This window comes from Bacillus songklensis (assembly GCF_042649685.1).
GTDB lineage: Bacteria > Bacillota > Bacilli > Bacillales > Bacillaceae_H > Bacillus_BA > Bacillus_BA songklensis.
Genome location: NZ_JBHRZT010000072.1, coordinates 120370 through 311420, shown reverse-complemented (window position 1 = coordinate 311420; position 191051 = coordinate 120370). Strand labels below are relative to the sequence as shown.

General features: G+C 40.1%; 169 protein-coding genes, 11 pseudogenes and 3 riboswitches. Of the genes and pseudogenes, 39 read left to right on the top strand and 141 right to left on the bottom strand.

The genetic code is table 11. From position 1 onward, the window contains the following. The coding region (locus tag ACFOU2_RS20340) for a hypothetical protein (protein WP_377918125.1) at window positions 1-237 on the top strand (237 nt) is incomplete at its 5' end. Between the two features lie 174 nt (window positions 238-411). Here the strand turns inward: ACFOU2_RS20340 and ACFOU2_RS20335 are convergent. The 8 genes and pseudogenes from ACFOU2_RS20335 to ACFOU2_RS20300 all read right to left on the bottom strand — a co-directional run bounded on the left by ACFOU2_RS20335 (window position 412) and on the right by ACFOU2_RS20300 (window position 8186). After that, window positions 412-1119 (bottom strand): TerC family protein, encoded by a 708-nt coding sequence (locus ACFOU2_RS20335; protein WP_377918124.1) that lies wholly within the window; start codon window positions 1117-1119, stop codon window positions 412-414. A 187-nt stretch (window positions 1120-1306) separates the two neighbouring features. Next, a riboswitch (yybP-ykoY riboswitch) is annotated at window positions 1307-1410 on the bottom strand. A 193-nt stretch (window positions 1411-1603) separates the two neighbouring features. Beyond that, window positions 1604-2284: an AbrB family transcriptional regulator gene (locus ACFOU2_RS20330; RefSeq protein WP_377918123.1), complete on the bottom strand. Its 681-nt coding sequence runs from the start codon at window positions 2282-2284 to the stop codon at window positions 1604-1606. A 289-nt stretch (window positions 2285-2573) separates the two neighbouring features. After that, window positions 2574-3017: a hypothetical protein gene (locus ACFOU2_RS20325; protein ID WP_377918122.1), complete on the bottom strand. Its 444-nt coding sequence runs from the start codon at window positions 3015-3017 to the stop codon at window positions 2574-2576. 285 nt (window positions 3018-3302) lie between these two features. Next, window positions 3303-3395: pseudogene (locus ACFOU2_RS20320) on the bottom strand (DNA-binding response regulator); the annotation flags it as partial. Window positions 3396-3801: 406 nt separating this feature from the next. Next, complete coding sequence (locus ACFOU2_RS20315; RefSeq protein ID WP_377918121.1) at window positions 3802-3927, bottom strand: hypothetical protein; 126 nt, start codon at window positions 3925-3927, stop codon at window positions 3802-3804. A 225-nt stretch (window positions 3928-4152) separates the two neighbouring features. Further along, window positions 4153-4638 carry a nitroreductase family protein gene (locus tag ACFOU2_RS20310; protein ID WP_377918120.1) on the bottom strand — a complete coding sequence of 162 codons (486 nt, stop codon included), beginning with the start codon at window positions 4636-4638 and terminating at the stop codon, window positions 4153-4155. A gap of 617 nt (window positions 4639-5255) precedes the next feature. After that, window positions 5256-6851, bottom strand: coding sequence for an acyl-CoA synthetase MbcS (mbcS, locus tag ACFOU2_RS20305; protein ID WP_377918119.1), 1596 nt, complete (start codon window positions 6849-6851; stop codon window positions 5256-5258). 894 nt (window positions 6852-7745) lie between these two features. After that, window positions 7746-8186 carry an Hsp20/alpha crystallin family protein gene (locus tag ACFOU2_RS20300; protein WP_377918118.1) on the bottom strand — a complete coding sequence of 147 codons (441 nt, stop codon included), beginning with the start codon at window positions 8184-8186 and terminating at the stop codon, window positions 7746-7748. 117 nt (window positions 8187-8303) lie between these two features. Here ACFOU2_RS20300 and ACFOU2_RS20295 point away from each other — a divergent pair. The 3 genes and pseudogenes from ACFOU2_RS20295 to ACFOU2_RS20285 form a co-directional block, all read left to right on the top strand. Further along, window positions 8304-8612: pseudogene (locus ACFOU2_RS20295) on the top strand (VOC family protein); the annotation flags it as partial. A 354-nt stretch (window positions 8613-8966) separates the two neighbouring features. Further along, window positions 8967-9341 carry a VOC family protein gene (locus tag ACFOU2_RS20290; RefSeq protein WP_377918683.1) on the top strand — a complete coding sequence of 125 codons (375 nt, stop codon included), beginning with the start codon at window positions 8967-8969 and terminating at the stop codon, window positions 9339-9341. A gap of 158 nt (window positions 9342-9499) precedes the next feature. After that, window positions 9500-10354, top strand: coding sequence for a YihY/virulence factor BrkB family protein (locus tag ACFOU2_RS20285; RefSeq protein ID WP_377918117.1), 855 nt, complete (start codon window positions 9500-9502; stop codon window positions 10352-10354). 80 nt (window positions 10355-10434) lie between these two features. Here ACFOU2_RS20285 and ACFOU2_RS20280 read toward each other — a convergent pair whose 3' ends face one another. Continuing rightward, window positions 10435-10845: a DUF948 domain-containing protein gene (locus tag ACFOU2_RS20280; RefSeq protein WP_377918116.1), complete on the bottom strand. Its 411-nt coding sequence runs from the start codon at window positions 10843-10845 to the stop codon at window positions 10435-10437. A 247-nt stretch (window positions 10846-11092) separates the two neighbouring features. On the opposite strand from ACFOU2_RS20280, the gene ACFOU2_RS20275 reads away from it, so the two are divergent. After that, a complete protein-coding gene (locus ACFOU2_RS20275; RefSeq protein WP_377918115.1) occupies window positions 11093-11548 on the top strand; it encodes a DUF948 domain-containing protein in 456 nt (151 codons plus the stop codon). Between the two features lie 161 nt (window positions 11549-11709). Here ACFOU2_RS20275 and ACFOU2_RS20270 read toward each other — a convergent pair whose 3' ends face one another. Beyond that, window positions 11710-12171 carry a hypothetical protein gene (locus ACFOU2_RS20270; protein ID WP_377918114.1) on the bottom strand — a complete coding sequence of 154 codons (462 nt, stop codon included), beginning with the start codon at window positions 12169-12171 and terminating at the stop codon, window positions 11710-11712. A gap of 535 nt (window positions 12172-12706) precedes the next feature. On the opposite strand from ACFOU2_RS20270, the gene ACFOU2_RS20265 reads away from it, so the two are divergent. From ACFOU2_RS20265 to ACFOU2_RS20250, 4 genes are all read left to right on the top strand, one after another. Continuing rightward, on the top strand, window positions 12707-13543 hold the full coding sequence (locus ACFOU2_RS20265; RefSeq protein ID WP_377918113.1) for an MBL fold metallo-hydrolase: 837 nt from the start codon (window positions 12707-12709) through the stop codon (window positions 13541-13543). A 212-nt stretch (window positions 13544-13755) separates the two neighbouring features. Further along, window positions 13756-14622: a GNAT family N-acetyltransferase gene (locus ACFOU2_RS20260; protein WP_377918112.1), complete on the top strand. Its 867-nt coding sequence runs from the start codon at window positions 13756-13758 to the stop codon at window positions 14620-14622. Window positions 14623-14953: 331 nt separating this feature from the next. Next, window positions 14954-15382: a MerR family transcriptional regulator gene (locus tag ACFOU2_RS20255; protein WP_377918111.1), complete on the top strand. Its 429-nt coding sequence runs from the start codon at window positions 14954-14956 to the stop codon at window positions 15380-15382. A 24-nt stretch (window positions 15383-15406) separates the two neighbouring features. Continuing rightward, window positions 15407-16558, top strand: coding sequence for an MFS transporter (locus tag ACFOU2_RS20250; protein ID WP_377918110.1), 1152 nt, complete (start codon window positions 15407-15409; stop codon window positions 16556-16558). Window positions 16559-16605: 47 nt separating this feature from the next. Here ACFOU2_RS20250 and ACFOU2_RS20245 read toward each other — a convergent pair whose 3' ends face one another. The 5 genes from ACFOU2_RS20245 to ACFOU2_RS20225 form a co-directional block, all read right to left on the bottom strand. Then, on the bottom strand, window positions 16606-19053 hold the full coding sequence (locus ACFOU2_RS20245) for an S-layer homology domain-containing protein (protein WP_377918109.1): 2448 nt from the start codon (window positions 19051-19053) through the stop codon (window positions 16606-16608). 212 nt (window positions 19054-19265) lie between these two features. After that, on the bottom strand, window positions 19266-20045 hold the full coding sequence (locus ACFOU2_RS20240; RefSeq protein WP_377918108.1) for an ABC transporter ATP-binding protein: 780 nt from the start codon (window positions 20043-20045) through the stop codon (window positions 19266-19268). 429 nt (window positions 20046-20474) lie between these two features. Beyond that, window positions 20475-20957 (bottom strand): C40 family peptidase, encoded by a 483-nt coding sequence (locus ACFOU2_RS20235; protein WP_377918107.1) that lies wholly within the window; start codon window positions 20955-20957, stop codon window positions 20475-20477. Window positions 20958-21142: 185 nt separating this feature from the next. Continuing rightward, window positions 21143-21802: a DUF2306 domain-containing protein gene (locus tag ACFOU2_RS20230; RefSeq protein WP_377918106.1), complete on the bottom strand. Its 660-nt coding sequence runs from the start codon at window positions 21800-21802 to the stop codon at window positions 21143-21145. A 74-nt stretch (window positions 21803-21876) separates the two neighbouring features. After that, on the bottom strand, window positions 21877-22482 hold the full coding sequence (locus ACFOU2_RS20225; RefSeq protein WP_377918105.1) for a TetR/AcrR family transcriptional regulator: 606 nt from the start codon (window positions 22480-22482) through the stop codon (window positions 21877-21879). Between the two features lie 368 nt (window positions 22483-22850). On the opposite strand from ACFOU2_RS20225, the gene ACFOU2_RS20220 reads away from it, so the two are divergent. Then, complete coding sequence (locus ACFOU2_RS20220) at window positions 22851-23147, top strand: hypothetical protein (protein ID WP_377918104.1); 297 nt, start codon at window positions 22851-22853, stop codon at window positions 23145-23147. Window positions 23148-23256: 109 nt separating this feature from the next. Here ACFOU2_RS20220 and ACFOU2_RS20215 read toward each other — a convergent pair whose 3' ends face one another. The 3 genes from ACFOU2_RS20215 to ACFOU2_RS20205 are packed head-to-tail and all read right to left on the bottom strand — an operon-like array spanning window position 23257 to window position 25004. Then, the gene (locus ACFOU2_RS20215; protein ID WP_377918103.1) at window positions 23257-24393 is read right to left on the bottom strand and encodes a zinc-dependent alcohol dehydrogenase; all 1137 of its coding nucleotides are present in this window, start codon (window positions 24391-24393) and stop codon (window positions 23257-23259) included. Between the two features lie 17 nt (window positions 24394-24410). Then, window positions 24411-24773 carry a spore coat protein gene (locus ACFOU2_RS20210; RefSeq protein ID WP_377918102.1) on the bottom strand — a complete coding sequence of 121 codons (363 nt, stop codon included), beginning with the start codon at window positions 24771-24773 and terminating at the stop codon, window positions 24411-24413. 15 nt (window positions 24774-24788) lie between these two features. Continuing rightward, complete coding sequence (locus ACFOU2_RS20205; protein ID WP_377918101.1) at window positions 24789-25004, bottom strand: spore coat protein; 216 nt, start codon at window positions 25002-25004, stop codon at window positions 24789-24791. A gap of 234 nt (window positions 25005-25238) precedes the next feature. Here ACFOU2_RS20205 and ACFOU2_RS20200 point away from each other — a divergent pair, with 234 nt between their 5' ends. Beyond that, complete coding sequence (locus tag ACFOU2_RS20200; RefSeq protein ID WP_377918100.1) at window positions 25239-25445, top strand: hypothetical protein; 207 nt, start codon at window positions 25239-25241, stop codon at window positions 25443-25445. Next, window positions 25442-25741, top strand: coding sequence for a spore coat protein (locus tag ACFOU2_RS20195; protein ID WP_377918099.1), 300 nt, complete (start codon window positions 25442-25444; stop codon window positions 25739-25741). Before ACFOU2_RS20200 ends, ACFOU2_RS20195 begins: the two co-directional genes overlap by 4 nt. 75 nt (window positions 25742-25816) lie before the next feature. On the opposite strand, the gene ACFOU2_RS20190 is transcribed toward ACFOU2_RS20195, so the two are convergent. From ACFOU2_RS20190 to ACFOU2_RS20160, 7 genes are all read right to left on the bottom strand, one after another. Next, window positions 25817-26587, bottom strand: a complete 771-nt coding sequence (locus ACFOU2_RS20190) for an alpha/beta fold hydrolase (protein WP_377918098.1) — start codon at window positions 26585-26587, stop codon at window positions 25817-25819. A gap of 285 nt (window positions 26588-26872) precedes the next feature. Then, window positions 26873-27145 (bottom strand): hypothetical protein, encoded by a 273-nt coding sequence (locus tag ACFOU2_RS20185; RefSeq protein ID WP_377918097.1) that lies wholly within the window; start codon window positions 27143-27145, stop codon window positions 26873-26875. A gap of 251 nt (window positions 27146-27396) precedes the next feature. Beyond that, on the bottom strand, window positions 27397-29274 hold the full coding sequence (locus ACFOU2_RS20180) for a sigma-54-dependent Fis family transcriptional regulator (protein WP_377918096.1): 1878 nt from the start codon (window positions 29272-29274) through the stop codon (window positions 27397-27399). A gap of 499 nt (window positions 29275-29773) precedes the next feature. Beyond that, window positions 29774-31153, bottom strand: coding sequence for a dihydrolipoyl dehydrogenase (lpdA, locus tag ACFOU2_RS20175; protein ID WP_377918095.1), 1380 nt, complete (start codon window positions 31151-31153; stop codon window positions 29774-29776). Window positions 31154-31169: 16 nt separating this feature from the next. Then, the gene (locus tag ACFOU2_RS20170) at window positions 31170-32405 is read right to left on the bottom strand and encodes a dihydrolipoamide acetyltransferase family protein (RefSeq protein WP_377918094.1); all 1236 of its coding nucleotides are present in this window, start codon (window positions 32403-32405) and stop codon (window positions 31170-31172) included. A 29-nt stretch (window positions 32406-32434) separates the two neighbouring features. After that, on the bottom strand, window positions 32435-33469 hold the full coding sequence (locus tag ACFOU2_RS20165; RefSeq protein ID WP_377918093.1) for an alpha-ketoacid dehydrogenase subunit beta: 1035 nt from the start codon (window positions 33467-33469) through the stop codon (window positions 32435-32437). A gap of 23 nt (window positions 33470-33492) precedes the next feature. Then, window positions 33493-34485, bottom strand: coding sequence for a thiamine pyrophosphate-dependent dehydrogenase E1 component subunit alpha (locus tag ACFOU2_RS20160; RefSeq protein ID WP_377918092.1), 993 nt, complete (start codon window positions 34483-34485; stop codon window positions 33493-33495). A 307-nt stretch (window positions 34486-34792) separates the two neighbouring features. On the opposite strand from ACFOU2_RS20160, the gene ACFOU2_RS20155 reads away from it, so the two are divergent. After that, entirely contained in the window at window positions 34793-35245 is a 453-nt protein-coding gene (locus tag ACFOU2_RS20155) for a GDSL-type esterase/lipase family protein (RefSeq protein WP_377918091.1), read from the top strand. Between the two features lie 133 nt (window positions 35246-35378). Here the strand turns inward: ACFOU2_RS20155 and ACFOU2_RS20150 are convergent, their stop codons facing one another. From ACFOU2_RS20150 to ACFOU2_RS20100, 11 genes and pseudogenes are all read right to left on the bottom strand, one after another. Next, on the bottom strand, window positions 35379-35831 hold the full coding sequence (locus tag ACFOU2_RS20150) for a hypothetical protein (RefSeq protein WP_377918090.1): 453 nt from the start codon (window positions 35829-35831) through the stop codon (window positions 35379-35381). Window positions 35832-36136: 305 nt separating this feature from the next. After that, a complete protein-coding gene (locus ACFOU2_RS20145; protein ID WP_377918089.1) occupies window positions 36137-36583 on the bottom strand; it encodes a DUF6376 family protein in 447 nt (148 codons plus the stop codon). 36 nt (window positions 36584-36619) lie between these two features. Next, complete coding sequence (locus tag ACFOU2_RS20140; protein ID WP_377918088.1) at window positions 36620-36754, bottom strand: FbpB family small basic protein; 135 nt, start codon at window positions 36752-36754, stop codon at window positions 36620-36622. A gap of 1044 nt (window positions 36755-37798) precedes the next feature. Then, complete coding sequence (locus tag ACFOU2_RS20135; RefSeq protein WP_377918087.1) at window positions 37799-38731, bottom strand: manganese-dependent inorganic pyrophosphatase; 933 nt, start codon at window positions 38729-38731, stop codon at window positions 37799-37801. 508 nt (window positions 38732-39239) lie between these two features. Then, a pseudogene (locus ACFOU2_RS20130) lies at window positions 39240-39563 on the bottom strand (D-glutamate cyclase family protein); the annotation flags it as partial. 126 nt (window positions 39564-39689) lie between these two features. Further along, complete coding sequence (locus tag ACFOU2_RS20125; RefSeq protein ID WP_377918086.1) at window positions 39690-40898, bottom strand: MFS transporter; 1209 nt, start codon at window positions 40896-40898, stop codon at window positions 39690-39692. Between the two features lie 255 nt (window positions 40899-41153). Beyond that, window positions 41154-41582 (bottom strand): annotated as a pseudogene (locus ACFOU2_RS20120) (DMT family transporter); the annotation flags it as partial. A 47-nt stretch (window positions 41583-41629) separates the two neighbouring features. Next, complete coding sequence (locus tag ACFOU2_RS20115) at window positions 41630-42052, bottom strand: hypothetical protein (protein WP_377918085.1); 423 nt, start codon at window positions 42050-42052, stop codon at window positions 41630-41632. A gap of 398 nt (window positions 42053-42450) precedes the next feature. Continuing rightward, a complete protein-coding gene (locus tag ACFOU2_RS20110) occupies window positions 42451-42888 on the bottom strand; it encodes a hypothetical protein (protein ID WP_377918084.1) in 438 nt (145 codons plus the stop codon). Between the two features lie 180 nt (window positions 42889-43068). Continuing rightward, window positions 43069-44625 (bottom strand): extracellular solute-binding protein, encoded by a 1557-nt coding sequence (locus ACFOU2_RS20105; protein ID WP_377918083.1) that lies wholly within the window; start codon window positions 44623-44625, stop codon window positions 43069-43071. After that, entirely contained in the window at window positions 44622-45764 is a 1143-nt protein-coding gene (locus ACFOU2_RS20100; RefSeq protein ID WP_377918082.1) for an ABC transporter ATP-binding protein, read from the bottom strand. The genes ACFOU2_RS20105 and ACFOU2_RS20100 overlap by 4 nt, the downstream gene beginning before the upstream one ends. Window positions 45765-46897: 1133 nt before the next feature. Between ACFOU2_RS20100 and ACFOU2_RS20095 the strand changes: the two genes are divergently transcribed. The 3 genes from ACFOU2_RS20095 to ACFOU2_RS20085 all read left to right on the top strand — a co-directional run bounded on the left by ACFOU2_RS20095 (window position 46898) and on the right by ACFOU2_RS20085 (window position 49125). Next, window positions 46898-48061, top strand: coding sequence for a CynX/NimT family MFS transporter (locus ACFOU2_RS20095; RefSeq protein ID WP_377918682.1), 1164 nt, complete (start codon window positions 46898-46900; stop codon window positions 48059-48061). A 182-nt stretch (window positions 48062-48243) separates the two neighbouring features. Continuing rightward, a complete protein-coding gene (locus ACFOU2_RS20090) occupies window positions 48244-48591 on the top strand; it encodes a hypothetical protein (protein WP_377918081.1) in 348 nt (115 codons plus the stop codon). 252 nt (window positions 48592-48843) lie between these two features. After that, entirely contained in the window at window positions 48844-49125 is a 282-nt protein-coding gene (locus ACFOU2_RS20085; protein WP_377918080.1) for a hypothetical protein, read from the top strand. A gap of 319 nt (window positions 49126-49444) precedes the next feature. Here ACFOU2_RS20085 and ACFOU2_RS20080 read toward each other — a convergent pair whose 3' ends face one another. Beyond that, window positions 49445-50713, bottom strand: coding sequence for a DUF6020 family protein (locus tag ACFOU2_RS20080; RefSeq protein ID WP_377918079.1), 1269 nt, complete (start codon window positions 50711-50713; stop codon window positions 49445-49447). Window positions 50714-51017: 304 nt separating this feature from the next. Continuing rightward, a pseudogene (locus ACFOU2_RS20075) lies at window positions 51018-51485 on the bottom strand (gamma-glutamyltransferase); the annotation flags it as partial. 122 nt (window positions 51486-51607) lie between these two features. Here ACFOU2_RS20075 and ACFOU2_RS20070 point away from each other — a divergent pair. The 4 genes from ACFOU2_RS20070 (at window position 51608) to ACFOU2_RS20055 (ending at window position 54816) form a co-directional block, all read left to right on the top strand. Next, window positions 51608-52084: an Lrp/AsnC family transcriptional regulator gene (locus tag ACFOU2_RS20070; RefSeq protein WP_377918078.1), complete on the top strand. Its 477-nt coding sequence runs from the start codon at window positions 51608-51610 to the stop codon at window positions 52082-52084. 33 nt (window positions 52085-52117) lie between these two features. Continuing rightward, entirely contained in the window at window positions 52118-52702 is a 585-nt protein-coding gene (locus ACFOU2_RS20065; RefSeq protein ID WP_377918077.1) for a chromate transporter, read from the top strand. Next, window positions 52699-53238: a chromate transporter gene (locus ACFOU2_RS20060; RefSeq protein WP_377918076.1), complete on the top strand. Its 540-nt coding sequence runs from the start codon at window positions 52699-52701 to the stop codon at window positions 53236-53238. The genes ACFOU2_RS20065 and ACFOU2_RS20060 overlap by 4 nt, the downstream gene beginning before the upstream one ends. A gap of 228 nt (window positions 53239-53466) precedes the next feature. Next, window positions 53467-54816: a YheC/YheD family endospore coat-associated protein gene (locus tag ACFOU2_RS20055; RefSeq protein ID WP_377918075.1), complete on the top strand. Its 1350-nt coding sequence runs from the start codon at window positions 53467-53469 to the stop codon at window positions 54814-54816. Window positions 54817-54956: 140 nt separating this feature from the next. On the opposite strand, the gene ACFOU2_RS20050 is transcribed toward ACFOU2_RS20055, so the two are convergent. From ACFOU2_RS20050 to ACFOU2_RS19995, 12 genes and pseudogenes are all read right to left on the bottom strand, one after another. Then, window positions 54957-56033 carry a tartrate dehydrogenase gene (locus ACFOU2_RS20050; protein WP_377918074.1) on the bottom strand — a complete coding sequence of 359 codons (1077 nt, stop codon included), beginning with the start codon at window positions 56031-56033 and terminating at the stop codon, window positions 54957-54959. 4 nt (window positions 56034-56037) lie between these two features. Beyond that, window positions 56038-56175 (bottom strand): hypothetical protein, encoded by a 138-nt coding sequence (locus tag ACFOU2_RS20045; protein ID WP_377918073.1) that lies wholly within the window; start codon window positions 56173-56175, stop codon window positions 56038-56040. A 432-nt stretch (window positions 56176-56607) separates the two neighbouring features. Continuing rightward, complete coding sequence (gene manA / locus ACFOU2_RS20040; RefSeq protein WP_377918072.1) at window positions 56608-57570, bottom strand: mannose-6-phosphate isomerase, class I; 963 nt, start codon at window positions 57568-57570, stop codon at window positions 56608-56610. A 291-nt stretch (window positions 57571-57861) separates the two neighbouring features. Continuing rightward, complete coding sequence (locus tag ACFOU2_RS20035; RefSeq protein ID WP_377918071.1) at window positions 57862-59826, bottom strand: fructose-specific PTS transporter subunit EIIC; 1965 nt, start codon at window positions 59824-59826, stop codon at window positions 57862-57864. Window positions 59827-59980: 154 nt separating this feature from the next. Then, window positions 59981-61933, bottom strand: a complete 1953-nt coding sequence (locus tag ACFOU2_RS20030) for a BglG family transcription antiterminator (protein ID WP_377918070.1) — start codon at window positions 61931-61933, stop codon at window positions 59981-59983. A 200-nt stretch (window positions 61934-62133) separates the two neighbouring features. After that, window positions 62134-63819 (bottom strand): methyl-accepting chemotaxis protein, encoded by a 1686-nt coding sequence (locus ACFOU2_RS20025; protein ID WP_377918069.1) that lies wholly within the window; start codon window positions 63817-63819, stop codon window positions 62134-62136. 123 nt (window positions 63820-63942) lie between these two features. Beyond that, complete coding sequence (locus ACFOU2_RS20020) at window positions 63943-64083, bottom strand: hypothetical protein (protein WP_377918068.1); 141 nt, start codon at window positions 64081-64083, stop codon at window positions 63943-63945. Window positions 64084-64087: 4 nt separating this feature from the next. Beyond that, a pseudogene (locus ACFOU2_RS20015) lies at window positions 64088-64354 on the bottom strand (glyoxalase); the annotation flags it as partial. An 877-nt stretch (window positions 64355-65231) separates the two neighbouring features. After that, entirely contained in the window at window positions 65232-65402 is a 171-nt protein-coding gene (locus ACFOU2_RS20010) for a serine protease (RefSeq protein WP_377918067.1), read from the bottom strand. 20 nt (window positions 65403-65422) lie between these two features. Further along, window positions 65423-67204 (bottom strand): phosphomethylpyrimidine synthase ThiC, encoded by a 1782-nt coding sequence (thiC, locus tag ACFOU2_RS20005; protein WP_377918066.1) that lies wholly within the window; start codon window positions 67202-67204, stop codon window positions 65423-65425. A gap of 136 nt (window positions 67205-67340) precedes the next feature. Further along, window positions 67341-67455, bottom strand: a riboswitch (TPP riboswitch). A 250-nt stretch (window positions 67456-67705) separates the two neighbouring features. Continuing rightward, the gene (gene bluB, locus ACFOU2_RS20000) at window positions 67706-68350 is read right to left on the bottom strand and encodes a 5,6-dimethylbenzimidazole synthase (protein ID WP_377918065.1); all 645 of its coding nucleotides are present in this window, start codon (window positions 68348-68350) and stop codon (window positions 67706-67708) included. A gap of 863 nt (window positions 68351-69213) precedes the next feature. Continuing rightward, window positions 69214-69804, bottom strand: a complete 591-nt coding sequence (locus ACFOU2_RS19995) for a molybdopterin-dependent oxidoreductase (RefSeq protein WP_377918064.1) — start codon at window positions 69802-69804, stop codon at window positions 69214-69216. A gap of 354 nt (window positions 69805-70158) precedes the next feature. Here ACFOU2_RS19995 and ACFOU2_RS19990 point away from each other — a divergent pair, with 354 nt between their 5' ends. Together ACFOU2_RS19990 and ACFOU2_RS19985 are read left to right on the top strand one after the other, a co-directional pair. Then, complete coding sequence (locus tag ACFOU2_RS19990; RefSeq protein WP_377918680.1) at window positions 70159-71181, top strand: LLM class flavin-dependent oxidoreductase; 1023 nt, start codon at window positions 70159-70161, stop codon at window positions 71179-71181. Window positions 71182-71561: 380 nt separating this feature from the next. Further along, window positions 71562-71852: a hypothetical protein gene (locus ACFOU2_RS19985; protein ID WP_377918063.1), complete on the top strand. Its 291-nt coding sequence runs from the start codon at window positions 71562-71564 to the stop codon at window positions 71850-71852. A gap of 81 nt (window positions 71853-71933) precedes the next feature. On the opposite strand, the gene ACFOU2_RS19980 is transcribed toward ACFOU2_RS19985, so the two are convergent. From ACFOU2_RS19980 to ACFOU2_RS19970, 3 genes are read right to left on the bottom strand one after another with little or no spacing between them, the layout of a single operon-like run. Continuing rightward, window positions 71934-72746: an alpha/beta fold hydrolase gene (locus ACFOU2_RS19980; protein WP_377918062.1), complete on the bottom strand. Its 813-nt coding sequence runs from the start codon at window positions 72744-72746 to the stop codon at window positions 71934-71936. Then, window positions 72727-73407, bottom strand: coding sequence for a hypothetical protein (locus ACFOU2_RS19975; RefSeq protein WP_377918061.1), 681 nt, complete (start codon window positions 73405-73407; stop codon window positions 72727-72729). Before ACFOU2_RS19975 ends, ACFOU2_RS19980 begins: the two co-directional genes overlap by 20 nt. A gap of 57 nt (window positions 73408-73464) precedes the next feature. Beyond that, window positions 73465-73872, bottom strand: coding sequence for a VOC family protein (locus tag ACFOU2_RS19970; RefSeq protein WP_377918060.1), 408 nt, complete (start codon window positions 73870-73872; stop codon window positions 73465-73467). A gap of 507 nt (window positions 73873-74379) precedes the next feature. Between ACFOU2_RS19970 and ACFOU2_RS19965 the strand changes: the two are divergent. The 3 genes and pseudogenes from ACFOU2_RS19965 to ACFOU2_RS19955 all read left to right on the top strand — a co-directional run. After that, window positions 74380-75207, top strand: a pseudogene (locus tag ACFOU2_RS19965) (metallophosphoesterase); the annotation flags it as partial. Between the two features lie 300 nt (window positions 75208-75507). Beyond that, a complete protein-coding gene (locus tag ACFOU2_RS19960; RefSeq protein WP_377918679.1) occupies window positions 75508-76332 on the top strand; it encodes a glycerophosphodiester phosphodiesterase in 825 nt (274 codons plus the stop codon). A gap of 270 nt (window positions 76333-76602) precedes the next feature. Then, a complete protein-coding gene (locus ACFOU2_RS19955; RefSeq protein WP_377918059.1) occupies window positions 76603-77427 on the top strand; it encodes an STAS domain-containing protein in 825 nt (274 codons plus the stop codon). Between the two features lie 437 nt (window positions 77428-77864). On the opposite strand, the gene ACFOU2_RS19950 is transcribed toward ACFOU2_RS19955, so the two are convergent. From ACFOU2_RS19950 to trxA, 3 genes are all read right to left on the bottom strand, one after another. Continuing rightward, window positions 77865-78392: an HPP family protein gene (locus ACFOU2_RS19950; protein ID WP_377918058.1), complete on the bottom strand. Its 528-nt coding sequence runs from the start codon at window positions 78390-78392 to the stop codon at window positions 77865-77867. A gap of 111 nt (window positions 78393-78503) precedes the next feature. Continuing rightward, window positions 78504-78866 carry a DsrE family protein gene (locus tag ACFOU2_RS19945; protein ID WP_377918057.1) on the bottom strand — a complete coding sequence of 121 codons (363 nt, stop codon included), beginning with the start codon at window positions 78864-78866 and terminating at the stop codon, window positions 78504-78506. 46 nt (window positions 78867-78912) lie between these two features. After that, window positions 78913-79293 carry a thioredoxin gene (gene trxA / locus ACFOU2_RS19940; protein ID WP_377918678.1) on the bottom strand — a complete coding sequence of 127 codons (381 nt, stop codon included), beginning with the start codon at window positions 79291-79293 and terminating at the stop codon, window positions 78913-78915. Between the two features lie 331 nt (window positions 79294-79624). Here trxA and ACFOU2_RS19935 point away from each other — a divergent pair, with 331 nt between their 5' ends. From ACFOU2_RS19935 to ACFOU2_RS19915, 5 genes are all read left to right on the top strand, one after another. Beyond that, window positions 79625-80677: a GntR family transcriptional regulator gene (locus tag ACFOU2_RS19935; protein WP_377918056.1), complete on the top strand. Its 1053-nt coding sequence runs from the start codon at window positions 79625-79627 to the stop codon at window positions 80675-80677. A 180-nt stretch (window positions 80678-80857) separates the two neighbouring features. Beyond that, window positions 80858-81766 (top strand): pyridoxamine 5'-phosphate oxidase family protein, encoded by a 909-nt coding sequence (locus tag ACFOU2_RS19930; protein WP_377918055.1) that lies wholly within the window; start codon window positions 80858-80860, stop codon window positions 81764-81766. A gap of 292 nt (window positions 81767-82058) precedes the next feature. Next, a complete protein-coding gene (locus ACFOU2_RS19925; RefSeq protein ID WP_377918054.1) occupies window positions 82059-82550 on the top strand; it encodes a hypothetical protein in 492 nt (163 codons plus the stop codon). A gap of 123 nt (window positions 82551-82673) precedes the next feature. After that, window positions 82674-83393, top strand: coding sequence for an alpha/beta hydrolase (locus ACFOU2_RS19920; protein ID WP_377918053.1), 720 nt, complete (start codon window positions 82674-82676; stop codon window positions 83391-83393). 409 nt (window positions 83394-83802) lie between these two features. Continuing rightward, window positions 83803-84417, top strand: a complete 615-nt coding sequence (locus tag ACFOU2_RS19915) for a LysE family translocator (RefSeq protein ID WP_377918052.1) — start codon at window positions 83803-83805, stop codon at window positions 84415-84417. A 354-nt stretch (window positions 84418-84771) separates the two neighbouring features. On the opposite strand, the gene ACFOU2_RS19910 is transcribed toward ACFOU2_RS19915, so the two are convergent. Beyond that, window positions 84772-85299 carry a hypothetical protein gene (locus ACFOU2_RS19910; RefSeq protein WP_377918051.1) on the bottom strand — a complete coding sequence of 176 codons (528 nt, stop codon included), beginning with the start codon at window positions 85297-85299 and terminating at the stop codon, window positions 84772-84774. A 354-nt stretch (window positions 85300-85653) separates the two neighbouring features. Between ACFOU2_RS19910 and ACFOU2_RS19905 the strand changes: the two genes are divergently transcribed. Beyond that, window positions 85654-85857 (top strand): hypothetical protein, encoded by a 204-nt coding sequence (locus ACFOU2_RS19905; protein ID WP_377918050.1) that lies wholly within the window; start codon window positions 85654-85656, stop codon window positions 85855-85857. 432 nt (window positions 85858-86289) lie between these two features. On the opposite strand, the gene ACFOU2_RS19900 is transcribed toward ACFOU2_RS19905, so the two are convergent. From ACFOU2_RS19900 to ACFOU2_RS19825, 16 genes are all read right to left on the bottom strand, one after another. After that, entirely contained in the window at window positions 86290-86625 is a 336-nt protein-coding gene (locus ACFOU2_RS19900) for an STAS domain-containing protein (RefSeq protein WP_377918049.1), read from the bottom strand. A gap of 74 nt (window positions 86626-86699) precedes the next feature. Continuing rightward, window positions 86700-87185 (bottom strand): STAS domain-containing protein, encoded by a 486-nt coding sequence (locus tag ACFOU2_RS19895; RefSeq protein ID WP_377918048.1) that lies wholly within the window; start codon window positions 87183-87185, stop codon window positions 86700-86702. A 762-nt stretch (window positions 87186-87947) separates the two neighbouring features. After that, complete coding sequence (locus ACFOU2_RS19890) at window positions 87948-88928, bottom strand: SH3 domain-containing protein (protein ID WP_377918047.1); 981 nt, start codon at window positions 88926-88928, stop codon at window positions 87948-87950. A gap of 281 nt (window positions 88929-89209) precedes the next feature. Continuing rightward, window positions 89210-90334, bottom strand: coding sequence for a histidine kinase N-terminal domain-containing protein (locus tag ACFOU2_RS19885; protein ID WP_377918046.1), 1125 nt, complete (start codon window positions 90332-90334; stop codon window positions 89210-89212). Window positions 90335-90756: 422 nt separating this feature from the next. Then, window positions 90757-91899, bottom strand: a complete 1143-nt coding sequence (locus ACFOU2_RS19880) for a CapA family protein (RefSeq protein ID WP_377918045.1) — start codon at window positions 91897-91899, stop codon at window positions 90757-90759. A gap of 255 nt (window positions 91900-92154) precedes the next feature. Beyond that, window positions 92155-93483 (bottom strand): amidohydrolase family protein, encoded by a 1329-nt coding sequence (locus ACFOU2_RS19875; RefSeq protein WP_377918044.1) that lies wholly within the window; start codon window positions 93481-93483, stop codon window positions 92155-92157. Between the two features lie 386 nt (window positions 93484-93869). Beyond that, on the bottom strand, window positions 93870-95132 hold the full coding sequence (locus ACFOU2_RS19870; protein ID WP_377918043.1) for a Zn-dependent hydrolase: 1263 nt from the start codon (window positions 95130-95132) through the stop codon (window positions 93870-93872). After that, window positions 95086-96405, bottom strand: a complete 1320-nt coding sequence (gene hutI, locus ACFOU2_RS19865) for an imidazolonepropionase (protein WP_377918677.1) — start codon at window positions 96403-96405, stop codon at window positions 95086-95088. Before hutI ends, ACFOU2_RS19870 begins: the two co-directional genes overlap by 47 nt. 214 nt (window positions 96406-96619) lie before the next feature. Beyond that, window positions 96620-98287: a urocanate hydratase gene (gene hutU / locus ACFOU2_RS19860; RefSeq protein ID WP_377918042.1), complete on the bottom strand. Its 1668-nt coding sequence runs from the start codon at window positions 98285-98287 to the stop codon at window positions 96620-96622. Between the two features lie 347 nt (window positions 98288-98634). Next, the gene (locus ACFOU2_RS19855; protein ID WP_377918041.1) at window positions 98635-100197 is read right to left on the bottom strand and encodes a helix-turn-helix domain-containing protein; all 1563 of its coding nucleotides are present in this window, start codon (window positions 100195-100197) and stop codon (window positions 98635-98637) included. A gap of 26 nt (window positions 100198-100223) precedes the next feature. After that, window positions 100224-101852, bottom strand: a complete 1629-nt coding sequence (gene hutU, locus ACFOU2_RS19850) for a urocanate hydratase (RefSeq protein ID WP_377918040.1) — start codon at window positions 101850-101852, stop codon at window positions 100224-100226. 31 nt (window positions 101853-101883) lie between these two features. Continuing rightward, a complete protein-coding gene (gene hutH, locus ACFOU2_RS19845) occupies window positions 101884-103428 on the bottom strand; it encodes a histidine ammonia-lyase (RefSeq protein ID WP_377918039.1) in 1545 nt (514 codons plus the stop codon). Window position 103429: 1 nt separating this feature from the next. Then, window positions 103430-104416, bottom strand: a complete 987-nt coding sequence (locus ACFOU2_RS19840) for an ABC transporter ATP-binding protein (RefSeq protein ID WP_377918038.1) — start codon at window positions 104414-104416, stop codon at window positions 103430-103432. Window positions 104417-104481: 65 nt separating this feature from the next. After that, the gene (locus ACFOU2_RS19835; RefSeq protein WP_377918037.1) at window positions 104482-105390 is read right to left on the bottom strand and encodes an ABC transporter substrate-binding protein; all 909 of its coding nucleotides are present in this window, start codon (window positions 105388-105390) and stop codon (window positions 104482-104484) included. 33 nt (window positions 105391-105423) lie between these two features. After that, the gene (locus ACFOU2_RS19830; protein WP_377918036.1) at window positions 105424-106071 is read right to left on the bottom strand and encodes an ABC transporter permease; all 648 of its coding nucleotides are present in this window, start codon (window positions 106069-106071) and stop codon (window positions 105424-105426) included. 19 nt (window positions 106072-106090) lie between these two features. Then, complete coding sequence (locus tag ACFOU2_RS19825; protein WP_377918035.1) at window positions 106091-106708, bottom strand: ABC transporter permease; 618 nt, start codon at window positions 106706-106708, stop codon at window positions 106091-106093. Window positions 106709-107280: 572 nt separating this feature from the next. Between ACFOU2_RS19825 and ACFOU2_RS19820 the strand changes: the two genes are divergently transcribed. Beyond that, window positions 107281-107796 carry a Dps family protein gene (locus tag ACFOU2_RS19820; RefSeq protein ID WP_377918034.1) on the top strand — a complete coding sequence of 172 codons (516 nt, stop codon included), beginning with the start codon at window positions 107281-107283 and terminating at the stop codon, window positions 107794-107796. A gap of 1116 nt (window positions 107797-108912) precedes the next feature. Here ACFOU2_RS19820 and ACFOU2_RS19815 read toward each other — a convergent pair. The 40 genes and pseudogenes from ACFOU2_RS19815 to ACFOU2_RS19620 form a co-directional block, all read right to left on the bottom strand. Then, the gene (locus ACFOU2_RS19815) at window positions 108913-110031 is read right to left on the bottom strand and encodes a mandelate racemase/muconate lactonizing enzyme family protein (RefSeq protein WP_377918033.1); all 1119 of its coding nucleotides are present in this window, start codon (window positions 110029-110031) and stop codon (window positions 108913-108915) included. A gap of 247 nt (window positions 110032-110278) precedes the next feature. Beyond that, window positions 110279-111247: a sugar ABC transporter substrate-binding protein gene (locus ACFOU2_RS19810; protein WP_377918032.1), complete on the bottom strand. Its 969-nt coding sequence runs from the start codon at window positions 111245-111247 to the stop codon at window positions 110279-110281. Window positions 111248-111282: 35 nt separating this feature from the next. Further along, a complete protein-coding gene (locus tag ACFOU2_RS19805; RefSeq protein ID WP_377918031.1) occupies window positions 111283-113325 on the bottom strand; it encodes a PAS domain S-box protein in 2043 nt (680 codons plus the stop codon). Further along, window positions 113279-114115, bottom strand: a complete 837-nt coding sequence (locus tag ACFOU2_RS19800) for a CheR family methyltransferase (RefSeq protein WP_377918675.1) — start codon at window positions 114113-114115, stop codon at window positions 113279-113281. The genes ACFOU2_RS19805 and ACFOU2_RS19800 overlap by 47 nt, the downstream gene beginning before the upstream one ends. Window positions 114116-114145: 30 nt before the next feature. Further along, window positions 114146-116905 (bottom strand): response regulator, encoded by a 2760-nt coding sequence (locus tag ACFOU2_RS19795; protein ID WP_377918030.1) that lies wholly within the window; start codon window positions 116903-116905, stop codon window positions 114146-114148. Between the two features lie 1080 nt (window positions 116906-117985). Beyond that, complete coding sequence (gene rbsK, locus ACFOU2_RS19790) at window positions 117986-118912, bottom strand: ribokinase (protein ID WP_377918029.1); 927 nt, start codon at window positions 118910-118912, stop codon at window positions 117986-117988. A 54-nt stretch (window positions 118913-118966) separates the two neighbouring features. Further along, window positions 118967-120565, bottom strand: coding sequence for an ABC1 kinase family protein (locus ACFOU2_RS19785; protein ID WP_377918028.1), 1599 nt, complete (start codon window positions 120563-120565; stop codon window positions 118967-118969). 150 nt (window positions 120566-120715) lie between these two features. Continuing rightward, entirely contained in the window at window positions 120716-121549 is an 834-nt protein-coding gene (locus ACFOU2_RS19780; protein WP_377918674.1) for an SPL family radical SAM protein, read from the bottom strand. 65 nt (window positions 121550-121614) lie between these two features. After that, entirely contained in the window at window positions 121615-121947 is a 333-nt protein-coding gene (locus tag ACFOU2_RS19775) for a hypothetical protein (protein ID WP_377918027.1), read from the bottom strand. Continuing rightward, on the bottom strand, window positions 121925-122278 hold the full coding sequence (locus ACFOU2_RS19770) for a DL-endopeptidase inhibitor IseA family protein (protein ID WP_377918673.1): 354 nt from the start codon (window positions 122276-122278) through the stop codon (window positions 121925-121927). Before ACFOU2_RS19770 ends, ACFOU2_RS19775 begins: the two co-directional genes overlap by 23 nt. Before the next feature lie 308 nt (window positions 122279-122586). Then, entirely contained in the window at window positions 122587-122805 is a 219-nt protein-coding gene (locus tag ACFOU2_RS19765) for a hypothetical protein (protein WP_377918026.1), read from the bottom strand. Window positions 122806-122818: 13 nt separating this feature from the next. Then, a complete protein-coding gene (locus ACFOU2_RS19760; RefSeq protein ID WP_377918025.1) occupies window positions 122819-122986 on the bottom strand; it encodes a hypothetical protein in 168 nt (55 codons plus the stop codon). 15 nt (window positions 122987-123001) lie between these two features. Then, on the bottom strand, window positions 123002-123574 hold the full coding sequence (locus ACFOU2_RS19755) for a hypothetical protein (RefSeq protein WP_377918024.1): 573 nt from the start codon (window positions 123572-123574) through the stop codon (window positions 123002-123004). Beyond that, a complete protein-coding gene (locus ACFOU2_RS19750; RefSeq protein ID WP_377918023.1) occupies window positions 123484-123933 on the bottom strand; it encodes a Gfo/Idh/MocA family protein in 450 nt (149 codons plus the stop codon). The genes ACFOU2_RS19755 and ACFOU2_RS19750 overlap by 91 nt, the downstream gene beginning before the upstream one ends. Window positions 123934-124288: 355 nt before the next feature. Beyond that, window positions 124289-125563 (bottom strand): ATP-binding protein, encoded by a 1275-nt coding sequence (locus ACFOU2_RS19745; protein WP_377918022.1) that lies wholly within the window; start codon window positions 125561-125563, stop codon window positions 124289-124291. Window positions 125564-125811: 248 nt separating this feature from the next. After that, on the bottom strand, window positions 125812-126660 hold the full coding sequence (locus ACFOU2_RS19740) for a CAP domain-containing protein (protein ID WP_377918021.1): 849 nt from the start codon (window positions 126658-126660) through the stop codon (window positions 125812-125814). 590 nt (window positions 126661-127250) lie between these two features. Further along, window positions 127251-127400, bottom strand: coding sequence for a hypothetical protein (locus ACFOU2_RS19735; protein WP_377918020.1), 150 nt, complete (start codon window positions 127398-127400; stop codon window positions 127251-127253). Window positions 127401-127842: 442 nt separating this feature from the next. Next, entirely contained in the window at window positions 127843-128601 is a 759-nt protein-coding gene (locus ACFOU2_RS19730) for a response regulator transcription factor (protein WP_377918672.1), read from the bottom strand. Between the two features lie 5 nt (window positions 128602-128606). Further along, on the bottom strand, window positions 128607-129848 hold the full coding sequence (locus tag ACFOU2_RS19725) for a sensor histidine kinase (protein ID WP_377918019.1): 1242 nt from the start codon (window positions 129846-129848) through the stop codon (window positions 128607-128609). A gap of 184 nt (window positions 129849-130032) precedes the next feature. Continuing rightward, window positions 130033-130170, bottom strand: a pseudogene (locus ACFOU2_RS19720) (cob(I)yrinic acid a,c-diamide adenosyltransferase); the annotation flags it as partial. 184 nt (window positions 130171-130354) lie between these two features. Next, on the bottom strand, window positions 130355-130780 hold the full coding sequence (locus tag ACFOU2_RS19715) for a GlcG/HbpS family heme-binding protein (protein WP_377918018.1): 426 nt from the start codon (window positions 130778-130780) through the stop codon (window positions 130355-130357). 19 nt (window positions 130781-130799) lie between these two features. Beyond that, window positions 130800-131132, bottom strand: a complete 333-nt coding sequence (locus ACFOU2_RS19710) for a glycerol dehydratase reactivase beta/small subunit family protein (RefSeq protein ID WP_377918017.1) — start codon at window positions 131130-131132, stop codon at window positions 130800-130802. Next, entirely contained in the window at window positions 131129-132967 is a 1839-nt protein-coding gene (locus tag ACFOU2_RS19705; RefSeq protein ID WP_377918016.1) for a diol dehydratase reactivase subunit alpha, read from the bottom strand. The genes ACFOU2_RS19710 and ACFOU2_RS19705 overlap by 4 nt, the downstream gene beginning before the upstream one ends. A gap of 4 nt (window positions 132968-132971) precedes the next feature. After that, complete coding sequence (locus tag ACFOU2_RS19700; RefSeq protein WP_377918015.1) at window positions 132972-133418, bottom strand: diol dehydratase small subunit; 447 nt, start codon at window positions 133416-133418, stop codon at window positions 132972-132974. An 11-nt stretch (window positions 133419-133429) separates the two neighbouring features. Next, window positions 133430-134008, bottom strand: a complete 579-nt coding sequence (locus ACFOU2_RS19695; protein WP_377918014.1) for a propanediol/glycerol family dehydratase medium subunit — start codon at window positions 134006-134008, stop codon at window positions 133430-133432. Between the two features lie 14 nt (window positions 134009-134022). Next, window positions 134023-135687, bottom strand: coding sequence for a propanediol/glycerol family dehydratase large subunit (locus tag ACFOU2_RS19690; RefSeq protein ID WP_377918671.1), 1665 nt, complete (start codon window positions 135685-135687; stop codon window positions 134023-134025). A gap of 48 nt (window positions 135688-135735) precedes the next feature. After that, window positions 135736-136584, bottom strand: coding sequence for an MIP/aquaporin family protein (locus ACFOU2_RS19685; RefSeq protein ID WP_377918013.1), 849 nt, complete (start codon window positions 136582-136584; stop codon window positions 135736-135738). A 405-nt stretch (window positions 136585-136989) separates the two neighbouring features. Then, the gene (locus ACFOU2_RS19680) at window positions 136990-138483 is read right to left on the bottom strand and encodes an aldehyde dehydrogenase family protein (RefSeq protein ID WP_377918012.1); all 1494 of its coding nucleotides are present in this window, start codon (window positions 138481-138483) and stop codon (window positions 136990-136992) included. Between the two features lie 705 nt (window positions 138484-139188). Continuing rightward, window positions 139189-139845, bottom strand: coding sequence for a dihydroxyacetone kinase subunit DhaL (gene dhaL, locus ACFOU2_RS19675; protein ID WP_377918011.1), 657 nt, complete (start codon window positions 139843-139845; stop codon window positions 139189-139191). A 35-nt stretch (window positions 139846-139880) separates the two neighbouring features. Further along, window positions 139881-140903: a dihydroxyacetone kinase subunit DhaK gene (locus ACFOU2_RS19670; protein ID WP_377918010.1), complete on the bottom strand. Its 1023-nt coding sequence runs from the start codon at window positions 140901-140903 to the stop codon at window positions 139881-139883. A 27-nt stretch (window positions 140904-140930) separates the two neighbouring features. Next, window positions 140931-141959: an ABC transporter permease gene (locus ACFOU2_RS19665; protein ID WP_377918009.1), complete on the bottom strand. Its 1029-nt coding sequence runs from the start codon at window positions 141957-141959 to the stop codon at window positions 140931-140933. 2 nt (window positions 141960-141961) lie between these two features. Beyond that, window positions 141962-143434: a sugar ABC transporter ATP-binding protein gene (locus tag ACFOU2_RS19660; RefSeq protein ID WP_377918670.1), complete on the bottom strand. Its 1473-nt coding sequence runs from the start codon at window positions 143432-143434 to the stop codon at window positions 141962-141964. A gap of 98 nt (window positions 143435-143532) precedes the next feature. After that, a complete protein-coding gene (locus ACFOU2_RS19655; protein WP_377918008.1) occupies window positions 143533-144552 on the bottom strand; it encodes a sugar ABC transporter substrate-binding protein in 1020 nt (339 codons plus the stop codon). A gap of 125 nt (window positions 144553-144677) precedes the next feature. Continuing rightward, complete coding sequence (locus tag ACFOU2_RS19650) at window positions 144678-145679, bottom strand: LacI family DNA-binding transcriptional regulator (RefSeq protein WP_377918007.1); 1002 nt, start codon at window positions 145677-145679, stop codon at window positions 144678-144680. 312 nt (window positions 145680-145991) lie between these two features. After that, complete coding sequence (locus tag ACFOU2_RS19645; RefSeq protein WP_377918006.1) at window positions 145992-146111, bottom strand: SEC-C metal-binding domain-containing protein; 120 nt, start codon at window positions 146109-146111, stop codon at window positions 145992-145994. A gap of 422 nt (window positions 146112-146533) precedes the next feature. Further along, a complete protein-coding gene (locus ACFOU2_RS19640) occupies window positions 146534-147376 on the bottom strand; it encodes an alpha/beta hydrolase (protein WP_377918005.1) in 843 nt (280 codons plus the stop codon). 352 nt (window positions 147377-147728) lie between these two features. Next, window positions 147729-148160, bottom strand: coding sequence for a DUF4003 family protein (locus ACFOU2_RS19635; protein WP_377918004.1), 432 nt, complete (start codon window positions 148158-148160; stop codon window positions 147729-147731). Window positions 148161-148169: 9 nt separating this feature from the next. After that, on the bottom strand, window positions 148170-149177 hold the full coding sequence (locus tag ACFOU2_RS19630; RefSeq protein WP_377918003.1) for a hypothetical protein: 1008 nt from the start codon (window positions 149175-149177) through the stop codon (window positions 148170-148172). An 86-nt stretch (window positions 149178-149263) separates the two neighbouring features. After that, a complete protein-coding gene (locus tag ACFOU2_RS19625; protein WP_377918002.1) occupies window positions 149264-149545 on the bottom strand; it encodes a hypothetical protein in 282 nt (93 codons plus the stop codon). After that, window positions 149505-150125, bottom strand: a complete 621-nt coding sequence (locus ACFOU2_RS19620; protein ID WP_377918001.1) for a DUF3298 and DUF4163 domain-containing protein — start codon at window positions 150123-150125, stop codon at window positions 149505-149507. The genes ACFOU2_RS19625 and ACFOU2_RS19620 overlap by 41 nt, the downstream gene beginning before the upstream one ends. A 56-nt stretch (window positions 150126-150181) precedes the next feature. On the opposite strand from ACFOU2_RS19620, the gene ACFOU2_RS19615 reads away from it, so the two are divergent. Then, window positions 150182-150307, top strand: coding sequence for a hypothetical protein (locus ACFOU2_RS19615; protein WP_377918000.1), 126 nt, complete (start codon window positions 150182-150184; stop codon window positions 150305-150307). 140 nt (window positions 150308-150447) lie between these two features. Here ACFOU2_RS19615 and ACFOU2_RS19610 read toward each other — a convergent pair whose 3' ends face one another. Next, window positions 150448-151647 (bottom strand): phosphoglycerate dehydrogenase, encoded by a 1200-nt coding sequence (locus ACFOU2_RS19610; protein WP_377917999.1) that lies wholly within the window; start codon window positions 151645-151647, stop codon window positions 150448-150450. Between the two features lie 176 nt (window positions 151648-151823). Beyond that, window positions 151824-151902, bottom strand: a riboswitch (ZMP/ZTP riboswitch). Window positions 151903-152067: 165 nt separating this feature from the next. Further along, a complete protein-coding gene (locus tag ACFOU2_RS19605) occupies window positions 152068-152808 on the bottom strand; it encodes an SDR family NAD(P)-dependent oxidoreductase (protein ID WP_377917998.1) in 741 nt (246 codons plus the stop codon). A gap of 124 nt (window positions 152809-152932) precedes the next feature. Between ACFOU2_RS19605 and ACFOU2_RS19600 the strand changes: the two genes are divergently transcribed. Next, on the top strand, window positions 152933-153781 hold the full coding sequence (locus ACFOU2_RS19600) for a LysR family transcriptional regulator (protein ID WP_377917997.1): 849 nt from the start codon (window positions 152933-152935) through the stop codon (window positions 153779-153781). Between the two features lie 226 nt (window positions 153782-154007). On the opposite strand, the gene ACFOU2_RS19595 is transcribed toward ACFOU2_RS19600, so the two are convergent. The 5 genes from ACFOU2_RS19595 to ggt all read right to left on the bottom strand — a co-directional run bounded on the left by ACFOU2_RS19595 (window position 154008) and on the right by ggt (window position 160402). Further along, window positions 154008-154133, bottom strand: coding sequence for a hypothetical protein (locus ACFOU2_RS19595; protein ID WP_377917996.1), 126 nt, complete (start codon window positions 154131-154133; stop codon window positions 154008-154010). A gap of 247 nt (window positions 154134-154380) precedes the next feature. Further along, window positions 154381-155850 carry a protein adenylyltransferase SelO gene (locus ACFOU2_RS19590; protein ID WP_377917995.1) on the bottom strand — a complete coding sequence of 490 codons (1470 nt, stop codon included), beginning with the start codon at window positions 155848-155850 and terminating at the stop codon, window positions 154381-154383. Between the two features lie 577 nt (window positions 155851-156427). Then, window positions 156428-156706: a hypothetical protein gene (locus tag ACFOU2_RS19585; protein WP_377917994.1), complete on the bottom strand. Its 279-nt coding sequence runs from the start codon at window positions 156704-156706 to the stop codon at window positions 156428-156430. 353 nt (window positions 156707-157059) lie between these two features. Further along, window positions 157060-157695: a hypothetical protein gene (locus tag ACFOU2_RS19580; RefSeq protein ID WP_377917993.1), complete on the bottom strand. Its 636-nt coding sequence runs from the start codon at window positions 157693-157695 to the stop codon at window positions 157060-157062. 1018 nt (window positions 157696-158713) lie between these two features. Continuing rightward, window positions 158714-160402 carry a gamma-glutamyltransferase gene (gene ggt, locus ACFOU2_RS19575; protein WP_377917992.1) on the bottom strand — a complete coding sequence of 563 codons (1689 nt, stop codon included), beginning with the start codon at window positions 160400-160402 and terminating at the stop codon, window positions 158714-158716. A 253-nt stretch (window positions 160403-160655) separates the two neighbouring features. Here ggt and ACFOU2_RS19570 point away from each other — a divergent pair, with 253 nt between their 5' ends. Continuing rightward, the gene (locus ACFOU2_RS19570; protein ID WP_377917991.1) at window positions 160656-161567 is read left to right on the top strand and encodes an SDR family NAD(P)-dependent oxidoreductase; all 912 of its coding nucleotides are present in this window, start codon (window positions 160656-160658) and stop codon (window positions 161565-161567) included. Window positions 161568-161618: 51 nt separating this feature from the next. Next, a complete protein-coding gene (locus tag ACFOU2_RS19565; RefSeq protein ID WP_377917990.1) occupies window positions 161619-162212 on the top strand; it encodes a TetR/AcrR family transcriptional regulator in 594 nt (197 codons plus the stop codon). 55 nt (window positions 162213-162267) lie between these two features. On the opposite strand, the gene ACFOU2_RS19560 is transcribed toward ACFOU2_RS19565, so the two are convergent. The 4 genes from ACFOU2_RS19560 to ACFOU2_RS19545 all read right to left on the bottom strand — a co-directional run bounded on the left by ACFOU2_RS19560 (window position 162268) and on the right by ACFOU2_RS19545 (window position 167769). Next, the gene (locus tag ACFOU2_RS19560; protein ID WP_377917989.1) at window positions 162268-163353 is read right to left on the bottom strand and encodes a hypothetical protein; all 1086 of its coding nucleotides are present in this window, start codon (window positions 163351-163353) and stop codon (window positions 162268-162270) included. 288 nt (window positions 163354-163641) lie between these two features. After that, window positions 163642-165375 carry a hypothetical protein gene (locus ACFOU2_RS19555; RefSeq protein WP_377917988.1) on the bottom strand — a complete coding sequence of 578 codons (1734 nt, stop codon included), beginning with the start codon at window positions 165373-165375 and terminating at the stop codon, window positions 163642-163644. 26 nt (window positions 165376-165401) lie between these two features. Further along, on the bottom strand, window positions 165402-165884 hold the full coding sequence (locus ACFOU2_RS19550; RefSeq protein ID WP_377917987.1) for a hypothetical protein: 483 nt from the start codon (window positions 165882-165884) through the stop codon (window positions 165402-165404). Window positions 165885-166275: 391 nt separating this feature from the next. Continuing rightward, the gene (locus ACFOU2_RS19545; protein WP_377917986.1) at window positions 166276-167769 is read right to left on the bottom strand and encodes a radical SAM protein; all 1494 of its coding nucleotides are present in this window, start codon (window positions 167767-167769) and stop codon (window positions 166276-166278) included. 625 nt (window positions 167770-168394) lie between these two features. On the opposite strand from ACFOU2_RS19545, the gene ACFOU2_RS19540 reads away from it, so the two are divergent. Continuing rightward, entirely contained in the window at window positions 168395-169387 is a 993-nt protein-coding gene (locus ACFOU2_RS19540) for a caspase family protein (RefSeq protein WP_377917985.1), read from the top strand. Window positions 169388-169500: 113 nt separating this feature from the next. On the opposite strand, the gene ACFOU2_RS19535 is transcribed toward ACFOU2_RS19540, so the two are convergent. From ACFOU2_RS19535 to ACFOU2_RS19465, 15 genes and pseudogenes are all read right to left on the bottom strand, one after another. Continuing rightward, a complete protein-coding gene (locus ACFOU2_RS19535; RefSeq protein WP_377918669.1) occupies window positions 169501-169935 on the bottom strand; it encodes a Tc toxin subunit A-related protein in 435 nt (144 codons plus the stop codon). 372 nt (window positions 169936-170307) lie between these two features. Continuing rightward, window positions 170308-170657: pseudogene (locus tag ACFOU2_RS19530) on the bottom strand (DEAD/DEAH box helicase family protein); the annotation flags it as partial. A 52-nt stretch (window positions 170658-170709) separates the two neighbouring features. After that, window positions 170710-171015, bottom strand: a pseudogene (locus ACFOU2_RS19525) (restriction endonuclease-like protein); the annotation flags it as partial. Between the two features lie 244 nt (window positions 171016-171259). Next, window positions 171260-172183, bottom strand: coding sequence for a phospholipase D-like domain-containing protein (locus ACFOU2_RS19520; RefSeq protein WP_377917984.1), 924 nt, complete (start codon window positions 172181-172183; stop codon window positions 171260-171262). Between the two features lie 288 nt (window positions 172184-172471). Continuing rightward, window positions 172472-172579: pseudogene (locus tag ACFOU2_RS19515) on the bottom strand (DUF1292 domain-containing protein); the annotation flags it as partial. Between the two features lie 90 nt (window positions 172580-172669). Next, complete coding sequence (locus ACFOU2_RS19510) at window positions 172670-173170, bottom strand: carbonic anhydrase (protein ID WP_377917983.1); 501 nt, start codon at window positions 173168-173170, stop codon at window positions 172670-172672. 153 nt (window positions 173171-173323) lie between these two features. Further along, complete coding sequence (locus tag ACFOU2_RS19505; RefSeq protein ID WP_377917982.1) at window positions 173324-173689, bottom strand: DUF2294 domain-containing protein; 366 nt, start codon at window positions 173687-173689, stop codon at window positions 173324-173326. Between the two features lie 215 nt (window positions 173690-173904). After that, window positions 173905-176520, bottom strand: a complete 2616-nt coding sequence (locus ACFOU2_RS19500) for a DUF2309 domain-containing protein (protein WP_377917981.1) — start codon at window positions 176518-176520, stop codon at window positions 173905-173907. Next, a complete protein-coding gene (locus ACFOU2_RS19495) occupies window positions 176517-178052 on the bottom strand; it encodes an NADH dehydrogenase subunit 5 (protein ID WP_377917980.1) in 1536 nt (511 codons plus the stop codon). The genes ACFOU2_RS19500 and ACFOU2_RS19495 overlap by 4 nt, the downstream gene beginning before the upstream one ends. A gap of 891 nt (window positions 178053-178943) precedes the next feature. Further along, window positions 178944-179453, bottom strand: coding sequence for an HNH endonuclease family protein (locus ACFOU2_RS19490; RefSeq protein ID WP_377918668.1), 510 nt, complete (start codon window positions 179451-179453; stop codon window positions 178944-178946). Between the two features lie 14 nt (window positions 179454-179467). Beyond that, window positions 179468-180196 carry a GmrSD restriction endonuclease domain-containing protein gene (locus ACFOU2_RS19485; RefSeq protein WP_377918667.1) on the bottom strand — a complete coding sequence of 243 codons (729 nt, stop codon included), beginning with the start codon at window positions 180194-180196 and terminating at the stop codon, window positions 179468-179470. 14 nt (window positions 180197-180210) lie between these two features. Beyond that, window positions 180211-180648 carry a DUF262 domain-containing protein gene (locus ACFOU2_RS19480; protein ID WP_377917979.1) on the bottom strand — a complete coding sequence of 146 codons (438 nt, stop codon included), beginning with the start codon at window positions 180646-180648 and terminating at the stop codon, window positions 180211-180213. A gap of 133 nt (window positions 180649-180781) precedes the next feature. Beyond that, window positions 180782-183205, bottom strand: coding sequence for a DEAD/DEAH box helicase family protein (locus ACFOU2_RS19475; protein WP_377918666.1), 2424 nt, complete (start codon window positions 183203-183205; stop codon window positions 180782-180784). After that, window positions 183198-183524 (bottom strand): phosphoribosyl-ATP pyrophosphohydrolase, encoded by a 327-nt coding sequence (locus tag ACFOU2_RS19470; protein WP_377917978.1) that lies wholly within the window; start codon window positions 183522-183524, stop codon window positions 183198-183200. The genes ACFOU2_RS19475 and ACFOU2_RS19470 overlap by 8 nt, the downstream gene beginning before the upstream one ends. A gap of 18 nt (window positions 183525-183542) precedes the next feature. Continuing rightward, window positions 183543-183914 (bottom strand): HIT family protein, encoded by a 372-nt coding sequence (locus ACFOU2_RS19465; protein WP_377917977.1) that lies wholly within the window; start codon window positions 183912-183914, stop codon window positions 183543-183545. Window positions 183915-184187: 273 nt separating this feature from the next. Here ACFOU2_RS19465 and ACFOU2_RS19460 point away from each other — a divergent pair, with 273 nt between their 5' ends. Further along, the gene (locus tag ACFOU2_RS19460) at window positions 184188-187349 is read left to right on the top strand and encodes a DUF3427 domain-containing protein (protein ID WP_377917976.1); all 3162 of its coding nucleotides are present in this window, start codon (window positions 184188-184190) and stop codon (window positions 187347-187349) included. Here ACFOU2_RS19460 and mutT read toward each other — a convergent pair. Both mutT and ACFOU2_RS19450 read right to left on the bottom strand, forming a co-directional pair. Further along, window positions 187326-187730, bottom strand: a complete 405-nt coding sequence (gene mutT, locus ACFOU2_RS19455) for an 8-oxo-dGTP diphosphatase MutT (RefSeq protein WP_377917975.1) — start codon at window positions 187728-187730, stop codon at window positions 187326-187328. The genes ACFOU2_RS19460 and mutT overlap by 24 nt on opposite strands. A 542-nt stretch (window positions 187731-188272) precedes the next feature. Next, window positions 188273-188812, bottom strand: coding sequence for a helix-turn-helix domain-containing protein (locus ACFOU2_RS19450; protein ID WP_377917974.1), 540 nt, complete (start codon window positions 188810-188812; stop codon window positions 188273-188275). Between the two features lie 658 nt (window positions 188813-189470). Between ACFOU2_RS19450 and ACFOU2_RS19445 the strand changes: the two genes are divergently transcribed. Beyond that, window positions 189471-191051: sodium:solute symporter family protein (locus ACFOU2_RS19445; RefSeq protein WP_377917973.1), on the top strand; the 1581-nt coding region annotated here is incomplete at its 3' end.

Genomic DNA, 191051 nt, shown 5'->3' with positions numbered 1-191051 from the left:
TTCATTCAATCAAGAGGCATCACAATCGGTGATCCAGACAACTTGAATTCGCCCTCAAGGGTTCACCTAAGCGGTTGGCGCCAACCCCGCAAGGGGGGGGCCAGCCGCTTAGGTCTAGAAAATTTGGCATGGCCGTTCTTTGGTCAGGTCGAATTTTCTAAATCGATCTATATAATATATAAAAGCGGTAAAAAAATCTTTCGTATTTCTTACTATTTTTTAAAAAAATATCGGTGAATTTATTCTTTTTTCAAAATGTTGAATAAACAAACGAAAAGGAAAGGCTGGAAAGCAAAAACTTATTGCGTGGGTTGACTAAAATTTCAGTAAAGTTCTAGAAATGTTCATCAAAAGGAGGAAAATAAAAAGTCCCCTGAACATATGAACATGTATATCCAAGGGACTTTTCTATTATTGAGATTGTACCTTTTTCAATACTTCTTCCTGCTGTTGATTGTGTGCCGCTATTTTCGCTTGCTTTCGTTTTCCCGCGATCACAACACCCGCCACCACTAATAATTCAAATCCATATTTGATAAAATCGTTGGCAAAGAAGTCCTTCAAAAACGGTTCGCCAACAATCATCTTTGAAGCTGTCCATGCTAATACAGCGGAACCAATTGTAATGATGACAGGGAAACGTTCAACCCATTTCAAAATTAAGGTGCTTCCCCACATCACAACCGGAACGGAAATTAACAATCCGAGAACAACAAGCAAAAAGCTTCCGTGTGCTGCACCCGCGACAGCCAACACATTGTCCAGACCCATTAAGGCGTCAGCTACGATAATGGTTCGAATAGCTGCCCAGAAACTATCACCTGCTTTTACATCATGTCCTTTTTCCTCTACTAGCAGCTTGTAAGCAATGCCGACTAAAAGGACTCCTCCAAGTAGAAGTAACCCTGGTATTTTGAGTAACCAAACGACAGCCATGGTAGCCACAACCCTGATCAAAATGGCTCCAACCGATCCCCAGATGATAACTTTCTTTTGCTGATGCCTTGGTAAATTCCTTGCTGCAAGCCCGATGACAATCGCATTATCACCGGCCAATACTAAATCGATGACCACAATCGCCAGCAATGCGGATAAAAACTCTGTAGTTAAAATTTCCATTTTTATTCCTCCTTCAAAAAAGTTTTGTATTTATGTGTATAGGGGCTAGTTATTTAAAATAATGGACTTTTTTGAAGAGACTACTATAGTAAAAGAAACTCTCATTGTCGGACCCCCTTACGGTTACCGGCAGTTTCTTTTTGACAACACAAAAAGACCCCTGCCGTTAATAGGCAAAGGTCTTGCTAAGCATAAGTATGTATTATGCCAACAAAGCCGATGGACGTCGAATCCATGTAATGACGACTTTGTTTCAGGATTAACCTGACGCTACTCCCCTTTACGTGAGAAACATATGATTTAATTTTATTCTAAACCATAAGGAACAATTTGTCAATTCCCTACTATGCTTCTTAAGAAAAACCGGTAATCTTACCTTTATAACCACTTTGTTTATGAGTTTATCTTAATTTATAAAGGTGATTTTGTAAAGATTATATCCTTTACTATCTTAAAAGCTATTATATTCATTTTGTCCATCCTATTATCTCACATTATCGCCAACCCTCTTTGATGATTGCGAGAATGATTGGTCCTCCCCCCCAAACACTCGCCTCAATGCCAATGGAACGATAAAGAGGATAAAAAAGACACGGAATAGCTGGTATGCTGTGACAATCGAGACGTCCGCATTAACTGTATGGGCAGTTACCCCCATTTCAGGAAGGCCCCCCGGGGCAACGCTTAGAAAAGCAGTAACAAGACTGATAGGGTAAATCAGGCTCATACCATACGAAATGGCAAAGGCAAAGGCAACAATTGCAAGACCTGCAGCAAATGAATATGGTAAAAGCCGGCGCCAATTACTCAGCGTGTTAAGCTTAATCCCAAGACCCAGGTAAATGCCCAGGCTGCATTGCGCCGCAATGACGAACGGCTGCGGTAAATGCGGCACAGTGTATCCCGTTACTGTTAGCACGGCAGAGGTAATGAGCGGGCCAATGATCCAGGGGGTTGGGAATTTGAATTTGACTGCCAGAACAGCAACGAATAAAACAAGAGTCGCAACAAAAAGAACGCTTGGAATGGAAAGTCCAGGCAAGAACGTTTCGGCAGATTGCTGCACGGAATTGGTTCGTGGGGAGCTCGCGTTGGGCAAGCCATGTATTTGCGTTTTGATGAAGCCTGCCACAGCAGAACCCCCGTTAAAGGTCCAAGCATCCATGAAAGCGGCAAATGCAGCATGGTAAAGATTTTTCCTCCCACGATTGCAATGAAGAGGGTTTCAATAAACCTACACAAATAGGCCTTGTTTATCCGAAGGTTCTGATCGGACAATTTGAACATGATGCAAGCCTTCTTTCATTATATTTAATTATTGATTTTCTTTGATTAATAAATAATGTTCCCCCTTGATTGATAGGGAGTTTAGAAAACAACAGCATATTGTATGATGTTGTTTTCAATCTGACTCAGCAATTAAAGCAAGCAAGAACCCCATTTTTCGCGAACTGTCATAATACAATTAATTGCTGTGTCCCGGAAAAGCTATCAGCCTTCACAACATCACCACTATTTTTGTACACAAAAAACTCAAGTTCTGCGGGATTAATCCCAAATGCTTTACTTGCCTGAACGAAAGATAAGTGATCATCATTACCCAGCCACGGAGAAATGCCGATCCTAATTGTTTTCGCATCTTTTTTCAGCCTATCCATTAACTCTTTTGCACCGTGTATTGAAGAATCCCTTGACACGACCACCACTTCCCACTCCTTTGCTATCGTGGCGATCGGGGTAAATTCTTTATATGTCAGCTGGCTTCGTCCCAGCAGATGATTGGTGATGAGCAAGCTTGAATTCATGGCCAGCACATGTCCATCTTGTTGTTTTACATACTTCCATCCTGCTTCACCGCCGCCCCCTGCTTTGTTTCTTACCACGATCGGTTCTTTCACAATGCTCTTCCCATTTAAAATGGTTTGCATGAATCGGGCAGTTAAATCCCACTCCCTCCTGCAAAATTAGGAGCAATGAGCTCTATCTGATCTATCTTTTCATTATATTGATTATTACGGGAATTTAATGATAAGCAGCCTGCAATTATTCCTGCAAGCAAACAAACCAGGCATATTAACCATAACCCCCGCTTTTTTCTATCTTACTGCTCTTATCTGCTTGTACCTTCCGAAACGGAGGCAGATAAAAATCATTCGATGCAAATTCTGAAAAACGTTGGACACCTAAGAAAGATAATATTTGCGTTCTGGACGTCCCACAATTCCGTATTCAAGCTCTGCCATACATTCATTGGTAGAAACTAATTTGTGTAAATAATTCGTAATATAAAATCTTAAAAAACGATTAGTTTGATTAATTCCTTTTGTTCTATTTATCTATTTTGTTCATTTCGTTTATACGAGAACCTTTGTAAGCTTATTCAAGATAAACAATAGAAAGGTCATAAATAGCATAAGCACCTGTCACCCAGCCTTATTCATCGGCACTTTTCCGTTGTCTCTTCTTGAATAAAGCCTATAGAGGAATACAAATAAAAGAGACTGGTTTGCAAACATTTCATACTCCTTAACACTCTGTTTCTAATGTGACACCATTTTTTATTCTGCCTACATGGTGACTTAATTCATGGAGGAGGATAAAAGCAAAAGGGACCGTTCCACAAATCGGTGTATAACTAACGAAATGTACAAAACGGTCCCTTGCAACTATCCTTCTTTTAAATCATGATGAAATTTTTCTCTCTTCTTTTCTGCTTCTCTCTACTAGTTTTTGCGCCCGTACAGCAATCTCTCTCGCCTTTTCACGACGTTTTATACGCAGCTTTTTTAATAACTTAAGTTTGATCATAATGACTCCCCTAACCACTTATCCAATATACTAGCACACAGAAAGTAATTGATAATATGTACAATTTTTCTTTTTTTAAGCTCTTCTCTAAGCATATGAGCTTTCATAAAAATGACTTATCCATTTCATAATAACAGAACAAATGTTCCTTTACCAATAAAAAAACACCCTGGACCGGGTGATGCAAAGAATGTGTTTTTTGTTAGGGTGTGAGTTGACAATTATTTATGAAAGATGTTTGATTTTCATTTCAATAGGTGTTCGTGGCTTTGCTTCCGGTATCTCCTCAGGGAACCCTACTCCAAAAACGCCTACAATATCGTAATCATCAGGAACGCCAAGAACGGTCCGGTTTTTAGGGGTGATACCGATGGAAGACCAAAGTGTCCCGACACCTGCATCCCAGGCTGCCAACATGAAGTTTTGAATGAAACAAGCAGTTGCTGCCATGTTCTCCTCCCTTTCAACTACAGAATTGCCTTTCTTAGATAAAATCGCCAAAACGACAGGAGCACTACCAAAATTACTCTTATGGTTCAATCCGGCTCTCGTTTTGGGACCGACAAATAAAATTTCCCACGGTTCAGTCATCCGATGGTTTGGAGCCAAGCTTGCAGCCTGTAACCATGATGTTAACAAATCATGATCAATCGAATCGGCCTTAAACTTTTTGATATTTCGGCGACTCTTAATTACTGTCAGTACATCCATATCAATTTCCTCCTTTAAATATAACTCCAAGACTTGGTTTAATACTTGCCATATTTCACAACGTTTAAACGCCCCGTTTAAACTGGTTGATACATCATTCATTCTACCGCTTATCGATGATACGAAACTGCAGTATACCCTTTTTCCTTTATACGAACCTATTTCAGACTATGCAATTTGATTCGGTGGCGTTCAACTAATATATCACCTTTATAGTTTTTTGGAAGATAGGCTTTCACATCTTGGTTTACCACTTTCAGCGATGTTTATCTATCTATTTGATTGCCGTTTTTTATTTCACCCATACGATTTCATCTCCATAAAGGAATCTATTGCTGCGATTCCGATACCTTTAACGAACGTTTTTTTCGGCTTTTGCTCCGTGCTCCCAACAATTTTACGGATAAATAGATGCCCGAACCTGTTAAGAAGATCATAAGGTAATGAAAGAATATACCATAGTAAATTTCTTTATTGTCCGTTAGAGAGGGATCATACCTCCTCTAACTATAGGGCTAAAAATAAAAAGAGGCACACTCGTTGAAGTGCGCCTCTTTCTTGTATTGCGGAAAACCACCAAGCGGTGACCAAGTGTTTCCTTGCTGGATGTTATCCTCTTATTTTTTCATGTTCATTTGCTCTGCCCTTTGAAGCTCCCGCTTTCGCAGTTCAACACGGCGGATTTTTCCGGAATCCGTTTTCGGAAGCTCCTCTACAAATTCAATTAATCTAGGATATTTGTAAGGAGCGGTGATTCTTTTTACATGATCCTGCAATTCCTTTGTTAAGGCGTCCTCTCCGCTGTATCCCTCTTTTAAAATGATAAATGCTTTTACTACATTTCCTCTGATTGGATCAGGACTTGCCACAACGGCACATTCTTTGACGCCCGGATGTTTCATAAGGGCATCTTCTACTTCAAAAGGGCCGATCGTATAGCCGGAACTAATGATTATGTCATCTGAACGTCCCTCAAACCAATAATAGTTCTCGCTATCCTTGCATGCCCTGTCACCCGTCACAAAATAGTTTCCGCGAAATGCCCGGGCTGTTCGCTCAGGATCTTTATAATAGGATTGGAAGAGCGCTCCAAATTCTTTGCGAACCGCGATATCACCTACTTCTCCGGCTGCTATTGGTTCACCGTTTTCGTCAATGATGTCGATAAAATCTTTTAAAATCGGTTTTCCCATAGATCCAGGACGAATTTCCATTCCTTTTAATGTGCCAATTAATAATGTGCTTTCGGTCTGGCCATATCCATCACGTACCTGAACATTGAAATGTCTTTTAAACACATCCATCACTTCACGGTTTAGTGCTTCCCCTGCGGAAACGGCACTATGAAGGTTGGAAAGATCAAAATTATACAGATGGTCCACCTTGGCCATCAACCGATATTCCGTCGGTGTGCAACATAACACATTGATCTTTTGATCCTGCAGCAATTGCAAATATTTACGAGGTTCGAATCGCCCATAATACACAAATCCTGTTGCTCCTTTACCCAGAACGGAAAGAAATGGGCTCCACACCCATTTTTGCCAGCCAGGGCCAGCTGTTGCCCATACTTTATCGTTTTCGCCGATAGCGAGCCATTTGTCCGCTGCGATGCGCAAGTGGGCATACGCCCATCCGTGACGATGCACAACCCCTTTCGGCTGCCCCGTCGTCCCGGAAGTGTAAGGCAAGAACGCAATATCCTCTCTTGTCGTCTCTGCTCGCTCAAACTGATCGGATTCATTGCCCATTAATTGTTCCATCGGCATCCAGCCGTCCACTTCTCCTCCAAACGTCAGCTTAACTTGCAGTGATGGTATTTCTTCCTGAATATGATCCACTTCCTGGCAAAAATCCGCAAACGAAATGACAGCTTTCGCTTCCGCATGGTTAATTCGATAGCTGATATCCTTGGCCCGCAGCAATTCCGATGATGGAATAATCACAAGCCCCGCTTTCAAGCATGCGAAATAAACCACGTAAGACTCAATGAGACGCGGAACAACAACAAGTACACGATCTCCTTTTGTTAAACCCAATTTTATCAAAGCATTGGCCAATTGATTACCTTGTCCTATTAGTTGATTGTATGTAATTTCTTTCTGTTCGCCTTGATCGTTCTCCCATTTTAATGCCACTTTGTCAGAAGCATGTTTTTCAATCTCTTCTGTCAGATTGTATCGCTCGGGTGCGATCAGTTCGTTTACATTCATCACTAATTCTCCTCTCTTTTTCTCAAAACCCTCAACTTCACAAGCTGCCGGTAAAATTCCCCTTATCCCTTCTTGAATAACATTTAGAAAAGTCTGAAAATTGCATTTTATGTAAAAGACCCATGAAAAATTCCCCTGTATTTTATTATTATATAACCAATTGTTATTATCTGCTACTAATATGTATTACTATTTTTAAAATCACCCATTTTCCCTCCTTTTGTCTATCAAAACCAAATTGGGTCATTTTTTTCTTATTTTTATAAAAATAAGAAAAAATACATTGTAAACATTTATAAAAATTCTGTCAACGTCTTCTTTATTTCAATATTTAAGCTAAAGGATAAACGGTAGCCTTTTATTCAATTCTCTCTCGTGAATGATTCCTTCTATTCATTGCCGACTTCGATTCGAATAATACGGTATAAAAGGTCTCTTCTCTCCTTCCTAACATCCGAAAAATTTTTCACATCACTCTGTCACCAACCTTTGCTGCCGTGTATATCCTTTATTACTAGTGTAGGAAAGGATGAGATCATTGGCTAAAAATAACCGGGGGCATTCGCTTTGGAAATTACCTTCCAGGGGAAGGGGAACTTGTCCAGTATGCAAAAGAACAAGGACCAAGCTGCTTTATCCCGCCACAAAATCTGATGGACAGAAGCTGACAGTCTGTAAGATATGTCAGAATGCAAAACAAGAAAGAGTAGACGCAGCAAACAGTTAAAAATAAGAAGGTCATTTCACGGACAAACCGGGATGATCTTCTTTTTCAGACATGATTGAATCGGGCCCTTCTTTCCTGCTTTGGATGAACACTGCGACTTCTTAAACTCCAAGTCATTTCGACAAAAGAAAAACTGAACGATGCTCCCCGTTCAGCTTTCCTTTTGATCAATGAAATTCCACATCGATTCTCTTCTTATTATCATTTCTTAATTTTGGAATGCGTACTTCAAGAACACCATTCTTGTAGGATGCTTTGACATCTTCTTCCGATACCTGGCTTGGAAGTGAAATAGTTCGATTGAAATGCCCGACAAAACGCTCTTGTCGATGCATGCGTCCTTCCTTTGTTTCATTCGACCGATTGATTGTTCCGCTAATCCGGAGTGTATGGTTCTCGATATCGATGTGAACATCCTCTTTCTTTTCCAGTCCTGGAATATCACAGGTGGCGATCACTTCATTTTCGGTTTCATGAACATCCACCCTCAGTCCCCAAAAATGATCTTCAAGTCCTCGATTCGTCACCGGAAAGTCCGTAAAAAAACGATCGAATTCACGTTTTACATTCTCAAGATTACGAAATGATTCAAAAGGTATTAATGCCATTGGACAAACCTCCATTTTGTCATACATACATCACAATATTATGTTCTTCCATTTTCATCAATCTTATTCAGCATTAAATGAGTTTTTCATAATAAGAAAATAATTGAGGTGAAAACAATGCAAATCTTAAAATTAACGTTAGACACCACACATCTAAAAGAAATGCAGCAATTCTATACCGATATACTCGAATTGCCCTTACTAAAAGAAACGGAGTCATTTTTCACGGTTCAAGCAGGAACAACCATCATCACCTTCCAGCACTCAGATCAACACCCCCATTACCATTTTGCCCTACGAACAAATGTTGAATTCTTTGATTATATGTTCCGTAAGGTAGAACCATATGCTTTACCGAACGAAGAAGGAGAAATCAGTCTTTTTTGGAAGGGAAAACAAGTTTACTTTCATGATCCGAATGGAAATGTGCTTGAAATATTGGAACGACCTACTCCACCTTCACTTACTAAAAAAGGTTTTTATGATGTGTGCGAAATTGGCATGCCCTCCCAAGATGTTGAAGCATTAAGTCAGTTTTTTTCACCACTATCAGATCAAATCAAAAGCGATTCTGAGACATTCCGCTTTTTTGGTGATGAGATGGGCGTATTCGTTTTAGTGAAAAATGAAAGACCGTGGTATCCAACAAACAGAGGGGCAGCCCCCCATCCATTGATTGTCGAGGTGGCAGGTGAAAGCTATCAAGTTTTAAAGCATCCTGATTTACCGTACACAGTGAAAATCAAGGAAAAATGGAATGAAGATTTCCCGGCCGTCCAAATGCGAATCGCCAGACCTACCGATCAATTCAAAGAAGTCATCCAATTTTATGAAGATGGTCTTGGATTAAAACGAATCGGTGAATTTTACAATCATGATGGGTTTGACGGTGTCATGTTCGGTCTTCCTTCCCTTCCTTATCATTTAGAATTTACCCATCATGTGGACGGATCCCCCTGCCCTGCCCCCACAAAGGACAATCTTCTTGTATTTTATATTCCAGATGGCGAGGTAATTAAGGTGATCGTGGATCGATTAAACAACCTTGGCTATATGGAAGTGGAACCGGAAAACCCTTATTGGACCCGGAAAGGGCACACAATTGAAGATCCAGATGGATGGAGAATCGTTTTGTTTCATTCGACGGGATTATAGGAACTCTCCGTTAAGAGATTGGAATCAAAGGAGTCGGGCATGGCTCCTTTTTTATTTTCAGAGAGAACAGACGATTAGATTGGCCGCTAAGCGGGAAAAGAAGTACAAACATTCTTACACCAAAAATAAAAGATTGCACTCGGGAGTTGATATTTTAAATGGAGAAATGGAAATCATTTGGCAAGAAACTATTAAAGGAAGTGAAGGATGACAGGGCAACAGGTCTTGCTGCGGAACAAGCCTACTACTATATGCTTTCTGTCTTCCCGATTGTGATCCTTTTACTTTCGATTGTTCCCTACTTATCGATCGACCCGCAAAAAGCAATCAGCTTTATCCAAGTTGTGATGCCCCCGGAGACAGCGAAAGTATTTGAAGAAAATGTCGTCAACATTGTCACCAAACCGAACGGCGGTCTATTGACGTTTGGTATCATTGGTACCCTTTGGTCGGCGTCAAATGGGATGAATGCATTTATCCACGCCATGAATATCGCTTTTGATGTGGAAGAAACAAGATCCTTCATTAAAACGAGGCTATTGTCGATCGCCTTAACCATCGGCCTGATTTTCGCCTTTATCGTGGCATTAGTCCTGCCGGTTTTCGGGAACGTCATTTTAAATACAGTAGAATCCTTTCTCTCTATACCAGACGGCATGGAGATTTTATTTAGGGTTCTTCGCTGGCTCGTAGCAATCATTGTCATGGTTGCCGTACTCGCGGTCCTTTACAAACTGGCCCCCAACAAACACTACCCTTTTAGACAAGTCATTCCAGGGGCGGTGATTGCGACAATCATTTGGCAGATCATCTCGTTAGGTTTCGCCTTCTATGTCAGCCACATTGGAAACTATTCGGCAACATATGGAAGCCTTGGAGGAGTTATCGTCCTGATGCTTTGGTTCTTCCTTACGGGACTGGCCCTTGTATTAGGCGGCGAAATGAACGCCCTTTCCCATAAAGAATATTCCTCCCCTGCCAAGGCTAAAAAAGATCGAACATTTTCAGCTTAAGATACCAAAAAGAAACCTGATATCAGGTTTCTTTTTGATTGGTATGAGAAAAAGCGAGGCAATCATCCCTCGCTTTTTTGTTATTTAGAAGTCTTAACATTGTATTTCTTCAATACACTTAAAAGCCGTCCACTAAACTTTGCAAGTTCAGACGCTTCAGAAGAGCAGCGTCTTGTTGTGCCTTGAAAAGATAGAACGTGTTTACCTTCATCCCAAACTTCTTTCAACAGTTTAGGTGTTTGTTTGGCTGACTGTACGATCTTATTGACGGTTTGTTTCTTCTCCTCAATGTCTGCCATAATCTCCTGTTGGGTTTGAGCCAGCTTGTTCATCTCCATTTTAATCGTATCTGCTTTTTGCTGAATACGGACGGTCGTTTCTTGGACTCTTTTTAAATCCGGTTTCATGTCTTCAACAGTCTTAAAAGCCGCAACTCCCAGATAAATAAGGGAAATGACAAAGAGCCCGATGCTTAAATAAACGATAATCATGCGGTTATCCTCCTTTAGTTCAAAAAATATCGTATAGGTTATCTACCCGTTCTCTATAAAAAATAACAGTTATTTATTAGTTAGGTTGTAAACTGCATTAGAGGAGGATTCCCCTATACCTTACCAAAAAGGGGATGATGGAGGACGGTTCGTTTATGTTTTCTCCTTATAATATCGTGTTTAACTTTGTCCCTGGCGGGGAAACGAGAAATAAACCTACTATAACTTAAGACAGGAGGCACAAGAAATGGAATGGATTTTATACGTAAGTGTTGCATTGATCGCACTTGCCTTTGCGGTCGTATCTATTTTCCTTGTAAAAGCACTAAAATCACTGGATGAAACATTGAAAAACACAGCGGAAACGGTGGAACGTCTTCCGGGACAGATTGATGGTCTAACAAGAGAGGCCACTACCCTTCTCCATCAAACAAATCAGCTGGCTGAAGACATCCAGGAAAAAACGGGTGCATTAGATTCAACGTTCACTGCAGTAAAAGAAGCAGGAGATTCATTAAAGACTGTGCACGAAGCAGTAAAGGACACAACTGAAACTGTATCACATCAAGTAAAAACTCAGTCAGACAAAATTTCAGAGGTCGTTAGATGGGGAAATACCCTATTTGCCTTATGGGATAAATGGAAAACTCACAAAACAGGAAAACATACTTACAACCAGGTAACAACTGAACAACGCTATTAACAACAAGAAATGATTAATATATGATTTATGCAAAATGGGCCGTCAAGCAAACCCTTGATATTACCGGGTTTACATAACGGCCCGTTTTTGTGGGGGTGACTCAAAAACGATGATTTCCCCCTTTTGAGCCACCCCAGTTTTTTTCCTCGCCTATTCAAAGTTTAAACCCAATTATCATCCCCGCCTCCGAAGTCCTGATTATCAAAATCGCCCTGGTCATCCCCATTCCAGTCATCATTATTCGCGAAATCATCACCGCCAAGCCGCTCCTGCAGCTCGTTGATTTCGTCTTCTTGAATAATGTTTTGATCCATAAGCTCCTGAATGGCTTCATGATCCTCCAACTGCTGGAGATGCTGATATTGGTCGAAACCGATCCGCCCCTGTTCGAAAAGATGCGTCAGTAAAGCCCCGGCTGCCAGCCCGCCGGCAAATGTTCCAAACGTCCCCATTCCTCCGAAGCCTCTACCGCCTGCTATCGGACCATCATACCGGCCCGGTTCATATCTTCGATCATATCGGTCATATCTTGGTGGGCCATACGTCCGGTTCCGTTGTGTCAATGGCTTGATGATGAAAAAGTAAACCAGAAAAATGAGAATAACAAGACCGAAAAATCCCATATCATTTCCCTTCTTTCTTCGAAAAAATCTTCTCTTGCTATTTATTACGTTCCCGTTTATAAAATGATTCATTCCAGAAAATCATCATTGCGCTTAAAAAGCCTGATTTTTCTTTAGATCATGAATTCATTGTGTACACTTATGAATTCATTGTTCGAAAAAAATGATCGTGTACTCAGAAACGAGAAAACCTTAGCCCAATTGAGGACAGGCCAAGGTTTTAATATCGCTTTTAAGGTTTATCAATATAACGGTTAATAAAGCTCGTTTGATATTCTTGGATGAGGGAATTCAGTTCATCGGGATCAGAGGCATTTGAAACATCATCTAGATAAGAAAGTTTCCCTCCTTCAAATGTACGATAAAAGGAATTTTTAATAGTTCCTTATAGATAAAAGTGCCTCACCATTGATTGATCCTGTTTAATTTTGCCCGCTTGTCATCTTGGAAGACAGATCATTTACATAAGTTATTTATTTGAAAAAGCTGGGAACTATATAGACTGATTGAAGATTAACCGTTGGAGGTAGTCACCATGGACAATCATTTCGATAAAACATTTCTTCCCGTTACATCCGTCACGAGCGGGATAGGACAAGCCGTGATGCCGGATATCTTTTGCCTTCCTATTCAAATTGTGAATGTGTTTTTTTGGGGAAACCCAACTGAATCCCGGGAATTTGTGTTAATTGATGCAGGCATGCCCCATTCTGCCGATGACATCATTGCCGCAGCAAAGGACCGATTTGGCATGGATTTTAATCCAAAAGCAATCGTGCTGACGCACGGGCATTTCGATCATGTTGGGGCTCTTGCTGATTTGACAGAGCAATGGAACGTTCCTGTCTATGCACATGAGCTCGAACTCCCTTATCTAACAGGGCAACAAAATTATCCTAAGCCGGACCCGACAGTTGATGAGGGCTTGGTGGCGAAAATGTCACCGATGTTCCCAAACCACGGTATTAACCTAAGCAACCGTGTGGAGAAATTGCCCTCTGACGGCAGTGTCCCATTCATGCCAGGATGGCGCTGGATTCACTCCCCGGGACATACACCCGGTCACGTATCATTTTTTCGAGAAGAAGATCGTACTCTCATTGCCGGCGATGCTTTCGTTACCGTAAAACAAGAATCGCTTTATAAAGTTATCACACAAGCTCAAGAAATAAGCGGACCTCCGAAATACTTCACCACAGACTGGAAAGCAGCCAAACAGTCTGTTGAAACACTAGCAGCATTACAGCCGTTAGTAGCGGTAACGGGTCATGGATTACCGATGACCGGTGAAGAATTAGCGCACTCATTAGCCAAACTGGTACAGCATTTTGATGAAATTGCGATTCCAGAAGATGGCCGTTATGTCGACTAAATCAAAAAGGGTATGGGACCGCCCATATCCTTTTTGATTTGCTGTGTGAATTGTGATCTTAATGATCATTCTAAAAACATCCCTATACATACACTCGGTCTTCCGAAGATTTAACTGGAATACCCCAAAATGATAAAAAAGTAAGGAAACGGATATGTTTTCCATTAAAATGAACATATGATGATCATCATTTGAAAGGAGGGCGTGAAAGAATGTTAGAAGGCGTACAAACAAGGAATCATTTAAATGGGAAAGACATTCAAGCGATTGTAAATTTAGCAGATATATGTAATCGTTATGAACAAATTAACATTACCATCCCCCTAAACCTTTCCATCTTGCGAAACCGGGATAAAAAAAACATAAACGACTTTCTTTACTTTTCCAATGGCCGATTAACAGGTTTTCTCGGCATGTATTCGTTCGCTGACAATGCCGAAGTTGAAATGACCGTCATGGTCCATCCCGATTTTCGTAAAAGAAACATTGCCTCGACCCTTTTAAATGAAGCAAGTAAGCAATGGGAAATAAGGGGTATAAACCGCAGACTACTCGTGGTCGATCGCTCCTCCCTTTCCGGTCAGGCTTTTGTGAGGACCATCGGTGCCGGCTATGAATTTTCGGAGTACAGCATGGTCCTTGACCTTAATCAAAAAGACACCCTGAACGAAAAGACATTGGATGTTATCCCTGCTGCCCGGGGCGACATCGTACAAATCAAAGCCATTTTAATGGAGGGCTTTTCCTTTTCAGATGAACAAGCGACAGAAATGATTCAGCGGACAACGTCCGATCCTAAACATCGATTATATATCGCTAAAACCAATTCAACTCCAATCGGTACCGTAACCGTAAGTGAAAACGAGCAGGAACTTTATATTCGAGCATTCACCGTTCTTCCATCCTATCAAGGCAAAGGATATGGGCGGCAAATCTTATCTCAATTGATTAAAGAGCTTCACAACCAAACAGATAAAGAAATCATGATAGAAGTTGAAACAGAAAACGCGAATGCTTTGCATTTATACGAATCATGCGGTTTTCATGTAAATGCAGGGTATGATTACTACTCGATTTAACCGCCTATCCCGCTTGAAATACAGTGGGTTTTACATAGTTACCAAAAGTGGTTTCCCATTCCCCCTGGCTGTCATTATGTACTTTCTATTAACCGATTTCTTTATTTAGTTGATTCTTTTTTATTTATGGTCATGTTAACGTTCCTTGGCGATATTCACTATGTAAAAAGACTAGCCGTACATTACATTTTTTTACATTTCTCAAGAAAAACTATTCAAAAATGATGGTTTCAGATCATCTTCAAAGGCAAAAAATATAAAAATAAAAGTTAACGTTAACGTAAAGGTTAATTTATTGTATAATATGGAAGGTAAACGTGGAGGTGAACATATGAAGTGGTTGAAAATCGATGATATTGCCAAAGAAACGGGGTTAACGAAACGAACGATCCGTTATTATGAGCAAATCGGACTTCTTTCTCCTCCCCAACGGAGCGAAGGCGGCGCAAGGCTCTACACAGAGCAAGACATTGAACGGCTGAAAAAAATCATTCAGGCAAGAGACGTGTTGGGCTTCTCCCTCCAAGATTTGAAAGATTATATAGAAATACGGGAAACAGTACAGATGCATCATAGAGTATACAAAACCTCCACCAATCCATCAAAACAGGCCGCCGAGCTTAGCGAGATTGCGGCAGGATTGAAAGAACAATTGGACTTTATCAATGACAAGCTTGAAAAAATAACAAATTTTAAGCAAGAAACTGAAGAGTTATACCAAAAAGTCCAAACGATCCTGAAAACAAAATATAACAACTAAATACAAAATGGAGTGTGAGAAACAATGGATCAATCAACAAAACAGCAAACACGGGCACGAAACATCACCGTGTTTGCGACTTTTTTAGCCTTTATGGGAATCGGGGTTGTAGATCCCATTTTACCTGTGATCGCCCACCAAATCGGGGCTACTCATTGGCAGGTCGAAATGCTGTTTACAGCCTATATTTTCACAATGGCATTCATGATGATACCAGCAGGCTTGTTAGCGAGCCGCTTTGGAGATAAAAGAATGATGACAATCGGATTGGGAATCGTAACCATTTTTGCGCTTTTATGCGGCCTTTCAAATACGATTCCACAGCTTTCCATCTTCCGCGCCGGCTGGGGATTGGGAAACTCGATGTTCTTTGCGACTGCCATGACGTTACTGATCGCCCTTACCCCTGACGTTCATCAAGCTGTAGGTCTGTATGAAGCGGCCATCGGTCTCGGTATGGCTGGAGGACCATTGGTTGGCGGACTTCTTGGCGGACATTCCTGGCGTTTTCCCTTTTTTGGAACAAGCATTTTGATTTTCGTTGCCTTTCTCTTAGTTGTTATGTTTGTTTATGAACCTGCCAAAATGACCAGACGAAAAGCAGCCGGCTTCCAGGAAGTAGGAAAGTTATTCTCTTATCCTCCATTCTTGAAATCAGCCCTTTCAGGCATGTTCTATTATTACGGATTCTTTGTCGTGCTGGCTTATGCCCCTCTTATCATTAAGCTGTCCCCTATCCAACTAGGGCTCGTCTTTTTCGGATGGGGTCTATGCCTGGCATTCGGCTCTGCGATCTTGTCTCATAAACTTGAGGAGCGGTACACTCCAAAGCAGCTTCTTCCGATTAGTTTACTGATCTTTGCCGTATTCCTTGTATTGTTATTCATCGTTGATAGTCTTTCATTGCAAATCGCACTTGTTATTCTTTCCGGGTTGGTCTCTGGTTTAAACAATGCGTTATATACGAGTCATATTATGGATGTATCACCGTACGAAAGAAGTGTGACGTCAGGGGCATATAATTTCCTTCGTTGGCTGGGAGCGGCGGTAGCACCCGTTTTATCAGGTGTCATCGGCCAAACGATTTCTGCCGAGACACCGTTTCTTATTGCCGGCATCATTGTCTTAGTATCGCTGGCCTTAATGCTTATCCCTGTCAAACAAAACAGAGCATAAGCACTAAAAAACCTAGGCTGTGAGAGCCTAGGTTTTTTCCATATTGATTAGTTATTTAACAACATATAAACCACTTTGGCAGCTTGTGCACGCGTTAAAGAATTAGTTGGAGCAAATGTCCCATCTTCGTAACCTTTAATGAAACCTTTCTCGTAAGCAGCATTTACATATGGTACAAAATCTTTGTAAATGTCAGCCACATCTTTAAAGACCGTTTTTTGTGACGGGGCCACAGTTTCCCCTGTCTTCACTTCGTAAGCTTTCATTAAAATTTTGGCCATTTGTTGACGAGTGACAGGCTTATTTGGCGCAAATTTATTTGCGGATTCCCCTTTAATGATTCCCGCTTCATAAGCAGCTGTAATTTCTGCGGCTGTTTCTGGTGCGCTCACATCTTTAAATGGAGATTGTCCTTTTGCCTCTAAACCTAATGCTCGGACAACCATTGATGTGAATTGTGCACGGGTCACTTTTTGGTTCGGATTAAAGGTTTCCGGTGTCGTGCCCTTCACCATTCCGCTCAATTGTAAATCTGATACATATTGATACGCCCAATGATTTTTATCCACATCTTTGAACTGATATGGTTTCGGTGCATTTGTAAGAGAAGGGATTCCAGAGATATAACCAACTCCGCCGGTACGAACAATACCGATTTCTTCTTCCATCGCTTTCGCTAATTCTTCTTTGTTAACTGCCGTAATATTGGATTTGTCCAGCTCATCCCCGGGATGCTGGAAGTTACTCATAATATATGGGAAGCCGTTTCGGTCATCTACAGCAAGCAAGCCTGTTGACTCTGCACCTGCCGGAACAGACAAGATACGGGTTAATTCTTTTGTATCTACATTATAGGCCCAAACGAAGTTATTCGTATGCTTACCGCTGTCTTCACCGATGAATAATGTTCTCATCTCTTCAGAATAGCTTAAATTATCAGTGTTAGCTACTTTATCAACATTTGCCGTATTACCATATGCATCCGGTGCCGCTAAATCTTCGCCGGCAATCAGACCAGATATACCAGCAGCTACATATTCGCTGTCAATGGCGTTTCCGTCTTTATCTTTTTGTCCTGCTTTTAAATCCATCTCAAATGTTACACCTGATTTAATTTTTGGCAGTTGAATATCATCGACTGGATCTTTACCTGCCGTATCTTTTTCCATACCACCGCTTAAATCTGAAATCGCCACATACACTTTTTTATCTTTCTCGTTAACGGTGATGCCCTCCATTTTATTGAACTCAGATGTTGCCCCTAACATGGCACCATAACGGCGTGATTCTAGAAAGGCAGCGGCTTTTTCCATGCCAGGCTTTAATTTCAAATACTCAGTCTTGCCATAGGAGTATTGCTTTACAGCCGTAAATCCTTCTTTTGGTTCTTCTGACGTTTCGAAGATATCACTAAATTTAATGCCGCTATCAATAATATCTCTAATTTCTTGATCTGAAGCATGTCCAAGTTTAATCCACTCAAAATTTCCTGAACCGCCGTTTTCCGTTCCTGTTTGGTGGAACTTCGCAGCGTAAAGCGTACCTGCCGACAAATCTCCAGCCTTATCAGCTACATACATGAACATCATCGTGTAGCTACCATCATCTCCAAAGAAAGCGGTACGTTTATCAGGCATGATCTTCATGACCTCATGTGAGAAACGTCCGGCGCTGTAATGCTTAGCAACTTTTGTTGAACCATCACTATTCACCGTGATTTCTGGAATATATCCATAGTTATAAGGATTGGCTTTTGATTTATCACCAAAATAGAGCTGTGCGAAGCTTTCCGTCCATGTTCTTGCAGATGATTCAGGGTTAAATTCAAAGCTGCGTGCATCCGGTTCATATTCTTCAGAACCCAGGTGAGTATTCCAAGGCGATACAGAGCCGTTACATGGAATCCAAAGACCATTCACCTCTGAGAAATCAATTTTCTTCACTTCTTCTGTTTTCAATTGTCCATTTTTCTTATTCTGTGACAATTTTGTCAATGACATGGAAGCGGGAACTAATCCATAAGCAGATTTTCCGGCAGCATCAATTGTGTCATACTCATAATGAGTCACCATATACAGCTGACCGTTAATCGGATTTAACAAACTGTTTGAATCCGGTGCATCCGAGACAAAGTATGTTGGTTTTCCTTCCACACTATTGTCCATAATCGGATTTCCATTCACATCAATCGGTGTTCCTGCAGGAATTTTTTCGCCTTTATTTGTCGCTACTTTGTCTTCTGACTTAAACAACGTCTTATAAGAAAGCGGGAATTTTTTCACTCTTCCGTCACTGTATTTCACTTCAACAGTCGCTCCCGTATATGTTTTAACCATTTGATCAATAGTTGATGGGACCTTCATACCATTGAATTTTACTGATTCAACCGTTATATCATTAGTACCGGCAGCCGCAGCTGGCGTTACGGCAGGAATCATGAGGCCAAGTGCCAAAGCAATTGTTGCCCCTTTTTTATTCATTTTTTTCTTTTTCATTATGGCTTTCCTCCAAGTTTAATGAATTTTCTTAACTTATTAAACTACTAAAGTATTAATAAAGTATTAACATTATGTAAACTTTTGTTAAGTTTATGTTTTTTATCTAAACTCTTCCATTTATTCCTTCGATCAAACGGCAATGTAAATAAAAAAGACAGCAATCTCGTATTTTGCTGTCTTTTCAAATAACCAAAAGTATTTTGCTTCCTTTATATAAGTTGAACAGAAGCACGGTCATCATCCCACTTGACCGATACGGGATGCTCGAAAAAGGCTGAAAGGTTCTCCTTGCCCAACACTTCTTTTGTGTTCCCTTTCATGAATACCTCACCACTCCGGAGTAACAACGCATGTTGAAATACCGGCAAAATTTCTTCGATATGGTGCGTAACATAAATAAGGGTCGGTCCATTCTCCATCACTGCCAATTCATTCACACTTTGCAGCAACCTTTCACGTGCAAATAAATCAAGTCCGTTGCATGGTTCATCTAAAATCAAAATATCAGGATCAGCCATTAACGCTCTTGCAATAAGAAGCTTTTGCTTTTCTCCCTGCGAACATGTTTCATACGTGCGATTGACTAAATGGCTGCAGCCCAGGATATTCAGTAAAGAGAGAGCCCGATTCAAATCTTCTTCCGTCACGTGTTCATACAAACCGATAGATGCATGTTTTCCGCTGATGATCACTTCCTGGGCAAGATCATTTCCATAAAGCTTTTCCTGCAAAGACGAACTAACCCATCCGATCGATTTCCGCAATTCTGGTAGGTTTGTGCTGCCGAAACGCTTGCCAAGCACTTGAACAGTTCCGGTTGTCGGCCATATGTATCCGTTGATCAAATTGAGCAATGTTGTCTTGCCTGAACCATTCAGTCCTAACAAGACCCAATGCTCTCCTTTTTTCACTTGCCAGTTCACGTTATCAAGTAAGGCGGCCTCTCCTCTCTTCCATGATACTTGCTGCAAATCAATCACATATTCCATGTTCCTCTCTCCCCTTTATGGTCTCGATAGTTTCATATTTAAAAACATATAAATGAACTGATAGATTTCTTAACTTATTATACCAAATACTGGTACATTGAGAGATATAGTGCTTACGAGAAGATAAATATTCGTTCTGAATGAACATTATTTCTTATCATGTTTTTTCCAAACACAAAGAAGGTCTGCCCACGAAGAGATGGACAGACTTTCTATTATATATAGATTCCATTTAATGGTTCAACATTGGTTGTCGTTATTTGTGTTATTCACAGCTTTTCTGTACTGACAGCTTTGAATAAGCGAAAAAGGTTCTCGTATAAGCATTCGACAAGGGCCCAAAAGGGAAATTGGCGAATGCTTATGCGTTGAAAATCTGACATGGCTGCTTTTGGCCATGTCGGATTTTCAACGTGGATTCATATAGAATTATTGTTTTAAGACTCTTTTGGCACCTACATAGCGATCTTTCCAATACTTTAAATTTAAATCCTGGATTCGAACCCCTTTTGAAGTCGCAGCAATGAATTTATTTTTTCCAAGATAAATTCCGACGAAAGAGACGTTTTGGTTGTTTGTGTTAAAGAATACCAGATCGCCCTCTTTTACCTCTTTTCGCTGAACAGATTTCCCTGTTTTATATTGATCTTTCGCGGTACGAGGCAAGCTGATTTTAGCGGCAGATATCTTAAATACATATTGAGTGTAACCGGAAGCGTCAAAGCCTTTTGGTGTCGTTCCTCCCCATTGATAAGGAGTACCTGTATAACGCTTAGCAACCTCTGTCACTTCCTGCCCCCACGAAACGGATGCCTCTGCTTGTGAAATTGGAGCCAGCATAAAAGAAAAAACGAACGATAAAGCTGAAATAAAAACGATTAATAATTTAGGTAACCGTAAAGACATTTCCATAACGAACACACCCTTTTTGGTAATTTTTAACGCTCACATTAATTTAAACGAAGGAAAGTAAAAAATGTTTCATTCTTAGAAATCCTTCCTCTGTCTTCTCCTGTAGGTAAAATATGCGTGTTACCACTAGATTTTTATTGAACCTTTGAACGTTTACGGGTAGAAACAGGCACCATTTATTTTGTTTAAGAATGTAAGCTCTGAGGATTAATACCGGCAATAGTTTTCCGTTTCTTGCGCAAATACCATTCAGCTATGGATAGATTGACAGCAATTGATGTCAATATCGCAAATGGAAAGCCAACCTTGAAACCCAATCCTATAGCAAAAACAAAAATCGGCATGAATAGCCGGAACGTAACGAAGACGAAAGTTGCAGCATAACTTCGCAGCATCCATTCCTGATGACCAATAATGTCGCGCTCCTTAATTCGTTTGAGTGCTGTAAACGTCGTATAAAACCAGATGATATCAAGGAGTAGAAATCCAAATGTAGAACCAATTCCACCTGTTGCATAAAAAGCAAGATAAACACCTTCGGGAACACTAATGAAAATGGAAATAACATAGATTTTTCCGAGTGTCCGATGAAACTGGATGTTTTTACGGCTTTGGTTTAGAAATTGAAGTGGACCAATGATTAATGCGATAGCCCCTGTTAATATGTGAACATAGAGAAAGGTTTCCCAAATGGCCCACGGAAAGTGGGCGATCAGTCTTTTCTCCGTAGCGGCCCCCGCGTTTCGCGGACTATTGAAAATATATGTCGAAAAGATATACACTAAAAAAACAATGACGATAAAATAACAAAGCAAAACGAAAAAGTTCATTTTCCGCTTGGTCATTAGCCAATTCCCCCTACATTCGTATATGGTAATTCACTATCGATTCATAGCCCTGCCTTACGCTTCCAAGATGATTACTTCATCCCGCTGATCATTGCTTCAACATGAAAGGAAACCAGCTCTTCTTCCTTACACCAATCAAATCCGGGAAATTTGATTAATAGTGACGTGATTCCGTGCAGCGATGCCCATAAGGATTGAGATACTAAAGCGGGGTTATCCTTCTTCAACACTCCCTCTTCCATCGCTTCTGTTACAGCATCTGTTAATAAAAGAAACCCTTTAAACCGATCATTATCTTTAGAACCTGCTACTTGTAAGTGATGCAGATTTTCAATAAAAATCAATTGATAATAGTCGGGATTTTGCAGACCGAACGTAATATAGGCGTGCAATGCCGCTTTCAGTCTTTCTAATGCTCCGACGGTTTCATCAGCTTTGGATGCATCCACCAAACTGTTCAGAAACTTCGCATAGGCATATTTTAATAAATGGATGAGAATTTCTTCTTTGTTGGCAAAATAGTTATAGATAGTAGTAGCAGAGTAATCGATCTCCCTGGCGATTTTCCGCATTGAAACGTTGGGATACCCTTCCGCTAAAAACAGTCGTACAGCCGCTTTAATAATCTCTTGCTTCATTTCCTCAATTTCTTTTATTCGTCTTTTCTTTATCTCCATGAGACTGCCTTTCCCCCCTTATGATAAAAATTTATTTTAACTCAAAGCTTTTGGGTTCTATGCCGCTTCTTTTACTCCAATGACTGTTTTCATCTTAGTTAACACCGTTAATTTTCTTTACATTGTTAATTATACATTTAAGGAAAATAATGTAAATACTAATTTTGGAAAAATTTCCTTCAAAAATCAAAATGGCTTCATCTTTATCCCTTCATCACCATTTCAAGAAGCGGCTGTGAAACATTATTTGCCTTGCCTCTTCTGCCAATCCGCTTTCCGGTAGTCTATATCCCTCATAAAATAATGAGAGCAAGTGTTGCTATGTTTGATTAACTTTTTGGTAATATAGTGTGTAAAGAGGTGAGAACATGGCTTTTGGAATTAAACGAGGAGAATTACAATCGTGGAAAGAAAAGGTGAAACGCGGAGAGATTGCTTTTATTACGCATTATTGGATCGATGAGCGTTTTCCCGGGATGAAAACAGTGACGAAAGTGGGATGTGCAGATATCGAACGGCTGATTCAATGGGGAAAGAAATACGGAATCCCTTCCCGTTTTATTGATAACCGATCTGGTTATCCTCATTTCGACTTGTTAGGAGAACGGCAAATTGAAATATTGACGGAAGAGAATTTGCTGGACCAGCTGAAAAGGCTTCTGTAGATCTTATATATAAAAATAAAAGGTAATGTAGTGTTATCCTAAAGTGATTTTAAGAAAGTCACCTTAAGATAACACCCCGTTTTGAGACGAAATGGGCCAATTTTCTCGATTATGGCTTGAGAACGACTTTAATGCATCCATCCGTTCTTGTGTCAAACACTTCATATCCATGTTTAGCTTGGTCCAATGGCAATACATGTGTAACGACGTCACCTGGATCAACCTTTCCTTCTGCAACCAAATTATAAAGGTGCGGCATAATCGGGATGACCGGCGCCTGTCCCATCTTGAGATCCACGTTCCGCTGGAATAAGTCTCCAAGCGGGAAACCGTTATAACGACCGCCGTAAACGCCTGTTATTTGAATAGTTCCGGCTTTACGCACTGCCTGGGAAGCAATAACGATACCGCCCATAGCTCCGCCATGGAGTTTCAAGCCACTTGCAAGAAACTCCATTGGTGTCATCTTACCGCTCATTCCTGAACAGTCAATCACGACATCTGCTCCACCTTGTGTAATCTCTTTCAAATAATTTCCAATGTTTTCTTGTTGTTCAAAATTGACGATCTCCACATTATTGGTTCGTTTTGCATGCTGTAAACGGTAATCAAGATAATCGACAGCAATAACTCTTTTTGCACCTTTTAGCCAGGCGAATTTTTGTGCAAGCAATCCAACAGGACCACAGCCTAAAATGATGACAGTATCATCAGCTTTAACACCCGCGTGGTCGACACTCCAATATGCTGTCGATGCGGCATCGGCAAGTAATACTAATTTTTCATCGTCCACTTCACAATCATCCGGAATTTTGAAAGGTGTAAAATTCCCGTAAGGAACTCGCATGTATTGGGCTTGTCCTCCGGCAAATCCACCGGTCGTTTCGGAATAGCCGAAAAATCCTCCCATATCTCCATGGGGATTCGATTCATCGCATTGACTTGTAATGCCGTGTTTACAATACCAGCATTCACCGCAGCTGACGTTAAACGGGATGATTACCCTGTCTCCCTTCTTCAGCTTGGTTACCCCCGGGCCCACTTCTTCGACAATTCCCATCGGCTCATGGCCGATAACATAGTCTGTAGGCATATTGGGAATCATCGCATGAATTAAATGCAAATCAGAGCCGCATATCGCTGATGTTGTGACCTTGATGATAATATCATCCGCGTTTTTAATTTTAGGGTCCTTGACCTCTTTGACCTCCACATTTTTAATGCCTTGATACGTAACGGCTTTCATGTTTGATTTCTCCTCTTTTATTTATTTGGCGTTGCAAACATCCCAAGTCGATCTGTGTCGTTAGGGAAGAGCGGCATACCCGCAATTTTAACCGCGGTCTCAGCTGCTTTCACATCCAATGGAAATTGTTCGTTAACGTCATAAGGATGAAGCCATCCTTTGTTAATCATGAGCTGGGATATTTCCCCGTGCAAGTCAATTGCGGCTTCCATTTGATTGCGTAAAGCGCTTCTAAGTTCAGGGCTTGAAGTTTCTGTTATGGCGATCGCATAGTTTCTCACCCCATTTTTTACAGCCAACAAAAAATCTAATGCGAATGCTGAATCAGCAAGGTTTGGCATACCTTCAGCATTTCTTGGATCCAAAAAATCATTGTTCACCTTTTTCACCTCCAATTATTGTAGTTTGGCTATTTTAGCTTTTGAGTATAAAGTAAGAAGTTCATTCACATCTTTAATGGATTGTTGTACGTCTTTTTCCATTAACGCTTTCAAATCGTTATCAAAGCATAATCCTTGCATCAATTTTGATCTGAGCAGACACACGGTTTTAAAGTTGAGGATTTCATGTGTTTCCATCGATTCATGAAATGCTAATTCATTTTGTTCCATATGTTCACCTCCCAATTCTTTAACAAAAGTATTTTCTCCTTATGACGCTGTCTTTTATACAAGGAAACACAACCTGAACAATGTTTCTGCAGAGTCAGTTTCTTTTTAACACCCTTAACTTTACCGGCATTAAGCGAGACTTTTTAACTATTGAGAAGAAAAATCCTAATGAATAAGAAAACTTCTAATACGTAATATAAGGAAGTAAATGATCATTATAAGGGAGGGAAAATCATGACAAAATCCTTGGGGCTTCATGAAACACTTGAAGTTCATGAATTATTGACTTTTAAGAATGTTTGTTTAACAAAATCTACTACTATGAGCGGATTAGCACAAGATGAGGAACTAAAAGCTCTTCTTTCAACTGACGTTAGTACAGGGAAACAACATATTCAGCAATTACAGGGGTTTTTAACAAATCGGAGGGAGCTTTCATGACTAATTTTTTGCAAAACCTAGCAGGAATGGGTGCACTGACAGACCAGGTTATAGCAACAGATTTTTTAATTTCTGCAAAATCAGGGGTTATTAATACTGCTTTAGCCGTAACAGAAACAGCCACTCCAGAATTAAAAGCTGCATTGCGGAAACAGTTAGGGGATGCTATAGAAACACACGAAAAAATAACCAACTATATGATTTCTAAGGGGTACTATCATCCACATGACTTGAAAGAACAATTACAGGTGGATTTAAACACTACACAAACAGTATTAAATCTTCCTCAGCATTAATTTGTATGAAGAGGATGACTCAACTTTTGCTATTGATTAGAGACTTATGGGACAGCCTCTTTTCTTTATAGTTATTTATTTTACCTTTGACGCGGATTCACCTATTATTTTTTTTATGGCATTCACTACATATTCCGGCTCATCATGTTGGATATAGTGACCGCTTTTTTGAGCAATAATCAGTTCACTCTTTGTCGATAAATCAAGCAGCTCTTTTTGCATATCATGCCATATCTCCTGCGATTCTTTAGAATAAAAAGCTTTTTTCCCTGCCGATAAAACAAGCAAGGGAACATCTCCAAAATGCTTTCTATTTGTCTTTACTTGGTTCAAACTTTCCATAAATTCATCGTATGTACCTTCATAGATAAATTGTTTGTGATAAGCTTCTTGAAATTTATCAGGCATTGTTGGAAGCAATCGATCTTTATAGTCTTCTGGCGTAGAGTCAACCAACACCACTCCGGCTGCTTCACCAGGAAACATAGAGGCATAAAGCCTTACGTTTACTCCCCCAAACGAATGGCCTACCAGGATATACGGAGGTTCCACTCCTAATTTGTTCAATAGCCCTTTAAGTTCCTTTACCATTTCTAAACTCGTACGGACATTTGGACTTTTTTCACTCTTGCCTAATCCGGCTCTATCATAAACCATCACTTTTGTTAATTTGGCTATCTCCGGATAAATGGAAGTCCAGGCCTTTGAGTAATCACCATACCCTGCGTCCATTATGACGGTTGGTGTTTCCCTATTTTCCCCCATTATTTTAACAAACAATTTAAAGCCGTCGAGTTCAATAACATCCTCTAATTGATGGGTTTGGACAGTTTCATTATGTTTCATTCTTACCTCCCTGTATAACTTCTTTAATAAGCTAATATGTAATGGATGTCCATCTATTACCATAGAGCTAATTCCCCATTTTAGATAATTTTACCAAAAAGGAAGAGGAAACTCTAAACAAATCTGCTTCTATAATGATTCTTTTAGAAGGACATTAGGATTCGACCGTTTAAGTGATTTCCCCTCGATTAAATCTATTATAAAGGTAAAAGGCAGGTGAATCCGAGCGGGACTCACCTGCCTTTTTTAATATTGCTGTTCCATGGTTAAAGGAAATCGCTCAAGTTATTGAATTTCCTTGTTGTAATATTTAACTGAATATAAAGCCCCTTCACTCACCATATTATTATCACCTATATCATGAGGGTCCGGGTGTCCTGCCTTTTCTATAGGGAATGCCTCCTCGAGCGTGATTTCACGTTTAGCTTTCCCTATCCCTGTCCATCTTCTTAGCATAGTCATGGCTTTCTCCCTATTTGGCTTTGAAGAAATCCAGATAAGGGCTGAAGTTCCCACTCCTGCCAGAATCCATGAATTTAATCGAACGGCTTGTTTCATCTTGATCACTCCTTTAAATTTTAATCAGAAATTGAAGTTATATCAAAACTGGTTTTTGCAGAAATCAGGGTTGCTAAAAACCGATTCTAACCAAAAACTGCAGTTTACCGGACAGTTTACTACTTCCTAGCCTGTCTCTTTCACCTCTTTCTTCACTTTTTTCTACTATACCCTTCTCTTAAAAAACGAAACGTCCTAAAAGAAAGTCAAGTGTTGTTTCTGTTTTGATAAGACTTGGCCATAAAATTCGTTCATAAATTAAATTTCTGAATTCGTTTGTAAAATGTGCTTCTCGGAATATCCAGCAATTTTGCGGCCAACGAAACATTTCCTTTTGTTTTTTGTAATGCCTCAATCATTAAATCTTTTTGGATTTTTTCGCGGAATGTGAGTTCAGTGGAAGTTTCTGCTCTTTCGTTTTTAGTACTAGATGGAGTGGTAAATCTGAAATGGGTATCCAATGAATGCAACAAATCAGCCAACTGGAACTTATCTATCGATGCACTTGGTGATACGATTTGTAAACGTTCCAATACATTGAATAATTCCCTTATGTTTCCCGGCCAATCATATTCCATCAATCTATCAAAAAATTCATCCGGCCATTTCATGTTCCAATTATTCTTTTGGCAAAAGTATTTCACTAAGTGAGGGATATCTTCCTTTCTTTCCCGTAAAGGCGGTACATACATAGGATACACATGGAGACGGTAATATAAATCTTTACGGAAGGTGCCTTCATTAACAAGCTGGGAAAGATCACGATGAGTGGCGGTAACAATCCGAATATTCAAAGGAATCTCTTTTGTTCCCCCAATCGGAGTAAGCTTGCGTTCTTGCAAAACACGCAAAAGCGCAACTTGCATGGATGGAGGAATCTCCCCAATCTCATCAAGAAAAATAGTCCCGTTGTTTGCCTGTTCAAATTTCCCTTTATACCCCTGGCGTTTTGCTCCGGTAAATGCCCCTTCCACGTAACCGAATAATTCACTTTCCATTAACTCTTTTGGAATGGCACCGCAATTTAATGCAATAAAAGGACCGTCTTTGCGTGAACTGTTGTCATGAATGGCTTTTGCAACCAACTCTTTCCCTGTCCCGGTTTCCCCTAATATGTAAACACTCGCATCCGTGGGTGCAACACGCTTCATGTCATCTAACGTATGCTGAAAGGTTTTACTTGTACCGGCTTCTCCTTCAAAATAAAACGGTTTAGAAGAAAAAGACGGGATGAACCTCTGATTCGGTTTATTAGCCGCTTCTTCTAATAAGTAGATACACGTTCCTATTACACCCTTATGAGTGTCTGAGAGTATGGGTGTTTCCATTGCAATCTGAAATTCGTATTGTAATAGTTCATTTACTTTCATACCAACACAGTTAGATACTTTTTGCCGAACAGATTTACTGGTGGCGACCACTACGTTTTTATTATTACAAACGATTACTGGCTGATTCGTTTCAATTAGCTCTATACATCTATGAATAAGTTCCACCTCGTTTTGGCGTGCTCTTATACATAATTCATGTTCTATCGCATGTGCAATGGAGGCGACCATTCCAAGCATAAAAGGATGGGTACGATTTACGGGACAAGAAACATCAATAACTCCCAGCAACTTTCCGTCATCATTGCGAATCGGGGCTGCCGAACAACTCCAGCCATGAGAAGCAACAGAATAATGTTCCGTTCCGCTTATCATAACGGCTTCTCCAATTTGTAAAGCTGTTCCTATGGCATTCGTTCCAACTTCTCCTTCCGTCCAGCGGACCCCTTCAGTGAAATTGATTTTTCTTGCATCGTGTAAAACATCTTGATTTCCTGTAAAGGATAATACATACCCATCTGGATCAACCAATAAGGCCATCATTTCCGACTCTTCAGTCACGTCCCTCATTTTATCCAAGTGAGGTAAAGCGATGTTGAGAAATAAGGAACTCTTTTCTTTTTGAACCGCAAGCAAGTCATCAGACAAAATATGCTGTCCCATATGTAAGTATGGATTCACTTCCTTCTTCCTGCACCGATACCAAGACTCCATAATTCTTTTGTTTAAACGGGATGCATCAAGTATCCCCTCATTCACAAAACGCTTCCATGTATTCAAATAACAGGTTGTCTCAGTCATGTTATCACCCTCTAACCATTTTATCGTTTGGCATAAACATTTATCCAGATTGCTAGTGAAGTTAATGACATGTTGTTTGAGCAAGAAAAGAAAGAGAAAAGAATGGAGATTGGAGAGAAAAATCGAATTTTTATTCGGAGTATATAAGTCCACATACGAGAACCTTTGTAAGCTCGTTCAAGATGAGAGAACAGAAAGGTGCGGATAGAAAGAGAACCGAGACAGAGGTTGAAAAATTAAATTGGACTTATATATTTTATCATTATAGATGATAATAAAAGCGTTTTCAACATACTCGTCTTTATATTAAATAAAAAATCCATATAAACACCAAAAAAAAGCTTCACGCACTATTTTTACGTGAAGCTAAAGTAAGAGTCAGCGAGATTCATGGACGGCCGCATGACTTTCTGTTCTTACATCTTGAATAGGCTAAAAAGATAATCATGGGACATAAGTGTTTTTTTCTCATGTCCCATGATTAATGTGGATTTATCTATTAAGCATGCACCGCATGGCCGACTGCATCGTGCAGCGCTTCATGGATCGCTTCAGACAATGTCGGGTGTGCCGCTATGAAATCTTCCATGATATCCACCGTCATCTCCGCATGCAGCATGACGGTCCCTTGCCCGATCAATTCCGTGGCATGCGGCCCTACAATCGAAAGTCCGATAATTTCATTATATTGCGGCTCCACGATCACTTTTACTTTTCCAATCGACTTATTGAGTATTAGAGATTTGCCGTTTGCAGCGAAAGGAAACTCCCCAATCCTAATATCACCGTATTGATTTCTTGCCTGTTTTTCAGTCATTCCGACACTTGCAATCTCAGGTGATGTATAAATGCAGCGAGGAACAGCGCGATAGTTTACTTTCATATCTTTGCCGCAGACATTTAAGGCAGCAACAGTCCCTTCGTGAAAAGCAACATGAGCGAGTTGGATTCCTCCGGTCACATCACCGCAGGCATAAATATGAGGGATGTTCGTTTGCATGTACTCATTGACTTCAATCCCTCGCCTGGAATAATCAATGCCTACGTTCTCTAGTCCTAAATCCGCTGTTCTTGGCTTCCTTCCGATTGATACTAAAATATAATCTGTGCTTAACTCATGAATCTCATCTTGATTTTCAAGGATCGCTTTCTTTCTATCACGATTCAAATCTTTTAAAGAAGTGGAAGTATAAACCGTCACCCCGGCACTCTCAAGTTCATTATGTAAGACAGAAGCGATATCTTTGTCTTCTCCCGGAAGAAGCTGATCAGCCATCTCGACGATCGTTACTTTCGTTCCCATCCGGCTGTAAATGCTGGCAAATTCGCACCCAATCACTCCTCCCCCTACGATGAGCAGCGAAGGAGGAATAGATGGGAGGGACATGGCTTGGCCGCTGTGGATGATCCACTCCCCATCAAAAGGAGCAAACGGTAAGCTGATCGGTTCAGACCCTGATGCAATAATGAATTGATCCGCTTCAATTGCTTCTTGTCTTCCCCCATGCTCCACACACAGACGATGATCGGTTAAAAATGAGGCTTTTCCCTTCAGTACTTTGACCTTATTTTTCTTCATTAAATATCCTATCCCATGAACCAGCGTTTGGATAATCTTATTTTTACGCTGCTGAACCTGGTTCCAATTGATCCCTATCTCGTTGGATGCAAGGCTTATGCCAAACTCCCCGGCCCGTTTGACCGTATCGTAGATTTCAGCACTCTCTAATAATGATTTTGTCGGCATGCATCCTTCGTTTAAACAAGTTCCTCCTAATGGTGCCTGGTCAATGAGAATAACTTGTTGTCCCTGCTGGGCGGCAGTGATTGCCGCCACATACCCTGCAGGTCCCCCTCCAATAATGGCTATTGTCGTCATGATTTCCACCTACTTTCTATAAAAGCATGGTAAACGGCTCTTCTAAATACTGTTTGATGGTACGGAGAAATGCAGCAGCAGGCGCTCCATCCAACACACGGTGGTCAAACGTCAGGCTAAGCGGCAATAACGTTCTCCGCTGCAATTCTTCTCCCTTATATACAGGTGTGTCATAAGTGGCACCAACCCCAAGAATTCCCGCTTCCGGCGTATTCAATATAGGGGTGAAATGTTCAATCCCATAAGCACCAAGATTGCTGATTGTAAACGTTGAACCTTTCATCTCTTCACTGCCAAGCTGTCCTTGTCGGGCTCGCCGGGCAAGCGATTTGATGTTTTTGGCCAAGTGGATCAGTGAGTCGTTTTGTGCATTCCGAATAACAGGTACAACCAATCCTTTATCGAGGGCAACAGCCATTCCAAGATGAACATGATCAAAGACATGAATTTGATCATCTATATAGGCACTGTTCATCTGCTTGTGCTGCTGGAGCGAAAGAACGACTGCACGAGCGACGAAATCCGTAACGGTAAGTTTTGTTTCATAATGAGTTTGAATTGCTTCCGCTGCTTGTTTTTGTAAAGCGATAAGGTCTGTGACGTCCACCTTCATCGTTAACGTTAGTTGGGCACTATTTTGTAAGCTATCCTGCATTCGCCCAGCAATCACTTTCCGCATTCCGGTCACCGGAATCTGCTGTACATGCTCTATGTTGTTGGAATGAGGTTCAATCGTTTCTTTTTCCTTTTTGGATGGAGATTCACTGGAAGAAGCGCCAGCCATCGCCTTTTGGACATCTTCTTTTGTAATCCTTCCTCCTGGCCCCGTCCCTTGAATCGCCGTAAGATCCAGATTGGCGGCTTCTGCCATTTTCCGGGCGACAGGAGAGATTTTCATCCGTTCAGTTGGCGCTTTGTTAACGGAAGGTTGGGGCTGCTTTACCGCCGTTGCCGTAGCTGCCGCTTCCATTTGCGCTATTTCTAAGTTCTGCTCGGATTTGATGATCTTTTCGCCCGCATCCCCGATATAGCAGATGACGGTTCCGGGAGGGACGCCTTGTCCCTCTGGTACGACAATGTCTAAAACAGTGCCCTCTGCTGGCGATTCGATTTCCATTTCAATTTTCTCTGAATTGATGCTGGCAATAAGTTCCCCTTTCACAACGGGTTCCCCAACTTGCTTATTCCAGATCGAAACCGTTCCTTCTTTCATTGCCATTCCTAATTTCGGCATGACTACCTCTACAGCCATTCTCTTTCTCTCCCTTCTCTTTTGCAAAATTACACGCTTAGAAGCGATGTATCCCCCAATAATTCTGATACGACCTCAACCACTTTTTCTGGTGTAGGAAGATAAATATCTTCTAGTGGAGGAGAGAATGGCACAGGTGTGTGCGGTGCCGTAATCCGTTTAATAGGTGCATCAAGTGTATCAAATCCTTTATCCGCGATTAAAGCTGCGATATCGGTTGCGATGCTGCATCTTGGATTGGCTTCATCAATGACAATCAGGCGATTGGTTTTAACAACGGAAGAAAGAATCGTGTCCTCATCCAGTGGAGATAAGCTTCGCGGGTCAATGACTTCAATTTCGACTCCTTTTGCAGCGAGTTGTTCTGCAGCTGTTAAAGCGGTATGGACTTGCTTACCAATTCCCACGATGGTTAAGTCTGATCCTGTCCGCTTAATATCCGCCTTGCCTAAAGGAATGGTATAATATCCTTCAGGAACATCTCCGGTCATGTTATAAAGGGTCTTATCCTCAAAGAAAATAACAGGGTCATGGTCTTCAATGGAAGCAAGCAATAATCCTTTCGCATCATATGGCGTGGATGGAACCACCACTTTAATGCCGGGAATACTCGTGAACAGGGCATATAAGCTTTGGGAATGTTGAGCCGCTGCCCGGAATCCAGCCCCATGCATCGTTCGAATCGTAACGGGTACTTGTGCTTTCCCTCCAAACATATACCGGAATTTAGCACCTTGATTGAGCACTTGATCCAAACAACTTCCAATAAAATCATTAAACATTAATTCCGCGATCGGTCTTAATCCTGTAGCAGCCGCCGCCATTGCTGCCCCTACATATCCAGCTTCCGAAATCGGTGTATCCAAAACCCGTTCACGTCCAAATTCTTGAACCAGTCCTTTCGTTACCCCTAATACACCACCCCAAGCTTCATCATTTTGCAAGTGATCAACCTCGGCTCCGCCAGCCACATCTTCACCTAAAAGAATGACATTTTCATCTTTTCGCATTGCTAGCTTCATTGCTTCATTAATTGCACCAGACATACTCAAATTTCTCACCATGATATTTACCTCCTTAGATTAAATTAATAAGATACATAAACATCCGTTAACAGCTCTGACGCATCAGGGTACGGGCTATTTTCTCCAAATTCAATGGCCTTTTGCACGGTCTGTTCTACGGATTCTTCCATTTCAAGCAATTCTTTTTCTGACAATAGTTGCTGACTAAGTAAATATTTTCTAAAATTAACGATTGCATCTCGATCCTGAAGGTGTTCTTTCTTTTCTTTCTCTTTCTTATATGTTTGAGCATCGCCTTCAAAATGTCCGTAATTTCGATATGTCACACACTCTATTAACGTTGGACCTTCTCCCCTGCGAGCTCTTTGAATGGCTTCCTCCGCCGCTTGATAGACGGCCAGCACATCTTTTCCATCTACTCGAATGGCAGGCATATTGTAACCGATCGCACGATCAACGATTTGTTTACAACTCGACGCATATTCAAATGGTGACGCTTCCCCAAACCCGTTATTTTCTGCAACAAAAATCACAGGCAACTTCCAAATAGACGCTAAATTCAGCCCTTCATGAAAGGTTCCTTCATTGCCCGCTCCATCACCAAAAAAACAAACGCTTACATTTTCGGTCTTTTTATACTTTGCTGTTAAAGCCGAACCGCAAGCAAGCGGAAAGCCGCCTCCTACAATTCCATTTGCCCCCAGCATCCCTTTATCTAAGTCAGCGATGTGCATGGAACCGCCTTTCCCTTTGCACAGCCCTGTGCTCTTTCCAAAAAGCTCAGCCATCATCCCATCCAAATCACATCCTTTGGCAATGCAATGGCCATGGCCACGATGTGTACTGGTAATGCTGTCCTTGCCATCAAGGTGCGCACACACCCCAACAGCTACCGCTTCTTCCCCCGCATACAGATGAACAAAGCCGGGTAATTTTCCATGCGCAAAGATCTCATGTACCTTATCTTCAAATATTCGAATTTCCAACATTTTTTGATACATCCAACTGGCTTTTTCCCGGGTTAATGTAACTCCTTTGCTTTGCATTACTTCCATATTTTATAGCCTCCCGTCTTTTTTTGTTTCCACACCCTTTTTTATTGCAAGTATCATGCCAAAATGAACGAGGCGAAAAAACAGGATTCCAACCATTGTTGCTTTTTAGGAATGAAACAAAACGAGACACTAGTCTCATTTTGTCTCGTTTTGAACATTGTCCACGGCTTTCAAATAATGACTTTTCATTTTTTAGAACGTACATACAATAGATGATTGAATCCATATCAATTCATAAAAGCCCCGTGATTAGTTTCTGTTTAGAATGGATAGATAATAGGAGAGTTTTTTAGGAGGGCGAATGTAAATGAAAAAGGCTGTTTACATTGCAGCTGTAATATGTGTTCCCGGAGGAGGTCTTTATTTATTTTATAAACCCAATTGTTATTCTGCTTTTGTCTCAGTTAAAGAATATGTCTTAGATGAATCCATCGAGATAGGCAAAGAAGTGCGGATGGTGGCAGTTGGGGATTCTCTTTCTTTCGGAATCGGAGATACGAATGACAATGGCTACCTTGGTGATGTGAAACACCTTTACGAAAAGCATTGCGAATGTGATGTTGTTCTCGAAGACTATGGAGTACCAAACGATACGAGCAAACAGTTATTAGAGAAACTAGATACCAAAGCAGTCAAATCAGCCTTAGCAAAAGCGGATTATCTGTTTGTTAACATCGGTACGAATGATTTCATTCAGAGCGCTGATCGCCAACCAAATACTTTCCATTATGAAAAAACACCATTCATAGACAAGAACTGATGTTAAATGATTTAATAGCATATACATGCCTGATTCTATTAACCAGAGTATAGAAAATAAATTTCTGTTTAGCCTCCAATGTTTAATCGACGATTTCAAAATAAAAAAGAAATAACCCTTGGTTATTTCTTTTTTATTTTGAAATCACTTGAACATTTCTCAGTCCATTTTCTGCAAATTCCTGTTCATACTCCATCTCTTTTTCCACCAATCGTTCCAATGGATTTTTTGAAAGACCGTTGACAGACTTCATTTCCTGCTGAACGTCACGCTGAGCGAGGAGACTGGCAAATTTCATCCAAAATGCATCAGTATCATAGCTGTCCACCACGGTCATCAAGCGATCTTCTACTTTCTGATTAAAAAACGAATTGGCTTCATACCGATCGAAAATTTCATCTAGATTGAAATGCTGTGACATATTTAAGATCGCCTGCTCCATTTCATTATATGGATTTTGCTCGGGTGCATGTTCATAGAAAGTATTGGTCACCCATTTTCCCAAGAACACCAATTCTGCCAGGTGTAAATATTCTTCTTTCGATAAAGTCATTTCGAGCTGTTCATTTTTCTTCTGGGCTTTCATCTTTTTATCCTCCAATCTTTATTTACCTTTCTGACCACTGCCAAAACTGAATATGTAATCGTATGGTATTCTATTCTTGCCTGTTAGAAACGAACAAAACCTTAAAAAAAATAACATTTGTTTCACTATATAATGAATGCCCGTCCAATTCAACGGGCAACACTACTATTATATAAAGAAGCACCTGACATTCCCTTATGTAGAGGATATCAGGTGTTGTTATCAGGACAATCCATCCCTCCCGCACATCCAGCTGTACCACACTCTCTTTAGAGAGTTAAAACATATTTCTTGCTGATTTAATGTTATTGCCCCAATTTTTTAATTTGATCAATAATGCTTGTTATTTCTTGGATAGACTGAAAGATTTCTGTATTTTCAAGAATGCGGGGATCAAGCTTACCATCTTTTATATTGTCTAAATACAAATCAATCCCTTCAATAACTTTGTTATTTTGATCGATTATTTGTTGATGCAGCTCAGCAGCCATATCCGGTGGTTGAAGTTCATTGAAGCTTTCAATATCTTTTTTCATCTCTTTCAGCTTTTTTTCCAGTTCTTCTGCTGCCTGCTGATCGCTGACAGCCTGTTCTGCCAGAGAAGGGACTTCTTTTGCAAAATCACTAGCTTCGTTTACATAGTCTGTTGCTTCATTCGCATACGTTAATGTACTATTCACATCATCCAATGAAGAACAACCCCCAAGAAGTAAGAACGCGCCGGCAGAAAGAATAACGAGCCATTTTTTCATTAAGTTAACCTCCATTTTAACATCCGGGAACCCGAATTATTTCGAAATTTTCATATACTTATCATCGATTCGCTTCTCGATTCTTTTCATCTCTTTTTCGTCATTCATTAGTTCTTTTTTGTTTTCTAGCACTAACTGTTTAAAAGGAGTTTTAATCACTTTTCTCACCATCAATCACCCTCGTTTTTATTTTTGCTTCTTTGAAACTCTTTCACTACGAGCCTTTTTACTGACAAGAAAAAACTGCACTTAAACTTTCTTATCGCTTTTTCTTCTTCTAATTTCATTCATGATGATTGGGAACAACCGTTTCCTTGCTAATTTTATTCCTCTTTTTAGTGCGGCACTCCGAAGTACTTTTGAAAGTTTAGACATAATCTTACTCCTTTCTCTTCCAATCTTCAGAAGCTTCTTGGAAGGTACTGGCCGGGTTAACCCGCTTTTGAAGTAAAAAACAGTGATTTCTCACAAATAAAAACACCTTTACCATGTATTCGGTAAAGGTGTCCAATAATAAAAGACCTTACCAAATACATTGGCAAAGGTCTCGCTAGCAATTAGGAATTGCCAACAAAGCCGAGGATGTACATCCCGTAATGACGACTTTATTGTAAAAGCTACTCCCCTTTGGAGAAAACACGTTTCATTTACTTTGGATTTATCATAACGTAAAACGGCGGGTCCGTCAAATAAAAACCTTTGTACATCATATAAATACAGATTGCGACCCCCATATTCAAGAAAAGACAAATCTCCTTGGCCCTGAAATGGATAACAACAATGGGAGTTTTTATACGACGAATCAGATTGAGGTTAAAACTCCCTTTTTTCCACAAACTAAAGGAAACAGAATTTGAGGTGAGTAAAATGGGATTCTTCAATTCTATATCCGAGTGGAAGACAGCGCGGTATGAGAAGAAAGCAGCAGAATTGCGGTCGCAAGGAATATGTCCCGACTGCAACGGAAGAGGCTTTAATCCGATGGTTTTAAATGAATTTTTCTACATGAGCGTTCCTGATTGCCCTAGCTGCGGTGGTACCGGTTTGGTTTCAGAGTCAGAGGGAGTTCAATAACCACTTGCCTGATTTAAACAGACAGGGGCTCTTCCTGCTCACTGTGAGAAAAATGCAATGGGGGATTCTAGACTCCCCTAAAAGACAGAAAGACTCCCTGTATACAGGGAGTCTTTCAAAACATTATGATTCATCTTTTAATTACATTTTGTTGAAAGTATCAGTTAACACCGGAACAATTTGCTTTTTACGTGATACGACACCTTTTAGAAGAGCTGTATTATTTTCCAATGTAACGTTATAAGCTTTCTCTACAACATCTGCTTTGCTGCCAAGTGCCAACGCTACAGAGTCGCTGTTTAAAATGTCTGTTACAACCAATAAGAATAAATCTAAATTTTTCTCAGCAATGACATCAGAAAGAGCCGCTTCTAATTCGTCCTTACGAACAAGAACGTCATTTGTATCTACTGCATTTACTTGAGCGATTTCAACCTTAGAGCCGCCCATCTCAAATTCTTTTGCATCAAGGGAAATCAGCTCATTGACTGTTTTGTCGCCTAAATCTGCCCCGGCTTTCAGCATTGCCAATCCGTAGCTCTCAGCATCTACTCCGGCGATTTCAGCTAATTCGCGGGCTGCAGCCACATCTTCCTCCGTGCATGTTGGAGATTTGAATAATAGAGAATCAGAAATGATCGCTGACAGCATCAATCCAGCAATCTCTTTGCGGATTTCTACTCCGTTTTCTTTATATAATTTTTTTAAAATTGTCGCTGTACATCCGACTGGCTCGGCACGGTAATACAAAGGATCGCTCGTTTCAAAGTTGGCGATACGATGGTGATCAATTACTTCCAAAACGCGAACTTGATCAATATCATCTGCACTTTGCTGGCGTTCATTATGGTCAACCAAAATGACACTGTTCACTTCATTTGCGACCTTTTCAACTAAACGCGGCGCCTTTATTTGAAAATGATCCAACGCATATTGAGTTTCTCCGTTAACCTCACCTAAACGGATAGGCTCAACATCCATTCCTAATTTCGTTTTTAATTCTGCGTACGCAATTGCAGAACAAATTGAATCTGTGTCCGGGTTTTTGTGGCCTAAAATAAATACTTTTTCCATTTCTCTACTCCTTAATCAATTTATAAAAATATGTATGATGGAAATCCCTCCACCTTGAGTGCGGTAAAAGATATCCATATCTCAACTCTATTTTATCAGAAACTAGGTGTCTTTCGCTCCCTAAATTTTATTTCATCATCAGTTTATCGTAAATAATGGGTTAGCTTCGGTGGCTTTCCTCTGTTGTTGATAAATGATGATTCACTTTATATTACCTCCTCTTTAGCATGATTTCAACTCTCTCGTTATACATTACACTTAATCGTTTTAGGAGGAAATGCAGCATTTCTTTCTTATGAAAAGTTCTTTCCCAAGTAACTACGTCTGCTGCCTTGATATCCACGAAACCCCCTCCAATTTCCCTGAAAATAATTTCTGAATATTCTAATCAATTTTCGGTATCATAACTGCTTTGCCCACTTACGGATAATGACCTGTACACGGACACATTCCTTGCCCCCTTACAAGATGGAATAACGACTATCCTTCACATCCGTAATGAACATATGACCGGGCGCATGCTGACAACTAAATTCCCGTGAAACACGCCTGCCGGTTCACAAGGAATGTTCGTGATATACATCGGTACATTCCGTTTTTCTTCAATATGGCGAATGATAAGTCCATTTTCAATGAGAGCATGTTCAAACGTAAAGCTGCACCCGATTAAAAAGGAGACAAAGTCATCTCTCCAGTAGTCTGCGATTTCGCTTACTTCCTCTGCAAATTTCCCTTTTTTGTAGATTCGATACTTTGGTACGTCAAAACGCAAATCTGCGTTAGGCGCTGTGAGCTTAGGAACAGGTGAACCACTATCGGTTACTTCAATAAGAGAACCGCATCACATTCTTCCTCCCTATTATACATCTTCCTTCCAATCTATTCTTCTATCATATTGCAATTTTGGACCTCTTAAATAAAAAACACCTGTCTGCAATTGACAGACAGGTGTTTTTACTTATACCGCAACCGTTTGTTGTTTTCCTTTCCCCCGCTTTTTTTCCTTAAGGAAATCGATCCATGTCATCACGATGACAATGACGAAACAAATGCTGGACATTTGGAAAACAGTACCTAGTTCAACGTATGCTGAAATAAACCCTAATACAACGGCACTTAAACCGATCCCTAAATCGATGGCCGAGTAAAACATGCCGTTAGCAATACCGCGTCGCTCGGGTCTCGTTTTCGACAACGTCCAAGCTTGTAGTGCCGGCACCATGGATCCATATCCCGCTCCGAATAAAATTCCGGCAAGAATGAGCATTCCAACAGAATAGGTATAAGATAAGACCCACAATCCTGCAATCGTAAGGACTGCACACACCATGACCAATGTCCAGGGCCCTTTTGCATCAAACCATCTGCCTGTAATGGGACGGATGAGTGTGGCCGTAATCGCATTGCACAAATAATATAAAAAGATTTGATCAATTCCGCGCTCTTCACCGAAGATTACGATAAACGTTACGATCGCTCCATACCCAAACGTGGTTAAAATAGTTAAAACGGTTGGATACCAGCCATCCTTGTCGATCAAAGAACCGAAAAAAGAAAATTCTTTAGGCTTAAATGTATTTTCTTGAACGGCTTTTGGAGTATGATATTTAACACAAGCCAATGCTATAATGGCAATCAAGCCTAAAATGGATGATCCAATAATAAGCGGCTCAAAGCCAAAGTTTTGATACAACAAAATCCCAAGGCTTGGAGCAATAATCATCCCAATGGTGCCGGACAATCCGAAATACCCCATCCCCTCGCCAAGCCGCTTGGCAGGAACCAGTTCAACTGCTGCTGTTCCATTTACTGTCGTGGACCATCCCCATGCAAATCCGTGGAGGAAGCGAACAGCTAAAAATAAAAGAATAATAGAAGTAAAAGAATAGCAGATCGTTAACACAAATAAAGCAACAGTCCCGACAATAACAAGCCATTTACGGCTGCTCGATTCTAAAGCAAAGCCGATAAACGGACGGACCAAAATAGCGGCAACCGCAAAAAGTGTAGTGACGAGTCCGATTTCAATATCGGAAGCACCGATCGCTTTCGCCTGAGGCGGCATGGTAGGCAATAACATCTGAAAGCTCATAAAGATAAACAGGTTACCAATGATAAGCAATAGAAATGATTTCGTCCAAAGAGCAGGAACCTCTTCTTTTATCATTTACTTCCCCCTTTCTCTCGATGATATTTCATCACTCGAAATAAAATTCTCCATACTATATCATGCAGGAAAAATAGCTTGATTTCAACCCTTTAGAAATACGAAATATACAAATCATTTTTTAGGCGATTATGCGTATTCATCGTTGATGGGCATAATCTTGTCCATGAACTAATAAACCCAGTTGAGGTTCACATAGGCTAAATGTTTTATTAACTGACCTGTTTATGTTCCTCTGTTCTAGCAGCCCATTTTTCATTTTTGAACACGGGATAAAATCACAATCGTACTAATAATACAGGCTGTTCCTAACCATTCGGTTATACCGAAGGGAACATGTAACCAAACAACAGATAAAAGAGCTGCAGATAATGGTTCAGCACAAGCTAGTAAACTTGTTTCTGAAGCCTGAATATATTTTAAACTCTCTAAATAACAATAAAAGGCAATAAGGGTTCCAAATAATACAACAAATAGAATGCCTAACATTGAAAAAAAGGACCAGTCTCCTTCAACATTCCAAGGCTGATGGACAAAGCTAAAACCAATTCCGCCAATCAGCATCCCCCATCCGACTACAAGAGAGGATCCCCATTTCTCAAGGAGACGATGCGGCTGCAATGTATAAAATGCCAGTGCGAAAGCCGAGCTAATCCCCCAGAATAATGCCCATTTGGAAATATTATGTTTAAAATGATTAAATGTTATTATAGGTACAATTTATTCTCCTTTCATCTTTTCCTGCCTTTTCTAAAACCTAAGTAAAAAATAAGAGCACTATATGCAACAAACACTAGAATGGAAAGCAAAGCTTGCTTATATTCTCGCCATATATTTTGGATTCCTGATACTAACACACCTTCTGTTTGCAGGTAATATACATACACAATCAGCAAACCGACTGAAAGCAAAAAAACCGATCTCAATGTTCTCGCAAAGTCTATGCCTGGTGAAGAGCTTCCTTTCTTCTTTGTCTTTTTGGTTTTCCCTTTTCTTACAGGCTTGTTTTCCGGTTGAGGTTGTTCTTTTTCCCGGTTTTTTATTTTCCCTATCCTCTTTTTCCTTGTTCCTTCTTCCGATTTTTGCTTATTATGTTCCATTTCTTGAGATTGAGAAACTCTCCCTGTTCGTTTTTTCACTTTTGTTTCTGCCATCGTTTGTTCATTCCTTTTATCGGTTTCGTTCCTATTAACTATAACGAATATCGCGGCTGTTCGTTAAGTTCTTTTTCATTAAGATTCCGTTAAATGAATCGTTGTCGAAGTAATGCCGGCCATAAGTCAAAAAGGCAACCTATCGAAAAGGTTGCCTTTTAAATGTTTAAACTTATTCAATTAATCCTTTTTTTCACATCGTGAAAATATTTTCTGTAAACATATCAAGCGGCTCGGAAAAGAGGAAAGATGAGAATTTCTCGCATATTAAAGTTAACAGCCTATTTGTTAGGTTGCTTTTTTCTTCAAAAAAAACGTCTTTTCTTCAACTCATGTTGTTTTTAGTGGAGTAAGCTTTTATTCAAAAATAAATATGAACGTTATTCCACCATATAATCTCAAGAGCTTTTATTTTTTCTTTCTTTTAAAATGTCTTGAATGATTTCTATATGAACAGCAGCCCATGATTTTTCATGAAAGTGAAGAATCACACCTATGGTAAGAATAGAAATATACACGAAAACAAAAACAACCCAAAGCAAACTTCCTTCTTTGAAAAGAAACTGTTGTAATTGTCTTGAGAACAGAAAAAAAAGCCATGGTACAGAGGATACAAAAATAGGGATGGTTCCTGACCCATTTTTTTCTTTTATCATACGATAATAAATTTTCTCTAATGTACGGCTATCAATCGATTTATAAAAATTTTGAATTTCATCAATTTCTGTAAGCTTCTTGATACTGTTGAAAGACCGGCCTTTGTTTGATGTTTTTTTGAGTTGAAGATAAATTTTATGAGCATCCCCACGTAATGAAAACATATTCTTATCCTCCATCCAAAAAAACTCTTACTAAAAGACTTTACAAGAGTGTTTTCATTTATGCACGATTCAACAAAGATTTGTTTTATCTCTAATTCTTTTAACGGTATAAATATCGGTTTGAAAAGAGAACATTCTTCTCCTGCACATTGGGGCGGGTGTATGTCTCATCTGACTCCACTGCCATTCATACTATTATTCAATTAATCCTTTTTCCTTTAGGAACTCCCTGGCTACTTCTCTAGGATCCTTTTTATCTAAATCTACTTTCGCGTTCATTTCCGCCATTTCCTGTTCAGATATTTTCCCGCCAAGGTCGTTTACCACGTCTTTGAGCTCCGGAAACTTCTTCAATGTTTCCTCACGAACGATTGGAGCCGCATAATACGGCGGGAAGAACTTCTTATCGTCTTTGAGCATTCCAAGATTGAAACGGACAATTCTTCCGTCTGTTGTGTAGGCAGGAATGGCATCTACTTTTCCTTCTTTTACAGCCGAGTACATCAAGTTAGGATCAAGGCTGCGCTGGTCTTTAAAATGAAGACCATATGTTTGAACAAACGGTGTATAGCCATCTTCACGCTCGAAAAACTCTGTAGGGCCCCCAAAAGTGAACTCGGATGATCTAGGTGCGAACTCGGAGATTGTCTTTACTCCTAATTGGTTGTAAGTCTCCGGATTAAAAGCAAGAGCATACGTGTTTTCAAAGCCCAGCGGTTTTAGCCATTCCAACTGGTATTTCTCCCTGTACCCTTCTTTTACTTTGTTGTAAATGACATCTGCGCTATCTTCAGGGTTGTACTCTTCTTTCAAAATGGTTATTAACCCTGTCCCTGTATACTCAACAAACATATCAATATCGCCTTTTCGAATCGCCTGTGTTAAGATAGGTGTCTCTCCAAGCCCTTCTTCCACCTTGACATTATAATCTGTTTTTTCTTTTACATACTCAGAAATAATGTAAGGCAGAATGTATTGTTCCGTCCACTTTTTACCTGCAATCACCACTGTATCTTCAGAATGGCCGCCCCTTGCCCCAAAGAACAAGACCAGGGCCGCAATCGGAATCAAAATGAGGGACCCTTTTTTCCAGGAGAATTTTTTTCTGGATTTTGGATTTGTCGCAATTTCAATGCGTTTTAAGATGAGATCAATCACAATTGCCAGAACGGCTGCCGGTATCGCACCTGCCAAAACCAATTCATTTCGTGTTGTGGATAATCCTCTGTAAATTAAGTCACCGAGACCGCCGGCGCCTATAAATGCCGCAAGGGTCGCCACACCGATCGTCAGCACGGTTGCTGTACGCAAACCAGCCATGATAATCGGCAGAGCGAGCGGGAGTTCAATCATACGTAAAATTTGGTTCTTGGTCATTCCCATACCCCGTCCGGCTTCCACTGCTGATTGATCAACACCGGTAATACCAGTGAAAGTGTTCCTCAGAATCGGAAGCAGTGCATATATGGTAAGGGCAATAATCGCTGTGATATTGCCGATTCCAAAAAGCGGGAGCAAAAAACCAAACAATGCAAGGCTTGGAATGGTTTGAAACACGGAAGCAACTCCTATTACCGGTTCCGCCAATCTCTTTCTTCTTGAAATATAAATTCCTACCGGGATAGCAATGAGCGTCGCGATAAAAATGGATATAAGAGATAAGAATAGATGCTGCTGCAGTGCTTCAAGAATCTCGGACCATCTTGTTCGAAAAGTATCGACTAATAACATAAAAAAGTTTTCCTTATTCATTTAATAGTGCCTCCTTCCCCTGGTGCTGCGATCTTCATACCCGCCAGTCCTCTCATCATGGTTGAACGGGTAATGAGTCCGACTAATTTGCCGTTCTGGAGAACTGGGATTAAGACGGCACCTTTGGCAAAAATTTCTGCCACATCGGTATATGGCGTGTCTGCTTCCACTGTCTGATAATCCTGATTCATAATATCCCTTAAGGTTTTGTCTTCATTCGCATAATAACGTTCCACATCATCAATCGTAGCAATGCCAAGAAGTTGATTTTGATGGTCTGTTACAAGTAAGCTGTCCACTTTATACGTCTTCATCGTTTTTAAGGCTTGCGCAAGGCCTCTGGTAGGCTTGGCTGTAATCACCTTCTTAATCATTAAGTCTTCCGCGACCGGCTGGAAGTTATCTCCTTTTTCAAGACGCTCTTCTCCAATGAATCCTTTCACAAAATCATTTTTTGGATGGCGGAGAATTTTCTCGGGCGTATCAAATTGTATGATTTCCCCACCCTTCATAATAGCAATTCGATCAGCAATCTTAATCGCTTCGTCCATATCATGTGTAACAAATACGATGGTTTTCTTAATGTTTTCTTGGAGTTGAACGAGCTCATCCTGCAGCTGCTCCCGGCTGATCGGGTCTAGTGCACTGAACGGTTCATCCATAAGGATAATCGGCGGTTCAGCTGCCAATGCGCGTATAACACCGACGCGCTGCTGCTGTCCTCCGCTCAATTCTGCGGGAAAACGTGATTTGTACTCTTCAGGATCAAGTCCTACCAAATTAAGCAGTTCATCCACCTTTTTTTCATAGCGCTCTTTCTCCCATCCTTTTAATCTCGGAACAAGGGTAATATTGTCTTCGATTGTCATATGTGGAAGAAGGCCTATTTGCTGGATGACGTAACCGATGTTTCTCCGGAGCTCGACAGGGTCTTTCTTGGAAATGTCTTCACCGTTAATAAGAATCTGGCCGCTGGTAGGCTCAATCAAACGGTTAATCATTCTCATTGTAGTTGTTTTCCCGCAGCCGCTCGGACCGATTAACGCGACCAGCTCCCCCTCTTCAATATGAAAGTCAATATCCTTTAAGGCCACAAACCCATCCGGATATTTTTTACCTACATGTTTAAAGGTAATCAATAAAAATCGCCTCTTTTCTCTGTACATATTTGCAGCATCTAAAGCTGTCCCAATCCACCCTTTACAATGATCGCTTTATCATTTGTTAAAAAATAATTCACGATACAGCCTCAATAAAGGGGTTCTTACGTGAACCTTTGAATTTCTTGTCGATAAGACAATATAAAACGGCACTCATTAAAGTTTTTATGAAAATTATGAATAAGCTAAGGCGAGTAGTAGTCACTGAATAAATAGACTAAAAGTGAAAACCCTGGTTCAGGTACATATATAGCAAGCATATTTCTGGAGATTTGATTGTTTGAAATTTCACAAATGGAGGATTTACAAAATGAAAAATAGGTCAGAAACTTCATGAGCTAGAAGTTCGATCACTAAATAATAGCATTGTAAATCATGCAGGAGTACCAAACCCAAATTTTTATCAAAACTCCTGGATTTAACTGTTCCAAAGCGGATAAAAGCAAAGGATAAAAATAAAATGGTAAAAAACTGAAAAGACCCAATACAAAATTCTTTAAAGCTGTCATCACATGTATTAAGTTGACAGGAACAAAATTCTAATGACTAATGAAATTCAAACAATAAGTGTAGTTTTTTCGTTATGTCCCCCCCTTTCATTTTGAAACGATATGAAATTAGAAAACTTATGAAACAAATAATATTTTTATTACCCGCCTATATATATTGTAAACATACTTTCAAAATTTTTTCAAACGCATGTGGAGAACACAAAGAAGAAGAAGCATTGCGGATATTTTCATATTTTACAAATTTAAAAAGTTGCTTTTGTGGTTCTTTTCTTCATTTCAAGATTGATTCAATCATTTTAAAGTGATAAATCCATCACTTTAAAGTAATGAAAACAATGTTATAATAATTAAGGCAAAAGCCTTTCGTATCCTTCACCATTATTTTGCGTAACTTTCATCGCGGTGTCCAAAAAGGGGGGATGGCTCAAAAGTCTCCAGAGGATGGTGCTCATTCATTTTTTCTGGGATGAACCGGAAGTACATTCTTTGTACTTTTGGGGCATCCTCTTTATCTTTTAGTAGACCTTTATTTGATATAGGAGGAATTCCACGCTTTCAAAAGACCATACAACTCATACACAGGCTTCTTCTCGTCTAGGAATTTGGGTACTCATCTTAGGCATTATATTTGCAGGCGCTAACCTTAGAGCTCCTCTTACATGTGTAGGACCTATCATTGAAACGATTCGTCAGGATACAGGGATGTCCAATACATTAGCAGGCATGCTGACTACTTTGCCATTGCTGGCGTTTGCCTTTTTTTCACCCCTTGCTCCCAAAATCGCTCGTCGTTTTGGATTAGAGTACACACTGTTTGGAGCCTTGCTTTTGCTGGCAGCCGGGATTATACTGCGTTCCGTACCCTTTTTAAATATGCTGTTTATCGGTACAGCTCTGCTTGGCATAGCGATCGCCATATGCAATGTCCTTTTACCGAGCTTGATTAAACGGGAATTTTCCAATAAAGTCGGGATCATGACAGGTACATACTCTGTTTCTATGAATATGTGGGCAGCGATTGCCTCAGGTGTCAGCATTCCTATCACACAAGGGTTAGGCTTCGGATGGCGTGTTGCCCTTGTTTGCTGGGTCCTTCTTTCTGTCATTTCCATTGTATTCTGGATTCCTCAACTGCGTTTTCACCATCAAGGAACAAGTTCTCCGAATACAGGAGGATCTTTATGGCATTCTGGTCTTGCTTGGAAAGTAACGTTGTTCATGGGATTGCAATCTACAGTTTTTTATGCTGTTATAACGTGGCTTCCTGCCATTCTTCACCAGCAAGGCATAAGCCAATCAGCAGCAGGCTGGCTCCTGTCATTGGCACAATTTGCAAGCCTTCCGCCTACATTCATTGTGCCGATTTTGGCTGGCCGCAGCTCGAATCAACGTGGACTAGTGGGATTCATTGTGATCTTTCTGCTCCTTGGTTATATCGGACTTCTTAGTGGAATTACTTCATTAGCACCGTTGTACGTCATACTGATTGGGATTGCAATAGGATCGGCATTTGGTCTGGCTACCATGTTTTTTGTGCTGCGTACACATAACGCACATCAGGCAGCTGAGTTATCGGGTATGGCCCAATCGGCTGGTTATTTGCTGGCAGCAGTAGGACCGACTCTTTTTGGATTAATACACGATATGACCCACAGTTGGACGATTCCTATACTTGTGCTGATTGCGGGTGCCATTCTTCTTTTTATTGTGGGGATGGGAGCTGGCAGCAATAACTATGTAACTTCTACAGACAGCAATAAATGATTCGTTTCTTTAAAGCGGAATGCTCAAAATAAATGTTACAACGGATAATATGGGCGCTTTTAAACCGAATGACAAAATTAAGCGTGACCAAATGACCGGAAATCCTAGATTCAGTATTTAATTAAGAAACCTTGCATAAAATAATTAAAAAACTAATTTAGGACAAGGGAGAAAAAATATTGATGGATAGTAAATTAAATATTTATCTCTTATCTTCTTTTCTCATAATCTTAGTTGTTATATCATATTTTGATCATTCTTCCTGGAAGCTTTTGGATGGCATAAACCCTGTATTACTGACTGAACAAGATAGTGTGCCCACAGCGGCTGAATCAAAGGAAGAAAAGGAACAACCTATACAGACTCAGAATTTTGAATTAGAAGAAAAATTAGTGGATAAAGAGGAAGTAGATGGTTATGTTGTAGAAACATATCGTGAATATGAAATATACAAAGACCAAAAAGGAAACATTAAGAAAGTCATTCCCACATCCAACTATAACTACCTACGTTACAAAAAAGACGAATAGTTGTATTAGCCTATATGATAGTCCGATTGGATTAAACAGGTTACGCTATAGGAAAGTTCTATTGCTCCATATGGAATTTCATGCAATTTGAAGAAGGCGCTCTAACCCACTGGGCGTCTTTTCTTTTTGTTATACCTTTCTAATGTCTGCTATTTGCAATTTAGAAGGATTAGCTTCATTATTGTCTGAATATTAAAACAAAAGAGGATTTTCCCTTTTGATATCGAAATATGGAGAAAGGAGATGATTAACATGACATTTAATGGAGCTCTAGTCAACGAACAAGATGTAACATTTGCAATTGTTGTTGTAGAAGAATCCGTATTCAATCATACAAACCATCATATTGAGAAAGTACGAAGCAGTTTTACACCTTATTTTCCAAATGTCCCCATCATCCTAATGGCTCATAATTCTCATGGTAGACCTATGTATCATGGCAGAACAGATATGGTGGTATTTCTTGTAGGTATGGATTTCAGAAGAATTTCTTGGAAACGTTATGGTGCAGTTGAGCCGGCTCATTCATTGTGACAAGGATTTCTACATAGTTTACATACTTATGATATAAATCCACATAAATAACGGGACATGGATTGTCCCATTATTTATGCATAAGGCTTCGCCCATTTCCCTTTCGGGCCCTTGTCGAAGCCTTATACGAGAACCTTTTTCACTTTCAGACCTTATTTTAGTTCCTGTCCATCGACAGACCTTTCTACTGAAAAACGTCCTGCAAAGCTTTCCAACCAAATTTCATTCAGGTAATGACAGACACTTTCCTTTTTAGATTAGTAGTATCAGTATGTCCAAGTTTGACAGATTTCTTGCACCAGAATCGCCTTTTTTATCCTTACGCGGCATCCTCTTCTTTTTTATCTTTTACAAAAGCCACTAACAAAGCAAAATAGGCAATCAACGTATTCGCAAACAAATAACGGAAATCTTGAGCAGGGATCGCTGCCATGATGACCCCTGTATTCAATACGATTGGCAAAATAACAAGCCACATTTTCCAGCCATTGCGTAAAAACCCAATAAACATAAAGAAAAGAGTGAGAATATTATAAGTGGCTGGACGCCATATCATTTCCTTCATATGGTCTCTTGTATAAACAAGAACAGAATTCAGCATCTCTGTTAAGTTTTTATTCAAGCTTTTATTTTCCACACCAAATTGATTGGGAACCGTGTTTGTAACAAAATAAAAGGTGTAACCTTCTTGGGGGATTTGCCAAACGATTGACGTTTGTTTTAAAAAGGCTTTTATGTAAAGATCAGGGTTTTGTAATCCGATCCCCCCCCACATTTTCAGGAATTTCTCCGGATTCTCTAACATAGCATCGGGATTATATTCTTTTGCGAATTTTAACTTATCTACCCAATATGGGTTATAATTTTCTTTCCATAACGACAGAGGCATGATCGTTTGTAAATAATTGGTCTGGGATTCTTTCAGCTTGCCGTTTTCATTGATAACCATAGCAAACTGCTGCATCGGAATGGCCAATGCCTCGCTTGCACTTGAAGGCTTTACTTGTAAATAATGATAAACGGGCCTGGTGAACACTAAATAAAAACAGGCAACTGTTAACGCAAGCAATAAAAGACTTTTTGTTTTTTTTAAATAAACCCATATTAAAAAGAACATCGTGACGATAAAAACGGGAAAACCGTTATGTCTAAAAAAGATTGTTCCTAATATTGCCACTGTAAACAATACTGTATGCGGCATAGATTTTAACCATTTTCCTTCTGTTGTAACGAGATTAAAAATACAAATACAAAACAAGAGTAGAAAAGAACTGTATAACGTATCTTTCCATAAGGATATAGATAAAATGCCGTTTACCGGACTCAAAGCAAAAAGTAGCGTGACAACCCAAATAATATGTCGGGATACTCCCTTAGCCTCAAGACAATACATGCCATAACCCCAGATGAGCGCAAGAGCAAGTATTTGAACTATTGCGACCGCTGCGGGTGAGTCCCAAATCATTCGAATTAGCATAATAAGCCATGTATGGAAAACAGGATGCCAATCACTAAATTTACCTGATTCAATTTGCATCAATTGAGCGAACGAGTCATTTGTCATAAGTGCCGGGTAAAAACTTGCCAAGTACATCACCCATATGAGCAGACAAGGAAGCATATAGTAAGCGATTCTTTTTCTGTTAATCTCCATAGTAAATAATCATTCACTCCTTTGCTCCCTTATTATACATCATATTAAAAAGAACGAGCCTATTAGTCTACTCTTTAAGCATTATGATGACGGCCCATCACAAAAAATGGGATGATTACCGTCATCTGGAGGCTTTTGAGTCAGCCGCTTATGCGTAAAGAATTTGCGTGGATGTTTTTTATCCACGTCAAATTATTTATGTGGATTCATAAATATAAATCCAATTTCATTTTTTAACCTCTGTCACCGGGCTTTCTTCTTTAAGCTCTTGTGTATTTTCCCCCCATGTTCTTCCCCATACGAATCTCGGCTCACTAATTGCCTGTTGGGGGCTCATGCCATAATCAATCATTCTTGTGATGATGGCTGTTTGTGTTTGCGGCTGCCCTTCCCCACCTTGGGTACCATATAGGATATATGGTTTTCCGTCCTTGCATGCCATCGCAGGCATGAGCGTATGGCATGTCCGTTTATTTGGTTCCAGGCAATTGACATGTGTCGGATCAAGGGAAAAGAACGATCCCCTGTTTTGCATCAAAATACCCGTATCCCCTGCCACGATACCTGAACCGAATTCAAAATAGAGACTTTGAATGAATGATACGGCATTTCCCTTTTCATCTACAACGGCGGCATGGGCCGTATCACTGCCAATCGGCTGTGTCATGACTTCCTTCGCCTGGTGGAGATCGATGGAACGAGCCATTTCCATGGCTTTACATTTCGTAACCTTTTTATCTTTTTTTCATTCGTTTTGAATGGTAAAATAATAAAAAACTTACGAAAACATATACATGTGAAGAGCCAAATGAATGGAGTGAATTCATCATGCTGTCCAATTATCGCATTCCTGACCTGGCAATCGACGAGATTGATAAGAAAATTCTCTCAATCTTACACGAAAACAGCCGCCTTTCCTACACAGACATCGGAAAGCAAGTCGATTTATCACGGGTAGCGGTGCAAACGCGCATCAATAATTTAATCGAACAAGGAGTGATCGAAAAATTCACGACGGTCATCAATCCCGCTAAAATCGGCATTCATGTCTCTGCTTTCTTTAATGTGGATGTGGAACCTAAATTTTTGGAGAAAGTAGCCGAACAATTAGAAAAAGAACCGGCCGTTACGAGCTTGTATCATATGACCGGTCCAAGCAAACTGCATATGCATGGCATTTTTACCGACAATCAAGAAATGGAACGATTTTTAACAGAAAAGCTATACGCTTTAGAAGGCGTCGTCAGTGTCGACTGCCAAATACTAATCCGACGTTATAAAAGCCGTATGGGCATGAAACTGTAGAGACGAAAATGTTGTGTGGAGGAGGAAGAACAAGTGGGAAGTTATAAAGAACTGGTAATCGCCATGGTTCGTACGGGGATTTTTGGATTTGGCGGAGGCCCTTCAGTCATTCCATTAATACGGTATGAAGCGGTATCACGATATCATTGGATTGAAGATGATGAATTTGGGGAAATTTTAGCGATTGCTAATGCCCTGCCCGGGCCAATCGCCACAAAAATGGCGGCATACTTGGGCTATCGCCAAAAAGGAGTGATCGGGGCCTTTGTTGGGGTATTGGCCCATATTGTGCCAACGTGCCTTGCAATGGTCGCTTTGCTGACACTCGTCAATGTTCTAAGCTATTCCACAGCTGTAGCAGGCATGATCTCGGCCGTTATGCCGGTCATTGCCGTCATGCTCGGTTTGATGGCTTATGAATTTGCCGCTAAAGCAGTGAAAGGATTAGGCAAACTGCTGGGCTGTCTCCTTTTCGTCATATCGTTTGTCTTGCTTCAAACGATATCCATTCACCCTGCTATTGTCATTGTTCTGTTCCTGGCTTACGGCACGATGCATTTTAAATTGAAAAACAAATGGCCTCATAAAAGCTCGAAACAAGGAGGAATGTCTGCATGAATATCTGGATTGCTTTGTTTTTGGGGTTCTTTCTTGCAAACGTTCTCGGTTACGGCGGAGGACCCGCGTCCATTCCGCTCATGTACGAAGAAATCGTCGATCGTTATCATTGGCTGACCAATACCGAATTCTCCAATATGCTCGCTCTTGGCAACGCGCTTCCGGGCCCGATTGCCACGAAAATTGCCGCCTATGTGGGTTATGATGTATACGAATGGTGGGGGTTAACCATCGCGTTGTTCGCGACCGTCTTCCCATCAGCTTTCGCTCTTATCTTCTTATTGAAGCTTATACAGCGTCACCGCCAATCGTTGATCGTAAAAGGCATGACATTACTGGTACAGCCCGTTATTGCCATCATGATGCTCCTTCTCACATGGGAAATGGCCGAAGATTCTTTTACTTCCATGGGTATCGTTCAATCGCTCATCACTGCACTCATTTCCTTTTTCGCGTTGACTAAATGGAAGATCCATCCCGCTGTCATCATCGTTGCCGCTTTCGCTTACGGGGGGCTCATCCTTCCACATATTTGATTCGTTTAAAGAGTAAAGGGATGGCTCAAAAGGTCTCTTTTTATACTTTTTGAGCCATCCTCTTGCACTACTTAAACTTTATCTTTTCTAAAAAGGCAAAATCAATATTTTCTCTAAAACATTTCCATCTTGAAAACGACTGTTCCTAATTAATCATTCTCTAAAAACACTCTTTACAGATTATTCATACAATAACTCATCTATAAAATATGGTTGGGGGAGTGAAAAATGGAAAATAGCATACAGTTAATTTGCGACTCCATTCGCAAAGGGAGTTTAACCCTTCATCCCGATAAGGCCAAAACTTTAGGGATCATCAATCATCAAAAGGGACTTATAAAATTTGGTATCCAATCCTTCCCAATTGAGGTTTATATATCTTATGATCTACAAGTGAATCAGGCAAGGCTATCTTCCGATATGATTAAAAAGTTAGAAATTCCTGTGAACTGCCACTTTGATATTCAACAAAAGGACAACGAAATACAAATCGGTCCCTACATTGGTATACTTGCGGGATTTTATCAAAAATCAGTAAAAAAACATCTTGATGATCTACTGGATTATTTATATCATTACAGAGATATCAGGGGGGCAATCCTAGTTTTTTCTCTCGACAATGTAGATAAAGTTAATCATACAATGAAAGGCTATCTTTTTAATGCTGTAACCAACCAGTGGGACGAGGGTACATTTCCCTATCCTTCCTCTATTTTTATTAAGACAGGCACGGTTAGCTCCAAATGGCTCAAACATTTTCAATCCGTCATGGGCGACTCCCTTTTTAATGACTTTTATTTCAATAAATGGAGCATTCACAAAAGGCTTGCTGCTTCACCCCATGTAAAGGCTTATCTCCCTCCATCGATTCTTTATGAAAAACCTTCAGACATCTATTCCTTTTTAAAACAATACCCTAATGCCATTATCAAATCCATTAACGCATCAAAAGGGTCATCCATTTACAAAATCTCAACAGATGGGCACAATCTCGTGATTGCCTGCCCCAAAACAGGAGACATCAACAAAATCAAATTTAAAAATAGAGACGAAGCTTATTCATTGTTTAAAAAGTATTTTGAAGAAAGAGAGTTTATGATTCAAGAAGCATTAGATCTGATCACTTACCAGAATCGTACAATCGATTTTCGTGTGATTACTTTAAAGAATCAACAAGGCCAATGGCAAGTAATGGGGGTGTTTGCCAGACATGGCCAACCGGGAAACATTTTAAGTAATATATCCCCTCTGGTCAAATCCGGAGAGAAAACATTGAAAGAAGTTTTGCAACTTAGTAATTCCAAAGTCAAAGCATTTATGCAAGAAATATCCCTTGTGGCTATAGAGGCTGCTAAGGCCATTGAGAACAGTGATGTACACTTTGCAAATACTGGTGTAGATATAGCAATTGACGACAAAGAGAAACTATGGATCATCGAAATTCAACATTGCAACCCTTCACATGATATCGCTTTAGAGGCGGGGTTTGCCGAACTGTATTATGAAATCCTGAAAACTAATATGCTATACGCAAAAAAACTTGCTGGATTTCCAAATAACTTCTCAAATTCCCTATAAAAAAGGGCTGCATCTTTCCGGGCATACCCCATAGATAATCACAGGACTTATATCATGTTGTTGAATGGGAAACCAGGGCCGTCCATCGCAGGAGGGTGTCCCAAGTATGTTCAGTACTTGGGACACCCTCCTTTAATCTTTTATCTTTGAACAAGTTTATCTGCTTTACGGAGGCGCTGGCAAATTTCATTTGCTACTTCCCGGGTAGAAGCTTTTCCTCCAATATCAGGTGTTTTGATTCCATCGTTCGTCACATCCTCTATGACATCCAGAAGCTTCTGTCCAAGTTCAAGTTCTCCAAAGTGGTCAAGCAGCATTTTCGCTGTCCAAATCTGGCCGATCGGATTAGCAATCCCTTTTCCATAAATGTCTGGAGCAGATCCGTGCACCGGTTCGAACATTGATGGATACTTGCCGTCTAAGTTAATATTAGCAGCCGGCGCAATACCGATACTTCCCATAATCGCACCGCCTATATCCGTTAAAATATCCCCAAATAAATTGCTGGCAACGATGACATCAAAAATCTGCGGCCTTGTCACAAAGAAAGCAGCAAGTGCATCAATATGGCAGGAGTCCGTTACAATTTGGGGGTAGTCCTGTTTGACTTCTTTGAATATCTCATCCCAAAACGGCATGGAATGAACAATACCGTTTGATTTTGTTGCAGAAGTAACATGCCCTCTCCGCTGTTTGGCAAGCTCGAAGGCATATCTCATGGCTCTTTCTGTACCTCTTCTCGTAAATACGGCATTCTGGATAGCCATTTCATCTTCTCCGCGATGAATCCTTCCTCCGACTTCACTATATTCTCCTTCACTGTTTTCCCGTACAACAATCAAGTCAAAGTCATTTGGATTTACAAGGGGTGAACGGAGACCCTTAAAATATTTAGCAGGGCGGATATTGACCGATTGTTCAAATTCTCTTCTGATTTTAATCAATAGTCCCCATAATGACACATGATCCGGAACAATCTTTGGGTTTCCGACCGCCCCCAGAAAAATGGCTTCAAAGTTTTTAAGTATATCCAGTCCGTCATCCGGCATCATTTGCCCGTGCTCTAAATAGTATTCACAGCTCCAAGGAAACTCTCGGTACTGGAACTTCAAGCCGCCATGAATTTCCGCAACGGTATCCAATACTTTTAAGGATACAGGAACAACTTCCTTTCCAATCCCATCTCCAGGTATGACTGCAATCTCAAAGTTTTTCATAATTTTATGAAACCGTCCCTTCCTCTTGTTTTTTAATGATTAGTTCATGAAACTTCCCATTACAAGCAATCATTTCTTCTTTGCTTCCACTAACGATAGCTTTCTTGGTTTGATCGTTTGATCTAGAACCCTTTGCAGACATTCTAATTGTTCATCTGAAGCACGCTCAGTTGTCAAGGAGACGGATGCCGATACTATTTATTCCCATATTATCTGAACTTATCTTATTTTTCAATAAGTTCAAAAAATAAGTGGTGATGATGAATTTGGTCCTTACAGCAACCCGTTTTTGGGACTCTTACACGCCCCTGTTTGTCTTTGTATTTTGTCAGAAGACCAAGTTGACTCTAAAAGTCTCAAATACCTTTGCTCGAAAAGAGAACCCCAATAAAAAAGAGGGTGTTCCGAACATTTTTTCTACGTTCGGAACCCCCCTCTGCAATAAACCGCATCAATGATCGAAGAAAATCAAACATTTCGGTAATGGTTCATCGCGAAACAATACTTGATGATCATGCTCTGGAGACTTTTGGGTCAACTCCTTTTTCTCCGTATTTACATGAACGATGATTTCTTAAATGCTTGAAACAATGAGTTCAGCCTTCCCAACAAGCTGATATTCACCAAATCCATTCGGTACCAAAAAATGGTCTCCTTTTTTAAAGGAATATTGTTTGCCTTTATGGATCAGTTCGCCTTCACCATGAATCACGCTAACAAGAATAAAAGGCTTTTGTTGCTTTAAGCTGGAAGAACCGTTTAATTCCCATTTTTGCACCGTGAAGTAGGGACCTTCAATAAATGAGGTAATATTTAAATCGTCAACCTTTTGATGCTGAGGTGTTATTTGAGTAGATGCGAAAGGAACTTCGGTCACTTCGATACTCTTTTGAAGATGAAGCTCGCGTAAATTCCCTTCTGAATCCCTCCGATTATAATCATATACCCGGTAAGTAGTATCGGAATTTTGCTGTGTCTCTAAAATAACGATCCCTTCACCGATTGCATGAATGGTTCCGCTTGGTACATAGAAAAAATCTCCAGGGTTCACTTTCACTCGACGAAGCAGTTTATCCCATTCTTCATGTTCAATCATATGTTTTAATTCTTCTTTTGTTTTAGCGTGATGTCCATAAATAATTTCCGCATTTTCTTTACAGCCAATAATGTACCAGCATTCGGTTTTTCCTAACTCTCCATTCTCATGAATCCGGGCATACTCATCATTCGGATGAACCTGAACAGATAAGTCCTGATTGGCATCTAAAATTTTTGTAAGAAGAGGAAAGCGGTCTCCTGGTATATTTCCGAATAAAATACGGTGCTTTTCCCATAAGTCGCCCAAGGATAAACCTTTATATTCCCCATTTCTCACAATACTTTGTCCATTTGGATGTGCTGCGAATGCCCAGCACTCTCCTGTTTGATTAAATGGAATATCATAACCAAAAGAAGTTAATGTTGTCCCACCCCAAATTCTTTCTTTAAAAACAGGTTCAAAAAACAATGGTTCCGTTGTCAACAAAAATCTCTCCATTCTAAACTCATTTTTTGTCATACATTGCTTACTTTCAACATTATTCATTTTTCGATTAGTCTGTGTTCTTAAAAATATCTATTATAAAATGAATTTAACTAACCAAATTAGTGTGAATGCCCCCTCCCTGTCGTTGGACTGTCCCTTGCCGCGCTTGAGGAAGGGAAATTGTTTCGGGAGGGGCGTTAAAAATTTGAGGCCCTTCCCCATGAAATATGAAGAAGAGGCCTCGATTTCATGCTTTATTTTTGAAGGCTGCTCTATATGGGTAAGAGTAACCTAACTCTCCATTTATTCGATAGCCTCTAACAGATGATACGCTTCCTCTTTTGTTTTGACAGATAATAATTGTTCTCTGTAGCTTTCATCCATTAGTTTTCGAGAGAGCATTTGAAGGATTTTTAAGTGTTGGTTTCCTTCGCTTTCTTTAGGGACAGCAATCATAAAGATTAACTTTGCATCTGTGCCGTCAAGGCTTGTCCAGTCTACGCCGTCTTTTTTGATCCCGAATACGACACTTGGCTTTTTGACGGCATTGGATTTTCCGTGAGGGATGGCAATGTTCATGCCGATTCCTGTTGTACTTTCTTGTTCACGATTTAGAATCGCTTGTTTGAATTCTGCTGGAGAGTGTAACGCTCCAACACGATCTAATTTTTGAATCATTTCATCAATGACATCATCACGGGTTTCCCCTGTTAAATTGATGTCAATGAGTTCAAAGTTTGTGATATCCGTCAGTTTTTTGATTTCTGCATTTTCCGCTTTGCTTTCTTCTTTTTGCTGAGATTGTTGCGGCACTTCTTGTGTTTCTTGCATTGCTGCTGTTTCTTGCATTGCTAGTGCTTCAGGCATGTCCACTTTTCGCACATCTCTTTTTAAAATGTTGACTAAAATGGCTGTTACAATTGCACCGACAATCACGGCGATAAAGAACATTAACACATTGTCTACGGCTCCGAGTACCGCAACGATTGGTCCTCCGTGTGCTACTTTATCTCCAACATGCCCTAACATCGCAATAACGGAACCTGTCACGGAACCGACCATAATGCTTGGAATGACACGAAGCGGATCCTGTGCGGCAAACGGGATGGCACCTTCTGTGATTCCGAACAATCCCATCGTAAAGGCCGCTTTCCCTGCTTCTCTTTCTGCAGACTGGAATTTTCTCTTACCTAAAAATGTGGCAAGACCCATTCCGATTGGCGGAATACAAATGGCAACTGCAATCGGACCCATGATTTCATAGTTTCCTTCGGCAATCATGGCAGAGCCGAAAAGGAAGGCAACCTTATTAACCGGACCCCCCATATCAAAGGAAATCATCGCACCTAAAATTAACGCTAAAAGAATCGAACTCGTACCTTGCATACTTGCTAACCAGGCTGTTAATGTCTCAAAAACTTGAGCGACAGGTGCTCCGATAATATAAACAAATGCTAACCCCACAATCAGTGACGCAAATACCGGAATGATGATAATCGGCATAATTGGTTGGATCGCTTTTGGAACTTTTAGTTTCTTAATCCCTAATGCTACATAACCAGCTAAGAAACCGGCGATAATACCGCCGATAAACCCTGCGCCGGCTTCACTTCCATAAAAGCTTCCGTTTGCGGCGATATATCCGCCGATCATACCAGGAGCAAGACCCGGTCTATCTGCAATACTAACAGCAATGAACCCGGCCAGGATAGGAACCATGAACGTAAAGGATGCGCCACCAAGTTTTTCGATCGTCTTCCAGAAGGAATCATCCGGAATCACCAAACCGCCGGGTGTTTTTTCTCCTCCGATGGTTAAAGCGATGGCAATCAATAATCCGCCGATCACAATGAATGGAATCATGTACGATACACCGTTCATTAAATGGCGGTAAATCGGGTTTTGTTTTTCTTTTCTCTCATTCTTAATGGCTTCTGCTGACTTTAATTGTGATTGGTAGACAGGTACTTCGCCGCTCATCACTTTTTTAATCAATTCCTCAGGCTTGCGAATCCCGTCTTGCACTCCCACAACCAATACTTTCTTTCCAATAAATCGATCTTTATCTACCGTTTTATCGGCAGCGATAATAATACCGTCTGCTTCACGAATATCTTTTTCGGTAAATTCATTTTCTACCCCAATCGAACCCTGGGTTTCAACCTTCATTTGAACCCCTAACTTGTCGGCTGCTTTTTGGAGATTTTCTGCTGCCATATACGTATGGGCAATTCCATTCGGACATGATGTAATCGCTAACAGTTTCATGTTGATCCTCCTTCATCTATCTCGTAATCGCTTACATATATGATAACGCGGAATAATAGAGATAAAAGTTTCATTTTTTACCGGAACTTCCGGAAAAATGGTTTTTATCCCGGTAAATATAGAAAAAGCAAGGCTCATCGGCCTCGCTCTTTCTCTAGCGATTGAAATGGGATAGAAAATTCATGATATCCGTTTCTTCCATGAGTGTTTGAATGAAAGCAGGCTGCTCGCTTATAGAGGACAATTCACGAAACAACTGCTTTATCTCCTCTTGCTCATCATTCTTAACAGCCAGCATAAATACCAAGGTTACTTTCTCAGGACCCCATTCAATCGGTTCTTTTAATGTAGCGATGGCAATAGCTGACTGTTTGATCAGCTTGGGATTTCCATGCGGAATAGCAATGCCTGCACCAATGGTTGTCGCTGACATTCTTTCCCTGATAATTGCATGATGGGCATACTCTTTTTCCACATAGCCTTTATCATACAGGGCGTTGGCCATCTTTTCGATTAACTCATATCGATGTCCTACATCCTGCTGCAAAAAAACTAAAAAGGGAGTCGTATACTTCAAAATAATAGATTCTCTTGATTCTTGATGAACCGGTTCATCAAGCTGTTTTATAAAATCATCCAATCTCTTTTCTTCCGCAGTTTCTAACAGAGGAGATACAACAATATGGGGAACCTTTAATTCCGGAAGGGAGATAGTAGAGATCACAAGATCGACATCATGTTCAGCTAAATAATCTTCCAAATCAGCCTTGGCTATGCATCCCATGACATTGACGCGATAGAATTTTCTCTCGATCTTCGTCCGCAATAGCTGGGACATTCCAATTCCCATATGGCAAACGATGACGGCATTTTTCATTTCCCCCTTGTTGCTATTAAGTCGTTCAATTGCCGCTTGAAAGTGTAAAGTGAGGTAGGCTGCTTCCTCCTCGGGGATTAAAAGGGAGAGCGACTGATTTGCTTCTTCTAATACGTGAATCACCATATCAAACATGTAAGGGTACATCTTTTTAATATCATTTAGCATCGGATTCGATACAGAAAGATTGTAATTCAGGCGATTTAATGTCGTATATAAATGAACCTTCAACCCATTTACCAAGATTCGATCCTTTGTGAAGTCAACCATATTCAACTCCGACATACGACTGATCAGATGTTGCAAAAGCTTAAAAAGAACAGGATTATTTTCAGCGAGATCCTCTATCCCCCATGTTCCATCATTTTGTTGATAACGAAATTTGCCTCCCAAAATATGTAAAGCGAGATAAGTGACTTCTTCTTCCGGAAAATGGACAACAAAAACAGGTTCCAGCCTTTTAAGAAATTCGGAAGTCCACTCATATTCTTTTTTATCCTGCAGAAGAGATTTCTCTTTTTCTGAAATGGAAATAGGCTGTTTTAATTTCGTTCGCTTAATCATGAAGAGTGTGTGTACAAGCAGCCCTTCAAATGCTTCATCTGTAAAATATAAGGAATGGCGTTTTTGCAGCTCCTTCAATTCACTTTTTACGATTTCAACTTCATGGGGTGAAAATTGTTTTTTAATAAATGGATCCGTGAGCTCCGGATTGTTGATCAACTGGGATAGCCGAGCTAATGCCGTTCTCTTGTTATTCTCATTACCTTCGACGGTTAGGCCGACTCTTTGCTTGGAAACTAACGTTAAGTCCAAATTGTTTAACCACTTTTCAATTTTGTCCAAGTCTTTTTTTATGACCGCTTTATTCACAAAATATTGAGAAGCAAGGTCCTGAGCTGTGACCGGCTTTACAGTCATTAGAAGCTGATAGGCTATTTCAAGGACCCTTTCTTCATTGGATTCATGCTTGGCTGGATTGTTTGCCAAGTGCAGCTTGTTAAACAACCTTGTCTTTTCATGGTCCTCAATATCTAAATAAACGCCTAGCCCCGGTTTTCGGATTAAGGCAGCCTCTGAATTTTCCTCAAGAAAGTCTTCAATCACTTTAAAATCATTGCGGATTGTCTTTTCGGAACAGTCCACTCGCTCTGCAATATCTAGCACTAACAAATGCTGATCGGATTGAGTCAATAAAATACGCAAGATTTCCTTTTGCCTTGCATTCATTAGTTTCACCTGCTTACCTATGTAACGATCTTATAAAAAGTATGTTTCTAATTTAACACCATCTTTTATACCATATATTTGCCGGCAATACTACATTGAACCGTCATTAAAAATCCAAGAAAATCACGGATTTCAGTGACGGTTCATCGCAGAAAAAATAAATGATTGTCCTTTCCCGAAGGCTTTTGAGTCAGCCCCCTTTAAATTTTAAAACGATGAACCACTTCATTAAGAGACTCTGATATAGTGATTAAAGAATGTGCAGCAGATTGGATTTCTTCCATAGAAGCTAATTGTTCTTCTGTAGCAGCTGCAATTTCATTTATATTTCCAGAGTTTTCCTTAGATAATTTTGATACGTCTTCGACTCTTTTAGCAACCATGCCGAAATTAGCAGTAAGTTGTTCGGTTGTTGCGGCTATTTCTTGTATTTTTTCAGATACATTTGAGATTGAGCTTAAGATTTCCTTAAATTGGACAGAAGTAGCCGCTGTTAAACTGTTCCCGTTATTAACGTTCTCTTTTACAACTTTAATTGTAGTAACTGTTTCATTTGTCGCCCCTTGTATGCGATTTATTAATTCTCGAATCTGATTAGCGGATTGACTGGACTGTTCGGCTAGTTTACGGACTTCTTCTGCGACAACTGCGAATCCTTTCCTATGTTCTCCTGCTCTGACTGCCTCAATTGCTGCGTTCAGGGCCAAAAGATTTGTTTGATCTGCAATCTCATTAATTATTGTTGTAATCTCTCCAATCTTTAAAGCATCTTCAGCTAATGAGTTAATATTTTTATCAGCTTCCCCCACTGATTGATGAATAAATTCCATAGAAGCAACGATTTTTTCCACGGACTTCTCTCCATTATCTGCTTGTTTACTAACAACACTAGTTGCTTCCGAAACCTTTGCTGTACTGGATGTTACACTAAGCAACCTTTGTAAAGATTCCTCAACGGCAGTGGAACTCTCATCTAGGATTTTAGTTTGATCATTCATACTTGATGAGATATGTTGAAGATTATTCGCTATTTGATTCGAAGATGATTTGGTTTGTTCGGCACTAGCTGAAAACTGTTCCGACGATGCTGCTGCTTGTTGAGAAGAAAAACTTATCTGCGTTATCATTTCTCTTAGTGAAGAAAGGAACTGATTAAATGAATCAGCCACCTCTCCCAATTCATCCTTATTTTTTACATTGATTGTCTTAGTCAAGTCACCGTCACCAATAGATATATCATTCATCTGCTCTTTTAACTGATTTAAAGGAATTAATATGGATTTAAGAAGGATTGCTCCTAAAACTAGGCCAAACAATGTTGCGACAATAGTAATTACCGCCAAAATGGTCTGTCTTATTTTGGATTGGGCTTTAATTCTGTTATCAGCATATGTAGCCTCTTTATCTAATTTATCAACAAAGCTCTCAAAGGAAGGATCCAGCACTTCCTTACGGATTCTACGCTCTTCCCCAAAATGGATTTCTTTCGCTTTTTTAGGATCTATCGCAATTGTCCTCATAACTAATTGGCTTTGAGACCAATACTCCTCATAATTTCGACTAATTTCATCAATTTTCTTTTTATCTGAAGATGTACTTGTTAACTGGCGTAATTTGTTTAATTGGACTTTTATATCACTCGACTTTTCTTTCATTTCCATAGAAAACTCTTGGTCGCCTGTAAGAAGCAAAGCCCTTTCATCGTTCGAAAGTCCTGCCAGACGATATTGAATGTGTTTTGATATTGTTTGCATTTCCATCAACTTGTCAAAATTATTATTTTCTTCTACATTATCATATAAAGACCATGCAGCTAATACTCCAACTATTGAGATAGATAAAACTAAAATTAAAATAACAAGTATAAGTTTGGTCTTAATACGCATGATTTTCCTCCCTAAGATGTCATATAAAATTTCCGATTCTAAATTATACCAGGAAACAGGGAGAAAAAATAGTAAAATATGACCATTAAAATAAGGCACACAGTTTTCTGTATGCCTTATGATTCATTTTTTAAAGAAGTTAACACGTTCTTTCAGCGGTCTGAATTCCTTATCGCCAGCTGGAGCAGCCGGTTTGCCAAATGGCATTTGCGCAATCACTTTCCCGCCGCCCGGAATATTCCATTCATGAGATATCTCCTTCATTTCGTCAGACCCATAATTGAATGTGATTGCCTGAAGGATCTTAGAACCACTCCATTTTCTTCCGTTACCCATGCATCCATTTGAAGAAGCTGCCGTACGACTTTATTTCTCGCTTCTTCGCTTGGAAGGACCAGTGAAAACCACTTTAGTCCGACACTGTTTGGTAAAGGAGAGGGTGCCCCTACACCATTCCACGTATTTAAACCAATATGATGATGGTATCCGCCAGTGAAATAAAGAGCGCCTGATTACCATATCGGCTCACAATTTCATGACTCTCTTTTACTTAACAAATCACTATCCGGTTCTACTATTCCCCCATAAATTCAAGAATCAGTCATTTCAACATAAGAAAATATCTTCTCATGAGAAATGTTTCTTATACCATCCTGCTGCTTCTGACATAGGAATCCCCTATTACTCTTTATTAATTATTCTTCAATTCAAGATATTGTTCAAAAAAATTAAAGCTCTTTTGTCTGATAGCCGATTTTTTTCAAAAATTTCATGATTTCTTTTTTCTCTTCCTGAAGTTTCATACTATCATATTTAATTATTTTATCTCGAATTAATTTATTATTAATTTAAGATATTTATATGGTATTCATCCAAAGTTTGTCAAGATCCATTTTTAAATTTTTTGCACTGTAAAAAACGCGGATACTTATTGTCGTAGTGCCCTGGGCAGGGTTTGTGCCTCACCCGATTGATAAGTTTATGAAACAAAATGAAATGTTTTTGTTCTTATTATTCACTAATGCCCCGTTCGTTCAAGAAGAATATCACCACTCTTCTTTAACCTATCCTTATGAAAAAAAGAATAGCGGTTCAGCTTTTATTTGACCGCTATTCTCCGATGCAGCGATATAGAATCAGGAAAATGTTCAACTAGTTTGGTTACCCTCTACTTCAATCAATTACTTTTTTATCGAACATTAAAATCAACTAAGTCTTACTATTCTTAAAGATAAAGTAACATAATCATGAAAACACCTTTGCTCATTTTTGGGTGTTACAATATGATTCCAATCCAAGTGATAAATGAGGCTAAATACCTGAATCTTAAGAATATTCTTTTGGAACCATTAATCGAATTTGATTTGACAAAAAAAACTCTATGTTATCTCCCATGAATACCGTCTTTATTGCTACCAATTTAGGCTCTCAATTAAATGACATTTTGTACATTCTTGTATATAATTGTTAGTTTTAAATTCGTGGTCACAATTGGTTTGTAGAAGGTTCAGCTCTTTTTTTAACTGTTCAAGCTGAGTTTCCAACTGTTTCATTTCTTCTTTAATCTGGATCACCCGATTCATCGAACTCTCCTTCCCTGCCGTTATTGATAGATTTCGCCGCCGGTCTTTCTAAACTCATTTGCTTTTTCTTTCAATCCCTCATCAATAACAGATTCGAAGCCAAGACCCTTTTCCTTTGCTAAATCACGAATATCTTGCGAAATTCTCATGCTGCAGAATTTCGGGCCGCACATCGAACAGAAATGGGCTGTTTTGGCCCCTTCAGCCGGAAGGGTTTCATCATGGTACTCCATGGCTCTTTCAGGATCAAGAGAAAGATTAAACTGATCTCGCCAGCGAAATTCAAATCTTGCTTTTGAAAGGGCATCATCTCGTTTTTGGGCGCCGGGATGGCCTTTTGCTAAGTCAGCAGCATGGGCGGCGATTTTATAAGTGATAACCCCTACTCTGACATCCTCTTTATTCGGGAGTCCAAGGTGTTCTTTCGGTGTCACATAGCAAAGCATCGCTGTACCAAACCAGCCGATCATAGCAGCGCCAATCGCCGAAGTAATATGATCATAGCCAGGGGCAATATCTGTTGTAAGAGGCCCGAGTGTATAAAATGGAGCTTCTTGACAAATTTCCATTTGCTTATCTACATTTTCTTTGATTAAATGCATAGGCACGTGGCCTGGTCCTTCAATCATGACTTGAACATCATGCTTCCAGGCAATCTTTGTCAGTTCACCTAGTGTTTCCAATTCTGCAAATTGCGCTTCATCATTTGCATCTGCAATGGAGCCGGGACGAAGACCATCTCCTAAAGAGAAAGATACATCATAAGTCTTCATAATTTCACAGATTTCTTCAAAATGAGTGTAAAGGAAGTTTTCCTTATGGTGAGCCAGACACCATTGAGCCATAATGGAACCGCCCCGGGATACAATTCCTGTCACGCGCTTGGCAGTTAACGGGATATAGCGCAGAAGCACGCCCGCATGGATGGTAAAATAATCAACGCCTTGCTCCGCCTGCTCAATTAATGTATCGCGAAAAACTTCCCAGTTTAAATCTTCAGCGATTCCGTTTACTTTTTCAAGGGCTTGATAAATCGGAACTGTTCCAACCGGTACTGGAGAATTTCGAATAATCCATTCACGGGTTGTATGTATATTTTTACCGGTAGAGAGATCCATCATGGTATCTGCTCCCCAGCGGGTAGCCCATGTCATTTTTTCGACTTCTTCTTCAATGGAAGAAGTGACAGCTGAATTCCCAATATTCGCATTAATTTTCACATGGAAATTGCGCCCGATGATCATTGGTTCACTTTCCGGATGATTAATATTAGCAGGAATAATCGCACGCCCCCGTGCTACTTCATCTCGAACAAATTCGGGAGAAACATTTTCTCTTATGGCGATAAACTCCATTTCAGGAGTAATAATCCCTTGACGTGCATAGTGTAATTGGGTGACATTTTTCCCTTTTTTTGCACGCAATGGTTTTCGTTTTAGTCCCGGAAAGATTTCTAAATTAGCCCGGGGATCATCTTTTTTATAGCCGTTGTCTTCAGGTTTTACTTCACGGCCTTCATATTCTTCTACATCCCCGCGTTCAAGAACCCAGTTACGGCGTAAAGGGCTAAGACCTTTACGAATATCAACGGAATAATCAGAGTCCGTGTAGGGGCCGCTAGTGTCATAGACACGTACAGGCGGATTTTCCTCTTCACCAAATGATCCGGTTGTTGGCTCTAGTCGAATCTCGCGCATCGGAACTTTGATATCAGGTCTAGACCCCTCGACATAAACTTTTTTACTTCCTGAAAAACTAGACATGATTGAAAGGTTCATGTCATTTACTGAATTGTTCACCATGATTTCATTCTCTCCTTTTTAAGATGATGAAAAAGAACAAAATCCAATCCATTTACAGCATGAAAAAGCCGGATCTTATATTTAAGACCCGGCTGATGTTAGTATGCACGCAACAATGACCACACGTCATTATTGATTCAGTAGATTCTAACTTCCCCACGCTGGTATGAACCAGATCAGGTCCTGAGGGTTAAGAAACTTCATCGTGTTTCTCTCTCAGCCCAACTTATTGGACACCCCTAGTCTAAACATTTTAAATTGTACAAATTAAATATAGACTCTCGCATTCAAACTTGTAAATAGTTCTAATTACCTATATTTTTTCAGGCCGTGTTGTCAATCACATTGATTCCGCCTTGGAAAACTTTTAAACAGGCTCTGTCTTTCTCCTGTTCTGCTTATGGCTCCAAATGTATAAAGATACGATCAGCCTTCAACTTTAGCTTATTGAGCGAACCCGGTCAGTTCAAGAATGAAGGAAGGGAAAGAGCACGAGTCTTTTCATTTTCGGTATCCCCATTTATTTTCAAAAATAAGATCATTTAAGGATCGTCTTTTTTCCCAATTCGCTAATTCTAAAAGCGGTTTTTCCGGGTATTGATCTGTATAGCCAATAGACATAAGAGCAATTGGATCAATATGGGGGGGAATTCCCAAAATATCGCGAATATCATTTTTCTTGTAAAAACTAACCCATCCCATTGCTAATCCTTCCGCACAAGCCGCTAACCACATATTCTGAATAGCACAGGCAGTTGAAAGAATATCGGTTTCGGGAATGGAATTGCGTCCTAATACGTGTGAACCTCCTCTAGTTGGGTCACATGTTACACAAATGGTGTAAGGAGCTTCTTTTAGACCTTCAATTTTGAGACTAAGAAACTTATTTTCTTTTTCCCCTTCATAATGAATAGCTAGTGCCCTTCTCTCTTTATCAGCGGCCCAAGCCAGACGTTCCTTGATTTCTTGAGAAGAAATTAAAATAAAGTTCCAAGGCTGCATAAATCCTACCGAAGGGGCATGATGAGCAGCATCTAATATTTTATGTATGGTCTCTACGGGAACGGGGTTAGGCAAAAAACTTCGAATATCTCTTCTGCTATATATAGCTTTATATACTGCTTCCCTTTCTTCTTTAGTAAACATAGTTCTCCTCCATTATTCTATTCTTAAATACTGCTATATAAAAATATATAAATTCACACAAATAATATAACATGAACAACAGCGGTCCATGCTACATTATTTAGAACCTTTTAAGATGCTCAAGGAGATCGAACAAAAAATGCGAATATAGGAAACTTCCATCAGTGGGGGGTTTTCGTTCATCCCCCACTGATCGTTAGTTGAACTTATCGGGTTCTTATGGGCAGTTATCCCCACCTAAGCCTCTTTGTTCCCCTGAACTTTGAGGTGGGGGTCTTACTGCCCGTTAGAGCGGGATAAAAAGAAGGCTCTATAACAGGAGTTAAAAAATGATCAAAAGTTCCTATCCCGACCGATAAATGTTACACTGAAAAAAGCAAATCATTTTCCAAGAGAAGAAAGCGAGCGGCTATGAAAGAAATCGAAATGAACATGTTTTTTGACGATACATTTATAAGAAGGCTAAAGCGTTTCTGCCAGTATTATTAATGTTGGTTATAAGATAGAAAGGAGAAGAAAAATGAAATATGTATGGATTGGTGACCAGGACCACATAAACAACATCAAACATGAAGGAAATCTATTCATTTTATTCCACATCCAAAGATGACAAGCTTTCTTGTTCGGTCAACCATTTCACTACTACTCTTCTTTTTTGTCACTCTTGGAAAGAAATTATGTAATACCTCTTGATGAGAAGGAGCCATCCCTGTAAATCGAGATAGCCTGTTTTTTGGATGTTTCTTCAATATCCCTAACAAAAGTGCCTGCCACCTCCAGCATCCTGTCGATTTATTCGACAACGTCCGGGTAGTGACACAGGCACAAATGCTAAGTGAGAATCGCTTCGTCATCCTGTTTATTCAGCGGTAACGTTCCTCTTTGAATGGATTGGCTGTCATGGAATAGCCCAATTCTTCCCAAAATCCTGCTTCATCTTCTTTCATAAATCGAATTCCGGAAGCCCATTTCGTGCCTTTCCATAAATAGAAGGAGGCCGGCGGAATCAAACGTAATGGGTAACCATGCTTCGGGGTAATCTCCTCCCACTCATGGTTCTGATCTTTCCACCGATAAACAAACAAAGCGTCGTCCCCTAACAATGGTTCGAGCGGCATATTTGCTGAATATCCGAACGGATCGCCGTTATAGTAGCCGTATATTTTGACATATTTTGCACCCTCATTGAGCTCAGCTAGATTCACCAACTCACGCAGTGCGATTCCTTCAAACGTCGTCCCGAATTTTGACCATGTCGTGACACAATGCATATCAATGGTGGATACAGTCTTTGGCAGCTTCATCACGTCTGAATATGATAAGGAGACTTCTTCCTTCACTTCACCAAATAATCTGAAATTCCATGTATCTTCACTGAATTCGTACACATCCCCCTGATGCAGAATGGGCCAATTTTCTGTTTCAAATTGACCGGGAGGCAGCTTGTTTCCCATCTTGCTTCATCCTTTCTTGTACCACTTTCTATAGATGGTGCTTTTTAACATAAATGATACCCATTAGCCGTTTGGGATGCAACATATTGAAGCCAGGCTCTTTCTAATCTGAATCCTTATAACCGGAGTATGTTGATTAACGCTTTAAACATAATAAATTACACGATACCCGCATGAATGTATATCTTTCACTTCGTCCAGCTGTTTCTGTCATCGAGTCGTTATATTTTAAAACATCAAAAAAAATTGATAAAATATAGTTGCTTTTTTAAGGGGGAACGGGTAAAGAATAAAAAACGTGAAAAGCTTGTCCCCATAGGCATCTATCATTATATAAAGAAAGAAGATGAAAATATGTCTGTAAATGTAAACGGAAAACGACTAAGTGATATTCCATTTTCCGTGCTTGATCTTTCTCCGATTGTGGTCGGTGGCAGTCCTTCCGATTCGTTGCGAAATACACTTGATCTTGCACGCCATGCTGAAAAATGGGGGTATAACCGCTACTGGCTGGCAGAGCACCATAATATGCCCGGTATCGCCAGTTCGGCGACATCTGTCGTCATTGGCCATGTGGCAGCCGGCACATCAAAAATCCGAGTGGGCTCTGGCGGAATCATGCTGCCCAATCACGCTCCCCTGGTGATTGCGGAACAGTTCGGGACGCTCGAGTCTCTGTTTCCGGGACGCATCGATCTGGGTCTCGGCCGTGCACCGGGCACTGACCAGCTTACTGCACATGCTTTAAGACGTGACCGCAGAAGCGATGGCCAGGATTTCCCCGAGCAATTGGCTGAACTGCGCGCCTATTTTGATCCGTCTTTAGCTTCAGGAAAAATGCATGTAAGGGCGATTCCTGGTGAGGGGCTGAACATTCCAATTTGGTTATTGGGTTCAAGCGGCTTCAGCGCACAGCTGGCCGGCCAGCTCGGTCTGCCATTTGCCTTTGCCAGCCACTTCTCGCCTAACAACACACTGCCGGCTCTGGAGTTATACCGCCGTCACTTCCGTCCTTCGGAAGTGCTGGATGCGTCTTATGCAATGGTCGGGGTTAATGTGATTGCTGCCGATACCGATGAGGAAGCGCGCCGCCTGGCCACTTCCATGCAGCAACAATTCCTGAACTTGATCCGGAATCATCCAGCACCGCTGCAACCGCCGGTGGACAACATGGACGATCTCTGGAGCGAGTACGAAAAGGAAGTCCTGGAACAACAACTCGGCTCCTCCATCATTGGAGGCCCTGAGACCGTCAAGGAAAAGCTGCAGGAATTTTTAGATGATACCCAGGCCGACGAAATCATGGTAAATGCCCAGATTTTTGATCACGAGAAGCGTCTTCGTTCCTTCGAAATTGTGGCTGAGATTACGAAATAGGAAAAAACAATTGATTTGATATACGCACTATCATGATACTTTGTACAGTTTTTCATGTGCTGAATGAAAGCGTAAGAAAGGAGCCAGGCAGTAAATATACCAGCCGGCTCCTTTTTCATTTTATCCTTCTTCACCATCTTGTAATGAACGAAACGTACCTGCACCACCCGAATTCATTGATTCATTCAACCATTTTCGGATAGTGACAGGCGCGGATAAAAAGAACGGTGCAATTACCGGATAATGTTATGCGACATAAAGCAGACAAAATGGAGAAAGCAACATCCCTCTTTAAAAGAATCTTACATAAAGGGCAACAAGTTGGTCACACTACCTTATGGAAATGACTTTTAATAAAACGAGGGAAACGAGGGAAACGAATGAAACAAGTATTGCAACATGTGAAAGACGCATTGGAACAATCTTTCGACGATCCAAAAGCGCATGACTTGGACCACTGCATTAAAGAACTGGAACAGGCAAAGGCTGCAGCCGGCGACAAGGCTGCCATGTTGGAAGATGTCATCCGTGCGGTTACACATGCCAAACATGCACAAGTACAATTGGAGAATGCTGAGGACCTTTCTGCAACAAACGCCTTTGGAGGCGCCTATCGTGCGATTGATCAAGCAATCGAGGCATTCAGCGATCATAATAACGATCCATTCTAGGACAGGTGAGCAACCCTTACCTGTTTTTTATTGCTTTTAAGTATCTAAATATGCCAAATGTGACAGACACTGATACGTAAATTAATCTTTATACTCATAGGTAATCCCGTCATACTGTTTTAATCGTTTTCCGTCTAAAAAATCCAAAACCATTTCATTAAAAATATCGCGGCGCATGGTACTTAAAGGGTCAAATGCATCTTTGAATATAGCTAATGCCGCATCGGGAATATGTTTAAAAATAATTTCTCCCGCTTGCACTTCGGGACCAATGTTCTTTTTGTCTCCCACCATCACTAAAGTGGGAGCTGTTATTTTGTGGAGCTCGTTTGTATGCTCTGGAAATTCAGATGTTTTCATCGCCAATAGCATTTCTTTATCGACACTAATCGAATCTCGAATGATTTTCTTTGTGTATTCGTCTCTCCCATAAGGCATGAGGATTAGCTTTAAAATCAGTTCATAAGGCAGCCATTTGAAAATGGCATTTGATGCATGTAATACCCAGCCAGCAACTTTCGGCACTTCACTATAACTATTGGAAAGAACTAATTTCTCAACATATTCAGGGTATTGCACAGCAAATAAACTGGACACAACACCCCCTTGGGATAAACCGACAATGGAAATCCTGGAGATTCCCATAGCATCCAGGAAGTGCTTCACATCCTCAGCTAAAACCCGCATCGAATATTGATTGTTTGGAAAGATTTTTGATGATTCACCATGTCCTCTCATATCAATCATCATCATTTCGTATCGTTCTGAAAGCGATTCAATTTGCGGCTCCCACATTTTCCAGGACACGCCGCTTCCGTGGATAAAGAGAACTGGTTTACCCGTACCTCTTACTTCGTAATTCATGGTCATCCCGTTAACAAGAACCTTTGGCAATGATCACACCCCCAGCTATCCGCCGTATTCTTAAATCAAAAGTCAATGATATGTATAGCTTGCAAATCATTTTATTCTTAGAGTGCAGTAACAGCTCGATTTGCACATTCTCGATAAAAAAATCAACATGATCGGCCATTCGCTGCACAACTTCTTTTGTATCCTTCTGTTCATAATGCAGCAAATTATACTCTGCAACCATCGCGAAAAGGGGGTACTGGTACTCCGCGTCAAGCAGCCGGGGACTGAGCCGCCGTATACGTTTCAGCTCCATCATTTTTTCAAAAACGATTTCCAAAAAGTCTAAAGTCCTATAGGTAATGTCCTGAAGCAAGATATCTCTTGCTTCAGAGTCACGGTACTGTTCGTTATAGACGATGCGCCAGATTTTCTCCATGATAGGATCATCGATATGATCCATGAAATTCTGTACACCGCGATGCAGAAACTGTTCTGGCGTCATGCGCACAATAATGTCGTGGAGCTGCTCGATCGGAGGCAGAATGTTCACGATATCCCGGCGAAAATTGTGAAAGATCGTTGCCAGCAGCTCATCCTTGTACGGAAACGCCGGTGTACCCTTTCCTGGAAAATAAGTCGATGGCCGTGTCCAGTATTTTTTCTTTATTCGCGCTCTTAATGGGCTGTGATTGAAGGTCAACATAGACCCTTCGTTTGTTAGTCGGCCGCAATGTGATTCTCCCCTTTATCCTTACACTTACACGATATTAGCTATTTCAATCAAATTCCGATCCGGATCACGGATATAGACAGACTCGATTCTCCCGGTCGCCCCTGTTCGCGGGACAGGCCCTTCTTCAATCGGAACGTCGCATCGGTTCAGATGGCTTATCACCTGTCCTATAGGAACATTTGTAATCATGCATAAATCCGCGGACCCTGGAACCGGACAGTGGGCTTTTGGTTCGAACTCGTTCCCATGCTCATGGAGGTTTATTTTCTGACAGCCAAATTGAAGTGCTTTTCGTCCTTCCCCAAACGTTACGACCTTCATTCCAAGAACTCGTGAATAGAACGCACATGTTACCTCCACATCCTTGACCGTCAACACCAGATGATCAAGTCTTTCTATGCTGGGTTGCATGTTTTGATTTTCCTTCTCCATTTTCTCCCATCTCCTTCACTATCTTTTTCTTACTTGTCAGCCGCTTATGCGTAAAGAATTTGACATAGGCGTTTTTTGCTCATGTCAAATTCTTTATGTGGATTTATATCCATTAAGCAAATCTAACCTTGAAGATCATCCTCCCCGAAAGTAAAAGGCAATGCAGTACACACCTCTCAGAAAAACAACACAGAATGATAACAAGGCATTTTCCCTATTCGTTAAAACTAAACTTGTGTACATGGATGCATAGAAGAAACGAACGTTTGTTAATTTTTTATTATCGAGTAAATTATAAACTAATGTTCATTCTTCCGTTAACAATATTTATCATATTTTCAAAAAAACGGGATTATCCATAAAAGATGTATCTTATATTCCTGTCATGAGGGAGAATCTTTCTAAACCCCTCCCCCAATTCATTTCATTCCCTCACTCCGTTTCTTATTTAAACTTTAATAAAAACTTTACTCTCGCTTTAAATTGTTTTAAACCTTCAATGTTACGATGAAGATGACACCTATGAGGAGGGATCAGAAGTTGTCAATACTTCAAAGAGTATCATCTGTGTTCTTACTGTTACTATTCATTCTGGGAACATATGAACACGCAGCAACTTCACTCAATCATTCCAAAGCCAATGACTATATTCAAGTTCAATTGTTAGGCGTAAATGATTTTCACGGTCAACTTGACAGATATCAAAATGTATTAGAAATCCAGACAGGCGGTGCTGAATACTTGGCTGCCAATTTAAAGCAAGATAAACAAGAAAACGAACATACAATACTTATTCATGCTGGTGATATGGTCGGAGGAAGCCCGCCTATCTCTTCTCTATTCGAAGACGAACCGACGATTGAATTTCTAAACCTTCCAAACTTTGATGTTGGGACACTTGGAAATCATGAATTTGATGAAGGTGTTCATGAAATGAAACGCCTTATTCATGGAGGACTCCATGAAAAAACAGGTTCTATTTCAGGTGCCAATGCCTCTTATTGTTCCGCAAATGTAATCGATAAAAAAACCGGTACCCCATTGTTACCTCTTTGCGTAATTAAACAAATAAACGGAATCGATATTGATTTTATCGGTGTAGTCACTACCTGGACCAATCAGCTACTCCCCGAAAATCGAAAAAAAGTCGAAATTATGGATGAAGTCAAGGCGATTAACCAAACAGTCAAGCTGTTAAAAGAAAAAGAAATAAAATCCATTGTTGTATTCGCCCATGTCGCGGCTAAATCCGATTGGCCGGGGACAAATCCTCGTGAAGATTTAGTGAAGATGGCTTCAAAGATTGATGACGAGGTGGATATCATTTTTGACGGCCATAACCATTCATTTGCAAATACCGTCGTAGACGGTAAACTCATCGTTCCATCTTATTCGTATGGAAAAACTTTTTCTCAAGTAAGGCTTAGCATTGACCCTCATACAAAAGATATTGTTAAAAAGGAAGCAAATATTATCACCACATTGTCTAATAAAATAGAACCCGATCAAGAAACGATCACATTTTTAAAGAAATACAAAGAAAAAATGGAGGGGTATTCAAATAAAGTCGCAGGAGTCGCACCGAAGGAAATTACCCGAAAGCAAGATGCAAACGGTGAATTCCCTTTGACACAAATGGCGGCAGAATCCAAGCGAACTGAAGACAAGAAGAACATTTTACAAAATCCGTTTCACCGGGCTTTTGCTGCAGAATTAACCGGGGAATTAAGACAAATAGATACCGTGGCCCATCGCGGAGCGTCAGGGTATGCACCCGAAAACACCATTGCCGCTTTTGACAAAGCTGTGGAAATGAAAGCAGACTACATTGAAATTGATGTACAAAGGAGCAAGGACGGCCAATTAGTCATTATCCATGATAATACGGTTAACCGAACAACAGACGGTACAGGGTATGTCAAGGACTTAACGTTTGAACAGTTGAGAAGCCTGGATGCCGGCAGCTGGAAGGGAGAAGAATTTTCCGGAGAAAAAATCCCTACTTTTGAGGAAATTCTCGACAGATATCACGGGAAAATCGGTATTTTAATTGAATTAAAATCTCCAGAACTCTATCCCGGGATTGAAGAAAGCGTTGCTCAGGAATTAAAAGAACGCCATCTTGATAACCCGCAAAATGAAAAAATGATGATCCAATCATTTAACTTTGATTCATTGAAAAAAATGAATGCCCTCCTTCCAAAAGTTCCGATTGAAGTCCTCACATCTTCTAAAGCACACACGACAGAGCAAGCCCTAAAAGACTTTGCCGCTTACGCTGATTACTTTAACCCGATCTATGGAATTGTCACAGAAGATTTAGTCAATCGAGTACACGCACTCGGCATGAAAATCTCATCATGGACAGTCCGAAGCCATGAGTCTGCTGAATTTCTCTTAAATATGAACATGGACGCCATTATTACGGATTATCCGGATTATGTAGATCCAAGAAATTAACATTTCATTACTTTTTAACATTCGTACGATATTTTATTGCTACTGAAAAAGCAGCCGATCAGTAAGTTAGAAATTTATGAATGATACTGCATCTTTGAAATCAGAATTACTTAACTCATTCATCTTTTTCGTTTACAGTACGATAGGTTAGTAAAAAAATTAGATAAAGACCAAAGGTCATGAAGATTTTAAACTATGCGGTTTAGTAAATACAAATAAAGGGTATTAAAGGTTTTGGAGAATTATATCTACATGAAAGGGGGATATATAATGGAATTCATTTTTCAAGATTCATTTAAAATAAAAGAATTCATCGAAAATAATAAACAGAATTTTGAAGATGCATTATTATTAGAGGCAGTTAATGTAAAAGAAAAAATCTCCGAAATTTTAAGAATCGGCAATATTGATCTGGTAAACAATGCCCATAGGCTAGTTGTTTATGTTATTGATGGTAAAGAACAAGAACTTCAATCTTTTGCGAAACAAGAAGGTATAGCGTGGGCGACACAGTCAATAACATTATCATTCAAATTAGAGTGGGTTCAAGCCATTCGCAAAACCTTGTGGAATTTCATACAGAAGTATAACGAGTTAATGCATAAAGTTACAATTGAGGACTTTTTTCGAATGGAACAACAAGTAAATAATCGAATAGACCAATTTTTAAATGTTTTTTTTATTAATTATTCTACATACAAGGATTCATTGATAATGGCTCAAAGAAAATTGGTTGAAAATCTATCGGTTCCTATCATTCCAATAACTCCCTCTATGTGTATTTTGCCTTTGATTGGTTCGGTTGATTCGTTTCGAACCAATATCCTTGAGAAAAAAGTTTTGATGGAGATTGGGAGATTGCGTATTCGAACATTGATTATGGATTTATCCGGAATTGCGGATATGGAGAATGAAGCAATTGACCATTTAATGAAAATTATTGATGGATGTTCAATGATGGGATGTAATACTGTGATTACAGGGTTAAGAGCCGAAGTTGTTAGAAAAATAATACACTCGGGAATCACATTTAATAAAAAGATAAAAACATTGGGAACTTTACAACAAGCATTAAAAGAATACTTAGTAGGCTAAACGGATTTTATCTACCTTAACAGGCGGGAAATTTTAGTGGAGAGTTGCTTCGGCGGCTCTTTTTTATACTTAGCAGAAAGCATTCAACAAGAAATGGGTTTCAGGGCATGTGAAGAACTAAAGGTGCGGAAAAATGACCTTATTTCCAAGGTTGTTGACGATTTACATGTTGAAATAATCATATCTAGCCCATCAAATTTTAACAGAGTCTTTATTAACATGGCAATGTTTGTAGTACGTGTAGAAGTAAATACAGGAATGCTGTAGTAAAAAAGGTCTTTATAAGAGGTCAAATAGAAAGGAAGGTATATAAATACCTCCCACATGTTAAACATTACATATCATTTATCTATTTGTCATTCAAACCATCATCCAATCAATATTCCATATAGCCGACTCTTTCAATAAGGAAATAAAGACGGTTTTTCCTCCACTATCTACACCCAAAAGGTTGGATAACGTCTTGAATGATCAAGGTTATTGACGATTAAGGCTACTAAAACAATAATGATTGAACCTAGCAGGACAGGAGTAATTAAAAATGACCATCCGCTTCCGGCAGTTATCACCACCAACGGATCTGCGCCTGCTGGAGGATGCGTTGTTTTTGTTATCACCATTAATCCGATCGCTATTCCTACTGCCAAGGCCAATACGAGCGGGTGATTTCCGAAAAGGTGATATAAAGCCAAACCTACAGAGGTTGAAACTAAATGCCCTCCTACAATGTTACGAGGCTGTGAAAGAGGCGAATCCCATACACCAAACGCTAATACACAACTTGCTCCAAACGGGGCCATAATTAACAAAGAAGAAGTCATATTCGTTAAATAAGCGAGTATTCCAATCGTTAGAAATCCCCCGCAAAATCCAAGAAAGGATGTTTTAGGAATTGCCTTTAATGGATTTTCACTCGAGCCTTCCATTTTGCCCACATAGTTTTTTAAATATTCTTTAGCAGGCATTGCAACCTACACCTCCTTTACAACTATGTCTGCTGATAGAAACCCCTTGTAAAGATGAGGAAACTGCCTCAAAACCAGCATAAAGTCCATCCTCTTGAGGCAGCCAAGCCATTACAAAATAACAGGAGAGTAACCCTCTTTCATATAATTAGCAAAAGCCAAATGACCTCCGTTACCTTCTTCACCTATCAATGAAACCCCAGCTTCCTCCACTTCTGAAGCTACTTCGAAGAATCCAGCACAAGCCTGGCAGCCTCCTTGAACAATCCCCAGCTTCATCACTTGTTTAAATAACGGATTAAACGGATGGTCTGTTTTTTCAAATTCCCTAACCCACGTTGTCCCTGCCCCATCAAACACAATATCCACCTGGTAACCTGCCTCATGAAGTTCTTGACCATAAAGTAAGCCATGAACAGCCTTTGCCACATCATGAGAACCCGCTTGAATAACAATTAAAAATTTATTTGCCATTTTTGTTTCCCCCATTTAATTTTTTAAGCTACGAAAAACCAGCTAGTTAAAGTTCACACCCACAGCCATCGACTTGACCTAAGATTTTCTCGTGCAGACTGCTTTTTGTTTGTAAACCGGATACCCGATCCACTACTTTCCCATTCTTGAACAGAATTAACGTAGGGACGCTTGCAATCGTGAATTCCGTTGTTAGTTCTTTCTCTTCATCTACATTTACTTTCGCCATCTTGGCTTTTCCTTTCAATTCTTCTGCTAATTCCTCTACAATTGGTAATTGCATTTTACAAGGTCCGCACCAAGGTGCCCAAAAATCCACTAAAACAACACCCTCCTGGATTTGTTGATAAAAATTGTTCTTGCTTAGCACAGTCGCTGCCATTCTGTTCTCCTCCCTTTTATTATTTACAGATAACCGATTATACAGAATATAACTAAATGCATATTTAACTATTTAAATGGTTATCTATTTATTTATTATGTTATTCCATTATTTTCCTTTCGTCAATCATTTTCTGTTTTTTTGTAAAAAGGCTAAGTTAAATTTAAGTATGGATGCTTGACTCACTTCAAGCTGCCTGTAGATTTTTTGTCGAGTATATGAATCCACATAAATCATTTAACATGAGCAAAAAACATTCTCATGTTAAATGATTTACGCATAAGCGGCCGTCAATCTCCCTTTCGGGTTCTTGTCAGCCGCTTATACGAAGACTTTTGTAAGCTCGTTCAAGATGAAAAAAGAGGACGCAATTTAATTGACACACCTTATAGCCATTTACTTTTCCTATGTATATAATGAAAATAATAACCATTTAAATATGCAAAAGGTGATGATGATGGCAGATAAAGGACTATTTTTAAAAATTGACCCTAATTTCCCTCTTCCTATTAATGTACAAATTAAAGAGCAAATTAAATGGCTGATCGGTATTGGCATCGTTAAACCCGGGGAATATTTACCTCCTACAAACCAACTGGCCGAACACCTTCAATTAAACCGGAATACCATTAATTGGGTGTATACCCAACTTCGGGATGAGGGAATTGTCCTCATGCAAAAAGGAAGAGGTACGCAAGTAGCTGAAGACGCAAAAGTAGAAGAGCTAAAAGCAAAAAGGATGCCGATGCTCACTTTTATCGAAAAGACCATTCAGGAAGCATCGGAACAAGGATTCGATTTAGAGGAAGTCATTCTTTCCAGCTTTGCTTTTATCCAACTTTCCAATAATCATCTAGAAAAAAACAACGTTCAAATTTTATTCATTGAATGCCGGGAACACGACTATGCGTTTTATAGACAAGAAATCGAGCAGTTAACCGGAGCGAACGTTCGAACGGTTTTTGTAGAAGATTTACACGCAGCACATGATGTAAAAGAAGCGATTGAACAGACCGATTTTATTGTCACTACCTTAAATCACGATGAGGAAGTTAGGGAACTGTTGGCTCACTGTGATAAGAAAATCCTCACGATTGGCGCTACAGCAGAGATGCCGTTGATGATTGACATTGCGAAAATGGAACCGGGGAGCAAAGTCGGCTTTGTTTGCTTAGGGAATAAAGGAGGACAATGGATGTCTCAGAGGGTGCAGGATGCGGGAATATCTCAAATTGTGAGCATGCCCCGGGGGACATCTAATCACGAAAAGTTGCTTGAGACTTTAAAAGAGGCTGATCGCATCTACGCTTCCCCCGTTGTCTATGATAAAGTCAAGGAACTCGCTCCAGATAAAACCATGCTTTATCCTTTAAAACTGGAAAAAAGTAGTGAAGCTCTCTTGAAAGATTTAACCAACCCGAAGCGTTAATACATTAAAAGCGAACCAAACACCCTGTTATCGTATCCATAATAGGGTGTTTTTATTTTTATATTTAGTTTATCCAACCATTGACACCTAAAACATATTTACCTATTATTATAGTTAAATATTTAAATGAAAAATAAGTTCTGATGACAACGAGAATGAGAACTAAAGGAGATGGACAAAATGAGTTCCATTTATCATTCCGGAGAAATGGAAGTACAAAGACTTGCCGGAGTACAGCATATGGCCGCTCAAACCGGAAAATCAATTCGGGATTTCATTCCCCCCGTTGCCGGCGAATTTTTACAGCAGCAAACCATGTTAATTGCAGGCTCAACCGATCCATACAATCAAGTTTGGACTTCTATTCTAACAGGAGCACCCGGGTTTATCATCGTTAAAGACCAACAAACAGTGGAAATTCACTCCTCACTAGACAAGGCTGATCCTTTATTCAAAAATCTCAAAACACACGAACAAATCGGGATACTGGCCATTGATTTTCAAACACGAAAAAGAATGAGGATAAATGGAAAGGCTCGCATCGCGGATGATGTAATACAAGTAAAAACAGAGCAAGTTTATTCTAACTGCCCCAAATATATTCAGGCTCGCACTCCAGTCCCGCTTTTAAGAAATAAAAATCCAGACCTTACTCAAGAAGCAACACACACGAATATTCTTTCAAATACTCAAAAAAGTTGGATTCGACTTGCAGACACCTTTTTTATCGCAACTTCAGGGCCGGACTATCGTACAGATGCGTCCCACCGGGGAGGTTATCCGGGATTTATAAAAGTGATCTCCAATACGTCTCTCATATTCCCTGACTATTTTGGAAACGCAATGTTTAACACACTCGGCAACATCTATTCTAACCCTCAAACCAGTTTGCTCTTTATTGATTTCAACAATGGAAGCACTCTTCAGCTGATTGGCAAATCGACCATTCTATGGGATGAGCATAACCTGGCAAAAAGTCCGGGGGCAGAACGGCTTATTCAATTTGAGATTGAACAAATAATCGAAAAAATGAATCATTTGCCATTTCACCAGAATTTTTCAGAATATTCACCCTTTAATCCTGAATAGCTTCTCGTATACCCGCATCCATGCCTCACTCAAATTTAAACTAGATAACTAGAACGGGATAAAGTGTTATGATCCCCTTGCTTATGGTTCGGTTGAAAATCGAGAATATTTCCATCCTTTTTGGCACATGAGTAAGATTGGCACGTATCACTTCAGAATGAAGATAGAGCGTTAAACTGTAGCTTTCTTCATTTTAATTGTCGCCAATTGAAGGAATACAATCAGGGTTTATGGAATTATTCTATGGAAGATCATGTGATCATTAAAACCGTACTGGATGAGGTGATAGGAAATGGATCAAGCTTTATTCATTTTAATAATCTTACTAATTGCGCCTCTTTTCTATGTTTTATATGCAAGCAGAAAAGCGCAGAAAAATTCCTATATTGAAAATAGTGCCAAACTCACAATTTATGGAAATGTTCAATTTGCCGATGGTATAGATCGTCATGTCGTCTCTAAAATCGAGTTATACAGCGATAAAATCATGATTAATAAAGTAGCGATGATTCCTATAAAGAGAATCGAAAAGGTTGAATACTCTAAAGTAATAAGAAAAGAAACAAAAGAAGACGGAAACGCGGTTAATCGATACTTTGGTGATTTAAAAATACTGTTTATAGATAAAAATGGACAGGACTCATTCATCCAATGTGAGACACCAAAACACAATCAATTCCATTTCATGTCTCAATACGAAGATATGAAAAAAGCCATCAATAATTTGATTGGCGTCGGAAATCAAACAACCACAGCACCTCTTCAAGAGCCGTATGAACTATAAATAATTCAGTTGATATAAAAAGCATCCTACCGGTTTACTTCAGGCTTTTTTGCATTTATTCTAGAAGTGGATTTACATAGACACTAGAGTAATGTAAAGGAGGAAATCACCATTTCTATTTTAATGAATGAAAGCACCATCAACAGTAAACATCTATGCCGCCCAATGGATATAGCCTGGGTATTTTCAGATCAACTGCAAGAGGGAGAAGTTCAGCTTCTTTTTGTACAGGATGGCAAGAATTACGTCAAGTCTGTCGGGCTGAAGGAAAGCTTTGAACAACTTATAAACGAACAGCCGAATCTGGCATCAAACGTGGTAATGGTGCTGATCCATCCCGGCTCATCGTCCGAGCGCAGGACCATTTACCATCCCCATGGTGAAAACCATCAGGCCTTTGTGAACTTCTTTTATGAAGAGCTGTTGCCTGACGTAAAGGGAAAAATGGAAGCCATTGACCTGACGATTGCGAAAATGGGTTCCATTAGTGATTCATTGGGGGCAGTTGCGAATTTATATTTGGCTATGAAAAAACCGGACTTATGGTCTCATATTCTCCTACAGTCTGCTGCCTTTGAGCCGTTTATGCTTGAAGATGCACATGAGCACATTCAAAACGTGAACTGGAACATCTATCAAGTGGTTGGAGAGCAGGAAAAGGAATTTACATCACCAATAAGCGGAAAGACCTTATTTATTTATGAGAATAACCAAAAATTCAGAGATTTGTTTAAAGAAAAAGGAATCTCTCTTGCTTATTACGAGGAAGATGAAAGCCATCGATGGGTGTTCTGGAAAAAGGATTTGCCGCGGGCTCTTCGATTTTTTATTGAGAATCAATAAAGGAGCCTGCCACCGTACTACGTCAATCGTTGTGCATTTGCAGGCAGGTTCTGGTACGAACATACCTCACTGGAAACATCGAATGGCAATATCCTGTTAACTTGGAGATTAAGCGGCTAATCCAAACAGCTTATGAATGAATAACTGTTTTTTCATACTGATACACATCCTTAAAGCCCTTGGATCCTATTAAATCTAAGGGCTTTTCAATGCAGCGTAATAGACATTTTGCTGCATTAGAAGTTTATGAACACAGTATTTTTCTTCTTTTAAAATATCTAATCTGACAAAATCTTATTATTTATTCAATACAGCTTTAAAATTTATTTTATGTGCTTGATAATAGAAATAGGAAGATGAAAAAAATTCCACATAGAAAGAACGTCTACCTAAAACAAGGAGGAACAAAATGATTGCATTTGTGTTAGTTGTATTGACCTTATTCCTCATACCTGGACCAGCCGTGATGCTGACCCTGGCTCAAAGTATAAGCGGAGGAAGAAGGAATGGCATTTTTACGGGCCTCGGAATCGCTGTTGGTGATCTGATTCACACGATGGCTTCAGCACTCGGTCTCTCTGCTATTTTAATGACGTCGGCACTCGCTTTCGAGATGATAAAATATTTGGGTGCAGCATATCTATTTTACCTGGGGGTGCGTGCTTTTTTAGAAAAATCAACGAGACTCACTATGCCGTCAGTTGAGCCTGCCAATTCCAGTCGTTCCTTTACTCAGGCGGTTTTGACTGAAGTACTCAATCCAAAAACGGCATTGTTCTTCCTTTCCTTCCTACCCCAATTTGTACATCCGGAAAACGGTTCAGTGGTCATCCAACTATTAATTCTCGGTCTAACATTTGTCGCATTGAGCATAACATACACCACACTTATAGCAATTATTGCTGGTTCATTGAGCCAATGGCTCTCTAGAAACCAAACCATTGCACGTTGGCAGGGTAAAGTTGTCGGATTTGTCTACTTCGGCTTATGTGTACACATGGCTTTACAACACCAAAATAAATAGAAACTTAAATACAATAATGAACCTCCCCCACTTACTCGCTATCGCTCCTTGAAGCGGGGGTTTTTTAGCACCAACGAGAGAGAGTTCCCGTAAGAAGCGGATGTGCAGGGGCAGGGGAATCTTTCCTTTGTCTGACTAAGCCACATCTATCTCTCATGGACAGAATGGAGGTGGTAGTTCTCTTTTGTCAGCGCCTGGAGAGTAGATTGGTTGATCCATTTCTGATAAAATGCGTGTGCCTACTCTATTCATTTCTAGTTAACATAAAGCTCTTTATCGGCAATTAAAAAGGGGCTGCCCCAAAAGAACACGTAAAGTGTCCTTTTGGGAGTCATCCCCCTCTTTTAAAAACTATTATTTCACTTCATTAATGAAAGACTGTAAATCTTCTTTCGTTGCTTTAGAGAGCTGTTTGATTTTTTCTATGTCTTTATCCGGCTTTCCTGATTCCCCAATTAAAGGATAAAGGTTTTTCTCAATCCGCTCATACCAATCGGGATACTGTTCTTCTACTTGCTCTTCAAACGAATCCCAGTTCGAAGCGATTTCTTTGCCGAATTTTTGAATGTTAGCTGCATCCGCGCCCGCGTTTATTTCTTGTTCCAAAGTGCTTATCGATTGAAGCACTGTATGGACTCCATCTTTAATAGCCGTTGTTCCTTTAGAGTCTTCCGTACTTCCCTCAGCGTTTTCGCCGGTTGTTTCAGTAGTAGTGTCCGTGTTTGTCCCATTATTCTCTTCCATATTCGTTACTGTATTGGCTTCTTCTTGTTGTTCTCCTGACGTACTCCCGACCTCATCCGGATTGGTCGTATTGTTGCATCCGGCCAGAAAAAGTGTTCCCAAAACGAATCCCGCTCCTAATAAACGAAAATTTTTCAATGTTTTTCCTCCCTTATGAAAGTGTAGAGACAGGTACCTCATCAAAGGATTTCCATAAAGACAAACGATCCCTTTTTTCAATTCAGTTATACGTTTGTTAAGCGGAAACTAACCAAAAGAAGGGATCTATGAAAAGCTGTCTAATAGTTGATATTTCCATCTTCTCTTTCTTTTAAACCTATAAACCATTTCATGGTGAAAAATCAAACTATATGATTTGACTTTATGATACTAAATACACAATATTTATATATTGTAATTTCGCGATATATCAATATTGTTTTAATGATTGACCAGTAACATTTTGAACAATACATCCGTTCAACACTATAAATCATGATTTAAGAGGAGTTGGTGAGATTGTTAGAACATCATCGCGCATACCAAAAAATGTACCAAAAAGACAAAATGACACTTGGTTTTTCATTACCAACTGCCAAAATGCCCAAGACACCAACAATGGAAAATCAGTTGCAGCTTGCTCGTAATTTGGTCATTTTGCATGATCATTATATATCCTCATTTTTAATTGTCAAATTTCTTCTAAAAGTTTCATAGGGACACATGGCGATTTTTTTCTTTTTTTAATCACTAGAACCAATTAACTAACTTTTAAAAACTAAAAATTAATCCTAGAAACTTGATCATGAACTTTCGTTTTTCAAATGTCTCAGGGGCACATGACAATTTCTTCTTCCTTAACCACTAGAGTCAATTAACTAACTCTATAAAATAAAAAAAGATTGAGTATCTACTCAACCCATTGGTACCAGTTCTTCTTGAAATATCTTTTCAGCTTTTTATCCCCTCTCTTCACAAACACACTGTTATTCCTTTTATATTCTCTTGGTCTGTGTCCAACCTCTTTTTGATTAAATGAATTTTTGATTAAATGAACTTTTCATTAGACTGACATCTCCTTTTTTGAGATAAGATGCCAGATTATAGCAACGTTTTGATTTTTACAGAAATCTCCTTAAATATAGGAACTTAAAGTATTAATTCCCCACTAGCTATAGTAATAGGAGCATCCGCACTGCAAACAATTTCTGACAGTCCTAATGTCTGCAATTTATTCCAACACTTCATAGAAACACCTTTAAAAAATATAGATAAATTTCTATGATTAGCTTCAATTGACCAATTTAATAAATCGACCAAACCAGTCGAATCAATATAGGAAACTCCCGAAAGATTAATGACAATGCCGCTAGAATTTTGGCTCAAGTTAATTAAATCAATCTCTCGACCAAGATAATCAGACAAACAACCTTCCAGCTTAATCGTTAGAAGCCGTTTCTTTCGACTTATAAAAATAGATAACATGGATTACACCTCACGTAATTAGGTATTTTTTCCTAGTTAAAAAGCATAGTGAACCTTCTTACGAACTCTGAAGTCTATATTTTTATTATTTCACAATTCATTTTATCTAGATATTTCGAGACACCCATAATGTTAAAAATTTCATAAGCAGCTTTACTTATATTGTTTATTTTTATTAAAAGGTTATTATTTTTAGCTTCCAATATTAATAAAAGCAGTGACCTGATCCCTAATGTATCAAAAAATTTTAGCTCTAGAAGGTTAACGTATAACTCTTTATGCTGTTCCCATTTTTGTTTATTCATCTCAATATATGAAGTTAAGTATTCAGAAGTAACGATATCTAATTGCCCTTTAATGTTTATTGTAAGCGTAGATTCTTCTAAATTTTCACTAATATCCAACTCAGAACGTTTTTGATTCTGGTAAAGGGTAACAAAATGATCAAGTTGCTGACTATGATATAGAGCTTCTTCGGAGGTCAAGGGAGTGTTTAAATTGACAATTTGATTTAATTCTATTCTCTTTTTTTCAAATGCGTTCGATACTGAAAAAAACATATGAATGCCTATCTCCATTTCTATTAAAAAGATTAGGGAGAAGTTACACAGAAATGTTTTAAGCTATTCCCAAAATAGAATATTAGCTAATTTGATAATTTTTGGCAATACGCGTGATTAATGTTCGAAAATTAAATATTTTCAGTACTTTTCCACTAAAATATTTTTTTAGTACAACCATAGCTAAATTGGTTAGACATCGAACAGTAAGTAATAAATTTCTTTCCTCCTCTCCCACCTTCGTGAAGGCGTTTCATAATCTAACGGTTTATGTCAAATCATCGACTATGGAACAGCGTAAAAACATTTATGGTATATATGCTTGTCCAATTCATACTTGCTCAAAAAACGAATCAACATGGACAAGTATAAGGAGATTTTAGTTTTATTTTTCACATAATATAACAAACCTAAAAAGGAGAGTCATCAAGACTCTCCTTTTTATTATTGAACGCTAGTAAATTCATAGCGTTGTTTTAAATACTGCTCCAATCGTAATACAACAGAAACGCCCTGAGCTCTTGTTAGAATGGTCATTTTTTCATAATTAAATTAATTTATTCATACCATAGGACACGGCAATTACTTTAATTTCATTACTGGCTTTTTCAAGATAACAGTTTAGACCTTGTATCTTTTTTATAATACCTCGTCTAATTTCTGAAGAACCTCAACCAGTTCTTCCTTCCGATGCACCGTATAATCTTGTTTATCTCACACCTATTACAACAAAAACTGGTCGATAACAAATCTTCTTTTCTATTATTTTACTAATGTCCATTTGATGCCCGATGTTTTAAAGGCAAAATCCCCTTCTTCAATCTCCACATAGAAGGTACCGGATGGAATTTCGTTGACGATGATATCATCCATATCCCCTGACACGCTGCTTGAACGTTCCCAATAGCCATCGCCCGTTCCTTTATAAGTTCCCGGGACAATGTCAACTCCTACGAGATAAGTCCCATCACCAAACGCGGATTTGATTGTGTGATTATGGTTACGGGGGTCAAACTTTGTAAATGAGCCTCCCTCAAACTTAAACCCTCTGTCGCTTGATTTAATTTCGACATACTCTTGTCCGCTTGGAATGGAATTCGCTATGATGTCATCCAACGATCCGCTCAACCCGCTTTGACGTTCCCAATAAGTGACCCCGCCACTTGAGAAGTAAATGCCTGGTTGTATTTGTTTCCCTACCAGATATTGTCCACTTTTAAACGTCGGAGCAGCGGCGGTGGACTTAGGTACCACCTTTAAAGAACCAGCTGGCACGTATGCTTTTTTATTGTTATAACGAATTTCTGCCCATCCCCCTGGTTTCGTTGCGTGGATGTACGTAACATTGCCCTTCTTTAATGACCCGACGACTCTTGCTTTAGGGCTTGCGTATTCACGAACCAAGAGGGTAGACACGTTCACAGTCGCTTTTTGAACGGATGATGAAGCAGCGGCAGCGGGCTGTGCCACACTTTTCAAATATCCGGCCGGTACATAACCTTTTTGGTTGTTATAGCGGATTTCCGCCCATCCCCCCGGTTGCGTGGAATGTATGTATAACACCTGCCCCCGGTTTACTTGACCTATCGACTTGGCTTTAGGACTAGGATACTCACGAACGATAAGTGACGATGCGTTGACGGTCACTTTCGGAAGAGATGCGGCACTCGCAACCCCTACAGAAGACAGCGGCAACCAGATCGCAAGAAAAAGTGAAACAATGAGAACAATTCTTCTGTTCACTGCTAATACCTCCCTTTTTTTACAAAAACACTGTTAAATTGTAAGGGAATAACAATCGATGGTCAATGAGTATTTAGTTGTTTAATAGGGATATGGTTGTGGTAAATAATGGAGGGAATCTGTCTTGAGGTTTGTAAGGTTTGATTACACAAAACCCTTACCTCGTTCATAATGTGGATGGTCCTTTTACATGTAATAAAAAAAGACAGGGACTGACCTAAAAGAGCACGGTAAAGTGTCCTTTTGGGCCAGTCCCTTCTAATGGAACCTTTACATTTAAATTAAGCAGTTTCTTCTGGTATCAATAAAGGCAATTTGATGAAAAAGGTTGTGACATGATGATCTGATATGCAATTAATTTCTCCATCATGTTTTTCAATGATTTTTTTACAAATATACAAACCAATACCAGTCCCTAGTTCTTTTGTAGTGAAAAAAGGTTCAAAAATCAAATCCATTCTTTCTTTTGGAATAACGGGACCATTATTAGAGATCATAATTTCAACTTTTCCATCTACGGCGTGACAGTCAATGTTTATTTTCCTCTTATATCTTACCTGTTGCAAAGCATCGATGGAATTCAAAATAATATTTAGAAAAACTTGTCTTAACTCATCCTTATTTGCATATACCCTTATATCAGATTTCATATTCGATACAATCGTTACATCCCCGTCTACAATACTCGGATATAGAAATTCAAGTAGTTCATTAAACAATTCATATAAAGAATGACTTTCCCTTTCGCCATTCATAAGCTCTTTCTTAGATACATGAAGAAATTGAGTAATCCGAGAATTTAATTGATTTAATTCGTGTTCAATAATATCCATATATTTAATATCGGGGTACTCACTTTTGATTAGCTTTGCAAAGCCGAGAACGGCGGTCAATGGGTTTCTAAATTCATGAACGAAACTAGAAGACATTTGTCCTAAAATGGTTAGTCGTTCTTTGTGTGTTTGATCAATGTATAGGATTTTTTCTTGTAATTGTTCTTCCTTTATTTCTGTATACTTCTTGACCACATAATAAGAGAATTGATCAAAGATGGCACTGATATCATCAATAAGGGGGTGCAGCTTTTCGATCGGTAATCCCGAACTGATCACCCATTTAATGATTTCACTCCGTCCCGAATTGACATTATAGACAAAATCTCCAATATTTATATTGGCTTCAGCCCTTTCAAAAGCAACTTTATAAGCCAGCTCTCGGAAATCATCATCACTCAATGAATTTTCGAGCATTCCTTTCACTAATTCATACATTTTCAGGCCATTTTTATTTACTTCCTCTTTATGTATATCACTTTCAGAAATGAAAGCTTTTTGTCTCCAAGATTTTATAAAAGCAGAAACATTATTCTCTAAAAAGAAAACTAGTTGCCCACGAATTGCTTCCATCTAAAACCCCACTTCCAATCTAGTATTCCAGGGAATGATTAGGTGTCCATCTTTTCCGAATATTGTTTTATATAAATCCACATAAACAATGTGACATGGATAAAGAGAATCCATGTCCCATTATTTACGCATAAGCCTTCGGGGGATCATTCGAGTTGTAAGAACAGAAAGACCAGGAACAGTATAAAAAGCGAAAGTTAGTGCTAAAAAAATAAGTTAGATTTATATAATAATATTCTATCAGAAATTCATTTAAAAGCTTCTTTTTTAAAATAAATACTTTTCTATTTTTCCGGACAACTTTTCCCAATAAAAAAGTGCCTGTCACCACCCACGCATCCTGTCGATTTATTGGGCCATATCCGGATCGTGACAGGTGCAAATGAGGGTGTCCCAAAAGTTGGGACACCCTCATTTATAGATTAATGGTTATTTTTAGCCTCATATGCCACCCAGTCAGAGCCGGAAATCTTATCGGATAAATTTAAGATTTTGTTTTTCACTCGTTCCGCTTCTTCACCTTCTAACGGCGTTGGCTGATAATTATTTCTAGCCGCGACAGAGGAAATACGGAAAGGAATGATTTTAATCTCCTTTTGATCGGTTAACTTACCATTTTTTATATGGAAGGTTTGCTGATAGACAAAGGTATCTTTATCACTCGGATTTTTATTTCCTCCAAACATGAAGTTTCCTAAACTATAGACAATAAATTTTCCTTTATATTCTTCGATACCTTGAACGACATGCGGGTGATGTCCAAGCACAAGGTCCGCTCCGTTGTCTACCGCAAAACGTCCCAGGGCTGTTTGAGTTCCATTTGGCACATACTGTTTTTCATCTCCCCAATGGAAATGAACCAATACAATCTGAGCCCCTTGGTTTCGTAAGGATTGAATTCCATCTTTGATTTGCTGGCGCGATTCTGCTGTATCATCCCAGCCTTTATAGCCTAAAGCCCCTACCTTTACTCCTTTAACCGTTGTTATGTATTGATCTTTATAACCAAAGTAACCGATATGGGCTTTTTTCAGGTTGGCAATCGTATCATCATATCCTTGCTGGAGATAATCCATCGTATGATTGTTTGCCAGGTTTACCGCTTCAACACTTCCGTTTTTTAATATATTAACGTAGGAAGGATCGCCCTTAAAGCGGAATGTCTTGGCTGCTTTTTGTGTAGCATTCGTTAACGTAGTCTCTAAGTTAACGGTCGTTAAATCATCATTTTCAAAAATATTCTTAATATTCCGGGTAAAAAAACCTAGACCATTCTTTTCTGCTTCAGCATTAAAAGTGCCTGCATAAGAAAAACTTTCATCTGTACCGAGCGTAAAATCTCCCGCTGCACTAATTTTGATGGACGTCTCTACCGGTTTGGAGTTATCTAGTTTGGTTGCCTCTTTTACCTTTTGATCCGGCTGCTTCTTTACCTTAACTGTTTCTTCGGCTTCCATTTCCTCTTTTTGGTTTTCCGGTTTGGCAGATGTCGTCTCCGCATTATGGCTGCACGCGCCAAGCAACAGAGCTAACGATGTGTAAAGGACCCCTCTTTTAACATTCATAGCTTTCTTAATTCCCCTCTTTTTCCGTTTTTTCCCCTATTACCTTTTCAACATCTTTAGACAAATCTCCTCTTTCATTATGACTAATCTCTTAAAAATAAAGAAAATAAGTGGTTTTTTTGACATTTGGTGCAGGAGATGTTTAGTTTTAATCCTTCAACAATTTTGAGTAGTGACAGGCACGGATAAAAAGAATGAAAGCCAATTCTATTACTATCATCTTCCAAATAAATGTAAAACGACACCTTTCAGGTGTCATTTTACATTTTGCAGAGCCCATTTTTCGAATAGCTGATCTACTTTCTGAACAATGGTTTGTTCGGAAACCGTCAGCAGTTTGCCATTTTCCACAATCATTTTCCCGCCTGCAACGACATCTGCAATCGCATTCGGCTGAAGGGAATAAACCATATTCGCAAACAGTTCAGTCTTTGGCGAGAGGGAAAGATCATTTACATTTAGTGTGACAAAATCCGCCTGTAATCCTTCTTTAATCAACCCTGTCGGAAGACGCAGCAGCTCTGCGCCGACTTTTGTTCCCATGTCATATACTTGCTTGGCGGTAATGCATGTACCGTCAAGTCTCGTTACTTTCTGCAAAAGAGAACACATCCTCATCTCTTCAAATACACTGATGCGGTTATTACTGCAAGCACCGTCTGAGCCGAGTGAAATACGTACACCTGCCTGAAGCAAATCAGGAATACGTGTGACTCCATCAGATAAAAACATATTACTTGATGGACAATATGCTAACGAAGCATTCCTTTGACCTAACAGTTGAATCTCGGAATCATCGAGCCAAACGAGGTGAATCGCGATCATTCTTTCATCGACTACACCAAGTGAATCCAAATAATGAACAGGGTGTAATCCGTATTTTTCAAGTGTTTCTTCCACTTCAAACATTTCTTCGGCAACATGAATATGTAAAGGGGTATCAAGTTCTTGTGCTAAGCGATGGCCGGCTTTAATCATCTCCGGTGATGCCCCGTGCGGACTGTGTGGTGCCGGTTGAATCGAAATCATCGGATTTCCTTGATATTTCTTTGCTAATGCTCGCGTTCTTTCTACTGCTTCATCCACTGTTTCCCGATAATTAATTGGGGCACCATCCCAATCATACATCGTCCGCGCGAATACTAGACGAATACCTAAATCTTTCGCCGCTTGAATGACCGCTTCATCAGTAGCCGTACCGCCGTTATGCACATAGAAGAAGTCACTTACTGTTGTCGCTCCGTATTTTAACATTTCACCAAAAGCAAATAAGGCACCTGTATAAATGGCCTCTTCATCTAAAAGCGGTGTGTAGCGGTAGAGTGCCTTGTCACGCCATTCTAAAAAGGGACGGTCAACGGCGATTCCCCGTAGTAAACTTTGGAAGGAATGATTATGGGCATTAATGGTGCCGGGAACAATTGCCTTGCCGCCCCAATTGATGGTTGAGATTCCTTTATATTTTTCTGCTAGTGCCTGCTTTGGCCCGATTTCTTTGATAACGCCGTCTGCAACATACATCGCTTGATCTTTCTGAAATTGGTCATTTACATATATATAATCGGCTATATACACATGCTGCACGTTTCTTCCCCCCTTTATCATTTTCCGAAAGAAGACTCCCACCTCAAGGAATGTGAAGGGCAAAGCCCAATGAGTAGGCGGGAGATGAATTTCGGTAGGCGTTAGCCTAAGTTTGCGATATAATATTCCTGTACAAGTTGCACTTTGAAAACTGAAGATATGGGGTTGTGACAGGAAATTCGTCTGTCACGTAAAATCTTCAACGTTCCATCGTCCCACACTCGCCGAAGTTGCGAAAACCAAGCTAAAGTAGGGAGTGTGGCGTGTTCAACGTACAAGATGAAAAACTCTAACCGTAGGGACTACGGGGTTAGCCTGCTAAAAAACTGAACGATAGTTCGGTGTTCGCAGGAATCTTTTGCTTCAACGAAGTAAGTGGGAGTAGTTCAAGAATCTAGCTGTTGATCTAATTCTAAAATGGTATGCAGCAACACATTTGCTGCCTTCTCTATATCTTCTATACGGCTTTCTTCATCAGGACAATGGCTTTTACCGCCTATACTCGGCACAAATAACATCCCGCTCCGTGTAATAGAAGTCATATGGGCAGCGTCATGGCCAGCCATACTTCCAAGTAAATGGGATGGATACCCTAATATACCAGCTTGTTTTTGCATCACTTGAATCACTTGCCCGTCCATTGGAGCGGGAGCTTGATCCAAAAGGACTCGTCGTTCCACTTGTACGCAGCGCAGATTTTTTATTTCTTTTACACGCTCTTGCCAGGCCGAAATCACTTCTTGAATTTCTTCACGCATTTTGCCGCGTATTTCTAATGTAAACGTTACTTCTTCAGGGATAATATTGGCGGCATTGGGTCTCACTGTGATTTTTCCAACGGTACCCACTACTTCGTTAGCCCGATGCTGACGACATACCGTTTCTAATGCCAAAATGATTTCGGATGCAGCCGTTAACGCATCTTTCCGGTCTTCCATTAATGTTGTCCCCGCATGATTGGCTTCACCAACAACCATAACCTCTTCACGATAAATACCGGTAATGGCTGTCACAATGCCAACGGGGATATGGCGATTTAATAACCGTTTCCCTTGTTCAATATGAACTTCAAGAAAAGCACTGAATTCTTCAGGGGTACGTACTGCCTTCTCGAAATGTTCAGCGTCTCCCCCTGCACTTTTTAATGCCTCGGTCAGGAGCCTTCCTTCCGGGTCCTTTACCCCCTCTAAATCTTTTCGTGTAAGCTTTTTCGTAAGGGCCCGGCTGCCAAACGTGGATAGACCAAACGGATTAGGTTCTTCCGCAGTAAATGAAACAAGCTCCAGCGGGTGGCGTGTCTGAATGTTTTCTTCCTCCAGTACCCTCATTATTTCTAATGCCGTTAACACCCCAAGTGCTCCGTCATACTTCCCCCCGTTTGGCACTGTATCAATATGGGAACCAAATGCAATAACAGGTAAAGTTTTCTCTGTACCCGAGCGCTTCGCCCAAATATTTGCCGCTTGATCTATTTTTACATCTAGCGGTAACTCTTGAAGCTGCTGCTTCAACCATTCTCTTGCTGCTAATTCAGCTGGAGTAAACGTGGTCCGGTCAAGACCGCCCTTTTCATTTCGACCAAACACCGCCAGCTGTTCGATACTAGTTTGCAAACGTGCTGAATGGATGCGAACCTTCGTTAGTTCCAATGATGATCCCTCCTTCCACCACAACTTTGCCGTTTTTCAAAACTGTATCAACAAGATTAACCCCGTAGTTATACTGCAGTGTCTGATAGTTCGGGGCATCAAATAAAACAAGATCTGCTTTTTTCCCAATTTCAATGCTTCCGATTTGATCTGCCTTTCCGATAGCATGCGCGGCATTGATTGTACAAGCTGTCAATACCTCTTCAGGTGTCATTTTCATGGTTAAGCATGCTAGATTCATAATAAGCGGCAATGACTCAGTGGGAGATGAACCCGGATTTCGATCTGTTGAAAGAGCCACAGGAACACCTGCTTCAATCATTTTGCGGGCATTTGCAGGCTTTTCCATCAGGAAGAAAGCTGTTCCCGGTAAAAGTACAGCCATGACACCTTTTTCAGCCATTTGCCCAATACCTGCATTAGATGCTTTTAGTAAATGATCCGCTGAAACTGCCCCTAGTTTTGCAGCCAGCTCCGCGCCTCCAAACTGAACAATTTCATCCGCATGAATTTTCGGTTTTAATCCAAACTTCTTACCTGCTTTAAGAATTCTTTCAGATTGTTCAACGGTAAATACCCCTTCTTCACAGAACACATCACAAAACTCTGCCAATCCTTCTTCGGCAACCTTTGGAATCATTTCCTCAATAACAAGACGAACAAACTCATCAGGGTTTTCTTTATATTCCATGGGAATCGCATGGGCTCCCATAAAAGTGGAAACAAGATCGACGGGGTGCCGCTCACTCAATTTTTTTGCAGCCCGCAGCTGTTTGAGCTCATCTTCGACCGTCAAACCGTAGCCGCTTTTTGCTTCAACAGTCGTTACACCGTGTTGCAAAAAACGGTTTAAACGTTTGGCTGATTCTTCAACGAGCTGTTCTTCAGACGCTTCTCTCGTACTCCTAGTAGTGCTTAAGATTCCGCCGCCCTGTTTTAAAATGTCAAGATACTTGGCCCCCTTTAGCCGCATTTCCAATTCCTTTTCACGGCTTCCGGCAAAGACGAGATGCGTATGGGGATCAATTAAACCGGGTGTTACAATCTTACCCGAAGCATCAATTGTTGTGACCTCTCCATTTAATTTGCTGATATAATGTACCGCTTCAGCATCAGGTCCTGCAAAAGCAATCTTTCCGCCGTCAATCACTACACTGCCATTTTCGATTACCCCGATGTCCGACATATCTTGGCCGCGCTTTGGCCGATCACTTCCCCCGCTTACCGTTACGACTTGTGATGCGCATTTAATATACAAGATGGATGTCACGATCTCTCCCCCTTTTAATCTAAAACATATATAAGTCCTACTTAATTTTTTAACCTCTGTCACCGGGCCTTCTTCTATTCGCGCCTTTCTGTTCTCTCACCTTGAGCAGGCTTACAAAGGTTTTCGTATAAGCGGCTGGCAAGAGCCCGTAAGGGGGATTGGCAGCCGCTTATGCGTAAATAATGAGCATGGACCGCTTTTGTCCATGTTCCATTATTTATGTGAATTTATATAATGATGGAATTTTAATCCCTTTTTCTTTTGCCGTTTGAACCGCTAAATCATAGCCGGCATCGACATGGCGGACAACACCCATCCCGGGGTCTGTCGTTAATACGCGTTCAAGGCGTTTTGCCGCATCTTCCGTTCCATCCGCTACCACAACCATACCAGCATGAAGGGAATAGCCCATTCCTACACCGCCGCCGTGATGGACAGATACCCAGCTTGCGCCAGCTGCTGTGTTTACGAGTGCATTTAAGATCGGCCAGTCCGCAACCGCGTCGCTTCCATCTTTCATCGCCTCTGTTTCGCGGTTCGGCGAAGCAACAGAGCCGGCATCTAAATGGTCCCGGCCAATCACAATCGGGGCCGAAAGCTCGCCGGATGCCACCATATCATTAATAATTTTTCCGAACCTTGCACGCTCGCCGTAACCGAGCCAGCAAATACGGGCAGGAAGCCCTTGGAATTGGATTTTCTCCCTCGCCATTTTAATCCAGTTACAAAGATGTTTATTATGAGAGAACTCCCGTAAAATCACCTCGTCTGTTTTATAAATATCTTCCGGGTCTCCTGATAGTGCTACCCAGCGGAACGGACCTTTTCCTTCGCAAAACTGCGGGCGGATATAGGCCGGTACAAAGCCCGGGAAAGCAAAAGCATTGGTTACCCCTTCATCATAAGCAACTTGACGAATATTATTTCCATAATCAAAAATTACAGCACCGCGCTTCTGCATCTCAAGAAGTGCTTCAACATGAACCGCCATGCTTGCTTTGGAACGTTTTACATACTCATCAGGATTCGCACTGCGCAGTTCGGCTCCGCTTTCTGGCGTCATTCCAACCGGTAAGTAACCGTTTAGCGGATCATGTGCCGATGTTTGATCTGTCACAATCTCTGGAATAAAGCTTCTTTCAATCATTTGCGGCAAAATTTCGGCTGCATTTCCAAGTAATCCGATGGAAAGAGCCTTTCCTTCCTTTTTGGCTTTTTCCGCTAATGCAATCGCTTCATCAAGGGATTCCACCATTGTATCTAAATAGCGTGTTTCTAAACGTTTTTCAATACGGGATTTATCAACCTCGATGGCGATGACAGCTCCCCCGTTCATCGTAACCGCTAAAGGCTGTGCTCCGCCCATGCCGCCTAATCCTGCCGTTACGGAAATGGTACCTTTTAAACTTCCGCCAAAATGCTGCTTTGCACACTCGGCAAATGTTTCATATGTACCTTGAACAATCCCTTGAGTTCCAATGTAAATCCAGCTTCCCGCTGTCATTTGCCCATACATGATTAATCCTTTTTTGTCGAGATCATGGAATGTTTCCCAATTAGCCCAAGCAGGAACGATATTCGAATTGGCTAAAAGAACACGCGGTGCATCTTTATGAGTCCTGAACACGGCAACAGGCTTTCCTGATTGAATTAATAACGTTTCATTCTCCTCTAACTCTTTTAGTGAGGCGACAATGCGATTAAATGCTTCCCAGTTTCGTGCTGCCTTTCCAATCCCACCGTAAACAACCAGCTTTTCAGGATGCTCCGCTACTTCCGGGTCTAAATTATTCATTAGCATACGAAGAACAGCTTCTTGAACCCATCCCTTTGTATTCAACTCTGTACCTCGTGGTGCACGAATCATGTCCTCAGATGTTGCCATCATTTTTCCCCCTTGTTTTCATTAATATATTCTATATAACTCCAACTTAATTTTTTGACCTCTGCCATCGAGCCTTTTTCCATTTGCGCTTTTCTGTTCTCTCACCTTGAGCAGGCTTACAAAGGTCTTCGTATAAGCGGTTGACAAGAACCCGTAAGGGAGATTGGCGGCCGCTTATGCGTAAATGATTTGACATGGGCGTTTTTTATCCACGTCAAATCATTTATGTGGATTTATATATCTCATAGTTTCATCGTAAGGCAATCCCGTTCATTTATCCCTAGATTATATTTTTAATATTCGCAATTTTTTTCCTAATCTTTTCTGTATGATATATCATCCATTGATTATCTTGTCATTTCTAGGTTTTTTTGCGTTTTCCATTTTGAAGGCGAATCACCTGTAATCACTTTGAAAACACGGCTGAAATAATTGGGATCCTGGTACCCTACTAACGACGCAATCTCTGAAACTGTCCAATCCCCTTGCATTAACAGTTCCTTCGCCTTACTAACACGTAAATTTGTTAAATATTCAACAAATGTCATATTCATTGTCTTTTTAAATAGATGACTAAAATAATATGGACTGCGCTGTACATATTCAGAGACTTCTTCAAGTGTGATGCTTTGCATATAATGATTCCGTATGTAATCGAGAGCCTTTTCTATCACAATGTGTCCAAGGTTTGTCTGTCCAACATTAGCTGTCTGCGCAAAAAATTCTTTGATTTGCGGGAGGAGCTCATCACTTGATGTACTGCTCATAATCTTTTTGCTTTGCTCCAGAAACGCTCTAAACCGTTCCTTTTCGTTTTTAACATACCGATTTACGATCAACTGGAGAATATCGATTAGCACTAATTTATAATAAATAGGTGAAACACCTTTTGCTTTTAACTCATTCATATTCTTTTCAATCTCAGAAAATATCAGTTCAAAACTATAATTTGTAAGATCATCTTCTGTCACTGGCAGATGAAGTTCTTCGACCACATTATGATCAAAAAGTGTTGGGTAATCAAAACACGTACAAACTTTGCCTTTGGAGAAATAAAATTCCAAAGAAAGAAGTTCTTTTGCTTCCTGGTAAGAATAATAGAGGTGCATTGGATTTTTGTACTCTTTGCCGGCTGTGATATGAAGAGCATACCCGCTCTCTTTTCTAACCCAATCAAGCAGATGGTAACTAATCCTTTTTATTTTTTGGATGGTTTCATCCTTTTGCTCACCAATTTTTGGTGTATACAACAAAATAAATTCTTCATCAAATTGACTGGCAATTAATCCATGTTCGAAACAAAAGCTCTCCATGGAGCGATAGATATCTAGTAACATCTTTTTCTTCCATACATCACTTTTATTTCGCGCCAAACTTTTTAGCCGACTGACTTTCGCAATCATGACGACACTTGGAAGTGCCTGATAGCCAAGCCGTTTGGCCTCATCCCATATTTCGCGCAAATTATTCACTTGGCCGTAAATCAGTTTTGAGATCCATTGCTTTTTCAATGTTTCCGGTCCTGACACAGCAATTTGCTGGAAATCCATTTTTTGAGCCGCAGCCAGGCTGTTAATAACAGCCATTAAATCCTCAATGGGAAATGGTTTTACAAAAAGACGATGCATCCCGGCTTCTACACAACGGATCGCCGTATCAAAGTTTTTGGATCTCATTGTTCCAATTACTTTTGCTCGCTGGACCGCTAAGGATAGATGTGACCAATCATCACCGTCTAATAAATCAACATCAATGAAGATGAGGTCGACTTTCTTTTTTGACACAACAGTAAAAAAATCATATACCGTTGAAACCTCCACATATTCAGTAATGCTCAACATAGAATTTTGCAGCATCCATTTTAAACCATTACGTTGAAAATCATCATTTTCAACAACCAAAACTTTCATCCTGTCACCTCCATTGACGATTTGATTTATAAACCTAATCCAAGCTCCTTTGCCTTTTTCTGTGCCGTTTCATAACCCGCATCTGCATAACGAACAATGCCGACACCGACATCTCCGAGGAATATATTTTGAAACCGCTCTCCCATTTCACGGCTTCCATCCGCAACAACACTCATCCCCGCATGCAGAGAATAACCGATTCCGACACCTCCTCCATGATGAAAACTAACAAAAGCAGCACCATTACATGTATTTAGTAACGCATTTAAAATCGGCCAATCCCCAATGACATCACTTCCATCTTTCATCCCTTCTGTCTCACGCAATGGTGAGGCCATTGAACCTGCATCCATATGGTCTCTTGTAAAAAGAATCGGCCCGCTTAGTACACCATTCGCTACCATCTTGTTTATTTTCTCGGCTAATAAAATACGTTCTTCTGCCTTTAACCAGCACACTCGTGAAGGAAGTCCTTGAAAGCGAATATTGGCTTGTGCATATTCAATCCAGTGCTTTACTTTACTATTCGATGAAAAATAGTCTAAAATAAGCTGGTCAATCAAATAAATATCATTTGGGTCACCGGATAAAGCCACCCATCTAAAGGGACTGTACCCCTCGCACTGCAGCTGTCGAATGTAGTACGTAAAGTTAGGGAATGATAATGCCTCTTCGTATCCTGCTAATGCTGCTTGCTGGCGAATATTATTTCCGTAATCGAATACAACAGCTCCTTTTTCCTTAAAACCAACCATTGCTTTTACATGCTGTATAACCGTTTGTCTTGCATCTTCTAAATACATTTCAGGAATTTGTTTGCGAATGCGCTCGGCATGTTCGACTGTATAATCCGCAGGAATGTAGCCATTAAGTAAATCATGGGCAGATGTTTGATCCGTTACAACGTCTGGAATAATCCCTCGATGAAACAGTTCTTGATATACCTCTGCAGCATTGCCAATTAGTGCAACACTCAGAGGCATCTGCATTTGTTTCGCTTGTTCAACATGTGCTAAGGCATCATCCAAGCTGTCTGTACAAATATCACAAATATGATATTTAATACTCCTCTCCACTTTCTTTGCATCAATTTCTACAATAAGGGATACTCCCCCGCTCGCTTTGATTGCCAGCGGCTGTGCACTTCCCATCCCGCCAAGTCCGCTCGTTAAAATCCATTTCCCGGCAAGTGTTCCCTGGAAATTTTGCTCTGCTATTGCTTGAAACGCTTCACTCGTGCCTTGCTGAATACCTTGTGTTCCAATATAAGCCCAGGCACTCGCTGTTGATTGACCGTACATGGTCAGTTCGTTCTTCTCTAACTCACGGAAATACTCCCAATTGGCATAAGCAGGGACAATAACGGAATTCACTGCAAGCACCCTTGGCGCTAAAGAAGAAGTCGTAAAGACAGCCACTGGTTTTCCGGATTGAATTAATAATGTTTCATCTTCTTGCAGCTCTTTCAACAGTTCAATCATTTTACGAATAGCTTCTTTATTTCGTGCTGCTTTTCCTGTTCCGTAAACAATTAAATTAATAGAATCCTCTGCGACATCTGAATCAATTGTATTTAAAAGCATCCGCAGAATCCCTTCTGTTTGCCAGCTCTTACAACGCAAATCCTGTGAAAAAGTCTGAATGTTTTCTCCCATCTCATTCCCCTCCTGCTACATTCATTTATACTTACAGCTCGTTTCCGATCCGAGCTTCTATTTGTTTGATGCCATCGATTTTTTCAACGATTGAAATCATTTTTTCAAGATCTATATAAAACTCGCGATCTCGATCCCATGAAGGTATAGCACGGCGAATGAATTGATATATGGTTTCCGTTCCTTCCCCCAATTGCAGAGGGTGATGGAATTCAAGTGCCTGGGCGGCCGTAAGCATTTCGATTGCGATGACTTTCTGTGTATTCTTTAACACTTTATTTGCCTTTAAAGCAGCCGGTGTGCCCATGCTAACATGGTCTTCCTGGAATCCCGACATGGTGAGTGAATCTACCGAAATAGGATGAGTATAAACTTTATTTTCTGCAACCAGGGAAGCAGCAGCGTATTGAGGAATCATAAAGCCTGTATGTAAACCGCTGTTCTTAACAAGGAAAGGCGGCAGCCCACTAACATCTGCCGTAACTAAACGCGCTGTTCGGCGCTCCGAAATTCCAGCCAGCTCTGCTCCGGCTATTGCAAGCATATCCATTGTCAACGCAATGGATTCCCCATGCGGATTACATGATGAAATAGAAATACCGCCATTTTCATCTTCAAAAATAAGTGGATTATCTGTAGCAGAATTTAATTCAATTTCCACGACTTCTCTTGCATGATCAATTTTATCCCGGCAGGCTCCGTGTACTTGGGGAATAGCCCGAATACTTAACGCATCCTGGACACGGTAATGCTTAAATTTCTCGGCAATTTCACTGCCTTTTATTAATGAAAGAAGATTTTTCGCAACTTTTGCCTGTCCCTTAAAAGGTTTTACCTTTTGGATACGCTCATCATATGCACAATAGGATCCTTTTAAGGATTCAAAGCTCATCGCACCGGCAATATCTGCCCATTTTGCCAGATTTATAGCATCATAAACTGTAAGCGCACTAATTCCTGTCATACATACTGTACCGTTTACAAGTGACAAACCCTCTTTTGCTTCCAGCGATAGAATCGGAATACCTGCCTTTTCCATTGCTTGACGTCCCGTCATGAGCTCTCCCTCATAATAAGCACGGCCAAGCCCAATCATGACAAGGGCAATGTGAGCCATATGTGTCAAATAACCAACAGACCCCTGTGAAGGCGTCCATGGTGTTATGCCGTGATTCAGCATGTCTACTAATGTCTTCACACTCTCCAGCCGGAGACCGGAATACCCTTGGCTGTAATTTAAAACGGCCGCAAACATAATGGCGCGTACTTGCTCTTTACATAACGGTTCACCGACCCCGCAAGCATGACTCATGATGATATTTTTAGAAAGATCATTTAAATGTTCCTTCTGAATGCGAACCTTGCAAAGATCTCCGAGTCCGGTTGTAATGCCGTAAACCACCCTCTCTTCTTCAATAAATTTCTCAACGATCCGGCGGGTTCGTTGAATTTTTTCACATGTTGAATCAGACAGCTCCACTTTTTTATGAAAGCGCGCCACTTGAACCACATCTTCAAGGGTTAGCTTTTGGTTATCAATGAAAACGAAGGAAGCTTGACCTTGTTTTGTAACCAATCTATTTTACCTCCATTATTTGTTCCTGCTGTCTGGCAGAAAGCACGTCTTGAATATGTGAAAGCGATAACCGTCCAACGATGCCGCGATTTTCATCAATGACCTGAAGCTCGTCACAGCCCGTTTTTAACATCATGGCAAGGGCCGTCTTTAAATCACTGCTTTCAGCAATTTGTTCGGCCGGTTTCAAACCTGAATGTTTACTGATATTTTCCATTGCTGCCCGCACGTTGATTAAGCTAATTTGACGCATAATATCGTCTCCGCCCATCATGCCTTTTACAAATTCATTAATTGGATTCGCAATAATATTTAATGGCGTATCGTATTGAACTACTTTTCCATCCTTCATAATGACAATTTTATCTGCAAGGCGAAGGGCTTCATCTACATCATGCGTCACAAATAAAATCGTTTTATGAAGTTTTTTCTGAATATGAAGCAATTCGTCTTGAAGCGAAGCTCTTGTAATGGCATCAATCGCTCCAAACGGTTCATCCATCAACATATATGGAGGATCAGCTGCCAGGGCACGCGCCAGGCCAACGCGCTGCTGCTGACCTCCGGACATTTGCCTTGGGTATCGTTTTCGATAAACTTTCGGTTCAAGATGAACAAACTCTAACAGCTCGTCAATTCGCTTGCTAATTTTTTCTTTATCCCAGCCAAGCATTTCCGGAACGGTTGCAATATTTTGTTCAACTGTCATGTGAGGAAAGAGACCACTTTGCTGAATGACATAACCAATTCGTCTCCGCAGCTCATTCACAGGTACCTCTTTTGAATTCATTCCATCAATAAAGATTTCGCCTTCTGATTGTTCATAAAGCCTATTGACCATTTTTAAAAGCGTCGTTTTTCCACAGCCCGAACTTCCTAACAATGTAACTAATTGACCGGATTCAATTTTTAAATTAACGTTATCAACCGCCGGCTTCTTACTTCCCGGGTAGTATTTTGTTACATTCCGAAATACGATTCCATCCATGGTTATCCTCCTTTAGCGAAAAAGGAAAGAGTGTCCAAAGAACTCTTTCCTTTTTCTTCTATTCATTATTTAAGAAAGCCGTTCTCTTCTAAAAATTCTTCAGCTACCTTGGCAGGCTCTTCTTTATCTCCATCCACCTTCCAATTTAAACCGGCCATGACCTTATCCGTTAATAAAGCATCGACTTTATTCAAGATTTCCCCAACTTCAGGATATTTCTCTAAAATTTCGCCTCGAACCTGCGGCGCTGCATAATATGGCGGCCATAATTTCTTGTCATCTTCTAATGCCACTAAATCATATCCCGCGATTTGTCCATCTGTACCAAAACCAATGGTGACATCAACCTGGCCATTTGTAAGTGCCTTATATTTCAAGCCAATATCAAACAGCTTGGCTGATTTAAATTCAAACCCGCCGTATTTTTTCTGTAAACCAGGCAGGCCATCCGCACGCTCGCCAAATTCCGGAATGAGAGCAAAATTCAGTTCAGGTGCCTTTACTGACAAATCAGAAAGTGTTTTTAAATTGTACTTTTTGGCAATCTCTTTCGTTGTAACTAACACATATGTGTTGTTAAACGATGTTTGATCTAATACTTCAATTCCCCATTTGTCTTTATAGCCTTGTTTCACCGTCTCATAGACTGCGTTTGCATCACTTTGAGGTTCACCTTTTAGAACATCCATCAGCGCTGTCCCTGTATATTCGGGGTAAAGGTCAATTTCACCGTTTTTCAATGCTTCAAAAGCAACAAGTGTTCCGCCAAGATTTAGATTTCGTTCAATGTTGTATCCCTTTGCTTCAAGTGCCTGGGCATACAATTCCCCTAAAATATACTGCTCTGTAAAGTTTTTGGAGCCAATTTTTATGGTTGGTTTGCCTTCTGAATTTGTTTTGCTTGAACAGGCTGCAGAAATCATCACTAATAGACATATTGTCATGAATAGAAAAGCTTTTTTCACTATTTTCATAGTATCTCTCCCTCCCTATATTGGCACTCGCCCTTACATCACAGGCGGTGTTGTCCATTTTTCAATTCGGCCAAAAGCAACCTCCGCCAGAATGGCTAAAATGGCTACCGGAATGGCACCCACAAGCAGCATGGATGGTTGTGCCATCGCAATTCCGTTAATAATGAACTCTCCAAGGCCTCCTGCCCCGATAAATGCTGCGAGAGTTGCACTGGCAATGACTTCTACGGAAGAAGTGCGAATCCCGGTAATAATGACGGGCAGAGCAAGCGGCAGTTCAACTTTATGGAGCACTCTTGCTTTTCCCATTCCCATCCCATAAGCAGCTTCGATAATGCTTTTATCCAGCTCGCGAAAAGCTGTGACCGTGTTAATTAAAATAGGCGGACAAACAAGCAAAGTCAAAGCAACCAGTGATGGGGTAAACCCAATTCCGATATACGGCATCGCAAGAGCCAAAATGGCTAGACTTGGTATAATCCTGCCCATGTAAACAATGTTTAAAATAAGCATTGTCCTTTTGCCTTGTTTTGATTTCCCTAAATAAACTCCTAACGGAATACAAATGAGAACCCCAATTAACAAGGCGATAAAGCTAAGTAAAAGATGGATTTTCACCGCATGGAACAGTTCACTTAAATGCTCCATCATGTATTGAAAAGCTTCCGCAAACAATGACAAACCAGCCCCCCCCTTTTCTTTATGCAGCTATGCTCACTTTCTTTTCAACAAAACGTAAAAGTAAATCTGAAATTAAAGTTAGCAATATCACAGCAATCGTTCCTGCTATCACCTTTTGGGGATGATCTTGATAAATCCCTTCAAAAATAAGTTCTCCTAAGCCTCCTGCATTGATATAAGCAGCAATCGCACCAATCCCAATCATGGAAACAATGGCAATTCGAATACCTGCAATGACGACTGGCAAGGCCAGCGGGAGTTCAATCTTCCAAAAGATTCGCCATTTCCCCATTCCCATACCTTTGGCTGCCTCAATGACAGCAGGATCTATGCCTTGAACGGCTGTTACGATATTTCGGACTAAAATCATTTGCGAATAAGCGACAAGCGCTGTTACAGCCGCTTTAAACCCTAATCCCAGGAAAGGAACCATTAAAGCAAATAACGCAAGACTTGGGATGGTATACATCATTCCAAGGATTCCCATCACAGGCGTATGCAAGACTTTGAATCGCGGAATGATCACACCGACAGGAATGGCAATAGCAAGAGAAATGAGTAAAGAAATAAAAATCAGATAAAGATGTTCTTGAAAGAGCTCAAAGACCCGATCATAATTAGCCAGCAAATATTCCATGTATAACCCCCTCTTTTTTTAAAAAGTTTCAATATTCTAAATTAATGATAAATAACACCTCCTCTAATGACACTAGATTTACATTCGAATTTCCGTACGATTTTGCGCTAGGTTGTCTATTTTTCAAACCTGCATCTTACTTATTTTGCGCTACCAAGAGAAATTTGCTCTTCACACCAGAAATGAACGTCATATTTCATAACAACATCTAATTAAATTTCAGGAATTTTTATAGCGACACTAATTAATTTACTATTCCCCGCACTTTTTTTGCTCATTTATGTCATATTTACTTACATCGTTTAAGGGTTTTCTTTAAACTTTTACCTTTTCTATATGTTATTTTTTATAACAATCACCTCACACAACTGTTAGGTATCTCCTGGATTCAACCGATTACACGAAAACCAGGTTAATTCAATTGCGTATACGGTTCTCCACGGACATATAAAACATATCTTTCTGGATCTTAGTAATAATAGACATTATGTTGCACTCACAATCAAAGCAAAGAACTGTATACATGCCTAAAACATATATTGATTTGAAACCAATTTAGAGAGGATGATAATGTGTCTCGTGAACTTCGTGCTGCTTTAACCGGTCTGGATCCACAATACGCAAAAAGACTGACTGATGCCCTTAATATATACTTGGCTAATCTTCATGTAGTTTCCGCCAAATTACGCAATTTCCACTGGAATGTGGTTGGTGTTGATTTCATTGATTTTCATGAAAAATTACAGGAGCTGTATGAAGAAGTTGCTCTTGAAATCGATCGAATTGCTGAACGAATCAAAATGTTGGGTTTTTTTCCCCTTGCCTCCATGCATGAATTCGTCCGTTACGCAACTCTAGAAGAAGCCCCTAGTTGCCCTTACAATACCTCGACTATCGCTTATGCTGTTGTCAACGATTTCGCAGCAACGGCACGTTACTTGCGTGAAGTCGACAAATTCGTAAGAGAGACAACAGATGAATTTACAATAAATCTTTTCGGAGATGCATTAGGCTTTCTAGAGAAACATGTTTGGTTCTTTACAGCATACTTAGAAAGAATGGATTGCTCTGATTCTCAAAAACGATAATTTCTATATAATCAATACAAGTTACACCTGAGAAGTAAAAGTAAAGGATCGTTTTTCTCTTTCATTACCATAACTTTATAAAAAGTAAAATCCCCCAGTTTCCTGTTAAAATGAATATGTTGTATTCAGATCGTATAAATCGAGAAAATCATTTGGTATTTCACTTATATTCTTTTCACACATTCATTGAATTTTTCTTTCCAGTAACCTTTTGACATGTTAGCAATCGCAACACCAGTACTTGATTGTGCCCCTATGAATTTATCAGTTCCGTATGAACAATGATCAACATGATTGGTTAATAGAAAAAAGCACTGACCAGCTTGAGCCAGTGCTTTTTTGCTTAAAAGTGCCTGTCACCGCCCAAAATTAGTCAATTCGGGTGGTGACGGGCACGAATAAATAAGAAAAAAACAACCGAACATTCATGATTTCTGTGACTCCCGATTCGTCTCTCATATTGCCTGACTATTTGGGAAACGCAATGTTTAATATTTTCCTTTTAAAAGTTTAGTATAGGTTCCGTCCAATCAAGTCTTTGACAGCAGTTTCCACCGCATCAGCCAGGGAATATTTTGTTTCAAATCCTAGATTTCGTATCTTATTGTCATTCCAGAGTCTATTTACTGTAAAAGTTTTCACAGCAAATGGCGTTAATTTATATTCAATCATTTGCTCATCCGTTAAGGTTTCCGGCAAATTCACTGTTTTTGCAATCTTTCGGGTTGCATGATCAATTTCTTTCTATAATTGGTTCCAGGTTGTATCGAATCCTTTAAGCAAGTAGATGCCATTATCATGTTCGCTTTTTTGATAAGTTCCTAGCCAAACCATCGCCCATCATCGGATATTGATCGTTAGCATGAGCGGTGAATAGCCTTGCAAAAAATGACTTGTTGTCCCTAACGCCAATAGTACTTGCCGGACGTAATACGATGGTTGTCATCCCAGTTTTTCGTCCTGTTTCTTCGATGATTTTTCCCCTTTCCATTCCCAAGCTTTGTATTGGGTATTCAGGTTGTGAAGGATAAGATTCGTCAATAGGTCCGTTACTCCGGAAATCATTATTTTCTTGCTATTTCAACTGATTCGATAGGAACCAATACCGGAATGAGGTCAATAGTAAGAAGATCCATCCCAAAGATATGTCTTTATTAAATCTGTATTTAACTCCACGCCTATACCTATTCCATTAGGAATTCTGACGCTGCTATTTAACGGCTTGATAGGTATAAGTTCGGAAAATGGATTTTCCATAACATCCCATTCGACCGGTTCGATTTTTTCTCCATCCATTTTACTCCAAGGAGATAAGCTTGCTTGAGCAAATAAGGTATACAATCTTGAAAGTGCTCCATCATAACTATGCGGAGAAACCCTTATTCCAAAATGGCGGGCAAGCTGTAAAGTGTCTCGAAAATCCTCGATTCCATTTTCATGCAATATATCCGGTTGGATAATATCGAAGGCATTCTTACAAAGGAGCGGTACAAATTGTTTGGCACTTTTGATATTTTCTCCCCCTGCAATTGGCACTGAAAGGCTTGCGCGTAACAATTGATATTCAGGCAGGTTGTCTATTGGCATTGGTTCTTCCAACCATAGGAGATTTGACCATTTTGAAAAATAACGCTCCCACATACGGGCTGTTGCCATATCGTAACTTTGATTGGCATCGAGAATTAACAGTAATCTTTCCTCTGTCATTTTCTGCAGCAATTTGATATGGGATAAGTCTTCTTGGAATACCCTTCCGCCAATTTTCACTTTTATTTTATCAAACCCTTTTGTAATGGTCTGCTCTATAAACTGGAGGGATTGATTGATCCAATCTTTACTGTCAGTATATGATTGAAATGAGGCGTATACTGGTATGCTGTCTCTAAATTTTCCTCCCCATAGATTACATACTGGGAGATTTGCAGACTTGGCTGCAATTTCTGTTAAAGCCATACTTACTGCCGCCGCTGCTCGTTGATGCCATTTTTTTATCGTACTAACTAATTGCAGCCGATCGGATGCCTGTTTTCCGATTAGGTAAGGAATGATTCTTTCGTTAAATCCCACATGCAAAGTAGGCAGCCAATCAATACATTCCCCCCACCCGTCTATACCCGATTTTGTGACAATACGTATCAGGTAGCAGGTTCTATATTTCTTATATCCGTTTGCATCACCATAAGGTTTAGAAATTTTGTGAAGTAATGGAAAAGTTTCGATCCTTTCAATTTGCATGATTTATCCACCTTATAAAATTCTTAACGATCAGTTTAGATTGATGACTCTTTCATTACAATGTTCCACATTTTTTGCTCGCTCGTTATGTATTTATATTTTACACTTTCACTTCTACTTATCCGCAGCAGCTTTATCATAACCCTTGTTTATTGAAATGATGATTTCCCTTAATCAAAAACGCCTGTCACCTCCCGAATCTGGAGAGTGACAGGCATAAGCCCCCGATAAAAGTACCTGATTCCAGTTATGGTTTGCCCAATATTTCCTCCCAATAAACCATTCTCTCTTTTGCATTCTCTTTCGTGATAATGTCAATACCGACATCAATCCTTTTTTCAACAGGTTTTTTCTCAATGGCTTTCAGTGCCTGTTCCACACTTATATATCCCATATCATAAGTATTTTGGGCAATCGCAGCGCTCATCTTTCCTTCTTTAACTAACTTGACTATATCTATGATGCCATCCGTCCCTACAACCGGAATTTGCTTCCCTTGTTCCTCCAGTGCCTTCAATGCTCCCAGAGCCATTTCATCATTACTGGCAAATACCCCGTTAATATCGGGTGTCCTTTTTAAAATCGTTTCCATAGCCGCCTTCGCTAACTGGGCCTCTCCAACATCATGATGCACTAAGGCAACCTCGATTCCAGCCGCTTCAAAAGACTCTTCGGCTCCCTTTATCCGATCAATCATAACGGGGTTGTTTGTTCTCCCTCCCAAAATGACGACTCGGTCTCCCGATTGCAGCATAGACGTTAACAATTCCGCAGACTTTTTCCCTAATACATAGTTGTCTGTGCCAATAAAAGCTGCTTGCTTGCTCCAGCCAATGTCAGTATCAACTGTAAGCACAGGAATATTTTTTTTTGAATATTCCTCCAATATAGGAATAGAAGAAAATGGTGCAATCGAGGCCACAACAAGTGCATCTGGATTTTGTGCAAGAGCTGTTTTCAAAATACTCAACTGCTTATTTTCGAGTTCAGCAAATTCCGAATTGCTTGCTACAACCTTCCCGTCTATACCAAAATCCTTAAACGCTTTTCTTGCCCCCATTTCAACCATTTTCCAATACTGTGAGCTCCCTGTTTTCAACACGACGACAACTTTCGGTTTATCCTCTTCTTTAAAAGACACGGCGATAAATCCCATTACTATAATAAATGCAAGCAAGCCGCCGCATATAAGCAGGAACAGCGGGCTCTTTTTCACTTTTCCCCACCTCCTCTTACCGATTCCTGAAAGGACTAGCACGTAAAATGAATAGAGAAGACCGTTCCTTGATTGTCTGTTTTTACTTTGATGGCTGCATCGTGACGGTCAGCTACGCTATAGCAAACGGCTAAGCCCAATCCCGTTCCGTTCTCTTTTGTCGTGAAGAAAGGAGTTCCAATTTTATCAAGTAATTCCGGTTTAATCCCTGTGCCTTCATCTCTTATCTCCAGCACGATCCTGTCCTCTTCGGCATACGTCTTAATCGTAAGCGTTCCACCAAAAGACATAGCCTCAAGTCCATTTAAAGAAAGGTTCAAAACAAGCTGGCGGATTTCTTTTTCATCTAAATACAACTCTGGACATGTTCCCAGCTCCAGCAAAATGTATTTGTCCGAAAGCAAGGCTTCTGCTTGAATTAGCGGAAATAACGCTTCAATGATGGCATTAAGAGACTGTTTTGTCTTATCACTTGTCTTGTTTTTAGCCAAATTTAAAAACTCTTTAATAATGCTGTTCGCCCGATCAAGCTCTTCCATCATTAATTCAATATGCTCAGGCGATAAATGATTGCCGCTGCGCATCCACATTTGTAAAAAACCGCGGACAGTCGTCATTGGATTTCGAATCTCATGGGCAATTCCAGCCGCCATCTCCCCGATTAAATTCAAACGATCTAATCGGGATATTTCCTTTTCCAAAAGAACTCTTTCCGTAATATCGGTCATTGCAATGAGGAAACATGGTTCACTTTTGATATCGATGAATTCCGTTGATAATAAAGCGTCGCGTATTTCTCCCGCCTTCGTTATGTAACGGATTTTCTCATTTCGAACCGGCTTGCCAAGTTCAAGAATACGTATAGGATCATTCTCTCCATGGGAATTCGACGCGAGCTGCAATATGTCGGATACTTGACCTTTTACTTCATCATAATGATAACCGGTATGGTTCAGCCAGCTTAAATTGACATCAATATATCTTCCATCCTCGAAGGAACGAATTGCCAGCAGGCAAGGGCTGGACTGGAAAATTTTCCGAAAACGTTCCTCGTATACGAAAAGATTTTCCATTATTTTTTTTCGCTCTTCCACTTCCTTCTTAAGCATCACATTGGCTGTTGAGAGTTCCAGCGTTCGTTCTTCCACCAGCATTTCTAAATGATTGAACTGCTGCTTTCGCACTTTCTCGATTTGTTTCCGTTCCGTCACATCTCGGATGGAACAAACAAAGATATGATGGTTCTCTATGGTCGCTTCCCCAATTTGAATATCTGCGGGAAAAGAACTGTTGTCTTTGCGCAAAGCAACAGTCTCCATCACCCTTCCTGCAGGCGGTTTAGAAGTGAACGTGAACGATCTCCCTTCATCTCCCTCCACTGCAGGAAGCAGGGTTGTAACATGACGGTCTATCAAATCATCAGGAACATATCCAAACATTCGCTCTACTGCCGGGTTAACAGATAAAATATAGCCTTCTGCATCAAACGTAACAATCGTATCCATCAATGTTTCGCTGATTACCTTGTTTAACGCTTCCGTCTTACGCAAATTCAAGGTTGTTCTGTTCAATTTCTTGTTCACTTTTTCAAGCTCGAGCGTACGTTCCCGCTCACTCTCGATCATAAGCTGCTCATGATTTTGATGAATCTTTACAAACTGTTCAATTTTCCTTTTTAGCGTATCCGGATGGAACGGTTTGAAAATATAATCAATCGCTCCAACCGAGTAACCATGAAGCACATGTTCCATATCCTGACTAATGGCCGTAATAAAAATAATAGGGATATTCTTCGACTTTTCTCTTGCCTTAATCAGTTTTGCTGTTTCAAAGCCATTCATTCCCGGCATTTGTACATCGAGTAAAATAACGGCAAAATCTTGTTTCAACACACACTTTAATGCTTCTTCTCCGGAATTCGCACTGACCAAATAATAATTGGGAGACATAAGTGCAGCTTCCAAAGCCATCAAATTTTCCTTGCGGTCATCCACCATTAAAATATTGACTTTTTCAGATTTTACATTTTGATTATTTGCTTTTACGGTATAGCCTTTCTTCTGAATCGAACTCTTCATAGAAATCTGCATTGCTTGTAAATCGAACCCCCTCTCTTTTACCCAACCCAAGAAAACCCTGTAAGCTAAGACTTTCATATAGTAGCCGGTGTACATGATTTTGCAGGCTTTTATTGAAGTAAATCAGAACATTGCGGCAAATAATGATATGAAACTCATTAAATGAATGATCCGTTGCTAAATTATGCTGGGCAAACACAATATTTTCTCTCAAAAACGGGTGAAAGATGACCTGTTCCTGTTTCGTCGTGTAATACTCTGAAAAAGCTCTTTTACCGCCGGCTTGAAAGTAATTTTTTGTATATGCTTGCATGCAGTCCAGCGGAAAGACACCCTGCTTCGCCTTTTCCAAAATACCGGCATTAATATCGGTTGCATAAATTTTTGCTTTATCGTATAACCCCTCTTCATGCAAAAGAATCGCCATGGAATACACTTCTTCGCCCGAAGAACAGCCGACATGCCAGATTCGAATATAAGGATAGTCCTTCATCAACGGAATGACCTTGTTTCGAAGGACTAGAAAAAAGGAGGGATCACGGAACATCTCTGTGACATTAACAGAGAAATCAGCAAACAATTTTTTCATGACCGTATGATCATGAAAAATCCTTTCTTGTAAGCCTGATATACTTTTTAACTTTTCTGCATGAATGCGATGCCAGATTCTCCTTTGCAGAAACGGGAAGGCATAGTTTCTGAAATCAAAGCCATAATATCGGTAAATACCTTCCAGCAATAACTCAATTTCAATTTTTTCTAACTCGAAATCATCATTTTTTCTGTACATCCCGGCTAAATGTGTAATGATAGTTCCCACCTATCTATACAACCATACTTGCATGAGCGAGAATAGCTGATCTAAATTGATTGGTTTGCTGATATAATCCGAGGCGCCTGCCTCCAAACATTGTTTCTTATTTTGTTTCATAGCCTTTGCGGTCAACGCAATGATTGGCAGTCCCTGAAATTGAGGCATGTTCCGAAGCATCTGGATGGCTTCAAGACCATCCATTTCCGGCATCATAATATCCATTAAAATCAGATCTGTATCCGGGTTTTCCTGAAGAACCTCAATCCCTTCCCGGCCGTTTTCCGCAAAAAGAACTTCTATTCCGCATTCCTCAAGCGCTGTCGTCAGGGCGAATATATTGCGCATATCATCATCTACAAGCAGAACTTTCTTTCCTTTGAGCAAGGCTTTTCCATGAGGGTCAAGACTTCTTTCTTCATCCGGCTGGTGAGCAGTCCGGGCAAGCTCAACGGAGGAATTCCTCTCGTCCCAATATCCTGCTGCAGCCTCCGCTTTTGAAGATAGAACTTCCGCTTTACCGCTGGATTTATAGCCTGGTAAATAAAGAATAAAAGAGCTTCCAGCACCTTCTTCACTATGTACCTCGATAAATCCGCCCAGCAACTCGGCAAACTCCCGGCTTATCGAAAGACCTAAGCCTGTGCCTCCATATTTACGACTAGTGGTGCCATCTGCTTGTTGAAAGGCCTCAAAAATCATCTTCTGTTTTTCTTTTGAAATCCCAATTCCAGTATCCACAACCGCAAAAGCGAGCACCGGTTCCATTTGCCCTTCAAGGAATCGTCCCTCTACCTCTTCCTTGGCCGCTTTACGAACAAATAGGGATACGCTCCCCTCCTCTGTAAATTTAAGAGCGTTTGATAACAAGTTTTTCAAAATTTGCTGCAGACGATGCTCATCGGTATAGAACGTTGTTGGTAAATCGGAGTCCAGCTGGACATTGAGTTGAAGCCCTTTCTGACGAATGAGATGAGAAAAATTTCTTTTTACAAAGTCCTCAACATTCGAAAGTTTTACTTCTCCCGGAATGATATCTATTTTTCCTGATTCTACTTTCGCTAAGTCTAAAACGTCGTTGATCAAATGCAGGAGATCATGACCGGATGAATAAATGGTACGAATATATTCCACTTGTTTCGGCGTCAAATTTCCATTTCCATTCTCAGCGAGCATTTGGGCAAGAATTAACAGACTGTTGAGCGGTGTTCGAAGTTCATGAGACATATTCGCTAAAAATTCCGATTTATATTGGGAACTAAGTTCAAGCTGCTGAGCTTTTTCCTCAAGCCTCAGACTGATTTTTTCCAGCTCTCTCTTTTTTTGTTCCGAATTTTCATACTGTTCTTCAAGTTTTTCATTAACCGTTCTTAATTCCTCCTGCTGCAATTGGAGTTCTTCAGATTGGCTTTGAAGCTCTTCAGTTAGAGCCTGTGATTCTTGCAGCAATCTTTCCACCTTCATATGGTTTATCATGCTGTTAATCGCAATTCCGATATAGCTCATTACTTCGTGAAGCAGCATTTGCTGAAGAGGAGTAAACGTTTGAAAAGAAGCTAATTCAATGACACCCAGTACCTCATCTTCAAATTTCACCGGCAGAAGGATAATATAGTTCGGTGTTGCCATGCCAGTACCGGAAGCAATTTTTACATAATAATCATCCGGAATGGAAGTAAGCAGAATCGGTTGTTTGTCCGCTGCACATTGTCCAACAAGCCCTTCCCCGAAACGGAAACTTTCAAATCCAACGTTATGATGATAAGCAGCATAAGAGGCGAGTTTATCCAAACGACGCTGCCCCCCTTTGCCCTCCTTAATGTAGAAGATGCCGCATTGGGCTCCTACCATTGGGGTAAGCTTTTTAATAAGCAATTGGGCCAATGTCTGTAGATCCTTTACTCCTGGAGAGATGACGGCAATTTCTGCAAGTTTTGATTTCAGCCAGCTATGTTCCTCTGCCTTTTCTATTAACTCTTTCTCCTGCTTTGCGTGCTCCTCCAGGGACTGAGCCATTCCGTTAAAAGCTTCCGCAATGGCACCGATTTCATCTTTGGAAGTTACCTCAATACGAGGCAGCTGATGTCCCTGACTAGAGGCAACCTTCGTCATAACGGAGGCTACTCGATTTAGATTCCTTGTAAGGCCCTTGATTAACGACACGGCGATGATCAACCCTATGAAAAGCCCTATAATGACGTACGTGTAAGTCATTTTAACAGCCAAATTATGCGTGTTGCTGCTTCGATAAAGCTCGTCTTTCATCCTTTGGTCCTGTAAAGTATGCAACAAGTCTCCAATTTGTCGAATTCGTTCTTGAGTTTGCTTCATATCGTACCATAGCAGCTTTTCAAGTTCAGCATTCTTACCGTTTTTTTGAAGGGTAATGATTTCTTGGGACATACGATCATGTATGTCGTAAAGGGTCTTGAATTTCTGAATGAGTTCCTGTGATTTCTCCCGGGTATCCGCCTTTTCAAGAGAGTCAACAGCCGTCCTAATATTTAACTTGGATTGTTCTATATCATTGTTGATCTTTTGAACGAGATCCTCAGGGGGATTGGAAGTCAGCTCTATTAATTCTCTATCTAAATTGAGCATTTCATACTGAATAATCGAAGTCATTCTGACCCTCTCTGACAATTCCTTTACTACCAGATTCACCTTCACTGTTTGTTGATTGAGCATATTCATTAATATTGCTAATAAAATGAGAGCTAAAACCAATATCGAGCCCAGTCCTGCATAAAGCTTTGTTGTAAATTTCATACCGCCCTCTTTCAACCCCTTTGAATAAACATAGACATATACTATATATAAGTCCAATTTAATTTTTAACCTTTGTCTCGGTTCTCCTTCTATTCGCGCCTTTCTGTTCTCTCATCTTGAATAAGCTTACAAGGGTTCTCGTATTAGCGGCTGACAAGAACCCGAAAGGGAGATTGGCAGCCGCTTATGCGTAAATCATTTGCGTGGATGTTTTTTTATCCATGTCAAATGATTTATGTGGATTTATATATGGGGCAAACGACCACTATACAATAGAATTTCGTCTATATCCTATTTATTGACCCAAGTAAAGAGAACAATTTTCAACTGCATGTCTCCTGAAAAAAGAGAATAAAATCCCCTTTCACAATTCCAACTTTTCTGAAATCGAATATTAAAAATCTTTTAATAGTTTTATATATTCGAGGCTAATTATATTATATAGGGACACAATGGGCAATAACATGGCGGAACATACTCATTATTTTACTGAATCTTCACACGCTGACAGGTGCAGATGTAAACCTATCACCGCTCCCAGATAAAAGATGAAACGATTAAGCGGCTTAATGATAAGTGCATCTAGTCTGTTTCAGAGCAAATACATAACTATTCTGCTATAATATTACTTTTTCATTTATAATTCTAATGTCTGCCGCGATCCGATTAGGCAACAGAAAAGAGACGGCTAACGCCGCCCCTTTTCTATGATATATTCTCTGGAAATTCATTATATTAAGGAAAACAGTATATACAGTTCCTACTCTCCCATACCATGCGCAGCGGTCATTACCGGATATGTCGTATCACTTGCATGTACAAAGAGCGGGTCTGCCTCGTATCTAATTATATGAGTCCCATTAATTTTTTAACCTCTGTCATCGATCCTTCTTCTATTTGCGCTTTTCTGTTTTTTCAGCTTGAACGAGCTTAAAAAGGTCTTCGTATAAGCGGCTGACAAGAACCCGTAAGGGAGATTGGCAGCCGCTTATGCGTAAAGAATTGAACATGAGAGCGTTTTTTCTCATGTTCAATTCTTTATGTGGATACATATACATACCAGTTCCGATTTGAAACGTTCTAGTTATCTAACTGATTATGTAAAAAATGCTGGATCTCTTCCCGGTTAGGTATTGAGCTTTGAGCTCCTCTTCTTGTTACAGATAGAGCAGAGGCAGCTGAAGCAAATTGAAGGCTCTCCTTTATTGACTGACCTGCAGTGCTTGCAACTGCGTAAGCACCAATAAACGTATCCCCTGCCGCAGTTGTATCGACTGTCTCTACTGTAAATGCGGGTGTATAAAGGTTGTCTCCCTCTCGATTCATGTAAAGAGCTCCTTTTTTTCCTAACGTTATAACTACTTCTTTAACCCCCTCATTACTCAATTGTTCAGCAGCCAACCTCGCCTGTGAAACGTCCCTTATCTCGTTTCCTGTAATGACTTGTACCTCGGTCTCATTTAAAATAAGAACATCAATTAAAGGAAGAACATCCTCCGGAACTTTAAAAGCTGGTGCAGGATTAAAAAAAACGCGAGTATCACTATTTTGTGCTTCTTCGAATACATGTGTCGTTGTCTCCCAGGGGATTTCATTTTGAAGCAACAGCATGTCCGCACTCTTCATGATAGATGAAAGTTTTTGCAAATCACTTATTCCTACTTTTCCATTTGCTCCCTCAGAAAGAATAATACTGTTTTCTCCGAAAGAATCAACTGTTATAAAAGCTAATCCTGACGTTCCTTCTTTTTCTAAAATATAATTTGTGTTAATACCTTCTTTCTGGAGCGCCGCCGACAAACTTCTACCGAATGAATCATTGCCCACTGCTCCTATCATCGTTACTTTTCCTCCTGCTCTTGCTGCCGCAACGGCTTGGTTCGCACCTTTTCCGCCTGGATAATATGACGTCCCCCACCCCTTGATCGTTTCACCTGGAAGAGGATGTTTTTGCACATGATTAACCACATCCATATTAATGCTTCCTATTACTACAATGTTACTCATTGGTTTCACCTCTTTTTCCTTGTATAGTTCAATCTTTACTATCAGTTATCCCCATCAGCTTTTATATAACTTCTTCAGCCATTTACGCTGATTCCAGGCTCCCCAAGCGTACCATAGTAAGGCTGCGCCAAAAAGTGAAAGAGAGAATCGAAAAAGGAGCCGATATTCCAAAATGATTCCTATATAAGCAAAACATCCGTTGAATAAACCTAGTAAAAAAGCATACTTCTTGCTTGATTCATAGCGTTCGAAATGAAATTGTCTTTTTTGCTCCTCTTGTTTCCACTCTCTTAACCTTCTTGGTTCTTGCAGCAATTCGGGTATTTCCTGAACAGCTTGTACAAAGGGCAGAGCAAAGACCCATTGAGAAAATAGTTTCCATTTACTTCCGCCGTTTCGTTCCAGCCACTCTATAAAAACAGGTTTGCCCAATTCCAGCATATCCTCGTCAGGAAGCAAAGATTGAATGATACCCTGTACGGTTGCTGCAGATCTTCCCAGAAATACAAAACGTGTTGGTACTTGAATGGAAAGTGAACGAACGATTTCATTAATTTCCTTTTCCAACGCCAGCATATCCATCTCTTTTAACTCGGACATATCAATGGTTAGAACTTCAGCCAGCAGCTGCTCCATTTCTTTTACATCAGCGGAGGGCAGCAGGAATCCCAGCCGGGAGAAACATTGAATAACTTTCGGATAATTTTTTAATACTATTCCTTCAATCAACTGCTGCAGTGCTTCGGCATCTCGTTTCGTGATTTCTCCTACCATTCCAAAATCCAGCAAGATAATCTTTCCTTCTTGATTGACCATGACATTCCCTGCATGTGGATCCGCATGAAATTTCCCCTCGCCCAGCCATTGAGGCAGAAAAATCCCCAACAGCTTTTGCGCCAGGTCTTTTCGGTCAAGTGCTGCGGGAGCTTCTATAAGATGTACAGCTTCTACCCATTCCATGACCAGAACCTTCGAGGTACAATACTCGGGAAACATCCCGGGAATAGAAACATAGTCGTATTGCTCAAACCGCTTTTTAAAGGAAACGGCTGTATTCATTTCCTGCCGAAAATCCAGCTCCCGCTCAATTACCTGCCGAATTTCCCGGTAAAGCTGGGTAAAGTTGATCATCTTTCTTGCGGCAGGCGAAAAGGTTTTCCCGCACCACATAATAATCGCAAGAGCCTGAAAATCCGCCTTAATAATATGATGGATCCCCGGCCGCCTCACCTTGATGGCAACGACGGTTCCATCCTGCAATACGCCTTTATACACTTCACCGATGGAAGCAGAAGCAATGGGAGTTGTTTCAATAGACCTCAATCGCTCATTAAAAGAGTCTCCCCATTCGGCTTCCAATTCTTTTTGAATGTCTTCCCAAGAAGATGGAGGAACTTGGTCAACTAATTCTTTCATTTCCTCAATAAAACATTCAGGCAGCAAATCACCCCGAACACTCAGCAATTGGCCCACTTTAATTAACAGTCCTTCTAATTCATACATCTTCCGTTTAAATTCACGAGCTATCTTTTTCCAAAGCTCATTCCACTCTGCTTCTGTTTTTCTTTGCTTTTGATACCAGTAGATTTGAAGAAAAAAGCCCAGCGCCATCCAAACAACCGTTATAATTCGATACCATCTATTTTGTTTCAAGTTTGCTCCCCCCCTGCTAAGCAGCCCTTGCCATCTTCTATCCTATACTTCCATTTTACCATACTACGATAACCACATTTTACCTTTCCTGCTTAAATAGACCGGGAATACTTATATTGGAATTAGTGTTTTGTACAAAGACTAACCCATTTACTGTTCACCCGGCTGAAACCCTTTTTGCGAAACTAATAGCTCTACATGGCCTAGTTCTTCTTGCAGCATTTTCAATACCACTTTGTAAGCGTGCGGATTGTACCACTTTTCCATTCCCATTCGTTCATATATTTTACGAATTTCCAGCTTTTCCGTTCGTTTTCCCCTGCTTCCATCTCCCATCCAAAAGTCATCCAGGACTACCCGATTGGCAATCTGCTTCAGCTTTTTCGGAAACTCCTTTGAGCAGGGCAGCAATGGGGCAATGGTTGCCTGCGTCGGTATTCCCGCTTCTGTTATTTCTTGTATAGCCTTCATTCTTGCCGGAATCGGCGGGGCAGACGGTGAAAACGCCTTCCTTATTTCCTCTTTATCTGTTTCAATTGTCATCGATACTCTAATTCTGTTTCCAAATTGCTTAAACAAATCCACATCCCTCTTTACTAAAGGGGAACGTGCTTGTACGAATAAAAAATCAGGAAGATCCTCCAGCATCACTTCCAATAAACTTCTAGTCAACTTCGTTTTGAACTCGATAGGCTGGTACGGATCTGTAGAGGAGGACATAAATAAAGTCACAGGCCCTTTTTTCCTCGCTTTTATCAATTCTTTTCTTAACAGTGCAGCAGCATTTGTTTTAATATCAACCCACGTTCCCCACTCCTCCTCACGATAAAGGGAAACAGGAAGCTGTCTTACATAGCAATATTTACATCCGAATGCACAGCCGGCATACGGGTTTAAAGAATGTGAAAACCCTTCTAATGCTCCTTTCGCAGGAGTTAATATGCTTTTAGAAATGATGTCTTTCACCTGTAATTCCAACTTTATTCCCCTTTTCGTTCATATTTTCTGTGACATGTCACGAAGTAGCTATTTATTACCTGCTTTCCACTTCAACCGACACCGTTTGAGCCATGTTTTTTAAAGACGCATATATATCGCTTTTCAGCGTCCAAAATCATCGTTTCCAGCTGCTGCTGGCCATTATGTAAATCTTTAATTTTGACACGCTTTACTTTCATGTTTAATTGTTTAATTTCTTTAAAAATTTGATTTAAGTCTTGTTTTTCGTCCACTACAATTTTAATGGACAAATCTCTTTGCCTCAAGGAACGGGGACCGACTCGCTTAATTATATACGGAAACACACTAACCGCCGAGTCACTTAATCGTTCCGGGTGCTGCCCGAACTTCCTCTTCATTTTATGATTGCAGTTGATGGACACGCCACCCTTGATCCCGAACAAATCGGATCTTCACTTGGAACTCTTCAATGTCTCCGCTATCACCAATCGGCACCGTAATTTGATATATTTTTGCTGTTTCCGTTTCGTTGACAAGCTTGATTGCCGCTTGCCCCCACTCCACCAAACTGCCGCCGTCGGCATTTGGTTGAGCTGTTTTTCCATTCACTTCAACAATTTGAAGCATTTGAATCAACGACTGTGCCGCTTCTAGCGTATAAACTTCCGTTAAAAAAGTGAACAACTTTTCCATCGTTCCAATATCTTCACCTAAATAACGATAATCTTTCCCTTTGTAATCAAAAGATTTGATTTCCCCTTCACTATTTCCCCCGCTTACTACATGCCAATAATGACTATTTGCGTCTATTTATAAATTCTCTTCATTAAATTCATCATGTTTAACGTACACCAAGGAAAAAAGTTTCAATTTATAGAAAAATACAAAAAAATATACCTGGTACCACCCGAAGTCTGGGAGTGACAGGCAACAGATCCAGTATGAAACTGTATTGTTCTTTATGTGAGAAACGAAATTTTGTTAACATAATATTTTTATAATAAACTAGATTGAACATTCTATAAAAGAAAAACCAATATTTCTCATGTAAAATCTTTAATTTACAAATGAATTTTTAATAAAGGATAAAGTGCACGGTATTTGGCACAATAACGACTTGTATTTACGTAAGTGTAGATTTGGATACCTTCTTGCTCTATATTTCCAAGGCCAAGATCGGTAATTTCCAGCTTCTGTTGTTCCTCTTGTGTCAATACGATGTGGGCGTTATTCAACATGTTTAATGTTTCTTTTAACAATTCGTTTTTTATCAAAGTCATGACATCCCCCTCTCTAGACCATTTCCACACGGACATTTAACTTTTTAATCTCTCTTTGGTATGTTTCATTCAATTCCTTGTTTGTAATGAGTAAGTCCAATTCTTCAAAGCTAGCAAATTTGTGGAGTGAAGTCACTTCAAACTTCGTATGATCCGCTATCATAACGTCTGTTTTCTTCATAACATTTTGCCTCTCTTATACGAGAATTTTCTCGCCTCTTTTATACGATTCAAGGGCAGCCGTAAAGATTCGATGACTTTCTGCCGTTTCCTCAGGTGTTACACAATATAAAGGTTGAGAGGTCCCTCCATTAGCGGCCTCCTCACAAAACGATGCCCACATTTGTAGAATGGAATCGGAAAAACCAAACTTAAAAATTGGACCTGTAATCATTTTATAAGCGCTTTCATAATTTACGTCTAAAACTTGCCACGCTTGTTCCTTTCCTGCCCTATATGACATATATTTGAGCTGCTTTGGACATTTTGTGGAATATTCAATAGAGCCCTTTGTTCCTTCAATGCGAATAAACCATGTATTATTATGGCCGGGAGCCATTCTTTTGAATGAAAGAATCATCGGGAACGGATTTTTCTCCGTTTTGACTTCACAGGAAATATAAGCATTATCCCATGTATCACAAGAAACTTTTTCACCGCTCGCTGTAACACGTTCTTTTATGATATTTGATAAGACTGCATGGATAGAATGGGGTCTCCAGCCAAAACGTAATGGTAAATGCAGCACATGCATGCCGAGGTCGCCCATACAGCCATACTCTCCATTTGTAGCAACTGCCTTTTCCAATTGATTGGTTTATCTGGATCCAAATCACTGCTATGCCAAAAACCAGCTTCAACACTAATAATCTCTCCTGCGAATCCTTGGCGAACAAGGTTGTGCAGTTTATACGCTCCCGGAAAAAAAGGAAATTCTGATGAACAACGCACGATTACGTTAGGATTCTGTCGAACGGCTTTTAAAATCGCTTCATTCGCTTTTAAATCAATCCCAAACGGTTTTTCTCCTAATAGGTGCTTTCCGGCTTCGATAATATCAATATACATTTGTTGATGCAGATGATGTGGTACAGCACAATATACGGCTTCTACTTCTGGATTTTGCAATAATTCCCGGTAATGATCTGTAACGAAATGAACCGTTTGAAGGTTTGTTTTAAACCATTCAGCTGCCGAGAGATAAGTTCAAAAAATGATGGGGTTTATGTTTTATGCTCATTATTTGCATCTCTATTACCCTCTTGTTCACGTAGGATTATAACTCAAACGGATATTCCTTTGTTTTTTATTGATTATTAAGTGATATAAAAACCTCATTTACTTATGAGACGGTTCAGCTTGATTAATCCTGAATACTTCGATGAATCATTATGTATAAAAATTGACCAGGCTTCTCCAAAGGTTGATGCTGCTCTTTCAACATGTCAACACTTGTTTGGTTAATAGCAGAAAGCAACCCAATTTAAGGGTTCGATCCGCTATGTTCATCAATATAAACAGGAAATGTTATGGTTATAGTTGTTCCTTCATTTAGGGCACTTTTTATATCAAGTGTCCCATTCATCGTTTGGACTATCCTAACAGCAACCATTGAACCTAATCCTGTACCTTTTTCTTTGCTGCTATAATAAGGCTCGCCAAAACGGTTTACTTGTTCTTTGCTCATTCCAACCCCGTTATCGCTTATTTTGATGGTTATATCGGTTTTATTCACAAATGAAACGACACTAAGTTCCCCTCCGTTAGGCATTGCCTCTATACCATTTTTAATCAGGTTTAAAAAACATTGTTGGAGATATTTAACATTCCCACGCACAGTTCCTGGTTCCAGCTTATCCGATATCTCCACCGAATTCATGTTGGCTAATGGCTTTATAATTTCAATTACATTTCTTATTTCACGATCTATTAAAATAGTTTCCACTTTTTCAATTGCAGGTTTTGCAAATGCTAAATAATCACTAATAATTGACTCTGCACTTTTAAGTTCTCTAACCACATGTTGAATGTATTGTTCCTTCACTTCTTGAGATAGATCGGGAGCTTTCAGCAATTCAATAAACCCTTTCACAACCGTTAAAGGATTTCTAACTTCGTGTGAAATACTTGCCGCAAGCTGACTTACTACCTCCATTTTTTCTAGCTTTACTATTTTTGATCTTATATTAATCGCATCTTTTAAAACTTCTATGATATATACAGCGAAAAACATGATGACAGGAGGAAGAATGATAAAATAAAATAAGTAAGCCTCTGTCAATCTAAAAAAATCAGACATGATAACAGCGATAAATGTTGTTAGAATTCCAAGAAACAAAGATAGCAAAACCGAGGTCATAAGCTTGTTCTTTCTATTCAACGTGTTGAATTTTGTTGAAAGAAGCGCTGTTATAATAAATATCACTACATAAACAACAACCGTTAGGAAATTAAATCCATAAATAGCAAACCTAACCGTGAATAGAATAATCAACAAAGCAGCCCCGACAGGCCAGCCGCCATAAAGTATACCAATAAAAAGAGGGATTTGCCTTAAGTCATGAACACAATACTCATCAATATAAATAGGGAATTTCATACATAAGATGACAGGTAAACTCATGCATGTGGTAATGAAGGTCTTTTTATAATATTTCAGCCTCTTCACATTATCAAATAAAACAAAAAAAATAAAAATACTGGCTAAAATGTAAAACAGATTATCTAAAATGTTTTGATTAATGTAAATAAAATCCATTGTAGAAAGCCCCTAACAGAATTTGTTACATATTTAAGTATAAAGGAAAAAACCTTTACAAGGGAAGCTTTTTTTAGAGAAGTAACATTGAGAAACTTATATTTAAAAAATTAAATTCAACATGTCAACATCTGTTTGGGTAATAGGCATTCCCCATTCAACTGTTCCCTTTTATGAGTATATAAAGTAAACATCTAAGAAAAGTGTGAGGAGTTCTATCCTCACACTTTTTTACTATCTAAAGGCGATTATTTTTTGATAAACTGCTGTACCCAATAATGCTGGCCCGTTGTATGACCTACCCCGATATGAGTGAAATTGCGGTTTAAAATATTCGCACGGTGTCCCGGGCTGTTCATCCAGTCATTAACCACTTGCTGGGCTGACGGCTGTCCTTGCGCGATATTTTCCCCGGCGGCTGTGTAAGAAACGCCAAATTGATTCATCATATCAAAAGGAGAACCATAAGTTGGACTTGTATGGGAAAAGTATTTGTTTTTCATCATATCAGTGGCTTTCGTTTGCGCAACGCCAGCCAACTTACCATCTACTTGAAGGTCAGGAAGTCCATTCTTTCTGCGTTGCTCATTTGTAAGCTGGACAACCTGCTGAATCATATTGTCTGCAGATGTGCTAGGTGCTGCCTGATTTCCGGTTTGACCGGGAGCCGCAGTATCACCTGTTGGAGAAGGATTTTGTCGAGATTGGTTGTAACCCGGGATTTCACGATAGGTAATGGGTCTTTGAGTAATATGTCCGTTTCGTGCATGGTCAACAGACGGGTCACATGTAGTAAAAACATCATTTTGGTCCGGTGTTGGAATATTGATAAATTGGAAAACCCGGTTGTTTTGATCTGTTTGACCGTTTTGAGCCCGTAGACCATTTTGATCATTTCGACCGTTTTGAACGTTTCGAACATTAAGAACGTGATTTCGGTTGCGGTCTACATCTCTGACGGAGACATTTCTGGCATTGTCATTATGATCGTTTCGGCCTTCCTGGCCTAAATTCAGGTCACCGTTGTTACAACCGCTTATAACAGACGCGGAAAGAAGCAATGCAAAAGCACTTTTAAGCAAAGGTCTCTTTATCATTGGGATGCTCCTTTGTCTTATTATTTTAGTTTTGTCGTACCTCGACTTTTTTAGTGTGCCTTCCAGAACAAAACTCACTCTTGGTAACCGTTGTATATAAATCCACATAAAACATGGTACATGGGCAATGAGCTCCTTACACCATGTTTTATGCATAACCCTTTTTAGCTGGTTCAAGAAGATAAAACAAAAAATCGTAAAAAGTGAAAGACATTATTTACTGTCGAACGTTCCGCAGTAAAAAGCAAGAAACAGGATTCTCTTCCTCTCCTAATTTTTCAACTTTCCCCTGTACCGCTTCTTATTGAATATGTCCGTTTGTACATATTTCTTATATTATTAACCATCCTATAAACGAAGGCGTTTTAGAAAGGAAAATGGGATGAAAAAATTTACCGTTGCTTGTTTTAGCTTCGTGTTTCCTTTAGAAAAAAGGTCAGTTCCCCGCTTAGTTATCCTTTAACCAGGCGGGGGACTTTGATGTAAACCCCTGAAGACGGCCCCTCCTAAACCCTTGATTTCATAGGATTTAACATGATGGTCAGAGGTGATTCAGAAAAAAAGGGAGGTCCCCTTTAGGACCGCCCCTTTTACCATTCTGTATGAAATGTATTTTTCAAATTTGGCTGAGCATCTTTTTGAGTATGCTCCTCTCTATCACCGTACTCGGGATACGCTAAATTTCCTTCATTACTTTTTAAATCTTTTTCTTTATTTGTGTTGTTTTGTTTGTTATTCAAAGTAAACACCCTTTCTGGATCATTGTCACTTGTAGTGTGTCCTTAGGTGTTAAGGTTTATGTTTTTATGCCTTTGAATAAATTGATCGGTTGAATGGAGTTGTCCGTTAGGTGAACAGGTATTTTTATCATGATTTTAGAGAAATGTATGAAACTGTATTGTTTTTTATGTAAGAGATGAACATTTGTTAACATAACATTTTTATAATAAACAAGATAAAAAATTCTACAAAAAAACCCGTTCCATATATTTGTTGACGACGAACCGGCTATACCGGCTAAAAGTTCATAACAACAAAAAAGTACGGCCTATAATCGGGAATGCCGTACTTTTTATGTAATGACAGGATTCTTGCTGATCATGTACATTCTCATCTCGCTTTTTCTGTATACTGCTTGTATTTTAGCTGTTCCTGGTGTTTTATAGCGGCAAATCAACTTTTTTACATCACAAAATTATTGAATGAATTGATTCTTTTCTTTCTTCCCATGAGAGATCGCTGCTGATATTGCGTAGGTGTGACCCCTTCATACTTTTTAAATACCCTTGCAAAGTAATTAGAATCAGAAAATCCGCACTTCTCGCTTATTTCCATGACGGTTTCCTGGCTGTAGCTAAGATATTGTTTCGCTTTTTCCAGTCGACGTGTTGTAATGTATTGGGTAATCGTGCAGCCGGTTTCTTGTTTAAACAGCCTGCTGAGATATTGTCCGTTAAGATAGACCAGCCCGGATAAAGTATCTAAATTTAAATCTAAATGAAGATGGTTTTCGATATATTCCATGATTGTTTTAATATCACCATGCTCGCAGGATGCTTCTAAAGAGGGTCGAACCGGACGGTTTAATACAGGTATATATTTAACTAATGTTTGTTTGACCTCATTCGGATGAGCCGGTTTTAATAAATGATCATCCGCTCCCAATTTACTAGTTTGATAGGAAAAGTCGGACTCATCATACGCTGTAAGGAAAATGACGTGGCAGTCCGGAACATCCTTTTTAATTATTTCGGCCGCCGTCAAGCCGTCCATGATCGGCATTTTAATATCCATAAGCACGACATCCATTCGCTTTTGCTTCGCCAGATCGACAGCATCAGCCCCGTTTTCCGCTTCAAATAGTTGGCTTACTCCGAGGTTTTCTCTTTTAATTATCATCGTTAATACTTCCCGTTCTAACGGTTCATCATCGACAATCATCACCTTCAAACCGGAACACCTCCTGAATTCGGAATGACGATCCTCACCATTGTACCAACTCCCGGTCGGCTTTCAACAACCGTAATACCGTACTCTTCTCCAAAGTAATATTGAATTCGCTTTTGTACGTTATTCATTCCAATTCCTGTAGTATGACTGTTCTTTTTGACACTTGAATCTAAAAACAGGGAGGATACCTTTTCTTCAGTCATCCCCACTCCCGTATCAGAAATTTCTAATACCACTTTGTCATCTTTTAAAAATCCATGAATCTTAATGACAATTCTACTATCTTGCGGCTCAAATCCATGGATGATAGCGTTTTCAATGATAGGCTGAATTGAAAGAATAGGCATTTTTATTGTTTCTATATCAACGTCTATTCTTTCTTCATATTGAATCCGGTTACGGAAACGGGATTGTTGAATATTTAAATAATTTTTCGTGTAATCCAATTCTTCCTTTAACGTAACAAGCTGGTCTATATTGCGCAGACTGTACCTCATGATTTTAGCCAGCGAGTACGTCACATTTTGTGTCTGTTCCGCGTTCTCTAAATAAGCAAGCCGTGAAATGGTGTTTAATGTGTTAAATAAAAAATGTGGATTAATCTGTGATTGCAAGACTTTTAATTGCGTTTCCTGCAGGAGTTTCTCCAGCCTGGCACGAGCTTGCATCTCTTCCATCAGCTTCTGGTTCTTCTCATTCAGCTCTTCTTGTGCAAGATAATTAGCACCCATTTTGATGATGTAATTGGCAACGAGCTGAAGCAGCTCTGTTGCTGTTTCAATCCGTTTTTGACTTGTAAATTCGATCTTTTCAAAATAAAGCTGGAGGAGTTCTTGATCAATCGGTAAATGTTTGGTTTTCTCGCGAATCAGGTCCACCTGCTTTTCATCACGATCTTCAATTAACACCTGGCCGCATAGAACAGATCCAATGTGCTTGCCGTTGAGAAAAATAGGCGCCGCCAAATCAACTAGACCCGAATGGCAATAATGTATGACGGTTTTCCCTTGTTCTGCTGCAATCAGACCCACCTTTCGATCGGACGCTATACAGCATTGCAATCCTTTCTCAGAGGAGCGTATGTGGGTGCAAAAACTCGTGAAATTAGTCGGCCTGGTGACAGGCACGCCCTGCTCATCTGCAATAATGACGCCAAAACCGGTAGCGTCTGAAAAGCGCTCCTGGATTTCCTGAAGAATCTCGACATTCACGACATTACGTAATGTAAGTGCAGTCAACGTTTACCTCCATTTTATTTGTTTTGTATTTGGAATTTTTCTAGTTATTTGACACCTTTACATGTTCGTTAAAAAATATAAAATTCCTGCAGCGTCTATGAAAACAAATGGTTATATAAAGGAAACTTCCATCAGTGGGGGTCTTACTGCCCGTTAATGCAGGATAAAATGAAAATGTCTCAAAAAATGTGATGTGGATCAGACTTATCAAGCTAAAATCACATGTTCCGTAAGCTTCCACATAAACAGAGGCTTTTGACACTCTTTTTCCATACACGAGACTTGTTTCCCCTTTATCACCCGATTTTGTATAAACCTTCATTGTTTACACCCTCTCTGTTTTGTTTTATTTTCATACACAGCAACCATCATTTCGCTTTTCATAAAACAGACGATACCCTTGGAACCAGGAAGCTGATTGAAAGGCTGGTTCCTAAGGGTATCGAAAATGACTGCCTTCATTGGACGGCAGGTGGACTAATCAAACGAATATCATATGAATCATTTTATTTATTTGAAGAGACTGGCTCATTCAGCGCATCAACGGCTGCCTGGGCCACTCGTATATCCTCTTCAACCGAGCCGCCGCTTACGCCTACCGCTCCGATAATTTGGCCGTTTTGGCACAATGGAATGCCTCCGCCGAACACGACAACCCGTCCGTTATTCGTTGTATTAATACCGTAAAGCTCTTTTCCTGCTCCGGCTGCCTCGGCCAAATCTGCTGTTGGCATTTTCATCGCTACTGACGTCCATGCTTTGTTTTGGGCAATATCCACGCTGACCAATAAAGCATCATCCATTCGGTGGCAGGCTATGAAATTCCCGCCTTCATCCACAATACTAATGACCATAGGAACTTCGATTTCATTCGCTTCCTTTTCAGCACTCTCGATCAGTTTTTTCGCTAATTCTAAATTGATCTGACTCATCTTTTCCCATCCTCTCCTACTAAAAAGATAGTGGCAATCCTTTGATCAAACGGGCTGCGTTCTTCCCTAATTTGCGCCCGTTTGGAAGGCTGTCTTGTAAATATGGTTCTTCCCGTTTCAATTTCTGGTGATGCACGCATACATCTCCATTTTGATCAATCCCTATCCCGACCTGCAAAGGGGACATGGATGCGGCTTCCCATCCCAGTTCAATAAAACTGCCCGCTTTGTCCCGTTCTTGCAGTAAGAACGGGACCTCTTCTTCTTCCAAGCCGGCACAGACTTCCTGAATTTGATCAGAGGGCAGCGTGCTGTTATATAAAATCGTCATGTAAATGTCACGTTTATTCATTTTAATACCTCTTGCCTGACAGAGGATAGGACCAAACCGGTAGCGACTGCATTTCGCGGGCCTTCTGTACCTCGTATATTGGCAAAACCGGCTACAATCCCATACTTGCCCAGTTCCTCTGTCAACATTTGCGGAATTTCAAAGTCAAGTGCCGATCCCCCCACCATGACGACAAAAGACAAGTGTTTTAAGTTGCCTGTCGGGATGACCCGTTTAAGAGCGCGCAGCGCATTCGTTACAAACACTCTCCGCTTGGCGCTTCGGCGTATTTCCCTGATTTTCTCCATGGATGCTTTGCTTGATAAAGGCGTGAGATCCCGCTCTTCCCGGATTACTACTTTCCCGAATGTGTACGGAGGAAAAGGCGTTTCAGAAAATAACATCGTTCCGTCTTCCAGCTGCATATGAAATAAACTCAGCACTTTTCCTAAAGGATACTTTTTAATTTTTTCGGCCAGTTCCTTGTCCCCTAAAGCGAGTTCGGAATTAATCAGCATCGTGACCATGTCTCCTGCACCGGCCAAGTGGCTTGAGATGATTTTGCCGGCTTCATTCATCATGGCAGCATCGGTTGAACCGCCGCCCATATCGAGAATCACAATCGGTTTTCTCGTACCGGGAGTCGTTAAAGCTCCCCGAATGGCCATTTCTGCTTCAACACCGCCCACTTCAACCTTGATGCCCACTTCTTTTTCCAATAGGCGTGCGACTCTTTGGACAGGAATCTTATCTGTTTTGACCATTGAGGCTAAAGCGACGCCGCTTTCCATGGAAAGCTCACCGGCCATCGCCCCGCTAATAGAGGTTGGGATCACTGCATCAACGGCCAGAAAATCAGAGATGGCAATTTCATTTGGCAATTGTCCGGTGAGCCCTGCTAAATCATGGCGGAGACCGTTGAACATCCCCCCCACATTCGTGCCTGTTTCTCCCCGGACATCTGTCAGCGTTCCCAATTTTTCATACATATTCATAATGGCTTCCGCCCCATCATTAATGGATACTTCCAGCTGCTGGTTGTTCGCCCCTATTAAAATGACCCGTCCCGCTTCGATTTTCCGTTCGACCACTTCCCCCTGCGGTGTCCGGATCACTACGGCCGATCGGTTGCCCACCAATGCTTTAGCGACTAAAGCAATTTGGATCGTCTGGTCAGGATCCAACTCAAAGACAGTGGAAAGGCCATATGGATTGCTTAATGTCCGAATCACATGACCCGGTAAAGCGACTTCTACCGCTGCGAGTTTTAAAAGCGGAACTTTTTCGATTAAAGCGACCTCATCTACGATGGGAATTTTTTTGTTCAGGCGATTGTGTATCAGCACTCCGTCATCCTTTTGAACAATCGCGCCGGTGACGGATATTCCTTTGCTTTCTGCCTGATTAAGAAGGTGGGCAACCCATTCATAATCAAAGGATTTAGGTATAACGGCGATATAATCCCGCTCTTTTTCATCTACATCAAATAATTGATCGATCAAAACCGTTGTCCCGACACCCAAACCCGCTCCGCCCGGAGTATCCGGATTATGGCCGATCATGGAAGATTCAGTGATAATCGTTTCGCTAATCAGATCCATGGCCAAATCGCCAATAACCGGAACGGCATCATTCAACCGGATCAAATCAATGTCCTTTAGCTCGATGTCCGCTTTTTTAGCCGCTTCCTGTAAAGCAAGACGGATACCTTTGACATTGTCAGTGGTTCCTTTTATGCCCGTTGTTTTGACTAAATGCTGGGAGAGAAATTGTGCATGGTGTCCGTCCACACACGCAATCGCCACTTCAGTCGATGAATTGCCGATATCGACCCCGGCTAAAATTTTTTTCACCATTCCCCTATTCCTCAATTTTCCTTAATCTTCCGCGTCTTTCGTAGACATCCGCAGCTTCGCGGATTAATGCGGCATTTTCTGTCGCCCCATATTCTGTTTCTAATTCATCGGCAATCGCTAAAAGCTCTTCTTTCGTCGAACGGTTAGGGCGCATGGCATTATAGATTTCTAATATACGGGCATCGGATATATTGATCATTTCAGCTGCCCGGCGGAAGTTTTTCGCCAGTTGTGTTCTTCCTAAACTTTCACTAATGTCCGCATGCATTTCAAGGGTTTTAGGGCTAATACGCAAATCCGCTCCTGTTACCTCTCCTTTTAAAGCGGCATCCAATGTTAGATCGTTATAGGCTTTTTCTGTGGGAGTGAACAATAAATCAGGCCTTTTTGAACCGAGCGGATAGTCTTTTTTTGTTAAATTTTCTACTTTTTCTTTTGTTATATGTTTCATGTTCTTTCCTCCTAGCCTTTTATGAAAAATTCTGCTTTTAATTCAATAGGCTTCTGATCCGGTACAAGCGACTGGCATTCTTTTAAATAAAGCAGGGCCGCGGCCGCCTGGTATTTAGGACGTGTCATTTCGTCATTTAACACCGGTACGGGATTTGGGCTTTCCCCTAACGCATACATGGCCGCATTCCGTCCAATCGCCCGGTACATGTCTAACGTAATTAAGGGAGATTGGGGAAATAATTCAAGATTGCTTAGTGGATCCAAATCGCGCTGATGGATCACTGCCGTTCCCCGAGACTGCAAGCCGATGCTGATGCCTGAACCGCTCAATTGCGCTGCTCCGTGCGCCATAAAAGCCAGGTCAGCCGTGCGCAAGCTGCGAATGACCCGTGGAACGGCTCCCTGCTCTTCAATCCCGGAAAGGATTTCACGCAGGACAGCAGCGTGATCGACTTTCACAATGGTTTTATTCATTTCTTTTCCAAAAGCAGGGGCTACGGCTACAACCACTTCTCCAGGATTGGTGCCTTTTGCTGCCGGCCCGATTTCCGTTAATTTCATCTCAATGGAAAATGCTGCTGATGTCATCTTCAATTCCTCCCTTAATCAAAGTCTTGCGGACTGATGGCTTGACGAATGTTCTTGATTTCTTCCCATCTTTCCGGACTGAGGCGGTAGCCTGTTCCGGGTCCCATGTAATCATTTTCATCATTGACCGCGCTTATCACGACATTATCTTTATTAATAATGGCCGATGTATGCAAATAGTCGCCGGCTACCCTTTGTTTCAACATATTGAAAGTCCGTTCAGCCGTTTGGCGATACCCGCGCTTAGCTAAGATGAGAGCTATATCAAATCCCGAAATCCCATCCCGTAAAATTCGCTCAGCCGCTTTTAAATCTTCAACAACGTTTCGCTGTGGCATATCAACACTGCTGTTGGCATAAGTGGCCGCTTCGATTTCCTCATCTGTAATCGCAGGGAACCCCAGCTCTTCAAAAATAGCCTGCATCGCTTTAGCCGCCTCATAGCGGGCTTTGATAACGCTTTCTTCATCCACCGGTTTCAATCCGCCGTCCACCATCATATCCCGCTGAATAATCAGGTAATCGTCCAGGTCGCTGGAATCCATATTAGAGCCGGCAAACATATCCTCATTGTTCGGTACAGCTGCGAATCCGGCAAAGATAAAATCTGTACCTGGCAGCATTTGACACAGCATTTTGGCGCTTCGGCGAATTTCCGAATGTGAGAACGTTTGGTCATTTCCTGAGGCTACTTCCAAATCAAATAATGTTGTGGCCAAGTTTTCTGCTAAGACGGCACGGATTCCGCTCGGTACAGAGGCCGGGATGCCAATACAGCTGATGGAACCATTTTGCAGTCCTTGAACGCCTGCTCCTTTCGCCATCATGACGCAGCGAATTTCTAAATAAAGCATGGATTTCCCTTCTGCCCCTGCCATTTGCACCTCGGAACCAGTACCTGATGTAAAGCGCATTTTAGCGCCGCGTGAAGCATAGGCAGAGGCTAAAAATGATTTTGACCAAGGGGTATCATCCCCGTCTATAAAAACAGATTCCGTACCGTAAATGGAAACGGTTTCAGCATAGGACGTCATTCCAAGCATGGCTAAGCGAAGTTCTGTCGCTTCTTCTAAAGAATCCTGAGTTAGGACTCCATTCCTTGCCGTTTGGGAACCTACGAGCAATGCTAACGCATTAAAGGGAGCATAACGGGCAACTCCAACCGTTGTTTCTTGTTCATCAAATCCATAGAGTCCCGCTTCCGCAGCATCTGCGGCCATTAGTACAGGGTTATCGCGCACATTTGTGACGTGGCATTGGTTGGACGGCGTTTTCCTTGCTCTCATCTTTTGCAGGGCCATCATCATTTCCACGACATTCATATGATTGAGAACTTCCAGCACTTTTGCAGGTGTGAGTCCTTTTGACAGCCTGACAATTTCTGAACGGGACACATTAATATCCACGAGCTTTCTAGCAATCTCCAGACTGTCAAGGGCCATGACTTCTTCGACTATGCTTGCGTCAATCGTGTAATCTGCAATAAACTGGTCCAGCATATCAAAATCTTCTCGTTTTTTTTCATCCAATTCTACGATCCGGCCATTTTCCACTTTGACAGAAGGCTTTGGATCATTGGGGCTGGACATCGCGACAAATCCCATTTCAGGCCATTCTGTTACAAATCCATCTTTATTGACCGGTCTTTCTTCTAAAATCTCAAATCGTTTTGAACGCAGCATAAGAGATATCCCTCTTTCTATCATTATTTAGATAATTGTTTAAGATTAATAAGTTTCGGAAGAAGCGGCAATTTCTTCCTGGATGTTCTCAGTTTCCTTCGAGGAGGAATGTTCAACAGAAAGATATTTGCCAATGAGAGAATCATACAATCCGCCCCCTATCATCGCCCCTATCATTGGCGCGATAAGCGGAACCCAGAAATAGCCTTTTATTCCGGAAAAAGCGACAGGCCCCCAGCCGACTAGCGCCGAGAATAATTTAGGGCCAAAATCCCGCGCCGGATTCATCGCAAACCCTGTTAACGTACCAAAGGAACCGCCGAGTGCAGCGACAACCATTCCTACCGCTAAAGGAAATAATGCTTTTGTAGGAGCAAATGAATTTCGTTCGTCAATAAAGGCAAATAGAGCGGCTACTAAAAAAGCAGTGATGGCCGTTTCAACCAATGCCGCTTGAAAATAAGTGAGATAGGGAGCGGGGTAGGTAGAAAAGATACTTGCCAAAGGTTGACTTTCTGCGCTCCCGCGTATGACTTCCTTTGTGGCCTCATAGTGGATAAAACCCTTGTAATAGAGTCCATATACGAAAGCGGCTCCGGTAAAGGCTCCGGTTGTTTGGGCTATAATATAGGGCAAGACCTTAGCCCAAGAGAACCCGCGATAAACGGCAAGCGATAATGTGACCGCCGGGTTAATGTGTGCTCCTGATATGGCTGCAGTCAAATAAAGAGCTAAACTCACGGCCAATCCCCAGATCACGGCTATATCCCATATCGTATATTGAGCTTCATTTAAAACAAGAGCAGCCACACAACCTGCACCAAAAAAAATCAGAATAAAGCTGCCAATAAACTCTGCGATTAATTCTCCTTTTAGCTCTTTTATGGGAGACACCTTCTTTCTATTTTTTTAAGTCACCTCCATGAAGCAATCGTTCATATCCTTCATGTCCTCCATTGATAGTCTGCTTCTCTACTATTTAGCAAGGATACTACTTACGTAACCGTTTGATGGGAATGCTTTTGATCATTCTCCTCCTTTTTTATTTTGATTAAATTTATTATAATTTTCTGAAATCGATATGTATCTAGACATAAATTACATTCACTAGCATTTTTTATACTTCTTGAATCATTGAAAAACAGTGCCTTTGTCTTATCCTAAAATAAAGGAAACTTCCATCAGTGGGGGTCTTACTGCCCGTTAATGCGGGACAAAAAGAGACGCGGGCGGAACGTTGTCACACGTTCCGCCCGCGTCTCATCCTGTGCTGTTTTCATAATGGGAAAATGGGACGGCTCAGTCCATGTTCACCCAGACACTCTTCACTTCCGTATAGTTGTCTAACGCGTAGCTTCCCATTTCACGGCCGATACCGGATTGCTTATAGCCGCCGAATGGACTTGCGGCGTCAAATGCATTGTAGCAGTTCACCCACACCGTACCTGCCTTAATGCGGTGTGCAATGTAATGAGCCTTCTTAATATCCTGCGTCCAAACGCCCGCTGCTAAGCCGTAATCAGAGTCGTTTGCTTTTTCGACAAGATCATCTAAATCATCAAACGGCATCGCCGCTACAACCGGGCCAAAAATTTCTTCTTTGGCAATCGTCATCGAATGGTTGACATCCGCAAAAATCGTCGGGGCAACGAAATAACCCTGGTCATATGGGATATTACCTCCTGCCAGCACTTCTGCGCCTTCTTCAATTCCTTTATCAATATATCCTTTTACGCGTTTTTGCTGCCCAGCCGAAATGAGCGGGCCCATCGTCGTTTCTTGTAATAAACCATTGCCCTGGTTAATGTTTTTAGTCAGAGACACTAAATCGGCTACCACATTGTCATATTGTTTCTTCTGAACATATAAACGGCTTCCCGCGCAGCATACCTGACCCTGGTTAAACATAATGCCCATTAACGCACCAGGTACCGCTTTTGAAAGGTCCGCATCCGGTAAAATGATGTTCGGCGATTTCCCGCCAAGCTCAAGGGTGACGCGTTTTAATGTTTCACTTGCCTGCCTCATGATCGATTTACCGACAGCGGTTGAACCGGTAAAGGCGATTTTATCGACTAACGGATGATCAACAAGAGGGGCGCCCGCTGTTTGGCCATAGCCTGGTACAACGTTGACAACGCCTTTTGGGAATCCTGCTTCTTCTATTAATTTGGCTAAATATAAAGCGGAAAGCGGTGTTTGTTCAGCCGGTTTTAAGACAATGGTACAACCTGTCGCAAGGGCGGCACCCAGTTTCCATGCAGCCATTAACAGCGGGAAGTTCCAAGGGATAATTTGCCCGACGACTCCCAAGGCTTCGTGGCGTGTATAGTTAAAATAGTTCCCTTGTACAGGGATGGTTTGTCCCACGATTTTCGTTGCCCAGCCCGCAAAATAACGGAAATGTTCAATCGCTAACGGAACATCCGCATTGGTTGTTTCACGAATTGGTTTCCCGTTATCCAATGTCTCAAGCTGCGCCAACTCTAGCTTATGTTCTTCCATTAAATCCGCTAACTTATAGATGAGGCGGCTTTTCTCTGCTGTGCCCATTTTTGACCATGGTCCATGATCAAATGCTTCTCTTGCTGCTTTTACAGCTGAATGAATATCTCCAGGACCGGCCTCTGCCACATCTGCCAGCTTTTCACCGGTTGCAGGGTTGACGGTTTCAAATGTTTTACCATAAATGGAGTCGACCCATTCTCCATTTATATACAGCTTTTTTACACCATTTAAAAATTCTACTAATCTAGGACTTAATTCGATTCCTTTTGCACTTACGTTTTGCATATCCCCCACTCCTATCCTCTTGAATTTACAAATTCATTATAATTTTTTGAAAGGATGGTGTACCTAGACATAAATTACATTTACTAGCATTTTTTATACTTTTTTAATCACTCAGCATTTTTCAGTGGATCATTTAATCCCATACAATGATTTGAAATAAAAAACAATTTTTAAAGTTCAGGAAAATTTTCGTTTCAAAGCTAAAGGAGTTAAAAAAATTGATAAGTTACGATGGACCAGGCCAAACCCCAAAAAACTCCCTCCGCAAGAAGCGAGGGGAGCTACATTATGTTTCTCCGTTATGAAAAGGCACGTTCCAACACAAGCTCATTCATTAGTAGAAGATGGTCCTTACTCAATCTCAAAATCATTTTTTTGAATATGTAAAAAATTTTACTGAAATTCCTATTATGTTTTCTCAAGCTATAACAAACCTTTTTCTCCTTCCAGAGGAATCGTAATAATGACAGTCGTCCCCTTCTCTTTTTTGCTATTGATACGAATACCGTATTGATTCCATATTGATTTTGATAATTCTTTCTTCTTTTCTCAATAATAAAAGTGCCTGTCACTACCCGCATCCTGCCGATTCATTTTTACAATATCCGAGTAATGACAGGCACAAATGCTCAACAAACCAGCAGATTCTGATGAACAGATTCGACAAACTGAAGGGAGATAAATCTCCCCTATTTTCATCACACCTTAAGCTATAGAAGAATTTTTAGAGTCTACGTAGTTGACGAAACCTTTAAAAAACAAAGCCCCTACTGTTGCTCCAGGATCTTGATGACCTATAGAACGCTCCAAATATCGTCCAGCTCTCCCCAAACGAGATTGCATGTTGATCGTTTGTTGGACACCTTTTTCAGCTGCTTCATAAGCACTATGTAAAGCTTCTCGGATAGTTTTCCCTTCTTCATGAGCTTTTTCCATTGCTTCGACCGCAGGTACAAGAGCATCAAGTATTGTTTTATCCCCAACCTTTGCTTTTCCTCGATCCATGATTCCCTTAACCATGGCTTTTATGACGATTAACAAGTCTTCTAGATTCAATTCACTTTTCCCTTGTGAAAATTTCCCGCCTCTAATTAATCCAGATGCCATAAGGGTACCCATCGTAGAAGCGACCGTCTCTCCCATTACAAGGGCACTTCGCATTAATAGCACCCCGATGTTTTCCTCATTAATATTCGGAAGGTTTTCGGTTACTGCTCGAAACCCCTTTGACATGGTCAATCCAATGTCCCCATCTCCCAATGCTCCATCTAACTTGCATAAAAAATCTTTGTTTTCATCCATGACTTTCCCTATTTCAATTAAAATTGCTTTTACATCAAGTATGCTCAATGTATCCTTCATTAAGATCCCCCTCATATTATACTTGTTAACATCTATTAAACTTGAACTTGAAACGGCGTCACAAAAGGCGCATCCAATAATTCTTTCAATTCATCATCAAGCTTTAGAACAGAAACTGAAAGGCCCGCCATCTCCATGGAAGTTGCAAACTCACCTATATAGCGTTTGTAAACATTTATCCCTTTTTCTTCTAATAATTTGTGTACCGCACGGTAAATAATATACAGTTCCTCCAACGGAGTCGCACCTAATCCATTTATTAAAATGGAAACATCGCTTCCTCTCTGGATGGGTAAATCCCGTAGAATCGAAGAAATTAACGATTTTGCTACATCGTCAGCAGACTCTATTTGACCTCTCTGTATTCCTGGTTCACCGTGTATTCCCATTCCAATTTCCATTTCTCCTTCACCAATTTCAAATGTAGGACGGCCTACGGCTGGAAGAATACAAGGTGATAGGGCAACTCCCATTGTTCTTACGTTTTTATTAGCCTTCTCTGCAATTCTCTTTACTTCTTCTAAACTAGCTCCAGTTTCTGCTTTAGCAGCCGCCAGTTTATATAAATAAAACATACCAGCTACCCCGCGTCTCTTATCCTCTTCACCTTTTGGCATTGATGCTACATCATCCGTAGCCACGACTGTTTCAACACGGATACCCTCAATATCGGCCAACTCTGCAGCCATATCAAAGTTCATAACATCCCCGCCATAGTTCCCGTAAATATATAATACGCCTTCTCCCCCATGAATCGCTCTTGTCACATCAAGCATTTGTTGGGAGCTTGGGGAAGCAAATATATCACCTACGGCGACTCCGTTTAACATACCTTTTCCAACATATCCTAGAAATAGAGGCAAATGACCTGAACCCCCTCCTGTTGCAATTGCCACTTTTCCTTTAACGGGGCCATCTGCTCTAACTAGGGCACGATTATCTGCTCTTACACTTTTCAACTGATCTGGATGGGCCAATAGTAGTCCCTCTAACATCTCATCTACTACTTTCTCTGGATCATTAATAAACTTTTTCATAGAATGTACTTTTTGTGACATGTTTGTTTCCTCCCAATATTTGGATTTTTATTTTGATTTTTTATTACTGAAAGAGTCAATAAGAGCGGCTAAAATAATGACTCCACCCATGATAAGTCCCTGATAATGAGAAGAGATATTTAGTAGATTCATACCTGTATTGAGAACGTTAATTAAAAGAACTCCTATTAGTGTTCCAAAAATGGTTCCTCTTCCTCCACTTAAGCTCGTTCCCCCGATAACAACGGCAGCTATTGCCATTAATTCCAAGTTCGTCCCGGCAAGCGGGGTACCTGAACCAAGACGTGCCGTCATCATTAATCCACCCAAACCGGCCATTGTACCAGCAATAATATATACCATCATTTCCACTCGTTTTACGTTGATACCAGATAGCTCGGCTGCTTTTTTATTGCTTCCAACCGCGTACACATGGCGGCCGAAAACGGTATTGGATAAAATATAATGGGCCAATATAAACATTAAAACCGTAATAATAATCATAATCGGAATCCCTGCAACTTCCCCCATACGGAGAAATTTCAGGAATGGATCTCCATAGACTGAGATCGTTTGTGCATCGGAATAAACTAATGTAATGGACCTGGCTGCAGCCATCATACCCAACGTTACGATAAATGGGGCCATATTGAATTTTGTAATAAAATAACCGTTGATTGCACCACTAGCGACTCCAATTAAGAGCCCTACTAATATAGTAAGCAGGATGGGCATTCCCTTACTAACCATCCCTGCCATGATGATTCCTGCTACAGCTACAACAGAACCAACTCCTAAATCAATACCAGCTGTGATAATGACATATGTCATTCCAATTGCTACAATCCCCATAATTGCACTTTGCAAGAAAATATTTAAAATGTTATCTACTCTTAAAAATTGCTCAGTCGTAACCGAGAAAAAGACGCATAACAAAATTAAGGCAATTAATACTTTATTATTTAAAATATGAAAGAAAAAATTCCTCTTTTGCTGTTTGGTTTCAGTCTTTTTATCGCTGGTACTCCTAGGTGTTTCCACAGAAGACCGATTAATAGATAGCTCCTGTTTTTCCATACTTACACCCCTTTTGTTGCACAAAGCATTATTTTTTCAGGTGTAGCTTCTTCTTTTTTAAATTCACCTGTAATCTTTCCGCTTGCCATCACAAGAATCCGATCGCTAATACCTATTACTTCTGGTAATTCTGACGAAATCATAATAATAGAAGTGCCTTTTGCCGCTAGCTCAAGCATGATTTGATAAATCTCAGACTTGGCTCCAATATCAATACCACGTGTTGGTTCATCGAGAATTAATATTTTAGGTTTAGATTCTAACCATTTAGCAATGATCGCTTTTTGTTGATTCCCGCCACTTAAATTAGAAATCACGGTGTCCCCGCTTGGGGTTTTAATTTTCAGCTGAGAAATATAGCTTTCTGCTGTCTCTCTCTCTTTTCTAAAATTTACTTTTTGGAGAAATCCCGAAAATTTTTTCAACGTGCTTAGTGTGATATTTTGAGTTACCGTAAACTCTCCTACCATTCCTTGATGGCGGCGGTCTTCCGGGACAAGAGCTAAACCATATTTAATAGCATCCCTCGTGGACTTTATTTTCACTTCTTGATTCTCTATCCACATTTGTCCGGAGTTAATGGAGGTACTTCCAAATATGGATTCCATCACTTCTGTTCGTCCTGATCCCATCAGGCCTGAAAATCCTAGAATTTCTCCTTCGTATAACTGAAACGATATATCCTCAAAAGTGCCTTTTCGAGTAAATTCTTTCACTTCTAGTACCACCCTATCTCCATGTTCCTTGGCTCTTTCAGGATATATTTGGCTCATTTCCCGCCCAGCAAGCATGTTTACAATCTGCTCTGGTGATAGTTCTTTCGAGTCCCCCTCTCCCGCATTGCAGCCATCTCGCAACACGACGACACGATCACAAATTTCATATATTTCTTCCATACGATGTGAAATATAAACAATGCCAATTCCCTTTTCTTTTAAGGTTTTTATGATTTGAAATAACTTGGCAGCCTCTTGTTCTGTAATCGCAGATGTTGGCTCATCCATGATGATGACTTTTGATTGAAAGGACAAGGCTTTTGCTATCTCAACCATTTGCTGTGTCCCGACTGTTAAATCTTCTACAAGCGACCTGGAATCAATGTCAAAACCTAAATCATCTAATAATTTCTGGGCTTCACTAAAGAGTTTTTTTCTATCTAACTTTAGGCCTTTTTTAGGTAAAGACTGGATAAATATATTCTCTGCTACAGTTAAATGGGGAAGTAAGTTAAGTTCCTGATGGATGATACTAATGCCCATATTTTGAGATTGTTTTGGCCCATTCAAAGTCACATTTTTCCCTTCAAACTGAATTTCACCTGAATCAGGAGTATAAATACCACTTAAAATTTTCATTAACGTTGATTTTCCGGCTCCATTTTCACCGAGAAGACCAACCACCTCGCCTCTATGGATGCTAAAGTGGACATCATCAAGCGCTTTTACACCCGGAAAGGATTTGCATATACTTTTCATTTCTAAAATAATGTTCCCAGTCACAACGAAATCCTCCTCCCTCTGTATTGCTTGTAAAGGGGAAGATTTCTTTCCCCTTTACATAGTCCTATCAAGAATTAATTGGATTTCAATTCTTTAGCCCATAGTTTTTCTTTATCAACATTTTCTTTTGTGACAAGGAAGTTTCTCGTAAAGGTATGTTTTTCAACTTCTTCCTTATCGATAAGGGCTTTCTTTATATATTCCACTCCCATTTCTCCCATTTCAATCGGCACCTGGGAAATAGTTGCATCAATACGGCCATCTTTTATTGCTTCGACTGCTTGACGAGTTCCATCGATTCCAATAATGATAATGTGTTCTTTATCATCGATAGGCTTGAAACGACCGGCTTGATCAATAGCATTCGCTGCACCTACTGTATTGTCATCGTTATGACCAAATACTGCATCAATCTTTGAATGCGCTTGCAAAATGTTCGTCATAACATTTAACGCTTTTTCCTGGTTGAAGTCTGCTGCCTGGCGTGCAATGATTTTGATGTCTGGGTACTTTTCTTTCATTTGATCGTTAAATCCCTTTCCTCGGTCACGTGCTGCAGTTGTACCGAGCAACCCTTGCAATTCTACGACGTTTCCTTTGTACTCTCCGTACCTTGCTTTTAACTGCTCAGCAATGTAATCGGCTGATTTGCGTCCCATTTCTACGTTATCTGTTTCCAAAAACGAAAGAAGTTCACCAGCAGCCGTTCCCCGGTCAAGTGCAACTACTGGAATATTGGCTTGATTAGCCTTCTCAATTGCCGGTACAATGGCATCTACGTCTTGCGGATTCACAATAATAGCATTTACCCCTTTTTGAATCATATCTTCAATATCTGCTACCTGTTTTGTTGCATCATTATTAGCGTTCGTACTAATTAATTCAAATCCTTGTTTTTCTGCTCCTTGTTCTACTCCTTGGTTAAGTGCGACGAAGAAATCAATACTTAAGGTTGAATTTGACATACCGATTTTTAATTTCCCATCGTCTCCTCCAGATTGGTTATTTTCTTCTTTTGATGTATTTGATGAGCTACAAGCTGCAAGGAAAAACAATAAATGAAACACAAAAGCAATACTCATGATTTTTTTCATTTTGACCCCTCCACTAGTTCATTGTTATGATCACTTATCGTATGGCCTATTAAACTATTAACTTTATCTCTTTGAATCACCCCCAATATTAGGTATTTAGAATGAATGACGCTAAATGAAACGTTTCATTTTGTAGAGATAAAAAGGTTTTCAACCATCTCTGGATTTACCATAAATTCTTTAACCTCCGTTGCAGAACCACTCTCTATTTTTTCAAACAATACATCAGCCGCTATTTTTCCAACTTCATTTGGTTTTTCTTTTACCACTAAGCTAAGTTGAGGTTTTAGAAATCCATGCGGATCAATATCTCCAATACCTACAATCATCATTTTCTGAGGAATTTCAAAACCAAGCGAAGTAACCGCTTTCAAAATTCCTATTAAAACAATAGAGTTCATGGCAAATACGGCATCCGGCAATGGTTCATTCAATAATTGCTTTTTTATCGTTACGTACACTTCTTTTACATCGCTTTTTATCTCTAAAAATTGCTGCTTCTCCAAATTAAACTCTAAGGAATTCAGCGCTTCAATCGCTGCTTTATACTTCTCTTCTTCCACTGTTCTACATAGAAGATCATGAACAATGAGAAGGTTTCGGCGTCCATTCTCATGTAAATAGTTGATAATTTTCTTAGAGACGGTAGCATAATCATGGGCTACGCGGTCTAACTGCAAGTTTTCTACCCGTTGATCAACCAATACGCAAGGAATTGAACTAAATACGTTTGTTTCAGCTAATTCACAGCCCGTTCCCAGTAATATAATCCCGTCTACTCTTTTTTCGGTCATCATACGTAAAGCCTTTGCTTCCTTCCCATGGTCGTTTTGATGAGCTGCCAATATCACATTAAATTCCATATCTGCAGCTATAGCTTCGACCGCTCTGACCACCTCCATTGTATAGGGATTAGAAATCTCATCCACAATGACACCTATTAATCGAGTTTTTGATTGTTTTAAACTTCTTGCTATACCGTTAGGCTTGTAATTTAATAAAGTAATAGCCAAGAGGACTTTTTCACGTATCTTATCGCTGACAAATCCTGATTTATTAATTACTTTTGATACAGTCCCTACTGACACACCTGCTGCTGCTGCTACATCTTTTATTGTTACTGTCATAAAGGCCTCCGTCTTTGTACTCGGAATGATCAGAATGAAACGTTTCACTCAAATATCAAAAATAAAAAATATTACATTTTTACCTTTTTTCGTTATTATAATAACCCGTTTAAAATTAATCAATATATATTTTATAAAAATTCAGAAATTTATAAATTTGTAAAAATATCTTGAACAACGATTTTTTGATTTCCACTCGAAGCAACTCTCGTAATAGAAGGCGTCCCCTCTCTGCATGATTGGAGAATTTCTTTCACCTTTTGTCTTTTGATGGAAGGAAGGTGTCTGTCAATGTAAAGAGCGATGACCGTTTTACCATATTTCCTGGTTTATAACATGATTTAATGAAACAACGGCTCCTTTGCCACAGCATCTTTTATATTTTTTCCCGCTCCCGCACGGACATGGTCCGTTTCTCCCGACTCTTAACATCGTATAATGAACAACCTTTCTACTTTTTTCTAATCATGGCATAGCCTAATTGCTAGTTCTTTATTCTGGCAGAATCGATTCACATGTATGCTTGATAAAAAGAAATAGCCGAAAAAAACGCCCGACTTACTTCGAAAAAATCATTCGTCTTATGTAAACAATATGGGGCGAGTCATGCTGCTGTCTTCTTTACTATAAACATGCACTTCCTTAACGGCAGGCACAGATATTAACTTCTGCTCTTTTAATCAGTGGTTGCTGTTTCCCGTTCTCCCATTTTTTTATTAACCGTTCATTTGTTTCTTGAATCTTAAGTAAGAGTACCTGTCACCTAATCATTTCAAGGCAGCGACAGGCGCATGATTGTATTCCACTTAGGACATAACGTTCCTCGTTTGCTGACTTTGAGTCATCGACATTCTTTAAGTTAACTGGGCAAACCAATTTTTAACCTCTGCATAAGCATCCCCATGCTCTAAAAGCCCATCGTGGTCAGCGCCGTTTATGATTTTCACTTCAGCCCGATTATATCGTTTAAACAACGGCTCGTACTGGGAATGATCAAAGTCTTCATCCTTATCCCCAATCAACACCAATGTTGGCTGCTGTAAAGCTCTCAGTGCATCTTCGTACTTTTCAGGAATGCGGGACATCAGCAGGCGGTATGATAAATGCAAGGTTTCTGTCCCGTGATACTGCTCTTTTGGCTTATTGACAGAAAGAACGTGCCAGTGATTGAAAAGGGTCACCCCTACTTTATTCAGCAGAATAAGCGGGACTAACCTGGATAAATAAACCTTTGTCCGGCTGTTCGGATTGCTCTTTGGTGTCGTCGGTGCGTCTGGATGTACAAAAGGTGCAAAAAGCAAATAAGCGTCCACATGTGTTCCGTACTTACTGCCCGCAAACCGAATCGCTGTCCCTCCTCCTGCCGAATGTCCTGCCATAATAAGGGTGGACTCTGGATGATCGTGTTTAACAAATTCTATTAAATCCATTAAATCATTCTCAATCTGGCCAATATAATCCACATCTCCTCTTCTTTCGGGATACTGTCCATATCCTCTTAGATCGAGTGTGTAAACGTGTGCCAGGTGTTCCCTTGAAATAAACTCGGCCATGGGCTTTAAATACTTGCTGTCTTCGCAAATTCCATGAAGAAGGATTATAACATGGTTGGATTCTGCGGGATAATAACGATAATATAGCGTGCTTCCATTCCTGGCTTGAAACGGCTTAAGCTCCCGATAAACGGACTGTTCCATCCTGACACCTCTTTCATACTTTCTTTGTCAAACAGGCCTGTGACTTAATGGCCCCCCAACAGCCTTCCCTAATATGTATAGTTATGGCTATATTAGAAGATGAGAACCACTTCTTTTCATATATCGAGTCCTTAAATTCGTAAGCTCCTCTTCTCTTTCATCCTACAAAAGCGTTATTCTTTCATCCTTTTTATACAATGAACCACGATTTGCGGAAAAATTTAAAAAGACCCCTTGCCCTTTTCTGGACTAGGATTCTATTAATATAAATTAGACTAATAGTGAATCAAAGCACCTGTTACCACCCGAAGACCTGGAGTGACAGGCACTCATGTTGTTTTACCGACAGTGATCAGCTTTCTCCGCCACCGGAAGAGCCGGCGTTAGATGTTCCGGCTACAACGGCAATCATCGCTGCTTGCTGAGCTTGGATAAGCGCCTCCAATGTCGTATATATACCCGTTTCCAACAAACTGCAATCCTCCGTTTGATCACTCATAAACAAATGGACCGCCATGATGAAATTTATATCTTTATGCCCTTTAAACAGCTTTTCTGAGTTGAGCTCGTTGACGATTTGGCGAATCGTTTCCATCTCCTTCCCCCCACCATCCATTAGTGCCAGCAAGCCTATCACAGGATAATGCATCGCTTTCGGTTTACTTCCTGACTGTTTGAGCGAATCGAACAGCCTTACGCAGCGTTCGACTAGAAGGCCTGCTTCCGTTTCATGGTCAAGGGAAAGAATATGACTCAGAAACTGCAAGTCATTGCCTTTTCGCAAACCATATCTTTATATTGGTCCACTGCTTCCTCTCATTGTGTTCCAGATTATATCGATTTTTTCATTTTTAGGCAGCCCGCTTGCTTTCATTGTTACGGTTTCTCCCACAACGCCTGAATCCTTATCTAAGGTCACGCTTACTCCAGACTCATTCTTGAGTTCAGGCATGACCACCCCTCCGTCGGCAGCTGTTGGTATAGGTTCAACACGTTGAGTCATATTGACTTTTTCATCCGTGACGTCAAAGGTAAATGAAGGTACAGGCAAATAAGAGGTTGGAGCTTGTTCGTGATTAATATAAGGTATTCCCAAATATCCATGCCATATTGTCAATGTATGCTTCCCAACCGGGCCTGCAGCCCGAATTTTAGCAACCGCTTTTCCATCTGTCGTAATGGCCGTCAAAAGTCCTATTAGCTTATTATCATAAGTTAGCTGCCAGTTCCTTTCCATGTCTTCATAACCGATTCCCTCTGCCGTAATGGTAATTTCGGTACCGACTGGACCTGAAGAAGGTGACATTTTAAACGTTGGGTTTACATGGATGTTTGCCTGAGTCATCAATTTATCAGCTTGTTTGACATAAATAGTATGGTTACCACCAAATCCGCTTGGAACAGTAAAGTCCCCTTCTAGCTGGCCATTGGCATCGCTTTTACCAGTTGTTAAAGGAATGACTTTGTCCTTAAACGAAACGCCGGTAAATTCATACAGTCCCTTAAGGTCATATTTTCCTTCAACCGTTTTCCATTCTAATTTTGTTTGCGTATTCGGTTCAAGTCCCGTAATTGTAAAATGAACAGTTGTCCCTACCTCTCCTTTTGTAGTGGAAAGTGTCATTTCACCTGGGAAAACAGCTTCCTTCTCTTGTTTTGGCTGATCACCTTTCTGATTACTTTCATTCAATTTATCTGTGGACTCCTTTGCTGCAGAGGTACTGCTGCAGCCAGTTATTACGAAAATGAGAACGAAGACTAAGAATAAAAAAAAGTTGTGTTTCTTATTTGTTTTATCCATGTTTTTGCTCCTTTGGAATAATGGGGCTCCCTGTAATTTCAAGAAACGAGGAGCTAATTTCTGCTCCTCATTCCCTACCTGGATTATTAATTGTCAGCGGCGCTATTCACGATGGTGAATTTATGATTTTCAGGTACCCACACATCGAGAACATGACCGTTTTTGTCATTCTCTTTTGCCTTGAATTTATAGTTGTACTCACCCGTAGGAAGATCTATGGCTGTTCTACCTTCTCCCTGTATATCTCCCTCAAAGTAGAGAGCACTTACCCAAAATGGTTTTTCTGTATTAGGGTCAGGAGATGGATGAAGCTTAATCTTTAGCTGTTTAATTATTAACAGCCATTCGTCCAAGCGGACCGTTTTCATCAATGATATCCTGTATATCAAATACAGAGATTGGAAACATTGGGAACCCAAAAACATATGGAGTGATTTCATATAGCTGAAAATAGATGACAAGAGCTTTATCCGCAATATAAAAGTCTTGATTAGGCCGAATGACTGTGAAGCCGTTGAGAAGTCGGATATCACGCTGCTTGATTTGCATATGAATTAAGGTTGAGAGTCTATTAACGTAATCACTTCCAGGCTTAAACAAGTCTTTAAGTTCACAAAACTTCCCTTTTTGCAGGTCAAACGTTAATGACTTGATATATGTCATTCCATGGGCGGCATGGTAATGATAAGTATAATTGGAGAGTGATAAGCTCAGAACTTGACGTTGATTGTTTTTAATTTCATACGATCCAATCATTTCTTCCACCGTTGTGGGCATATTCCCGACTTGTTGATTGATGAGCTGCTGTGTTTGATGGACAATTCTCCGATTTATTGACCTTTCCAATTCTTGATGTTCCATCCCGATTACTTGGGGATAAAAGACTGTTTTATCCGTCCCGCTGCTGATTTTAACGGTTTTAATGTTAACAGGAAACGAAATGGGCATATTTATCCACCCTCTACTATTTTTTCAATCATTGTATTCCCGGGATAAATTAATGTGTGCAAAAGGTAGAAGTAAAGCAGCATGGTACCATCACGATGATTAGTGATCTTATGACAGGGCAAAACAGTGAATTAGAAGGCTGTTATAAATTAATATCTGTGGAAAATGAATTCGGAGCTTAATTAATCGAAAATTATTTCAATCACTATCATTAAAAAGCCGAGGAACATAACAATTCCCCGGCTTTGTATAATACAATTTAAAATCGAATCCTGCCGCTTTATAGCAAGATGATACTGTTCAACTAATTTCACCTATTCAATTAAATAATACGAGCTGTAACGATGCCTTCGATTTGGCTGATTTTTTCCTCCAAACCAGGAATGATATCGCCGTTTACTTTATTGTCAATGTCAATCATCGTATACGCGTATCCCCCTCGGCTTCTGTTCACCATGTCGGCGATGTTCAAATGATAGCTTGATATAGCCGATGTGATCTGCCCAACCATGTTTGGAACGTTTTGGTGGAAAACGGCCACACGTCGCTTTCCTGTATAAGGAAGGGAAGCATTCGGGAAATTCACTGAGTTTTTGATGTTTCCAGTTTCTAAAAAGTCTTTCACCTGGCGAGCCGCCATAATGGCACAGTTTTCCTCTGACTCTTTTGTGGAGGCACCAAGATGCGGGATTGAAACGGTATTTTTCATTTTCAATACATTTTCATTCGGGAAGTCTGTAATATACTTACCGACTATTCCATCTTCAAGTGCCACTGCCATATCTATTTCATTCACAAGCTCACCGCGTGAGAAATTCAAAATATGAACGCCCGGCTTCATGATGCTAAATGTTTCTTGGTTAAACATTCCTCTCGTGTCATCGGTTAACGGGACGTGTACAGTAATATAATCTGATTCAGCAAACAACTGTTCAATCGTCATAGCGCGCTGTACATTGCGGGACAAGTTCCAAGCTGTATCGACAGAGATGAACGGGTCAAACCCGATCACGTCCATATCTAAATCAAGCGCATCATTCGCTACAAGCGCACCGATCGCACCTAAACCGATTACCCCCAGAGTTTTTCCTTTAATTTCTTTTCCAACAAATTGCTTCTTTCCCGCTTCTACAAGCTTTGGAATTTGTTCGCCTTCACCTTCTAACGTCTTTGTCCAGGCCACACCGTCAAAAAGGTTACGGGATGAAGCCATTAATGTGGTAAGAACCATTTCTTTTACAGCATTCGCATTAGCACCTGGAGTATTAAACACAACAATTCCTTGCTCTGTACATTTATCGACCGGAATATTATTGACACCCGCCCCGGCCCGGGCGATTGCTTTTAAATTATTGCCGAATTCCATTGTATGCATGTTAAAGCTGCGAACAACAATGGCATCAGGATTTTCACTATCATTGTCGATTGTAAAGTTATCCTTATTGAATACATTCAGCCCGCTTTCTGCAATATTATTTAACGTTTTGATTGTTTTCACTTTGTCTAAAATGATTGTGCTCATATTGTTCTCTCCTCTTTTTAGTTATGATCATTTTCAAATTCCTAAATTTAAAAGATGTTAAGCAAGGGAACTTGCCATCATTCAAATTTTGTAAAAACCTGTCTTTACTACAATAATAAAAGCAGTATGGGCTATCCCTCCTAATAAACAGAAAGAGGTAAGGGATATACTTCCCTTACCTCTGCCCAGGCGAACGGCTGCGACACTATGTGCTCCCTCACGGTTATCCGCGTTTCGCCAGTTACACATAGCCTTTTCATTTATTTTATATTATCAAATATTTCAGCAATCTTCAACCTCCATTTAAAGGTTATTCCATTTCAGTTCCTTTGGCTGAAGTATATAGTAGAATTTTCCTTTACTTATGGCAAGGTTCACCAATCATTTAATGGTAAATTAGTAAAAGGCTGTTACTACGTTTTAAAGAGTCTGTCCATTGTCTACTATAAATGTTTGTCCTGTTATGGAACTTTGAGTCATTTGAAAAATAATGGATTCCGCAATATCATTAGGTGTTGATATCCTCTTAAGAGGTATGTTGCCGGCAAGCTTATACATTTTCTCTTCATTACCAGCCCACCATCTTGTATCCACAGCCCCAGGTGCAATTGCATTAACTCTAATTTCCGGTGCTAAAGCAATCGCCAATGACCTTGTCATTGCATGTATGGCTGACTTGGTTGCAGCATATGGAATAGATGAACCTATTCCTGTCACTCCTGCAACGCTGCCCATGTTTATAATAACCCCTGATTCTTGTTGTTTCATGTAAGGAACGACTGCCTTTACACAATGAAACATACCTTTTACATTCACATCAAAAAGTTCGTTCCATATTCTATCTGTTACTGAGTTTAAATCGCCCATAGAGATTTGGGCGGTAATACTGGCATTGTTGACTAATCCATCGACTGTTCCATATAATTCAATCGTTTTAGATACCATTTTTATTACTTCTTCTTCCTTTGCAACGTCGGCTTTAAAAGAAAATGCTGCACCTCCTTGTTCTTTAATTTGTCTTACAACATCCTCTGCGTCATTTGCGGATTTATTATAATTTATAACGACTTTTGCACCTTCACTTGCTAATTTTAATGCCGTTGCTTTTCCTACTCCTGTTCCAGCACCAGTTATGATTATTGACTTATTAGCTAGTTCCATTTTTAATCACCCTTCCTTGCTTTATTTACTATTTTGATTATATTTTGAGGGATTAGAGCTGTATAATAGTTAGAAATTAGCGTGGTATCATTTTAAATGATATCAGAGGAGGCTATTGAACCTTATGGAGTCTCATGATTTATTCATCTTTAAACATGTTGCTGTATTGCGTTCTATCTCTAAAACTGCTGAGAAACTAGGATATGTACAACCAAATATCAGTCAAAGAATTAAAAATTTAGAGGAAGAATTAGGAGTTAGATTATTTAAGCGAAATAATAGAGGAGTAACGTTGACTCGCGATGGGGAAATTTTACTCGATTATGCTAACCGGATTCTCCAGTTAATGGATGAAGCAAAAATAAAAATCAATCCCGATAAATGGCAGGAACGTCTAGTAATTGGTGCCACACAAACGATCTCTGCCCTAAAGGTCCCTAGAATATTGTCATCTTTCCTTAGTGTTCATCATCAAATTAATGTGAAAGTGAGAACAGATACAACTAGTATGCTGCTGGAACAGGTTGTTTATGGAGAAATTGATGGCGCCTTTGTCACCGAACCATTTGATTATAGCGAATTAAAAACAGTTTACACAATTCCAGAAAAAGTAAGCCTTATTTCACCAAAGAATCATCCGGATAAGATGGAGTATGAACAAACGTTACTTGTAAATAGCAATCCTAATTGCATTTATAGAAAAACGCTTATTCATTTATCAAAAAAGAATTCTTGCAACCATTTACGTATCATTGAGTTTGATTCACTTGAGGCTATTTTACAATCTGTTAGTGATGGACTTGGTGTCAGTTTAGTACCTTCTGATGTTGCAAAACTTCAGAAGTATCAAAATGAATACAAGATATCAGAACTTCCAGAGCCTGTCCAAATAGACTTTGTCATAAAAAATAAGAATCAACAGCCCAAAGGTCTGAACAGTTTTATCAAGTTTCTACTAGAAGAAAAGTATTGAAAAAAATATATTTCGTTTACTTTTCTTCTCGCTGCTATCTTACTGTGAGAAGAATAATGTCTGGTTCATGATGCTTCCATTGTTCTCTGTATTGATGTGCAGACCACTGCAATTGTTAAATTAGAATTAGATGCTGAATTTTGTGAAGTGCGTGAAGACTTGTCGCCCGAACTTATCGAATGTCCACCGACAGATCCCCCGCCTCAATGTCCTGAGTTGTTTCCGATTATGAAAAGGTAATAAAAACTTTTGGGATCGCGGCTTCACGGTTTCTAACTTCCTCCTCAATCGCTGCCGCTTCCTTTGCTTTCAATTGCGAGACCATCGATAACCTGGAAGCTAGTGCATCCACTGTGTTTAAATCCTTGATTTCACTTTTGGCCTTGGCTGCCGTGAATGTGATCTGTTGTTCCTCAATCTTGGCAAGAAATGGTTCAAAGAGAGGTCGCTTTATTCCTGTAACTTATAGAAAGAAATCATAAACTAAAATAATGCTACCTCAAATAAAGGGGTAGCATTATCTTGTACGAATAGTAAACCATGACAAGACGGCAAGTTGTTTGAGAAAAGCAGAAAGAACCATCCCTCATACTTCTATATCATGTACCGCAATAAGTGCGGTAAGGACAGCTTGACGGCTCAGGCAATGCAGTGTACTCCTCCTGCTCCGGAGAGTGCGCGTAAGGATTTGAAAGAACACTAAGAAGACGCTCCATCACGCTGTAGTCTCCCTGTTCCACCGCGGCTTCCAGTGCTTCTTCTACCCGATGGTTCCGAGGGATGACCGCAGGATTGCTGTTTCGCATCAACTCACTTGAGGAGTCTTTTGATTGCTCCTGCCTGCTTAGTCTTGCCTGCCACTCCTCATTCCACTTCGTAAATTCCGGAGTCCCAAACAGAACCGTATCCTCCGGTTTATCAAAAGTTAATGCGCGGAAGGTATTGGTATAGTCGGCACGATACTTCTGCATCATATCATGGAGATCTTTAATAAGAGATACATCCTGTGTCTCTTCATTAAATATTCCCAGTTTTGCTCTCATTCCCGCGAGATAATTAGACTGAAATAACGTAGTAAAATCAGAAATCGCATCCTCGGCAATTTCGATGGCCTTATCTTGATCTTCATGCAGCAGCGGCAATAGAGCTTCAGCAAATCGCGCAAGATTCCACCCGCCAATAATCGGCTGATTGCCATAGGCATAGCGGCCTTGAGTGTCAATGGAACTGAATACCGTTGCCGGGTCATAGGTATCCATGAAGGCACAAGGACCATAATCAATCGTTTCTCCGCTAATGGTCATGTTATCGGTGTTCATCACCCCGTGGATAAAGCCAACCAGCTGCCATTTGGCAATGAGCGCGGCCTGGCGCTTAATCACTTCCTTAAGGAGCGAAAGATATCGGTTCTCATCCCCTTCAACGTCTGGAAAATGGCGCTTTAGGGCATAGTCAGCCAGAGTCCGGAGATCCTCAATTGTGCCCCAGTTTGCAGCGTATTGAAAGGTGCCGACGCGCAGATGACTTGCAGCCACGCGGGTCAAAATGGCACCAGGCAGAACGGTTTCGCGGATGACTGACTCACCGGTTGTCACCACTGCCAGACTGCGGGTGGTAGGAATGCCAAGCCCATGCATGCCTTCGCTGATGATGTATTCGCGCAGCATCGGTCCAAGTGCCGCCCGGCCATCGCCTCCGCGGGAGTATGGCGTTCTGCCTGGACCCTTAAGTTGAATATCAAACCGTTCACCTGAAGGGGTGATCTGTTCGCCAAGCAGCACAGCCCGGCCGTCTCCTAACATCGTAAAATGCCCGAATTGATGCCCCGCGTAGGCTTGGGCAAGAGGCTCTGCCCCTTCAGGAATCCGGTTGCCCGCAAACACCGCTGCGCCTTCTTCGCTTCGGAGTGCCTCGACGTTCAACCCCAGGGATGCTGCCAGCGGATCATTGAGAATGATCAGCTCCGGTGAGCGTACAGGGTGTGGGTTTTGAGCGGTAAAAAATACCTTCGGCAGACGGGCATAGCTGTTGTCAAAGTTCCATCCAGGTTCCTTTATTTCTTTTGTCATCATATCTCCTCCTTTTCTCCTTTTGTCTTTCTGTATCCTAGTTTTTTCTTTTGCATCAAACAAAAATCACAGGGATTCTATGATTTTTTTAGTTATCTACTTTCCGCACCGACACAAGGCAGTCCCTTTTTAATGTCTACTTCTGCCAATTTATTATACCCTTTCCACACAAAGATGGCACCCTTTAACCATTTTTTAGGTGTGTACTGAAATCAGAGACGTTAAGGCTCAAAATATGAAAGCGAATCTCCACCGCCATTACTCCTATATTCTTAACCGTGCGCTTCAACATTCCAGATAATGTGGAATGATTGGATTTGAGTCAATCAGTTGGATACAAAAAAGTGAGGATAATGCTGTCTTTCGAACTTGATCCTATGTTGCCCGTTCAACATTCAACATCAGGTCGGTTAATAGTATTACCCCTTCAACATTATCGACTGTAATATTAAGGACAATCTACAGGCACAAATGTTGCAGGGCAGTTTATCAGATGGACATCGGGAAGCAGGAACCTTACCGGGGCAAGAAGAAATATGATGTATCAAATTGCCATGTCCATGTCCATGTTCATTTCCTAACCCCTTGAGTTAATAGGATTTAACATAATGGCCAATTCAGAAAAAGGGCGGTCCCCTTTAGGACCGCTCCCTTGTACCATTCTGTATGAAATGTATTTTTCAAATTTGGCTAAGCATCTTTTTGAGTATGCTTCTTCCTCCTGATCATACTCACGATTTGCGATTCGGATTGCCTCTTCAACACTTTCTGGACTAAAAAGCTTAGCACTTCCGGCAAGTCGTCTTGATAAAGCTAACTTCTCTTCTTTCCACAAACGCTTCTTTTCAGGTTCCAAAACAACCTTCTTGCTAAAAATGCCTGTCATCACTCGAATTGGGAAATGACAGGCACTCAATATTAATTTTCAACAACCCTTATCTCATTCAAAAATGCTCGTTTATTTTTATATTGCATTTTTATTGCTGCTAAACGACTTTGCCACACATCGTTTTCTTTTAAGAAATTTTGATAAATGTTTCTTGCTTTTTGTAAGCATTTGGCTGTTTCTTTATACGATTTACAGGAACCGCCCGCTATGAAAGAGCAGCCTTTATTCCAATAGTATTCAATAATTTGTCTTGGATACCTTTTCGCAAGCTTATCCGCAAAGCTATCCCAATTTGGCTCCATATAGCCGTATAATTGCCTTTATTGAGCAACAGCCATCGCTTCACTCATATTGCGCTTTGATACGTAATGTTCCACTAAATCCCAGTAGTCCATGCCATATTCCAAAGACTGAAGCCGACGCTCCAAATAAGCCTCATCATTGTGCAACTTATTTTTGTAAATTCCCATAATGAGCTTTTCATTCCAAAAGCTTGGTTCTTTCTGGAGCAGCTTTATAACATGCTTCCAGTCTGAATCCGAGTCACACATGTCATATATAAAATCGATTAAAGCATCATCAAATCCCGAATTGCCGATTGCATATTGCTTAAAGGCCCGGTTCATCATTGACCTTTTTTCTTCGGGAGACAGCGGGGATTGCAGCAAAAGCTCTCTTATTTTCTCTAAATATTCATCCGCCTCATATTCCAGATGCTCCGGTCCCCCGCCGTAATCGTTAAAATTGCTAATAATCTCTTCTGCTCTCTCCCAATATTCCCAAAGGAGCTTGTTAGGCAAAGGGGATGTTTTATTCAACCCTTTACGCAGCGCATACCACTCCATAATCGCCATATCTATATCTGCATATTGGTCAGATAAATGTGTGACTAATTGTATAAGTTCTTCTTTCTCTAAACCTTTACACAGCTCTTGTATTGATAACTCTTGTTTCATTTTCCTGCTCTCCTTCTGGTTTACTACGGTACTTCCAGTCTATTTCTTATCCCTCATTATCTCAAATAATCACTCAACTAACTTCTTCTGATATTCTGCTTTTCTCACTATCATCATTGCCTCAACAATCAGCAATCATTCAGAGATATGTATAGATTTCAAGTGATTTAACTGTTCTTCCAACAATACAAGAAAAAAGCACCAACTCGTATATATATAAATCCACATTGAAAATCCGACATGGCAAAAAGCAGCCATGTCAGATTTTCAACGCATAAGCATTTGCCAAACAACCTTACGGTCTCTTGGCAAATGCTTATACGAAAACCTTTTCAGCCTATTCAAGATGTAAAGACAGAAAAACGGTAAGTAGCTTAAAAAGCAAAAGCTGATGTCGAAAAATAAAAATGGATTTATATAGTTAGTGCTTTTGAATAGTTATAAGCTAATACCCTTGTACTTTAATTCCGAAGCTGCTCGATTTCTTTTTGCGTTAATTTCGTAATATTGGAGATGGTCTTAAGATCAAAACCTCTTTTCAGCATATCACGGGCAACTTAAATCATCGCCATTTTTTCGCCTTCAAACAATCCTTCTTTTCTTCCTTCTTCTCTCCCTTTATTATGCCAAGATGTAGTGATTTGCATAATGCGAATCCCCTCCTCATCACTCAATTGAGTAATTTCCTTTCGAAGCTGTTTCTCTTCTTCTTCATCTGAGGTTTTTATTTAACCTCTTGTTAGTTCTTGAATTTCTGAAAATTCTATAAAAAAAGGAGACGGAAATGTTTATCAACAAATTTCCTTCTCCCCATTTTAAGGAATCATTCCTTTTTAAAAATATCTTCATACATTCTTCAAATAGTCTGCTTCAAAGAGGAATAATTGCAAGGTCAGTCAACTATAACTGACTGACCCTCCAATACTCTATTTCACTAACAGACAACCAGTCATCACGTATTATATAAGTGGTAATATTGATGGATAAAAAAAGATGAGAAGCTTCTAAAAGCATATCCTTACTCATTCAATCCGGAAGCTTTTCCTTCCCGGCTGGAGTCGGCTGCTCCGAATAGGCATTTTTTTTCTCTATCAATTTGGATCGCTTGCACGTTACCTATAGGGAAAGGTTGATCCCCGAACTCAAAGCCCATTGCCTCCAACGTTCCTTTGCTGTTCATATCCATCCCTGCTTCCCAGCCAATGAGCGGGCTGGTACTGCAAAATATCCGGGGCTCTTCAATCGCTTCCTTTATATCCATGCCAAAATCAATCACATTCACGATTGTTTGGAACACTGATCCAACGATCGTGGGTCCTCCCGGAGAACCAAGCGTAAGAACAGGTTCATCGTCCTTAAAGATAATGGTTGGACTTTTGCAGCTGACCGGCCGCTTGTTCGGCTGTACTTCATTTAGTCCACCCGGAATCACATCAAAATCAGTCAGTTCATTATTTAGCAGGAAACCGTGATCTTTTACCATAATTCCCGTCCCGAAAGGATGCTCAACCGTTGACGTACATGCAACAATATTGCCCCAGCGATCAATGACAGTAAAATGAGTTGTTTCACTAAGTTCCCTCTCTGGTTCATATGGCTGGCGCACAACCTTCTTTTCTCTTGCTGTATCATATATCCACGGGTTTCCAAAGTCTATGGCGCCATTCCTGTTCTCCCAGTTGATAAGCCCCCTCCTGTTTTTCAAATACTCTTCATTTAGTAATCCTTTTGTGGGGATTTCATCGAAACGAGGATCGCCTGCAAAAGCGATTTTATCGGAAAAAGCGAGACGCATGGCTTCAACAAACAGATAATACTTTCCCCAGGATTTTGGTGTGTATTGGGATAAGTCAAACCCTTCTAATATTTTCAGGATTTGCATTACAGTCGTTCCGCCGGCACTCGGCATGTTGGATGAGGCAATTTTATGGCCTCTATAGCTTCCCCACACCGGCTCATCAATCGTAATCTGATAATTTTTCAAATCGTCTAATTCCATAAATCCACCATGTTCTTTTATGGTAGAAATGATGGCCTCTGCAATTTCCCCCTCATAGAAAGCTTCGACACCCTGCTCCTGCAGGATACGAAATGTCCTCGCCAGATCTTTTTGGCGGACGAAACCCCCTTCCGTTACCGGTTTACCATTTGGCAAAAATAACTCTCTTGCATGGTCACCAAGCCTGTATTCAAATGTCTTTAAAATATCCCCAAATACCCAATTGATCTCTACTCCCTTTTCTGCCGCTCTTGCAGCTGGCTCAATCAAATCAGCAAGAGGCTTCGTTCCATACTCTTTTAAAGCAGCATCCATCGCTTTCAATATGCCCGGAATGCCAACGGCGGTACCATGGGTTGATCTTTTGCGGAATGGAATGATTTCCCCTTTAGCATCAAGGAACATTTCGGGATAGGCAGCTTCAGGGGCCTGGGAATGTCCATCAAAAATCTTCACTGTTTTACTTTCATTATGATAGACCATAAAAAAACCGCTTCCGCCAATGCCCGTCATCATCGGTTCTCCAACATTCAATCCAAATTGTACGGCTATCGCCGCATCGATCGCATTTCCGCCTTCCCTCAAGATTTTTTCTCCCGCCTCCGTAGCTACGGGATGCGCACTTACAACCATCCCGGTTTTTCCTACGGCTGTTTCTCTATCATATAAACTCCTGTTTGAACGAGTAAATATTTTTCCTTTCGTCATAACTGACACCTCCATAACAAAATCGTGGATAAACGCATGAATTTGAGTACTTGTCCATTACCCCTTGCCAGCTTAAATAAAACTGTTTGAAAAAGAGGAAGGATCTTGCTTTCTTCCACTCTAATAGCTTCTGCCTGTTGCCAGTTCTGTATGGAGGGTCAACTTCATACTTTATGGTTACAATTTCTGAAATCGTGCATATATTGATTTTAAAATGAATGAACAATTCATTCATCAAAGGAGAGCTGAAAAAATGACTGATCATACAACAAAAAAAGAATGGAACCTGCAGGACAAATATGTACTGATTACAGGTGCAACAAGTGGTATTGGCCTTGCAGCGGCAAAGGCAATCGCAGCACGCGGCGCAAATCTAGGGATCATTGCCAGGAATCTCGCTAAAGCAGAAGAAATTGCAGCCCTATTAAAAATGCAAACAAGCAAACCGATTAAGGTGGATATATTTATTGCTGATCTTTCCTCCCAAAGATCTATCCGTCAGGTCGCTGCACAAATTCTTGAACAGTGCCCAAGGATTGATGTTTTAGTTAATAACGCAGGCGCCCTATTCGACACCTTTCAGGAAACAGAGGAAGGAGTTGAAATGACCTGGGCGGTGAACCACCTGGCACCATTTCTTCTCACTTTACTGCTTCTAGATCGTCTAAAGGAAAGTGAATCCGCTCGGGTTATCAATACCGCTTCACATGGTCATAAAATGGTGAAAAAAGGTCTTGAGTTTGATCATGCTAATGCGGAGCATCTCTATAGAGGTGTTAAAAGGTTGATAGGCGGTCCAACCATCCGTTATGCACAAACGAAGCTCGCCAATATCTTATTTACATCTGAATTGGCGCGTCGTCTAGAAGGATCGAATGTCACCGTTCATTGTTTCGATCCGGGACTCGTTGCGACAAATTTTAATCAAAATAATGGAATGATGGCCAAAGCAACAATGGCTGTAATGAAGCTTTTTTCCCGTACCCCGGAGGAGGGGGCAGATACACTGGTATGGCTTGCGGAATTAAAGGATGTCTCCAATCTTAACGGCCAATATTGCGCTGATAGACAGTTGAAGGCACCAGCAGAAGCGGCAACTGACAAAGAATTAGCAAGGAAACTTTGGAAAATTAGTGAGGAACAAGTTCAGTTATCGATCAATTAATCTTTAAAAATTAGTTTGAAACAAAAATACTTACAGAAAAGGGTGAAGAAGATGACTCCATTAAATGATGACCAGCTGGAACAGATCCGTGATGAACGAAGAGAACAAATAAAGAAAGCGGCTCTAAAAGTATTTTCGCGCCGCGGACTCATTGGCGCGAAAATGAGCATGATAGCCAGGGAAGCAAACATTAGCCAGGGACTTTCCTATCGATATTACCGTTCAAAGGATGAACTTTTTATTGAACTTGTCAAGGATGCGATGAAAGAAACAGCTGAGGCATTTGCTTCAGTGGGAAAAATGCAAGGTTCCCCGTCAGAAAAAATCAAAGAACTAACCAAAAAAATGCTTGATCCAAACAATAGATACTCGTTTATGCTCATACAACAAGTCCAAACTTCTGATGAAATCCCAGACAAGGCAAAAGAAATTGTGCAACAATATCCAATCCTTTCTTTAATTGAGCAAATGATTCCCCTCTTTAAAAAGGGACAGGAGATTGGAGAATTTTGTAATGGCGACCCGGCTGAACTGTTGATGCTCTACTTCTCAGTCGTTTCCGGTTTAATGTTACTCCCAAATGGAATAGAGGAGAATAATCAAGTTCTAAATGTAGATTTTTTAATGAGACTATTAAGGGAATAGATAAAGCATTTTTATCTTTATCGGCTGCTTGATTTTGTAAATAAGTATATATTTATCACTCGGATATTGGTCTGAACTGCCAGGAAAATAGGAGTAAGCTCATTTGAGATGCAGCAAGAAATATGGCATTTTGTTCATTCACCCTATTTTTTACTGTTATGGTAACCTCATGAAGCTTTAGCAAAATGGAGAACTTGATTAAACAAGAGCTATTAAGTTTCTGGTACCCCATATACCATTCAATATCAATAAAGGCTTGTTTTCGCTTCAACGGCATACCTTCCATTCGCATCTGCTCCCTAGAAATTACATCTCTCCAAACTGCTATTCGGAATTCCCTTTCACCATCGCTACTTGAAAACTGAGTCCCTGTTTCTACAACTCTATATGCTAAGTCTGCAAAAAAGGGATTCTTAAGCAACGGTTTTATCGAATCATTGGTTAATAATAGTTTTAAAGATTCAAGTTTCTCACAAAGATATTGTATCTCCTCATCGGCGAACCCTCTTATTACAAGCGTGGAACAATGAACGCCAGTTGGCTGAAGGAAATTGAACAATATTTGCTGGTAAGCATAATCAAGACCACTGGCAATAATTGTCCACCCCAGATGCCTCCGGACAAACTGAATCAAACCTGTAAATGCAGCAGAATTTTGCAATTCAAGAAGTTTCTCAAGTGACTCTATCAACAGATACTTTTTAGGCATCAAAGCAAACCCTGCCTCAAGTTCGCTAAGTGAGCTTGTTAATCCAATTGTCGAAAATACATTATCAAGATGAGCCTTGTCAAGATCCTCTGTGCGGAGACAAAAAATAGGGGCATGGTCTTTCATATATTCGGCAAACTCTCGTAAAAGACTGGACTTTCCATATCCACGTCCTCCCGAAAGGAAAACAAACTCGGCTCCTTCGCTAATCTCTAATAGTTGTTCGAAAGAGTTAGAGCGCTTAATGTGCACCCCACCAATATTTGACCTGATACCGTTAATGATATAATCACTATGATCTTTTAGCTTTTTAACATCGGAAATCCAGTGAGGATTTTGCCTAGTATTGAAAGCTCTGCAGATGTCTTTAGGGACATCTTCTAAAGTAAGTGTTCCAGCATTCTGGTTAACTGATTGGACAGCATCAATCATCCTTGACCAAAGAGCTGAGGCATTTTAATGTATTTTTATAACTTGTAATTTCCATTTAAATTTATCCAATTAAATAAAAAACATCTCATTTGTGACCAAAATGCGACCAAAAATGTGACCATTTTATTCTATTGAATCACAAAACGTTATTATAATTAAATCTAAGATTTAAGAATTAGGGGCAGTTTGTTATAACTGCCCTTTGCCCCCTTCTTCTATCTAAATGTGTTATTTGCTAATCCATCTCGGTACTTGTTATTTTAATATGTGAAAATACTGTTTTAACCACTATGCAATGCTTTGATAAGCCTTACGTATTTTATCTACAATTTCTTCCGCTTTCGATGAATTTAAGGTATCTGCTAAACGATTCAAATTATGCAAATGATACCGTAATCGATTAGTATCTCCGATAACTAGTAGTGAAACAGTTAAAATTGACCTTCCCATAAACTCTTCCTTAGGGGTAAGATATATAGATACCCCTTTTTCAAACACATTAGTTAAAAGATCAACCACTCTTCGGTACTCGCCCTGAGTAAAGTAGAGACGAGCCAACTCCGCAAGAGCTCTTTCCCTAGATATGTAATCGTCGAGAGCAACATTCTTTTCAAGTAACTTCATTGCAGAGGGGATGTCAGAAAATCGCTTCTCTAGCAACTTAGCCATATTGAAATTTAATAATGGCGTTGCCCACCGCTCAACATTTGGAAATTGTCTTGCCACCCGTCCAGCTAGAGACTGCGCATGGAGTTCAAGCCTAAGAGCTTTACCATTATGATGTTCATGATACTCCACTAAGGCTAATCCATTCGCTAATTGAATTTCAGAACGTACTCTATCTTCCAAATTAAGAATATTAGACAGTGCTTCATATCCCAACTTGTACCAATGTCGAGATTTTACTAAATACTCAGGCTTGCGCTGTCCTGCATAAATATTAGCAACTTCATAGATTAGTTCAACCCTTTTGACTGGATCAGTACAAATCTGCAACGCTTGTTCGTAAAACCCTACCGCCTCTTCAAATCCTCTCTCCAGTTCAATCCTGGGCGCTAAGCGAGCTGCGCTAACAAGCGTGCTTAGAATTTGAGAAAAATCCCTGTCTTGAGTACCAAAGCTTTTTAAAAGTCCAACATAATGCTTGAAGAGAAAAAAGCGTCCGCTTGTTTTTATTCCATAAAGATAAGGAATGTGATGAGCTAACATACGTTCTTGATCCGCTGCAGCGATAGCATGTCCAGCCCTGCGAAGATACCCCCACCCATCTGGAGACCATTCGTCAAATAACCGTGCACTGAGTTCGCGTCTGTATGCAGATGAAAGATGTTTTAGCACAGTTAGGCGATTTGATACTGAAAGAAAAGCCCACGGCTCTCCTGCAGGACCAACGCATGTATTGGTAGTAAAAGAAACCCCAAGACGTTCAAGGACCCAAATAGGGATACCATGTGGACAAATAGCCACTAGTTGTGTTGCTAAATCGTTAACATCCAATAATGGTTCATTATACTGTTGCATAGGAACTGGAGTAAAATTCTCAAGAATTAGCTGGTAGTGGGAATCACGTGCCAATGCATAGGGAGCTTCAATAGCCACATGGAATCCGGTACGTTTGGCTTGATGTATCAGTCTTAAGACAAATTGTGTCGCTGTAATATCATAACGTTGTGGGTGGCGTAAGATAACACCAAAACCTGGGCCAAGTGATCCAACATATTGCGCGAGTACAGCCTGTAAGTCCACGACGTCATACTCAATGTCCTTAACATCATCCCAGGTTGGTGCATCGGCAGACATTGTGGTTAATCCGAATTGTTGAAGCTCATCCCAGGTAGGGGCTAATGTGTCACATACTGCTCGAATTAATGAGCTCGGTGCAGCCGCCAAGGCTGATTCTGCTACATCCAAACATATCGGATAGATTGGAGATCCGACTACGGGAGCAGTCGATAACCAGACTATGTCCTGCGGGCCATTCGCAGGCCAATCATGAACTCCAGGACCTAAAAAAACAGTCATATAACCACCCTCTTAGGAGTAATCTATTAATCATCACATCGATCCTCGTCTTCCTGGTCTTCAGTCTTCTTACTCGTTTTCCCAGTCTTCGTCTTCTCCTTGTCATCATGATCTTCGCATTCTTCCTCATTTTCCCGGTATTCTTTCTTATCGGGTTCATCCTCTTTCTTTAATAAACGTTCGGGTATCTCCAAATCCTGAAGCTCCTGTTTTAAAAACTTGAGACGCTCCTTACGCAACTCCAAGAATTCGTCGAAATTTAGTGTATCAGAATCTCTTAATTTACTTACTGTGCCGTGACACCCACACATTTGAAGATTACAACTGCACAGGCGTGTGCAACCATCTCTTGCTTTAGCATCATCGTCACTGAGTTTCAGCAATCCTCTATCGTTTAAAGCCTTTATAACATCAATGACTTCATTTAATTCAATATGCTCAGATCCGATTTCACACGACTTTTTCGTGTTTGTCGTCTGTTCATGACCATCATTCTTTTCTTCACTCATCTTTAATTCCTCCCTCAATAAAGTTAATTTTCCCTTCGATACTCACGTATTTTCAAAATTTCATTTATGCATAATAGTTGACACTCCATAACTCATGGATAATTATTGATGGATATTCAATTTCTTTAAATAATTTATAGGGTGGGGGTCATCCTAATATCCGAACTGTAAGAATTTAGAAAAATATTTATAACCATGCGTAAATTCTCCACACGACTCACGGCCGCTAACCCTTCTATATATCACCGGATTAGGTCCATACATTCCTTCATCCTACGTATCCATGAGGTGGGGGTCGGATATGCTCCTAATAGTTAATTTTATAAGATATTTCTGATTCTATTTACATTAAAGACATCGAGAAAAACATCGAGCTTAATTGTATATCTCTTTACGCTATTTCGTCCTCTGTATTCGGCTTTAGTAAAGTATTTGAATTTAATAAAGCGTTCTCAAAATCTAAGTAGGCACGTGCCAAAGTCTGGGGAAAAAACTCTTGGAATGATTCGCAGGCGGACGCAAATATAGTTCCCGAGATGGAACGGGCATGACTAGCACATCCGGCGGTGTGAATTAGAGCATAGGGACATTCTGAACATTGCTCAATTGCACCTGGAAAACGAGAGAGCCACTGTCCAGCTGTCTTATCGATAAACTGTAAGCCCTGTTTCCCATAGGTTGCGATTCGACGCTCTCGTTGACCTGTTTCCTCCCAGCAAGTGTAAACGTCTCCTAATGGATCAAAGATAAGTAGCCCAGTCTCAGCAGCACAATGAGTAACGCGTTTAAATGGATACCCATCTCCGCTTAAGCAGCTGATTAAGGTGTTTCTCGCCCACTGCTCATAACTTTCAATATGAGAATCCTCGGTATCCTTTAAATTTGTTGTTAATCGTACTAAATCGGCTTGACTGATATTTTCAGGACGTTTGTAGGCAGAAAAGACGACAGCTGCATAAGCTGAAAATCCAGGTTCCTCATTCCACCCCAGTCTGGTGAAATATTCGTTAAGACCACTAATATCAGCGATATTTGTAGTATCAATATTTAATCGTACCGACACCCGAGCACCACGCTGAAGAGCCGTCTCTATATTCGTGACAATGGTTTCAAAAGTACGACGGAATTTAGGTCCTACTCGACGTTTATCATGAAGTTCTGCTAGACCGTCAAGTGTAATTTGCAGTTCCTCAATCAACCCAGGACCAAGTAAGTCAACAAATTTATCAAGCTCTACACCATTAGTAACGGCTGAGAGTGTTCTACCACGAAGATTGGCCTGCTCCACGATATAAGGAATAATCGGAAGCGAAACCGAAGACAAGGGTTCACCACCGAAAAGGGTGATTGGACTCTTCGGCATTTTTATGGTTTCTAATGGTGAATCCAATGAATCGTTTATTAAACCCAACGCGGTAGCAACAGAGCCAGGTCCAGCGAATTGGTCCATAGCTGCAAAGGCCTGATCTACGCGTTCTCGCGTCATAACAGTTGCAAATTCTTTGCGTCCGGCGTGCATCTCGTGGGATTGAAAACAATAGGGACATCTTAGATTACACGTAAAGGTTGGGATTAGCATAAACCCTGCAGGACTTGTACGCAAATCATTTTCATGGAGTGTGGAGGCGATACGTATCATAACGGACCGCTCCTCATTTTTGTCCATATTCGTTAAATAACCACGTGACTCTAGATGTGATAAAGTTTCTTGCGAGAGACTTCTAATTATCTCATCCTCCGGTTGGCAATTAGTACCTCGTCGCTCTACGAGGTACTGTCCAAGAGAATAGGATACTTTATCAACGGCTCCAGTAAAACCATGCATAAGAATATAGTGATTGTCATTTTGCAATGGTGCTCCTATAACGTAATTACTTACTCTCATATCAAATTACTTCCTCCTTTACCTATAAAATAGGTAACAATAGATAGACGTTTAAGCAGTGGTCTTGCTCTCCATTCACCTCTACCAACTCAAACTGCTTTTTACATTTTTAACAAATTTAACCACTTTATTCATAAAAAATTCAATTCAAAATCAGAAACGCCTTCAAAAGGGAACGGATTCAGGAGGAAGACTTATAAATAAAAACACTGTCAGCTAGAAAATAGTTTTTAACGGTAAGATGGAATCAAAGATCAATCTTATCTTTCGAAATCTTGTGGAGATGATGGAAGAACGCAATTTATTAAAGAATATTACAATCCTCATGCGTATTGGTTCACAAATATAACCCCGGTTATACGAACGACTTCTTTTTAAGATACGTTGAGTTTGTATGCGTATAATTTAAATAAAAAAACAAATACTTAATATCGTGAACGAAGGGGAAACAAGTTTTAGAATTGAATAAAATTGATAATATAAATAAGCTAATGTTCTTTTTTGGATTTCAGCAACATTAATCTTGATATATATTATCTTTTAAGTAAGAGGATTTTTTGAAGTAGATTAAATTGTATTGATTACAGTTTCTGTTCACTTTATAACACTGATTGGGAGGATTGAAATGGACCACAAGTCTATAAACGAAGAAATAAAGAAGGCAATCAGAAAGACGGAGGAACTTTTGAACGAAATACCAGGGTCTGATTGTCCCCAACAATTTGACAATCCTGTTCAACAATTTGTCAATCCTGTCCAGCAATTTGCCAATCCTGTCCAGCAATTTGCCAATCCTACAAAAAAGAAATTAGCGTTAATTATAGGGATAAATTATCGAGGTACTGAGAAAGAATTAAGTGGTATAAATGATGCTTCTGACCTTTTACACAAACTTGTTCAAGATTTTGGTTTCAACCAATCTAACATACAACTACTAATTGAAGAGGTAGCCACTCGTAAAAATATACTTGATGGATTAGAACGACTCGTTAGAGAACTAGAACCAGGAGATATTGGAGTTTTTACATATGCTGGACATGGGACGCAAACAGCTGATTTGCCACCAATCGATGAGGATGATATGTTGGATGAAGCTATTGTACCGATAGATGCTCTTAGTGACAGGTCTAATTTAATAAGAGATGATGAGATTCAAGAAATATTATCAAAATTGGCACACGACGTACATTTTGTGGTGATTTTTGATAGTTGTCATTCTGCAACTGGAACAAGAGCACAAGAATATGGAGCACTTGTTGAGACTGCCACAAGAGAACACAAAAAACTTAGTAAACGTTTTATTCCACCTACTCCAACCATTAAAGAAATAAAGGAAATTATGAGTGATATTAAAATTAACAACAGAGATGTTTCAGAACATCCCCTCACAGGACCAAATCATATATTATTAGCAGGATGTAAAGCGAATGAAGTAGCTTTTGACGATCTGACAAATGGGTATTTTACAAAAGCATTAATTAAACATATGGAAAAAGGAATTAGTTATCAAGAGTTATACGATATAGTAAGGGGAGAAGTATTAAATAGTTCGAATAATGCTCAAGAGCCTCAATTAGACGGACCCGATTTTTTAACAAAGATGAATATTTTTGAATAATTAGTAACTTTAGTTCTTTATTAAATATAGTTTAGTATTGTGTGAAGCCGACAGGTGATGTTAGATAATTTAGAAGAAGGTTGCTGCCATAAAAGTCAGTCTTATGGTTTTTGTTATTTAACTAACCGTGAAAGTGAAATAGTCTTGGTCAGTTGCAATTTACGTTTATTGGTTTCGAACGCGTACTCGTCGACTTGATGTATGTCTCTCAGTAATCGTGCAGATCCTGTTAGGCCATACCGATTTGTCCGTTGAACAGTACCAATAGTTCCCCCATCATCCACTGCTCCCCAATAATCATCTTGAATGAGGTCTGGAGGTATTTCTTGTCGCTCAAAAACGAGTTGATTAACAGCCAATTTCGCCAAAGATGTTGCCTGCTGCAAGAAGAAACTGTAAATACTCTCCAAAACCCTACTTATCCAGTCATAAAGCTTAACATTGGTAAACTTATTTGTGAGAAAGTCAACAGTTGCTTCTGCATTCTCCTTTTGGATTTCTGCGATTCTCTGCTCCCGTTCTGCCACCCGTACATGATCTTCGGAGATTTTTACTTATTAGGTGCTGATTAAAACTTCTTGCTGTGACAGAGGTCCCTTTGAAACTCCCACTCTTCCTTGCGTCGCTCATAACTGGCCATTGTGGCTAGAATAAAAGCCTTGGTTGAAAGTGCACTTGCTATGTTCGTATAAATGTCCCCATAACAAAAATGCCTGTCACCTCCCGAATTTCATCGACCTATTTAACAACTCTTGGGTAGTGCACGCACAGATCCTCTACTATTAGCGAGCTCCCTTCAACACATGTAACAGTATGACCAATTATAAAGATGATTGTTCAATAGATAAAAGCACTAACTCGTCTTAAGCTAGTGCTTCTTTACCTCTAAAATACAGGAAAAATAAAGGTGCCCTTCTCGTTTACATCCCGGCTTTCCGTTCAAAATACTGATGCAATCGATACTCACATATTTCCTTCGTCCATTGATAAAAATATCCTGGTCATTATCGTCAATATCTAGGTGAATAACAAACTGGCCATCCTCAAAGCTAATCAATCTTTTTGAACTCCCGCTCCACTTTGTCATCGGCATATCTGCAATTAGCTTGCTGATTTTCTTCTCGTCATAGTTCCACATTTGCTTTGATGATTTCTCGGAAAAATCAATGCGCTTTCGATACTCTGTTTCTGTTAAATAGTGATGGAAAAAAGGAGCGGCCTCCTGTGGTGTGACTGGATCTGCCCAATGCTTGGCTCCCCGCTGAAGCATGTAAAGCAGTTAATCCCTGAATAATCTAAAACTCCTATTACAACAAACCACCTCATGCTTCAAGCTGTTCCAGCACTTCTTTGAAAAAAGCGGACGGATTTTTCACCATTACAGATAACGGCATCTCTTTCAGCCTGCCTTCTTTACCTATGATTACAACGCCGCGTTCATAGTCAATGGTTATACGTACGTTTTGAATTTGATAGCTTTTAATGGCAGAAGCATGGTCTAAATATGAGTGATCCAACTCAATCTCTACCTTCTTGGTAAACCTGCGAAGTGTTCGCCAAATGACCCGCTCTTCCTTTGATTTCATGAACAACTCGGGAAGTTCTTGAACCCCTTTTAATAAAGGTAGATAGTAGTTTGGTGTTAAAGATTATGATCGAAAAGATATTTTGTTAATTCATACTAATAGAATTTTATAAACTTTCATTTATCTATACTGTCACATGAAATGCTTAATCCATTTCACGCATTTATTTTCACAAACAAATGTAACTTAAAAATCCCATTTACTTAGAATACGATTTGCGTTTATATATCTATCTGGGGTTTTTAGTGAAAAATAATCCATTCACCTTTTTAAACTTTTATTTAAATTAAACATATTCTTTTCCGTTTACTAAATCACCTAACGTATAATAACGTGGTCCTGCATTATTCGTTCTTGGTCTAGGCTCATGAGGTAAACCCTCTACTAAAGATAAGATATAAAATTTAAATGTAATAGGCTTTTCAAATCCAAATCCTTCACTACGTTCAATGATATACTTTTGGATTCTATCCTTTACGCTTGCTGAATAATTTAATCCTTCTAATTCCTCCCTCCAATTAAACAGATCGATAACAAAAGTAGATTCAATATAATAAACAGCAGCCATTCGCCCGCCTTCAGCTTGTCTAAATGAGATTAAATCCTTCAATTGATTATAATTACGATCGTTAGGATGTGCATGAATTAAAAATTCACTCACCAATTTATGTGTACCGCCAACGGAAACAGAAAGCACCACTTCATTTAAATCCCACTGCTTCGAAGAACCGATATTTAAGTCTGCACCCCAGCTATAAGACAAAACGGTCTGTACTTCTTCACTTTCAACATAAGCATTTTTAACTTTTAGCTCTGCCTCAATTTGTTCACTAGTAATTTGCCAATAACCGATACCATATATATCATCAATCAATTTATCGGTATATTTTATAATTGGTGATACCTCTTTCAACTCGGTTAAATTCATTAATAACTCGTGGTTTTGCGTTAAAGCTTTTTTAGTGAAGTTGGCAGATCCAATCATACAAGTTTTATTATCAAAAACATATACTTTTGAATGCAAATCTTTAAGAGCCAGTACAGTCACATTATTCTCAATGAGAATTTTTAAAGCTTTTAAGTTACTAGCTCCATCAATGAATGCCTTTCGCTCAAAATATGTTACGACTGTGCAATCCAAACCTTTTTTCGTTACAGAATCCATTAATCTCTCAATCGTATATGTACTTAGAAAAGGACTAATAATCACTTTGTCATTTCTTCCCCTAATATATTAACCCATAGGACCATTCACTCTATTCCCTTGTTTCTTTTGCTTCATCTCTTCTTTATTTCTCCATTCCACAATGGCTTCCTCTTAAATAATATATATAATAAGATGTGTTAACGGCTTAAGACCCTAAAAATCCCATCCACTCCCAATTTTCCTTTTTTCTTTTATAATCACTCATCGCAATCTTACATTGGAAATATTTTTTCAATCATATAGACGCAAAGAGAGGGCGTTTATTTATCCCTCTCTTGTGCGCAATCAATATCAATCTTGCTCATCCATGATTCCCTCAAAGGCATCAGATACTTTTTCAAATTCCTCGTCATTCTCAATAAATGACAAGTCACCGTCATGGTCGACCTTTAAAAAGAAGTTAACGTAGTAAAATGGGGTAGTTTATCCCCAAAAATTCCTTAACGTTTTTTCTGGTACTACCCCTTTTAGATCTAAAGCAATGGTTTCTCAGAAAACGTCAATTTCTGATAGTTTTTCGTTCTCCTTATCGATAAATAACTCCGTGACCTTTACATAAGACGGCATCAACGGATGATGACGAATGACGTTGACACTATTCTGTACACCATCAGTTAAAGTTTCGCTGCCCTCTAACCATTCACTGATATTACCCTCGGGAAATTCTGGCATGCAATTTTTAAAAAGATAATCTAATGTCTGTATTTTCTCCTGTAATCCTTTGTTTTCGTATATTTTGTTAAGTATATTCCCTGTATTCTTTTGATCATCTTTTGTGGCGACCACAAATATTTCCTCAACATTTTCCTGATAAACAGCAACAATGATGTCCCTCATTAAATCGTCGAAAGGTTGTGAAATTACTGGTTCATAACTTTGTAAGATTATGATATTTTCTGGATTGACATTGGTCGCCTGTTTAATTAAACGTTCCAATTTGTGCTCCATTCCAATGACAAATAGCACTTTTTTCTTTTCATCTATATACATCAATTTCACTCCATTAATTATTTGAATTTGCTTCAAATAAATTTCCTTTAACCCTTTCATTACCAAACAAACTTATTCATAACGAAAACGGTTGCGCAACAAAACTTTATTTGTACAGTGAATTTATAATGTTTTGAAGGTACCTCATTGTTTTTATGATAATTTGTTTTGCAAATCACTTGAAAGCTTAAAGACCATAACTCGTTCTCCAGTGTGTGTGCTAATATCGGTGTGAAAACTCACTACTTCTTGATCTGTTATAGTTAATATAATTTCCTTTAAGTCTTCTAGACCTGATTCCACCAAACTATTTCGATTCTCTTTTACTGACAACAATCCCTCTTTATCTTTACATAGTGAATATTCAGCAGGAGTTAATATACCACGTAATATAACAACAATCATATCCCGTAAGATATCTGATTTAACAGATACTGGGCCACGTCCAAGATAAGTTTTCTCCCAATAAGTTAAAGCTTTACTTATTTCAGCTTCAAGAGTTCCTTTTGATTTATCCATAATGATTCCCTTTCCTTTTCCCTTATTAAAAGTTACATAAACACATGAACAAATATTGACTATATTATTCTGGAAAACAATATTTTCTGCCCATGTGAATATTTTCTTCCGGAAGACTATGTCCCATTGTATTGTTTAGCTTTAAACCGCTGGTAAGCAAAGCCTACTTCTCACAAGGCACATGTTAGGTCCTTATCACCGAACTCGGAAAGTAGTTAAGACCAACTTTCCCAGTGTCCTTCCGGATCAATGGACGCAAGCCGAATCCATCCATTTTGAACTTTTTGATGTAATGCTAGATCATGATCCAGCAACCGTTCCACATACTCCCTTGGCGCTTGTACCACCACCAATAAACGCATGGGAACATGATAGATCTCTTGATCCGATTGCATCACGGACTGCCAGGGAAGTCCGGCTAATAAGTCACTGGCATTCCCCTGCATTACTCCGATACCGGCCGTCACTGTTTGGGTAGCTTTATTCCCACTGCCATAATAATAAGGTGCAACGGTAGACGCGTAATATTGCAGGTTAATCCATTGAGCAACCGTTACTGGCCCGGTGATAATGTTGGCAAGTAGAGCACCGTTCTTGTCCTTCTGCCAGTTATAGTTGTGGAGAAAAGCTCTCCCACCCAAATTGCATTCTTGGGTAAGCCGGCGTTCTCCAATGATAAACGCGGCGTTACGCGCCAGTCCCCATTCCGGGCGTACCTCACTCCAATCTTCTGCAAAGCGTTGCGCTTCAGCCTTCGGATTCTTGTAATCAGAGCCGAGATTTGGTAATTGCGATATTCGCTCGGCATTTGCTTCATCACTAACCTTTGGCAACGTGGCTTGGATACGATTAAATGCTTTTTGAGCTGCATCTGAAAGTTCAGGAACATAAAGCCAACGTAATTGATCAAGTGTTGTGATATGCTCGGCAGCCGCGAAAACTGTATCTTTCGGAATCGAAATTCCCTCTATCTCGAGGGTCTGCCTCACCATTGGAAGGTTACACAGGGCTGCCAGTACCCGCGCATTGAAGCCACTTGATGCTCCTCCGCATGCCCCACAGTCCAACGCGGAGGCATATGGATTGTTCGTGCTGTGACTTCCATGTCCGCAAATGACCACTAAAGGAGCGAAATGATCTGTGAGCCCCATCATTTTTAGAGCTTGCCGTGCATAGTGCACTTTTTCTTCCTCAGAAAAGCCAACCGGTAACTCCGTTTCCGAGGTATGCACATGGTCGAGCAAGAGTTCCGTGGAAGGTTTGTTCAACCATGTATCGCGAATTTTGCGGAAAGTATAACCTGCGCTCCTTGGAACAAAGCTGCGGGCCAACGTTTGCAAACTAAGCCAGGGGCCGCTTATCTCCGGCAGCAACAAGCTGGAAAGCAGGTTATGTTTCATCGTTTTGAATGTGCAGCTGAGTGAATTCACCGCCTGTTGACGTTGTTGATACTGTTTTAATTCAAACTCTGTTGAAGATTCTTTTACTTTGAATTGCGGTTTGAACATAACCGGCAAGGAGTTATGGCTGTGTTTACTGCCAAGCTCGTTGGTTTTAATCGGCAATCCAAAAAAACCGGCTGTTCCAAAAGTCTCAAAAGGACCTGCTTTTTCAAGTTTGCGGCGAAAAGGCTCTGAACGTACATCAATACAAAATACAAATTGTGCCAATGCAGACTTTATGTGATCTGCTGCTGTAAGCTGTTTCGATGTGATCATCTTCATTAATTGATCTTCGTATGTTTTTTCCCAGGCTTCCAGCCAAATCCGATTGCGGAGAATCTTATCAAAACGATAGGCTAGTGTCAAACGTGCTTTTACTTCTATGGAAGACAACTGTGACCATGCATTGATTGGCAGGTTACCCCATTGAGCCCAGGCTGCAATCAATGGTTCTAGAAGTATTTTATCCATTCTTTGTTCAGGCAAGGGAAGATATGGTTTAATCAAGGCCCACTCCATGGAAATTCGAACAGCCAAATATTCAGTTAGCAGTGAATTTTCTTGAGTTGATTGCTGCGAGCGCCAAAGCATCATTCCTGCCCAGCCTGGCAAGGCAAGTAAATGAGCCTCAAGATAGTCTTGTATCTCTGAATAAGGGATTTCTAGTGCCAACAATGCTTCCTTTAAAGCATGGTCAGCCTCTTTCGGTAAATTATTTAGTTGTTTACGTATCTGATGGCTCAGTGCCGGATCATGCTGGACAAGTCCGCGCCACGCATGATAGAAACCTTCTTCGCGATTTGGCATGGACCATACAGCCTGGGACTCATCCAAGAACAATTTACACCATTTGATTATATGACGATTGAGATCGTGAGCCACCCGCTCACCGGCCAGCTGTTCTAAGCACTGACTATACGTTTGTACTGAATGTTTTTCGGTAATCTGGGACTTAAAACGGCGTAGTTTCCTTGCCAAGCTTTTTAACTCAGGTACTGCCAATAGGTTGGAAGATGGCTTATCCTGCATAAGGGCAGCCCGGCAGAACCGCTCTCCAACCCCGCGTGGCAATTCTAGAGACTGTAAATCAAGCCAGTGTTGAAGTCCCATTTCTAGAAAATCCTGATTAATCTCGCCTCGATTCCGTGCAGATTGAAACATGGAATCATTGGGATATATATGTACATCACATGTATCTTTGAGCCTGCGTGCCACCAGTTCAAATGGTTGTCCTTCCAAACCCATCCAGGGGTTACGTGCCGCAAACGTGTTAATAGGCCCAAGTGGTGCTATGACTTTGCTCGCTGATTTTACTAACTCGTTAATATCAAGATCAAGATAATCAGGTTCCTTTTCCAAAATTAATGTTTTGGCTAATAGTGTATTCATCGTAAATTACCTCCTCGAGATAGGGATTGTGCCAGATACTTTGGATGGCTTTCGACCAAATCATTATGAGGCTCACCCAATCGTACGAGCCAAAGATAAATGATAGCAAAGGAAGTTGACGAACGATTACGAGCTAACCATGCACCTATAGCACTACCGGCCAACAAGGTAAACATGAGGAAAATGGCCGTGGGTGTAGGGGGTTGTATTCCTTTCTGAACTGTTTCATGTAATAGCCTATAAAAGGCGGTATGGATGATGTTGAACACGATTGCCATTCCTGCAAATAGAGAAAATCCCGCAATACGCCCAATACGACCGTACCCAAAAGCCACGAGTTGTGTCCAAGCAAATGACACAGACCACCCCAAAATTAGGGCACTTATCAATTGATAAGCTTCTTCAGGAGAAGTTAGCCAATAACCAATCCCCACTAGGAGACCTAGAACACTTCCAGTGATTGTCCATAAAAATGACGATGGCCGTGTTGTCCGGGACATTGACTCGTTGTGACGTATTGCAGAGCCAGCCTGTAAGAAAAGGGTGGATTTGAATAGACCATGTAATACGGCGTGAATAATGGCTGCCAAATAAGCACCTAATGCACACTGGATCAGCATGAACCCCATCTGCGCAATCGTAGAGCCTACCAGCTGTCGTTTATAGTCAACTTGGACTAGCATAATTCCGGTCCCCATCAAGACTGAAATACTAGACAGAACGAGCAAAATAATCTGTGCTGCATCGCCGCTAAAAAGAGGCGCGAAACGAGTCAACATAATTCCACCGGCATTTACTATACCCGCATGCATTACTGCGGAAACAGGCGTTGGAGCAACTACCGAGTCCAATAACCAGCGTTGAAAAGGCCATTGTGCTGCAGGAATCACTACGGCCACTATCAGCAGTAGGTTTATACAGGTCCTCTCCCATGAACCAAGTTGTGCAAGACTGTTTTGAGTAAGTATGAGCGACAACTGCCAATGCCCCGCGGCTTGTGTTACCCAGATTATCGCTAACAACAAGATAAGCCAACTGAATGCAAACAGACGACCAGAAAGCGCAGCAGCATTTCTAGCCACTTGCCACTCCTTTTTTAATCTTATGAGCAATGTCAGTCCCAGGAGTGTAGCTCCCCAGCAAACCAATAGCCAACGAAGATCATCACTGAGCCAGGCAACTGAATCAGCAACCGTAGTGAGTGTCAGTAGTGCAAAATATTTTCGATAAGAACGATCACCGAGTAAGTAACGAACAGAGTAGCGCTGCACAATTAAGCCAATTGTAAGGACAAACAACGCCAGCAGCCATGATAAGGAATCAAGACGCCAAGGGCCAAAAATCACACTCCCATTGTTAAAAACAAGGGCCAACAGGGCGACTATCGGGGGGAACGATATTATGCCGACGTGAATACGAACAAAATTCAACGGAACCCTTGGGTATAACAGGAATAACGCGCTAAGCACAGAAACCGCAAGTAATATAAAAAATGCTGTTGGCAGTGAAACAAAATGCAGGGAAACTAACATCCAGCTTCCCCCCTTTGAAATGGATGGATGCAAGCAACCAAAATTCCGAAAATATGACTCTTAACAATTTGCTTCATTATGTAACTTTCCTTCCTACTGAATAACATTTTTATTTTTTTAAAAATAAAAAAACCGACAATTTCTAAATTTAATGGTCATTTTAAAACCATTAAACTTTGAAAATTGTCGGTTTACTTTTAACTAGTCCAATTTGACTTTTTAAATAGTCTACCTTTTTTATATAACATTTTCTTCCTTACCAATAAGGAAGCGTATTCCCGGTTTGCCTTGTTCCTGACCTCTATTTTTATAGGTTTCCTTTTTCATATAGTCAAATATGAGATTATTAACTGTATGCTAAAGTAATCTATATTTTTAGAAGTATTTTAAACATTTATTTTAGTAGTAATACTACTCTTTATTAAACATTCTGTCAAGTTCAATATCGGTCCACGCTTAATCATATCCAGTAACATTTACATATGATTTGACCAGATACTACTCTCAAATTTAAACCTTTAAAAATTGATTTATTTAATAACTTTTTAGCAGTTTCTTCACACATATCCCTCTAATCGTAGGGTGAATTAAAGTTATTATATTAGTTCTTCAGGTCTATAAAAACGAATCCAATCGCATTACTATCTGGACCACTCGATTCTTTTATCATTGGTCAATATCTATTCCTATTAATATTCGTCTTCGGTAAGCCGCGGGGTCAGACCCCATCCTCTCACATAATCATAACGCCGCACTCATAATTAATGGTTATACGTACATTTTGAGTTTGATAGCTTTTAATAGAGGAAGCATGGTCTAAAGATGTAAAAAAGGAGTAATGCGCCTTGTGTATCAGCATTACTCCTTTATTCTTACAACTTACTTCAACTTTTAACTAAAATATATCCCCATCAACTTACGGACTAAGTCCTCTTGGCGAAATTCACACTCTTTTATAGTCCACCCTTTAAAATTCTTCAGCTCTTTCGTCAGCTCAAAATCTGTAATCCCGTTTGAGAAATATTTTTTAAGCTTTATATCGAAATCCCTATTATTCGCTGAAGAGTTCTTCTTACGGCTTAATAATACTAAATTACCTAAGCGATGTGTCCAGATTTTCCGTTCTTCTTCCGTGAATCCGTGCTCCCAACTGCTTCCTTTAGGAGGTTTTTGGGGTAAAATATGTTCTACGCTTATAATACCTGTATATGATTTTTTTACATTAGCATTTTCGTTCAATGCCATATCAAGTCGAAGCAATAAATATTTGGCATATTTCTTCTTGTAAAAATCATCTGCTTCGATATTAAACCTAACTGTTTTACAGTCCTCAGTTTTTTGAAAAATGCCGGCTCCCAGCACATCCTGTGGTGTCTCCGCCTGATTGATTGCCTGAATCATTTTCACCATTTCTGTTACTCTCCAGTCGGGCTAATTCCCCTGATCCAGCTCACCACAAACTTTCGTTCTAACGCTTGTAAAAATGGATAAACCTCATCATCTGCTTGAAACTTCTGGACAAAGTGAATAAGCACAGGAATCCAGTCAGAAGAAGGAATGAAGTCCCGCATAAGGGTTAACAAACCATGATATTTTACCTCTGTTTCTTTATTATGTACCTGGATTTCGGCATTTAAGATTTTTTCACGGTAAATATCCGCAAACTGCTTCACATATTCAATAAATGCTTTCCCTCTAAAATTCGGGTTCTTCGCAAATATCTTTTCTTCATATTCTTCCTGAATTGTTTTACGTGCCTTCTCCTTTACGAAAATAAGACGAATATAAGCAAGAAGCTTCTCAAGCTCCTCTCTCCCCAACTCTTCTTCCATTGCTTCCCACATGTTTTGATAATGCATCCGCTCGCTCTCAACGATCGCTCCTAAATTGGTACTCTTTAATAAATCCGCATTGCTAAGCGGCATTCCACGGTCATTTAAAATGGAAAACAATCGAAAAGCCGATGTAAACGTTCCTGTTTTAACATAAACAAACATGCATCGGTTTAATACAAAGTGAATCATTTTATCGACTAACGGCTCATTCAATTGGCCGTTCTCCTTAAATCGATCCGTAAATATATGTATTGCTTCTATCATCCGTTCCTGTGACTCCGTTAAATCTCTCTCGCTAACAGGGAGCAGGGTCCCGCCTTCTTCTAAAATATATTTTTGAAAAAAGAGTAGTCACGATCACGTACACGCAAACGAACTGTTTCCGGCTTATCTTCATAAGGGTCAGCTTCTTGGTAGATTTTTGATTGCAATGTGCTTTTAGCCTTAGGATGTGCTATTAAATCACGCATGACAGCAAGAAGGATGGTCAGGGTTGTCAGACGCTGTTGTCCGTCTACAACGTCATAAACTCCGCTATCGTCACTTTTCTGTGAAATAACCTGTAAAATAACACTTCCTAAAAAATAGCTTTCCTCCTCAAATTCCAAAGCTTCCTTTATATCATCAAATAATTGCTCCTGTTGATCCTTTTCCCATGAATATTGGCGCTGGTAGCCCGGGATTTTAAAAGTAAATTTCGATCCGAATAAATCCTTAAACAGGATCTCCTTTGCCTCGATTCTTGTATCAATTGTTGCCATTTTTAAACCCCCATCTATTTCTCTAAAGTTGCTGCTGGAATCTATATTGAAAATTATATCATTTTACTAATTTTAGTTAAATATAGCCGATACGCTTCTCTCATTTATAAAAAACTTCTTAAAGAATCATTCTTTAAGAAGTTTCCGCTTTCCGTTCAAAATACTGATGCAGCCGATACTCACATATTTCCTTTGTCCACTCATAAAGAATCTCTTGGTCCTGTTCATCAATATCAAGATGAATTATAAATTGACCATCCTCAAAGCTAATCAATCCTTTTGAGCTCCCGCTCCACTTTGTCATCGGCATATCTGCAATCAGCTTACTAACTTTTTTTTCATCATAATCCCACATTTGCTTTGACGATTTATCGGAAAAATCAATGCGTTTTCGATACTCTGTTTCTGTTAAATAGTGATGGAAGAAAGGAGCTACTTCCTGTGGTGTGACTGGATCTGCCCAATGCTCTTGTCCCCTTTGAAGCATGTAAAGCAATACAACCATTTTATAGCTTTTAACCATACCTGTTCGTTCTACTTCCACAAGCCAGCACTCATATTTACGGAATGCTTCCTGCTCGCGCTCTGTTAACTCGTTGGCCCAGTACAAAAAACCAGCATATGATTTAAATTCCTGATAATACGTTTTTGAAGGTTCTGTTCCACGCAGATGAAGCTCCAAATAAGTTGGTCTGCGGCCAAGCTCCTGTTTTACCTTTAAGTACGCTTGTTTTAACGCTTCCTTGCGTGGCTGTCGCTTTTTCGCCAGCTCCTCCAGCAGATTAATAACCTCTGTTTCAAGGTGAAGCTCGCAATTTACCGGAACCGTTGCAACAGCTGCCGCTTTTTTCTTCTGCTCCCCTGGCTCAAGCTGAAATAAGCTCAGCTTAATATCAGCATTCCGATAGTTCCCGATCAGATCAATAATCGCACAATACTCTTTTTCAGCATGCAGTCTTAATCCCCGGCCAACCTGCTGGGTAAAAATCGTTAATGACTCGGTCGGTCTTACGAACAATAATGTATCAACAGAAGGAATATCCACCCCTTCATTAAAAAGGTCGACTGTAAAAATGACATCTAGAACCCCTTCATTTAATTGTTTAATAGCCTCACTTCTTGATACGCCAATCGTTTTAGAATGCAGACTGATAGTTTGGTAGCCCTTCTTTTGAAAAAAGTCTGCCAGAAAGTTAGCTTGTCCGATAGACGAACAAAAACAAAGCGTTCTTGTTTGCTTATGCTTCAGCCATGCCTGCAAAATGTTTTCCGCATACTCCTTACGCAGCTGTACGGCTAACAGCTCCTGCTGATCATACTTCTTTCCAAGCCATGTAATCCCTGAATAATCTGTTTCATCATATACACCAAAATACCGGAACGGCGTAAGCCACCCTTTTTGGATCGCTTCAATAAAATGAAGCTGGTATGCCACATTTCCATCGCATAATGCATATACATCCTTTTGGTCCATACGGTCAGGAGTGGCGGTAATTCCAAGCAAAAACTTCGGTTGAAAATAATCGATCACTCGCTGATATGTAGTAGCTGCAGCATGGTGAAATTCATCGACGATAATTAAATCAAAATCATCCGATCTGAACCGGTGCAAATGCTTTTCCATACTTAATGTATAAACAGAGGCAAACACAAAGTCTGTGTCTGTTGTTTTTTCATAACGGTAATAAAGGCCGCCTGTCCGCTCCGGCATAATGGTTTGGAAAGATGCCTTTGCCTGGTGCAGCAGTTCTTCCCTGTGGGCAATAAAGAGAACACGCGCAAACCTTTCAGCAAAAAAGCCTGCCAGATAAGTTTTCCCCAGCCCTGTTGCCATGACGACCATTGCCTTATGATACCCTTCTTCATATGTATTGAATAATGCTTCAAGTGCTTCATGCTGGGCCGGGCGGGGATGGATAGTGCCGTATGTACCCGAAGGTTCAACTATAACTTCCGGCTGTTTCTTTTTTTCCTCAACTGGCAGCATCATATCCGCCTCTTCCGTTTCTGTCCAGTTACGAATTAGGTTCGGATACTGCTGGTGATAAGAATGATAGGACTGCTCATAAACCTTAATGGTTTCATGATTCACTGGGACTGTCTGTTCATGATAAAACAGCTGCATAAACTCTGTGAGTGCATTCTCAAATGTATCGGATATTTCGTCATTTACGATGACATTCCATTCCACACCGCTGACAAGAGCGGAAGAGGATAAATTAGAGGAGCCTACTACAAAGGTATTGCCGTCCTTCTGCTGAAACAAATAAGCCTTTGGGTGAAAAGACTGGCCGTTACTCTGCCAGAGCCGGACTTCAATATCGGGGTGAATATCAATCAGTCTCGCCAATGCCTTTGGCTGGGTCACATGCAAATAGTCTCCAGCCAAAAGCTTCACCTCTGCCCCTCTCTCACAGGCTGTTCGCAAAGAAGGTGCCAGCAAGTTCACACCCGAGTCCATCACAAAAGAAGTTAAAATATAAATACTGTCCGACTGTTCAATCGCTTTTTGCAAATGCTCTCCTAAACCGTATGTAATTAACTGAACGTTACTCATCTTCCACATCAATCAGAAGAATCTTCTCCTGAAAGCCTCCCCGTTTTTCTGCTTTCATTTTCCGTACCCCTTCAAGCTCTTCTACTGAAGAACCATGGGCAGCGGCAAGTGCATGAACAACCTCCAGTAAATCTGCCAGCTCTTCAATCGCTTCCCCATCCGTTTTGCTGTTCATATATTCCGCTAATTCCTCCTGTGCTTTTTTACGCAGCTCTTTTATATATTCGTCTTCATTTAAAACCCTTGATCTATACGTTTTTCCCATTGTTTCAATAATTTCAGGAATACGATCACGTACTAACTTATTGTAAACAGGCATTGATCTTCCTCCTTCTTTTTACGGATACGGCACAAGATTCGGAATCGCCTTTCGGATACCTCCACGCGGATCCTCTATATCCCCTTTATATCGGGGAATGAGATGGACATGAAGGTGCATCACCGTCTGGCCACCGAACTCTCCAACATTAATGCCGATATTGTAACCGTCTGGATGGTATTTATCGTCCAAAAGCTGTTTTCCCTCGTGCAACAGTGCATGGATTGAAGCTAATTCCTCCGTGGAAGCCTCAAAATAGGTCTGGATATGGCGCTTTGGTACAATTAGCAGATGACCCTTTTGGACAGGGTATTTATCGAAAAAGGCAATAACGTGATCATTTTCTAATAGTATGTTTTCTTTTGGTAATGAGCAGAATGGACAAGACATGGGTTCCTCCATTTAAAAATTTATATAAGACATTATGTTCTCTATGAAATTATAACAATGGAAGATACAAGAAAAAAGCACCAACTCGTATGTAGTTACTGCTTTTGAATGGTTATAGCCTATTATCCTTTATTTCAACTCCTAACCCTCTAACTTTAAATTTTATAGTACCTTCTATATTTCAGGTGGTTGGAGAATTAAAGAAAGTTCTCCGTCTTCCACAGTTCTTTTGATATAGTAAACATAGACAAAATTAAGAATAAGGTGATTCATTTGACGAACAAAAACGGATTTTTTGAAGAGCTACTTATCGATAATAAGCAATACCCTGATACAAAAGCAATTCAGCGTCTATCTCCAAAAGAGTATACAGAAGCGCTTATTTTACATACAGCAAACAAATTGAGTGAAAGAATTAATGCTCTAATTACAAATGAACAATACGATAAAGTCATTCAAGTGACACAAAAAATTTCTAATGCCCTATCAAAAGAGAATGAGAGATTTTCTTTGCCGCTTTCCATGATTACGTATAGCTCGGAAATTGAGAGTATGCCGCTTAATGAAGATCTATATTTATCACGAATGGATTTAATTCATAATGAAAAACATTCAATTAAAAACTTCTTTAAAACATTAAAATACGAAATGTTAACATCAGACCGTGTGGATTTTATGGTAAGTTTCATTCGGGAGTCGGGTTTGCATTTATTAACGCGTCCACTATTGCAATTACAAGAAAAGAACATACCAATCCGAATTATTACGTCCACTTATATGGGAATTACCCAGGCAAAGGCACTCAGAAAATTATTACAATACGACAATGTTGAAGTAAAGGTATTAGATAATCAAAAAGAGTCGTTTCATACTAAAGCCTATATGTTTTACCGTAACTCTGGCTTAAACACGGTTATTATTGGGTCATCTAACCTTTCTCATTCAGCATTAATCAACGGTCATGAGCTCAATGTCAAAATCCCTCATACCGCTTATATGCCAGTTTTTGATCAAGCACAAAAAACATTTAATCAAGCATGGAATAGCTCAGAAGCCATCCCGCTGACAGAAGAATTTATTAGAGTTTATGATGAATATCAAAAAGCAAAGCAAAAGGTTGAAAAGCATGTGCAACAAACACTGAAAGTGGCCGAAACTGAAAAACACTATAGTTTAAAACCTCTTCAACCAAATCAAATGCAAAAAGAAGCATTAGAAAACTTACGTATTACAAGAGAAAATGGAAATACACGCGGAGTGATTATCGCCGCAACTGGAACAGGTAAAACCTACTTATCCGCTTTCGATGTGAAAGCCTATCAACCTAAAAAACTTCTCTTTATTGCTCATCGTGAGGAATTGTTAGATAATGCAATCGAAACATTCCAACAAGTGATCCCACAGCACAGCTGGTTCGGAAAGTTGACAGGATCTGCAAAAGAATGGGATAAGCCATATTTATTTAGTACTGTACAGTCACTTCATAAAGAAAACACTCTTTCTCAATTTTCAAAGGATGAATTTGATTACATTATTGTCGATGAGTTTCATCACGCAGAGGCGCCTACCTACAAGAAAGTTCTAGAATATTTCAAGCCAAACTTTTTATTAGGGCTGACAGCTACTCCAGAACGAATGGACGGCAGAAATGTATTGGCACTATGTGACCATAATGTCGTATATGAAATTCGTTTACGCGATGCATTAGAAGCAAAGCTATTAGTCCCATTCCATTATTTTGGGGTGACGGATGAAACGGTAGATTACAGCACCATCCCTTTACGAAATGGTTTGTTTCAAGAGGACTTACTTGTAAAAGCGTTAAAAACAAATGAGCGAACAGATTTTATTATTGAAATGATTGATACATACGGCTATCAAGGAGACCGAATGATTGGGCTTGGCTTTTGCTCCAATATCGAGCACGCCAAATATATGAGTGAAGAATTCAATAAAAGAGGATTTCATACTACCTTTTTAACAGGTGAGCATAGTATTTCCTATCGTGAAGCGGTGGTAAAGCAACTAGAAGATGAAAATGATCCGTTGCAAATGATTTTTACTGTGGATATTTTTAATGAAGGAATCGATATTCCAAGCCTAAATCTTATTCTCTTTTTACGACCGACAGAGTCCTCCACGATTTTTATTCAGCAACTCGGACGTGGTTTACGTAAAATAGATGGGAAAGAATTTGTCACGGTATTAGATTTCATTGGAAACTATGAAAAATCATTTGTTGTACCACTAGCACTTTCAGGTCAAATCAATCATAAAGCCTTTGATAAAGACTCGCTACGAGTAGCAATTACACATGAATTTGCTGATCTGCCTGCTGGCTCTTATGTGGATCTAGACCCTGTTTCCCAAAAGCAAATTTTAGATAAAATCGATTCTATTAAAATGAATGCAGTGGATATGCTAAAATCGCTTTACCAACAATTTAAAAATGAATTAGGTCGTTCACCAGAAATATTGGATTTCTTATATGCAGAACAGTCCCCTAGCTTTACCTTCTTTATTTATAGGTTTAAAACATGGGTACAAACAAAAGAAAAAATGAAGGACATCAATGAGCTAGATAAGCGTATTTTAGAGAATACTTTAATGACAGAATTATTGGAGCGGCTAGAGCAACAAATGCCCATTAAATGGCCTTACGATTTAATCATTTTAGAGATTGCTTTAAAACAACGAATCATTACGTTTGAAGATATTGTAAAACAACTTGAAAAACGCTTTGCTACGAAGATTCATCTTGAAAGCCATGAAAGCTTACTTCATCAATCCATGGTTCGCCTGTGTACACCATATAAAAAGCAAAAATGGTCATTTGGAGAAATGGATAACAACATCTTTATCTTAAATCCAGCCATTGTAAAGCTAATAGAAGATCAAGAGATGAAATCATATATACAAGATCGTATTGATTATGGGATCATTGAATTTAGACGGACATATCAGGCGAATCGCTTCTTATCAAAAGGAGAGAAACTATCTCTTTATCAAAATTATACTAGAAATGATTTGATTTACTTATTTGAAGCGGGTGTTCAGGAAGGCTCATGGAGAGAAGGCGTTAGTAAAACGGGTAATCATTACTTGCTTTTTGTGAACTTAAATAAAGCAGAAAGTGTAGAGGAACACTTATTATATAAGGACTATTTTATTGATCAACACCATTTTCACTGGCAAAGCCAAAATCAAACCTCTCATAAGTCAGAAAGAGGAAAGGACTATATGTATCACCAAAATAGAGATATCCATATCCACCTCTTTATAAGAAAGTTTAATAATATGCACGGGATGACGCTGCCTTTCACCTACTTAGGTGAAGTTGACTATGTCACAAGCCATGGTGACAACCCTATGAGTATCACATGGCGCTTGCATCAACCCGTACCAGAAGACTTATATATTGACTTTATCCGCTAACAACTTATCAATTGTTGGAATATCAGCCGGTGCCCATTCTAATAAGCGAAGCTCTTGAAGGGGCACCCATTTTAATTCAGCATGTTCCTTTGCTGTTGGGGTTCCTTCAACGATTTTTGTTCTATATGTAAGCAAGTTTACAATCACATTCGGATATTCATGAACGACATCTTCAATCATTTCAAATACTTCTACTGTACAATCCAACTCTTCCTGAATTTCGCGAACAAGAGACTGTTCAGGCTTCTCGCCCTCTTCAATCTTTCCACCTGGGAACTCCCAAAGGTTAGGTAAAGACATTTCTGGTGAACGCAGAGCACAAAGAATATCACCTTGCTCATTTATAGATACGGCTCCTACTACTTTTACTGTTTTTTTCATTGGATTCATTCCTCTCACTACTTAAATTACCTAATTTCTCGATTGATTTTCAATATTTACTCTAACATATGGTAGAAGTGAAGTGAATGGTAGGAAAAAGGAATGTTGTGTTTATGGTACATTAAAAGTTAAAAACCATTTCTATGGAGATATTTTTTACTTTTTTAAAGAGTATAAATATAATGATTATTGATCTTTACTCTGGCAGCGTAGAGGTCAGGCATAGGATCAATCACTAAGATGCTTTTCAATACTTAACGTATCTCTTATAACCATGCTTATTATTGACAACGTCATCTATCAGTTGGCGGTATTTAACATCCCTACTCTTCCCCCCAAGAAATTTCGGTTACATATTTTTGCAACGCATTTACTAATCATTCTGTTGCATTTATCATTTCCATTCTCACTAAGCTCATCTTTTACTCCTCCATCCTCCCGTTCACTTCACACTCTAAGCATAAAAACGACCGGCTATAAAATCATAACCGGCCGTTACCTTGCGAGATGAAATTTCTGCTTTCTATATACATGCTTTTTCCTCAAAGAGGAACCTTATCAATCTTCCACTGATTAATCTTCCTATATAATGTACTTCTCGTAATCCCCAGCTTTTTGGCTGCTTGTGTCACACTCGTTGATTCTTTGAGGGCTTGTTCGATCATCTGCTTTTCCATGTCCTTTAGGTTGGCGACGGAAGGCAGTGAATTTATATTGTCAGCTTTATGGAGTTCACCCGGCAGGTGGACCGGCAGGAGGGCGGGTTCATCAACGGCTAGGAGAAATGCCCTTTCCATGATGTTTCGAAGCTCCCGGATGTTTCCCGGCCAGCTGTATGATTGAAGCAGCGGCAAGACGGAATTGGATAGATGGCAAGGGCCCTTTCCGTACTGTTCATGGAACTGCTTTAGGAATTGTGTGGATAGTGTCTCGATGTCTTCGATCCGCTGGCGGAGGGGCGGGATATGGATGGTAAATACGTTTAACCGGTAATATAAATCCGAGCGGAAGGAACCTTGATAGGCGATTTCTTCCTTGAAATTGCGAAAAGTGCTGTCACTACCTGCATCCTGTTGATTCACTCGACAATATCCGGGTAGTGGCAGGCATGAATATAAATTAAGGAGCCGGAACTCGATAATAAAAAAGCAAAAAAAATTACAACTAAAGTTGCAATCTTTTAAATCAGGATAGTCCCTCCTCCCCTATATCTCTTTTATGTAAAAGACCGAACAACGACCTTAAATGCTCCTAGTACTCGAAATTCCTTTCCCCCTTCCTTTCGGTTTGAATACTTTTTATTTAATTATTTATTATCTGGCTATCCTATTTAATTAATCCTATTCAGTTATTAAGAAGGACACGGTTCTGCTCTTGGAAGCGGCAGAAACGGATCACCTGGACCGAGGAATCGTAATGCGGCAAAACTTTAAAATTCAAATCTTCTTGAACTGCCAAATTGCAGGTGGATACTATACTGGTTTAACGATTCTTTTTTCCTTGATTGTGGTAATTGAGCAAACTTTACTAATTAGATGCCTATATTCTTTTGTTTTAGACGTTTGAAAGACAAATTCACCTTTGTTGTGAAAAAGTGTCTTCGTAAAGCTGATGAAATTAAATAGGGCATGAAGGAATCATTGACTTAATATACGAAATACTGTATTTTAAAACATCGAATACATAGTAAGCTAGTAGGTTTACTTAGCATTAAACTTATTCAACAGGGGAGGAACTATTTTGAGAGAGTACGGTATATGGATATTAGTGCTTGCAGTTGGCTATACACTAGCGCTCATTATCGCAGGCCAGTTAACAAAACGTAAAGTTAATAAGAAGGACAGCTACTTTGTAGCAGGAAGAAATTTCAACAAATGGATTGTCGCTTTTTGTATCACTGGATTGTTTTCCGGCTCAACCTACATATCAATTTTAGAATTATCTTATATGTCAGGAATTTCTGCTATATGGTATGGAATAGCCGAAATGGTCCAAATATTTATTATTGCTTTTTTAATTATTCGTTCATTTAGAAAGAAAATGATGGTTACCGTAAGTGGCTTAATTGGAGAAAAGTATGGACGTACTGCCCTAGGTATTTCCGGTTTGATTACTGCATTTGCTTTCCCTATGTGGTCTGTTGCAACAGCTATTGCTTTCGCGTCAGCTATTCACGTTTTCACCGGAATATCATTGACACTTTCTGTTGCAATAACAGCTATTTTATTATTCATTTATTTGCAAGGGGGAGGCATGTGGTCCATTGCGTTTACGCAAACGATTAACATTTTGCTATTTGCAGCTATGTTTATCATTGGATTAATCGCCGTCTTTATCAACCCGGGGATTGAAGGGCTGGTCGCATTTGCGACTGAAAAACCCGTGATGTTTGACTTCGATAAGGTTGGTTTACAAGTAATTGTTGCTTGGTTTGGCACGTTTCTGGTAAACGTTATTCTTGCACAAGCGGCATTTCAGATGGCACTTTCTTCCAAAACCCCGGAGGAAGGACAAAAGGGGATGATCATAGCAGGATTTATGGCTGTTCCTTTTATTGTCTGTGGTGTATTATTTGGAATTGCTGCTGCAGTGGTTGTACCAAATGCACAAGCAGGATTAATGGCCATTCCGCTATACTTAATGGAAGTATTGCCAGCACCTCTTGTAGGCTTGTTTTTCTTAGGAGTATGGGCGTGTGCACTTGGCTGGGGGGCTCCTTGCCAATTTTCAGGTGCAACCAGTCTTGGAAGGGACTTTGGACGTGCTGTAAATCCAAAAGCCACAGAAGAACAGCTTATTAAATATACGAAAATTTCATTGCTTATTCTAACTATACTAATGATTATATTTGGCATGCTTCGTACAGAACAATCCGCATGGTGGAATGTTCTAGCTTGGACGATCCGCAACAGTGCAACATTTGCACCGGTATTAGCAGCCCTATTCTGGCCAGTGGTTACAAAAAGAGCTGTAATTACTTCATTGTTGACAGGTTGCTTAAGCGGTTTAATGTGGTATCATCTGGGAGACTGGCAGCCTGCTGCGTTTTATTTGAACATTCATCCTGTCTGGGTGGGAAGTTCTATTAATATACTAACAATAGTGATGGTTACATTATTGGACAAAAAAGCTGAATGGGTTATCCAAACAGGGAAATCTGCCCGCTTTTTCTACATCGCTTTAGGAGCTGGAATTATATTAACCGGCGTAAATGTTGTTTTCTTTGATTTACTCTATCAAAATGGATTAACCGGATTATTCGGATTCGCAGCAATCATGTCCTACTTTATAGCAATCATTCAATTTTTCAGACCAGCTCAT

Coding starts and splice junctions, on each gene's coding strand:
- ACFOU2_RS20335 (WP_377918124.1), bottom strand. CDS start 1,119: ATGGAAATTTTAACTACAGAGTTTTTATCCGCATTGCTGGCGATTGTG.
- ACFOU2_RS20330 (WP_377918123.1), bottom strand. CDS start 2,284: ATGGATGCTTGGACCTTTAACGGGGGTTCTGCTGTGGCAGGCTTCATC.
- ACFOU2_RS20315 (WP_377918121.1), bottom strand. CDS start 3,927: ATGATCAAACTTAAGTTATTAAAAAAGCTGCGTATAAAACGTCGTGAA.
- ACFOU2_RS20310 (WP_377918120.1), bottom strand. CDS start 4,638: ATGGATGTACTGACAGTAATTAAGAGTCGCCGAAATATCAAAAAGTTT.
- mbcS (WP_377918119.1), bottom strand. CDS start 6,851: ATGAATGTAAACGAACTGATCGCACCCGAGCGATACAATCTGACAGAA.
- ACFOU2_RS20300 (WP_377918118.1), bottom strand. CDS start 8,186: ATGGCATTAATACCTTTTGAATCATTTCGTAATCTTGAGAATGTAAAA.
- ACFOU2_RS20290 (WP_377918683.1), top strand. CDS start 8,967: ATGCGAATCGCCAGACCTACCGATCAATTCAAAGAAGTCATCCAATTT.
- ACFOU2_RS20285 (WP_377918117.1), top strand. CDS start 9,500: ATGGAGAAATGGAAATCATTTGGCAAGAAACTATTAAAGGAAGTGAAG.
- ACFOU2_RS20280 (WP_377918116.1), bottom strand. CDS start 10,845: ATGATTATCGTTTATTTAAGCATCGGGCTCTTTGTCATTTCCCTTATT.
- ACFOU2_RS20275 (WP_377918115.1), top strand. CDS start 11,093: ATGGAATGGATTTTATACGTAAGTGTTGCATTGATCGCACTTGCCTTT.
- ACFOU2_RS20270 (WP_377918114.1), bottom strand. CDS start 12,171: ATGGGATTTTTCGGTCTTGTTATTCTCATTTTTCTGGTTTACTTTTTC.
- ACFOU2_RS20265 (WP_377918113.1), top strand. CDS start 12,707: ATGGACAATCATTTCGATAAAACATTTCTTCCCGTTACATCCGTCACG.
- ACFOU2_RS20260 (WP_377918112.1), top strand. CDS start 13,756: ATGTTAGAAGGCGTACAAACAAGGAATCATTTAAATGGGAAAGACATT.
- ACFOU2_RS20255 (WP_377918111.1), top strand. CDS start 14,954: ATGAAGTGGTTGAAAATCGATGATATTGCCAAAGAAACGGGGTTAACG.
- ACFOU2_RS20250 (WP_377918110.1), top strand. CDS start 15,407: ATGGATCAATCAACAAAACAGCAAACACGGGCACGAAACATCACCGTG.
- ACFOU2_RS20245 (WP_377918109.1), bottom strand. CDS start 19,053: ATGAAAAAGAAAAAAATGAATAAAAAAGGGGCAACAATTGCTTTGGCA.
- ACFOU2_RS20240 (WP_377918108.1), bottom strand. CDS start 20,045: ATGGAATATGTGATTGATTTGCAGCAAGTATCATGGAAGAGAGGAGAG.
- ACFOU2_RS20235 (WP_377918107.1), bottom strand. CDS start 20,957: ATGGAAATGTCTTTACGGTTACCTAAATTATTAATCGTTTTTATTTCA.
- ACFOU2_RS20230 (WP_377918106.1), bottom strand. CDS start 21,802: ATGACCAAGCGGAAAATGAACTTTTTCGTTTTGCTTTGTTATTTTATC.
- ACFOU2_RS20225 (WP_377918105.1), bottom strand. CDS start 22,482: ATGGAGATAAAGAAAAGACGAATAAAAGAAATTGAGGAAATGAAGCAA.
- ACFOU2_RS20220 (WP_377918104.1), top strand. CDS start 22,851: ATGGCTTTTGGAATTAAACGAGGAGAATTACAATCGTGGAAAGAAAAG.
- ACFOU2_RS20215 (WP_377918103.1), bottom strand. CDS start 24,393: ATGAAAGCCGTTACGTATCAAGGCATTAAAAATGTGGAGGTCAAAGAG.
- ACFOU2_RS20205 (WP_377918101.1), bottom strand. CDS start 25,004: ATGGAACAAAATGAATTAGCATTTCATGAATCGATGGAAACACATGAA.
- ACFOU2_RS20200 (WP_377918100.1), top strand. CDS start 25,239: ATGACAAAATCCTTGGGGCTTCATGAAACACTTGAAGTTCATGAATTA.
- ACFOU2_RS20195 (WP_377918099.1), top strand. CDS start 25,442: ATGACTAATTTTTTGCAAAACCTAGCAGGAATGGGTGCACTGACAGAC.
- ACFOU2_RS20190 (WP_377918098.1), bottom strand. CDS start 26,587: ATGAAACATAATGAAACTGTCCAAACCCATCAATTAGAGGATGTTATT.
- ACFOU2_RS20185 (WP_377918097.1), bottom strand. CDS start 27,145: ATGAAACAAGCCGTTCGATTAAATTCATGGATTCTGGCAGGAGTGGGA.
- ACFOU2_RS20180 (WP_377918096.1), bottom strand. CDS start 29,274: ATGACTGAGACAACCTGTTATTTGAATACATGGAAGCGTTTTGTGAAT.
- lpdA (WP_377918095.1), bottom strand. CDS start 31,153: ATGACGACAATAGCCATTATTGGAGGGGGACCTGCAGGGTATGTGGCG.
- ACFOU2_RS20170 (WP_377918094.1), bottom strand. CDS start 32,405: ATGGCTGTAGAGGTAGTCATGCCGAAATTAGGAATGGCAATGAAAGAA.
- ACFOU2_RS20165 (WP_377918093.1), bottom strand. CDS start 33,469: ATGGTGAGAAATTTGAGTATGTCTGGTGCAATTAATGAAGCAATGAAG.
- ACFOU2_RS20160 (WP_377918092.1), bottom strand. CDS start 34,485: ATGGAAGTAATGCAAAGCAAAGGAGTTACATTAACCCGGGAAAAAGCC.
- ACFOU2_RS20155 (WP_377918091.1), top strand. CDS start 34,793: ATGAAAAAGGCTGTTTACATTGCAGCTGTAATATGTGTTCCCGGAGGA.
- ACFOU2_RS20150 (WP_377918090.1), bottom strand. CDS start 35,831: ATGAAAGCCCAGAAGAAAAATGAACAGCTCGAAATGACTTTATCGAAA.
- ACFOU2_RS20145 (WP_377918089.1), bottom strand. CDS start 36,583: ATGAAAAAATGGCTCGTTATTCTTTCTGCCGGCGCGTTCTTACTTCTT.
- ACFOU2_RS20140 (WP_377918088.1), bottom strand. CDS start 36,754: ATGGTGAGAAAAGTGATTAAAACTCCTTTTAAACAGTTAGTGCTAGAA.
- ACFOU2_RS20135 (WP_377918087.1), bottom strand. CDS start 38,731: ATGGAAAAAGTATTTATTTTAGGCCACAAAAACCCGGACACAGATTCA.
- ACFOU2_RS20125 (WP_377918086.1), bottom strand. CDS start 40,898: ATGATAAAAGAAGAGGTTCCTGCTCTTTGGACGAAATCATTTCTATTG.
- ACFOU2_RS20115 (WP_377918085.1), bottom strand. CDS start 42,052: ATGGCAGAAACAAAAGTGAAAAAACGAACAGGGAGAGTTTCTCAATCT.
- ACFOU2_RS20110 (WP_377918084.1), bottom strand. CDS start 42,888: ATGGAGGATAAGAATATGTTTTCATTACGTGGGGATGCTCATAAAATT.
- ACFOU2_RS20105 (WP_377918083.1), bottom strand. CDS start 44,625: ATGAATAAGGAAAACTTTTTTATGTTATTAGTCGATACTTTTCGAACA.
- ACFOU2_RS20090 (WP_377918081.1), top strand. CDS start 48,244: ATGGATAGTAAATTAAATATTTATCTCTTATCTTCTTTTCTCATAATC.
- ACFOU2_RS20085 (WP_377918080.1), top strand. CDS start 48,844: ATGACATTTAATGGAGCTCTAGTCAACGAACAAGATGTAACATTTGCA.
- ACFOU2_RS20070 (WP_377918078.1), top strand. CDS start 51,608: ATGCTGTCCAATTATCGCATTCCTGACCTGGCAATCGACGAGATTGAT.
- ACFOU2_RS20060 (WP_377918076.1), top strand. CDS start 52,699: ATGAATATCTGGATTGCTTTGTTTTTGGGGTTCTTTCTTGCAAACGTT.
- ACFOU2_RS20055 (WP_377918075.1), top strand. CDS start 53,467: ATGGAAAATAGCATACAGTTAATTTGCGACTCCATTCGCAAAGGGAGT.
- ACFOU2_RS20050 (WP_377918074.1), bottom strand. CDS start 56,033: ATGAAAAACTTTGAGATTGCAGTCATACCTGGAGATGGGATTGGAAAG.
- ACFOU2_RS20045 (WP_377918073.1), bottom strand. CDS start 56,175: ATGTCTGCAAAGGGTTCTAGATCAAACGATCAAACCAAGAAAGCTATC.
- manA (WP_377918072.1), bottom strand. CDS start 57,570: ATGGAGAGATTTTTGTTGACAACGGAACCATTGTTTTTTGAACCTGTT.
- ACFOU2_RS20035 (WP_377918071.1), bottom strand. CDS start 59,826: ATGAAACTGTTAGCGATTACATCATGTCCGAATGGAATTGCCCATACG.
- ACFOU2_RS20030 (WP_377918070.1), bottom strand. CDS start 61,933: ATGAATGCAAGGCAAAAGGAAATCTTGCGTATTTTATTGACTCAATCC.
- ACFOU2_RS20025 (WP_377918069.1), bottom strand. CDS start 63,819: ATGCGTATTAAGACCAAACTTATACTTGTTATTTTAATTTTAGTTTTA.
- ACFOU2_RS20020 (WP_377918068.1), bottom strand. CDS start 64,083: ATGAAGGAGATATCTCATGAATGGAATATTCCGGGCGGCGGGAAAGTG.
- ACFOU2_RS20010 (WP_377918067.1), bottom strand. CDS start 65,402: ATGAATCGGGTGATCCAGATTAAAGAAGAAATGAAACAGTTGGAAACT.
- thiC (WP_377918066.1), bottom strand. CDS start 67,204: ATGGTGAACAATTCAGTAAATGACATGAACCTTTCAATCATGTCTAGT.
- bluB (WP_377918065.1), bottom strand. CDS start 68,350: ATGTTTACTAAAGAAGAAAGGGAAGCAGTATATAAAGCTATATATAGC.
- ACFOU2_RS19995 (WP_377918064.1), bottom strand. CDS start 69,804: ATGGGAAACAAGCTGCCTCCCGGTCAATTTGAAACAGAAAATTGGCCC.
- ACFOU2_RS19990 (WP_377918680.1), top strand. CDS start 70,159: ATGTCTGTAAATGTAAACGGAAAACGACTAAGTGATATTCCATTTTCC.
- ACFOU2_RS19985 (WP_377918063.1), top strand. CDS start 71,562: ATGAAACAAGTATTGCAACATGTGAAAGACGCATTGGAACAATCTTTC.
- ACFOU2_RS19970 (WP_377918060.1), bottom strand. CDS start 73,872: ATGGAGAAGGAAAATCAAAACATGCAACCCAGCATAGAAAGACTTGAT.
- ACFOU2_RS19960 (WP_377918679.1), top strand. CDS start 75,508: ATGGCGGCAGAATCCAAGCGAACTGAAGACAAGAAGAACATTTTACAA.
- ACFOU2_RS19955 (WP_377918059.1), top strand. CDS start 76,603: ATGGAATTCATTTTTCAAGATTCATTTAAAATAAAAGAATTCATCGAA.
- ACFOU2_RS19950 (WP_377918058.1), bottom strand. CDS start 78,392: ATGCCTGCTAAAGAATATTTAAAAAACTATGTGGGCAAAATGGAAGGC.
- ACFOU2_RS19945 (WP_377918057.1), bottom strand. CDS start 78,866: ATGGCAAATAAATTTTTAATTGTTATTCAAGCGGGTTCTCATGATGTG.
- ACFOU2_RS19930 (WP_377918055.1), top strand. CDS start 80,858: ATGAGTTCCATTTATCATTCCGGAGAAATGGAAGTACAAAGACTTGCC.
- ACFOU2_RS19925 (WP_377918054.1), top strand. CDS start 82,059: ATGGATCAAGCTTTATTCATTTTAATAATCTTACTAATTGCGCCTCTT.
- ACFOU2_RS19920 (WP_377918053.1), top strand. CDS start 82,674: ATGAATGAAAGCACCATCAACAGTAAACATCTATGCCGCCCAATGGAT.
- ACFOU2_RS19915 (WP_377918052.1), top strand. CDS start 83,803: ATGATTGCATTTGTGTTAGTTGTATTGACCTTATTCCTCATACCTGGA.
- ACFOU2_RS19900 (WP_377918049.1), bottom strand. CDS start 86,625: ATGTTATCTATTTTTATAAGTCGAAAGAAACGGCTTCTAACGATTAAG.
- ACFOU2_RS19895 (WP_377918048.1), bottom strand. CDS start 87,185: ATGTTTTTTTCAGTATCGAACGCATTTGAAAAAAAGAGAATAGAATTA.
- ACFOU2_RS19885 (WP_377918046.1), bottom strand. CDS start 90,334: ATGGAAGCAATTCGTGGGCAACTAGTTTTCTTTTTAGAGAATAATGTT.
- ACFOU2_RS19880 (WP_377918045.1), bottom strand. CDS start 91,899: ATGAATGTTAAAAGAGGGGTCCTTTACACATCGTTAGCTCTGTTGCTT.
- hutU (WP_377918042.1), bottom strand. CDS start 98,287: ATGGCAACATCTGAGGACATGATTCGTGCACCACGAGGTACAGAGTTG.
- ACFOU2_RS19855 (WP_377918041.1), bottom strand. CDS start 100,197: ATGAAAGTTTTGGTTGTTGAAAATGATGATTTTCAACGTAATGGTTTA.
- hutU (WP_377918040.1), bottom strand. CDS start 101,852: ATGGGAGAAAACATTCAGACTTTTTCACAGGATTTGCGTTGTAAGAGC.
- ACFOU2_RS19840 (WP_377918038.1), bottom strand. CDS start 104,416: ATGGATGGAATCGTATTTCGGAATGTAACAAAATACTACCCGGGAAGT.
- ACFOU2_RS19835 (WP_377918037.1), bottom strand. CDS start 105,390: ATGAAAATAGTGAAAAAAGCTTTTCTATTCATGACAATATGTCTATTA.
- ACFOU2_RS19825 (WP_377918035.1), bottom strand. CDS start 106,708: ATGGAATATTTGCTGGCTAATTATGATCGGGTCTTTGAGCTCTTTCAA.
- ACFOU2_RS19815 (WP_377918033.1), bottom strand. CDS start 110,031: ATGCAAATTGAAAGGATCGAAACTTTTCCATTACTTCACAAAATTTCT.
- ACFOU2_RS19805 (WP_377918031.1), bottom strand. CDS start 113,325: ATGAAGAGTTCGATTCAGAAGAAAGGCTATACCGTAAAAGCAAATAAT.
- ACFOU2_RS19800 (WP_377918675.1), bottom strand. CDS start 114,115: ATGTACAGAAAAAATGATGATTTCGAGTTAGAAAAAATTGAAATTGAG.
- ACFOU2_RS19795 (WP_377918030.1), bottom strand. CDS start 116,905: ATGAAATTTACAACAAAGCTTTATGCAGGACTGGGCTCGATATTGGTT.
- rbsK (WP_377918029.1), bottom strand. CDS start 118,912: ATGAGTAACATTGTAGTAATAGGAAGCATTAATATGGATGTGGTTAAT.
- ACFOU2_RS19765 (WP_377918026.1), bottom strand. CDS start 122,805: ATGACTTTGATAAAAAACGAATTGTTAAAAGAAACATTAAACATGTTG.
- ACFOU2_RS19760 (WP_377918025.1), bottom strand. CDS start 122,986: ATGAAGAAAACAGACGTTATGATAGCGGATCATACGAAGTTTGAAGTG.
- ACFOU2_RS19755 (WP_377918024.1), bottom strand. CDS start 123,574: ATGGGCGACCTCGGCATGCATGTGCTGCATTTACCATTACGTTTTGGC.
- ACFOU2_RS19745 (WP_377918022.1), bottom strand. CDS start 125,563: ATGGATTTTATTTACATTAATCAAAACATTTTAGATAATCTGTTTTAC.
- ACFOU2_RS19740 (WP_377918021.1), bottom strand. CDS start 126,660: ATGATAAAGAGACCTTTGCTTAAAAGTGCTTTTGCATTGCTTCTTTCC.
- ACFOU2_RS19730 (WP_377918672.1), bottom strand. CDS start 128,601: ATGATTGTCGATGATGAACCGTTAGAACGGGAAGTATTAACGATGATA.
- ACFOU2_RS19715 (WP_377918018.1), bottom strand. CDS start 130,780: ATGAGTCAGATCAATTTAGAATTAGCGAAAAAACTGATCGAGAGTGCT.
- ACFOU2_RS19710 (WP_377918017.1), bottom strand. CDS start 131,132: ATGAATAAACGTGACATTTACATGACGATTTTATATAACAGCACGCTG.
- ACFOU2_RS19705 (WP_377918016.1), bottom strand. CDS start 132,967: ATGGTGAAAAAAATTTTAGCCGGGGTCGATATCGGCAATTCATCGACT.
- ACFOU2_RS19700 (WP_377918015.1), bottom strand. CDS start 133,418: ATGAAACATATAACAAAAGAAAAAGTAGAAAATTTAACAAAAAAAGAC.
- ACFOU2_RS19695 (WP_377918014.1), bottom strand. CDS start 134,008: ATGACATCAGCAGCATTTTCCATTGAGATGAAATTAACGGAAATCGGG.
- ACFOU2_RS19680 (WP_377918012.1), bottom strand. CDS start 138,483: ATGCAAAACGTAAGTGCAAAAGGAATCGAATTAAGTCCTAGATTAGTA.
- dhaL (WP_377918011.1), bottom strand. CDS start 139,845: ATGAAGGATACATTGAGCATACTTGATGTAAAAGCAATTTTAATTGAA.
- ACFOU2_RS19670 (WP_377918010.1), bottom strand. CDS start 140,903: ATGTCACAAAAAGTACATTCTATGAAAAAGTTTATTAATGATCCAGAG.
- ACFOU2_RS19665 (WP_377918009.1), bottom strand. CDS start 141,959: ATGGAAAAACAGGAGCTATCTATTAATCGGTCTTCTGTGGAAACACCT.
- ACFOU2_RS19660 (WP_377918670.1), bottom strand. CDS start 143,434: ATGAAAAGTATATGCAAATCCTTTCCGGGTGTAAAAGCGCTTGATGAT.
- ACFOU2_RS19655 (WP_377918008.1), bottom strand. CDS start 144,552: ATGAAAAAAATCATGAGTATTGCTTTTGTGTTTCATTTATTGTTTTTC.
- ACFOU2_RS19650 (WP_377918007.1), bottom strand. CDS start 145,679: ATGACAGTAACAATAAAAGATGTAGCAGCAGCAGCAGGTGTGTCAGTA.
- ACFOU2_RS19645 (WP_377918006.1), bottom strand. CDS start 146,111: ATGTTAAGAGTCGGGAGAAACGGACCATGTCCGTGCGGGAGCGGGAAA.
- ACFOU2_RS19640 (WP_377918005.1), bottom strand. CDS start 147,376: ATGGAACAGTCCGTTTATCGGGAGCTTAAGCCGTTTCAAGCCAGGAAT.
- ACFOU2_RS19630 (WP_377918003.1), bottom strand. CDS start 149,177: ATGGATAAAACAAATAAGAAACACAACTTTTTTTTATTCTTAGTCTTC.
- ACFOU2_RS19625 (WP_377918002.1), bottom strand. CDS start 149,545: ATGAAAACGGTCCGCTTGGACGAATGGCTGTTAATAATTAAACAGCTA.
- ACFOU2_RS19620 (WP_377918001.1), bottom strand. CDS start 150,125: ATGCCCATTTCGTTTCCTGTTAACATTAAAACCGTTAAAATCAGCAGC.
- ACFOU2_RS19610 (WP_377917999.1), bottom strand. CDS start 151,647: ATGAGCACAATCATTTTAGACAAAGTGAAAACAATCAAAACGTTAAAT.
- ACFOU2_RS19605 (WP_377917998.1), bottom strand. CDS start 152,808: ATGGAACTAGCTAATAAGTCAATAATCATAACTGGTGCTGGAACAGGA.
- ACFOU2_RS19600 (WP_377917997.1), top strand. CDS start 152,933: ATGGAGTCTCATGATTTATTCATCTTTAAACATGTTGCTGTATTGCGT.
- ACFOU2_RS19590 (WP_377917995.1), bottom strand. CDS start 155,850: ATGACAAAAGAAATAAAGGAACCTGGATGGAACTTTGACAACAGCTAT.
- ACFOU2_RS19580 (WP_377917993.1), bottom strand. CDS start 157,695: ATGAAACAAGAGTTATCAATACAAGAGCTGTGTAAAGGTTTAGAGAAA.
- ggt (WP_377917992.1), bottom strand. CDS start 160,402: ATGACGAAAGGAAAAATATTTACTCGTTCAAACAGGAGTTTATATGAT.
- ACFOU2_RS19570 (WP_377917991.1), top strand. CDS start 160,656: ATGACTGATCATACAACAAAAAAAGAATGGAACCTGCAGGACAAATAT.
- ACFOU2_RS19565 (WP_377917990.1), top strand. CDS start 161,619: ATGACTCCATTAAATGATGACCAGCTGGAACAGATCCGTGATGAACGA.
- ACFOU2_RS19560 (WP_377917989.1), bottom strand. CDS start 163,353: ATGATTGATGCTGTCCAATCAGTTAACCAGAATGCTGGAACACTTACT.
- ACFOU2_RS19555 (WP_377917988.1), bottom strand. CDS start 165,375: ATGACTGTTTTTTTAGGTCCTGGAGTTCATGATTGGCCTGCGAATGGC.
- ACFOU2_RS19550 (WP_377917987.1), bottom strand. CDS start 165,884: ATGAGTGAAGAAAAGAATGATGGTCATGAACAGACGACAAACACGAAA.
- ACFOU2_RS19545 (WP_377917986.1), bottom strand. CDS start 167,769: ATGAGAGTAAGTAATTACGTTATAGGAGCACCATTGCAAAATGACAAT.
- ACFOU2_RS19540 (WP_377917985.1), top strand. CDS start 168,395: ATGGACCACAAGTCTATAAACGAAGAAATAAAGAAGGCAATCAGAAAG.
- ACFOU2_RS19510 (WP_377917983.1), bottom strand. CDS start 173,170: ATGTATATAGATGAAAAGAAAAAAGTGCTATTTGTCATTGGAATGGAG.
- ACFOU2_RS19505 (WP_377917982.1), bottom strand. CDS start 173,689: ATGGATAAATCAAAAGGAACTCTTGAAGCTGAAATAAGTAAAGCTTTA.
- ACFOU2_RS19500 (WP_377917981.1), bottom strand. CDS start 176,520: ATGAATACACTATTAGCCAAAACATTAATTTTGGAAAAGGAACCTGAT.
- ACFOU2_RS19495 (WP_377917980.1), bottom strand. CDS start 178,052: ATGTTAGTTTCCCTGCATTTTGTTTCACTGCCAACAGCATTTTTTATA.
- ACFOU2_RS19490 (WP_377918668.1), bottom strand. CDS start 179,453: ATGATTCAGGCAATCAATCAGGCGGAGACACCACAGGATGTGCTGGGA.
- ACFOU2_RS19480 (WP_377917979.1), bottom strand. CDS start 180,648: ATGGCAACAATTGATACAAGAATCGAGGCAAAGGAGATCCTGTTTAAG.
- ACFOU2_RS19475 (WP_377918666.1), bottom strand. CDS start 183,205: ATGAGTAACGTTCAGTTAATTACATACGGTTTAGGAGAGCATTTGCAA.
- ACFOU2_RS19470 (WP_377917978.1), bottom strand. CDS start 183,524: ATGCCTGTTTACAATAAGTTAGTACGTGATCGTATTCCTGAAATTATT.
- ACFOU2_RS19465 (WP_377917977.1), bottom strand. CDS start 183,914: ATGTCTTGTCCATTCTGCTCATTACCAAAAGAAAACATACTATTAGAA.
- mutT (WP_377917975.1), bottom strand. CDS start 187,730: ATGAAAAAAACAGTAAAAGTAGTAGGAGCCGTATCTATAAATGAGCAA.